The sequence below is a fragment of the Streptomyces sp. AMJ-169 genome (assembly GCF_055597585.1).
Window position 1 is genome coordinate 453,547 of sequence record NZ_JBVLTJ010000002.1, and the last position, 230,686, is coordinate 684,232.

Sequence of the window (230,686 nt, forward strand, 5' to 3'; positions counted from 1 at the left end):
GAGCACGCTGAGCCCCGGGGCCTCGCGCAGGAGGATGTCGCAGAGCATCGCGCAGGCGTCGACGAGGTGTTCGCAGGTGTCGAGCACCAACAGCGTCCGCCGGTCGCGCAGTTGCTCGACGACCGCGTCGAGCGCGGTCATCCCCGGCTGCTCGGGCAGCTCCAGCACCCCGGCGAGGGTCGCGGGCACCAACTCCGGGTCGTGCAGCGCCGACAGCTCCACCAGCCGTACCCCATCGGCGAACCGCGCCGCCGCCGCGCCGGCCGCCCGCAGCGCCGTACGGCTCTTGCCGACGCCGCCGGGGCCGACGAGGGTGATCAGCCGGGCGCGGGTCAACGCGTCCTTGATCAGCGCGAGTTCGTCCGTCCTGCCGACGAAGCTCGTGATCTCCACGGGAAGTTGACCGCCTCGCCGCTGCCCGAACCCGAATCCCATACAGTCCCCCGCGTCCGCCTGGCACCCGCTGCCTGCCGCCCGCCGCCAACCGTCCGCCGTGCGGCGCCTGTTCGTCGAGCTTGACTCATCACAGCGTAAGCAGTGGGGTGCCGAGCGTGAATGGCGCGAGATGGCGTAGGTATCACTCGGGTTGGGGATGGGGGGCGAAGGTTTGTGCGAGGGGTGAGGGGGGTGGGGGTGTGGGGGGGGAGGCGGCGTGGGGGGTGATGGGGGGTGATGGGGGGTGTGGGGGGCGGGGTGGCGCGGGGGTGAGGGGGTGTGCGGGGATGGGGCGCGGGCTAGGGCTGGGGCGGGGATGACGGGGGTGTGCGGGGGAGGGGGCAGCGCGGGCTGGGGGCTGAGGGCTGGGGCGGCGGCTCGCGGCTCGCAGCTGCGGCTCACGACTGCGGCTCACGGCTTCCGGCTTCCGGCTTCCGGCTTCCGGCTCGCGGCTTCCGGCTTCCGGCTCGCGGCTCGCGGCTCGCGGCTCGCGGCTCGCGGCTCGCGGCTGATCAGGCCATCCAGAAGAAGACCGCCGTCATGCGCTTGTCCTCCAGCGTGGTGCCGCAGTAACCCGTCGCGCTGTGCACGATGTTGGCGTTGTACAGGAGCAGTCGGTTGAACTTGTGGGGGACGCTGACGTCCTCCTCGAAGGCGTCCGGGGCGACGAAGCGGGTGCCTAGGGCTTCGACGAGGTTGTTGTGCGGGGCCTGTACGACGTTCCCGCCGAGCCGGCCGCCGGGGAGGGACTGCCGGTAGAAACTGGTGCCGCAATCCTTGGGGACCGGGCCGGGGTTGAGGTAGAGGACGGCGGCGTAGCGGCAGAGGGCGCGGGAGTCGGTGTGGGGCCGGGGGGTGCTCTCCCCCTCGCCGACGACCTGCACGCAGTTGTGATTGAGGGTGCCGCCGCCGGGGGCCTCCTGAACCCACAACTCCTTGACCCCGATGGCCTGTTTGACGACTCGCTCGACGCGGGCAAGCTCTCCGGCTTCAAGCCCCGGCATGGCGCGCAGCCCCGGCCAGGTCTCAGAGGTGTACGGATACCCCCGAACCCAATCCTCTTTCCTCAGACACCGCTCCCGCACGGCATCCGCATCGGGCAGCACATCATCGATGACCCAGTAGTCCCGCCCCTTCGTGGGCTTCCGATAGGGCAGCACCGGCAAGGCGGGGGCGGCGGACCGCCTGAACTGGGGGTGGACAACACGCGGATGTGGGGGCATGCGCCGAATGTAAGACCCGGGTAAGCCCCAGCTCGCCCGCGCTTTTCTATGCGTTGCCCCAGGAATGCGGCTCGACCGGGTCAAGGGTTGGTCGACCCGGTCAAGGGGGTGTCAATTGGGGGTGGGGACGGGGGTGTTGGGGGGTGGGGGGTCGGCGAACAGGTTGTCTGCGTCGGACGCTTCCACCGCCCTTCTCCTCCACAGCTCCAGGAGGTCGAGGTCCTGGCAGGTGGTGACGCGGTCACGGATGGAGTCCGTGATGCCGAAGCCTCGGTGGTCGAGGATCACGAGCACAACCTCAGCCGCCGCTTTCCGGAGCCCTTCCGCGTATCCCTGCTCGTACCCTTCCTCGAATCCCTGCTCGAATCCCTGCTCGAATCCCTGCTCGAAGTACTCCGCGTACGCCGACGAGTACTTCAGCCGGTACCCCTTCTCCTCCCACACCCTCTGGGCGGCGGGGTTCTTGAAGACGTACCCCCACCCTTTGAAGACGAACTCCCCGTCCGCCTCCATCAGCTCCCGGGCTCCCCGAACACGTCCTCGACGGCCGACACGCTCATCGCCCGCCCCAGCCACTTGCTCAACAGTCCGAGGTCCTGGCACGCCATCACGCGTTCGCGGACGATCTCGGACACGTCGAAGCCACGCAGTTCGAGAAGCTCCAGGACCGCCTGGGCCTTGCCCTTGAAGACGCCCAGCTCTTCGCCCTCCTCCAAGCCCTCTTCCCGGCCCTCTTCCCGGCCCTCCTCCCGGCCCTCCTCCCGGCCTTGCTCTCGGCCCTCCTCCCGCACCTGCTGCGCCACGGGATTCTTGAAGAAGTAGTTGACCTGCGTCATCATTTCCCTCCATTTCTTCCGCGCCTCGGCGTCCACCAGGCACGATTCGACGAACTCCACGTAGATCACTGCGATCTCGGGATCGACGGTTTTCATGGCGGCCACCAGGGGTTCCAGTATGGCGTCCGCGTCAGCACCCCGGCCATGTGCCATGACGGAGAAGACAGCCATCGGCATGTCCTCCAGCATGGTGTTGACGTCCGTGATCCTGGGGACGTTATGAGGCCCCAGCACCATCGGCCGTACCGTCAGGGAGTGCCACGTCGGCAGCCCCAGGCGGATCGGCTCCTCCGCCCACCGGGCGGTCCGCTTCTCCTGGGTGACGACGATCAGCAGCGGCTCCCAGCCGTACTTGGCGTACAGATACGCCAGGTAGTACCCCCAGCTGCGCTTCTTCCCCTCGTCCGGCTTCCCTTGCGCCTCGACGACGAGCAGGTAACTGCTGCCGTCCTCCGTCTTCGCCCTCAGCAACGTGTCGACCCGCCGCTCCAACGGCTGGATCTCGGTCACGTCCGCGTTGAGAACGGCGAATTCCTTGGGCTTCGGGAACGCCACCCGCAGCACCTTCTCGCAGGCCCGCGTCAGCAGCTCAGGATCCTTCTGGAAAACCTGATGCATGCTCTCGTGTGTAGGTCCGACCATCATCTCCCCCTCCTGTCACACCCCCAACGAGCACCCCCCACCGGAGGACACGGGCATATGCGTACGGACTACAGGCCTGGTCAACCCCCCTCCCCCGCCCCCCAAAAGCCCCGCCCGCCAACTTTTTGCCCGCACAGGTGAGTCAATGGACCCGCCGCATGCGTACTCCTGTGCGTCCGACCCCGCCAACTCCTTACGGCGGACTACCCGACCGGGCAGGAGGCACGGTGCGCTTTTCTCGCAATGCGATGGGAACACTGTTCGTGGGCGGAGCCCTGAGCATGACCCTCGCCGCTCTCGCGTACCCGTCGATGCTGGGAGTCAGCACGGCCTCGACGGCGGGCGCGAGAGTGATCGCCAACACGCAGTGGGGCCCGCTGACGGAGGACGACCGGGACTTCGTGGTGAAGGTGCGCGCGGCGGGGCTGTGGGAGTACCCGGTGGGTCAGATGGGGGTGCAGAAAGGCAGCAGCCAGGGCGTCATCGTCGCCAGTCAGCACCTCATCGACGGCCACGCCGCCCTCGACACCACCTGCCGCAAGATCGCCCCGATGCTGAACGTCACGCTGCCCAACCTCGCCAGCCCCCAACAGGTCGGCTTCGTCAACCAGTTGGCCTCGGACAGCAAGGGCGAGCAGTTCGACCGGGACTTCGCCAACATCCTGCGCCAGACGCACGGCTCGATCTTCAACACCGTCGCGAAGATCCGCTCGACCACCAAGAACACCCTGGTGCGCGCGCTCGCCGACCAGGCCAACGACACGGTCCTGGACCACATCACGGTGATGGAGCAGACCGGCCTCGTCGACATCGACCAGACGATCTTCCAGCAGACCACCCCGCCCAAGCTGCCGGCGTCGGACATGACCCCGCCGGCCGGCGTACCCGGCCAGCAGGTGCTCGTCCTGACCCCGCCGCCGACCGCGACCTCCACGCCGGTCGACATCGACAAGATCGCGGGAGCCAAGGCGGGGGTGACGTCCAACCCGCAGGCGAACGGCGGCAACGGCGGCTGACCCCAGCTGAAGTACCGTCAACTCCCTTTCTAATAAGCCGAGTTGACAGCGTTCCCATCTGAAGATCACGATGTCCCCGCACCCCGGCGCACCTCACCCCCCGCGCCGGGCGTGCTTCTCCCGGTCCCCAGGACCGGCCCCCGTGATCCGGTCAACGACCCCCGGCGCCACCCGACTTGACGCTCCGTCAAGATCTGTCGTCGCGCGCCGAGATGGGATACGCATGTCCATTGCGAGAAGTGTCACCGCGCGCCGGCTGCTGGGAACGGGCGCCGCTTCGCTCGCCCTGTGCGCCGCGTCCGTCGCCGCCGCCTCCGGCGCCTGGGCCACGGACGGCGGTCGCGGCTGGCACGACGGCGGCCAGTACAAGCCCGGCACCGGCGCGGGCGACAAGGGCGCCCAACCCGAGGCGGACCGCTGCCAGTTCTCGCTCGACGGCACGTCTTTCTTCGACTCGGTCAAGGTCGACGACCAGAGCCTGAAGCCCTCGGCGGACGGCAAGGTCCACCTCACCGTCCGCGGCGCCGGCGGCACCTGCACGGTCTCGCTCGCCTCCTACCTGGCCCACGGCCCGACCTTCGCGACCTCCGGCGAACAGGTCTTCGTCGACTTCGACACCGTCACGGTCAAGAAGGGGCAGTCCGACACCCTCGACATCGCCGTCCCCGACGCCGGCTGCTTCGCCCAACTCGACCTCTACCGGGGCGCGGTGAAGTTCGACGGCAAGCTGACGGCGGACGACGGCCTCGTCCACGGCGAGCTGCCCAAGGGCCCCGACGGCACGGTCATCAAGGACAAGCTGATCGCGGCGTGGAACGGGGGGACGAGGGACTGCGCGACGACCGAGGAGCAGCCCCCGGCGTCACCGCCGGCCTCGCCCTCACCGTCGGCGCCTTCTGAAGAGCCCAGCAAGGAAGAGTCCCCCTCCCCGACCCCCAGCAGCGACGGCGAGGAGACGGCCACCCCGTCCAACTCCCCCAGCCCGTCGGCAAGTTCACCCGCCGCCTCCGAGGAGCCCACCCCCTCGGCCCCGCCCGCCGCCCCCACCCCCGACGGAGGCGGCGGCGACCTCGCGGAGACCGGCGCGAGCAGCAGCACCGTCCCGCTGATCGGCGGCGCGGCGGCGCTCCTCGCGGGCGGCGCCGCCATCGTCGTAGCCACCCGCAAGCGGCGCGGCCAGGCGTAAATCCGTGGCGGGCGGGCGGGTCCGTTCCCTAGCCTGACCGTATGCAGCGCGCGCGGTCATCCCTGACGACGACGCCGGACCGAGTCCCGGCGGCGCGCTGACAGCTGAGCTGATCGAAGGAAGCCCCGGGGCCGAGTGCTCCGGGGCTTCGCCGTGTCCCCCGGCCACTCGCCCCGCAGCACGCATGATGCGAAACGCATGCATACGACGGTGAGGAAACCGATCCCATGGACGCTGTGCACGACAACGCCGACCACCGCCGCCTAGGCCGCGCGCTCGACCTCTTCGACACCGACCCGCTGATGGGCGCGGGACTGCCGTACTGGCTCCCCGACGGGGCGGTGATCCGGCATGAACTGGAGGAGTACGTAAGGGAGTTGGAGCGGGCCGCCGGGTACCGGCACGTGTACTCTCCGGTGCTCGGAAAACGCGAGCTGTACGAACTCTCCGGGCACTGGGAGCACTACCGCGAGGACATGTTCCCGCCCATGCGACTCGGCTCCGAACAGCTCCTGTTGCGCCCCAGCCTCTGCCCCCACCACGCCCTCATCTACCGCTCCCGCCCGCACAGCTACCGTGAACTCCCGTTGCGGATCGCAGAGTTGGGCGGGATGTACCGCTCGGAGCTGTCCGGGGTGCTCGGCGGGCTGACCCGGGTGCGGGCGATCCAGCTCAATGACGCGCATGTGTTCTGCACCCCGGAGCAGGTGGCCGAGGAGGCGAGGTCCGCTCTGCTGCTGATCCGGCGCGCGTACGACGATCTGGGCATCTCGGCGTCCCGGTACCGGCTCTCGCTGCCCGGGGAGGGGGGCAAGTACGTCGCCGACGCCGGGCTGTGGCGCCGGTCAACTGCCCTGCTGCGTGAGGCACTTGAGGGGGTCGAGTACGAGGAGGCGGAGGGGGAGGCGGCGTTCTACGGGCCGAAGGTCGACGTCCAGATCACCGACCTCGCCGGGCGGGAGGCGACCTTGTCGACCGTACAGATCGACTTCCATCAGCCGGCTCAGTTCGGGCTGCACTACATCGGGGCGGACGGGACCAAGCATCGTCCGGTGATGGTGCACCGAAGTGTGATCGGGAGCGTGGAGCGGGTGGTGGCGCATCTCGTCGAGCGGCATCGGGGGGCATTCCCCGTCTGGCTGGCGCCGGTTCAGCTGGCTGTGTTCCCGGTGGGGGAGGAACAGCGGTCTGCCGCCGAGGAGTTGACCCGCAAGGCGGAGGCCTCCGGTCTCAGGGTGAGTTGCGCGGGGCCGGAGGAGGGGAGTCTGGGGGCGCGGGTCCGGGCGGCGCGGCTGGTGCCGTATCAGGCGGTGGTCGGGGAGCGGGAGGCCGGGCGGGGGGTGGTGGCCCTGCGGCTGCGGGACGGGCGGCGGGTGGCGGAGGTCGGGGTGGATGAGCTGGTGGGGAGGGTGGCGGAGCGGGTGCGGGGGCGGGGGGACGGGCTGTGGGGGTGAGCCGTCGCGGGTGCCGGCGGTGATCGCGGGGTGTCCGTGCCGATCTTCTCCCCCTAGGGTCGACACGGTCCCGCGTCACCCGCCGCACGGAAGGTGCCCCGAAATGCCCCCGCCGCCCACCCCCGTGATCATGGACGTCGACACCGGCGTCGACGACGCCCTCGCCCTCCTCTTCGCCGTCCGGCACCCCCTCATCGACCTGCGCGCCGTCAGCTGCGTCGCCGGGAACACCGATGTGGACGGGGTGGTGCGCAACACGCTGACCGTGCTGGAGCTGGCGGGGGCGCCGCAGGTGCCGGTGGCGCGGGGGGCGGAGCGGCCGTTGCTCGAGCCGGCGCGGTCGGCTCAGCATGTGCACGGGGCCGACGGGATGGGGGACTTGGGGCTGCCCCAACCCTCCCGTGGCCCGGCCGAGTTGGACGGTGTGTCCCTTCTGCGACGCGAGATCCTCGCCTCGCCAGGCCCCGTGACCCTCATCCCCACCGCCCCCTTCACCAACATCGCCCTCCTGCTGCGCACTTACCCGGAAGTCACCGCGAACATCGAGCGGATCGTCTTCATGGGCGGTGCGGTCGAGGTCGGAAACGCCACGCCCGTCTCGGAGTTCAACGTGTGGCACGACCCGGAGGCGGCGGCGGTCATGCTGACGGCCGGGGTGCCGATCACGATGTACGGGCTGGACGTGTACCAGCGGGTGCTCGTCCCCGGGGAGGACATCGCCGGGCTGCGGGCCGGCGGCGACCCCGTGCTCCGCCTCGCCGGTGACCTCCTCGCCCACCGCTACCCCGACGCGAACGGCGACCCCGGCCCCGCCGGCTGCGTCGGCGACGCGGGCGCGGTCCTCGCGGTCGCCGACCCGGAGGGGCTGACCACCCGGCGGTTCCCCGTCGAGATCTCCCTCGCGCCGGGCGCGACCCGGGGCCAGACCGTCGTCGACCGCCGCCCCCGCCCCGGCGAGGCCGAGATCCATGGCCAAGGCCGCGAAGGGACCCTGGTGGACGTCGCCATGGAGGTCGACGCCGAGCGGTGGGTGAAGGTGTTCCTGGAGACCCTGACAGGGACGCCGGACATCCCCTAGGTCACCCGCACGGCCCGCCCGGGTCGCCGCCCCCGCCCCGGGCTGTTGCCGTGGGAGCACGGTTGGTTCCGGGTCGGGAGGCGGGTGCGGTGCGGCGGAGGCTGCGGGTTCTGTGTGCGGGGACGGCTGTGGTGTGTGCCGGAATCTTCAGCGGGTGTGCCACGCTCGGGCTCGAACATCCCGCCGTGGCGCCCACACCTACGCCTACGATCGCCAAGTCGCCTTCCCCTAAGGCCACTTCGGGCGCCTCCACCTTGCTCAGCACGGCTCAGGCCCAGTCCGCGCTGATCAGCGTCACCGACCTCGGCGCGCCCTGGACGGCCACGCGGGGGGCGGCTACCTGGCGGGACGGGGTGCTGAAGGCGACCAGTACGGTGGCGGAGTGCGGGCGGTTCCTCGACGCGCTGTACTCCGACGAACTCCTCGGCGCCCCCGCCCGCGCGGCGATCGGCCTCGACGACGCCGACACCAACGCGCAGCTCCGGTTCCAGGTGACCGCGCAGCGCCCGCCCGCCGAGGTCGACAAGGCGCTGGCCTGGCTGCGGACGATGCCCCAGGTGTGCGCCCGCTTCACCGCCGCCTCGCCGCAGAAGAAGGTCCTCGACGTGCAGGTCACCGAGGCCGCGCTGCCGGAGGTGGGGGACGCGCGGCAGGGGCTGCACGTGACGGTGGCCGGCCAGAACGAGAACGGCGCCGACCCGACCGTACTCACCCTCGACGTCGCCGCCGTCCGCGTCGGCCAGGACGCCTACACCCTCACCAACGGCGGCCTCGGCGACGTACCGAACGAGGCGACCCAGGCGGCGGTGCAGCTCGGCGCGCTGCGGCTGGCGGAGGTACGGAAGGCGGGGAGGGCGCAGGTGTGAGGGGGCGGGCGCTGCTGGGGCTCCGGGGTTCTGGAGCTGTACGGCCCTAGGGGAGAACCCCTCCGGCAGAACCCCTAAGGGCGATCCCTTGCGGGCGATCCTTTGCGGACGGTCCCCTAAGGGCATCCCCCTCCGGGAAACCCCTTCCGGGAAACCCCCTCCGGCACATCCCTTACGGCACACTCCCTACGGCACATCCCCTACGGCTTCTCGTAAGGGTCCTTCGGCTGGCTGACCTGTGTCACCCCGTTCGCGTCCAGCACCGGCGGCCACGCCGCGTCCGAGCCCAGTGTTCCCTTGGGGTGCCATATCCCGGTGACCGTCACCCATGTGTCCGTGACCGGCGCGTCCGCGCCCCTCACCTCGATCTTGCTGGTCGTCGCGTCCGCCGCACAGCACGTCACCATGAGGCGGGTGACGTACCACGTGCCGTCGCTGCCGTGCGTGACGAAGCCCGTCAGCCGGACCGTGCGCCCCTTAAGGGACCGTCCGCTGTCGTAGATCGCCCGCGAGCTGAACTGCGCCAGCGTCAGCTGGACCGGGTCGCCGGCCGGCAGCGCCGGGAACGTCCCGATGCCCTGGGCCGCCCGAGCCGTCGCCTCCCTGCCCGCGCTGTACGAGCCGAGCGCCGGGGGCGGGAAGAGGAGGAGGGCGGCGGCGGGGAGGGCGAGCAGCCAGACGGTACGGCCACCGTGGGCGTGCGCGTGAGCGGCGTGGTCGTCGTGAGCGCCGTGCGCGTGACCGGCGTCGTCATCATGAGCGGCGTGCGCGTGACCGGCGTCGTCGCGAGCGCCGTGCGCATGACTGGTCCCGTCGTCGCGAGCTTCGCTCCCGTGACCTTCGCGCCCTTGGCCCTCGTATCCGGCGTCCCCCTCCTCCTGCCCGCGCCCGCCCCTCGCCCGCAGCGCCCCCGTCACCAGCCCCAACCCCACCAGCAGCGCCCCCGACAGGACCAGCCACGCCCTCAACCCCGCCTGGACATAGCGGAGATACAGGTTCCCGAAGAGGGTGATGCGCAGGATCGCCGCGCCCAGCAGGATCAGCAGCACCGCCGGCCCGTACCGTCGCCTCACAGGAGCCACCACCCGACACCGGCGCTCGCCGCGACCGCCACCAGCCACGTCGCGGACGCGAATCGCAATGCGAACGTTCTGCCGAACGTGCCCGCCTGGAGGGCGATGAGTTTCAGGTCGACCATCGGGCCCACCACCATGAACGTCAGCCGGGCGGTCGCCGGGAAGGCGGAGAGGGAGGCGGCGACGAACGCGTCGGCCTCGCTGCACACGCACAGCACGACCGCGAGCACCCCGAGCAGCAGCACCGACAGCCAGGCGGAGCCGGTGAAGAGGCCGAGGACCGAGCGGGGGACGACGATGCTGAAGGTCGCCGCCGCCCCCGCGCCGAGCACGAGGAAGCCGCCGGCGTGCAGGAAGTCGTGCTGGAGCCCGTCGAGGAACCCGCGCGCCCCCCTCGTACCCCTAGGGGATGTCCCGGGCAGCCGTATCCACTCCTCCTTGCCGAAGCGCGCCCACAGCCAGCCCATGACGACGGCGGCCCCTAGGGAGGCCGCGAGCCGGGCGAGGACCATGACCGGCTGCCCGGGGAAGGCGATGGAGGTCGCGACCAGGACCACCGGGTTGATGGAGGGCGCGGAGAGGAGGAAGGCGAGGGCCGCCGCCGTGGGCACCCCGCGCCGCATCAGACTCCCCGCCACCGGCACCGACGCACATTCGCAACCGGGAAGGATCGCCCCGGCCACCCCGGCGACGGGCACGGCGAGCGCGGGCCGGTCCGGCAGCATCCGGCGCAGCGCGCGGTCGGGCACGAAAGCGGCGATCGCGGCCGACACGACCGTACCGAGCAGCAGGAACGGCACACCCTGGACGACGACGGCCGTGAACACCGTCCACCAGGCGGCCACCGCCGGGGTGTAGAGGTCGAGGGCGAGCATCGGGCCGAGGACGGATACGACGGTTGCGATCGCGATCAGCGCGGAGCCGCCGAGTACGGCGTACACCCCCGCCCGCAGCGCGAACCGCACCCCGTCGGCCACTGTCCGTTGGTTCTCCATGATCTGGGGGACGCTAGCGGGGGTGGCTGTGCGGGGGCTCGGGTTGGGGGAAGGGGGAGCTGTGGGGTGGGGGGACGCGTAGGATGCGCGGGCTTCGGCGGCGGGGGGGGTGTCGTCCGGCGGGGTTGGGGTGCCGCCCATCCGCCGGGGCCGGAATGTCGTCGTCCGCCTCGGCCGGGGTGCGGTCGTCCGCCGTGGCCGGGGTTTCGCTGCTGCCCGCGTTTCCGCAGCTCGCAGGGGGTCTCCGGAGTTGTCCAGAGTGACGTCAGGTGGTGCCGGACAACTCCCCGCGCTGGCAGAGTCGGGGTGTCACCCCCCACGAGCGGCGGTCGCCGGCACACTCCCCCATGGTGTCGGCGGCCGTCCTCTCATGTCACAGGGGCGGCTGGGCCGGGGCCGGGCCGAGAGTGGTCGTGCCGGGGGCCGTGCGGTGGCCGAGGCCCGTCCGGTACGCGTCCAAGGCCGCCTCGACCCGTCCGGTCCGCCGGAACAGATCGCCCAGCAGGCGGCTCAGATCGGCCAAGTCGCCCGCCGCGCCCGCCCGTTCGAGGAGGCTGAGGGCGCGGACGTAGTGCTCCTCGGCGGTCTCGGTCTCGCGGGTGTCCTCCGCGATGATGCCGAGCAGGCGGTGGGCGGCGGCGGAGTGGACCGCGCCGCGCTCGGAGGAGAGGCCGCCGAGGACGTCGTGCAGGAGGCCGGCGGCTTCCTTCGACTTGCCCCTGCGGTGCAGGACGTCGGCGAGTTCCACGGCGGCCTGGCTGCGGAAGAGGTCGGCGCGCTGGGCGGAGAGCATGTCGAGGGCCTCGCGCAACTCCTCCTCCGCGCGCTCCAGTTGGCCGTTCTGGGCGTACACGTAACCGCGCATCCAGTGGCAGTTGGCGAGTTCGGTGCGCAGGTGCAGGCCGCGGTACAGCTCGCTCGCCTTGGCCAGGGAGGCGTCGGCCTCGGCCAGGCGGCCCTCGGCGAGGAGCGTGCGGGCGACCGAGCGGTGCATACGGGCGACGAGGGCGGGGTCGCCGGCGCGCGGGGCCAGCGCGAGGGCGAACTCGGCGGCCTGGGCGGCGCGGGCCTGGGCGCCCATGTCCATGTACGGGCCGATGACCGAGGCGTAGAGCAGCAGCAGCGCGTCGGGGTCGTGCAGTCCGCCGCGGTTCAGCTCGTCGAGGGTCGACTCCAACAGGTAGACGGCGTACCGGAGTTCACCGGCGAGGTAGTGGGCGACGGCCCTGCCGCGTACGGCGGGGACCCGTACCGGCAGCGGGGCGTCGCCGAGTCGGGCCTCCGCCTGTTCGAAGTGGTCGCGGGCGGACTGGAGTTCGCCGGCGGAGATCGCGCACTCGCCGAGGCCGAGCAGGGCGGCCGACTGTTCCTCGGTGAAGCCGTGTTCCTCGGCTTCTGCGAGGAGGGTGCGGTACAGCGTTTCGGCTTCCGTCATCTCGCCTGCGGCCAGGGCGTGTTGGGCTTCGGTGAGGCGGAGGCGGAGGTCGGTGAGGAGTCTGGGGGAGCGGCCGGTGGTCAGCTCCTCCACGTCGACGCCGAGCCGGTCGGCGATGTGCCGCAGCGCCTCGTCGGAGGCGCGGACCCGGCCGGACTCCAGGGTGGAGACGTAGGCGGGGGTATAGGCGGGTTCCGCCAACTGCCGTTGCGTCAGCCCTCGTTCGACCCGCAGCCGCTGCACCCGCCGCCCGACGACCTCCGGCACATCCCGCTCATTCATCTCCGGCCTCCTTTCAACTTCTTTGGGTTTGGGGTTGGTTGGGGTTGGGGCTCGGTGGGGGCCCGGTGGGGTTGGGGCCTGGTGGGGGGCTCGGTGGGGGGCTCGGTGGGGTTGAGGCCTGGTGGGGGGCTCGGTGGGGGGCTCGGTGGGGTTGAGGCCTGGTGGGGGGCTCGGTGGGGGGCTCGGTGGGGTTGAGGCCTGGTGGGGGGCTCGGTGGGGGGCTCGGTGGGGGGCTCGGTGGGGTTGAGGCCCCGGTGGGGTTGGTCCGGTGTGGTTGGGTCGTTCGGCTTGGGTTGGGCTGGCTTGGCGTTGGGTCTGGGCTGGGCTGGGCTGACTGGGCTTGGGGTGGCTGGGGCTGGATTGGCTGGGTCTGGATTGGCTGGGCCGGGCCGGGCTGGCTTGGGCTGGGGCTGGCTGGGTCCGGCTCGGCCTCGGCTGACTGGGGTCCGGCCTGGGCTGGGCTGGCTTGGGTTTGGGCTGGCTGGGTCTGGTTCGGCCCGGGCTGACTGGGTTGGCTCGGCCTGGGCTGGGTCCAACTCGGCTTGGGCTGACTGGGTTCGGTTTGGCGGGCTGACTCGGCCCGGGCTGAGCTGACTGGGTCTGGATTGGCTGAGCCGACTGGGTCCAGCCCGGGCCGACTGGGCTTGGGCTGGGTCCGGCTCGGTCTTGGCTGGCTCGGCCTGGACCGGCCGAGTCCGGCTTGGCCTTGACTGGCTGGGCTTGGGCTGGCTGGGTTCGGTTTGGCCTCGGCCGGCTTGGTCTGGGCTGGCTTGGTCTGGGCTGGCTTGGTCTGGGCTGGCTGGGTTCGGCTTGGCTCTGGCTGGCTCGGCCCGGGCCGCTTGCGGTTTGGTTCTGGCGTCTTCGCGAGCCGGCGGCGGTCGGCCTCGGTGTTTCTGCGGGGCGCCTGCGGCTCGGTCGCGGTGTCTCCACGGGGTGCTTGCGGTTCGGTCGCGGTGTTGCTCCGGGGGCGTTGTGAGTACGGCCCCGGCATCTCTCCGGGCCGCCGGCCGGTCGGCCCCGAGTCCCTTTCGGGGCGCTCGCCGGTCGACCCCGAACCTCCTTCGAGCCGCTCGCCAGTCCACCCCGAACCTCCTTCGAGCCGCTCGCCGGTCGGCCCCGGACCCCCTTCGAACCGTCGGCCATTCAGCTCCGTTCCCCCCGTCGGCCATTCAGCTCCGCACCCCTTCCGTCCCGCTCGCCCTTCCGCCCCCAACTCCCCCTGAACCACCAGCCGTTCAGCCCCCCGCACCGCTCCGGTCCCCTTGCCGTCCCGCCCCCGCGCCTCTAGGTTAAACGGCAACTTAAACCGGCTTAACCGGCCATGCACACCCACCACACAGTGCCGCACTCCCCTGCTCCGCACAGCGCCGCCCGCCCCCGCCGCACCCGCCTTCCCCTGCGAGGTCGCCGTGCTCCGACGCAACCCCCTCACCCGCGCCCTGGCCGCCGCCCTCATCGCCGTCACAGCCCTCCTCCTCGCCGCCAACGCGGTCCCGGCCAGAGCGGTGCCGGAGGGGCGGGCGGGGGTGGAGTCGGTACGACCGGTGCGGCCGGGGGCGGAGGGGGCGACGGGACGGGGGGTGCCGGGACAGGGGGCGGCAGCGCAGGAGCCGACGACGCAGAGTCCGGCGGCGGCAGAAAAGCCGACCACGCAGGCACCGTAAGCACCGCAGGGGCCGACGGCACAGAGGGCGGCGAGACAGAGGCAGGCCACGCAAGGACCGCACCACCGCACCACCGCACCACCGCACCACCGCACCACCGCACCACCGCAAGGATCATGCCAGCCCGCCGGTCGGCAACCGGTCCGGCAAGGCCAACCCACAGACAAGTCCCCCGCCGACAAACCCCCGCCCGACAAGACCACCCAACCCGCAACCCCCCACGCCCCGCCTGCCGCCCCCCCACCACCACCACCAAGCCGCCCCCCTCCGCCATCACCCGCCACCGAACACCCCACCCTCCACCCCCCTCCCCAACTCCTCGCCGCCACCCCCACCCTTTCCCGCGTGGCCGGAATCACGCCTCTTGTCGGGCAAAATCCACTTTTCCTCCACTTACCGTGGAACCCATGTCCCCACTGACCCGGATCAGCAGCTCCTACGCCCCGCGCTTCGCGGAGTTCGCGTTCGAGCCCGGTTTCGCGGCCGCGGTGGACCAGCATGTGGCCGAGCTGCGCGACCGCCTGGACGCCAACCACTCCGGCCTGATCCCCCGCCCCCCGCACCGCGAGGACCTCGCCGACTACGCCCTCGGCTTCCTGGACGCCCTCACGGAACTCGACTGGCGCGAGCCGGTGGGCCACGACTACGCGGTGTGCCGGCTGACGGCGATCAGCTGGCTGATCCAGCGACACGACCTGCTGCCCACGCCCACACCCCCGCCGACCGAATAAAGCCCCCGGCTCCGGCGAACGAACAAAACCCCCGGCCGAAGGTGAACGAACAAAGCCCCCCCCCGCCGAACCCTGAACCGGCGCAGCTCCCCGCCGAACCGGAACCGGCACCCCCTCCAGCCGAACCCGCGCAGCCCCACCGAACCGGAACCGGCACAGCTCCCCCAGCCGAACCCGCGCAGCCCCCGCACCTCCCCCACCCCCACCCTTCCCCCACACCTGTGAACACCCCCCTCCCCAAACAAAACATGAAGTGAAAAAGGCGAGTTGGTTCATACCCCTTTACCCCCTTGCTCTTACCGATTCCGGACTGTCAAGGTCATCCGCGGCACTCGCGCCACCCCCAAAACGCGTGGAGAACCCCCCATGACCCTGACGTCCAAGCGACTCCGGTCCGGCAGAGCCGCCCTCGTGGCCGCCGCCGCGACCGCCCTCACCGCCGCCCTCACCGGCAGCGCCACCGCCGCCCCGAACCTGAGCAACCTGCCGGAGAGCGGGACCTCGTTCCAGAAGGCGTTCCAGCCCTACTTCGACTACGACGGCGACGGCTGCTTCCCGGCCGCCGCGATCGACATGTGGGGCAACCTCAACGGCGGCCTCAACCCGAGCGGTTCGATAGGCGGCGGCTGCCGCACGGACCACCTCGGCAACGCCAACACCTACGCCCGCGCCAAGTGCAACAACGGCTGGTGCGGGATCATCTACACCCTGTACTTCGAGAAGGACCAGGCCGACCCGACCGGCGCCACCGGCCTCGGGCACCGGCACGACTGGGAGTGCGCCGTCGTCTGGGTGAAGCAGGGCGCGGCGCAGCCCTCGTACCTCTCCGCCTCCCGGCACGGCGGGTTCAGCACGCACCCGGTCAACGAGGTGCCGATGGACGGCGCGCACGTGAAGGTCGTCTACCACAAGGACGGCGCCAGCACGCACGCCTTCCGGTTCGCCAAGTGGGGCGAGACGGCGGAGGCCTGGGGCGACGGCGGCTGGGACCGCCCGGCGCTGGTCAGCTGGGACCACTACCCCAAGAGCAACGACCCCGCCAAGAACCTCCAGACCATCATGAACAACTCCAGCTGGGGCAACGCCAACTTCCCCATCCAGGACAGCAAGTTCAACGACACCCTGAACAAGGCGAAGCCGTCCGGCATCCCCTTCGACCCGTACGGGGCCGGCTGAGCCAGACCATGAGAAAGGGGCCGGCCCTCCCTACCCGTAGGGGCCGGCCCCCGTCATGAAGGCCGGCCCCTTAAGAGCAGGTCGCCCCCTAAGGGCAGGCCGACCCCTAAGGGCCGGCCCCCCAAAAAACCCCTACATCTCCTGGTCGTGCCGCTCCTGCACCGGCTGATTCCCCAACGCGTCCTGCCGCCCCGCCTGATACGCCGACACGCTCCCCTTCGCCCGCGTCGTCTCCCGCTCCGCCGTGGTCAGCAGCCGCTCCATCCGCTCCCGCATCGGCCCGATCATCCCGCCGCCGACCCCGACGACCAGGATGCCGACGGCCGCCGCGAGCCCGGCGTACAGCACCGGCTGCGTGACGGTGGTCGCGATCCCCGCCTGCCCGAGCGCCGCGATCACACCCAGCGCGAGGATGCAGGCCCAGACGACGGTCGCGAGCGTCCGCCCGTACGACACCGAGGACAGCGCGCTGCCGACCAGTCCGCGCACCGCGTTGGCGATGGCCATCGCGACGACGATCAGGACGACGGCGACGATGCCGCGCGGCAGCCACGAGACGATCCCGTTGATCATCGTGCTGACCGGGTTGGCGCCGAAGACGCCGAGCGCGAGCTGAAGCGTGATGAGCATCAGCGCGTAGTACACGATCTTGCAGACGATCCCCGTCATGTCGTACTTGGACTCGCGCAGGAACCGGTCCGCGCCCGCGCGGTCGGCGAGCCGTTCCGAGCCGACCTTGCGCAGCACCCGGTCGAGCACCCGGGCGATCATCTTCGACACGAACCAGCCGATGACGAGAATGACCAGGAATCCGACGAGTTTCGGCACGAACTGCGCCACCTTGGACCAGGCGTCGTTGAGTCCCTGCGTGAAGTTGATGGCGAGCGTGGTGGTGGCCATGGGCGGCACATCCTTAGGTCGAATCCCCGAACTGCGGACCAGCGGTGCTACGACCCCCTCGCTTCGTGGATAGCAGGGCGGGGAGCACGCGGCGCGTGGGGCGGGTCCGGACGGGTGATACGACGCTTCGGATGTTTACGAGGCTCAGGGCGCAGCGCGGGGCGCAGATGCCTACGACGCTCAGGGCGCACCCTTAAGGGACCAGCGACGCCCCTTAAGGGACCCGGCAACGCCCCCTAAGGGACCGCCAGCCGCCCTCTGAGGGAGCAGCAGCGCCCCTTAAGGGACCGCCAGCCGCCCCTTAAGGGACCCGGCAACGCCCCTTAAGCAACCGGCAGCCGCCCCTTAGGGGTCCGGAAACAGCCGCTCAGGGATCCGGCGGCGCCCCCTAGGGGACCTCAGCGAGCCGTCGGTGACGCCCCCTAGGAAACCTCAGCGAGCCGTCGGTGACAGTTCCTCCAGCTGCTCCAGGTGCCGCCGGATGTGCTCCAGCGCCCCCTCCCGCCGCCCCGGCACCCGCGCCCGCAGCTCCGTCAGCGCCGGTGCGAGCTTCCGCGCGCCCCCGGGGTCGTCGATGCGCCCCCACTGATGGTGCGCCCGGTCCGCCGCCGCCTCGACCGCCGGGGCGTCCACCGCCTGCCCCGCCGCCAGCCGCGCGGACGCCACCGCCAGCCACGTACGGCAGCTGCGCGCCGGATCCCCCGCGAACATCGCGAGGTCGGCCCGCACCTCGGCCCAGTGCAGCGCCTCGTCGGACCCCGGCCCATGCCCGTCCACCGCCGCCGCCTCCCACAACGCGGCCAGCTCATCGGCGTCCCCATGCCGCCCGGCCTGCACGGCACTGGTGATCACCGCATGCGGATCACTCACGACCCCAGGGGCGGCCAACTCAAAGTCACCGCCGGCCGCAGAGGGGCCGACCAGCTCGAAACCGCCGCCAGCCGCAGGAGACCCGGCCGGCTCAAAGTCACCGCCCACCTCAGAGGGCTCGCCCAGCCCGAAACCGCCCGCCCCAGAGGCCCCGGCCAGCCCGACGTCACCGCCCACCTCAGGAGGCTCGCCCAGCCCGAAACCGCCCGCCTCAGAGGCCCCGGCCAGCCCGACGTCACCGCCCACCTCAGGGGACCCCGCCAGCCCGAAGTCACCGCCGCCCGCAAGGAACCCGGCCAGCTCGAAACCGCCGCCCGCAGGAGGCTCGGCCGACTCGAAGTCACCGCCGCCCGCAAGAAGCTCGGCGCGGTCGAGGCCGCCGCCAGCCGCACGGGAACCCTCAGCCCCAGCCCCAGGCACCCCCTCAGCAACCCCGCCCCCAGCCCCAGCCGCCCCCTCCGAACCCCCAGCACCCCCAACCGCCGTCACCGCCCCCACCCCCCGCTGCCCAGGCACCGGCGCAACCGCACCGCCCCCCTCGTACCCGGAACCCCCGCCGGGACCCCCGTACCCGAAAGCCCCACCGGCCCCCCCATACACAGCCCCCGCCCCCACCCCCGTCCCCCCACCGAACACCAAATCCGCCACATCCCCCTCCGCGACCACCCTCCCCAACGCCGCCGCATGCAGCTGCCCGCCCCCGGGATGCACCCCGCTCCGCAGAATCGTCGCGACCGCCTTCATGTACGACGGCGCCCCCGCCCGGCGCCCCAGCGGCGGCGCCACCCTCCCGTACACCCGCACATTCGGCCCGCACTCCAGCACCTGCCCCTGAAGCCACCGCCAGGTCTCCGCGTCGGCGTGGAGGTCGACGAAGAGCTTCGTGGTGCCGGGCGCCCGCAGCCGCAGCTCCTCGCGGAACCACTGCCAGGGGAAACCGGTGTAGCGGACCGTCGCGGGGGTGGTGCGGGCGAGGGCGAGGTGCGGGAGGTGCTGGCGGCGGTCGAGCTGGAGCTGGCCGGTGACGAAGAGCGTCAGCGGACCGGGGGCCGCGGCGGCGGCCCGCAGCCGGGTCAGGACGGCCTGCGGCTCCAGCGGATCGGCCAGTTCGACGACGTTCGCGGTGTCGGTGCCGGACAGCACGGCGGGCGGCACGGCGGCCAGCACCGGCAGCACGGACGCCGCGTCCACCAGGCAGCCCTTCCCGACGGGCGACGCCGCCAGCAGCAGCACGGTTCCGGGCATGGGTCCCTCCCCCTGTGGATCACGTACGTCAGCACCGTAGCCGCTACGACTGCAAAGGGAACCCCCCTCACTGCAAACCCAGGCCGCCGCCTCCCCCGTCCCGTACGACGGATCCCGCCCCCGCCCGGTTCACCTCCGGACGCACCGCGAAGACCGTCGTGTCGTCGGCGAGCCGCCCCCCGGAGTGCCGCAGCGCCCCCTCCCGCACGAACGCCACCAGCCGCCCGGGCTCGGCTATCCCGGGATCGCGTACGAGCGCCCCGGCGACGTCGTCGGCCAGCGGATAGAACGCGCCCCGGGAGTCGCGCGCCTCGGTCACCCCGTCGGTCACGAGCAGCACGGTCTCCCCGGGCCCGAGCACCACCCGCCCGACGACCGGCGGATCCCCCAACTCCCCCATCCCCAGCGGGAGTCCGCCCTCGACGGCGAGCACCCGCACCCCTGCGGGCCCCACCCCCAGCGGCGGCTCGTGCCCGAACAGCACCATCTCCACCACCCCCCGCGCACAGAACCCGATGAGGACGGCGGTCGCGAACCGGTCCTCGTCCTCGCGGCCCAGCGCGGCGGCGTGCGCCCGGTGCCGCGTCATCCGTATCTCCAGGCGCGCGGCGACGGCCGAAAGGTCCGGTTCGTGGTGCGCGGCCTCGCGGAACGTCCCGAGCAGCGCGGCGGCGGCCTCGACCGCGCCGAGCCCCTTGCCCTGGACGTCCCCGAGGAGGACGCGGGTGCCGTGCGGGCCGGGCTGGATGTCGTAGAAATCACCGCCGACGCGGGCCTCGGCGTCGGCCGCGAGGTACACCGCCGCGTGCGTCAGGCCGCCCCAGCCGGGCGGGAGGGGGCGCAGGACGGTGCTGCGGGTGGTGTCGGCTATCACCGCCATCCGCAGCATCCGCCGCTGCGCGCGCAGCCGCAGCGCGCAGACCAGGACGGACAGGGCGCCGCCGACGGCGATGAGGACGAGGTCGACGAGGCCGGACTTGTACTGCGCGGGTTCGCGCGCCTCGGTGACGACGAACGCGACCGGCGCCAGCACGGCGAACAGGGCGGTCGTACGGATCCCGCACAGCACGGCGGCGGTCGCGGGGACCAGGACGCACCAGGACTCGACGTGGAAGCGGACGTCGGTGAGGACGTCGAGGAGGGTGATCCACAGCAGCAGCGCGGACGGCACGAGCCAGGCCGCCCCGTGGTGGCTCAAGGCGCCGCGCCGCATGGGCAACAGCCAAACACGGCCCCCCGCCGCACGCATCCGGAAGCCCGACTTGCCAGCGCCCCGGCCGGGGTGTGCGCTGGAAGACGGCAGGTGTGCCCCAGGAGAGGAGTGCTCCCATGGCTCATGCGGCACCCACGACGAGAGTCCCCGACATCCGTCAGCTGACGGCCCTGGCCGCCCCGGTGGCCCTCGGACTCGTCTACGGCTACTGGGTGGCGGCCAACCGCCGCTCCGGCGGCCCGATCACCGGCTGGAACCTACTGCTCGGCTTCGTCAGCGCCGCCGTCTTCGCCGGCCTGTACCTCGCCGTGCGCGCCCTCGCGCCGCACATGAAACGCGAACTCCACGCCCTGCTGTGGACGGTGTTCGCGGGCTGCGCGTTCGGCTTCGTCTACAGCCAGAGCGGAGCGTCCGTCCTGCGCGCGGCCGGCATGTCCCTCGCGGTGGCGGCGGGCGTGTTCGCCGTCCTGTTCTACCGCTACTACACGCACGAGGACGCGGAGGGCCATCGGATCCATTAGCCCTACGACGGACCGGGCCCCGGCGGTGAAGTCACCGCCGGGGCCCGGTCGTCGCGGGTGGGGAGGCTCACCACCCCCAGGAGCCGGAGTTGTTGGTGTCGGAGACCCAGCTCCAGGAGCCGACAGTGCTCCAAGCGCCGGAGCCGAAGGTCCAGTTGCTGTTGTCGCCCCGGTCCCGGCCGTTGTTCCAGTCCCGGTTGCCGTCGTTCCAGTTGTTGTTCCAGTTGCCGTTGTTCCAGTTGCTGTCGTTCCAGCCGGAGTTGTCGCGCCAGGAGTTGTTCCAGTCACCCCTGTCGCCCCGGTCACCTCTGTCGCCGCCGTCCCGCCACTGCGGACAGGGGTCGGAGCACGTCGGCACCCACGCGCCGCCGGTGTCGACGACCGAGGCACTGGCCCACCCCTGCGCTCCGACGAGCCAGTACCAGGTGGACGTGCCGTTGACGCTCTGGCCCCGGACCATGCACTTCACACGGTCCTGACTGCCCGGCGAGAGCGCCGTCACGACGCCGGAGTGGGTGGTGGGCGCCGACCGCACGTTGACCTCGGTGCGGGAGACGACGGTGCCCCAGACCGGGCCGCCACCGCCGCCGCGCCCTTCTGTGCGGGTGGGCGGCGCCGTCGTGTGGGCGGACGGTGCCGCCGCGGCCATGGTGCCCAGCGCGGCCACGGCCAGCGTGCCACCGGTGAGCAGGGCCGTGGCCAGGGTCCGCAGGACCGGAGTGGTGCGCATCTTTGGCCTCCTTCTCCCCTGAGACACCCCCCAGCTTCTCCCCACGACCAGGAAACACCCGTTCGGACGAACCCTCCACCGCAGGGGGGAACGCGCAGTTCGGGCGGGGTGCACCCACATGGCGCACACCCACTGGCCCGGTGCGCCCGCACCCCCTTCCCTGGAAGCGTGCCCCCCAGGGCTCCCCCAGGGCTCCCCCAGGGCTCCCCTAGGGCTCCCCAGGGTTCCGGGGCCTCGCGAAAGGGCTTGCGCATGCTGGACGTAGCGGGCTTCTGGCTCCCCCTCTCCGCCGTCGCGTTCGCCGCGACCGGCATCGCCGTCGCCGCCTTCCGCCGCCGCGCGCTGACGGCGACCGCGCTGGGCACGGCCCTGGGCGGCGCCCTCCTGGGCCTGGCCCTGGCGGTGGCCCGCCACTTCACCCTCTCCGACCTCCCCGACCCGGCCCACCGGGTGGCGGCGGCAGCGGTGTACGACGCCCTGACGTCGACCCTGCGCACGGCGGCATGGCTGCTGCTGGCCCTGGGCCTGACGGTCGCGGCGACGGTACGCCTGACCCGCCTCTTCTACGCCCGCCCCTCCTGGCGTTCCGCGTGGAGGACGACGTCCACGAGCAGCGACCGGTGATCCGTCCCCGCCGGCGCCAGGAACCGCGCCCCTGACACGGAGAAGTCCGCCGAGAGCAGGACATGGTCGATCTGCGCGCCGAACGCGGGGGCGGTACTGGACGGCCAGCTCGGCACCCGTGACTTCCCGGCGAGCCGGGCCGCGTCACCGAGCCGTCCGGCGTCCAGGATCCGCCGGAACGCGGCGTGATCCTGGGAGGCGTTGAAGTCCCCGGCGAGGATCACGGGCCCCGACTGCGCCCCGGCCCACCGCGCGATCCGCCCCAACTCCCTTTTCCACACCCCGGTATGCCCGACGAGCGGCGGCATAGGATGCGCGAGCTGAAGCCGCACGGCTCGCCCGCCGACCTCAACTACGGCCCCAGGCATACCCATTTCACCGGAAAGGGTGGCGGCGGGAGTGAGCGGCAGCCGACTGAGGATGACCGACCCGACGGAGGTCCCCCCGGGAACGCCCTGCCGATAGGGATAAGAGGAGCCCAACTCCCGCGCCAGAGTGGCCTGACACCCGTACTCGCACTCCTCCACGAACACGAGATCGGGCGCCTCCCGCCGCACGACATCGACGAGCGCATCGGTGGCCCACCCGAACTCGACGTTGGACGTGAGCACTTGCAGCCGCGCGACAGCAACTCCCTTGCCCTGCGAGCTACTTCCATACGGCTGGACGAACCAGCCGAGCAGCGCGAGCACGACGGCCGCCCAGACCGCCCCGCCCCACCAGCGGACGAGGACGCAGAGAAGGGCGGCGCAGCCGGCGGGAACGAGCAACCAGGGCAGAAACGCGAGGAGTTGAGGGATGGGCGTGAAGGCGTCGACGCCGGCGGCACGGCAGCCGACGACGACGCTGACCCCGGCGAGGAGGAGGGAGGCGGCCCAGAGCAGCCCGAGCCGGAACCGCCGCTTGCCCATTCCGCCCCCCGTAGCGCGTCAGAAGGGCGCGGCGCTGACGCTCGTACCGCACGGTCAGGTACGAAGTCCGGGCCGCGCCCCTTTAATTGAGCCGATCCTAGAGACCCACCGACTGTCTGGTCAGGCGCCGATGTCCCTGCCGTCCCGGCGCCAGACGGAGACGACGGCCGGGCGGGGGAGTTTGCCGGGGCCGTCGGGCCAGGTGGAGGCGGGGGTTTCGGCGGAGGCGCCGTCCACCTCGCCGGGGTGCTGGACGGCGACGACGACGCGGCGGTCCTGGATGATCGGCCCGCAGGTCTCGGCGCCGGTCGGCACGGTGAGGAACTGCTTCAGCTCCCCGCGCCGCTCCCCCTTGGCGGCGACACCGAACAGGCCGTCGTGGGAGCCGAGTTGGTTGCCGTCGGTGGCGATCCAGAGGTTGCCGTGCGGGTCGAAGGCGACGTTGTCGGGGCAGGAGATGGGGCTGACGGCGGACTTGGGGTACCCGGCGAAGTAGGTGGCCGGGTCGTCCGGGTCACCGGCGACGAGGAAGAGGGTCCAGCCGAACTTCAGGCTCTCGGGCCGGTTGCGGTGCTCGGTCAGCTCCAGGATGTGCCCGTGCTTGTTGGCGTGGCGCGGATTGGCCTCGTCCGCCTTGGGGTTGGCGCCGACACCCCGGTTGGAGTTGTTGGTGAGGGCGACGTACACCTTGCCCGTGACCGGCGAGGGCTCGATGTCCTCCGGCCGGTCCATCTTCGTCGCGCCCGCCTTGTCACCGGCGAGCCGGGTGAAGACGAAGACCTCGTCGGCCGTCATCCCCTCGACGTGCGAGACGGCGCCCTTCGCGGTGGCGGTGGCCAGCGGGATCCACTCGCCGGACCCGTCGAACTCCCCGTCGGCGGGCAGCTTTCCGGTGCCGTCGATCTCGATGGCGGGGGAGTCGCCGGTCAACTTGGCGACGTACAGGGTGCCTTCGTCGAGCAGCGAGAGGTTGTGCTCGCGGACGGCACGGGAGGAGCCGTGCTTCATCCGCTTGCTGCCGACGAACTTGTAGAAGTAGTCGAAGCGTTCGTCGTCACCGGAGTAGACGACCGGCCGCCCGTCGTCGGTGAGCCGGACGGTCGCGGCCTCGTGCTTGAAGCGGCCAAGTGCCGTGTGCTTACGGGGAGTCGAGGAGGGGTCGTACGGGTCGAACTCGACGACGTACCCGAACCGGTGGACCTCGTTGGGCTCCTGGGCGACGTCGAAGCGCTTGTCGAACCGTTCCCACTTGCGCTCGGTGGCGCCGGTGCCGACGCCGTAGCGCTTGTCGGTGGGGCGGGAGGAGTTGGCGAAGTACTGGTTGAAGTTCTCCTCGCCGTGCAGGGTCGTGCCCCAAGGGGTGGTGCCGCCCGAGCAGTTGTTGAGGGTGCCGTACGCCTTGGTGCCGGTCGGGTCGGCGGAGGTCTTGAGGAGATCGCTCCCGGCGGCGGGCCCGGTGAGCCGGAACTCGCTGGTGACGGTGATGCGCCGGTTGAGGTGATGGCGGGGGACTACAGTGAGCTTGCCGCTCCTGCGGTCCTCCTGGACGACGACGGCGGAGAGCCCGTGGGCGGCCCAGGCGACCTCGACCTGCTGACGGGTGGGGTGGGCGGAGTCGTACCCCCGGAACATAAGAATCTCGTCGGTGTACTCGTGATTGGCGACGAGGAGCTGCCGGTCGCACTCGCCGGGGAGGGGGAGGAGGGCGAGGAAGTCGTTGTTGTAGCCGAACTGGCCGGACTGGGCGGCGGCGGTCTGGTGCTCGGGGTCGAAGGCGGGGGCGCCGCGGAGGATGGGGTCGCCCCAGCGGACGACGACGTTCTGGTCGTAGCCGGTGGGGGTGGTGACGGTGTCGGCGGTGTTGGGGGCGACGGGGCTGAAGCGGAGCCCGCGGGTTCCGCTTGTCGCGGGGCCGGAGGTGGCCTGGGCGGCGGGGGCGTTCTGGAGACTGACGGCCCCGGTGGCGGTGGTGACGGTGACGACGGCGGCGGCCTGGAGCAGTGAACGGCGGCGCAGGGCACCGGTGATGATGTCTCCGGCGTACTCGTTGCCGCTGGTGTTCGGCACCTCGTGGAAACAGGCGTCGCCGCAGCGGAAACGGCACGTCATCGCGGAACGGCCGACGGCGGTTCCGATGAGCGGCAGCAACTTGCGCACTTTACTCTCCCCTTGCGTGACCTTGGTGTGATCGTGACGGTAGGGGGGTGGGGGCGCAAGGGCGGGGCGAGTGCGTTAAGGGGAAATGAACGGACGGTGGACGCAAGGGGGTTGGGGGTGGAGGGGAGGGGAGCGGGGGCTGATGATGGAGGGGTTATCCGACCGGCCCCGGACAGGTGGGGCGGGATTTTTGGCTGGTTCAGGGTGTCCGCGCCGGGGTGGATGTCGTTGACACACCCGCACTTCTCCCGCTCACCCCTGCCCAAGATCCCCACTTGGGGCCGCTAACCTTACGTGTCCGTCCTGGCCAGGGATTGACGGGCATCAACTCACGCGAAGGGTTGCGCACATGGGCATTCTCACTCTCCTGCGGAACGCGTTCGGCAGATCACGCAAGCAGCGGGTCGCCGAAGCAGAGGGTGCGGACCAGGTACCGGCTGGGGGTGCGGAGACTCTGCCGGAGGGGGTGGCTTCGGAGACGGGGGCTGCGACTTCGGCAGCTTCGACTTCGGCTGCGGCTTCGGGGTCTTCGGCTGCGGGTGCAGGGTCTTCGGCTGCGGGAGCTGCGGCTTCGACCGCAGGGGCTTCGGCTTCGGCTGCGGGGTCTGCGGCTGCGGCTTCGGCTTCGGCTTCCGGTGCGGGAACCACGGCTTCGGGGGCGGGAGTTCTCGCCGAGGGGGCGGGGATTCCGGCCCAGCAGGCGGCTGAGCCGGCGCGGGGTGTGGAGGCGGCGCTTCCGGAGCCTCGGCGGGGTGGGTCGTCGGGGTCTGAGCATGAGTTGGTGGCGGCGGCTTTCGACAATGTGACGGTGCCTCGGCCGGCGCGGTCGGGGGAGGGGGGTTCGGCTGAGGCTGAGGTCGGGGGTTCGGGCGAGCGGTCGGAACTGGCCAATGGGGGGTTGGTCGGGGAGGGCAGCTCGGGGAGTGGGCTGTCTGGGGCTGGGGGTGGCTCGGAGAGTGGGCTGACTGAGGCTGCGGGGGCTGGGGCTGAGGTCGCGGCTGAGGTCGGCGCGGAGAGCGAGCTGGAGAAAGCTGAGCCTGCGGCTGACTTGGGGAGTGGGCTGACGGAAGCTGCGGGGGAGCCGGAGAAGGCCGAGCCCTCGACTGAGGCCGGTTCGGAGAGCGAGCTGACGGAGACCGAGCCCGAGAGCGCGCCGGTGGAGAAGGCTGAGGGCGCCTCGGAAAGCAAGCCGGCGGAGACTGCGGGGGAGCCCGAGAAGGCCAAGTCCGCAGCTGAGGCCGACGCGGAGAACGAGCCGGAGAAGGCTGAGCCCGCGACTGAGGCCGGCTCGGAGAGCGAGCTGACGGAAACCGAGTCCGAGGACGCCCCGAAGGAGAAGGCTGAGGGCTCCTCGGAGAGCAAGCCGGCGGCGGGTGCGGCGAAGGCCGAGCCCGCAGCTGAGGCCGACGCGGAGAGCGAGCTGGAGAAGGCTGAGCCCGCGACTGAGGCTGGCTCCGAGAGCGAGCTGACGGAAGCTGCGGAGACCGCGTCCGAGAGTGCGCCGGAAGCTGCGGTCGCCGGGACGGACGTCGAGTCGAAGTCCGAGTCCGCCCCCGAGGGCGCCTCCTCCACCGCCCCCGCAGAGGCGACGCCCGCGCCCGAGGCCACTGCGACGGAGGGTGAGCCCGAGGTCGAGGCGACGGATACTTCCGTGACCGGAACCGAGGGTGAGGCCGTCGAGCCTGCCGTCGAGACGGACGCCGAGCGGGAGTCTGAGGGCGCGGTCTCTCCGGCTGACGCCGAGGTGCTGGCGGAGGCGTCTTCGGACAAGGCTGAGGCGGACGAGGCTGTCGTAGCCGAGGCTGTGGCCGAGACCGAGGTGGACGAGTCCGCTGGGCGGAAGTCCGAGGAGGCCGTCCCCGCAGCCGACGCCGAAGCGGCAACGGAAGCCCCGGCGACGGAGACGAAGACCGAACCCGAGGAACTCGTAACCGAGCCCACCCCCGAGACTGCCCCGGCGACCCCGGACGAGCCCGAGTCCGAGGAGCTTGCAGCCGAGGCCACCCCGGCAGCTCCGAACGAGCCCGCGTCCGACGCACAGGACAAGGCAACGGAGACCGCCCAGGAGCCGGAGCCGGAATCGCGGCCCGCCGCCAAGACGGACACCGAACCGAAGCCCGAAGACACGGCCACTCCGCCCGCCGCCGAACCCGCAGCGGAGCCCCAGGCCCCCGAGCCCACCCCGGACGAACCCCAGGCAGAAGCACCGGCCCCCGAGCAGACGCCGACGGCGGAGCCGCAGACCGAGGACGCGCAGGAGCCCGACGCCCCGGCGGCCGAAGCGGAAACAGCACCCTCCGCCGAAACGCCCCCCGCCGCGGCCCCGACCCCCGAGCCGACCCCCGAAGCTCCGGCCCCGGAGACCACCGCCCCCACGGCCGAGGCCGAACAGGAAGCCGCCAGCCCGACGACGGCCCAGCCGGAGAACGCCCCCGCAGAGGAAGCCACCTCCAGCCCGACCCCGGAAGCGGACCCCACCCCTGAGCCCCCGGCCCCGGAAACCCCCGCAGCCGCCACCCCCGAGCCCGCCGCAACACCCGAGCCGGAAGCCGCCGCAACCGAGACCGCCCCCGCAGAGGCCCCCTCCCCCGAGGCAACGACCGACGAGCCCCAGGCGACCACCCCCACAACCACCCAACCCCCGGCCACCGCCCCCGAGCCGGAAGCCGCCGCACCCGAGACCGCCCCCGCAGAAACCCCCGCCCCCGAAGCCGCCCCCGAGGCACCCCCCACACCCCCCACCCACCTAACCACCGCCCACACCCAAGCCGCCCTAACCCTCGCCCACCTAGGCCTCACCACAGCCCGCGCCACGGTCTACCTCGTCCTCGACCGCTCCGCCTCCATGCGCCCCTACTACAAGGACGGCTCAGCGCAAGCCCTCGGTGATCAGGTGCTGGCGCTCGCCGCACACCTCTCCCCCACCACCCCCCAGGTCCACACCATCTACTTCTCCACCGAAGTCGACGGCACCACGGACCTCACCCTCACCGCCCCGGACGCCGCCACGAAGGTCGACGACGTGCACGCGGGCCTCGGCAGGATGGGCCGTACCTCCTATCACGCGGCCGTAGAGGCGATCACCGCCCACCTCGACGCCTCCGGCGACCCCCAGGCCCCCGCCCTCGTCATCTTCCAGACCGACGGCGCCCCGGACGCGAAAACCCCGGCGACCCAGTCGCTCACGGCGGCGGCGGACTCGTACCCCCGCCTCTTCTTCTCCTTCGTGGCCTTCGGAGACCACGACAACAAGGCCTTCGACTACCTCCGCAAGCTGAAGACCCCCAACACCGCCTTCTTCCACGCCGGCCCGGCCCCGAAGGAACTCACCGACGACGAGCTGTACGAGGGCGTCCTCGCCAACTGGCGACCGTAAAGCCGTAAAACCGTAAAGCCGTAAGCCCCGTAAGACCCCGCACCCCCTCTGCCGCCCGCGCCCGAAAAATCGGCGCGCGGGCGGCATACACACGTCGGATACGATTTCAAGCACACCCACCGGCCCGACCCAGGAGCAGCCTCCAATGGCTCGACACCTCATCACCAGCGCCCTTCCGTACATCAACGGAATCAAGCACCTGGGCAACATGGTGGGGTCGATGCTCCCGGCGGACGTCTACTCCCGCTACCTGCGCCAGCGCGGCCACGACGTGCTGTACATCTGCGCGACCGACGAACACGGCACCCCCGCGGAGCTGGCCGCGAAGGAGCAGGGCCTCCCGGTGGCCGACTTCTGCGCCCAGGCGCACGACGCCCAGAAGGCCGTGTACGACGGCTTCGCGCTCGCCTTCGACTACTTCGGCCGCAGCTCCAGCCCCCAGAACGCCGAGATCACCCAGCATTTCGCCCGGCGGCTGAACGAGAACGGGTTCATCGAAGAACGCGCCATCCGGCAGGTCTACTCCCCGGCCGACGGCCGCTTCCTCCCGGACCGCTACGTCGAGGGCACCTGCCCCCACTGCGGCTACGACAAGGCCCGCGGCGACCAGTGCGAGAACTGCACCCGCGTCCTGGACCCGACCGACCTGATCGACCCGCGCAGCGCGATCTCCGGCTCCACCGACCTGGAGGTCCGCGAGACCAAGCACCTCTTCCTCCTCCAGTCCAAGCTCCAGCACGAGGTGGAGCGGTGGGTCGCGGCCCACGAGGAGGAGTGGCCGCACCTGTCGTCGTCCATCGCCCGCAAGTGGCTCACCGAAGGGCTCCACGACCGCGCGATCACCCGCGACCTCGACTGGGGCGTCCCGGTCCCGGCCGACACCTGGCCGGAGCTCGCGGCCGAGGGCAAGGTCTTCTACGTCTGGTTCGACGCCCCGATCGAGTACATCGCGGCGACGAAGGAGTGGGCCGACCAGGACCCGGAGAGCCGGGACTGGAAGTCGTGGTGGTACGAGTCCCAGGACACCGTCCGCTACACGGAGTTCATGGCGAAGGACAACGTCCCGTTCCACACGGTGATGTTCCCGGCGACCGAGCTGGGCGTGCGCGAGCCGTGGAAGATGGTCGACTACGTCAAGGCGTTCAACTGGCTGACGTACTACGGCGGGAAGTTCTCCACCTCGCAGAAGCGCGGCGTCTTCACCGACCAGGCGCTGGACATCCTCCCGGCGGACTACTGGCGCTACTTCCTGATCGCCAACGCCCCGGAGTCGGACGACTCGTCGTTCACGTGGGAGCACTTCACGGCGACCGTCAACAAGGACCTCGCCGACACCCTCGGCAACTTCGTCAACCGCGTGCTGTCGTTCTCGAAGAAGCGCTTCGGCGACGAGGTCCCGGCGGGCGGGGAAGCCGGTGAGGCGGAGACCCGGCTCGGCGAGGAGATCGCGCGGCTGCTCGCGGAGTACGAGGAGCACATGGAGGCCCTCCAGTTCCGCAAGGCGGCGGCGGCCCTGCGCGCCCTGTGGTCGGCCGGCAACGCCTACCTGGACGAGAAGGCGCCCTGGACGCAGATCAAGACCGACCAGGAGGGCGCGGCCCTGACCCTGCGGACGGCGATCAACCTGATCCACCTGTACTCGGTCGTCTCCGAGCCCTTCATCCCGGCGACGGCGAAGGCCATGCGCGGCGCGTTCACCCTGGCCGGCGACACCGCCGCCTGGGTCACCGCCGACGAGGCCCGCGCCCTGGCCGCCGTCCCCGCCGGCACCCCCTTCACGGTCCCCCCGGTCCTCTTCGCGAAGATCACCCCGGAGGCCCTGGAGTCGTACAAGGAGCGCTTCGGCGGCGAGCCCGTCTGAAGACCCGCGAAGGGCCCGGGAGCGGCGTACCGCTCCCGGGCCCTTCGCTCTGCACGGCCGCCGGTGTTTCCCTCCCGGCCGGCGGCCGCACGCTCATGGGGTCACTTCAGGACGCCCGCCCCCGTCGTCGTCGCCAGCTCGGCCGGCAGGCTCTTCACCGCGGCGGCGGGCTCAAGTCCCGCCGTCAGCGCGGGAGTCCAGTTGACGGTCGGCTTCACGGTCTTCTTCGTCGCCGCCGCGTTGTACAGCGAGACGAGGTCGGTGGAGGTGCCGTTGACGAGGTTGCCGGTGTTCTTGATCGAGGCGGTGCCGTCGCTGGAGATCAGCTTGTCGAGCTTGGTGCCCGCCGGGGCCTTCCAGTAGTTGTTCTCGGCGATGACCTGGGCCTTCGCGCGGGCGTTGATGCTGTACTGCACGGTGTAGCCGTTGAGGGCCGTGATGTCGTACAGGTTGTTGTAGATGTGCACCTGGCCGAGGCGGGCCAGCGGGGCGCGCTGGACGATGCCCTTCCACACGTTGTGGTGGAGGGAGACGCGCAGCTTGCCGGTGCTGTCGGTGTCGCTGGCGCCGATCAGCATCGTCTTGTCGTGGCTGTTGAAGACGTTGCGGGAGACGGTGACCAGGTCGGAGCCCTTGGTGATGTCCAGGGAGCCGTCGTGGATCTGGTACTCGCGGCCGTAGTACTTCGGGTTGGCCTTGTCGAAGCGCGGGGCGTCGGTGAACGTGTTGTGGTCCGCCCAGACGTGCGTGGCCCCGCGCAGCGTGATCGCGTCGTACTCGCTGTTCCAGTTGCCCGTCGAGCCGTCCGTCGGGTCCCACTGCGGGAAGCAGTCCTCGGTCGCCGAGAGGGTGAGGTTGCGGACGATGACGTTGTCGACGTTCTGGATCTCCAGGCTGCCGCCCGTGATACCCGGGCTGGAGCCGGGCACCCCGACGATCGTCGTGTTGGCGGGCACCTTGAACACGATGTTCTTCGCCTGCTTGACCTGCGCCGCCTTGCGCGCCTTCTCCTGCGTCCCCGCCGGCAGCTTCTTGCGTCCGTAGGTCGCCGGGTCGTACGCCTTCAGGTACGACGTCAGCGAGTAGCCGGTGCCGGCGGCGTAGTCCGCGCAGGTCAGCTTCTTGCCGGCGTCGGTGGTGTTGGCGTCGATCGTGCCCTTGACCTTGATGATCCGGGGCGTCTTGTCGGTCGCCGAGCCCAGCGCCTTCATCAGCTGGGCGCGGGTGGAGACGGTGAACGTGTGCGCGGAGTCCGCCTTCGTCCCGCCCGTCGTCCCCGTCCCCGAGGCCGCCCAGCCGTCCTTCGCGGCGAGCGTCTGGTGGTACAGGTCCACGGCACCGGCGTTCGCGTTGAGCACGAACACCCCCGCTCCGACCCCGGCGACCACGGCGGCGGCGGACGCGCCGAGCAGGCGGCGCTTGCGAAGTGACCGGCGGTGAGAGGAAGTTGCCACGAAGGGAGTCCTTACGGGTCTGCGTTGCTTGACGTTCCCTCAGTGGTCGCCGGGGGAAGGAAGGTTGCCGGTTCCGGCGGAATTTTTTCGCGCCGCCCGCACCAGCGCCGCCGGCCCGGGGCGAGCTTTCGCGATTACTACGATCAGCTGATCGTCGGTCACCTTTGGGAGTGGCATCCCGTCCCCGGCGCCGCCCTGCCCGCAGCCTCGTCCCGTGAGGAGACTTCGCCCCCGCCTGCTGACCGTCGCCGCCGCGCTGCTGGCCGCCTGCGCGACCGCCGCCGCCCCGCCGCCATCCCCTACGGGAACCCCCGAGCCGTCCGCTGCGGGAACCCCCAAGTCCGCCCGCGCCGAAGGCTATTGGCTCACCCTCGCCGCCCGCGTCTGCCCCGACTACCCGGACATCATGTCCAACCTCCTCCGCGACAACAACCAGCAGTCCCTGCGCGACCTCGGCAAGGACTCGGTGTACACGGCGGGCCAGCCGGTCGACCCGGTGACCGAGCAGGTCAACGACCCGAACTGCCGCCCCCTGACCGGCTGGCGGTTCACCCTCGGCCGGGGCATCTCCGGTGAGGTCGACCACCTCTCGACCGTCGTCCCCAGCGCCTCCGGCGTCCAGCCGGTCACCGAGGACTCCGCCCCGCTCCTCGACAGCGCGGGCGACCCCCTAGGGGGAACCCTGGCCGGAGCCGTCAACGTCCGGCTGGGGGACACCGACCAGGCCCTCGCCCTCGCCCGCCGGCTCCAGATCCAGGGCGGCACCCCCACCGACCCGCTCAACACGGCCGACTTCGGGGACCGGTACGCCTTCGGCGCCCTGCGCTGCGCCGTCGACAACCAGAAGAACGACAACGTGGACCGGGCCGCCTTCCCCACCGGGTCCCGTCACGTCTCCTGCTTCTACTACGCCGTCACCCCGGCCCCCGGCGCCGGCGACATCGTCGTCCGCAAACAGCTCAAGGACAGCACCGCCACCCGGGACTTCGGCTTCACCGGGAACCTCTCCTACACCGAGGGGCACGACTTCACGCTGGCCGTCGCCGACGGGACCGCCGCGCAGCAGACCTTCCACCGGTCGGCGACGAAGGGGACGAAATACCCGGCGTGGAACGTCAAGGAGAGCGTCCCCGACGGCTGGACGCTGGACGCTCTGGCCTGCGCGTCGGCGAAGGGCACCAGCGGGACCCGTACGGGCGCGGACGGCACCGCGAGCGTCGATCTGGCCGCCGGGGACACGGTGACCTGCACCTACACCGACACCCCGAAGACCACCGCGACCCCGACCCCGACCGACACCCCGAGTCCGACCCCGACACCCACCCCCACACCGACCCCGAGCATCCCCGGGGCCACGAGCCCGCCCCCTCAGCTCCCCGCCACCGGCGGCTCCGGCTCGCACCCGCTGCTCGCCGTCCTCGCCGCCGCCCTGATCCTCACCGGCACCGGCCTGCTCATCCTGCGCCGCCGGCTGCTGCGACGCTGACGCCCTCCTGGCCGGCGTCGAGACCGAGGGTCCGCCGGGCCGAGCGCATGTGCCGCAGCCCGTCCCGGGCGACCCGGGCCACCTCCTCGTACTCGGCCGCCGACCGCGCCCCGCCGAGCAGCCGCCGGGCGTCGCGGTGGCACTCGGTGGCGTACGACAGCTCGCGCCCGGTCCGCTCGTCGGCGGCGGCCCACAGCCGGGCGTCGGGGACGACGAGGCTGTCGCCGAGCCGGACGACCCAGTGGTTGGCCTCGGCCTCGGCGGCGAGGCCGGTGACCGGGGGCCCGGGGCGGGCGGTGCGGCGCAGGAGCGGCACGGAGGCCACCGCCGCGGTGATCAGCAGCAGGGACAGCACGATCGTGTATCCGGTGTCACCCATGGCGGTGGCCTCCTCGTCCTCGGTCCGGAACCCTCCCGGTACCCCTCACCACCCCTATGACACGACAGGCCGCTGTGCGTCCTCGTCGGGATTCCTGTGGGCCCGCGATGAGGTTCCGGTGGAGGCCGGCCGGAGGGTCAGGTGCCCTCGTTGGTCGCGTCCGGGTCGACGCCCAGGGTCAGCGACGCGGTGACGCCCTTCGCGATGTCGTTCTTGTCGTACTTCAGCTTGAGCAGGCCGCCGGTCGTGCCGCTCTGGTCGTAGATGGTGTCCTCGGTGAGGGTGGTCCGGGTCGTGGTGCTCGTGGAGTACGGCGCGACCGACTCCGTCAGCGTGACCGTCGTCTCGTCGAAGAAGAGCTGGCCGGTGTGGGCGGTGTTGCCGCCCTCGTAACCGGCGTCCGTCCACTCGCCGTTGACGTGCACCTTCGTGTGGATGTGCACGCAGCGGCCCTGGTACCAGCCGGGGAAAATGGACTTGAAGGTGACGTTGCCCTGCTTGTCCGTGCGCCAGGTGCCGCGCAGGTAGCGGGTGTCGCTGGTGGGCTCCTCGTGCCCGCCGCCACCGCCGCCCCCGCCCGGACCGCCGCTGGGGTCGCCGCTGGGGTCACCGCTCGGCGGCTCGCCGGTGGGTGCGTCGCTGGGCGGGGTGCCGCCACCGCCGCCGCCCTGCGAGAAGGACTCGTAGCCGGAGTACAGCCCGAGCGCGTCGCAGTGCCAGACGTCCACGGCCGCGTTCGCGAGCGGCTTGCAGGTCTCGGAGTCGATCACCTTCAGCTGGAGGGTCAGCGGAATGCCCTCGTTGTCCTCGGTGATGTCCTGGCGCAGCTTGTCGGCGTCTATGTAGTACGGCCCCTCGGTGGTCTCCGAGGTGAGCGTGTAACAGACCGTCCCGGCGGAAGCCGACTTCTTGGCGGCCGCTCCAGTGGCCCCCTTGCCCACCTCACTGGCATTGGCACTCATCGCGAGAGCGGTCGCCCCACCGACGGCGGCCACCGCCGCCCCACCGGCCACGACGACCTTACGGCGCGTCAAGTTCCTTTTGTGTTTGGGGGTTTGGGTGTTCTCGTGGTTCTCGTTTCCCGTCATGTGAGGGAAGTTAGGTAAGAAGTCTGTCCCGAAGGTAAGACAGCGCTGTGCGTTTCTTAGAAAACTGAAACGGGCCGGAAACCTGTGTGGTCCCCGGCCCGTCAGCTGCCCTGCGGCTACTTCGGCTGCGGCTTCCTGATGGTCAGGTGCAGCTCGCGCAGCCGCGTCTCCTCCAGCTCGGTCGGGGCGCCCATCATCAGGTCCTGGGCGTTGCCGTTGAGCGGGAAGGCGATGGTCTCGCGGATGTTGGGCTCGTCGGCCAGCAGCATCACGATGCGGTCGACGCCGGGGGCGATCCCGCCGTGCGGAGGGGCGCCGAAGCGGAACGCGCGGAGCATGCCGGCGAACTCGCGCTCGACGGTCTCCTCGTCGTAGCCCGCGATGCCGAACGCCTTCAGCATGATCTCGGGCTCGTGGTTGCGGATCGCGCCGGAGGACAGCTCGACGCCGTTGCAGACGATGTCGTACTGCCAGGCCAGGATGTCCAGCGGGTCCTGGTTCTCCAGCGCGTCCATGCCGCCCTGGGGCATCGAGAACGGGTTGTGCGAGAAGTCGATACGTCCGGTCTCCTCGTCCTTCTCGTACATCGGGAAGTCGACGATCCAGCAGAACCGGAAGACGTTCTCCTCGAAGTGGCCGGCGCGCTTGGCGGCCTCGACGCGGACCGCGCCCATGATCTTGGAGACCTCGTCGAACTCACCGGCGCCGAAGAACACCGCGTGCCCGGCGGCGAGGGAGAGCCGCTTGGTCAGCTCGGCGACGTTCTCCTCGGTGAGGAACTTCGCGATCGGACCGGACAGCGAACCGTCCTCGGCGACCCGCACCCAGGCCAGGCCCTTGGCGCCCTGCGCGACGGCGTAGTCACCGAGCTGGTCGAAGAACTTGCGGGGCTGCGCGGAGACGTCCGGCACGGGCAGCGCGCGCACGTGCTTGCCGGCGAACGCCTTGAACTCGGAAGCCTCGAAGATGTCGGTGATGTCGACCAGTTCGAGCTGGGCGCGCAGATCCGGCTTGTCGGAGCCGTACTTCAGCATCGACTCGCGGAACGGGATGCGCGGGAACGGCGAGGTGACCTCACGGCCGCCGCCGAACTCGGTGAACAGCTCGGTCATGAGCTTCTCGATCGGCTGGAAGACGTCCTCCTGCTCGACGAAGCTCATCTCGACGTCGAGCTGGTAGAACTCGCCCGGCGAACGGTCGGCGCGCGCGTCCTCGTCGCGGAAACAGGGCGCGATCTGGAAGTACCGGTCGAACCCGGAGATCATCAGCAGCTGCTTGAACTGCTGCGGCGCCTGCGGCAGCGCGTAGAAGCGGCCCGGGTGCAGCCGGGAGGGGACGACGAAGTCGCGGGCGCCCTCGGGGGAGGTCGCCGTCAGGATCGGCGTGGCCATCTCGTTGAAGCCGAGGGCGACCATCTTGTGCCGGATCGCGGAGATCACGGCGGTGCGCAGCATGATGTTGCGGTGCATGCGCTCGCGGCGCAGATCGAGGAAGCGGTACTCCAGGCGCCGCTCCTCGTTGACGCCGTCCTCGGCGTTGATGGTGAACGGCAGCGGCTGGGCGGCGCCGAGCAGTTCGACCTCGGCGACCTCGACCTCGATCTCACCGGTCGGCAGATCCGGGTTCACGTTCTCGGTTCCACGTGAAACAACGCGGCCGTCGACGCGGACGGTCGACTCCTTGGAGACCTTGTCGAGAGCGTCGTAGGCGGCCGTACCGGGACGGGCGACGAGCTGCGTGATGCCGTAGTGGTCGCGCAGATCGATGAAGAGGATGCCGCCCAGGTCGCGCCGATTGTGCAGCCAGCCGCTCAGCCGGACGTCGGTGCCGACGTCAGAGGCGCGGAGCTGGCCGCAGGTGTGGGACCTGTACCGATGCATCTTCGTTCATCGTCCTTCGATTTTTGGGTGCCGGGGTGCTCTCCCCAGGTCCACCAAGGGTACCGGCCACCTCCGGACCGGCCTTCCGGATATCCGGGCCGGGGGATTCGTCGGACGACCCCACTGGCATCTCGACCGGAAATCTTCTTAAAGTGGGGCAATGCGCACTGGTGAGCCCCTGCCCGGGGTGGGGCAGGTCCTCGCCGCCCTGTCGACGGGCGTCTGGCACTGGTCCACGGCGTCCGGCCTGGTCACGGTCGACGCCGAGGCCGCCCGGCTGCTCGGCCTGCCGCCGCGGGAGACGGTCCTCACCGAGGCCCGGACCCGGGCCCGGCTGCACCCGGTCGACTGGAACGAGATCACCGGCGTCATCGGCCTGGCCGTCGCCGAGGACACCCTCGCCGAGGTCCGCATCCGCGTCATGGACGACCAGGGCCGCGTCGTCCGCGTCGTCCGCAGCCGCTCGAAACCGTCGTACGACCGCGAGAAGAAGGCGTACGAGCTGATCGGCACCCTTCAGGAGGTCACCGAGCCCGCGCCGGGGACGCCGGCCGGGCGGCGGGCGGTGACCGGGGACTGGCGGCGCTCGCGGGAGGCGTTCCTGCTGGACGCGGGGCGGGCGCTGGCGGAGGCGCGGTCGACGGCCGAGGTGCTGCGGGTCGCGGCGGGCCTGTCGATGCCCGGTTTCACCCCCGACGGGCTGGCCGTCTTCGGCGTCGAGGGCGACCGGCTGACGGTGATCGGCCACCACGGGCAGCAGCCCGGCGACGAGGCCCCCTTCACCCAGCTCTCGGTACGCACCGACTACCCGGCGGCGGAGGTCGTCCGCACCGGCCGCGCGGTCTATCTGTCCTCACCCGGCCAGTACCGCGACCGCTACCCCCTGACCTGGCCGCTCGCCGAGCACTTCCACCGCCACTCCTGGGCGTTCCTGCCGCTGACGGTCGCCGGGCGGACGATGGGCGCGTGGATGGCCGCGTTCACCTACCCGGTCGCCTTCACCCCCGACGAACGCTCGGTCCTCACCACCGTCGCCCGCATGCTGGCCCAGGCCCTGACCCGGGCGGGCGCGGCGGAAACCCAGCGCGAGCTGACCGACGGCCTCCAGCGCAGCATGCTGCCGTCCCTGGGCCCCGAGATACCCGGCATGACCCTGGCCGCCCGCTACGTCCCGACCGGCGGCGGCCTCCAGGTCGGCGGCGACTGGTACGACATGATCCCGCTCCCCAGTGGGCGGTTCGCGCTGGTCATCGGGGACGTCCAGGGCCACGACGTCCGCGCGGCCGGCCTGATGGGCCAGCTGCGGATCGCCCTGCGCGCGTACGCCTCCGAGGGCCACCGCCCCGACGCGGTCCTCTCCCGTGCCTCCCGCTTCTTCCACGACCTCAACGCCCCGTCCGACCCGCGCTTCGCGACCTGCCTGTACGTCGAGGTCGACCCGGACACCGGCGTCCTGGAGACCGCCCGCGCCGGCCATCTGGACCCGGCGATCCGCATGACGGACGGCACGGTCTTCCGCCGCTCGACCGCCGGCGGCCTCCCGCTCGGCATCGACCCGGACGCCGACTACCCCACGACCCTGCTGGCCCTGGAGCCCGGCGAGGCGCTGATGCTGTGCACCGACGGCCTGCTGGAGACCGGCGGCCACGACCTCGACACGGGCTGGAAGCGGATCCGGCAGATCCTGGAGACGGCCGAGGGCACCCTGGACGACGTCGCCGACCGCCTGGTCCAGGCCGTCCACGGCCCCTCCTCCCACCACACCACCGGCCCGCTCTCGGACCGCCGCGAGGACGACATCGCCGTCCTCCTCCTCTCCCGCGACCCGCACCCGGCCCCGGTCGCGGAGACCCGCCGCGCGGTCCTGACGATCGCCCAGGCCGAACCGGAACGCGTCGCCGAGGCCCGCCACCAGCTCCGCGACCTCCTCCACGACTGGCCGTCCCCCGAGCAGGTGGACTCCGCGATGCTGCTCCTGTCCGAACTCCTGACGAACGTCCTGGTCCACACCGACGCCGACGCCCTCCTCCTCACGGAAATCACGGGCCCTGCGGGGGCGCGCCGGCTGCGGGTGGAGGTGACGGACACGAGCGACGACCTCCCCCACAAACGCCGCCCCGGCGAACTGGCGTCCTCCGGGCGGGGGTTGGTGCTGATGGAGTTGCTGGCGGACGAGTGGGGGGTGGCGCCGAGGGGGGAGGGGAAGAGCATTTGGTTCGAGCTGTACGAGGGGGGGCTGAGCCGCAGGGCATGAAAAAAGGGGTACGGGTGCGCCCGTACCCCTCTCTCACCGCCGGGTCACGCCCCCTGCGGGCCCCCCTCGGTCATCCCGTGGACCGCCGGGACACTCCCCAGCCGGCCCTTCTGGAAGTCCTCGAAGGCCTGCTGGAGTTCGTCCTGGGTGTTCATGACGAAGGGGCCGTAGTGGGCCATGGGCTCGCGGATCGGGCGGCCGCCCAGGAGGACGATCTCCAGGTCCGGGGTGTGCGAGTCCTGGCGTTCGTCCGCGCGGACGGTCAGCGAGCCGCCCGCCCCGAAGACGGCCGTCTGGCCGAGGTGGACCGGACGGCGCTCGGCGCCGACGGCGCCCTTGCCGGCCAGGACGTACGCCAGACCGTTGAAGTCCTCGCGCCACGGCAGGGTGATCTCGGCACCCGGCGCCAGCGTCGCGTGGATCATCGTGATCGGGGTGTGGGTCGCGCCGGGGCCCTCATGGCCGTCCAGCTCACCCGCGATCACCCGGAGCAGGGCGCCGCCGTCGGGGGACGTCAGCAGCTGCACGTTCCCCGCGCGGATGTCCTGGTACTTCGGGGCCATCATCTTGTCCTTGGCCGGCAGGTTCACCCACAGCTGGAGGCCGTGGAAGAGCCCGCCCGACATGACCAGCGACTCCGGCGGCGCCTCGATGTGCAGCAGGCCGGAGCCCGCCGTCATCCACTGGGTGTCACCGTTGGTGATGGTCCCGCCGCCGCCGTGGCTGTCCTGGTGGTCGAAGATGCCGTCGATGATGTAGGTGACGGTCTCGAAGCCACGGTGCGGGTGCCAGGGTGTACCCTTCGGCTCCCCCGGCGCGTACTCCACCTCTCCCATCTGGTCCATCATGATGAACGGGTCCAGATACCGGTAGTTGATCCCCGCGAACGCCCGGCGCACCGGGAAGCCCTCACCCTCGTAACCGCTCGGCGCGGTCGTGACGGCGAGCACGGGTCGCGCCACGGCATCGGCGGGCGCGGCGACGCGGGGCAGCGTCAGCGGGTTCTCGACGGTCACTGCGGGCATGTCGGTTCCTCCTCGGTCGACGTGCGTCCTATTTTAGTTGAGCGTTGAACTTTCTGCCACCCCGCACAACGAAGGACGCCCGGCGGGCATTCCCGCCGGGCGTCCTCTCACACGAAGGGGGTACGGGCCGGCCGTACCGGAGGGGCCTCAGCCCCCGTACATCCTGCGCATCGCGAACTCCACCATCTGCTCGACCGCCTTCGCGTCGAACACCATCCGGTGCTCGCCCTCCATGTCGAGGACGAAGCCGTAGCCGGTCGGCAGCAGGTCGATGACCTCGGCGCCGGTGATGACGAAGTACTTGGACTCCTTGCCGGCGTACCGGCGCAGCTCCTTCAGGGAGCTGAACATCGGGATCACCGGCTGCTGGGTGTTGTGCAGCGCGAGGAAGCCGGGGGTGTCGCCGCGCGGGCAGTACACCTTCGACGTCGCGAAGATCTGCTGGAAGTCCTCGGCGGCCATCTGCCCGGTGGTGAACGCCCGCACCGCGTCCGCGAGCGACGGAGGGGACGGCTCCGGATAGAGGGGCGGCTGCTGGCCGTAGCCGCCGACACCGCCGGCCATCTGCTGCTGCGGCGGCGGTGCGTACTGCTGCTGGGCGCCCACGTTCTGGTCGTAGCCGTACATGGGGTTAAGCCTATCGAGCCACGGACCCATCCCAAGAGGCAACCGGCCTCCCTTACGGGCCCGCGGCCCCTTCCCGGCGCCCCGCGCATTTATCTATCGACCGCTGGGCAAACCCCGGGTAGATTTCCCTAACGCCCGCTACAGATATCACCCCGCCCCGCGAAGGAGCCCCCATGCCCACCCCCGCCCTCCTCCTCGCCCACGGCGCCGGCGGTTCGCTCGACGCCAACTACGGGCCCGTCCGGGAGGCCCTGGCCGCCGGCCACACCCTCGCCGGGATCGACTACCCCGGCACCGGCGCACGCCCCCGCAGCACCGAACCCCTCCAACTCGACTCCCTGGCCGACGAGTTGGTGGCCGAGGCGGACGCGCGCGGGCTCGAGCGGTTCGCCGTCAGCGGCTTCTCCCTCGGCGGACCCGTCGCCGTACGCCTGGCCGTACGCCACCCCGGGCGCGTCACCGGTCTCGTCCTGACCGCGCCCTTCGCGTACGCCGACGCCGAGATGCGGCTGAACTCGCAGGTGTGGAAGGCGCTCTGCGCGGGCGGTGACCCCGAGACGCTGGGGCGGTTCGCGCTGGCGCACGCGCTGAGCCCGGCCGCGCTGGCCGCGATGGACCCGGCGGAGCTCCAGGCGGCGGCGAAGGAGGCGGGGGCGACGGCTCCGGAGGGCACGGCCGATCACGTGGACCTGGTGCTGCGGACCGACGTACGGGCGGACCTCGCGCGGATCACCGTACCGACGCTGGTGGTCTCCCCGGTCGACGACCACCTCGTACCGCCGAGGCTGCACCGGGAGGTGGCCGCCGGGATCGCGGGGGCGGAGCTGGTGGAGGTGCCGGGCGGGCATCTGCCGTTCGCGGAGTGCCCGCAGGAGTGGGCCGGGCTGATCACCGGGTTCACGGCGACCCTCTGAAACGGCCGCCCCTACAGCCGTCCATACAGACGCCGTCCAGCACCGGGCCGCCGTCCATACAGAGGCCGTCCGGCCGCCCTTAGTAGGCCTGCTCACATTGGCCCGGTTGGGGTTGCGGCTTATTACCGACGGGTAGCATCATCGTAGCTACTTGTTGGTACGTGAACAGCCGCGAGGATCCAGTGCCTCGCCGATCCGCTACGGAGCAGTCGCCATGGGGCACTACAAGTCGAATCTTCGCGACATCGAGTTCAACCTCTTCGAAGTCCTCGGCCGCGACAAGCTGTACGGCACCGGACCGTTCGAGGAGATGGACGCGGAGACCGCGAAATCCATCCTGGAGGAGCTGGCCCGGCTCTCCGAGAACGAGATCGCCGAGTCCTTCGCCGACGGCGACCGCACCCCGCCGGTCTTCGACCCCGCCACGAACACCGCCCCGGTCCCGGCGTCCTTCAAGAAGAGCTACGACGCGTACATGGACTCGGAGTACTGGCGCCTGGGCCTGCCGGAGGAGATCGGCGGCACGACGGCGCCGCCGTCCCTGCTGTGGGCCAACGCCGAGCTGGTCCTGGGCGCCAACCCGGCGGTGTTCATGTACTCCTCCGGCCCCGCGTTCGCGCGCATCCTCTTCGAGGAGGGCACCGAGGAGCAGAAGAAGGCCGCCTCGGTCGCCGTCGAGAAGCGCTGGGGCTCCACGATGGTGCTGACCGAGCCGGACGCCGGTTCCGACGTCGGCGCCGGCCGCAGCAAGGCCGTGCGGCAGGAGGACGGCACCTGGCACATCGAGGGCGTGAAGCGGTTCATCACCTCGGGTGAGCACGACATGGAGGAGAACATCCTCCACTACGTCCTGGCCCGCCCCGAGGGCGCGGGACCCGGCACCAAGGGCCTGTCCCTGTTCCTCGTCCCGAAGTTCCTCTTCGACTTCGAGACCGGCGAGCTGGGCGAGCGCAACGGCGTGTACGCCACGAACGTCGAGCACAAGATGGGCCTGAAGGCGTCCAACACCTGCGAGATGACCTTCGGCGACCGCCACCCCGCCAAGGGCTGGCTGATCGGCGACCGGCACGACGGCATCCGCCAGATGTTCCGCATCATCGAGTTCGCCCGCATGATGGTCGGCACGAAGGCGATCTCCACCCTCTCCACCGGCTACCTCAACGCCCTGGAGTACGCCAAGGAGCGCGTCCAGGGCTCGGACCTGGCGAACTTCGCCGACAAGGCCGCCCCGAAGGTGACGATCACCCACCACCCCGACGTCCGCCGCTCCCTCATCACCCAGAAGGCGTACGCCGAGGGCATGCGCGCCCTCGTCCTGTACACCGCCTCGATCCAGGACACGATCGCCTTCAAGGAGGCGACCGGCGAGGACGCCAAGGCCGAGCACGCGCTGAACGACCTCCTCCTGCCGATCGTCAAGGGCTACGGCTCGGAGAAGGGCTACGAGCAGCTCGCCCAGTCGCTCCAGACCTTCGGCGGCTCCGGGTTCCTCCAGGAGTACCCGGTCGAGCAGTACATCCGGGACGCGAAGATCGACACCCTGTACGAGGGCACGACCGCGATCCAGGGCCAGGACTTCTTCTTCCGGAAGATCGTCCGCAACCAGGGCGCCGCCCTCAACGGCCTCGCCGAGGACATCAAGAAGTTCCTCGCGCTCGGCACCGGCGGCGAGGAGCTGGCGGGCGCCCGTGAGCACCTCGCGAAGGCGGCCGTCGAGCTGGAGGCGATCGTCGGCCTCATGCTGACCGACCTCCAGGCATCTCTTGAGGACGCCAGGAACGTCTACAAGGTCGGCCTGAACTCGACGCGGCTGCTGCTGGCCGCCGGTGACGTCGTCGTCGGCTACCTGCTCCTCAAGGGCGCCGCCGTCGCCGTCGAGAAGCTGGAGACCGCGTCCGCGAAAGACAAGAACTTCTACACCGGCAAGGTGGCGGCGGCGAAGTTCTTCGCGGCCAATGTGCTGCCCGGGGTGACCTTCGCGCGCAAGGTCTCCGAGGGCGTCGACCTGGACCTCATGGACCTGGACGAGGCCGCGTTCTAGACCGGCCGGTACCGGGCCCGCCGCTCCATGAGGAGAGGCGGGCCCCCGTAGTTAAAGTGACCTCATGAGCCAACCCGCCCGCTTCGACCGCGGCCACACCGACGACCTCAAGTCATTCCTCACGGCCAGCCCGACGCCGTACCACGCCGTGGCCGCCGCAGCGGAACGGCTGGAGAAGGCCGGTTTCCGTCAGCTGGCCGAGACGGACGCGTGGGACGCGGCGAGCGGCGGCAAGTACGTCCTGCGCGGCGGCGCGATCGTCGCCTGGTACGTCCCCGAGGGCGCCCGCCCGCACACCCCGTTCCGCATCGTCGGCGCCCACACCGACTCCCCGAACCTGCGCGTCAAGCCGCTCCCCGACGCCGGGGCGCACGGCTGGCGCCAGGTCGCCGTCGAGATCTACGGCGGACCGCTGCTGAACTCCTGGCTCGACCGCGACCTCGGCCTCGCCGGCCGCCTCTCCCTGCGCGACGGCGGCACCCGCCTGGTGAACGTCTCCCGCCCCCTGCTGCGCGTCCCCCAGCTCGCCATCCACCTCGACCGGTCGGTCACCGCGGAGGGCCTGAAGCTCGACAAGCAGCGGCACTTGCAGCCGGTGTGGGGCCTCGGGACCGCCCACGAGGGCGACCTGATCGCGTTCCTGGAGGAGGAGGCGGGCCTCTCTGCGGGCGAGGTCACCGGCTGGGACCTGATGACGTACCCGGTCGAGGCGCCCGCCTACCTCGGCCGCGACGAGGAGCTGCTGGCCGGCCCCCGCATGGACAACCTCCTCTCCGTCCACTCCGCGACGGCGGCGCTGGCGGCGGTGACGTCCGCGCGCGGCGACGAACTCCCCTACATCCCGGTCTTCGTGGCCTTCGACCACGAGGAGAACGGCTCCCAGTCCGACACCGGCGCCGACGGACCGCTGCTCGGCGGGGTCCTGGAGCGCTCGGTGTTCGCGCGCGGCGGCTCGTACGAGGACCGCGCCCGCGCCTTCGCCGGCACCGTCTGCCTCTCCTCCGACACCGGGCACGCCGTCCACCCCAACTACGCGGAGCGGCACGACCCGACGCACCACCCGCGCGTCAACGGCGGCCCGATCCTCAAGGTCAACGTCAACAACCGGTACGCCACCGACGGTTCGGGCCGCGCGGTCTTCGCCGCCGCCTGCGAGAAGGCGGGCGTGCCGTTCCAGTCGTTCGTCTCCAACAACGCGATGCCGTGCGGGACGACGATCGGCCCCATCACCGCCGCCCGGCACGGCATCCGGACCGTCGACATCGGTGTCGCGATCCTCTCCATGCACAGCGTGCGGGAGCTGTGCGGGGCCGACGACCCGCATCTGCTGGCGAACGCGCTGGTGGCGTTCCTGGAGGGGTGAACTCCTTCTCAGACGGCTGGCCTCCTCGGAGGAGGCTTCACTTCCCCCGGGTCGCGCGGGCGGTGTCCCGCAGCCACAGGGCGCTCGCCTTGGGTGTGCGCCGCTGGGTCTCGTAGTCGACGTGGACCAGCCCGAACCGCTTCTCGTACCCGTAGGCCCACTCGAAGTTGTCCATCAGGGACCAGCAGAAGTAGCCGCGTACGTCGGCCCCGGCCGCGCGGGCGGCGGCGATCGCGGCGAGGTGGTCGGCGAGGTAGGCGGTGCGGTCGGCGTCCTGGATGTGGCCGTCGGCGTCGACCGGGGAGCCGCTGTCGTCGAAGGCGGCGCCGTTCTCGGTGATGTAGAGGGGGAGCGCCGGGTACTCGTGGCTGAGCCGGGTGAGGAGGGCGGTCATGCCCTCGGGGTAGATCTCCCAGGGCATGGCGGTGGCGGGGCGGCCGGTCTGCGGGACGCTCTGGTAGCCGTGCGGGGTGTCGGCGGGCCGGACGACCTCGCGGAAGTAGTAGTTCACGCCGAGGAAGTCCAGCGGCTGCGCGATCGTCGTCAAGTCACCTTCCCTGACCGGGAGTTGGGCGTCCTGGCGGGCGAGGTCGGTGAGCAGGTCGGCGGGGTAGCGGCCCAGGAGCACCGGGTCGAGGTAGATGCGGGTGCCGAGCGCGTCGGCGCGGCGGGCGGCCTCGACGTCCTCGGGGGCGTCGGAGGCGGGGTGCGCGACGACGGGGTTGAGGGTGAGGCCGACCTGGGTGGCGGCGTCGGTGACGGCCCGGATCTCCTGGACGGCGAGGCCGTGGCCGAGGAGGAGGTGGTGGGCGGCCTTGGTGAAGTCCGGGAAGCTGGTGCGGCCAGGGGCGTGGTCGCCGAAGTAGTAGCCCAGCATGGCCGAGCAGAACGGCTCGTTGAGGGTGATCCAGTGCTTGACGCGGTCGCCGAGGGCCTCGGCGGCGAGGCCCGCGTACTCGGCGAAGCGGTACGCCGTGTCCCGCTCGGGCCAGCCGCCGGCGTCCTCGAGGGCCTGGGGGAGGTCCCAGTGGTAGAGGGTCGCCCAGGGGGTGATGCCCTTGGCGAGGAGTTCGTCGACGAGGCGGTCGTAGAAGGCGATGCCCCGGGCGTTGACGCCGCCCTTGCCGCCGGGCTGGATGCGCGGCCAGGCGAGGGAGAACCGGTAGGCGTCCAGGCCGAGCCGCCCGATCAGATCCACGTCCTCGGGCATCCGGTGGTAGTGGTCGCAGGCGACGTCACCGGTGTCCCCGCCGGCGACCTTCCCCGGGGTGTGACTGAAGGTGTCCCAGACGGAGGGCGTCCGCCCGTCCTCGGCCACGGCCCCCTCGATCTGGTACGACGCCGTGGCGGCCCCCCAGACGAAGTCGGCGGGCAGCCCCCGCACCGCCGCACTTCCGGCGGGCTCCGTGCTCGTAGCGGTCATCCGTTCCGCCTCCCTCACATCGGCACACCCTCCATGGGAGCGCTCCCAAGCAGGGTTGCCCACGCGGGGTGGGGGTGTCAATCGGGGTGGGGGTGAGGGAGCCGCTCGCGTGAGCCGGGGTGGGGGGGAAAGGCTCTCCCCACCCCTCGCGTGAGCGCTAGCCGTCCATCCCCGCCAGCACCAGCGGCAGCCGGTCGGTGCCGTTCTGGGTCAGGTGGACCGGGACGCCCCAGTCCTGCTGGTGGACGTGGCAGGCGGGGTATTCGTTGGCCGGGTCGTCGTCGCAGGAGGCGGCCATGGCCGAGACGTGGAGGACGCCTTGGCCGACCTCCGGGTTCAGGGTCAGGGTCCGGGAGAGGTCCGTGCCCGCGCCCTCGCCCGCGAGGAGGAGTTCCGGCGGGGTCGAGGAGATCAGGAGGCGGGTCGACGGGCCGTACCGGGTGTCCAGCTTCTGGCCGCTGGGGGCCTGGAAGATGATGTCCAACTGGAGCTCGCCCGGGGCGACTTCGGTGGCCGCCCGCTGGGTGCGGTGGGCGACGGCCGCCACGCGGACCGCCTCTTCCGGGAGCCGCAGCCGGGTCAGCCGGTGGCGCGCGGACTCGACGACCACCAGGTCCTCGCCGACCAGGACCGCGTCGCTCGGCTCCCGCAAGTCCGTCGCCAGGGTGGTGACTTCGCCGGTCGCCGGGTCGTAGCGGCGCAGCGCGTGGTTGTACGTGTCGCTGACGGCCACCGAACCGTCGGGCAGCGCGGTCACCCCCAACGGGTGCTGGAACAGGGCCTGTTCGGCGGCGCCGTCCCGGTGCCCGAAGTCGAAGAGACCGGTTCCGACCGCCGTATGAACGGTTCCGTCCGTATCGACCCACCTAAGGGCTGACGTTTCGGAATCGGCCAGCCAGAGCCGGTCAGAAGTCGCCGCGAGCCCGGACGGCTGGGCGAACCACGCCTCCGCGCCCGGCCCGTCGACGAGCCCTTCGTTGGTCGTACCGGCCGTCACCCCGACCGTCCCCGTCCGCGGGTCGTACGCCCACAGCTGGTGCACGCCGGCCATGGCGATCCACACCTTGCCGCCGAAGAGGGCGACGTCCCAGGGCGAGGAGAGGTCGATCTCCCGCGCGGGCCCGTCGGTCGGGGACCCCTGCCACCACTGCCGGCCCGTGCCCGCGAGGGTCGTGACCTCACCGGTGGCCAGATCGAGCCGGCGCAGCGCGTGGTTGACGGTGTCGGCGACGACCACGCCGCCGTCGTCCAGGAGCGCGAGCCCCTGCGGCTCGCTGAACGACGCCTGGCCGGCCGCCCCGTCCCCGAACCCCCGCACCCCGCTGCCGATCCGCCGTACGACGCTCTCGCCGTCCCGCTCCAGCTCGACCAGCTGATGCCGGGTCGTGTCGCTGACCAGGAAGTTCCCGGAGGGCAGCAGGAGGGCCTTGCCGGGGAAGCGCAGGGCCGTCGGCTGCGGCTCGGGGGCGACGTACGGGCCGCTCCCCCGCCGCAGCGTCCCCTTCGCCGCGTGCTCCTCCTCCAGCTCGGCCACCAGGCGCTCGATCGCGTGCGCGTGCCCCTCGCCGGCGTGCTGCGCGACGACGTACCCCTCGGGGTCGATCACGACGAGCGTCGGCCACGCGCGCACCGCGTACTGCTTCCACGTCGCCAGCTCGGGGTCGTCCAGCACCGGGTGCTCCACCCCGTACCGCTCGACCGCGTCGACGACCGCCTGATGCTCCGCCTCGTGCACGAACTTCGGCGAGTGCACCCCGATCACGACCACCGTGTCCTGATGCTTCTCCTCCAGCTCCCGCAGTTCGTCCAGGACGTGCAGGCAGTTGATGCAGCAGAACGTCCAGAAATCCAGGATGACGATGCGTCCGCGCAGGTCGGCGAGGGTGTACTGGCGGTCGCCCGTGTTCAGCCAGCCGCCCTTGCCGACCAGCTCGGGGGCCCGGACGCGGACGCGGCGGGGAGTGGAGTCGTTCATGCGTACAAGGGTGCCATCCGGCACTGACAGTCCACCCTGCGAGGGGTGTGGCCGGTTACGGTCACCCCAGGGCGTGCCCCACCGTCGCGTCCACATGCCCCGGCACCTCCTCGTGCCGGTCCCCCACGCTCAGCGTGCCGCTCGGTTCGAGGACCAGGATGTCGGTCGGGACGGGGGCGTAGGGCTTGTGCTCGGTGCCGCGCGGGACGGTGAAGACGCTGCCCTTGGGGAGGACGACCGTGCGTTCCCCCGCGGGCTCCCTCAGGGCGATGTGCAGCTCCCCCTCCAGGACGAGGAAGAACTCGTCGGTGTGGTCGTGCGCGTGCCAGAGGTGTTCGCCCTCGACATGGGCGACGCGGACGTCGTAGTCGTTGACGGTCGTGACGATCCTGGGGCTCCAGCGCCGGTCGAAGGAGGCGAGGGCGGCGGTGAGGGAGATCGGCTGGTCTGTCATGGGGATCATGCTGGCTCTGGCCGGCGTGTCCCGGCGAGTGCTAGGAATCGCACATGCCGCAAGAATCCTCGCAGCCCCATCGGGTCGTCCTCCTGGTGGACGCCGGCTCCAACCCCTTCGAGATGAGCTGCGCGATCGAGATCTTCGGCCTCCCCCGCCCCGAACTCGGCCGCAGGCTCTACGACTTCACTCTCTGCGCGGCCCACCCGCACACCTCGATGCGCGACGGCTTCTTCACGCTCACCGGAGTCGCCGGGCTGGAGGCGGCCGAGACGGCGGACACCCTGATCGTCCCGAACCGGCCCGACGCCGAGACCCCGCGCGCGCGGGACGTCCTCGAAGCGATCCGGCGCGCGCACGCGCGCGGGGCGCGGCTGATCGGCTTCTGCTCGGGCGCGTTCACCCTCGCCGAAGCGGGCCTCCTGGACGACCGCAGGGCGGCCTGCCACTGGATGTGGGCACCGGCGTTCCGCAGGCGCTTCCCGCGCGTGCGGCTCGAACCGGACGTCCTGTTCGTCGACGACGGCGACATCCTGACCTCCTCCGGCAGCGCCGCCGCGCTCGACCTGGGGCTGCACGTCGTACGCCGCGACCACGGCGCCGAGATCGCGAACGCCGTCTCGCGCCGCCTGATCTTCGCGGCCCACCGGGACGGCGGCCAGCGCCAGTTCGTGGAGCGCCCCGTCCCGGACGTCCCCGACGCCTCCCTGGGCCCCCTCCTGGAATGGGCCCAGGAGCGCCTGGGAGAGCCGCTGACGGTCCCGGAGCTGGCCGCCCGCGCCGGAGTCTCCCCGGCGACCCTGCACCGGCGGTTCCGCGCGGAGCTGGGTACGACGCCGCTGGCGTGGCTGACCGGGGAGCGGGTGGCGCTGGCGTGCCGGCTGATCGAGCGCGGGGAGGCGCGGCTGGACGTCGTCGCCGCGCGGTGCGGTCTGGGGACGGCGGCGAACCTCCGCGCGCGCGTGCGGGAGGCGACCGGACTCAGCCCGTCGGCCTACCGGCGGCGTTTCGGGCCCGCGCGCGGGGAAGCCGTACCGGCATGAGATTCCTGGTGCGCGACCGCATCCTCGGCTTCGGCGAGGACTACTGGATCGAGGACGACCGGGGGCGGAAGGTGTTCCTGGTCGACGGGAAGGCCATGCGCCTGCGGGACACCTTCGAGCTGAAGGACCTCCAGGGGCACGTCCTGATCGACATCCACCAGAAGATGTTCGCGCTGCGCGACACCATGGTGATCGAGCGGGACGGCGAACCCCTGGCGACGATCCGCCGCAAACGCCTCTCCCTGCTGCGCAATCACTACCGCGTCCACCTGGTCGACGGCACCGAACTCGACGTCAGCGGCAAGATCATGGACCGGGAGTTCGCGGTCGAGTACGACGGCGAGCTGCTCGCCGTGATCTCGCGCAGGTGGCTGCACGTGCGCGAGACGTACGGCGTCGACGTGATCCGGGAGGACGCCGATCCGGCGCTGCTGATCGCGGTCACCGTCTGTGTCATCCACCTCGCGGAGAAGGAGCGGGAGGACGACTGAAATCCGACCGGGGTCCGGCTGAAAACCCGGCGGTCCCGATCCGGGAGCCGGCGCCCGCGATCCGGAAGCCCGGCGGTCCTGTTCCCGAAGCCGGCGTCCCCGGTCAGCGCCGGGGCGCCGCCACCCCCAGCACCCGGTCCTTCAGCGCCGGGAACACCTCCCGCACCTCCGCCACCTTCCCGGGCTCGAACTCCACGGTGAGGACCTCCTCGCCGTGCCCGGCCTCGCCCAGCACGACCCCCCACGGATCGACCACGATCGAGTGACCCGCCTGGGGAACTCCGGCGTGCGTCCCGGCCGTTCCACACGCAAGCACGAACGACTGGTTCTCGACCGCCCGCGCCTGAGCCAGCAGCGTCCAGTGCGAGCGGCGGCGCTCCGGCCAGCCCGCCGAGATGACGAGGGTCTCGGCGCCGGAGTCGACGAGACCGCGGAAGAGTTCGGGGAAACGGAGGTCGTAGCAGGTGGCGATACCGAGGACGGTGTGCGGCAGCGCGAGGGTGACCAGCTCGGCCCCAGCCCCCATCAGGACGGCCTCGCCCTTGTCGAAGCCGAAGCGGTGGATCTTGCGGTAGGAGGCGGCGAGTTCACCGGAGGGCGAGAAGAGGAGGGAGGTGTTGTAGAGGGCTCCGTCAGCGCCCCGCTCGGGGATCGACCCGGCGTGCAGCCAGACGCCCGCGTCGCTCGCGGCCTTGGCCATGACCTCGTGGGTGGGCCCGTCCAGCGGCTCGGCCTCGGTGCCGAACAGCTCGTAGGCGAAGGCTCCGGTGGTCCACAGCTCGGGGAGGACGACGAGATCGCAGCCGTGCTGCTCGCGTACGAGAGCGGCGGCGCGCTCCCTGCGGGCGGCGACCGATTCGTCCTCGTCCACGGAGATCTGGATCAGAGAAGCGCGCACAGTACCACCGTCCTGGCATTCGGGTAGTTCACATCGGCCTACGATCGTCACACGAAAGCACTGCCGGGGGCTCGCTCAGCAGCGTAACTTAGCGTGCTACGACACCACCTCCCGCTGGCAACGACGCCACCTAGCCGCTACCCGTGATCGACCGCCGAGGGGTCCCGTTCCTGTGAGTCTGCATCCCACCCTCCAGCCCTACGCCGACGCCTGGACCCACTCCATCGAAGCGATATCCGAGCTGCTGAGCCCGCTGGTGGAGGCCGACTGGAACCGCCGGACGCCCTGCCCGGGCTGGTCGGTGCGCGATGTCGTCTCCCATGTCATTGGCCTCGACTGCGAGATGTACGGCGACCCCCGCCCGATCCACTCACTGCCGCGCGACCTGTTCCACGTGACGACGGACCACCAGCGGTACATGGAGGTCCAGGTCGACGTCCGCCGCCACCACACCTCCCCCGAGATGACGGCCGAGCTGGAGTACACGGTCATCCGCCGCAACCGGCAGCTGCGCAATGAGAACCGCGCGCCGGGTCACAAGGTGCGCGGCCCGCTCGGCGCGGAGCTGACGCTGGAGGAGTCGATGCGCGGCCACGCGTTCAACGTGTGGGTGCACGAGCAGGATCTGCGCACGGCGCTCGGCGAGCCCGGCAACCTCGACTCGCCGGGCGCGCACATCGCGCGGGACGTCCTGCTCGACGCGCTCCCCGCGGTGGTGGCCGACCGCTCCGACGCCCCGCGCAGTTCGGCGATCGTCTTCGACGTGAACGGCCCGGTCGAGTTCCTGCGCACGATCCGCGTCGACATCCAGGGCCGCGGCACTCTGGAGACGGCCCCCGCGCTGGGCCCGGCCGCCGCGTTCACCCTGGACTGGGAGACGTACGTACGGCTGGCGTGCGGCCGGGTGACGCCGGAGGGGGCCGCCGACCGCGTCAAGGCGGAGGGCGACCCGACGCTGACGGCGGCGATCCTGCGGAACTTCGCGGTGACGAACTGACGCGCCGCTCCCGGTGTCACGCCGGGACGTGCACCGTCTCTATCCGCGACGCCACCAGCCGCTCCCGCTCCCGGCGCGCGGCCCGGGTTCGCAGCCGCAGGATCTGACTGATCCCGATCGCCTGGAGCACGAACACGACCGAGAACGCGGTCGCGTAGTCGTCGCCGGTGGCGTCGAGCAGCACGCCGATCGCGAACAGGGTCACCATCGAGGCGGTGAACCCCCCGATGTTGGTGATCCCGGAGGCGGTGCCCTGCCGCTCCGGCGGATTCGCGGGCCGCGCGAAGTCGAACCCGATCATCGAGGCGGGCCCGCAGGAGCCGAGCACGACGCACAGCAGCACCAGCGCCCACATCGGCGTACGCGCCCCCGGCCACCCGATCGCGAGCCCCCAGGCGATCCCCGTGGCCAGCACGGTCCCCAGCGCCAGCGGCAGCCGCGCCTCGTGATGCCGGGCGACGATCTGACCGTAGACAAGTCCGAAGACCATGTTGGAGAGCACGACCACCGTCAGCAGCTCCCCGGCCTCGCCGCGCGAGAGCCCCTGGTCCTGGACGAGGAACGGCATCCCCCACAGCAGCAGGAACACCATCGCCGGGAACTGGGTCGTGAAGTGCACCCACATGCCCAGCCGCGTCCCCGGTTCCCGCCAGGACGCGGCGATCTGCCGCCGTACGTAGGCGGCGCCGAGGTGCGGGAACGGCTCGGGCTCGTGCCCGTCCGGGTGGTCCTTCAGGAACAGCACCAGCAGGACGAGGACGACGCCGCCGAGACCGGCGCTGCCGGCGAACGCCCAGGTCCAGCCGACGCCGTTGAGCAGCCGGGCGATCACCAGCGTCGAGACCAGGTTGCCCACGACCCCCGCGAGCCCGGCGAGCTGCGCGACCAGCGGTCCGCGCCGGGCGGGGAACCAGCGCGTCCCGAGCCGCAGCACGCTGATGAACGTCATGGCGTCCCCGCAGCCGAGCAGCGCGCGCGAGGCGAGGGCGGTGCCGTAGGAGGGCGAGAAGGCGAAGCCGAGCTGTCCGGCCGTGAAGAGGATCACGCCGATCGTCAGGACCCGCTTGGTGCCGAGGCGGTCGACGAGGAGGCCGACGGGTATCTGCATGCCGGCGTAGACGAGGAGCTGGAGGATCGAGAACGTCGACAGCGCGGAGGCGCCCACGTGGAAGCGGTCGGCCGCGTCGAGCCCGGCGACGCCGAGCGACGTACGGAAGATGACAGCGACGAAGTAGACGGAGACGCCGATGGACCACACGGCGACAGCGCGGCGCCCGCCGGGCGGGTCACCCGGGAGAGTGGAGTTGCGCGACGACAGGCTCACCGCTCCTCACCCCGGGCGAGGTGCGCGAACCAGTCGACGTGCCGGCGGACGAGGGTGACGGCGGAGTCGGCGTCGCCGTCCCGCAGCGCCCCGAGGATCTCCTCGTGCTCGACGAGGGTCTTGGCGACCCGGTCGGGGTGGGCGTGCATGATCGCGACGCCCATCCTCAACTGCCGGTCGCGCAGCTGGTCGTAGAGGCGGGAGAGGATCTCGTTGCCGCCGCTGCGGACGATCTCGGCGTGGAAGCAGCGGTCGGTGACGGCGGCGGCGGCCAGGTCACCGCGCGCGGCCTCCTCCTTCTGCCGCTCCAGCAGCTCCTCGAGCCGGGCGACGAGCCCGGCGGGCGCGGGGACGGCCTTGCGCGCCGCGTGCTCCTCGACCAGCATCCGGGTCTCGACGACGTCGGCGATCTCCTGCGCGGAGACGGGCAGGACCAGCGCGCCCTTCTTCGGGTAGAGCCGGATGAGCCCCTCGCCCTCGAGCCGCAGCAGCGCTTCCCTGACCGGGGTGCGCGACACGCCCACGACGTCGGCGAGTTCGCCTTCGGTGAGGAGGGTGCCGCCTTCGTAGTGCCGGTCGAGGACACCTTGTTTGACGTGGGAGTAGACGCGGTCGGTGGCGGGGGGCTGCTTCAAGGAGGGCTGCTTCAAGGACGGGGGCGCTGACGGCATGAGGCACAGGATAGATACATCATGAACGCATGTGCGGGCCGTTCCACGATGCGGACCCCCCGCGCCCCGGCGGCGACTTGACGACCACCCTCCCCAAGAGTTCCTAAATTCCTGGGATCCGGCGTACAACTTTCTGTGCTACTTACGTGTCTTGCGGGTGCGGCCCCTTTGTTTGCCCCCAGTTGGAACAGGCCGCACCCAGGGCATTCAGACGGATAAGAAGCAATCGGGGTATTTCAGTTGATAACTGCACTCAAGGGCCGCCGCGTCCGCAGAGCCGCCGCCGTCACCGCGACGGCCGTCGCGATGCTCGCGACCGGCGCCCTCGCAGCGGCACCCGCGCAGGCCGCCACCGCGCCCACGATCGCCGCCAAGGCCGGCTACGTGATGAACAACGCGACAGGCACGTCGTACGGCAAGGCCGCCAGCACCAAGCTGTCCACCGGCTCCACCACGAAGATCATGACGGCTCTGGTCGCCGTGACCCAGTCGAACTTCAACCTCAACGACACGGTCGTGATCCAGAAGGCCTACAGCGACTACATAGTCGCCAAGAACGCCTCGTCCGCCCGCCTCATCGTGGGCGACAAGGTCACCGTCCGCCAGCTGCTGTACGGCACGATGCTGCCGTCCGGCTGCGACGCGGCGTACGCCCTCGCCGACAAGTACGGCACCGGCACCACCCGTGACGCCCGCGTCAAGAGCTTCATCTCCAAGATGAACGCCAAGGCGAAGTCGCTCGGCATGACGAACACCAAGTTCGACTCGTTCGACGGCATCGGCAACGGCGCCAACTACTCGACGGCGCGCGACCTCTCCGTCCTCGCGAAGAACGCGCTGAAGAACGCCAACTTCGCGGCGGTCGTGAAGACCAAGTCGTACACGGCGAAGACGATCACGAAGACCGGCACGACCCGCACGATGGCCGCGTGGGTCAACACCAACACGCTGCTGTCGAGCTACACCGGCACGATCGGCGTGAAGACCGGCTCCGGTCCCGAGGCGAAGTACTGCCTCGTCTTCGCGGCGACCCGCAACGGCAAGACGATCGTGGGCACGGTCCTGGCGTCGACCGACGCGAACGTCCGGGCCCAGGACGCGACGAAGTTGCTGAACTATGGGTTCGCGAATTTGAAGTAAGGGTTGTGCACGAGGGGCTCGCCGCCGGCCGGAGGTGAGCCCCTTCTTCGTACCGCTCAGCCCGCCTTCGCGTCCTGCCGGCAGTACACCCGGTAGCCGGCCGCCGTGATCAGCGCCGTGTACAGACAGAAGAGCAGCGTCGCGGGACCTGGCCCGAGCCCGGAGCCGACGAGCACCCGCGCGAAGGACCGGTCGTCGGCGGGGAAGGCCGAGACGTCGGTGAGCATGGCCCGGCCCACGGCGAACGGCAGCCATTCGCCGATCCCGTCGAACCCCGGCAGATACCCGAGCGCCCCGCCCGCCAGCCGCTCCAGGACCAGCGGCCACATGCACAGCACCAGAACGGGCACGACCCGGCTGCGCAGCAGCGCGACCAGCGCCTGGCAGAGCAGCGCCCAGCAGCCCGTCCACAGCACGAAGCGCAGACCCGGTACGACCGCCCCGGCCCAGTCGGGCACCGGCGCACCCGCGACGGCCAGGGCCACCGCCGCGGCTGGCGCCCCGAGCAGCAGACTCCCGACGGCGGCCCCCGCGGCGACGGCGGACCCGACCAGGCACTTGGCGGCGTAGGCGGTACCCCGCCCGTTGACGGCGAGCCAGGTCGTACGGGCCCCGCCGCGCACCAGGTCGGTGGAGACCGGACCGGTGCCGAGGACCAGCAGGAAGAAGGCCAGCAACGGGATCTGGGTGGCGAGCGGGGACCAGGTGAGGGCGTCCACGAGCGCACCGGCGCTCAACGCCCGCTCCGTGTCGGCGTCGACGAGCACCCCGGCGCCGCCCAGCAGGCTCAGTCCCCCGACGATCCCGAGCAGCACCCAGGTCGACCGCAGCCCGGCGAGATGCCGCCACTCGTAACGACAGGCCCGGAGGAGGGAGTCGAGGGGGGAGAGGGGGGTGGGGGCGCCGTCTGTGTGCGCGGGGCCGCCGGTGTGCGAGGGGCCGCCGGTGTGCGAGGCGTCGTCCATGTGCGGGGTGTCGTCCATGTGCGCGGTGCTCACGAGATCCTGAACTCCTCTTCCGCCATGCCCAGATAGAACTCCTCCAGCGAGGGCCCGGCCTCGTGCAGCCAGTACAGCGGCAGGCCCGCCTCGGCGGCGGCCGTACCGATCCGTACCCGGTCCAGGCCGGTGACGCTCGCGCCGGCGCCGCCGGCCGGGGTGAGCCGGCCGCCCAGGGGAGCGAGCAGCCGCGCGAGCCGGTCCAGGTCGGGGCACTCCACGCTCACCACCCGCTGATCCGCCGCGCGGGCCAGCAGCTCCGCCATCGGCGCGGCGACGGCGACCCGGCCGCGCGAGAGCACCACCACCCGGTCGGCCAACTGCTCCATCTCACCCAGGAGATGACTGGAGACCAGCACGGCCCGCCCCCGGTCGGCCTGGGCGCGCAGGAACTGCCGCAGCCAGCGGATGGAGTGCGGATCGAGCCCGTTGGCCGGTTCGTCGAGGACGAGAACGGGCGGATCGCCGAGCAAGGCCTGGGCGATGGCCACGCGCTGCGCCATGCCGAGCGAGAGTTCCGCGAGCCGCAGCCCGGCCGCCTGCGCGAGGCCGACCTCCGCGAGGCAGTCGTCGACGCGCCGGTCGGTCGCGGCCACTCCCGCGGCCACCATCCGCAGATGCGTCCGCACCCGGTGCCCGCCGTGCCCGGCGACCCCGCCGAGGACGGCTCCGACGACCGCTCCGGGCGCGCCCCAGTCGTACAGCGGCCGGCCGAGGTAGTGGGTGCGGCCCTCGCCGCGCAGCAGGCCCAGCATCAGCTGGATCGTCGTCGACTTGCCGGCCCCGTTGGCGCCGACGAAACCCGTCACCTCGCCCGCGCGGAGGGTCAGCGAGACGCCGTCCAGGACCCGCTTGGCGCCGAAGGACCTGCCGAGGTGAAGTGCCTCGGCCAGAACGTCACCGGGTTCCGTATTCATGGCGCGGTGGTTCATGTAGGGTCTCCCTGCGTTATCGCAAGGGGGAGGAAGCCCGCAATAGGCGGCCCGAACAGGCGTGGAAACCGAAGGGTCGTCACCGCAGGCCTCTTCCCCCGATCACTTCGCCGGATTTCCCGGCTCATTTCCTGAAGAGCGCGATCACTTGGGCCACGAACACCGCGTGGGCGAGAAGGCATACACCCCAGGCCGAGGCATTGCGCATCCCGTGCCGGAAAACCGCCGTCCAGCCGGCCGCCAGCAATACCGCGGACAGCGCGACGAACACACAGGAAATGCTGAACCAAAGGGTGGAGAGCTCCGTGAACAATGCGATGGCCGCCGCCGGGACGAGCACCAGCAGGGGCAGCGCCCAACTCCCTTCACTCGCGGAGCGGTCGGGTGCGGTGTCGGGCGTGGTGCCGGTCATCCGGCGCTCCGTTTCTGTCTGAGTACCTGTCGTGCGGGCCGGTCTGCGGGGGCCGGGTCCGTCCGGACGGACCCGGCCCCCGCACCGGGATCAGTGCAGGGCGTTGTAGATGTCGAGCAGCGTCAGACCGGGCGTGATGGCCTGTAGCGGCAGCCGCACCAGCAGGGGCAGGCCGTCGTACCACTTCTTGAAGTCGCTGTACTTGCCCGCGATGGCCTTCGCGAAGCCGCCGACCTTGCTGAACGCGGCACGGATCGCGGACCACCTGCTGGCGGCCGTGACCTCGCCATCGGCGATCTGCACGAGCTCGGCCCGCTCGGCGGCGGTCAGCTGAGCGGCGAAGGGGCTGTCCAGTACGGCGCGCGCGGTCTGCCGGGCGTCCGCCTGCTCGACGGAGGCGGGCGCCGGGGCGGAGACGGACACCGGCGATACGGTCGCGGGCGCCGGGGCCGCCTGGGCCAGCCCCGCGCCCGCGCCGACGGCAATAGCGGCGACAGCGGAAACGGCTGCCGTCCGAAGGGTGTTGCGATTCATTTTTCTTCCCTTGCGTCGTCGCAAGAGGGAGGAAGCCCTGACGGGCGACCTGAACAGGCGTGGAACCGAAAGGCCCCCCGGACTTCTTTCCCCCGATTACGTGATCGCCGCCAGACTCCTCTTGGTCAGAGAGGGGCAGGGCGTCGAGCACGAGTGAACGTTACCCACAAAACGATCACTTGACCATCGGTGAATTGGCCAACTCGCCCGCACCGGTACGTATATGACAGCGCGGACCCCGATATCTCCGGGGTCCGCGCTGCTTTGCCGTCCCATTACTTGGCTGAAAACGACAGATCCCGAAGGTGAGTTGACACAGCACCCCGGTGAAGGGACAGCCGCATATCCCGACCGCGGCCGTCCCTTCCTTCGCTCAGCTCACCTCACGCCCAGCTGATCAGCCTCTTCTTCGGGTCCTCCAACACCGCCGCCACATCGGCCAGCACCTTGGACCCCAGCTCCCCGTCCACCAACCGGTGGTCGAAGGACAGCGCGAGGGTCGTCACCTGGCGGGGCTTCACCTTGCCCTTGTGGACCCACGGCTGGAGTTTGATCGCGCCGACCGCGAGGATCGCGGACTCGCCGGGGTTGAGGATCGGCGTGCCCGTGTCGATGCCGAAGACGCCGACGTTGGTGATCGTCACCGTCCCGCCCTGCATCGCGGCCGGAGTCGTCTTCCCCTCGCGGGCCGTCGTCACCAACTCACCCAGGGACTGCGCCAGTTCGGGCAGGCTCCGCGCGTGGGCGTCCTTGATGTTCGGGACGATCAGGCCGCGCGGGGTGGCGGCGGCGATGCCGAGGTTGACGTAGTGCTTGAGGACGATCTCCTGGTTCGCCTCGTCCCAGGACGCGTTGACCGACGGGTTGCGGCGGATCGCGACCAGCAGCGCCTTGGCGATCAGCAGCAAGGGGTTGATCCGGAGCCCCGCCAGCTCCTTGTCCTGCTTCAGCTCCTCCACCAGCTTCAGCGTCCGCGTCACGTCCACCGTCACGAACTCCGTGACATGCGGCGCCGTGAACGCCGAACCGACCATCGCCTGCGCGGTGGCCTTACGGACGCCCTTGACGGGGACACGGGTCTCGCGGGCCGAGTCGTACGACTGGACCGGCGCCGGGGGAGCGGGGACGGCGACCGTCTCCGCCGGCGGCTGCGGCGGCGCCGACGGGGTCGCCGCCGCGTGCACGTCCTCCCGCGTGATGATCCCGTCCGGCCCCGACGGCGTCACCGTCGCCAGGTCCACCCCGAGGTCCTTCGCGAGCTTGCGCACGGGGGGCTTCGCCAGCGGACGGGAGCCGGAGACGTACGCCACCGTCGCAGCGGCCGGCACCTCCGGAGCGACGACCACCGGAGCCACGACCACCGGAGCCGCCGCCCCATGCCCGTTCAACTCCCCTTGCACAGCCGCCCGTACGACCGCCTGCACCGCCGGAGCCGCCGCCTTCGGCTTCTCCGCGACCCCCTTGCGAGGCCGCCGCTTCGTCGAGGACTCGGCCACCCCGTAACCGACCAGCACGGGCTGGCGCCCCGAACCGACGGCCGGCTTCTCCTCGGCGACAGCGGAGGCGGCCGGGGCGGCCGGGGCAGCCGGGGCAGCCGGGGCAACTGGAGCCGCCGGGACAGCCGGGGCAGCAGAAGCCGACGGAGCCGAAGAAGCCTCCCCAGCCGGAGCCGAAGCGCCCGCCGGAGCCGAAGCGCCCCCCACCTCCACCGAGATGATCGACACCCCCACATCCACCGTGGTCCCCTCAGGGAACCGCAGCTCCCGCACCACCCCGTCGTACGGAATGGGCAGTTCGACCGCCGCCTTGGCGGTCTCCACCTCGCACACCACCTGCCCGTCCGAGACCACGTCCCCCGGCTGGACATACCACTTCAGGATCTCCGCCTCGGTGAGCCCCTCGCCCACATCGGGCATCTTGAACTCGCGGACCCCGGCATCCGTCATCGTCGTCACGGCCATCTCCTCAGTACGCCAGGGCACGGTCGACGGCGTCGAGCACCCGGTCCAGACCCGGCAGGTACTCCTCCTCCAGGCGGGCCGGCGGGTACGGGGCGTGGTAGCCGCCGACCCGCAGCACGGGCGCCTCCAGGTGGTAGAAGCAGCGCTCGGTGATCCGCGCGGCGATCTCCGCGCCGGAGCCGAAGAAGACGGGCGCCTCATGGACGACGACGAGCCGGCGCGTCTTCTCGACCGACGCCTGGATCGCGTCGAAGTCCAGCGGCGAGACCGAGCGCAGGTCGAGGACCTCCAGCGACCGGCCCTCCTCGGCGGCGACGTCGGCGACCTCACGGCAGAGCTTGACCATCGGGCCGTACGCGGCCAGCGTCAGGTCGGTGCCCTCGCGGACCACCCGCGCCTTGTGCAGCGGGCCGGGGATCGCCTCCGTGTCCACCTCGTCGCGGTCCCAGTAACGCCGCTTGGGCTCGAAGAAGATCACCGGGTCGTCGCTCTGCACGGCCTGCTGCATCATCCAGTAGGCGTCGGAGGCGTTCGACGGAGAGACGATCTTCAGCCCGGCCACGTGCGCGAAGAGCGACTCCGGGGACTCGCTGTGATGCTCGACGGCACCGATGCCGCCGCCGTAGGGGATGCGGATGACGACCGGCATCTTGACCTTGCCCAGCGAGCGCGCGTGCATCTTGGCGAGCTGGGTGACGATCTGGTCGTACGCCGGGAAGACGAAGCCGTCGAACTGGATCTCCACCACCGGGCGGTAGCCGCGCAGGGCGAGGCCGATGGCCGTACCGACGATGCCGGACTCAGCCAGGGGGGTGTCGATCACGCGGCTCTCGCCGAAGTCCTTCTGGAGGCCGTCCGTCACCCGGAAGACCCCGCCGAGCTTGCCCACGTCCTCGCCCATGACCAGGACCTTGGGGTCCTCCTCCAGGGCGCGCCGCAGCGACTCGTTGATCGCCTTGGCCAGAGGCATCTTCTGCTGTGCCATGTCAGACCCCCTCCACGTCCTGCGCGTCCTGGAACGACGCCTGGTAGGCGGCGAACTGGGCCCGCTCCTCGTCGACGAGCGCGTGCCCGTCCGCGTACACGTTCTCGAAGATCGCGAACCGGTCCGGGTCGGGCATCGACCGGACCACTTCGCGCACTCGCCTTCCCAACGCCTCGGACTCGGCTTCGAGTTCCTCGAAAAATCGCTCGTCCGTGTGATTCGAGGACTCGAGGTAACGGCGTAGCCTGAGGATCGGGTCCTTCGCCTCCCAGGCCTGCCGCTCCTCGTCGCCCCGGTAGCGGCTCGGGTCGTCCGAGGTGGTGTGGGCGCCCATCCGGTAGGTGAACGCCTCGACCAGCGTCGGCCCCTCGCCGCCGCGCGCCCGCTCCAGCGCCCAGCGGGTCACCGCGAGACAGGCGAGGACGTCGTTGCCGTCGACGCGGACGCCGGGGAAGCCGTACCCCTGCGCCCGCTGGTAGAGCGGTACGCGGGTCTGCTTCTCGGTCGGCTCCGAGATGGCCCACTGGTTGTTCTGGCAGAAGAACACCACGGGCGCGTTGTAGACCGCGGAGAAGGTGAACGATTCGGCGACGTCGCCCTGGCTGGACGCGCCGTCGCCGAAATAGGCGATGACGGCCGAGTCCGCGCCGTCCTTCGCGACGCCCATCGCGTACCCGGTCGCGTGCAGCGTCTGGGCGCCGATGACGATCGTGTAGAGGTGGAAGTTGTTGCTGCCCGGGTCCCAGCCGCCGTTGTTGACGCCGCGGAACATGCCCAGCAGGTTCGTCGGGTCGACGCCCCGGCACCAGGCGACGCCGTGCTCCCGGTAGGTCGGGAAGACGTAGTCGTCCTCGCGGGTGGCCCGGCCCGAGCCGATCTGCGCGGCCTCCTGGCCCAGCAGCGAGGCCCACAGGCCCAGTTCGCCCTGGCGCTGGAGCGCGGTCGCCTCGGCGTCGAACCGCCGGGTCAGGACCATGTCGCGGTACAGACCGCGCAGTTCGTCGGGGGTGATCCCGGCGACGTACGCGTCGTACTGCGCGTTCTTGACCCGCTCGCCCTCCGGCGTCAGCAGCTGGATCAGGTCGGGGTCGGCGCTCTTCTTCTTCGCGGCGCCGCGCGCGGCGGCGGTCTTGCGGGTGGTGGCAGCCTTGCGCGGTGCGCGGGCGGCAGTGCTCTCCACGGTCACGTGTGCTCCTCCGTCGGTCCGGCCCCCGGGATTGCCGGGTTCCAGTGCGGCCTACCTGTTTCCGACACCCGTGCACGGGGTGGGTGCCACTCGGCCGGGAACAGGCGTGACAGGTGCCCGGCGAGCGCCCTGCGACGATTACGTTACCCAGTGCTCCACATATCTGTGAAACCCCCTCTGACCTGCAATTTTGCTTGGATATCCAAGTAAATCGAGCCAGGTCGGGAAGGGTCCTGGTCACAGCCTCGCAGGAGGCCGGGGCAACGGCACGTTATCCCGGCCTCCCGGCCCTTAGGAAGGGCCGCGTGTGACACTGCTCTCGTGCGCGAAACGGCGAAAACCAGGGTGTTTCTGCTCGACGACCATGAAGTCGTCCGGCGCGGGGTGAAGGAGCTGCTGGCCTTCGAGGACGATCTCGAAGTCGTCGGCGAGGCCGGCACCGCGGCCGAGGCCCTGGCGCGAATTCCGGCCATCCGCCCCGACGTCGCCGTCCTCGACGTACGGCTGCCCGACGGCAGCGGCGTCGAGGTCTGCCGCGAGGTGCGTTCCCTCGACCCCGCGATCCGCTGTCTCATGCTCACCTCGTTCTCCGACGACGAGGCGCTCTTCGACGCGATCATGGCCGGGGCCTCGGGTTATGTCCTCAAAGCGATCCGCGGGGACGAGCTGCTGTCCGCCGTCCGCGAGGTCGCCGCGGGCAAGTCCCTGCTCGACCCGGTGGCCACCGCCCGCGTCCTGGAACGGCTGCGCGAAGGCGCCCCCAAAGAGGACGAACGGCTGGCCCGGCTGACCGATCAAGAACGGCGCATTCTCGACTTGATCGGCGAGGGACTCACCAATCGTCAGATCGGCGAGAACCTCCATCTCGCGGAGAAAACCATCAAAAACTACGTTTCGAGCCTGCTGGCGAAACTGGGGATGCAGCGGCGTTCCCAGGCGGCGGCGTACGTGGCCCGGCTACAGGCCGGGGGCGGGAATCAGGGGGGAGATCAGGGGTAGGGCGGGGAAAAACCAGGGGCGGGATCAGGGGCGGAATCAGGGGGCCACCAGGGAGGTCACCGGGGAGGCCGCTGAGGAGGCCACCACCCGGTGACGCTTCCCATTCGGGACTTACGACCCTTTCTGCCGGGGCAGGAGCCCCTACCGGCGGCGCCGAAGGCACCGACACAGTGGACGCATGCCGACCGACGCCCCGCTCGCCGCCGACACCCGGCACGCCCTCGACCTGTTCGCCCGCACCGACCACGGCCACCTCGCCGCGACCCGGCGCGCCCTGCCCGTACTGGCCGGCGCCCGCCACCTCGTCGTCGGCGACCGGCTGCTCCTGCGGCTGCACGGCGGCGACGGCACCTGCGCCGGCCAGATCGTCGCGTACGGCACCGGCGACGCCGATCACTGGTCCGCCCAGGTCGTCGGGGTCTGCGCCCTGGCCGACCCGGCGGAGGCGCGGCGTACCGCGCTCGCGGCGGACGCTCCGGACGACGCGCTGTATCTGTGGGTGGCGCCCCAGTTCGCGACCGTCCATCCGGGGGCTTCGGGGGCTTCGGGGGGTACGGGAGCGGAGTGAGGCGCGCGTGGAGCGAAGAAGGAGCGCGTAGACGAAAAGGGGCGCTTGCATACCTCGCACGCGCCCCTTTCACACACCCAGGCCGCCCCGCTCAGCCCCCCGTCAGCCCCAGGCTGGAGCCGCTGGAGGTGTCGGAACCGCTCGTCGTCGAGCCCTCGGAGGTGTTGCCGGCCGTGGTGCCGGTACCGCTGGTCGTACCGGAGTTCGTCGAACCCGTGGACGTCGACCCCTCCGAACCGGAGCTGGTCGACCCCTCGGAACCGGAGCTCGTCGAGCCGGCGGAGGAGTTCTCGGAGGGCGACGTCGGCTCGGTGCTCGTCTGGTCCGTGGGCGTCGGCGTCGGCGTCGACTTGTAGGACGGGGACGGCGTGTAGTAGTTCTCGCCGCCCGTGCTGGAGCTGTTGCTGTCGGACGAGCCGTCGCTGGAGCTGTCCGACTGCTCCTCGCTCGGCGAGGGGGACGCCGAGTCGTCGGAGGCCGTCGGGGAGGCGGACGGCGACTGGGTCGTGTCGTTGTTGCCCTTGCTCGAGTTCGCGTTGTTCATCGCGAGGGCGACCCCGGCGGCGATCGCGATCACCGCGAGGACGGCGAGGATCCAGAGCTTGCCCCGGCCGCTGCCCTGATTGCCGTGGCCCTCGAAACCGCCGTCGTCCCGGCCGCCGTAGCCCTGGGGCAGGATCGGCTGGGGGATCTGGGACGTCGTACCGCCCGGACCCATCCCGCCAGGACCGCCCATGCCCTGCTGCGGCATGACCGTCGTGCTCGCGAAGCCCTGCTGGTGATGACCGGCCATGGGGGCGTCGACCGGGCCCGTGTTCCACGTGCCGGTGTGGCCGCCCTGGTCGTACAGCATCTGGAGCGCGTACTGGACCAGACCCCGCATCTCCTCGGCCGTCTGGAAGCGGTCGTCCGGCTCCTTGGCCAGAGAACGCATGACGAGCCCGTCGAGTTCCGGCGGGCAGACGCCCTGCGAGGACTGCGACGGCGGGACGGGGATGTCCTGGACGTGCTGGTAGACCACCGACAGCGGCGTCTCACCGGTGAACGGCGGGCGCAGCGCGAGGAGTTCGTAGAGGAGGCAGCCCGTCGCGTAGAGGTCGGAGCGGTGGTCGACGGCCTTGCCGAGCGCCTGTTCGGGGGAGAGGTACTGCGGCGTGCCCATGACCATGCCGGTCTGCGTCATCGTCGTCGACGCGCCGTGCAGCGCGCGGGCGATGCCGAAGTCCATCACCTTCACCGCGCCGTTGTGCGTGATGATGACGTTCGCCGGTTTGATGTCGCGGTGCACGATGCCGTGCTGATGCGAGTACGCCAGCGCCTCCAGCACCCCGGAGACGATGATCAGCGCCTGCTCGGGCCCCGGCGCCTCGGCGTTGAGCAGCAGATCACGGATGGTCCGCCCCTCGACGATCTCCATGACGATGTACGGCACCGCCTGGCCGCTCGCCATCACGTCCTCGCCGGAGTCGTACACGGCGACGATCGAATGGTGGTTGAGGCCCGCGACCGACTGCGCCTCCCGCGTGAAGCGGGCCTTCGAAGTCGGGTCCTCCGCGAGGTCCGCGCGCAGCAGCTTGACGGCGACGGTCCGCCCGAGGCGTACGTCCTCGGCGGCGAACACCTCCGCCATGCCGCCGCGCCCGAGCCGGCGCGTGAGCCGGTACCGGCCGTCGCCGACCAGCCCGCCGTTGCCCCATAGTTCCGGCGCGTCCGACATACCGCCGTCAGTCGCCTCGGGGTCGGACGGGCCCTGAGAGCGCTGCTGCTGTGCCATCAGTCCTCGCCGTCGTTTCTGCCCGCGGTGCGCGCGGTGTTGTCACGGTCTCCGTCGGCCACGCTACAGCCTCCGCACAGACCCACGGTCCGGACGGACGCCCGTGACCGGTCATCGTCCTCATACCTAACAGACGCCGACGTGCACATTCTGTGCACCAGCCGTACAGCCCGTGTGACGCGGGTGCGGCGCTTCTTTCGCGTACGGTCACGGATCGGGCATCAAGCTTGACGTGTGGGGGGCCTGAGGCAGACTTGGCCGAGATTGACACATTGGATCACCGGTGTCGTACGCATACGTACACCCGGACAGCGGCTACGGGGGACGCGCAGACATGAGCCAGGACGGGGGCCGGTACGCGGGGCGAGCGCTGGCCGGCGGACGCTATCAGCTGCGGGACCTGCTCGGCGAGGGCGGTATGGCCTCGGTCCACCTCGCCTATGACTCCGTGCTCGACCGACAGGTCGCGATCAAGACACTCCACACCGAGCTCGGCCGCGAGCAGGCCTTCCGCGAGCGCTTCCGCCGCGAGGCCCAGGCCGTGGCCAAGCTCACGCACACCAACATCGTCTCCGTCTTCGACACGGGCGAGGACGTGGGCGCGGGCGACGGTGCGCCGATGCCGTACATCGTCATGGAGTACGTCGAGGGCAAGCCGCTCGGCTCGGTGCTCGACCGGGAGATCCAGCAGTTCGGCGCGATGCCGGCCGACCAGGCGCTGAAGATCACCGCGGATGTGCTGGCGGCGCTGGACATCAGCCACGAGATGGGGCTCGTCCACCGCGACATCAAGCCCGGCAACGTGATGATGACCAAGCGCGGTGTCGTGAAGGTCATGGACTTCGGCATCGCGCGCGCCATGCAGTCCGGCGTCACGTCCATGACGCAGACCGGCATGGTCGTCGGCACCCCCCAGTACCTCTCCCCCGAACAGGCCCTCGGCCGCGCGGTCGACGCCCGCTCCGACCTCTACTCGGTCGGCATCATGCTCTTCCAGCTCGTCACCGGCCGCCTCCCCTTCGACGCGGACTCGCCGCTGGCCATCGCCTACGCGCACGTCCAGGAGGAGCCGGTCACCGCCTCCTCCGTCAACCGCGCGCTGCCGCCTGCCGTGGACGCGCTGATCGCCCGCGCGCTGAAGAAGAACCCCAACGAACGCTTTCCGACGGCCGTCGCGATGCGGGACGAGTGCCTGCGGGTGGCCGCCTCCTTCCAGGCGGCGCCGCCGAACATCGTGGCGGGGGCTTCGGCGCCGAGCGGGCAGGGGGTGGGGTCGGCGGTGTTTCCTCCGGTGGGGACGGAGGGGGCGGGGTCGGCCGGTCAGTTCGGGGGCTCTCCTCAGGTTGGGGGCGTGCAGACGCCGTATCCGCCGAATCCGTACGGTGCCCCGGCGCCGGCGGTGCCTGCCGCGTCGTACGGGTATCCGCAGCAGGGTGCGTACCAGGGGCCGCCCTCGGCTCCGTACGGCGGGCCGCAGGGGTACGGGAACGGGCCGTCGACTCCGCCGCCCGCTTCTCTCTCCTCTCCCGGCTCGGGTTCTGGCTCCGGTTCCGGTTCCGGGAAGGGCAGTCGGCCGGTGGTCATCGGGGCGGTGGTGGTCGCGGTCGTCGCGGTGGGGGCCTTGGTGGCGGCGCTCGTGATGAACGGCGGGGGGAGCGACGGCAGCGCCGGGGGCGGTGGGGCCACGACCTCGGCGTCCGCAGCGGCGTCGCAGGCCGAGGGGTACCGGGGTCCGGACACGTCCAAGACGATCGACGCGACCCAGTGTTCGGAGCCGGAGGAGTCGTACAACGACCCCGAGAAGGTGCGGGTGCCGAACTTCCAGTTCAAGAACATCGACTCGGTGAAGGCCTGTTTCCAGGCGGCCGGGTGGCAGATGAAGGTCGTCCGCGTGGATGAGAACACGTACGGGGACGGGACCGTCATGGAGCAGTTCCCGACGGCGGGGACGGATGTGGATCCGAAGGCGGTGCCGGAGATCCAGCTGAAGGTGTCGACGGGGAATCCGTCGTAAAGGGTGTCTTGAGGGGGCTGTCTCTTAAAGGGAAGGGCCCGGCGTTTCGGCGCCGGGCCCTTCTGCTGTGCTGGGGGTGTCTGGAGGTACGGCGTCTAGAGGTACGGCCCGCCGATCCGTCCGCCGCCGTGGGCGTCGTCGCCCTCATGGCCGCCGCTGCCGGGCGGGAGGGCCCGGCGCATCTGCTCCAGCTGGGCGCGGGCGGCCATCTGCTGGGCGAAGAGGGTGGTCTGGATGCCGTGGAAGAGGCCTTCCAGCCAGCCGACCAACTGGGCCTGCGCGATGCGCAGTTCCGCGTCGCTGGGGATGGACTCCTCGTTGAACGGCAGCGACAGCCGCTCCAGCTCCTCGACCAGCTCCGGCGCGAGCCCGTCCTCCAGCTCCTTCACCGAGCTGGCGTGGATCTCCTTGAGGCGGGCGCGGCTGGCCTCGTCGAGGGGGGCCGCGCGGACCTCCTCCAGCAGCTGCTTGATCATGCTGCCGATCCGCATGACCTTCGCAGGCTGCTCGACCTGCTCGGTCACCGGGATCTCACGCCCGTCGTCGTCCGCGTCCACTCCGCCGAGCGCCATGCCGTCCTGGCCCACGACCAGGATCTTCTGGACGTTCTCCGGCGACCCTTCGTTCCTCGGCATCTCCATACCGCCATTCTGTCCCACCCCCCTGAGCCCCGACTCCCCAGCCCCCGTTTCCGGCCTCCCGAAGTGCAGCGCCGGTGGCACGGTGTGAGTCTTGAACCACTGAGCGCCACCTTGTTTCTCGGAGAGGGGGTCACTTGTGGCCAGGAGCGGTTGGCGGGGAGGGGGGAGAGGGGTGGGTTCGGCGCTGGTGAGTACGGCTCTGGCGGGTGCGGTGCTGGCCGGTTCGGGGACGGGGCAGGCGTTCGGTACGGGGCAGGAGTTCGGTACGACTCTCCCGGCCTCGGCGAGACCGACTCCGACGGATTCGGCGCTGGCGGGCAACAGGGCAGGCGAGGGCAGAGAACACCCCGGCCGCGAGGAGGAACCGCCCGCGGAGGAGGAACAGCCTGCCGAGGAAGGGGTGGACGACGGAACCTCGGTACCGGAGACCCCGGTCGCGGCCACCCCCACACCACCCCCGGAGACAGAGGCAGCGGCAGCCCAAACCCGCCGCCACCACAGAAGCGGCCCGGTTCTCCAGATACTGCCGCTGGGGATGGGGTTGGTACTGCTGGGGATGGGGTTGGCGTTGGCTCGGTTGGGGGTGCGGCTGCGGAGGGGGTGAGGGGGTCTGGCGGCTGCGGGTGGAGTGTGGCTGGCTGCGGCAGAGCCGCGAATGGATACGGCCCCGCGCCCGTGATAGGCGGCGCAGCCGCCTGTTCAGGCGGCGCGGGGCTGTATCCATATGCGGCTCCGCCGCGTGGGCGCGACCAGCCACGACCCGCCCGCAGCCGCCAGACCACACCCCCGGCACCCCCAACTGCGCCCTACCTACTCCCCCACCACCAGCAACACCTTCCCCACATGCCCGCTCTCCTCCACCACCCGATGCGCGACCGCAGCCTCCCGCATGGGAATCTCGCGGTCGACCACCGGCCGGACATGCCCCTCCTCCACCAGCGGCCACACATGCTCACGCACCGCCGCGACAATGGCGGCCTTCTCCTCCAAGGGCCGCGCGCGCAGGGAGGTCGCGGTCACCGCACCCCGCTTGGCCAGCAGAGCCGCGATGTTCAGCTCCCCCTTGACACCCCCCTGAAGCCCGATGATCGCGAGCCGCCCGTTCACGGCGAGCGCCTGGACGTTGCGGTCCAGATACTTGGCCCCCATGTTGTCGAGGATGACGTCCGCCCCGGCACCCCCGGTCGCCCCCTTCACCTCGGCCACGAAATCCTGCTCGCGATAGTTGATCAGCACATCGGCGCCCAGCTCCGCGCACCGTTCGAGCTTCCCGGCGGTCCCGGCGGTCACCGCGACCTTCGCCCCGACCGCTTTGCCGAGCTGGATCGCCATGGTCCCGATCCCACTGGACCCCCCGTGCACGAGCAGCGTCTCCCCGGGCCGCAGGTGGGACACCATGAAGACGTTTGACCAGACGGTGCAGGCGACCTCGGGAAGCGCGGCGGCGGCGACGAGGTCGACGCCCTTGGGCACGGGCAGCAACTGCCCGGCGGGAACGGCGACCTTCTCGGCGTACCCACCGCCCGCGAGCAGCGCGCACACCTCGTCCCCGACGGCCCACCCGGACACCCCGGGCCCGACCTCGACGATCCGCCCGGAACATTCGAGCCCCGGGTAGGGGGAGGCGCCGGGCGGTGGGTCGTAGAACCCCTGCCGCTGCATCAGATCGGCGCGGTTGACGGCCGTGGCCACCACCTCGACCAGCACTTCGCCCTCACCGACGACCGCGTCCGGCACCTCAGTCCAGACCAGCGTCTCGGGCCCACCGGGTTCAGAAATCGAAATCGCACGCATGCCCCGACGCTACCCGCCGGGCCGGGGAAGAACGCCGAGCCCCCACCGAAGAGCGCGACCACCCGGCCCGACCCCACGAGCCCTCACACCTCCGTCCGCCGCTCACCCCCCGCCGCCCGCACGATCGTCACCAGCCGGTCCGTCAGCTCCAGCACCCCCACCGCCGGATCGTCGTACGCCAGCACCCGGTGCCCCCGCACCACGCTCACCACAAGATCATCCGTCTCCCGGGGGCTGCGCCCGGTCTCCGCCTTGGTCACCGGCCGCTCGACGATGTCCAGCCCGCTCCCCTGCTGCAACAGCCCCTCCATGACCAGACCGGCGGCGGGACTCAGCACGGAGAGCCCCAGCAGCCGCCCCGCCGCCCCCGCGCTGGTGATGACCTCGTCGGCGCCGGACTGCCGCAGCAGCGGCGCGTTCTCCTCCTCACGGACGGCGGCCACGATCATCGCCCCCTTGTTGAGCTGCCGGGCGGTGAGCGCGACGAGGACGGCGGTGTCGTCCCGCTGGGTGGCGATGATGATCCGCCCGGCCCGGTGCACCTCGGCCCGGCGCAGGACGTCACTGCGGGTGGCGTCCCCGACGACGCCCTCGTACCCCTCGGCGGTGGCCGCGTCGATCACCTTGGCGCTGGGGTCGACCACCACGACCTGCTCCTTGCGCAGCCCCGAGGCGCAGGCGGTCCGAATCGCGGAACGCCCCTTCGTGCCGAAGCCGACGACGACAGTGTGATCACGCAAGGGTGCCTCCGGAGTGTTCCGTGAATCATGGACGCGGACGGCGTGTGGCGCATATGCCGACCGGACGCCCGCCGGGAACCATGGTGCCCACCGAACCGATCACCACCCCAAGGGGGCACACCATGAAGGACCATCCACGGCCACCGGGCAAGCCGAGCAGACTCTCCCTCTTCCGGTCGCTGTGGTACCGCTCGCGCGCCGACGTCCGCGACGACGCCGAGGCCAGCCGCTCGGTGACGATGCCGATGCGCAACAGCGTCCCGCCGCTGGTGCAGGTCCTGCGCCGGCTGCTGATGGCGCTGCTGGTGCTGGCGGTCACGACCGTCATCGTCTACGTCGACCACGACGGCTACACGGACAACTCCGACGGCTCGGTCGACTTCCTGGACGCCGCCTACTACGCGACGGTGACCCTCTCCACCACGGGCTACGGCGACATCACCCCCGTGAGCGACGCGGCCCGGCTGGTGAACATCCTGGTCGTCACCCCCTTGCGGGTGATCTTCCTGATCATCCTGGTCGGCACCACCCTGGAGGTCCTCACCGAGCGCACCCGCCAGCAGGTCCGCGTCCACCGCTGGCGCACCCGGCTGCGCGACCACGTCGTGGTCGTCGGCTACGGCACGAAGGGCCGGCACGCGGTGGAGACCCTGGTCGGGCAGGGCATCGCGAAGGACCGGATCGTGATCGTGGACGCCCAGAAGAAGGCGGTTCTGACGGCCGCCGACGACGGCCTGGTCTCGGTCGCCGGTGACGCCACCCGCTCCGACACCCTCCTCAAGGCCGAGGTCCAGGGCGCGGCGCAGGTCATCGTCTGCCCCCAGCGCGACGACACCGCCGCCCTGGTCACCCTCACGGCCCGCCAGCTGAACCGGCGGGCGACGATCGTCGTGGCCGCCCGCGAGGACGAGAACGTACCCCTGCTCAAGCAGAGCGGCGCCAACACGGTCATCACCAGCTCCAGTTCGGCCGGCCGTCTCCTCGGCGTCGCCATGGTCAGCCCGGTCGTGGCGAACACGCTGGAGGATCTGATGACGCTGGGCAGCGGCCTGGACATCGTCGAACGCCCGGTCCACCCCGAGGAGATCGGCAGGACACCCCGCTCCTGCGCCGACCTGATCGTCGCCGTGGTCCGCCGCAGGAACCTCCTCGACTACGCCGACCCCCGGCTCAGCACGCTGGAGGCGGGGGACCGGGTGGTGACGGTGAGCCGGGCGAAGGTGGTGGAGCCGGCGTAACAGGCGCACGGGGCAGCACGTTTCACGTGAAACACGCCAACTGGCCTGATCGGAGGCTCTGTTTCACGTGAAACGTGCCAACTAGCCTCGCCGGAAGCCCTGTTTCACGTGAAACATGCGTCCGTGTTTCACGTGAAACCTCCCGATAGCTGCTGTTTCACGTGAAACAGAGCGGCTCACGTCAACACCCACGGCAGATCGAGCAGTTCGACCTCGCCCCCGGCCCCGACACCCCCCGGCGGCACCACGGCCAACGCGTCCGCCACCGCGATCCCCCGCAGCATCGCCGGCCCGTTGTAGTGCAACGGCACCGCCCGCTCCGCCCGCAACCGCACAGGCACCAGCCGGGTGTCGTACGGATGCCCGTGCACGGTGTCCTTCAGCGGCAGCCGGTACGGCTCGGGCGCCGGATGCGCGGTCAGCGTGCGCAGCAGCGGCTCGGCGAGGGTCAGCAGTCCGGACACGGCCGCGAGGGGGTTGCCGGGGAGTCCGACGAGGTACTGGTCCTCCCTCGTACGGGCCAGCAGCATGGGGTGCCCGGGGCGGACCTTGACCCCGTCCACCAGCAGTTCGGCGCCGATCCGGCTCAGGGTGGGGTGGACGTGGTCGACCGGCCCGGAGGCGGTCCCGCCGGTCGTGACGATCAGGTCGGCGCCGGACGCGGTGACGGCCTCGTACAGCGCCTCGGCGTCGTCCCCGAGCCGCCGCACCGCGACGACCTCCGCGCCCAGCGCCCGCAGCCACGGCGGCAGCATCGGCCCGAGCGCGTCCCGGATCAGCCCGTCGTGCGGCCGTCCCTCGGTGAGCAACTCGTCGCCCAGCACCAGCACTTCGACGCGCGGCCGGGCGCCGGCGCTCAGGCTGTCGTACCCGGCCGCCGCGGCGAGCCCGAGCACGGCCGGTGTGACGACGATCCCCGCGGGCAGCAGCAGATCCCCGTTACGGCACTCCTGTCCCCGGGGCCGGATGTCCTGCCCGTGCTGGAGGTCCCGGGTGGAGTGCAGCCGCCCCTTGTCGTCCCCGCGCCCGTGCTCGCTGCGCAGGACGGCCGTGGTGTCCAGCGGGATCCGGGCCCCCGTCGCGATGCGTACGGCCTCCCCGTCGGCGAGCCGCTCCGGCGCCGCGTGCCCCGCGAGCACCCCTTCGTCCCGTACGGCCCAGGGTCCGGGCCCCGCGACCGCCCAGCCGTCCATCGCGGAGGTGTCGAAGGAGGGGAGGTCGGTGAGGGCGGTCAGGGGGGCGGCGAGGGTCAGGCCGAGGGCGGCGTCCAGGGGGACGGAGAGGGGGGTGCGGCGGGCGGCGGTGGAGCGGGCGGCTCGGGCGGCGAGGGCTCGGGCTCGGGGCCAGGGGGTGGGGGGGCTGCCTGGGGAGTCGGCGGGGGAGTTGCCGGGGGTGTCCGAGGGGGAGTCGGTGGCGGGTTCGCCGGGCGGGGGGTCGTCGTGGCTGCCGCCGCTCCCCTTGCCGTCCCTGCCGCCGGCGCTACCGGCGTTGCCGCTGCTGCCGCCGGCCTCGCCGTTTCCGCTTCGGTCGGCGGGGGGCCGGTTGCTGTCGCGCACGAGGGCCAGTACCTCCTCGACGTCGAGATCCTCCGCGTCCGTGCCGCCGGCTTCGCGGATGCCGGGGGCGGTCATCTGGCACCCGGCCCGGAGCCGCCGGACAGGGAGCCGCCGGGCGAGGCGTCACCGGAGACGGAGAGGCTGGGCGGGGCGTCGCCGGACGCGGAGTCGGACTCGGCCTCCCCGGCCGCCTTACGCTTCCCAGCCGCCCCGACTCCCTCGGCCTTCCCAGCCTTCCCGGTCCCCTCGGCCCCCTCGGTTTTCCCGACTCCCTCGGCCTTCTCGGCCCCCTTCGCCTTCTCGGCCCCCTCCGCTTCCGCCGCCCAGCGCAGGGCGAGGGCGGCGGCCTTGCGGGAGGCCTCGGCGACGGCTTCGGGGCCGCCTTGGGCGCGGCCGGCCGCGTAGCCGACGAGGAACGTCGTCAGCGGGGCCGCCGGCCGGGCCACGCCGTGCGCGGCGTCACGGGCGAGGTCGAGCAGGAGGGGGGTGTCGACGTCGAGGTCGATGCCCAGCTCGTCCTTGACTGCGGAGATCCATTCATCCAGCACGTGGTCATGCTCCCTGATCCGGGCCCGGGCGGCGGCGATGTCGTCCCAGGTGTCGCAGTCGAAGGACGCGACGGTTCCCGGGACACGGGTGAGACGGAGCCGCGCGACGAGCTTCCGCAGCGGCAGCCCGGAGAGCCCGCCGTGCGCGTCGGCGAGCGTGGCGAGTTCACGGCGCAGGGCGGAGGCGCGGTAGGCGGCGACGAGGGGTTGGTCCCGGCCGTCGGGGTCGACGAGAAGGGCGCCTTCGGGCCCAAGATCAGCAGCCGGCGCCCCCTCCGCACCCCGGCCGGCGCCGGCCCCAGCCGTCGGCTCGCCCTGGCCGGCCCCCAGCTCCCCCAACAGCCCCCGCACCGTCCCCGCGTCCAGGAACGGCAGGTCGGCCGAGAGCACGACGACCCGTTCGGCGCCGGTCAGGCGGAGCCCGGCGGCCAGGGCCGCCACCGGACCCGCGCCCGGCGGATCCTCCCGGGTCCAGCGGACCGGACGGAGAGTGGGGCGTTCGGCGGCGACCACGATCGTCTCGGCCGCGTCGGCGCACGCCGCGAGCACCCGGTCCAGCAGGGCCCGCCCGCCGACCCGCACCCCTGGCTTGTCGGCGCCGCCGAGCCGCCGGGCGCCGCCGCCCGCGAGGACGACGGCGGCGTAGGGGCGCGCCTCGGGCGTCACCCCCCGGATATCGGAAGTCACCCCCCGAGTATGCGCGCCGGGCCGATCACCGGGAACCCGGTGTCACAGCGTGCGCAGCAGCACCGCCGGCTGCTCCACGCAGTCGGCGACGTACCGCAGGAAACCGCCCGCGGTGCCGCCGTCGCAGACGCGGTGGTCGAAGGTGAGGGACAGCTGGACGACCTGGCGCACCGCCAGTTCCCCTTCGTGCACCCACGGTTTGGCGGCGATGCGGCCGACGCCGAGCATGGCGGCCTCGGGGTGGTTGAGGATCGGCGTGGAGCCGTCGACGCCGAAGACGCCGTAGTTGTTGAGCGTGAACGTGCCGCCGGTCAGTTCGGCCGGGGTCAGGGTGCCCGTACGGGCGGACTCGGTGAGCCGGGCCAGCTCCGCCGACAGGCTCTCCGCGCTACGCCCCTGCGCGTCCTTGACGACCGGTACGACCAGCCCCCGCTCGGTCTGCGCCGCGAACCCGAGGTGCACGGCGTCCAGCAGCACGACCTCCCGCGCCTGCGCGTCCACCCGGGAGTTCAGCTCCGGATAGCGCGCCAGGGCGGCCGTGCAGATCCGCCCGAGCAGCGCCAGCAACGAGATCTTCGGCCCGCCGGCCCCGTTCATCACCGCCCGCGCCCGCAGCAGCTCGGTCGCGTCGGCGTCGACCCAGCAGGTCGCGTCCGGAATCTCCCGCCGACTGCGCGAGAGCTTGTCGGCGACGGCCCCCCGGACCCCCTTCAGCGGAACACGGGTGCCGACGACGGCAGCGGCGCCGCCCGGGCCCTCGGGCACGGCCTTCTCCACCGCGACGCGCACCTGGCTCTCCGCCACCCGCAGGGCATCCTCCACGTCCGCCCGCAGGATCAGCCCGTCGGGCCCGGACCCGGCCAACTCCCGCAGATCCAGCCCGTTCTGGCGGGCGAGCCGGCGGACGAGGGGGGAGATGACGGCGACGGGCCCGTCGGTGTCGGGGCGCTCCACGACCGAGGCGGCGGCCGGGACCGAAGCTCCGTTGAGAGCCGCCTCTCCCCGCGCACCCCCGGCGCCGCGTGACAAGGGGCCCGTCACAGAGACCCCCGGATACACCCTCCGGCGCCGCCGGGCCGTCGGTTCCGCCGTGCCGTAGCCGACCAGGACGTTCCCCGACCCGGAGCCTTCCGAGGCAGCGCCCCGGCTCTCCTCCGCCGATGCCGGGCCCTGCTCCTCCACCGGACCGACGGCGACCGTCAACAGCGGTGCCCCCACCGGGAGTTCCGTGCCCTCCTCGCCGTAGCGGGCCGTGACGACGCCGCCGTAGGGACAGGGCACCTCGACCATCGCCTTGGCGGTCTCGACCTCGACGACGGGCTGGTCGACGGTGACGACGTCGCCGACCTGGACCATCCAGTGGACGATGAGCGCCTCGGTGAGCCCCTCGCCGAGGTCGGGCAGCCTGAACTCCAGGACCTGTGCCATCAGCTCCCTTCCTCCCACTGCAATCGGGCCACGGCGTCGAGGACACGGTCGACGCCGGGCAGATGGTGACGCTCCAGCTTCGGCGGCGGGTACGGGATGTCGAAGCCGCCGACGCGCAGCACCGGCGCCTCCAGATGATGGAAGCAGCGCTCGCTCACCCGGGCCGCGATCTCGCCGCCCGGGCCGCCGAAGGAGCCCGCCTCGTGGACGACGACCGCGCGGCCGGTGCGCCGGACCGACGCGCAGACCGTGTCGTCGTCGAACGGCACCAGGGAGCGCAGGTCGACCACCTCCAGGTCCCAGCCCTCGCCCCGCGCCGCCTCGGCCGCCTCCAGGCAGACGGGGAGCGAAGGCCCGTACGTGATGAGCGTGGCACTGCGCCCGCTTCGCCGCACCACCGCCCGTCCTATCGGTTCAACGTCCGGCGGATCCTGCGGGTTCCAGGAATCCTTCGCCCAATAAAGCCGCTTGGGCTCCAGGAAGACGACCGGGTCGTCGGAGGCGATGGAGGCGCGCAGGAGGCCGTACGCGTCGGCGACGGTGGCCGGGGTGACGACGTGCAGGCCGGGTGTGGCGGTGTAGTAGGCCTCGGAGGAGTCGCTGTGGTGCTCGACGCCGCCGATGCCGCCGCCGTAGGGCACGCGGACGGTGATGGGCAGGGGCATCCGGCCGCGCGTGCGGTTGCGCATCCGGGCGACATGGCTGATGAGCTGCTCGAACGCCGGGTAGGCGAACGCGTCGAACTGCATCTCCACGACCGGCCGCAGCCCGTACATGGCCATCCCGACGGCCGCCCCGAGGATGCCGGCCTCGGCGAGCGGGGTGTCGGTGCAGCGGTCGTCGCCGAACTCCTCGGCGAGGCCGTCGGTGACGCGGAAGACGCCGCCCAGGGTGCCGACGTCCTCGCCCATGACGTGCACGGCCGGGTCGGCGGCCATCGCGTCGTGCAGCGCGCGCGTGAGGGCCTGCGCGAGGGTGGCGGGTTTGGCCGCGACGGTCGTCATCCCCGCTCCTCCTCGGCGTCGAGCTCGGCCCGCAATTGTGCCTGCTGTTCCAGCAGTTGGGGGGTGGGGTGGGCGTAGACGTGCGCGAACAGGTCCTCCGGGTCGAGCGCCGGTTCCTGGTTCATCCGCGCGCGCAGGGAGGCCGCCATCTGTTCGGCGTCCTCCTGGACGGCCGCCAGCCTGGCTTCGTCGAGCAGCCCGCGCGCGGTCAGTTCGCGCTCCACGAGCCGGATCGGGTCGTGGTCCCGCCAGGCCTCGACCTCCGCGTCGCCCCGGTAGCGGGTCGCGTCGTCGGCGTTGGTGTGCGCCTCGACCCGGTAGGTGATCGCCTCGACCAGCGTCGGCCCGCCTCCCGCGCGCGCGTGGCGCACGGCCTCGGTGAGCACCTCGTGCACGGCGAGCACGTCGTTGCCGTCGACCAGGCGGCCCGGCATCCCGTACCCCACGGCCTTGTGGGCCAGCGAGGGGGCGGCGGTCTGCTTGTCGAGGGGTACGGAGATGGCGAAGCCGTTGTTCTGGACCAGGAAGACGACCGGGGCCTGCCAGACGGCGGCGAAGTTCAGCGCCTCGTGGAAGTCGCCCTCGCTGGTGCCGCCGTCGCCGACCATGGCGAGCGCGACCACGTCGTCGCCCTTGAGGCGGGCCGCGTGGGCGAGGCCGACGGCGTGCGGCAGCTGGGTGGCCAGCGGGGTGCACAGCGGCGCCACGCGGTGCGCGAGGGGGTCGTAGCCGGTGTGCCAGTCGCCGCGCAGCAGGGTCAGGGCCTCGACGGGGTCCACGCCGCGCGCGACGACCGCGAGGGTGTCGCGGTAGCTGGGGAAGAGCCAGTCGCGTTCCTCCAGGGCGAGCGCGGCGCCGATCTCGCAGGCCTCCTGGCCGGTGCTGGAGGGGTAGACGGCGAGCCGGCCCTGGCGGGTGAGGGCGGTGGCCTGGGTGTTGTAGCGGCGGCCCCGCACCAGCTGGGCGTGGAGCCTCAGCAGCAGTTCGGGGTCGGCCTTGGCGGCGTCCCCGGTGCCGAGCACGCGGCGGGGTTCGGCGTCCGGCAGCAAAGGCGCGGGGTCCGTGCGGGGCTGCCAGGCGGGCGGCGGTGTGGGCCGGTACGCGTCTCGCTGCTCCATGACCGTCATGGCGGCACCTCCTCGTGGGAGCGGCTGGAGAGACGCCTTGGTGTGATGCGCCTCACCTACCGATTGTTCGGTCGTCGGCACATTTTGGCTACGGGTGCCCTCAGGCTGTGGACAAACGGTTATCCACAACCTGTGATGGACGCAGTACGTCCATGGTAGGGAGGCGGGGGGACATGGCACCTGAACAAATGGTCGAAAGCCCCGACCCCAGGTCCGACCTCCCGCCGCCCCGCCCCCTCGACGCCATCGACCACGACATCCTGCGCATGCTCCAGTCCGACGGCCGCGCCTCGATCCGCTCGGTGGCGGAACAGGTCCACGTCTCGCGCGCGAACGCGTACGCGCGCATCAACCGCCTCATGGAGGACGGTGTCATAAGGGGTTTCGGCGCGCGGGTCGACCATGAGCGGGCGGGCCAGGGCACCAGCGCCTACATCACCCTGAAGATCGTCCAGAACTCCTGGCGCACGGTCCGCGAACAGCTGCGCAGGCTTCCCGGCGCCTCCCACATCGCCCTGGTGGGCGGCGACTTCGACGTCCTCCTGCTGGTCCACACCCCGGACAACAGGGCCCTCAGGGAGGTCGTCCTGACCCGCCTACAGTCGATACCGGAGGTGCTGAGCACAAGGACGCTGCTGGTCTTCGAGGAGGAGGACCTGGAGCCCCAGGCGTGAACCGCGCGGAGGCAGCCCCTAGGCGCCCCGCAGCCCCCCGAACACCACCCGCCCCACCGCCTCGGCGACCTCCTGCTCCCCCATGCCCCGGCTCTCCGGCCGGTACCACTCCACCACGGAGTTGATCATCCCGAAGACGAGCCGGGTGGCCAGGCGTACGTCGATGTCCGCGCGGACGTCGCCGTCCTGGGCGGCGGCTTTGAGCAGCTCCGCCACCCGGTGGTCGAAGTCCCGCCGCCGCTCCAGGGCCCACCGCTCGGTGTCCGTGTTCCCGCGCACCCGCAACAGCAGTGTCACGTAGGGGAGTTCGGCGATGAGCACCTCGACCATCCGCTGGACGACGTACTCCAGACGGGCAAGGTGACGCCCCGCGCGCGCACGGTCCTCGTCGAGGATCCCGAACAGCCCGTCGAGCGCGCGGCTCACCGCCCGCCGCAGCAGCTCCTCCTTGCCGCTCACATGGTGGTAGATCGACGACTTGGAGATCCCGGCGGCCTTGGAGAGATGCTCCATGGACGTGCCGTCGTACCCGCGCTCGTTGAAGACCTGGACGGCGACGGTCAGAAGGCTGTCCGGGGTGTAGGTGTCCCGCTTGGCGGTGGTCATGAGGACCCGCCCTCCCGCTTGTCGGAGGCATAGGCGTGCCGGTAGAGCGCGAGGGAGGGCGCGTACCGCCCGCTGGGATCGCGCAGATGCAGGTCGTCGAGGAGGGCGTACGCCCAGTTGCGGCCGAGCCGCCGGCTCCATTCGAAGGGCCCGAGGGGGTAGTTGACGCCGAGCCGCATGGCGGTGTCGACGTCCTCCTCGGTGGCGACCCCCTTGGCGACGGCGTCATGGGCGAGGTCGACGATGCGGGCGACGGTCCGCGCGACGATCATCCCGGGTACGTCGCCCAGGACGCTGACGTCCTTGCCGAGCGCCTGGAAGAGCCCGATGGCCTCGGAGAGGGTCTGCGGGGAGGTGTCCTGGGAGGCGGAGAGGGCGATGCGGGTCGCTTTGCGGTAGTCGAGGGCGAGGTCGAAGTAGACGACGTCCCGGAACTCGACGGAGGTCTGCCCGTCGGCGAGGGCGAGCTGGCCGCCGCCCGGCAGGACGAGCCGGGAGCCGTGGTCCTCGTCCTCCTCGCGGACGTGTACGCCCGCCTCGCGGATCAGCGCGAGGAGTTCGGAGGCGGGGCCCAGGTCGCCCTCCGCGACGACGTAGGCGGGCGCCTGGGCGGGTTCCGCGGTGTGCGGCTCGGCGGCGTCGGCCTCGTCCCGGTAGTCGTACCAGCCCTGCCCGCTCTTGCGCCCGAGCCGGCCCGACTCGACGAGGCGGCGCTGGGAGAGCGAGGGGGTGAAGCGGACGTCCTGGAAGAACGAGCGCCATACGGAGTGCGTGACGGACTCGTTGACGTCCTGGCCGATGAGGTCGGTCAGTTCGAAGGCGCCCATCTTGAAGCCCCCGCACTCGCGCAGGACGGCGTCGATGGTGGCGGGGTCGGCGCCCTGGGCCTCGTACACGGCGAACGCCTCGGCGTAGAAGGGCCGTGCGATGCGGTTGACGATGAACCCGGGGGTGTCGGCGCAGGCGACGGGGGTCTTGCCCCACGCGCGGGCGGTCTCGTACGCGCGCGTGGCGGACGAGACGTCGGTGGCGAACCCGGAGACGACCTCGACGAGGGGCAGCAGCGGGGCGGGGTTGAAGAAGTGCAGGCCGACGAGGCGGCCGGGGTGGGTGAGGGCGCCGCCGATGGCGGTCACCGACAGGGAGGAGGTGTTGGTGGCGAGCAGGCAGCCGTCGCCGACGATGTCCTCCAGCTCCCGCAGCAGCTCCTGTTTGGCCTCCAGGACCTCCAGGACGGCCTCGACGACCAGCGCGCAGCCCGCGAGCCCGGCAAGGGCGTCCACGGGCTCCAGACGGGCTTTGGCGGCGTCGCGGCCGGCCGCGGTCATGCGGTCCTTGGCGACGAGCCGGTCCAGGCGCGCGCCGATCGCGGCGGCGGCCTCGCGGGCCCGGCCCGGCGCGGCGTCGTACAGCCGCACGGTGTGCCCGGCGGCCAGCGCGACCTGGGCGATGCCCTGGCCCATGGTGCCGGTGCCGACGACGGCCACGGGGCTGCTGAGGTCGAGTGCTGTCATGTGCGCGATCCTCCCGCACGGGGTTCTCCACAGATGCGGCAGGCCCCCTTGTCCCGACCGATCGTTCGGTTACTCTAACCGTGACCGGCTGTTCCCGCCCATGTTCCCGCCGAAATCGCCGCCCAGGTCATGGCCGCGCGGAAGAGCCACCACAGGCGTTCTCACCCCGAGGAGTGGTCCCGCATGGCCGCCGAACTCACCGCGCCCGACCTCATCGCCCGCCACCGGCCGACCCTCGACCAGGCCGTCGAGGCGATCCGCACGCGCGCGTACTGGTCCCCGCACCCCGAGCACCCCAAGGCGTACGGCGAGAACGGCAGCCTGGACATCGCCGCCGGCAAGGCCGCGTTCGAGGCCCTCCTGAACCGGCCCTTCGAACTCGGCCAGCCCGGCGACCAGGGCTGGACGGGCGCCGAGGTCTCCCCTTACGGCGTCGAACTGGGTGTCACCTACCCGCGCGTGGACGCCGACGTGCTGCTCCCGGCGATGAAGGCCGGGCAGAAGGCGTGGCGGGACGCGGGGGCGGAGATCCGCGCGCTGGTCGGTCTGGAGATCCTGAAGCGCATCTCGGACCGCAGCCACGAGCTCGCGCACGCGGTCATGCACACCTCAGGACAGGCCTTCATGATGGCGTTCCAGGCGGGCGGCCCGCACGCCCAGGACCGCGGCCTGGAGGCGGTCGCCTACGCGTACGCCGAGCAGGTCCGCACGCCGGGGACGGCGGAGTGGACCAAGCCCCAGGGCAAGCGCGACCCCTTGAAGCTCGCCAAGACCTACGCGCCCGTGCCGCGCGGCATCGGCCTGGTCATCGGCTGCAACACCTTCCCGACCTGGAACGGCTACCCGGGCCTGTTCGCGTCCCTGGCCACCGGCAACGCGGTCCTGGTGAAGCCCCACCCGCGCGCGGTGCTCCCGCTCGCCCTGACCGTGCGCATCGCGCGCGAGGTCCTCACCGAGGCCGGCTACGACCCCAACCTGGTCGCCCTGGCCGCCGAGTCGCCAGGCGAGGGCATCGCCAAGTCCCTGGCCACCCGCCCCGAGATCAAGATCATCGACTACACCGGCTCGACCGCGTTCGGCGACTGGCTGGAGACCAACGCCCACCAGGCGCAGGTCTACACCGAGAAGGCCGGCGTCAACACGGTCGTCATCGAGTCGACGAACGCCTACAAGGGCATGCTCGCCAACCTGGCGTTCTCCCTGTCGCTCTACAGCGGCCAGATGTGCACCACCCCGCAGAACCTCCTGATCCCCCGCGACGGCATCACCACCGACGAGGGCCCCAAGTCCTACGACGACGTCGTCGCGGACCTCGCCCGCGCGGTGGACGGCCTGCTGGGCGACGACGCCCGCGCGAACGGCGTCCTGGGCGCCCTGGTCAACCCGGACGTGAAAGCCCGCCTGGAGGCCGCCGCGGGCCTCGGAGAGGTCGCCCTGGCCTCCCGCGCGGTCACGAATCCCGAGTTCCCCGACGCGGTCGTCCGCACGCCCCTCATCGTCAAGCTGGACGGCGCCAAGCCCGACGCCGAGGCCGCCTACCTCAGCGAGTGCTTCGGCCCGGTCTCCTTCGCCGTCGCCGTCGACTCGGCGGCCGACGCGGTGGCCCTCCTCAAGCGCACGATCCGCGACCAGGGCGCCATGACCGTCGGCGCCTACACGGCCGACCCGGACGTCGAGGCGGCCGTCGAGGAGGCCTGCCTGGAGGAGGCCGCCCAGCTGTCCCTGAACCTCGTCGGCGGGGTGTACGTCAACCAGACGGCCGCCTTCTCCGACTTCCACGGCTCCGGCGGCAACCCGGCGGCCAACGCGGCCCTCACGGACGGCGCGTTCGTCTCCAACCGGTTCCGGGTGATCGAGGTGCGCAGGGAGGGCTAGGGAGGCCCTGCGGCCCTCAGACCTTGCCGGGGGACGCGGCCGGGAAACCGGCCGCGCTCCAGTGGTACAGCGTCATCGCCACGCTGGTGGCGAGGTTGTAGCTGGACACCTGGGACCGCATCGGCAGCGCGACCAGATGATCGGCCCGCGCGCGGAGTGCGCCCGAGAGGCCGCTGCGCTCCGACCCGAAGGCGAGGACGGCGTCGTCCGGGATCGTGATCCCCCGGATGTCGTCGCCCTCGGGGTCGAGCGCGAACACCGGCCCCGTGGGCAGCTCGGCGGCCTCCAGCCGCTCCACGGCGGTCGCGAAGTGCAGCCCCGCCCCGCCGCGCACCACCGTCGGATGCCAGGGGTCGAGCGTCCCGGTGGTGACCACCCCGGTCACCCCGAACCCGGCGGCCAGCCGGATCACCGCGCCCGCGTTGCCCAGGTTGCGCGGATCGTCCAGGACCACGACAGGCGCCGTACGCGCGCGCGTGGCGAGCGCCTTCAAGTTGGCCTCCCGGGACGGCCGTACGGCCAGCGCGGCGACGCCCGTGGGGTGGGGGCGCGGGACGAGGGTGGCGTACGACTGCGCCGTCACCTCCGTCAGCAGCTCCTCCAGGGCCGGGCGGACGTCCTGGGCGAGGTCGTCGGCGAGCGCCAGGGCCGCCACCCGGTCGACGGCCACCGCGCGGTGCACCCGCGCGCCGAAGCGCAAGGCGTGCTTGAGGGCGTGGAAGCCGTCGAGGAGGACGGCGTCGTCCGCGCGGCGGTGCCAGTCGGCCAGGTCGTTCATACGGCCGAGCCTACGGGGGCGGGCTCCGGCTCTTCCTCGGGCTTCTCCTTGGGCGCGCCCCGCCGCAGCAGCCGCCCACGCGCGCGTACCGCCCGCCCGCCCAGCCACAGCAGGAACGGCGTCGGCAGGAACACCGCGTCCGTGGTGATCATCGCGAGGGAGAAGAACGGCAGCCCCAGGACGACGGCGATGACGGCGTGCTCCAGCATCATCACCCCCAGGAGGACGTTCTTGACCCGCCGGTTGAACAGGGTGAACGGGAAGGCGACCTGCACGATGACCGTCCCGTAGGTCGCGATCATCACCATCGTGCCGCTCGCCGCCAGCAGATCCGCCAGCGCCGGCCAGGGCGAGAACGAACTCAGCTGGAGCGGGTAGTACACGGCCGTGCCGTCCTGCCAGCGCGAGCCCTGGATCTTGTACCAGCCGGCCGTGGCGTAGATCAGACAGGCCTCGGCCATGACGACGACCAGCGCACCGTTGTGGATCACGTTGCCGACGACGTCCAGCAGCACCCTGGGCTCGCTCGCGGCCCCCCGCCGCCCGGCGGCCCACCACAGCCCCTGCGCGCCCCACAGCGCCCACAGCAGCGCCGGGACGAACCACCCGCCGCCGTCGAAGAACCACCCGGCCCCGGTGGCGAGCACCAGCGTCAGCCCGGAGGCGCACCACAGCACGGGCCCCACCCGGTCGACGACGTGCTCCCCGCGCGCGCGGGCGGCGGCCGTACGGCGCTCCCTGCGCGCGTCCAGCGACCACACGCGCCCGCAGCGCACGAAGACCAGGTAGATCGACATCAGGTGGAGCACGTTGTCGCCGCCGTCGCCCATGAACACGCTGCGGTTCTGGAGCGACAGCACGCCCACCATGAACAGCGCCGACATCGCGCGCGTGCGCCAGCCGAGCAGCAGCAGGAGGCTCGCCAGGAGGGCGAGGAAGTACACGGCCTCGAACCACAGGCGCGAGTCCGACCACATCAGCACCGTGAACGCGCCGTTGACGTCGATCAGCCTGCGCGCCAGCTGCCAGCTCCAGGGCCCGTCGGGGCCGTACAGCTCGGTGCGGTGCGGGAGTTCGCGCAGCAGGAAGAGCAGCCAGGTGGCGCTGAAGCCGATGCGGATGACGGCGCTCTGGTGGGGGCCCAGGGCGGCTTCGGTGACGCGGGTGACCGCGCGGGAGAAGGCGAGGGAGAGCTTGCCGGCAGGCTCGGAGGGGCTGGAGAACCGGTTCACCGTACGGCTCCGTTCGTCTCGTCGGCCGGGACCTGCCACCAGGGCAGCACCCGCAGAACCGGTTCACCGGTGACCTTCTCGCCGCTCCACGCGGGCGGCGGCACATTGGTGGTGCGTGAGCGGACCTGCACCCGTTCGACGTCCCCGCCCGCGCCCGCGCGTTCGAGCCGCATCACGACGATCCGCCGCAGGTACGTCTCCGCGAGCGCGCCGCGCAGACCGACCGCGCGGTTGTCGTTGTCGTGCGAGGCGGTGTAGAAATCCCAGGCCCGCCGCAGTTCGTTCTGCTGCGTGTGGCTGGGCAGCAGGTTGCTGTCGATGGCCCGCCCGTCGGCCGCCGACAGGTCGTACCACCCGGTGGTCCGCGTGACCCCGTCCGCCGAGCGCACCTCGGCCCGCACCTGCACCCCGATGTCCTGCTGCAACGGGTTCGGCGCGAACAGCTTCCAGTTCTGCTCGAACTCCGGGTATATCCACTCCTCCACCGCTTTGCCGTGCGCCTTGCTGACGGTGTTGGCCGGGGCGACGTGCAGGAACACCATCCCGAGGTGGACGGCGACGACGACCGCGACGACGGCGACCGCGGCGGCGACGGCTATCTGGGAGCGGACGGGGAGGGCGGCGAGGCCGGTGGAGGGTGGGGGGGCCTCGGGGGGTGGGGCCTGTATGTGCGCGGCCTCGACGCCCGGCGACCCGGCCGCGGGCGGCGCGAGCGCCCCCGCCGGCGACCCGGCGTCCGGCGTCCCCCTGTCCCCCTCCGCCTCTCGCGTCCCCCCGAGCGGAGTGTCGGCGTCCCCGTCGCGCGTGTTCATTCCGCCCCGATCCTCGGTGTCTTTGGTCCGTCCGGCTGGTGTGGCCGCGGCGCGGCCGTGCGGAAAGCGGACGGTCGTCGTGCGGTGGTCCCACGGCACGGTACTCAGCCGCACCCGGCCGCGCAGCCCTCGGCCCCTTCTCGCGGCGCCCGCTCTTCTGCCGAAGGGCCCGAAGTTGTCCACAGGCGCCGAGTTATCCACAGCGGTTGACACCTTACCGACGGCCGTCCGACCATGAATGCACGGACCGAACGATCGGTCGGCTACCGGAAGCGGTACGGACAGCGGCTCGCAGCGGAGCCCGGAGGCAAAGGGGGAAAGCATGGCCACAGCAGCGGCCGAGCAACGGCCGGTGACGACGCGGCTCGCGCAGAGCGCGGCGGCGGAAGACGGCAGGCTGCGCGCCTTCGACGCGGCCGTCGCCGCCGAGGAGCGGATCGAGCCGCGGGACTGGATGCCGGACGCCTACCGGGCCACGCTGGTGCGCCAGATCGCGCAGCACGCGCACTCGGAGATCATCGGCATGCAGCCGGAGGCGAACTGGATCACGCGGGCGCCGTCCCTGCGCCGCAAGGCGATCCTGATGGCGAAGGTGCAGGACGAGGCGGGTCACGGGCTGTATCTGTACAGCGCCGCCGAGACGCTGGGCACCGGCCGCGAGGAGCTGCTGGACAAGCTGCACTCGGGCCGCCAGAAATACTCCTCGATCTTCAACTACCCCACCCTGACCTGGGCGGACGTGGGCGCGATCGGCTGGCTGGTGGACGGCGCGGCGATCACGAACCAGGTCCCGCTGTGCCGCTGCTCCTACGGCCCCTACGCCCGCGCGATGGTCCGTATCTGCAAGGAGGAGTCCTTCCACCAGCGCCAGGGCTACGAGCTGCTGCTGGCCCTGAGCAACGGGACACCGGAGCAGCACGCGATGGCGCAGGACGCGGTGGACCGCTGGTGGTGGCCGTCGCTGATGATGTTCGGCCCGCCCGACGACGAGTCGGCGCACTCCGCGCAGTCGATGGAGTGGAAGATCAAGCGGCATTCGAACGACGAGCTGCGCCAGCGCTTCGTCGACATCTGCGTCCCGCAGGCCGAGTCCCTGGGCCTCACCCTCCCCGACCCGCGGCTGAGGTGGAACGAGGAGCGGGGGCAGCACGACTTCGGTCCGATCGACTGGACGGAGTTCAAGGAGGTCCTCAAGGGCAACGGCCCCTGCAACGAGCAGCGGATCACCCAGCGCAGGCGGGCGCACGACGAGGGCGCCTGGGTACGGGAAGCGGCGGCGGCCCACGCGGCGAAGCACGCCAAAGAGACGGGAGCGCGGGCATGAACAGCGACTGGCCCCTCTGGGAGGTCTTCGTCCGCTCCCGCCGAGGGCTCTCCCACACCCACGCCGGCAGCCTGCACGCCCCGGACGCCGAGCTGGCCCTGCGCAACGCGCGCGACCTCTACACCCGCCGCGGCGAGGGCGTCTCCCTCTGGGTCGTCCCCTCGGCGGCGATCACCGCCTCCTCCCCCGACGAGAAGGACCCCTTCTTCGACCCCGCCGCCGACAAGCCCTACCGCCACCCGACGTTCTACGACATCCCGGAGGGGGTGAAACACCTGTGACGGCCCCGCGTACGACGACGGCGGCGCTCGCCCTGGGCGACGACGCGCTGATCCTCTCCCACCGCCTCGGCGAATGGATGGGCCACGCCCCCGTCCTGGAGGAGGAGGTCGCCCTCGCCAACATCGCCCTCGACCTCCTCGGCCAGGCCCGCGTCCTGCTCTCGACGGCCGGCGACGAGGACGAGCTGGCCTACCTCCGCGAGGAACGCGCCTTCCGCAACGTCCAGCTGGTGGAGCAGCCCAACGGCGACTTCGCGCACACGATCGCCCGCCAGCTGTACTTCTCCACCTACCAGCACCTCCTCTACGCCGAACTCGCCCAGGGCACCGGCGAGTTCGCCCCCCTCGCCGCGAAGGCCGTCAAGGAGACCGCCTACCACCGCGACCACGCCGAGCAGTGGACCCTGCGCCTGGGCGACGGCACGCCGGAGAGCCGTACGCGGATGCGGTCGGCGTGCGAGGCCCTGTGGCGGTTCACCGGAGAGCTGTTCCAGCCGGTGGAGGGCGTGGACGTCGACTGGGAGTCGCTGCACGAAGCCTGGCGGGAGTCCGTCGGGTCGGTCCTGGAGCGGGCGACGCTCACCCTCCCCGAGGGCCCCGACACCGGCGCCTGGTCCGCCGGCGCCGGCCGCCAGGGGCTGCACACCGAGCCGTTCGGCCGCATGCTCGCCGAGATGCAGCACCTGCACCGCAGCCACCCGGGGGCGACATGGTGACCCCCCTGGAAGCGGAGCTCCTGGAGATCGCCGGCGCGGTCCCCGACCCGGAGCTGCCCGTCCTGACCCTGCACGAACTGGGCGTGGTCCGCGCGGTGCACGTCCAGGAGGCGGGCGGGGTGGAGGTCGAGCTGACCCCGACCTACACGGGCTGCCCGGCGATCGAGACGATGTCGACGGACATCGAACAGGCGCTGCACGCGCACGGGGTGCGGGAAGTGACCGTCCGCCGGGTCCTCGCCCCCGCCTGGTCGACGGACGACATCACGGCCGAAGGCCGCCGCAAACTACGGGAGTTCGGCATCGCCCCGCCCCGGGTCCGGACGGCGGGCGGCCCGGTACGGGTCCAGCTGGGCCCGACACGGCAGTCACCCCACCCCCACCCCCAGCCTCACCCCCAGCTCTCGGCTGAGCCGCAGGCCCCGATCCCCTGCCCCCACTGCGGCTCCGAGGACACCGAACTGCTCAGCCGCTTCTCCTCCACGGCCTGCAAGGCGCTGCGGCGGTGCCGGGCGTGCCGGGAGCCCTTCGACCACTTCAAGGAGCTGTGATGGCCCGTTTCCACGCGCTCCGGGTGGTCGGGGCGGAGCGGCTGACCGACGACTCGGTGGCGCTGTCCTTCGCGGTGCCGCCGGAGCTGCGGGAGCGGTACCGGCACGCGGCGGGCCAGCATCTGGCGCTGCGGCGGCGGGTGGACGGCACGGAGATCCGGCGCACCTACTCCATCTGCTCCCCGGCGCCGGACCCCGCCGGGGAGGGGCCGGACGTCCTGCGGGTCGGGGTGCGGCTGGTGGACGGCGGAGCCTTCTCCACGTACGCGCTGAAGGAGATCTCCGTCGGCGACGAGGTGGAGGTGATGACGCCGGCCGGGCGGTTCACGCTGGAGCCGGCGCCCGGGCTGTACGCGGCGGTCGTCGGGGGCAGCGGGATCACCCCGGTGCTGTCGATCGCGGCGACGCTGCTCGCGCGGGAGCCGGCGGCGCGGTTCTGCCTGATCCGCAGCGACCGTACGGCGGCCTCGACGATGTTCCTGGAGGAGGTCGCCGACCTCAAGGACCGGTATCCGCAGCGGTTCCAGCTGGTCATGGCGTTGTCGCGGGAGGAGCAGCAGGCAGGGCTGCCGTCCGGGCGGCTGGACCGCGAGCGGCTGACCGGACTGCTCCCCGCGCTGCTGCCGGTGGACGCGGTGGCGGGCTGGTTCCTGTGCGGTCCGTACGGGCTGGTCACCGGCGCCGAACAGGCCCTGCGCGAGCTGGGGGTGCCCCGCGCGCGGGTCCACCAGGAGATCTTCCACGTCGACGCGGCCCCCGCCCCGGCGCCCGCCGCGTCCCCCGCGCACAGCACCCTCACCGCTCGCCTGGACGGCCGCAGCGGCACCTGGCCCGTCCAGGACGGCGAATCCCTCCTCGACACGGTCCTGCGCAACCGCTCCGACGCCCCCTACGCCTGCAAGGGCGGCGTCTGCGGCACCTGCCGGACCTTCCTCGTCGCCGGGAAGATCCGCATGGACCGCAACTTCGCGCTGGAACCGGAGGAGACGGAGGCGGGGTACGTGTTGGCCTGCCAGTCGCATCCGGTGACGGAGGGGGTGGAGGTGGACTTCGACAGATAGCGGACCGACAGCCCGACGGCGCCTCCCGGCGTTCCCTTCTCCTGGAACCTGTTCTATTTTGACGGACCGTCAGATACGGAGACCGTCGGAAGGACAAGGCCGTGGACTTCACCTTCAGCGAGGAGCAGCGGGCAGCGGCCGAGGCGGCGCAGGGGGTGTTCGCGGGGGTCGCGCCGGACGGGGTGCCCTCCCCGGCCCGGACCCAAGGCCGCCCGGTGGCCGAGGAGTTCGACCGGGAGCTGTGGGCGAAACTCGCCGCCGCCGACCTGCTCAGCCTCCTCCTGACCGAGGAACACGGCGGCGCCGGACTCGACCCGATCGCCCTCTGCCTGGTGCTGCGCGAATCGGCGCAGGTCCTGGCCCGGGTCCCGCTCCTGGAGAGCTGCGCGGCAGCGGCGGCCGTCCAGGCGTACGGCTCCCCCGAGGCGAAGGACGCCCTGCTCGCGCGCTCCGGCCGGGGCGAGACGGTGCTGACCGTCGCCGCGCACGGCCGCACCGGCCATGACGCGCCCGAACGCGCGGTCACCGCCCGGCGGGAGGGCAAGCAATGGGTGCTGGACGGGACGCAGACGGCGGTGCCGTGGGCGTACGACGCGGACCACATCGTCGTACCCGCGCACACCTCCGGCGGCCGGAGCGTGCTCGCGATCGTGCCGCGCGGCTGTGCGGGGACGCGGCTCGCGGAGCAGGTGTCGACCGCCGGGGAGCGATGGGGGGAGCTGCGGCTGGAGTCGGCGCGGGTCGCGGGGGCGTACGTCGTGGAGGCGGCGGGGGCCTGGGAGTGGCTGCGGGAGCTGCTGGCGACGGGGACCTGTGCGCTGGCGCTCGGGCTGGGGGAGCGGGTGCTGCGGATGACCGCCGACTACACGTCGCGGCGGGAGCAGTTCGGGCATCCGCTGGCGACGTTCCAGGCGGTCGCCGTCCAGACCGCCGACCGCTACATCGACCTGCGCGCCATGGAGGCCACCCTCTGGCAGGCGGCCTGGCGCATCACCGCAGCCGCCCCCGAAGCGCTCCCGGCCACCGGGGCTCTCCCGCCCACCGAAGCTCTCACGGCCACCGGGGCTCTCGCGGCCACCGGAGACTCCCCACCCGCCGGAGATCTCCCGTCCCCCCAGGCTCTCCCCGCCCCCGGGACCCTCCCGCCCGCCGGGGACGTCGCGGTCGCCAAGATCTGGGCCGCCGAGGGCGTACGCCGTGTCGTCCAGACCGCCCAGCATCTGCACGGCGGCTTCGGCGCCGACGTCGACTACTCCCTGCACCGCTACCACGCCTGGGCCAAACAACTGGAGCTGTCCCTGGGCCCGGCGGGGGCGCACGAGGAGGCATTGGGGGAGCTGCTGGCGGCGCACGCGCCGGAGTGAGGGGGCGGCTACGACGCGGAGGGCGCCGTAGCCGGGCCCGGGTGCCAGGCGATTACGCCACGACCCCCTACGCCACGAACCCCGGCTCGCCCGCGTCCGTCACCACCGCACGGCCGCCGGCGGCCCACGCCTGCATTCCGCCGTCGACGTTCGCCGCGTCGAGGCCCTGCTGGACGAGGTACATGGTGACCTGCGCGGAACGTCCGCCGGACCGGCAGATCACGTTGACGCGGCCGTCCTGCGGGGCGGCCTCGGTCAACTCGCCGTAACGGGCGACGAATTCGCTCATGGGGATGTGCAGCGCCCCTTCGGCATGACCCGCCTGCCACTCGTCGTCCTCACGGACGTCCAGCAGAAAGTCATCCGCCCCGAGATCCGCGATCCCGACGGTGGGCACACCAGCTCCGAAACTCATGCCCCGACGCTACCTGAAGGGGGGAGGGGGTTGGGCGGGGGATGCGGGACGGGGGATGCGGGATGCGGAGGGAGGGGAGAACGGGACGCCGGGGGACGGGTTTGTGCGGACGGGAGTCGGGAGGCGGAGGCGCGGGACGCGGCTGGCCCTCGGCACCCCGCACCCCTGGCACCCCGCACCCCCGGCACCCGGCACCCGGCACCCGGCACCCGGCACCCGGCAAGCACAGCCAAGGCCGACCCCCGGCACAGCCGAGACCGGCCACACCGACTCCGCGCAACCCCTCACTACCCCGGCATCCCCCCGACTCGCTACCCCGGCATCCCCCCGACCAACTCCGCCAACTCCGCCTCCCTGGCCGACACATCCGCCAGCAACTGCTCCGCGATCTCCTCCAGCAACCGGTCCGGATCGTCCGGCGCCAGCCGCAGCATGGAGCCGATCGCCCCCTCCTCCAGCTCCTTGGCGACCTGCGCGAGCATCTCCTTGCGCTGGGCCAGCCATTCGAGGCGGGCGTACAGCTCCTCGCCGGCGCTCGGCTGCCGCTCCGGCGGGACCGGCCCCGCCGCCCACTCCTCGGCCAGCTGCCGCAGCAACCCCTCGTCGCCGCGCGCGTAGGCGGCGTTGACGCGGGTGATGAACTCCTCCCGGCGCAGCCGCTCGGCGTCCTCCTGGGCGAGGTCGGGGTGGGCCTTGCGGGCCAGCTCGCGGTAGAGCTTGCGGGCCTCGTCGCTGGGCCGCACCCGCTCCGGGGGCCGCACCGACTGCTCGGTCAGCATCGCCACCGCCTCCGGGAACAGCCCCTCCCCGTCCATCCAGCCGTGGAACAGCTCCTCGACCCCCGGCATCGGCAGCACCCGCGCCCGCGCCTCGGCGGCCTTGCGGACGTCCGCCGGATCACCGGTACGCGCCGCCCGCGCCTCCGCGATCTGCGCGTCGAGCTCGTCGAGCCGGGCGTACATCGGCCCCAGCTTCTGGTGGTGCAGCCGCGAGAAGTTGTCGACCTCCACCCGGAAGGTCTCCACCGCGATCTCGAACTCGATCAGCGCCTGCTCGGCGGCCCGCACGGCCTGCTCAAGCCGCTCTTCGGGCCGCGCCTGCTCAGCTTCGGGGGTCGTCACTCGTCCAGCCTAAGGGCTCCGCCGGGGGCACCAGGTCAGACCGCCTCCGGGTACGACGCTCCCGGCGAAGCACCGGTACAGCTCCCTCCCGGCGAAGTGCCGGTACGGCTCTGCCCCGCGGAGCGCTTACGCGACAGAGCCGCACATCAACACAGCCCCGCCCCCGCCAGCCGACCGACCGCCCTACCTCCAGCCACCCACCCCCTCCAGCCGACCGCCCTACCTCCAGCCACCCACCCCCTCCGACCAGCCGCCCCACCTCCAGCCGCCCCCTCAAACCCCCATCTCCGCCGCCACCCTCCCCACCCGCACAGCCCCCACCAACCCCGCATGATCCGCCTCGGTCCGGTCCGCGTAGGCCACCGCGAACGCGGCCACCGCCTCGTCCAGTTCCTCGCTCTTGCCGCAGTACCCCGCCACCACCCGGGGATCGGCGCTGTGCGAATGGGCCCGGGCCAGCAGCGCCCCCGTCATCCGGGCGTAGTCGTCGAGCTGGTCGGCGGCCAGCGCGGCCGGGTCGACGCTCCCCTTGCGATTGCGGAACTGCCGTACCTGGAAAGGCCGTCCCTCGACGGTGGTCCACCCCAGGAGGATGTCGCTGACGACCTGCATCCGCTTCTGCCCGAGCACGACCCGCCGCCCCTCGTGCTCGGCCGGCCCCGCCTCGAAACCGGCCGTCAGCAGATGCGGGACGAGCACGGAAGGCCGGGCCTCCTTCACCTGGAGGACGAGCGGCTCGCCCCGGTGGTCGAGGAGCAGGACCACGTACGAGCGCGTCCCCACACTCCCCGTCCCCACGATCCGGAACGCGACGTCATGGACAGTGTGCCGGGCGAGCAGCGGGAGACGGTCCTCGGAGACGGTCGTCAGATAGTGCTCGAGGGACGCCGTCACGGCCGCCGCCTCCGCGTCCCCCACCCGCCGCAGCACGGGCAGCGCGTCCACGAACCGCCGCCCGCCGTCCTCCGTCGGCTCGGTCGACCGCGCCGCGAACCGCCCGCTGGTGTTGGCGCGGGCCTTCTCGGAGACCCGCTCCAGGGTGCCGAGCAGGTCATGGGCGTCGGTGTGGGAGACCAACTCCTCGTCGGCGATGGCGTTCCAGGCGTCCAGGACAGGCAGCTTGGCCAGCAGCCGCATCGTGCGCCGGTAGGAGCCCGCCGCGTAGTGGGCCGCCGTACGGCACACGTCCTCATCCGCGCCGGCCTCCCGCCCGGCCAGCACCAGCGACGCCGCCAGCCGCTTCAGGTCCCACTCCCAGGGGCCGACGACGGTCTCGTCGAAGTCGTTCAGATCGATGACCAGGCCGCCGCGCGCGTCGCCGTACAGGCCGAAGTTGGCGGCGTGGGCGTCGCCGCAGAGCTGGGCGGTGATCCTCGTGGACGGCGTGCGCGCGAGGTCGTACGCCATGAGGCCCGCCGAGCCGCGCAGGAACGCGAACGGCGAGGCCGCCATGCGGCCCACCCTTATGGGCGTCAGTTCCTCGATGCGGCCCTGGTTGGACTCCTCGACGGCCGCCACCGCGTCCGGGCGGCCGGCGTCGGCCTCGAACTCCCGGTGAGCCGACCGCGGCACCAGCCGCCGCAGCGCCTTCCCCTCCTCCTTGCCCGCCCCACGCCCCTCTTCGGCGAACCCGGCAACCCGCGGCAACCGCCGCCCCGCACGCCCACCTTCGGCCACGACAACCGCCTCCCCCACACACGCTCGAACATCAACTCGCCCCGACGCTACAGCCCCCACCCAAAACCCGTCACTCCCTGTGGATAACCCCCTACTTGTGGAAATCCTCCCCACCCACCCGAAGCGACACCCCACCGGCCACCACCCCAGGAAGCCCCCCGCCACCGCAGTGAGAACTTCCTCACAGCGGCACCCGAAGAACAACACCACCCCGGCGTACCGTGAGCGCGTGCCGACGCAGCAGTGGAGCAACAGGTTGAGCGACGAAGGGCTCGCGCGGCTCCAGGCCTCCCTCGTGCAAGGCATGCTCATGTTCACGGCCGCCCCCCTCGGCGGCGGCCCGACCGTACGCGGCGTCCTGCCGGCGTCCGGCGTACGCGGCACCGGACGCGTCATCGTCTGGGACGGCCAGGACATCGAGACCTCGGCCTCCTACGACCTGCCCTTGGTGGACCACCACGGAGACAACATCCCGGTGTCCACCCTGGCCGCGGCCCTGCGCCAGGCAGTACGCCGGAGCCCCGCCCCCACCGCCGAAGAAGTACGGCAACACCTGGAGACCGGCCCCGAGTTCGACCTCACCGACGCCCTCCACTCCGCAGTAGCCGGAATCACCCCCGCAGGCCCCCGCGACGAAGCAGGCGCCGTGAGCCCAGGCGTCACCGGGCTCGCCGCCGCCCTGCCCTCCCTCATCTCCGCCGACCAGCTCCGGTACAACCCCTCGGACGCCGTCGACCCGTACTGCTCCGAGGTGTTCGACCTGACCCACTGGTGAGAGACACCTCACACCAAAGGAAAATCACACAACCGCCGCCCCACCAACAAACATCAACACACAACGAAAAGACCCCCCAGCTCAAAGAGCTGAGGGGCCTCACTGTGCGCGAGGGGGGAGTTGAACCCCCACGCCCTTGCGGGCACTGGAACCTGAATCCAGCGCGTCTGCCTATTCCGCCACCCGCGCATTTGGGTGTGTCTTCCGGTTCCGCACCCTTTCGGGCTGGCCCCTTCCGACATGCAGAACATTAGCACGCCCCGGACGGAGGAATCACCTCGCTTCCCAGCCCCCCACGACCCCCCGTCCCCGCAGGTCCGCACCCCCCGAGCACCCCCCGAGCACCCCCACCGCCCGCCCCCCTGTCCCACCCCGATGCCCATCACGTATCAACCTCGTACCGGTGTCCCCCCCTTCTCCCGGCAAGCAGGGGCAAGCAGGGCGAGCTCCACAGTCGGGTGCGGGACACTGGTCCTTGAGCGCCTCTACGATCCAGGGCAGCGGCTCTCCACGGGGAACCGGCTGATTCACCGCCACGTGGATACGATCAGTAACACCAGCTACGACGGAGGAGGTGCCCCATGGGAGTCCTGAAGAAGTTCGAGCAGCGCCTGGAAGGGCTGGTCAACGGCACCTTCGCCAAGGTGTTCAAGTCCGAGGTCCAGCCCGTGGAGATCGCCGGCGCGCTCCAGCGCGAGTGCGACAACAACGCCCAGATCTGGAACCGGGACCGCACGGTCGTACCGAACGACTTCATCGTCGAGCTGAGCACGCCCGACTACGAGCGGCTCAGCCCCTATTCCGGACAGCTCGGCGACGAACTGGCCGGAATGGTGCGCGACTACGCGAAGCAGCAGCGCTACACGTTCATGGGCCCGATCAAGGTCAGCCTGGAGAAGGCGGACGACCTCGACACCGGCCTGTACCGGGTCCGCAGCCGCACCCTCGCCGGGTCCAGCAGCAGCGAGGCCCCCGTACCCGGCGGCAACAGCCCGTACGGCGGCCAGCCGCAAGGCCAGCAGCACCCCGCCGCGCCCCCCATGCCCCCCGGCCCTCCCCCCGGCGGACGCCCGGGCGGATACGGCTACCCGCCTCCTGGACAAGGAACCGCCGGACAAGCACAAGGCGGCGGCCTAGCCGGCGCCCCCGCCCCCGGCTCCCGCACCCGCCACTGGGTCGAGATCAACGGCAACCGCCACCAGATCACCCGCCCCACCCTGGTCCTCGGCCGCTCCACCGAGGCCGACGTCCGCATCGACGACCCGGGAGTCTCCCGCCGGCACGCCGAGATCCGCACCGGATCGCCGTCGACCGTGCAGGACCTCGGCTCCACCAACGGCATCGTGGTGGACGGACAGCACACCACCCGCGCTACGCTCCGCGACGGCTCGCGGATCGTCGTGGGCAGCACCACCGTTATCTATAGGCAAGCCGAAGGGTGAAGCGGGGGCAATGTCAGAGCTGACCCTCACGGTCATGCGGCTGGGTTTCCTGGCCGTCCTGTGGCTGTTCGTGATCGTGGCCGTGCAGGTCATCCGCAGCGACCTGTTCGGTACGCGCGTCACCCAGCGCGGCTCGCAGCGCGGCGGGCGGCGCGGTGACGGCCGCGGCCAGCAGCAGGCCCAGCGCCAGCAGACCGCAGCGCCACCGCAGCAGCGCCAGCAGCAGCCCGCCTCCGGGGGGCGCAGGGGCCGTAACGCCCCGTCCAAGCTGGTCGTCTCCGAGGGCACCCTCACGGGCACCACGGTCGCGCTCCAGGGGCAGACCATCACGCTGGGCCGGGCGCACGACTCGACGATCGTGCTGGACGACGACTACGCCTCCAGCCGCCATGCCAGGATCTACCCGGACCGCGACGGCAACTGGATCGTCGAGGACCTGAACTCCACCAATGGCACGTACCTCGACCGAACGCGGCTGACGACCCCCACGCCGATCCCGCTGGGCGCGCCGATCCGCATCGGCAAGACCGTCATCGAGCTGCGGAAGTAGTGCTGCATCATGAGTGAGCGCGAGCGGAGCGGGCACACAGCGGGAGGGTGGGCGGCGTGGCGCGACACGACCGGCTGTACCCGGAGCCGACGGGCGGGGTGCGCATGAGCCTGTCACTGCGCTTCGCCGCCGGATCGCACAAGGGCATGATCCGCGAGGGCAACGAGGACTCCGGTTACGCGGGCCCCCGCCTGCTCGCCATCGCCGACGGCATGGGCGGCGCCGCCGCCGGCGAGGTGGCCTCCTCGGAGGCGATCTCCACGATCGTCGCGCTCGACGAGGACATCCCCGGCTCCGACGTCCTCACCTCCCTCGGCACGGCCGTCCAGCGCGCCAACGACCAGCTGCGCTCGCTGGTCGACGAGGACCCGCAGCTGGAGGGCATGGGGACGACCCTCACCGCCCTGCTGTGGACCGGCCAGCGCCTGGGCCTCGTCCACGTCGGCGACTCGCGCGCCTATCTGCTGCGCGACGGGGTGCTGACCCAGATCACGCAGGACCACACGTGGGTGCAGCGGCTGGTCGACGAGGGGCGGATCACCGAGGAGGAGGCGACGACCCACCCGCAGCGCTCCCTGCTGATGCGGGCGCTCGGCTCCGGCGACCATGTCGAACCCGACCTCTCCATCCGTGAAGTCCGGGCGGGCGACCGGTATTTGATCTGCTCCGACGGCCTCTCCGGCGTCGTCTCCCACCAGACCCTGGAAGAGACCCTGGCGTGCTACCAGGGCCCCCAGGAGACCGTCCAGGAGCTCATCCAGCTCGCCCTGCGCGGCGGCGGACCCGACAACATCACCGTGATCGTCGCGGACGTCCTCGACCTCGACACCGGCGACACTCTCTCGGGGCGGCTGTACGACACCCCGGTCGTCGTCGGCGCCGTCGCCGAGAACCAGCATCAGCAGCCGCACGACAACGGGATCATGCAGACCCCGGCCGGACGCGCGGCCAGCCTCGGGCGCCACCGGGCCCCCGGCGGCGGCGAGTTCGGGCCGCCCGGCTCCGGCGACGTGACCGGGTTCATCCCCGCGGGCAGCTTCGGGGAGTACTCCGACGACGACTTCGTGAAGCCGGGCGCGGGCCGCAAGTGGCTCAAGCGCTCCCTCTACACCGCCCTCGCCCTCGCCGTCATCGGCGGCGGGCTCTACGGCGGCTGGCGCTGGACGCAGACCCAGTACTACGTCGGCGCCAAGGGCGAACACCTCGCCCTGTACCGGGGGATCAGCCAGGACCTGGCCTGGCTGTCGCTGTCGCAGGTGGAGAAGGACCACCCCGAGATCGAACTCAAGTACCTGCCGCAGTACCAGCAGAAGCAGGTCGAGGCCACGATCTCGGCCGGCAGCCTCGGCAACGCCGAGAAGAAGATCGACGAACTCGCCGTCCAGGCCTCCGCCTGCAAGAAGCAGACGGAGGACGCCGGTTCGGGAACCGGATCGTCCTCGTCCACGTCCAAGGCATCGCCCAGCCCGTCGACCTCGACCTCACCGGCCACACCCGCTCCGAGCACGTCGGCGAAGGCCACCCCGTCCGCCGAACCCAGCCCCGGCCCCACCCTCTCGGAGGAAGAGAAAGAGGTCGTCTCGCTGTGCGGCAAGCAATAGGCAAGCCGTGAGAGGCCCCGTCACACGATGAGCAGCACTACCAACACGCCGACGCACCACACGTCCACGATCGGTGCCATCGGCGCGCCGAGCAGACGCAACACCGAGCTGGGACTGCTGGTCTTCGCGGTCCTCATCCCGGTGTTCGCCTACGCCAACGTGGGCCTCGCCATCAACGAGCAGGTGCCGTCCGGGCTGCTCGCCTACGGCCTGGGCCTCGGCCTGCTGGCCGGCGTCGCCCACCTCGTCGTACGGAAGTTCGCGCCCTACGCGGACCCGCTGCTGCTGCCGCTGGCGACGCTGCTGAACGGTCTGGGGCTGGTCGCCATCTGGCGGCTCGACCAGTCGAAGCTGCTCCAGCAGATCAACCAGGCCGGGACCGCGGCGCCCCGGCAGCTGCTGTACACGGCGCTGGGCATCGCGTTCTTCATCGTGGTGCTGATCTTCCTCAAGGACCACCGGGTCCTCCAGCGCTACACGTACATCTCGATGGCCGGCGCGATCGTCCTGCTGCTGCTGCCGCTGGTGCCCGGCCTCGGGCAGAACATCTACGGCGCGAAGATCTGGATCTCGGTCGCCGGATTCTCCATCCAGCCCGGTGAGTTCGCGAAGATCGTGCTGGCGATCTTCTTCGCCGGCTACCTGATGGTGAAGCGCGACGCCCTGGCCCTCGCCAGCCGCCGCTTCCTCGGGCTCTACCTGCCGCGCGGACGCGACCTCGGGCCGATCCTGGTCGTCTGGTTCCTGTCGATCCTGATCCTGGTCTTCGAGACCGACCTCGGCACCTCGCTGCTGTTCTTCGGCATGTTCGTGATCATGCTGTACGTCGCCACCGAGCGGACCAGCTGGATCGTCTTCGGTCTGCTGATGTCCTCGGCCGGCGCGGTCGGCGTCGCCAGCTTCGAACCGCACGTCCAGCAGCGCGTCCAGGCGTGGATGGACCCGTTCAACGAGTACAAGCTCTCCCAGGCGGGCCAGGCGGGCCACTCCGAGCAGGCCATGCAGGCGCTGTGGGCGTTCGGCTCCGGCGGCACGCTGGGCACCGGCTGGGGCCAGGGCCACTCCGAGCTGATCCGGTTCGCCGCCAACTCCGACTTCATCCTCGCCACCTTCGGCGAGGAACTGGGCCTGGCCGGCCTCATGGCGCTGCTGCTGCTGTACGGGCTGATCGTCGAGCGCGGCATCCGTACCGCCCTCGCCGCCCGCGACCCCTTCGGCAAGCTCCTCGCCATCGGCCTGTCCGGCGCGTTCGCCCTCCAGGTGTTCGTCGTCGCCGGCGGTGTCATGGGCCTGATCCCGCTGACCGGTATGACCATGCCGTTCCTCGCGTACGGCGGTTCGTCGGTGATCGCCAACTGGGCGCTCATCGGCATCCTCATCCGGATCAGCGACACGGCCCGCCGCCCGGCCCCGGCCCCCGCCTCGAACCCCGACGCCGAGATGACCCAGGTGGTCCGTCCCTCATGAACAAACCCCTGCGCCGCGTCGCGGTCTTCTGCGGCCTGCTCATCCTCGCCCTGCTGGGGCGCGACAACTGGCTCCAGTACGCCAAGGCGAACGAGCTGGCGAGCGACACCAACAACCGCCGCGTCAACATCACCCGCTACTCGATCCCGCGCGGCGACATCATCGTCGACGGCAAGGCGATCACCGGCTCGGTGGAGACCACCGGCGACTACAAGTACAAGCGGACCTGGAAGGACGGCGCGATGTGGGCGCCGATCACCGGGTACTCGTCGCAGGCGTTCGGCTCCACCCAGCTGGAGAAGCTGGAGGACGGCATCCTCTCCGGCACCGACGACCGCCTCTTCTTCCGCAACACCCTGGACATGCTCACCGGCAAGCAGCGCGAGGGCGGCAGCGTCGTCACCACCCTCAACGCCGCCGCGCAGAAGGCCGCGTACGAGGGCCTGGGCGACAAGAAGGGCGCGGTCGCCGCGATCGACCCGGCCACCGGCAAGATCCTGGCGCTGGTCTCGACGCCGTCGTACGACCCCTCGACGTTCGCGGGGAAGTCCGACAAGGACTCCGTGGCGTGGAACGCGCTCCAGAAGACGAAGAACGCCGACGACCCGATGCTGAACCGGGCGCTGCGCGAGACGTACCCGCCGGGGTCGACGTTCAAGGTCGTCACGGCCGCCGCGGCGCTGGAGAACGGCGTGGTCTCGGGGATCGACGACGCGACCACCACCCCGGACCCGCTGCCGCTGCCGCTGTCCACGAGCAAGCTCACCAACGAGCACGGCACCTGCGAGAACGTCAGCCTGCGCGAGGCGCTGCGGATCTCCTGCAACACCGTCTTCGGCAAGATGTCCGACGACGTCGGCAACAAGAAGATGATCGCGCAGGCGGAGAAGTTCGGCTTCAACGAGGCGAAGCTGGACACCCCCGTGCGCGCCGCCGAGTCGGTCTTCCCCGAGGACAACCGGCCGCAGAACATCCTCGACGGCATCGGCCAGGGCTCGACGCGCACCACGCCGCTCCAGATGGCCATGGTCGCCTCCGCGATCGCCGACGACGGCAAGCTGATGAAGCCGTACATGGTCGACTCGCTCAAGGCGCCGAACCTCGACACCCTCTCCACCACCGAGCCGCAGGTCCTGGACCAGGCGGTCTCCTCCGCGACCGCGCAGAAGCTCCAGCAGATGATGGAGACGGTGGTCAAGACGGGTACCGGGACCAACGCCCAGATCGACGGCGTCACCGTCGGCGGCAAGACCGGTACCGCCCAGCACGGCCTCAACAACAGCGAGAAGCCGTACGCCTGGTTCATCTCCTACGCCAAGCTGTCCGACGGCTCCTCGCCGGTCGCGGTCGCGGTGGTCGTCGAGGACGGCTCCGCCAACCGTGACGACATCTCCGGCGGCGGTCTCGCGGCGCCGATCGCGCGGGACGTGATGAAGGCAGTCATCGGCAGCAAGAAGTGACCCCGCTCACGTCGGCACCGGATCGGCGCACGTTGCGATACCGGTCCGGTATCGAGTAACAGGCTTGGCCAGGTCACACAGAGCGAGCCGGGTAGCGTATGCCCGGACGGCAGCCTCGGGCCCGCGGGCCCAGACCGACGGAGAGGGCTGGTAGTAGACATGGAAGAGCCGCGTCGCCTCGGCGGCCGGTACGAGCTGGGCCAGGTGCTCGGCCGTGGTGGCATGGCGGAGGTCTACCTCGCGCATGACACCCGCCTGGGACGCACCGTGGCGGTGAAGACGCTGCGCGCGGACCTCGCGCGCGACCCTTCCTTCCAGGCCCGGTTCCGCCGGGAGGCCCAGTCGGCCGCCTCTCTCAACCACCCCGCGATCGTGGCGGTCTACGACACGGGCGAGGACTACATCGACGGGGTCTCGATCCCGTACATCGTCATGGAGTACGTCGACGGCTCCACGCTGCGCGAACTCCTGCACTCCGGGCGCAAGCTGCTGCCGGAGCGCTCGATGGAGATGACGATCGGCATCCTCCAGGGCCTGGAGTACGCGCACCGCAGCGGGATCGTGCACCGCGACATCAAGCCGGCGAACGTCATGCTGACGCGCACCGGCCAGGTCAAGGTCATGGACTTCGGCATCGCCCGCGCGATGGGCGACTCCGGGATGACGATGACGCAGACCTCCGCGGTCATCGGCACCGCCCAGTACCTCTCGCCGGAGCAGGCCAAGGGTGAGCAGGTGGACGCGAGATCCGACCTGTACTCGACGGGCTGTCTCCTCTACGAGCTGCTGACGGTCCGGCCGCCCTTCGTGGGCGACTCCCCGGTGGCCGTCGCCTACCAGCACGTCCGCGAGGAGCCGCAGCCCCCGTCGGTCTTCGACCCGGAGATCACTCCGGAGATGGACGCGATCGTCCTCAAGGCCCTCGTCAAGGACCCCGCCTACCGCTACCAGTCGGCCGACCAGATGCGCGCCGACATCGAGGCCTGCCTCGACGGCCAGCCGGTCCAGGCCACGGCCGCGTTCGGCGCGGTCGGGTACGGCGGCTACGGCGACGACCAGGCGACGACCGCGATGCGGGGCGCCGACGCGGGCGCGACGACGATGATGCCGCCGATGGGCGCGGGCGGTCCCGGGGACGACGGCTTCGGCTACGACGACCGGCAGGGCCGGCGCCGGCAGCAGCAGAAGAAGTCGAACACCTCGACGATCGTGCTCGTGGTCGCGGCGATCCTGGTGCTGATCGGGGCGATCTTCATCGGGAAGCAGTTCTTCGGGAGCGACGGGGTCAGCAACAACTCCTTCCCCGCGCCGAACTTCGTCGACCAGACGGAGACGCAGGCGCAGCAGATGGCGACCAACTCCGATCTCAAGCTGACGATCACCAAGAAGCCCTGCGAGAACACCGAGACCGGGAAGGTCTGTTCGCAGGACCCGAAGGCGGGGACGACGGTCGACAAGCAGTCGACGGTCACTCTGGTCGTCTCGACCGGGGCGCCGAAGGTCGCGGTGCCGAGTGTCCTGGGCAAGGACGTGGACGCGGCGACGTCGCTCCTTGAGGGCGACGAGTACCAGTTCACGGTGAAGACGAAGACCCAGGTCTCCTCCGAGACCGAGGGCACCGTCCTCGACCAGGACCCGAAGCTGGGCAGCGAGGTCGAGAAGGGCACGACGATCACCCTCACGGTCGCGAAGGCCGAGGAGAAGGCGACGGTCCCTGACGTCTCGGGCCTCAACTGCGCGGACGCCAAGTCGCGGATGCAGCAGAACGGGCTGAGCGGCAACTGCACCGAGGTGGACGTCCAGGACCAGAACCAGGTCGACAAGGTCGTCTCGACCAGCCCGTCCATCGGCTCCCAGGCCGACAAGGGCTCGACGGTCCAGATCCAGATCGGCCGGAGCGTCCAGACCCAGGTCCCGAACAACCTCCAGGGCCTGTCCCTGAAGGACGCCAAGCAGGCCATCCAGAACGCGGGCCTGAACGTCGGCAACATCACCGGCTCCCAGGACGACAACGCCCAGGTCATCGGCTCCGACCCGAGCCCGGGCAGCACGGTGAACAAGGGCACCACGGTCAACCTGATCGCCATCGCCACGAACAACGGCAACAACGGCGGCAACAACAACGGGGGCGGCACCTTCTTCGGCGGAGCGACGGGGACGTCGCTCCGCACGGAGGACTAGCCGAGTTCCTTGGGCGGGGTCCGGGCCGCGTCGACCTTCTCGGTCCGGACCAGTTCGCCCCAGACCACGTACCGGTAGCGGCTCGTGTAGACCGGGGTGCAGGTGGTCAGGGTGATGTAGTGGCCCGCCTTCTCCGTGCCCGCTTCCTTCGGGATCTGGGAGAGGACCTTGACGTTGTACTTCGAGGTCTCGGGGAGGATCGAGAAGACCTTGTAGACGAACCAGGTGTCCCGGGTCTCGAAGACGATCGGGTCGCCGTTCTTCAGCTTGTCGATGTCGTGGAACTTGGCGCCGTGGCCGTCGCGGTGCGCGGCGAGGGTGAAGTTGCCCTCCTTGCCGCTCGTGGGGAGCGTGGCCGCCACGGGGTCGGTGTAGTAGCCGGCGACACCTTCGTTGAGGACGTCGGAGTCGGTGCCCTTCTCCACCAGCACCTCGCCGTTCTTCATGGCGGGGACGTGGAGGAAGCCGATGCCCTCCTTGGTGTCGAGCGCGCCCGGCGTCTCGGGCTTCGCCCAGTCCTCCCGGACCTTGTCCGCCTCCCGCCCGGCGTTGCGGTCGGCGATGACGTTGGTCCACCACAGGGAGTAGGCGACGAACAGGCCGAGGATCAGCCCGGCGGTGATGAGCAGTTCCCCCAGGACGCTGACGGCCGTCGCCAGCCGCCCGCCCCGGCGCCGGGGCGCGGGGGTGCCGGTGTGCGGTACGTCGGTCGTCGCTGTCACGTGTCTTCGCCCCTACTCGACGAGCGCATCCGGCTTCCCCTTGCTGCGCGGCCGTTCCTCGACCATCTTGCCCCAGACGATCAACCTGTACTTACTGGTGAACTCCGGGGTGCACGTCGTCAGGGTGATGTAACGGCCGGGCCGCGTGAACCCGGAACCGGGCGGAATCGCGTCCAAAACGCTGGTATTACTGGGCGAGGTGACCGGCAGCATGGAGGCCATCTTGTAGACGTAGTACTCGTCCTGCGTCTCTACGACGATCGCGTCACCGGGCTGCAAACGGTTGATGTAGCGGAACGGCTCGCCATGGGTGTTGCGGTGCCCGGCGAGCCCGAAGTTCCCGGTCTTCGCGTCCGGCATGGCCGTCGTCAGCGCGCCCTCGCCGTAGTGCCCGACCATCCCCTTGTCGAGCACCTGCTTGTTGCTGACGCCCTCGGCGATGGGGACGACGACGTCGAGCTTGGGGATGTGCAGCAGCGCGAACCCCTGTCCCGCGGAGAACGTGCCGACCTCGCGCTTGCCGCTGGACCAGTCGTCCTGGAGCTTGCTGGCCTCGCTGCCGGCCTGCGCGTGCGCGCGGACGTTCGTCCACCACAGCTGGTAGCTGACGAACAGCAGCATCAGCACACCGGTCGTGATGAACACTTCCCCGACCGCCCGGCTCGCGACCACCGCGGCCCCGGGCTTGCGCGCCTTCGCCTGCCGCCGCGCCTCGACCCGCGACAGCGGCGCCGAGGATGCCTGCGGCAAGGCGGCTGGCTCACCACCACGCCTACGACGGCCCCCGTGCCCCTTGGCGGCCTTTCTGCGGGCCGCGCGCCCCCCGAGCGGCAGCAGAGCGCCGGAGCCGTCTGCGGTCCCCGCAGAGGCGGATATGGGCTCACCGCCGAAAGGGAGCCCGGATATCCGCAGCGCCACGGTCTCCTCGTCGGCCGGACCGTCGTAACCGCCGTAGCCGTACGCGGCCCCGCCCCCGTACGACTCCTCGCGCTCGGGGCGCAGCGCGGTCACGCCGTGGCCCTGCCCACCACCGGGGCGAGCCCCGCCGACCTCGCCACCGCGTCGTGGTCGCCGCACTCGGTGAGCCAGTTGGCCAGCATCCGGTGCCCGTGCTCGGTGAGGACCGACTCGGGGTGGAACTGGACGCCCTCGACGGGGAGTTCCCGGTGGCGCAGGCCCATGATGATGCCGTCCTCGGTGCGGGCGGTGACCTCGAGCTCGGCGGGGACGGTCGCGGGTTCGGCCGCGAGGGAGTGGTAGCGGGTCGCCGTGAAGGGGCTGGGCAGGCCCGCGAAGACGCCCTTGCCGGTGTGCTCCACGAGGGAGGTCTTGCCGTGCAGCAGCTCGGGCGCGCGGTCGACGACGCCGCCGTAGGCGACCTGCATGGACTGCATACCGAGGCAGACACCGAAGACGGGGACGCCGGTCGCGGCGCAGTGCCGGACCATCTCGATGCAGACGCCGGCCTCCTCGGGGGTGCCGGGGCCGGGCGAGAGCAGAACGCCGTCGAAACTGTCCTGGGCATGCGAGGTGGAGACCTCGTCGTTGCGCAGGACCTCGCACTCGGCGCCCAGCTGGTACAGGTACTGGACCAGGTTGAAGACGAAGCTGTCGTAGTTGTCGACGACGAGAATGCGCGCGCTCACTGGTTGTCCACCGTCACATCGTTGAAGGGAAGCAGCGGTTCGGCCCACGGGAAGACGTACTGGAAGAGGACGTAGACGACAGCCAGGACCAGCACGATCGAGATCAGTGCCTTGATCCACGCATTGCCTGGCAGATGCCGCCAGATCCAGCCGTACATGCCGTCCCTTCCGTCGTACCACGGCACCAGACTCACGCCGTACCGCACCAGACTAACGGCGCAGGGCGGCGGGCTTGCCTTCGTCCACAGGCTGTGTGGAGTCGAGGTGCCCCCAGACGATGAGCCGGTGGCTGTGGCCCCATTCCGGATCGCACGTGGTCAGCGTGAGATACCGGCCCGGGCCGGTGTACCCCGAGGTACGTGGGACAGGGTCGATCACCTCAACGTCGGTGGGAACGGTTTTGTAGGGGCCTTTGTCGATCCGATACGTGAACCAGGTCGTGCCGTCGCTGAGCACGACCGCGTCGCCGGGGCGCAGTTCGGGGAAGTCCTTGAAGGGGTCGCCGTAAGTGCGGCGGTGGCCCGCGACGGCGAAGTTGCCGATCTGGCCGAGGGCGGCGGTGTCCGCGTAGTGGCCGAGGCCCTTTTGCAGGGTGGCGGTGTCGGTGCCCTGGAGGACGGGCTTGTTCCACGTGAAACCAAGGCGGGGGATGTACATCACGGCGAAGGGCTGCCCCTGCGCATATGTCTTCGGTATCGCTGGGGACGCCTGGGGCCGGGGTTGCTGCCAGCGGGTTTCGAGCCGCTGGACCTGGACCGCCATGTCGTGGTCGGCCCGGACGCCGGTCCAGAAGAGCACGTAGACGACGAAGAGGACGATCAGGGTGCCGGCGGTGAGGCACAGTTCGCTGACGGTCCTGACGATCCCCCGCAATGACACGAAGGCCCCCTGGCGGCGTGAGCTACTCCACGGGCTTGGCGTAGTGCAGGTCCACTGTGCCCGAGTAGCCGGGCAGAGTCACCGTGCCGTCGTCGGTGACCTTCCAGCCGAGGCCGTAGACGTCGACGTAGACCATGTAGTTCTGGATCGCCTTGGCGGCGCCGAGGGCCTCTTTGAGTTTCTGGGGGTCGCCGACGGCCTGGATCTTGTAGGGCGGGGAGTAGACGCGGCCCTGGAGGATCAGGGTGTTGCCGACGCAGCGGACGGCGCTGGTGGAGATGAGGCGCTGGTCCATGACCTTGATGCCCTGGGCGCCGCCCTGCCAGAGGGCGTTGACGACTGCCTGGAGGTCCTGCTGGTGGATGACCAGGTAGTCGGGCTGGGGCTCGGGGTAGCCGGGGAGCTTGGCGGTGGCGTTCGGCGGGGCGTCGTCGAGGGTGACGGTGAGGGCCTTGCCCTTGAGGGGTTCGGTGCCGGCCACGGCCTCCAGGGCGGCGAGTTTTCCGTCCTCGGCGGCGCCCGGGGTCTTGTCCGCCTCGGTCAGGGTCTCGATCTGCCGGCGCACGCCCGCGTTGGCCTCGTCCTGCTCGCCGTTCTTGCGGCTGCGCTCCTGGATCAGGTCGCTGAGCTTCAGCAGGGAGGCGTCCGTGCGGATGTTCGTACCCTTGGCGGTGTCGAAGCTCGTGAAGAAGATCAGCCCCGCGAGAGCGAAGACGGCGGCCGTCAGCATCCGCATCGGCCGGACCCGGGCCGTGCGGCCTGGGCGGGAACCCGTTGATCCTGTCCCGGGGGAGTCGGCAGAATTGCTCAACGTACCGTTATCTCCTTCGGCGCCGTAGAAGCACTACGCTAACGGACGCCCGTGGGAGCGCTCTGTGTCCCCCTTGCCAGCAGGAGAGACCCTCGTGCCGAAGTCACGTATCCGTAAGAAGGCCGATTACACGCCGCCCCCGGCGAAGCAGGCGACCAGCATCAAGCTGGGCAGCAGCTCCTGGGTGGTGCCGGTGATGCTGGCGATGTTCCTGATCGGGCTGGCCTGGATCGTGGTCTTCTATGTCACCGACGGTTCACTGCCCCTGGACGCGCTGGGGAACTGGAACATCGTGGTCGGCTTCGGTTTCATCGCCGCCGGGTTCGGTGTCTCCACACAGTGGAAGTAGCCCGCTGAGCAGGCTCTGACCACAGCTGTTCGGTGAGTTATCCACAGGCCAGGGCTTGTTGTCCACACGGTGGGGAAAAAGAACGACGATCTGTGGATAACCTCTCGGGTGTTGACGCCGGTACGACGAATCAACCGGTCTTCGAAAACCCGTACGCCCCCTGTCCGACCTGCGAAAACGCCGGTCGGTGACAGGGGGCGCAGCTGTTCTCGCACAATGTGCACAGGACCTGCCACACACTGTGGACAAGTGGTCGCTCAGGTGAGCTGAGCGGTCCTCAACAGCGTGACGACGACCACGGCGGCCAGCACCAGCGCACAGACCCCGTACTGGATCAGCGCCCGCCGCTCCCGGGGCGCGTAGACCATCGCGACGCCGATCCCGACGCCCGCGACGAGCCCGCCGATATGGGCCTGCCAGGCGATGCCGCTGAACCCGAACGTGATGATGAGGTTGATCACCAGCATCGCGATGATCGGCCGCATGTCGTAGCGCTGGCGGCGGACCAGGACCGCGATCGCGCCGAAGAGGCCGAAGATCGCGCCGGACGCGCCGAGGGAGGCCGCGTTGGGCTCGGCGAGCAGATACGTCAGCGCGGAACCGGCCAGACCGGAGACGAAATACAGCGTGAGGTACCGGGCCCGGCCGAGCGCCGCCTCCAACGGGCCGCCGATCCACCACAGGCTCAGCATGTTCGACAGGATGTGGATGTAGCTGCCGTGCAGGAACATCGAGGTCACCAGGCGGTACCACTGGCCCTCGGCGACGCCCTGGATCTGGGTCTCGCTGAGGTAGGGCACCCAGGCGCGGCCGATGAGGTCGAACCGGTCGGTGAACGCGTTGCCCTTGGCCTGCTGGACCAGGAACACGGCGACGCAGACGCCCAGGATGATCTTCGTGACCAGCCGGGGGTCGGACGCGATGGTGCCGCCCGCGATCGTGCGCGGCCGGTTCGCCGTCGGCGCGTGTCCCGTCCCCGAGCCGGTCCGTACGCACTCCGGGCACTGGAAGCCGACCGAGGCGCTGACCATGCACTCCGGGCAGATCGGACGCTCGCAGCGGGTGCAGCGCACGCCGGTCTCACGGTCCGGGTGGCGGTAACAGCCGGACAGCCCGGGGGCCTCCGGCCGCCCGCCTTGCGCCTGGTCCACAGGGTCCCCCTCGCGGGTCATGGGTGGGTCGTATGCAACACATTGCCCCGCTCTTCCCTACGGACGAGCGGGGCGAAAGGTTCCCGGGGATCCTCCCAGGAAGGGGTGCCGTTTGAGAAGGTCAGCGCTTCTCGACGACGACGGACTCGATGACGACGTCCTTCACCGGGCGGTCGTTGCGGCCGGTCGGGGCCTTGGCGATCGCGTCCACGACCTCGGCGCCCTGGGTGACCTTGCCGAAGATGGTGTGGCGGTTGTTCAGGTGCGGGGTCGGGCCCACGGTGATGAAGAACTGCGAGCCGTTGGTGCCCGGACCGGCGTTGGCCATGGCCAGCAGGTAGGGCTCGCTGAACTTCAGCTCGGGGTGGAACTCGTCCGCGAACCGGTAGCCGGGGCCGCCGGTGCCATTGCCCAGCGGGTCACCGCCCTGGATCATGAAGCCGGAGATAACCCGGTGGAAGACGGTCCCGGCGTACAGGCTGTCCGTACGCGGCTGGCCGGTCTTCGGGTCGGTCCACTGACGCTCACCCGTAGCGAGCCCGACGAAGTTCTCGACCGTCTTCGGGGCGTGGTTCGGGAACAGTTCGATCTCGATGTCGCCGTGGTTGGTCTTGAGGGTGGCGTAGAGCTTCTCGGCCACGGGTGTGCCTTTCGTCGACTTCTTTAACCCCCCGATCCTCGCACGGCCGCCCGGCCCCCGTCTTCCGGCACCCGTATGCCCGCCTCCGCGCGCCCCGGGCGCCGGAAACAGGCATGATCCGCAAAGGGGTGGACAGCAGATAAAAGGGCTGAACCCCCAACGCCACCGAGAAGGAGGTTGTTGTGACCCGCATCGACAGCGTGCGCGCCGCGACCGGTACGGCGAAGGACAGCGTGCTGCACGCCGCGGAAGCGGTGGCGCCCTACGCCGACACGGCCAAGGAACTGGCCGCACAGTACGCACAGGAAGCCCGTGTCCGGCTCGCGCCGAAGATGTCCCTCGCCGCCGAGCAGGCCCGGGCCCAGTACGGCACCCATGTGGCGCCGCGGATCGAGCAGGCCCGCACCCATGTGCCGCCGAAGCTCGACCAGGCCGCCCAGGAGACCGCGGCCCGGACCATGCTGGCCGCCCGGCAGGCCGCCGAGTACTCCCGGCCCCGGATCGAGCAGGCGGTGGCCGCGGCCGGGCCCGCCCGGGAGGAGGCCGCGCTGCGGGGCGCCGCCGCGCTGGCCGCGCTGCGCGGCGGGGTCACTCCGCAGCAGATCGAGAAGCTGGCCCGCGCGAACCGGCGGCGCTGCCGGGCCGCCGGGTTCGCCAAGACCGCGCTCGTCCTCGGCCTCGTCGCCGGCGGTGCCTACGCGGCCTGGAAGTGGTGGGACCGGCAGGCCAACCCCGACTGGCTGGTCGAGCCGCCGGAGGCCACCGAGGTGGGGCTCAAGTCCGTCGACGGGCTCGATCCTGAGGTGGCGGCGAAGGAGGCGGAAGAGGCGGCGCACCGGGAGGGGCGCGGCTGACTCGGATCGCCTGTACAGGGCCCGGTGTTTCACGTGAAACACCGGGCCCTTTGGCGTGCGTTGGGTGATCCTTCGCGCACCGGACCTCCCCAACTTGCCGCGCGGCAAGGAGAGCTACGGTAAAGTTATTTACCGAATACTTACGCGAGATCGCATACCTACGCGCGTTGGACGAGAGGGGCGTGACATGTACCAGGGCATTCGTACCGTACGTGTCGACAACGCCGCCCGCGACGGCGTACCTGATACCGACCGCAGCCTCTAGCGCTGCCGCAGCCGCCGGTCCCCTCCCCGCGACCGGCGCCCGTCTGCCGTATCACCACTGACTCGCCAACTCCCCTTCCGCACCGCCCACTTCACACGTCGCCCGTACGACGTGCCCACGACCGCGCCGATCCGACGGAGGTCACCCACCCGTGCACGACACCACCGCCATGCTCATAGAACTCGGGGCGATGATCCTCGCCCTGGGTCTGCTGGGACGCCTCGCCGGACGCGTGGGCTTCTCCCCGATACCCCTGTACCTCCTCGCCGGGCTCGCCTTCGGCCAGGGCGGCATCTTCCCCATGGAGGCCAGCGAGGAGTTCGTCGCGACCGGCGCCGAGATCGGCGTCGTCCTGCTGCTTCTGCTGCTCGGCCTGGAGTACAGCGCGTCCGAGCTGGTCACCACCCTTCGCACCCAATACCCCTCCGGCGCAGTCGACTTCGTCCTCAACGCGACCCCCGGCGCGGTGATGGCGCTGCTGCTCGGCTGGGGGCCGGTGGCCGCCGTCGCGCTCGCCGGGGTCACCTGGATCTCGTCGTCCGGGGTGATCGCCAAGGTCCTCGGGGAACTGCGCCGGCTCGGCAACCGGGAGACGCCGGTCGTCCTCGGCATCCTGGTCATGGAAGACCTCGCGATGGCCGTCTACCTGCCCATCCTCACCGCCGTCCTCGCCGGGGTGAGCCTCGCGGGCGGGGCGGTGACGCTGCTGATCTCGCTGGGCACCGTGGGCGCGGTCCTGTACGTCGCGCTGCGGCACGGCCGGCTGGTCAGCAGGGCCGTCGCCTCCGACAGCGCCGAACTGCTGCTGCTCGTCGTCCTCGGCCTGACCCTGCTGGTCGCCGGGATCGCCCAGCACCTCCAAGTCTCCGCCGCCGTCGGCGCGTTCCTCGTCGGCATCGCCCTGTCCGGCGAGGTCGCGGAGGGCGCCGGAGCCCTGCTGACCCCGCTGCGGGACCTCTTCGCGGCCGTCTTCTTCGTCTTCTTCGGACTGCACACCGACCCCACGGCCATCCCCCCGGTCCTGCTCCCCGCCCTGGCCCTCGCGTTCGTCACCAGCTGCACGAAGATCGCCACCGGCTACTGGGCCGCACGCCGGGCGGGCATCTCCGTCGCGGGCCGCTGGCGGGCCGGTGGAGTTCTCGTCGCGCGCGGCGAGTTCTCCATCGTCATCGCCGGCCTCGCGGTCGGGGTGGAACCCCGCATCGGCCCGCTCGCCACCGCCTACGTCCTCATCCTCGTCCTGCTCGGCCCGCTCACCGCCCGCTGGACCGAACCCCTGGTCCGCCGGCTGCCCAAGCCGGCCCGCGTCGGCGCCGCCCAACGGGAGGCCGCCCATGCGAGCGGCTGAACGCACGGTACGCCGATCCGTCCCCCGCCCGGCCCGCCGTACCGGCGCCCAGAACCCGGGTGCCCCCGGCAGGCGTCGTAGCGCACAGGTGACCAGTGAGGAGGCGTACGGCGTGGAGGGGGTACTGGGTGTCGGTGAGGCCCTGTTCGTGGAGGGGTTCGCGGAGATGCTGGTGGACGCCGCGGGGACCGGGCGGCGGCTCACCCGCGACGAGATCGAGTCACGGCGCGCGCTCGGGGCACGCGCCGCGGAGGCCGGCGTCGGCTGGCGGCAGCTGGTGCGGGCCTATCTCGCCGCCGGCCGCGCACACCGGCCGCCCCGCGCCGACCTCGACAGCGTGCTGAGCGTCCTGGAACAGGCCGTCGACGCCTTCGCCGACGGCTACGACCGCGCCCAGCGGCTCGTCGTGCGCAAAGAGGAGGCCGCGCGGCGGGAGTTCATCGACGATCTGCTGCACGGCCTCGGCGATCCCGGCCAACTCGCCGCCCGCTCCGAACGGTTCGGACTGCGCCTCTCCCGCGCCCACGCCGTCGCCGTCGCGGAGGGCCCCGAGGTCTACGACGAGACCGACCCCGTCCCCAGACAGGTCGCCGGCGAGCTGTTCGCGCGGTTCGAGGGCCGGCGCATCCTGTTCACCACCAAGGACGGACGGATGGTGTGCGTGGCCCCCGGCGACCAGGAGGACGTCCTCGTCCACTTCGCCAAACTCGTGCACGCCACGACCGAGGGGGCGGGCCAGGTCGCGATCGGCCGCACCCGCACCGGCCCCGTCGGCATCGGCCACTCCTACGAGGAGGCGCTGAACGCCCTCGACGTCGCCCAGCGGATGGGCTTCGACGATCCCCTGCTGCGCGCCGCCGACCTCCTGGTCTTCCCCGTACTGGCCCGCGACCGCCAAGCCCTCGTCGACCTCGTCCACCACACCCTGCACCCCCTGGAGCAGGCGCGCGGCGGGGCCCAGCCCCTGCTGGACACCCTGACCGCCTACTTCGACACCGGCTGCGTCGCGGCAGCCGCGGCCCGGCAGCTCTCGCTGAGCGTGCGCGCCCTGACCTACCGGCTGGAACGCATCCACACCCTGACCGGCATCGACCCCGCCGACCCCGCGCAGCGGTACACCCTCCAGACGGCCGCCATCGGGGCACGGCTCCTCAACTGGCCTTCCAGACCGCTGTGATGAGCCGGACAGATCTCAACTGACCGCAGTGGATGGGAGAATCGGGTGCCCTGTGGGGCGCGAAAGGATGTGTCGGCATGATCGAGTGGACCCACTTCGGCACCGGTGCCCGGCCCGTGCCCGAGCCGGTGGCGACGCCGCTGGTGTGGGCCGGGGCGTCCGCGGGCGCGCTGCTGCTGGTCGCGGTGCTCAACACCACCGTCGGCATGGACCGTCCGGTCCTCGCCCTGACCGTCCTCTCCGCCCTCGCCGCCCTCCTCGGCCTCTGCGCCCGCTTCACGGCGGCTCCCGGTACGGCCGTCCTGTGCTGGCTCTTCCTCAACGGCTTCGCGATCCCGCCGACGGGGATTCTGACGTGGACGGTCTCCCGGGATGTGTTGTGGCTGTGCTGTCTGTTGGGGGCAGCGTTGTTGGGGACGGCGTTGGCGCGGATGCTGGATGCGAGGGCGGCGTATCGGAGGGTTTCGCCGGGGGTGGAGTAGGGGGGTGAGGGGCGCGTTGGGGGGCGGCGTTGGGGGGTGTGTTTCACGTGAAACGTCGCCGGAAGGGTGTTTCACGTGAAACACGGCTGAGCGGGGCCGGGGGGTTCAGGGGGGCTTCGGGTTCCTGGAGTTGCTCGGGCTAGGGCACCCTCGGGATCGTCTCGTGCGGTCTGTTCGTCGGCTCGTAGCGGTCTCCTGTGCGCTCCTCCGGCGTCAGCGTCGTATGCACGGCCCGGGCGATCCGCTGGATCGTCGTCACGCCGTACTCCATGCTGTCGTTGCCGTGGGTCAGGACGGTGATCGTGTATGTCCGGCCGCCGCCGATGAAGACCCCGCTGCTGTGCACCCGCCAGCCGTGCGACTCCCTCGGGAGCCAGCCGTTCTTGACGTGCGCGGTGACGGTGGCGGGGGCTCCGGCGGTCGTACCCCACTTCTGGTCCTTCACGACCTTGCTCATCAGGTCGAGGACGTAGGTGCGTGAGGTGGCCGTCAGGACCTTGTTGGGGGTGGTGAGGAGGGCCGTGAGGCGTTGCTGGTCGCGGACCGTGAGCTGGGTCAGGCCCCAGTAGCCGTAGGGGTTGGGGTCGGTCTGGGTCATGTCGGCGGCGGTGAGGAAGCGGCGGATCTTCGTGAGGCCGAGCTGGCTCCAGAGGGTGTCCGTCGCGCTGTTGCTGGACTTCGTGATCATCGATGTGGCCAGGGATCTCTCCTCGGCCGTCAGGGAGCGGTCGTGGTTCTGGGCGTCCCAGAGGAGGGCGGCCAGGACGCTCACCTTGACGACGCTCGCCGCGTCGAAGGGGGTGGTGGTGCGCAGGGAGCAGCGGGAGTTGGTGGTGCGGTCGTGGACACCGACGGCGATCGTGCCTTCGCGGCCGGAGAGGGCGGTGCCGATGCTTTTGCGGAGTCGGTCGGCTAGGGGTGGGGTGTCGGAGGTGCAGGAGAGTTGGGGGGCGGTGTGGGTTTTGTCGGTGTGGGTCTTGTCGGTGTGGGGCGGGGGTGTCTGCGGTGTTTCGGTGTGGGGCGTTGTGGCGCGAGCTGTCTCGGGGTGGGGCGTTGCAGCGTGGGGCGTTGCGGCGTGGGGCGTTGCGGCGTGGGGCGTTGCGGCGTGGGCCGGGGGTGCCGTGGTCAGGATCGCTGCGGCGCACAGGGCGGGGAGGGCGTGCCAGGCGGGCGGGGGCTTCATGCGTGGGCCGGGTTCGGGGGTGGGGTGATGACGGCGGGCGGGGGGTCGTACGGCTGGGGGACGTCGTACGGCTGGGGGTGCGGGGCGGTTCTCTCCGTGCCCGGTTTCACGCCGTAGACGTAGACCGCGTCCTCCAGCTCCAGGTTCGTCCAGAGTCTGCGGGCGTCGGCGTAGCGGAGGTTGACGCAGCCGTGGGAGCCGCCCGCGAAGAGGTCGCCGTAGGTGCCGTGCAGGGCCTGGCCTCCGTCGAAGAACTGGGCGTACGGCATGGGGGCGTTGTCGTACAGGTCGGAGTAGTGGTCCTCGTCGCGCCAGTACACGCGGTGCCAGCCGGTACGGGTCTCGGCGCCGTCGCGGCCCGAGCGGACCGGGACCGGCGGGTAGGTGATATCGCGGCCCCGCTGCACCCACATCAGCTGACGGGTGAGGTCGACACAGGCGACCCGGTAGGAACGGACCGGGCACTTCCCCGCGGCGTTCGGGTTCTTCGCGGCCTCGACGACCAGCATCATCCGGTACGTCGCGAGGCCTGCGTAGCCGTTCGCGGGGCGGAGGGACTGGCGGGTCTGGAAGGCGCGGATCGCCTGGCAGTCGGCGGGGGATTGGCGTCCGTCGACCGGGAGCTTGAGGTGGGTTTCCAGCTGGCGTTGGTAGGGGCCGGTGCCGGCGGTGCAGGGGGCGGGGGCTTGTGCGGGGGTGGGGGTGACGGCAGCTTGCGCGGGGGCGGGGGCTTCGGGGGCTCGCGCGGGGGCGACGGCTCGCGTGGCAATGGGGATCTCGGGGGGTCGCGCGAGGGTGGGGGATTCGGCGGCTCGCGCGAGGGGTTCGACATCGGCTCGCGCGGGAAGTGCGGCATCGGCTCGCGCAGAGATGGGGGCCTTGGGGGCTCGCGCGGGAAGTGCGGCGGCAGCTTGTGCGGGGGTGGGCGATTCGGCGGCTCGTGTGAGAGCGGAGGCCATGGCAGCTCGCGTGGGAGCGGGGGCTGCGGCGGCTTGCACAGGGGGGTCGACCTCTGTTTGCGCGGGGGATGCGGCCTCGGCCCGCGCGAGAGGTTCGACCTCGGCATGTGCGGGAGGCGCGGCCTCGACCTGCGCGGGGGTAGGCGATTCGGCGGCTCGTGTGAGAGCGGAGGCCATGGCAGCTCGCGTGGGAGCAAGGGCTGCGGCGGCTTGCGCAGGGGGGTCGACCTCTGCTTGCGCAGGGGATGCGGCCTCGGCTCGTGCGAGGGGTTCGACCTCGGCATGTGCGGGAGGTGCGGCATCGGCTCGCGCAGGGATGGGGGCCTCGGGGGCTCTCACGGAGGTGGGGGCTACGGCGGCGCGCGCGAGTGGTGCGGCCTCAGCTTGCGCGAGTGGTGCGGCCTCGGCTCGTGCAGAGGTGGGGAAGAGGGCGGCGCAGAGGAGGAGAGCGGGGAGGGGCAGTGTGGCGGATATGCGGGAGGTCGGGGGGTGGGGCACTGCTGCCTCCTGGGGGTGGGGGTGGGGGTGGGGAAGCAGCCTGCCCTTGTCGCTGACCAGAGCTGACGGGAGCTGTGCAACTTTGTCGCTGACGCGGGCTGTGCAGCTGCGTAGCTCTGGAGCTCTTGGGGGCCGGCCGGTGAACGCAGAAGTTCCACTCCCGTGGGGCGCTCATTCGGCCGGGGTGCGGTTTCCGCCCGATCGGCTCAGGTGCCGAGAGCTGGCCTGGACCGCTGGGGCCGGGCCGGACCGCCGGAGTCGCGCCAGACCGCCGGGGCCGCGCCGGACCGCCGGGGCCGGGCCGGACCGCCGGGGCCGGGCCGGACCACTGGAGTCGCGCCGGACCAAGGGTGGGCGCGCCGCTCGCCGGCAAGCCTTGCTCCACGCCCCGGCAAACTTCGCCCCCACGCAGATCGGCCCCCGCCTTCCTCTGCCCCCGCCCTCCTCGACCCCGCCCTCCTCAGCCCGCCCCCTCCTCAGCCGCCCCCAATTCCCCTCGCCCCCTCACCCTCCTAACCACCCCATTCCCCCTCGCCTCCACCTTCCTAGCCGCCCCGTTCCCCTCGCCCCCTCCCCCTCCCAGCCAGCCCCGTTCCCCCCGCCCCTCACACCCCTCCCCCGCACTCCATCCCCCACCCCCGCACCGGCTCATACGAATCATTGATCCGCGCCGGCTCCGAAGGTTTCCTCTTCGAGTCCGCCGGCGTCAGCTCCCTGTCCTCCCGCAGACGCCCGAACACCTCTGCCGCCCGTCTCTCGTCCCAGCGCAGGGTCGAACCCACGCCGGGGATGTTCTCGTTGAAGCCGCCGATCGGGACGGTCGCGAACTCCATTGCTGAAGGGGGCAGCTTTGTGAGGGTTCTTGCCAGGGACAGCAGGTTGGTGTCCTTGAAGCCCTGGTCGACCTTGACCGCGCCTAGGACGGTGCGGGTCAGGGGGAGGAGGTCTACGGGGTGGGAGCGGAGCCGTTTCAGGACGCCGACCAAGAAGCGCTGCTGGCGTTGGACACGGCCGATGTCGGCGGCGCCGTCGTACTTGCGGGAGCGGACGTACTGGAGCGAACCGCCGCCGTTCAAGTGGTGCACGCCGGGGGACAAGTCCAGCTTCGTGCCCGGGTCCTTGATCGGGTGCGCCGGGCAGACGTCCACCCCGCCCGCCTGGTCCACCGCGTCGATGAAGCGGCGGAAGTCCAGCTGGAGGTAGCGGTCGATCCGCAGCCCCGTCATCTCCTCGACCACCCGCACCGACAGCTTCGGCCCGCCCTCCTTGAACGCCGCGTTGATCTTCGCGTCGTGCTCGGGCACCTGCTCGCCGGTCCCGTCGTCGCGGTGGGCCGGGATCCGCGCGAGGGTGTCCCGGGGCAGACTCAGCACGCTGACCCGGTCCTGCGCGGCCGAGACATGGACCAGCATCAGCGTGTCCGTGCAGTGACAGGCCTCACCGCCGGCGTGATAGCGGCGCAGCTCGTCCCGGGTGAGGCCGATGCGGTCGTCGATCCCCATCAGAAGGATGTTCGTACCGGCACCGGCACCAAAGCCGACGCCAGCACGGGCACGGGCACCAACGCCAGCCCCAGCCCCAGCACCAGCACCAGCACCAGCACCAGCACCAACGCCAACACCGGCACCAACACCGGCACCAACGCCAGCCCCAACACCGGCACCAGCACCAGCACCAGCACCAGCACGGCCGCGCGGCAGACCCGAGCCCGAGCCGGAAACCAAGCCGCCGCCCGAACCCACCCCCAAGCCCGCCCCCAACCCCCCCTCCTCAGAAATCACCCCCACCCGCTCCACCGGCAGCACACTCGCACTCCCCAGCCCCGGCACCCCCACCCCGGCCAACAGCACCACCCCAACCGCCACCACCCCCTTCCCCCCGCCCCGCACTCCCCTCATCGCCGCCCCCACCCCCGCCGCCGCATCCCGAACATCGCGAGGCAGATCAAGAACCCGGACACCGTCAACCCCACCGCAACCAACGCCCACAACGAGTTCGGATCCCGGCTCCCACCCGTCGCCGGCAACTCACCCGACGGCGAGGGAGACGGCGACGGCGGCGTCAGCGGAACCGCCGTCGCATTGCAGTCCGCCGCAGTCGCCCCGGCAGGGCAGTTGCTGGCCCCAGGCCCCCCGACGACCGGTACGTCGACGGTCGTCCCGGGCGGCGGCGACGTCTTGTACGTCACCGTGAACGTGATCTTCGCCGGATGCGCGCAGTCCGCAGGCGCCGTGCCGGTCCAGCCGACCTTGCCGCCGCTGTAGGAGACGGTCCCCGTCGAGGCGCTCGCGTCCTGGTTGTACGTCGCGTACTTGAGGACCTGCGCGAGATCCGCCGACGCCGTCGCCCCGCTGTACGGCGAGCTGGTCGCGCTGCACACGGTGATCGTGTACGTCACCTTGTCGCCAGGCTTGGGATGCGGATTGTCGGTCGTGATCTTGACGTTGAGCTTGCCCTCGCTGACGTCGACCCTGAAGTCCTCGACCTGGCCCTCGCCGCCGTACCCGGTCGGCCGGGGGTCGGCCGGGAGGGCGCGCTGGAGCGGGATCGAGCGGAGCTTGCCGCCGACGCGGACGCTCACCGAGCGGCCGAGGGACTCACCGGCCGGCAGGTCCGGGTCGTGGCCCGCGGCGACCTGGTCGCCGTAGAGCCGCAGCCGCAGATACGTCGTGCCGGCCTTGGCGAAGTGGGCGTCGGGCCAGCTCAGGACCGTCGACTGGGTGCCATCCGGGATCTGGCGCAGGATGCGCTCGCTCTGGTCGAAGCGGCCGTTGAAGTCGTAGTCGAGCCAGGCCGCGAGCACGGCCGGTTTCCCGGTGGTGTTGGTGAGGTCGACGGTCGTCTCGTAGCCGGTGCCGCCGGAGTAGGCGACGGGGAGGCTGCGCGGGCCGCGGCCGCTCTCGTCGAGGCGCGGGCCGCCGGGGTGGCCGTCGGTGTCGGCGAAGGAGCCCTTGCCGAGGAAGAGGCCCGGGACGATCACGTGGTACGGGCCGTCCGAGGCGAGCAGCGTGCTGTAGCTGTCGGGGGCCTCGCCGAACTCGTACTCCGGCGCGGTGAGGGTCGCGCCGCAGCCGTCCGGGTAGCTGCCGTCGGCGGTGTTGCCGAAGCAGGTGGTGTTGGCGCTGGCGGCCGTGATCTCGTTGACGATCTTCCGGCTACCGGTCGTCGGGATCGCGTTCGCGCGGTAGGTGTACGTCACCGTCACCGTCGCGCCCGCCGCGATGTCACCCTTCCAGGTGAAACTGAAGGGGTCGCCGTCGGTGATCGTCCCCGAGGTCGCGGCCGGCGCGGTCACCGGCTGCCGGTTGAGCAGGCCCGCGCCCGAGAACAGCTGGTCGGTGAAGGTGGCGCCCGGGTAGTCCGCGCGGCTGTCGTTGGTGACGACGACCTTGTACGGCAGGTCGTCACCCGGCAGCGGGTCCTTGGCGTCGGTCGTCTTGACGATCTTCAGACGGGGAACCAGCGAGCCGGTCCCGTCCGTTCCCGTCGTACAGGCCCGGTCCGCCGAGCCCTCAGGGCAGTTGGTGCCGGGGACCGAGGAGACGACGGTGTTCTTGAGGCTGCCGTCGCCCTGGTCAGTGCTGGAGACGGTCACCGAGTAGGTGAGGGTCACCACCGAACCTGCCGGGACATCACCCGACCAAGTGAGCTTGGGGGTGGCCCAGCTGACGGTCCCCGAGCCGGCCGCCGCGTCCTCGTCGTACGCCGCGTCGTCCAGGACCTCCGTCAGATCGTCGGTGAGGGAGGCCTTCGGGTAGTCCGAGGTCGTCGGGTTCTCGATGGTCACCTTGTACGCGACCTTCTGGCCCGGCAGCGCCGCCGGGGTCGTCTGGGTCTTGGTGATCTTCAGGGTGGGGATCTGGCCGGACGTCGTCGAGCAGCCCGCGTTCGCGGCGGCCGTGCAGTTGTTGCCGGGCGAGGTGGAGGTGATCGCGTTGGCCAGGGTGCCGTTGCCCAGCTGGGCCGGGTCGGACTTCACCGTCACCGTGTAGGTGACCGTCGCCGAACCGCCGGCCGGGACATCACCGGTCCAGGCCAGCTTCGGGGAGACGTACGTCGTCGTCCCCGTCGAGGCGGTGGCGTCGTCGCCGTAGACCGCGTCGTCCAGGACGTCCGTCAGGTCGTCCGACCAGGAAGCGCCCTTGTACTCGACCGTCCCGGTGTTCTGGACGGTCACCGTGTACGTGACCTTCTGGCCGGGCAGCGGGGCCGAGGTGGACGACGTCTTCGTGATCGAGAACTGGGGGATGCCCAGGGCCGAGGCGCAGTCCGAATTCGTCGTCCCCGCCGGGCAGTTGGTGTCCGGGGTCGAGGTGACCTTGTTGGTGAGGGACTGGGTCGTGGTGGTGGGGTCGTTCAGGGTGACCGTGTAGGTCGTGGTCACCGTCCCGCCGACCGGGATGTCGCCGGTCCAGCTGAGCTTCGGGCTCGTGTAGCTGACGCTGCCGCCGGAAGCCCGGGCGTCGTCGTTGTAGACGGCGTCGGCCAGGACACCGGTCAGATCGTCGGACCACGTAGCCGCCGTGTAGGCCGCCGTCCCCGTGTTCTGCGCGGTGATCGTGTACGTCACCGTCGAACCCGGCGCCGCCGTCCCCGAGCTGACCGTCTTCCTCAGCCGCAGTTCGGGGATGCCGTTGCCCGGCTTGTCGCCGGTCGAGCACTCCGGACCGCGCTTGCCCGCCTGGCAGTTGGAGCCCGCCGGGCCGGTCACCGCGTTGGTGAGCTTCTTGTCGCCGGTGTCCGGGTTGTCGACGGTCACGCTGTAGGTGACGGTCACCGAGGCGCCGGCCGCGAGATCGCCGGTCCACTTCACGACCGGTTTCGCGTACGACACCGAACCCGCCGTCGCCGCCGCGTCGTCCCCGTAGGCGGCGTCATCCAGGACACCGGTCAGGTCGTCGGACCACGAAGCCCCTGGGTAGAGGGCCTTGCCGGTGTTCTCCACGGTCACCGTGTAGGTCACCTTCTGGCCCGGCACCGGAGTCGTCGAGGACGCCGTCTTCGTGATCGCCAGCGCCGGGACGCCGGCCGTCTTCGCCGGGCAGACGTGGCCGGGCGTGCCGTCGGCGCAGGTCATGTCGGACGTCCCGGTCACCGCGTTGGCCAGCTCCTTGTTCCCGGTGGCCGGGTCCTTGAGGGTCGCCGAGTAGGTGACGGTCGCCGTGTCTCCGGCGGGTACATCACCCGTCCAAGTGAGCTTGGGGGAGGTGTAGTTGACGGCGCCGAGGGTGGCGGAGGCGTCGTCGTCGTACACGGCGTCGTCGATGACGTCGGTCAGATCATCGGACCATGAAGCACCGCTGTACACCGCCGTGCCCGTGTTCTTCGCCGTCACCGTGTACGTCACCTTCTGGCCCGGCAGCGGGTTGCTCGGGGAGTACGTCTTGCTCAGGACCAGCTGCGGCGAACCCGTGCTGGTCTTGCAGGCCGGCGCCTCCTTGCCCGAGGCGCAGTTGGAGCCGTCGGGGCCGGTCACCTGGTTGGTGAGGATCTTGTTGCCGGTGTCCGGGTTGTTGACGGTCGCGCTGTAGGTGACGGTCGCCGAGGCGCCCGCCGCCAGGTCACCGGTCCAGCTGATCTGCGCGGTCGCGGAGTACGTCACCGTCCCGGAGGTCGCCGAGGCGTCCTGGTCGTACGTCGCGTCGTCGACGACGTCCGTCAGATCGTCGGTGAACCCGGCCGCGCTGTAGAGGGCGGCGCCGGTGTTCTTGACGGTGATCGTGTACGTCACCTTCGTCCCCGGCACCGGGTTCTTCGGGCTGACCGTCTTGCTCAGCGCGAGCTGCGGGACGCCGTCGCCGTCGCCCCCGCCGGTCGAACAGGCCGAACTCTGCTTGCCGGACTGGCAGTTGGAGCCCGCCGGGCCGACCACACTGTTGGCGATCTTCCCGTCCCCGGTGTCCGGGGTGTCGATGGTGACGCTGTAGGTGACGGTCGCGGAACCGCCGGCCGGGATGTCCCCGGTCCACTTCACGACCGGCTTGGCGTACGACACGCTGCCGCTGGAGGCGGAGGCGTCGTTGCCGTAGGCGGCGTCATCCAGGACACCGGTCAGATCATCGGACCAAGTCGCCCCGCTGTAGACCGCCGTACCAGTGTTCCGCGCGGTGACCGTGTACGTCACCTTCGTCCCCGGCGTCGGCCGGTTCGCGGACGCCGTCTTCGTGATCTCCAGCGTCGGGACGCCCGCCGGGACCGGCGCGCAGGCCGAGTCGGTGGAACCGGCGGCGCAGTTGGAGCCCGCCGGGCCGACGACCGCGTTGCTGAGCTTCTGGTCGCCGGTGTCGGGGTCGTTCACGGTGACGCTGTACGTCACCTTCGCCGAGGCCTTGGCCGCGAGATCACCCGTCCAAGTGAGCTTCGGTTCGGCGTAGTTGACGCTTCCGGCGGTCGCGGCGGCGTCATTGTTGTAGGCCGCGTCGTCCAGGACGCCGGTCAGATCATCGGTGAACGTCGCCCCCGGGTACGTCCCCGTCCCGGTGTTCTCCACCGTCACCGTGTACGTCATCGGCGAGCCGGGCTTGGCCACCTTCGGGCTGTACGTCTTGACGATCTTCAGGAAGCCGATGCCGCTGGAGGTGGCGCAGTCGGCGTCGGTCGAGCCGGACTCGCAGTTGGAGCCCTGGGGTCCGGTGACCTTGTTGGACAGCTTGCCGTCGCCGCTGACCGGGGAGTTGACGGTCACCGAGTAGGTGGTGACCGCCGACGCGCCCGCCGCCAGATCGCCGGTCCACTTCACGACCGGTTTCGCGTACGACACCGAACCCGCCGTCGCCGCCGCGTCGTCCCCGTAGGCGGCGTCATCCAGGACACCGGTCAGATCATCGGACCAGGTAGCGCCCTTGTACGTCGCGCTCCCCGTGTTCTCGACCGTCACCGTGTACGTCGTCCTCCCGCCCGCGACCGGGCTCGCCGGGGACGCCTTCTTGGTGATGTGCAGCTCGGGCAGGCCGTCGATGGCGGCCGAGCAGCGGTTGTCCGTCGAGCCCTTCTTGCAGTTCGAACCGGGCGGTCCGACCACGCTGTTGACGAGCTTGCTGTCGCCGGTCTTGGGGTTGTTCATCCTCATCGCGTACGTGACGGTCACGGAACCGCCGGCCGGGACGTCACCCGTCCACTTCACGTCCGGCCTGGCGTACGTCACCGTCCCGGCGGACGCCGTCGTCACGTTCGACCAGGTCGCGCTGTCCAGCATGTCGGTCAGGTCGTCGGTGAACGCCGCGTTCGGGTAGTCGGCCTTGCTGCTGTTGACCAGGGTGACCGTGTAGGTGACGGTGTCGCCGGGGAGCGGGCTGCCCGGGGAGACCGTCTTGGTCATGGTCAGCGAGGGGATGTCGTACGGGCCGGCCGTGCAGGCCGCGTCCGTCGAGCCCGCGCGGCAGTTGGCGCCGTCCGAGGTGGTGACCAGGGCGTTCTTGAGGGTCTGGTCGCCGGTGTCGGGGTCCTTGAGGGTGATCGTGTAGGTGGTGGTCGCGGTCGCGCCGACGGCCAGGTCGCCGGTCCACTTCAGCGTGGGCGAGGTGTACGACACGCTGCCGCTGGAGGTGGTGGCGTCGTTGCCGTAGTCGGCGTCGTCGATGACGTCGGTCAGGTCATCGGACCACATAGCCCCCGTATAGGCGGCCGTCCCCGTGTTCTCGACGGTCACCGTGTACGTGACCTTGTCGCCCGGCTTCGGGGCCGTCGAGGAGGCCGTCTTCTTCATCGTCAACTGCCGCACCGGCACCGGAGTTTGATCACCGCAGGCGGTGTCGGTCGACCCGGTCGCGCAGTTCGTGTCGGTCGTCGAGACGACCTTGTTGACCAGCTTCTTGTTCCCGGTCAGCGGGTTGGCGAGCGTCACCGAGTACGTGGTCGTCGCCTTGGCGCCGGAAGCCAGATCACCGGTCCAGGTCAGCTTGGGGGAGGTGTAGGAGACAGAGCCGTCCGTCGCCGAGGCGTCGGCGTCGTACGTCCCGTCGTCGATGAGGTCGGTCAGATCGTCGGACCAGGTCGCGCCCGGGTAGGCCGCCGCGCCCGTGTTCTGCGCGACCACCGTGTACGTCACCTTCTGCCCCGCCGCCGGGTTCGCCGGGCTGAACGTCTTGGTGAGCTTCAGCTGGGGCACGCCCGCGCCGGGCTCGCCGCCCGTGGAGCAGGCCGGGTCGGTCGAACCGGCCGCGCAGTTGGAGCCCGCCGGGCCGGTCACCGCGTTGACCAGCTTGCCGTTGCCGGTGTCCGGGGTGTCGACGGTGACCGAGTAGGTGACGGTCGCGGTCGCTCCGGCGGCCAGGTCGCCGGTCCAGCCGACCTTGGGCTTCGTGTAGTTGACGGTCCCGCTGGTCGCCGAGGCGTCGTCGCCGTACGCGGCGTCGTCCAGGACGTCCGTCAGGTCGTCCGACCAGGAGGCCCCGGTGTACAGCGCCGTGCCGGAGTTGGTCGCGGTGACCGTGTACGTCACCTTCTCGCCCGGCTTCGGGTTCGCCGTGGACGCCTTCTTCGCGAGGGTCAGCTGGGGGATGCCGTCGCCGGTCTTGTCACCGGTCGAGCACTCGGGCGCCTTGCTGCCGGAGCGGCAGTTGGAACCGGCGGGGCCGGTCACCGCGTTGGCGAGCTTGCCGTTGCCCGCGAGGGGCTTCTTGACGGTCACCGAGTAGGTCACCGTCGCGGTCGCGCCCGCCGCGAGGTCACCGGTCCAGGTCAGCTTGGGCGACGCGTACGAGACGCTGCCGGAGGAAGCCGCCGCGTCGTTCCCGTAGGAGGCGTCGTCGATGACGTCCGTCAGGTCGTCGGACCAGGAAGCGCCCTTGTACGCGGCCGTCCCGGTGTTCTCGACGACCACCTTGTACGTCACCTTCGAGCCCGGCGTCGGCCGGCTCTCCGAGGCCGTCTTGGTGATCGACAGGGTGGGCACCCCGGCCGGGGTCGGCGCGCAGGCCGGGTCGGTGGAGCCGGCGGCGCAGTTGGAGCCGGCGGGGCCGACGACCGCGTTGCCGAGCTTCTTGTCCCCGGTGTCGGGGTCGTCGACGGTCACCGTGTAGGTGACGGTCGCGGTCGCGCCCGCCGCCAGGTCACCGGTCCAGGTGAGCTTGGGCTTGGTGTAGTCGACCGTCCCGGTGGTCGCCGACGCGTCCGCGTTGTACACGGCGTCGTCCAGGACCCCGGTCAGGTCGTCGGTGAAGGAGGCCCCCGGGTACGTCCCCGTCCCGGTGTTCTCCACGGTCACCTTGTACGTCAGCGTCGAACCCGGGGTCGCCGTGTCCGGCTCGTACGTCTTGGTGAACTTCAGCGTGCCGACCCCGCTGGAGGTCGAACAGCCGGTGGCCGTCGCGCAGTTGGAGCCGGCGGGGCCGGTCACCGCGTTGGTGAGCTTCTTGTCCCCGGTGTCGGGGGCGTTGACGGTCGCGGAGTAGGTGGTGACCGCCGACGCGCCCGCCGCCAGATCGCCGGTCCACGTCACCTTGGGCTCGGCGTAGGAGACGGTCCCTGCGGTCGCGGAGGCGTCCTTGCCGTACGTCGCGTCGTCCAGGACGCCGGTCAGGTCGTCGGACCAGGTCGCGCCCGCGTAGGCGGCCGTCCCGGTGTTCCGCGCGGTGACCGTGTACGTCACCTTCGTCCCCGGCACCGGGTTCGCCGGGCTCACGCTCTTGCTGAGCGTCAGCTGGGGGATGCCGTCCCCGGTCTTGTCACCGGTCGAGCACTCCGAACCCTGCTGGCCGGAGCGGCAGTTGGAACCGGCGGGGCCGGTCACGGCGTTGGCGAGCTTGCCGTTCCCTGCGAGCGGCTTCTTGACGGTCACCGAGTAGGTGACCGTCGCGGTCGCGCCCGCCGCGAGGTCGCCGGTCCACTTCAGCGTGGGTGACGTGTACGAGACGCTGCCGCTGGAGGCGGTGGCGTCGTTGCCGTAGTCGGCGTCGTCGATGACGTCGGTCAGATCATCGGACCACGCAGCCCCTGTATAAGCGGCCGTCCCCGTGTTCTCGACGGTCACCGTGTACGTCACCGTCGCCCCCGGCACCGGCCGGTTCTCGGACGCCGACTTCACGATCTCCAGCGTCGGCACCCCGGCCGGCGCCGGCGAGCACGCGCTGTCGGCCGAACCGGCGGCGCAGTTGGAACCGGCGGGCCCGACCACGGTGTTGGCCAGCTTCTTGTCCCCGGTGTCCGGGTCCTTCACGGTCACGCTGTAGGTGACCGTCGCGGTGGAACCGGCGGCCAGGTCACCGCTCCAGGACACCTTCGGCGAGGCGTACGCCACCGCGCCCGCCGTGGCCGACTCGTCGTCGTTGTAGTCCGCGTCGTCCAGGACCCCGGTCAGGTCGTCGGTGAAGGAGGCCCCCGGGTACGTCCCCGTCCCGGTGTTCTCGACGGCCACCGTGTACGTGATCGTCGCCCCCGGCGTCGCGACCTTCGGGCTGTAGCTCTTGGTGAACTTCAGGAAGCCGATCCCGCTGGTGTGCGAGCAGTCGGCGTCGGTCGAGCCGGACTCGCAGTTGGAGCCCTGGGGTCCGGTGACCTTGTTCGCGAGCCGCCCGTCGCCGCTGACCGGGGAGTTGACGGTCACCGAGTAGGTGACCGTCGCCGAGGCGCCGGCCGCCAGATCACCGGTCCACTTCACGACCGGTTTCGCGTACGACACCGAACCAGCGGTCGCCGAAGCGTCGTTCCCATAAGAGGCGTCATCGAGCACGCCCGACAGGTCGTCCGACCAAGTGGCGCCCTTGTAGGCGGCGTTGCCCACGTTCTCGACGAGGACCGTGTATGTCACCTTCCCGCCCGCTACCGGGCTCGCCGGGGCGGCGCTCTTGGTGATGTGCAGCTCGGGGACGCCGCCGACGTCGGCCGAGCAGCGGTTGTCGGCCGAGCCGGACTTGCAGTTGGAGCCGGCCGGTCCGACGACCGTGTTGACCATCTTGCCGTCGCCGGTCTTCGGGTTGTTGATCTTCAGCGCGTAGGTGACGGTCACGGTCGCGCCCGCCGCGACGTCACCCGTCCACCTCACGCTCGGCGCGGTGTACGTCACCGTCCCGGCGGACGCGGTCGTCACGTTCGACCAGGTCGCGTCGTCCAGGATGCCGGTCAGGTCGTCGGTGAAGGAGGCCCCTGTATAAGCGGCCTTGCTGTCGTTCACCAGCCGGACCGTGTAGGTGAGGGTGTCGCCGGGCAGCGGGGCGGCGGGGGAGACCGTCTTGTACATGGTCAGCGAGGGGATCGCGTACGGGCCCGCCGTGCAGGCCGCGTCCGTGGAACCGGACTCGCAGTTGGCGCCCGGGGAGGTGCTGACCAGCGTGTTCTTGAGAACCGCGTCCCCGTCGTCCGGGTCGCTCAAGGTCACCGTGTAGGTCACCGTCGCGGTCGCGCCCGCATCGAGGTCGCCGGTCCACTTCAGCGTGGGTGACGTGTACGAGACGCTGCCAGAAGAAGCCGCCGCGTCGTTCCCATAGGTGGCGTCGTCCAGGACGTTGGTCAGATCGTCGGACCAGACAGCCCCTGCGTAGGCGGCCGTCCCCGTGTTCTCGACGGTCACTGTGTAGGTGACCTTGTCCCCGGGCTTCGGGGCCGTCGAGGAGGCGGTCTTCTTCATCGTCAACTGCCGCACTGGCACCGGAGTTTGATCACCGCAGGCGGTGTCGGTAGACCCGGATGCGCAGTTCGTGTCGGTCGTCGAGACGACCTTGTTGACCAGCTTCTTGTTCCCGGTCAGCGGGTTGGCGAGCGTCACCGAGTACGTGGTCGTCGCCTTGGCGCCGGAAGCCAGGTCACCGGTCCAGGTCAGCTTGGGGGACGCGTACGACACGGACCCGCTGGACGCCGACGCGTCCGCGTTGTACGTCCCGTCGTCGATGAGGTCGCTCAGATCGTCCGACCACGTGGCCCCGGTGTAGGTCGCCGCGCCCGTGTTCTCGGCGACGACCGTGTAGTCCACCGTCTGCCCCGCCGCCGGGTTCGCCGGGCTGGACGTCTTGGTGAGCTTCAGCTGGGGCACGCCGTCCCCGGCGTTGCCGCCGGTCGAGCAGGCCGCGTCCTTCGTACCGGAGCCGCAGTTGGAGCCAGCGGGCCCGGTCACCGCGTTGAGCAGCTTGCCGTCGCCCGTGTCGGGGCTGTTCACGGTCACGCTGTAGGTGGCCGTCGCCGTGGCCCCCGCGGCCAGGTCTCCGGTCCAGCTCAACTTCGGCTTCGTGTACGTCACGTCACCCACAGTGACAGAAGCGTCGGAGTTGTACGTCGCGTCATCCACAACCCCGGTCAGATCATCGGACCAGGTTGCCCCCAGGTACGCCGCGGTTCCCGTGTTCGTCGCGGTGACGGTGTACGTCACCTTCTCCCCGGGCTTGGGATGCGCGCTGGACGCCGACTTGGCGATCTTCAGCGCCGCGACGCCGTTCGTCGTCGTACAGGCCGCGCAGTCCGCGTCGGTGCTGGAGGTGATCCGGTTGACCAGCTTGTTGTTCCCGTTGTCGGGGTTGTCGACGGTCGCGCTGTAGGTGATCGTCGCCGTCGCGCCGGCGGCCAGCGAGCCGCTCCAGGTCAGCTTGGGGCTGACGTACGAGACCGAACCGGCCGTCGCCGAGGCGTCGTCGCCGTACGTCGCGTCGTCGAGGACGTCCGTCAGGTCGTCGGTGAAGCCGGCGCCCGTGTAGGTGGCCGTCCCGGGGTTCTTCACGGTCACCGTGTACGTGACCTTCTGCCCCGGGTGGACCGTCCCGCCGGCGTCGCTCGCCTTGCTGATGGTGAGGCGCGGGACGCCGCCGCCGTTGTCGTCGGAGCAGGCCGAATCGGTCGACCCGGAGGCGCAGTTGGTCCCGGGCGCGCTGATCTTGTTCCTCAACACCTGGTTCCCGGCCGGGGGTTGGCCGACCTTCACCTGGTAGGTGACGGTCACCGTCGCGCCCGCCGCGACCGCGCCCTTCCAGGTGAGCGTCTTCGCGGCGGCGTCGTACGTCCCCGTCCCGCCCGCCGGGGCGGACGTGACCGATCCGGCGACGAACGTCGCGTCGTCCACGACGTCGCTCAAGTCATCGGTGAAGACAAAGGAGTTGGCGTCCCCGCTGCCGGTGTTCCGCATCGTGACCGTGTACGTCACCGTCTGCCCGGCCTTCGCGGGGCGCGGCGCGGAGGTCTTGCTCAGCTGGACGCTCGGCCCGTTCGTGACGACCGAAGCGGTGCAGGACGAGGCGCAGTTGGTGTCCGTGGTCCCGCTCGCCGGGGTCACCGTCGCGGTGTTGGTCTGGTTCCCTGCGGTCGAGGAGGACACCGTCCCGCTGACCGTGTAGGTGATCGTCCCGCCCGGCGCGACCGTCGGCCGGTCGGAGATGTTCCCGCTCCCGGACGCCGCCCCGCACGAACTCCCGCTGCTGGCCGCACAGTTCCAGCCGAAGTTCGAGAACCCGCTGGGCAGCGTATCCACGACGGTGGGCGAAGTCGCGTTGGAGGGACCGGAGTTCTTCACCGTGACGGTGTAACTGAACGTCTCCCCGGGCTGGTACGACGTCGCGGAACCGGTCTTCGTGATGGCCAGGCCCGTCTTCGCCGCCGTCACCGAGGGCGAGGACGACGTGGAGGTGTTGTTACTGGTGTCGGGGTCGGGCGTGGTCGTCGTGGAGGTCGCCGTGTTGGCGATGTCGGAGCCGTTGCCGGTGTAGGCGGGGTCGACCTTGACGGTGATCGTGAACGTCTGGCTGGAGCCGTTGGCCAGCGACGCGATCTGCGGGCACGTCACGTTCTGCCCCGCCGCCGTGCAGCCCGACGCCGACGACACGAAGCTCAGCCGGGCCGGGAGCGTATCGGTCACGACGACCGAACTCGCCGCCGAGGGACCGTTGTTGGTGACCTTCAGCTGGTACTGGAACGTCTCGCCGGGCGCGATCGGCGTCCCCGTGTTGGTCTTCGTCGTCGCGATGTCGGCAGCGATCGGAGTGACCGTCGTCGAGGCGCAGTTGGCGGGGTTCGCGGTGGTGCAGGGGCTCGGGTCGGTGCCGTCCGAGGTCGCCTGGGTGACCGCGTTGGTCTGGGCCGTCGTACTGCTCATCCGCGCGGTGATCTTCAGCGTCGCGGACTTGCCCGCGGCGACCGAACCCGCCTTCCAGACACCGGTCGTCGGGGTGTAGGCGCCGGAGGAGTCGTCGCTGACGTAGGTCAGGCCGCTCGGGAGCTGGTCGGTGAGCTGGACGTTCGTCGCGTCCGAGGGGCCGTTGTTGGTGACGGTGACCGTGAAGACCGTGTTCTCGCCGTAGTTGACGTTCGCCGGGCTCGAAGTCTTCGTCAGGGAGAGGTCGTTGACCGCGCCGGAGGTCTTCACCACCGCGTCCGCCGTGTTGTTGGCGGCGACGTTGTCGTTCGGCCCGGACACCACGATCCCGCCGGCCTTCGTCAGCGTGCTGTTCGGGGGCGCGCTCGGCGAGACCAGCACGCTGATCGGCAGGTTGACCGAGGAACCGTTGCCGAGCGAGGCCGCCGGGACCGTACAAGTCACCACGGTGCCATCGGAGTTGGCGGTGCAGCCGGAGGGCTGGGTGCCGGACGCGGTGACGTTCGCCGGAAGCGTGATGGTGACGGTCGCGTTGCCCTGCGCGTCGGCGGGCCCGTTGTTCTTGACGACCACCGGGATCGTCGTCTTCTGCCCGGGCGCCACCGTCCCGCCCTGACCGCTCGGCGTGACGTCGAAGTCGTCCTGCGCGACGATCGGCGGCGGCGCCGAAGTCGCCGTGTTGTTCGCGGTGTTGGGGTCGGTCGTGGACGAGGAGACGGTCGCGGTGTTGCCGATGTCGGAGCCGGTGCCCTTGTAGGAGGAGGCCAGCTTCACGGTGATGGTCCACGTCTGCGTGGCCCCCACCGCGAGCGAGGCGACCGTCCCGCAGGTCACGCTCTGCCCCGACGCCGTACACCCCGAACCCGACTGGAACGTCACGCCGTTGGGGAGCGTGTCGGTCATCGACACGCTGGAGGCGACCGACGGCCCGTTGTTGGTGGCCGACAGCGTGTACGTGTACGTCTGTCCCGGCGAAACCGTCGCCGTGGACGCCGACTTGGCCGCCGACAGGTCCGCCCGCGGGCTCGCCGGGGTCGTCGCCGTCGCCGAACAGCTCGTGCCGCACGCCGTGTCGCTGACGCCCGAGGGCGGGGTGACGGTCGCGGTGTTGCTCAGCGCCGCCGTCGCCGTGCTCGCCGTGTTGCCGGTGACCGTGTACGTCGCGCTGCCGTTCGCCGCCAAAGTGGCCGTCGTGTTAAGGGAGTTGCCGCTTCCGGAAGCCGCTGCGCAGGAGCTGCCGGTGGTCGCCGAACAGGTCCAGGTCACGCCGGTCAGGGCCGCCGGAACCGTGTCCGTCACGGCCGCGTTGGCCGCCGGGGCCGGGCCCGCGTTGGAGACGGTGATCGTGTACGTGACCTTGGCGCCGGGGACGTACGGGTTCGGGGACGCCGTCTTCGTCACGCTCAGCTTGGTCTGCGTGACCCACTGGATGACGACCGCGCCGTTGCCGCCGCGCTGGGAGTCCGCGCCGCCGACGCCGACGCCCGACGGGTACTGCGCCGACCCCGTGCCCGCCGCCGCGCCGCCGGTGTTGTTGGCGGTCGGGCTGGAGCCGTTCGCCGTCGAGGCGTTGCTGACCCCCGAGCCGCCGATGTACCCGGAACCGCCGCCGCCCGGACCGTTGTACGCGGTCCGGGGCCCCATCAGCTGGCAGGAGCCGCCGCCACCGCCGTAGTAGCCGCCGCCGCCACCGCCGCCGCCCTCGCCCTCCCGGCCGCTGACCGCGCCGAAGCCGTTGCCGCCGTACCACTGCCGGCCCGCCGTGTTCGCGGTCGTCGCGCACTGCGAGCCGCCGGTGCCGTTCGTGGCCGCCGTGCCGCCCGCCGACTGCGTGCCGCCCTGCCCGGAGAGGGAGGGCTGTCCGTCGCCGCCGCCGTTCGTGCCGCCGCCCGCGCCGGGGCGCGGGTTGTTGGTGTCGGCGCCCGGCGAGGCGCCACCGCCGCCGCCCGCGATCAGCAGCGGGGTGCCGAAACTGGCGCCGTTCCACAGCGCGGACATGCCGCCGCCGCTCGCGCCGACCGCGCCCGAGGTCTGCGTCCAGCCGCCGGCGCCGCCGCCGCCGTACGTCACCGCGGTCGAGTTGACCGCGCCGCCCTGGCCGGCCATCACCGTCAGGGACTGGTTGGGGGTGACCGCGACCGTGCCGGTCGTGTAGCCGCCGGCGGCGCCGCCGACCTGGCCGGTGTAGTAGGTCGCGTTGTCACCGCCGCCGCCGGCGCCCCAGAGCTGGAGGTTCAGGCTGCTGACGCCGGCGGGGACGGTGAAGGTCTGGTCGGCGGCGGTGTAGCTGAAGAGGGTGCAGTTGGTGAAGCCGGAGGAGGGGGTGCAGGAGGTGGCTCGGCGGGGGGAGTTGGGGGTGGTGTTGGGGGCGTGGGGTGGGGTTGCGGGGAGCTTTTTGCCGGGGGCTTTGGGGGAGGCGTTCGCGGAAGGGTCTGCCGATGCCTCGCCGGAAGGTTTCTCGGAGGCTTTCCCGGAGGGTTCGGCGGAAGGTTTCCCGGAAGATTCATCGGAGGCTTTCCCGGAGGGTTTCTCAGAAGGTTCCCCGCCGGCTTCCTCCCCGGCCTTCCCCTCCTCCGACCCGAACGGGCCCGCCAGCACCAGCCCCTCCGGCGCCCCCTCCGTGACGGTCAGCTCGATCGTCCGGACCGGCTTCGTGAAGACGAGGTCCGCGCCTCGGGCCCGCCGGTCGAAACGGTTGTCGCGGCGGGCCGCCGCCTCCCCGCCCCCGGCGGCGAACACCGCGTCGGCCCCGTCCCCCAGCACCGAGACCCACGCCGGCCGGGCCTCGGGGAGGGTGAAGGTCACGGTGTAGGGGTGGCCGTCGGCGGCGGCGGGGAGGCGGATGCCCTGGGCGGCGGCGCGGCCGGAGATCTCGCGGGGGAGGCCGGTGGTGCGCCAACGGGGGCGGGGGGTACGGGACTTGGCGTCGGGGGACGATTCTGTCGTGGGCGCCGGGTCCGCCGTAGGCGTCGATTCTGGCGTAGGCGTCGGTTGCGGCGTGCCCGTCGGGTCCGTCGTACGCGGCTCCGCGCGGCGTTGGCCCTCGTGGGTGCCGGAGGTGAAGGTCACGCGGTGGCCGGCGGGGTCGGTCAGGGTGTCGTCGAGGGTGCCCGACGAGCCGGCCGGCCAGTCGGCGAGGAGGGTGGGGCCGCCGAGTCCGAGGGAGTCACGCAGACCGGTCGGCTCGCCGAGGGCGGGGGCCGTGCCGAGGGCGAGGAACAGCACGACGAGTGCGGCGAGCGTGCGTCCGGGCCAGCTGGTGTACTTCTCGAACATCGGACCCCTGCCGTAAGACCTGTGACATGCGTAAAGCTGACGACTAGTCAGCAGTCGGGGTATTTACAGAATCTGAACGTATTGATCATGAGAGTCCGATTAATCCCTCATCTGGGTGTCAGGATCACCGTGTCGCGGGAGCGGGGGGACGGGTCCGCACTTGACTCCGAGCGTTCACGCTTGCCTGTTCTGCCTGTGCCTGCCCGTGTCTGCCCGTGTCTGCCTGGGAGCCGTCCATGTCACGCCGTCTCGCCGCCCCCCTTCTGCTCGCGGCCCTCGCCCTGACCGGCTGTTCGGCCGGACCGTCCGCCTCCACCGAGGACGCGAAGGCCTCGCCCGGCGTGCGGGCGCTGCCGGAGGTGACGTCGAAGTCGTTCGAGGGGGCGCTCGGGGGCCGCTGGAAGCTGACGTACCGGGACATGCCCGGCGCCGACGGCCGGCGGATGGGCAACGGCTCGCCCGAGGAGGGGCTGCGGGTCGGGGTCGTCGAGACCCGGGGTCCGGCCGGGATGGAGTCGGTGGCCTGCCAGGCGTTCGGCAAGCGGGCGGAGGCGGCCCGCCGCTTCCTGCTCGCCTGCGCGGACGCGGCTTCCGCGGCCCCGGAGTCGGTACGGGACTGGCTGACCGCGCACGTCGACCGGGCCAGCACGGGCTCGGGGCACGCGATCAGTCATGGGCCGGTGGATTATCACCTCGGGATCAATAAGGACCAGGGGGTGCGGGTGCTGTACATCAGTCCTGGGGGGCCGTTGGGGAGGTGAAGTGGTTTGTTGTACGGGGGAGTTGGGGGGCGGGCGGGTCGGCTTGGGCGGGCCGGGTCGGGGTACGGGGGCCTGGGTCGGGGTACGGGCGGGCTCGGCTCGGAGGCCCCGGATTGAGATGGGCGCGGCTCAGCTCGGGTGGCCCGGGATCTCGGGTGGCCCGGGTTGGGGTACGGGCGGGCTCGGCTCGGAGGCCCCGGATTGAGATGGGCGCGGCTCAGCTCGGGTGGCCCGGGATCTCGGGTGGCCCGGGTTGGGGTACGGGCAGGTCAGCTCGGGTGGCCCGGGTGGACCGTGGCCGGCGTCCTGGCCGACCATGTCGCCAGCTGGGGTGCCGTGATCAGCGTGGAGTCGCCGTCGGTCTCGGTGTTGACGCAGACCCCGCCGTACTGGCCGGACAGGATCTGGGCGGCGGGGAAGTCGCCGAGGGGCTTGCCGTCGACGAGGACCTTGTCGTAGGTGATGGTCGTCGACAGGGCGGAGGGGAGGTGGAGTTCGGTGATGGCCTCGACCTGGGTGGGGGTGGCGGGGCCGGTGGCCTGGACTGTGCGGGTCCAGTTCTGGGTGACGTTCGTCAGGGTCATCGTGTAGTTGCTCTTGGCGGTGGCCGATCTGGGGGCAGTAGTCGGCTGGGGGGCGGTGATCGACGATGTCATGACGTCGCCGGCGTTCACCGGGTCGGTGTAGTTGACCGGGTCGGACGGGAACTGCTCCCACCACGCCCAGTACGACGCGACCCCGTTCTCGCAGGCCGCGCTGGTGCCGGTCTGGTTCAGCGGATCCCGCCAGCTGTCGCCGCTGCCGAAGCCGATCCACTGGTCGATCAGCCCGTCCCGGGTCGCCGCACACTTCGCCGTCGGGACCGTCCACTGCGCGCTGATGCTGGAGTGGGCGCCGTCGAGCTGCATCCCCGTCCAGTTGCTCACCGGGGCGGTGCAGTCGGTGCCGGCCGCGGCGGCGGGCCGTACGAGCAGCAGCGCGGCGCAGGCGAACGAGCCGGTCAGCGCCATTCGTTGTCTTGTACGCATGTCCGGAAGGTCAGCATGTGTGTGGGCGGGGGCAGTTGCTGTCACGGCCGCCGCCGAACGAGGTTCACCCTCACGGCCCACCGGGCCCGGCTGCCCTTTTCCGGGGGCTGGAGGGGGCTGGGCCCGGTGGTGGGCGTTACTTCTTGGGGGCGGTGAGGTCTTTGGTGGGGGTTGCGGGGGCAGAGGGTACGGCGGGGGTGGTGGGGGTGGTGGGGGGTTTGTGCCAGGCGGCGGGTTTGGTCTGGTGGTGGTGGGTGGGGGTGTCGGGGGCGGGCTTGGCCGGGGCGGGGTTGGTTTGGGGGGCGGGGTTGGACTGGGGGGCGGGGTTGACGGGGGCCGGCTTGGACTGGGTGTTCGGCTTGGCCGGGGCGGGCTTGGACTGAGGGGCCGGCTTGGCTGCGGCCGGCTTGGACTGAGAGGTCGGCTTGGCTGCGGCCGGCTTGGACTGAGAGGTCGGCTTGGACTGAGAGGTCGGCTTGGACTGAGAGGTCGGCTTGGCTGCGGCCGGCTTGGGCTGGGTGGCCGGCTTAGCTGCGGCCGGCTTCGACTCGGTGGCCGGCTTGGCCGTGCCGGGCTTGGTCTGGGGGTGCTTGGACGGTTTCGTGTCCGGCTTGAGGGGGCCTGCCGTCGGCTGCTTCTGGGCGGTCGCTTCCGGGAGGGTGTCCAGGTCGGTCGCGCAGACCGTGGGGTTCTTCGCTCCGTCGACGTACGCGCAGACCGTGCTGGCGATCGCCCTGGCCGACTTGGTGGGCGTGCGCAGTTCGGCGGTCGAGGTCAGCTCGGTCTTCGAGTTGGCCTTGGCCTCGGTCGTCCAGATGACCGTCCCGCTCTTGTCGCCCTTGCCTGCCTGGCCGCCGTTCGAGGCCCGCGTCAACTTCGCGCCGTCCGGGAGGCGCTGTTCGATGCGGAGGGATTTGAGGGGGTGGCTGCCTTGGTTGTGGACGGTGATCCGGTATGCGAGTTTGTCGCCGGCTTTGGCTTTCTGGACGTTGTCCGTGATGGCGATGGACATGGGTGGGGCGGCGTTGGGAGGGGCGGCGGGGGTGGTGGGGGTCGGTTTGGCGGGGGGTGCCTGGACGGTGGGGGTGGTGGAGGTCGGCTTGGCTGTGCCGGGCTTGGGATGGGGGGCTGGTTTGGCGGGGGCCGGTGTTGCGGGGGCGGGGGTTGTGGAGGCCGGTTTCATGGTGGTGGGCGTAGCGGGGGTTGCCTGGGTGGCGGGCTTGGCGGACGCCGGCTTCATGTTGGTGGGCCTGGCGGAGGTTGCCTGAGCGGCCGGCTTGGCGGACGCCGGCTTGGCGGACGCCGGCTTGGCGGACGCCGGCTTGGCGGACGCCGGCTTGGCGGACGCCGGCTTCATGTTGGTGGGCTTCGCGGAGGTTGCCTGAGCGGCTGGCTTCGCGGACGTCGGCTTCGTGGACGTCGGCTTCGCGGGCTTGGCCGGGGTGACCTGGGCGCTGCTCTGGGTGTTGCCCTGCGCGGTCTGGGCTGACTGGCCGGACTGGGCGGAGTTGTTGCCGCCGTCGTCCGACCAGGCTGTGGCCGGTGCGAGTGCGGTGAGGCAGAGGGCGGCGGAGACGGTGAGGGCGGCGTGGGCGGCGAGGGTGGGGGTGAGGCGGGGACTTCTGGGCGTCACTGTGCTGATCCTCCAACTCGATTCGAACGCGTCGCACAATTGCGCGGCGCGGCCATAGCAACACGGCCGCCCATCCGCCATCGGGAGCCCGTGCCGCCCGGCCCACGAGGGTTCACCCGACCGACGGCTTGCGCGTTCAGCGTCGGTGGGGGGGGTGGTTCGCCGGGTGCGGCTGGGGGGGGCTGGTCGCGCAGTTCCCCGCGCCCCTGAGGTACGTGCGCCTCGCCGGGGTTCTTTTGCGGGGGCAGGCTTTCGGGGGTGGGCTGATGTGATCTGGCCCGTGCGGCTGCGTCGTAGCTGATCGCGCAGTTCCCCGCACCCCCAGTCCCGTCCAGCATCTCCCCACCCTCCCCGCACCCCGCGCCTTTCCCCCCCCGGCCCCCCCTCCAGCCCATCCGACACCCACGCCCAAACCCAAGCTCGCCCCTCCACCCCCGACCAACACCCCCCGCACCCTCCCCCCAGCCAACCCCCTCCAGCTCCGCCCCTCCCCCTCCCCTTTCACCCCCGGCCGACAAATTCCAGCCCGTCCGGCGTTTGAGGACAAGGCCCGTTCAGGGCCGACAGCGGGGTCGAAGGGGCGGCAGCCCCTTCAGGGGGACCCAAGGCGAGGGCGAAGAACCTCGACATGCCAACCCCACCCCTCTGGTCCATCCTCAAAACACCCCAACCCCTTGGCGAAGAACATGCACAAACTCCCCCTCCTCCTGGCGGCAGCCCTCCTCACCACGGCCCCCACCAGGGCCACGGACTCCCCCCAACTCTGGGTCGACCCGAACACCCCAGCCGCCCGGCAATCCGCGGAATACCGCCGCGAAGGCCGCCCGGCCGACGCGGACCGTATCGACCGCATCGCCACCCGCCCCCAGGCAACCTGGCTGACCGGCGCAAACCCCGCGGACGCGATCCGCACCCTCACCACCACCGCCGCCGAAGCGAACCGCACCCCCCTCCTGGTCGCCTACCGCATCCCCGACCGAGACTGCGGATCCTTCTCCGCGGGCGGCGCCCAGGACGCGCAGGACTACCACGCCTACGTCGACTCCTTCGCGGACGGCCTCGGCGACCGGCCCGCATGGGTGATCCTGGAACCCGACGCCGTCCCGCAGACCCTCACCGGCTGCAAGCAGGAGGCGAGAACGACGGACAAACTGGCCCTCCTCTCCTACGCGGTCGACCGCCTCAAGAAACAGCCGCACACCCGGGTCTACGTCGACGCCGGCCACCCGGGCTGGATCACCGACATCCCCTGGCTGGCCCGAGCCCTCCGCCAGGCCGGCGTCGACCGCGCGGACGGCTTCTCCCTGAACGTCTCCAACTTCGAGACGACGGAGACGACCGTCTCCTACGGCCGCCGCCTCACCGAATCCCTCGGCGGCAACACCCACTTCGTCATCGACACCAGCCGCAACGGCAACGGCCCCTACTCCGGCCCCGAAGCATGGTGCAACCCCCCGGGCCGCGCCCTCGGCACCCCGCCCACGACCGACACCGGCACCCCTGACGTCGACGCCTACCTCTGGATCAAACGCCCCGGAGAGTCCGACGGCACCTGCCGGGGCGGCCCGGAGGCGGGGAAGTGGTGGCCGGAGTACGCGCTGGGCCTGACAGCGGGTACGGAGACGACGGGTACGGAGACGGGCTAGGAAGCCTTACGCAAGGTGTACGCCCGAACCGCCCCATACGGATACACCGGCACCCCTCCCTGAGCCACCCCCCACTGAGGCCCCCCTCGCTGAGCCACCCCCCGTTGAGGCGCCCCCAGCTGAGCCACCCCCACCTGAGAAACCCCCCACCGACCCCCACCCCTCTCCCGATCCACCCCCACCCCGCACCCCCGTTCCCACCCCACACACCCATCCGACCCCACCCACCCCTCCGCCTGAGCCCGGAAAATAGCCGCAGCCTCCTCCTTGGTAGGCCCAGTCCAGGGCCGCGACCAGGGACTTTCAGGTACGACGGGCTCCACCTCAGGAGGCAGCGAGTCGAAGTAGGCGCAGCTGTGGCGACCGGGACGGGACCGCGGAATTACAGCGCACAGCACCCAGACAAGGGCGCGGACGATAGCATCACGCATACGTAAGTCAGCTCCTTCGAAGCGACCTGCGAGCCCCGTTGGACCGGGCCTAATCGGTCTAACGGGGCGTCTTCATTGGCTCGTTGGCCCGAACGTAGAGCCAACTGATCGCAACGACACAGCCAATCAGGCGCAATTCACCCTCAGGAGTGACGAACAGTCACGAACACCCTTACCCGCTAGGGGTGTTGAAGTTCGCACATAGGGGACTAAAACCCCCACCGCTCCGGATGCTCCGCAAGATCCCGAGCCAACGCCTCGTCGGTCGGATCGAACACCTCCCACGAGTGCCCGCCCTCATGCAGGAAGAACAGCCCACACCCATCCCCACTGGGCGCCTCCTCAGGACACCAGATCAGCGTGTCGTACCGATACCTGGAGTCCGAACCCCCCTCGACGACCCCGACCCCCGAACCACCCGCACCCCCCTCCCCATCCCAGAAGAACCACCGCGCCCCAGCCCCACCATCACAATCCGCGTCCCACAACAGATCCGCATGCTCCCCCGCATGCCCCTCCTCCAACTCACAAGCCGCGTACCCCTCGGCGATCTCGGAGGTCTCCTCGGCCGGCACCTCCTCCGCCTTCAGCAACTCAAGCGTCTCTTCGAGCGGCAACAACCGCACGGCGGTGCACTGCAACATGGCGACCTCGACTGATCAACTGGACTGCGGACGAGATCCGCGGCGCCCCAGAGGGACACCCCACTCGCGCTTCATCCCACTCTCCCGGTTCCGCACCAACTCCGCGCGAGATTCCCGGACTTCATCATGCGTACAACCTTCACCATGCATACGACGCGACACGCGCCGGCTCACGACACCTCGCCCCTGCCCCGGGCGTTGGCGCGGCTGAGCGCGTTGACACGAGCGACCCTGGCCGCCAACTTCTGCTCAGGAGTGGCGAGTTCGGCGTTCTCGGGATCGACTTCCCACTCCCGTCCGCCTTTCACGGGCCGCAAGGACCACCGGCCGGCCCACTCACCCCGGAATTCGCCGATCTGATTTTTCGTGATGTCCACGAGAAGCGTGCCTAGTTCTGGTGTGCTTCGCTCAGGCACGACAGCTCCTCTCCGTAGCGGCTTCACTACCAAGCGGTTTCAGAGTGCCGCAGGAACGGGAACTACTCAACGTAACAATCAGGAACGGAAAGTCGGTGAACCCCGCTTGAACATCAAGGAGTTGGACCCCGACAGCTCCCCGCAGGCCAACTTCGGCGCACGTTTACGCAGCGCGAGGGAGGAGCGCGGCTGGACGCAGGAACAGTTGTCCGAGCGGATGGCATATGCCGCCTCGCATATTTCGGCTGTGGAAACTGGTCGAAAGATTCCGACTTTGCGGTTCGCGCGAAGCGCGGACAAAGCGCTGGGGGCGGGCGAGGAGTTCGAACGGGCGTGCCTCAAACTGAGGAGCGGGGGTCTGCTGGAGGGGTTCCCGCAGTTCCTCGTGCACGAGGCGAAGGCCGCGGAGATCAGGCTGTTCGAGGTCGGGTTGATACCAGGCCTGCTACAGACGCGGGAATACGCAACCGTGATCGCGCAGAGCGAGCTGCAACGGGGGTCGATCTCAAACGAACAAGCAGCGGAACGGGTCGAGTTGCTCGCCGAGCGGCAGGCGACGCTGACTCGAACACCTCCGCCGCACGTCTTCGCGGTGCTGGACGAAAGCTGCCTCCGCCGCTCCTTGGGCAGCCCCGCAATCATGGGTACGCAGTTGGACCGCCTGCTGGAGTTCGCCGAGTCGCCGGACGCGACATTGCAGGTGGCGCCGTTCGAGATGGGAGAGCGGCGTTCATTCGATCTGCCGGTCTACATCCTGACGTTGCAGGACCGTTCTCTGGTTTCATACGCGGAGTCAGCGCATCGAGGTTCTCTCGAACGGGACAACACATTCGTACTGCCGTTGCTGCGGGCCTACCATCAACTTCAGGCCGAGGCGCTGTCCCCAACGGAGTCGGTGGCCATGATCAGAAAGTTGCGAAAGGGCACCACGTGAGTACCGAATCCCCGAGCTGGTTCAAGTCGTCGTACAGCAGCAATGGCGGCGCATGTGTAGAGGTGGCCACAAACCTGGCCATGACGGAGGGCATGATCCCGATCCGTGATTCAAAGTGGACGGATGCCTCATTCCTCACTATTTCCGCCGCTCCATTCGAATCCTTCGTAAGCGAAGTGAAGTTTGGCGTTTTTGGCAAAATCTGACCGGCTGACGCCCCAAAGTGCCTCGCACGCTGGGGCTTCAGTCACCCTTTCGAGCGAACCTTCCTCCCGCGAACGGCCGGAACAACTCCCGCAACACCCCCTCCTCCACCCCCCACCCGAACTCCCCCGGCGACGGCAGCGCCCCGTCCACCCGCCGCCGCGAAAAGTACTGGGGGTTGTTGAGGAACGGCCGGTACACCCCGAGCGCCATCCCCAACCGCCGGTCCGCCGCGCTCAGTTGCCCGGGATCATCGGTGAACTCCGGCTCGGCGGCACCGCAGTTGGCGGCGAGCGCCCGCAGCAGCGCACCCGTCGTGGGCGGAGTCGGGTTGGTCAGGTGGAAGATGCCCCGCGCGGCGGCCCCCCGCCGGCTCAACGCGTAGGCCTGCCGCGCCACATGGTCGACCGGCACCAGATTGAACGGCTCGTCCGGCATCGCCTGGACCCGCGCCGCGCGCCGCCCCGCGGGCACTTCCCGGTAGTAGGCGGCGAGCAGCCGCTGAATCGTGTACGCCCCGCTCGGCGCCCCCGGATACCGCAAAGTCCGGCTGTGCCCGACGACCACCCCGGGCCGCAGCACCCGCACCGGGAAGCCGGAAACCCCCAGCACCATCCGCTCGGCGGCGACTTTGCTCGCCTCGTACGGGGTCCGCACAGTCGACGCGTCCACCGCCCGCTCCAGCACCGGCCCCCGCCGGCTCCCCGCGACATACGCGGTACTCAGATAGTTGAACCCCCGTGTCACGAACCCTCGTTCACTGCCACCCCGTGCCAAGAGCCCCCACCCCAGTTCGCCACCCCGCGCCAACTCCAGCACCCGCCGAGTCCCCCGCACATTCGCCGCGAACGTCTCTCTCCACCGCGCCCGCCGGAAGTCCAGCCGCGCGGCGGAGTGCCAGAACTCGACCTCCGTGCATGGGAGTCGCAGCTCAAGCCCCGGACGCGCGAGGTCGGCGGAGACGGCCCGAGTCCGTCGTAGCGCCGATTCGAGGACGTCGGCCGGGGTGTCGTACGCGGCGGCCGAGCGGGTCAGGATCTCCGTCAGGCGGGCCTCGGGGTGTTCGCCGCGGACGAGGCAGATCATCTCGTCGTGGGTGCGTTCGGCGAGTACGAGGACCAGGGCGGCGCCGATCAGGCCGGTCGCGCCGGTGAGGACATGGGTGGTGGGCATGGGGACTCCTCGTTCGTGTACGTCGGTCAAGTCGCCTGCGGTCGCCGTCAGTTCAGGCTCCGGAACACCAACACCGCGTTGTGGCCGCCGAATCCGAACGAGTTGCTGACCGCCAGCGACACCCGCTGCCTCCGCTCGGCCCCCACCACCAGATCCACGTCCACCGGCTCCGCGCACCCCACCCCCGCCGTCGGCGGCACCCGGCCCCGCGCGACCGTCAGCGCGGTGACCGCCGCCTCGACCGCCCCGGCGGCCCCCAGCAGATGCCCCAGCGCGCCCTTCACGGACGTCACCGACGGCCCCCGGGGAAAGCACCGCTCGATCAGCGCGGCCTCGGCGGAATCGTTCAACTGGGTAGACGTGCCATGCGCGTTGACGTGCTCCACCTCCGAGCAGTCCGCCCCCGCCGCCTTCAGCGCCCCCCGCACCGCCCGCTCGGCGCCCCGCCCGCCGGGGTCGGGGGCGACGGCGTGATGGGCGTCGCCGGTCGCCGCGTACCCGGCGAGCAGCGCGTACCCGGGCCGGCCCCGCGCCGAGGCGGCCGAGGCCCGCTCCAGGACCAGCATCCCGGCGCCCTCGCCCATCACGAACCCGTCCCGCTCGACGTCGAAGGGGCGCGAGACACCGGTACGCGACAGCGCGCCCATCCGGTCGAACCCCTCGGCCCACAGCGGGTGCAGCGCCGCGTCCGCACCGCCCGCGACGGCGACGTCGCACGCCCCCGACCGCAGCAGCTCCCACGCGAGCCCGATCGCCGTCGCCCCGGACGCACACGCGGTCGAGGTCCCGAACACCGGCCCACGAGCCCCCAGTTGGAGCGCGACCTGACCGGCGGCCATGTTGGGCAGGAACATCGGCACCAGCAGCGGGGAGAGCGCGGCGCCGGACAAGTGCCGCTCATGCTGCGCGAGTTGGGAGACAGTCCCCCCAAAGGCCGTCCCTACGACGACGGCGACGCGCTCCCCGTCCCAACTCCGCTCCCCCCACCCGGCGTCGGCAACAGCCTCCCCGGCTGCGGCCAACGCGAACTGCACGCACCGGTCGTACTGCCACACCCGCCCCCCAGGCACCGCCCGCTCGGCCTGGAACCCACCGACAGGACACCCGAACTCAGCCCGCAGGCCCCGGAGTTGAGGGAGGCGCGAGGCGGTAGGACGCCCAGCAAGAACCCCGTCCCAACTGGCCTCGCGCCCCACCCCGGCCGGCGTCACCAACCCCACCCCGGTCACCACAACACCACTCACCCCGCCAACACCCCCTCCACCAACTCCACGGTCTGCGCGACCGTCAGCTCCGGCGCGGCCTCCCCATCGTCCAGAACGATCGAATAGTGCTCGGACAGCGCCAGGAACAGCTCCACGGCGGCCAGCGAGTCGAGATCCAGCTCCTCCAGGGTCACCTCGGGGCGCACGTCCCCGGGGTCGACCTCGAACTTCTCGGTGAGGAGGTGGGAGAGGTAGGCGTAGACGGACGCGGGTGCGGTCATGACGAGCACTCCTTGAGTCGGACGATCACAGATCAGGCCAGGTCAACGCGGCCGAACCCCACGTGAGCCCGCCACCGAAGGCGGTCAGCAGGGTGCGGGTGCCCTTGGGGACGACGCCCCGCGCTGCGGTGTCCGCCAGCGCCAGCGGGATCGAGGCGGCGGCCGTGTTGCCGACGTCGGCGAGATTGCCGTACCGGCAGCCGGGCGCGATGCCCAGGCGGTCCGCGACGGCGTCCAGGATGCGCTGGTTGGCCTGGTGGCCGACGAACGCGCCCACCGAGTCCGGCGGCCAGCCCGCCGCCGCCAGGACCCGCTCCCCGGACGCGCACATCCGCCGGACCGCCTGCCCGTACACCTCGCGGCCCTTCATCCGGAACCAGCGGCAGCCGTCGGCGGGCCGCAGCGAGCCGCCCGCCTCGATCATCACGTGGTCCGCGCGCGCCCCGTCGCTGCCCAGCTCGATCCCCGCCAGCGCGCCCGGTTCGTCGGGAGAACCCCTGGTCAGGAGGGCCGCGCCGGCTCCGTCGCCGAAGATGACGGCCGTGTCCCGGTCGGCCGGGTCGATGATCGTCGAGTACGTCTCGGCGCCGATCACCAGCACCGACCTCGCCGCGCCCGACCTGATCCACGCGTCCGCCGCCGCCAGCGCGTACACGAAGCCGGAGCAGACCGCGGCGAGGTCGAAGGCGGGGACGTCCGTCAGGCCGAGCCTCGCGGCGACCGCCGGCGCGGTCGCCGGGCAGCGGTGGTCGGGGGTGGTCGTCGCGAGGATCAGCAGGCCCGGGGGCGGCTGTCCGCGCAGTGCCTCGCGGGCCGCGCGGGTCGCCAACTCGCCGGTGCCGGTGCCCGGTTGGGCCCTGCGGCGGCGGTGGATGCCGGTGCGGGTGCGGATCCATTCGTCGGAGGTGTCGAGGCCCGACCGTACGAGGTCGTCGTTCGTCACGACCTCCTCGGGGAGGCAGGCGCCGACGGCGCGCAGCACGGAGGCGGAGGGGAGGGGGGAGGGGGAGACGGACATGGGAGTCCCTGTCGACGAAGCCCGGAGCGAGCAGCTCGGTGGGGCGGTGGGGGCGATATATCCGCCCTGCCCGTCAAGGCAACCACCTCGCCCACCTGTCCTGCATCACCCACAAGGGGCGTACCAGGGGCACGGGTTGAACGAGCGCCCCTTGTGCCGCCGCTACGGGGCCGCCCACACCTCCTGTGCGCCGGTCAGCGTCCGGTGGGGGTTGCGGGGGGGGCGGGCTTCGTAGCCGGCGGCGGGCGGTCCCGGCGTCTTTGCCTGCGGCGGCGGTCCCGGCGCAGACCTGCTCCCGCCGGGACCGCCGCCCCTCTCAGCTCAACTCCCCTTCCCCATCAGCCCCTTGTCAGCCCCTCCGGCGCCGCGCCAGCAGCCACAGCCCCAGGCCCGCCGCCAGCGAGCCCACCGCCGCCAAGCCCCACAGCGGGTCCAGGCCCCGGCTGCCGCCCGTGTCCGGCAGCGGGTTCGGCTCCGGCTCCGGGGTGGGGGTCGGCGACGGCTTCGGCTGGGGGACCACCACCGCGTTGCACTCCGGACTCGTCGCCCCCGGCGGGCAGTTGGTGCCGGTCGGGCCGCCGGTGATCGGTACGTCGACCTGCGTGCCCGGCGGCGGGGTCGTCCGGTACGTCACCGTGAACGTCACCCGCGCGGGGTGCGCGCAGTCGCCCGGCGCGGTGCCCGTCCAGCTCACCTTGCCGCCCGCGTAGGACACCGAACCCGTGCTCGCCCGCGCGTCGTTGCCGTAGGTCGCGTACTTCAGCGCCTGGCTCAGATCGGCGCTCGCGGTCGCGCCGACGTACGCCGTCCCGGTCGGGCTGCACACCGTGATCGTGTACGTCACCTTGTCGCCGGGCTTGGGGCGGGGGTTGTCGGTGGTGATGCGGACCTGGACCTCGCCGGGCTCGACGGTGATCCTGAAGTCCTCGACCTGGCCGGCGCCGCCGTATCCGGTGGGGCGGGGGTCGGAGGGGAGACCGGCGGCCCGCGCGGACGCCTGCGCCGCCGGGATGCCGTGAGCCGGAGTGCCCTGAGCAGCCGGCGCCCGCTCGAACAGCGCCGCCCGCTGAACCGACGCCCCCTCGGAGTCCGCCGCCCCCCGAGCAGCCGGCACCCGCTCGAACTCCACCGACCGCGCCTTCCCGCCCACCTTCACCAGCGCCCGCGCCGACTCCCCCACCGGCAGATCCGGCCGCACCCCCTCCGGAACCTGCGCCCCGTACAGCCGCAGCCGCATGTACGTCGTCCCGCTCTTCGCGAACACCGCGTCCGGCCAGCTCAGGGTCGTCGACTTGGCGCCGTTCGGGATGGTCCGCAGGATGCGCTCGCTCTGGTCGAAGGTGCCGTCGAAGCCGTGGTCGAGCCAGGCCGCCAACAGCACCGGAGATCCAGTGGTGTTGGTGAGGTCGACCGGGACCGTGTACCCCTGCTGCCCCTGGTGGGCGACCGGGATCGACGTCGGCCCGCGCCCCGTCTGCTGCGCCAGCCGCGCCCCGTCGGGACGGCCGTCGGTGTCGGGGAAGGTCCCGTCGCCGAGGAAGAGGCCCGGGACGATCACGTGGTACGGCCCGTCGACCGCGGCCGTCGTGCGGTAGCCGTCGGGCGCCTCGCCCCACTCGTACCGCGGCGCGGTGACGGTCGCCCCGCAGCCCGCCGGGTACGCGCTGTCGGCGGCGGAGTTGCCGTAGCAGGTGGTGTTGGGGCTGGTGTCGGTGATCTGGTCGACGATCTCGCGGCTGCCGGTCGTCGGGATCGCGTTCGCCATGTACGTGTACGTCACCGTCGACGACTCGCCCGCCGCCAGATCACCCGTCCAGGTGAAATCGAACCCGGTCCCGGCGGTGACCGTCCCGGAGGTCGCCGCCGGCTCGGTCACCGGCTGCTTGTTGATCAGCCCCGCGCCCTGTGTCAGCCGGTCGGTGTAGGTCGCGCCCGGGTAGTCCGCGCGGCTGTCGTTGGTCGCGACGACCTTGTACGTCAGCAGGTCACCCGGCAGCGGGCTGCTGTTGTCGACGGTCTTCACGATCCGCAGATGCGGGACCAGGGCGCTCGGGGTGCCCCCGGTCGAGCAGCCCGGATCGGCCGACCCGGCGGGGCAGTTGGAGCCGGGGACCCCGGAGACCACCACGTTGGTGAGGACCCCGTCGCCCGTGTCGACCGCGTCGACGGTCACCGAGTACGTCACCGTCACCGTCGCGCCCGCCGGGACGTCCCCCGTCCAGGTGAGCTTGGGAGTCGCGTAACTGACGCTCCCGGAGGTCGCGTTGGCGTCGTCGTTGTACGCCGCGTCGTCCAGGACGCCGGTCAGATCATCGGTGTAGGACGCGCCCGGGTAGTCCGACGCCGACGGGTTGGTCACCGTCACCGTGTAGCTCACCGGGCGGCCGGGGAGCGCCTGCGTCGTGGACTGGCTCTTGGTGACCGTCAAGGTCGGGACCGGGTTCGACGTCGTCGAACAGGCGCCCGCCGCCTGGCAGTTGTTGCCCGGCGAGGAGGACGTCACCGCGTTCCTCAGCACCCCGTCGCCCAGCCGCGCCGGGTCCGGTTTCACGGTCACGCTGTAGGTGACCGTCACCGTCGCGCCCGCCGGGACATCGCCCGTCCAGGTGAGATGCGGTGCCGCGTAGCTGACGCCGCCGGCCGTCGCCGTCACGTCCCCGCCGTACGTCGCGTCGTCGATGACGCCGGTCAGATCATCGGTGAAGGTCGCCCCGTTGAACGTCGCCGTCCCGTCGTTCAGCGCGGTGACCGTGTACGTCACCTTCTGGCCGGGCAGCGGATGCGTCGTCGAGGCGGTCTTCGTGAACCGGATGTCGGGGATGCCGCCGGTCGCGGTCTCGCCGCACGCCGGGTCCTTGGAGCCGGCCGCGCAGTTGGTGTCGGCCGTCGACACCACCGCGTTGGTCAGCTTCTTGTCGCCGGTGTCCGGGGAGTTGACGGTCACCGAGTAGGTGACGGTCGCGGCCTGGCCGGCCGGGACGTCACCGGTCCAGGACAGCGTGGGCGCGCTGTACGACACCGTCCCAGCCGAGGCCTCGGCGTCGCCGTTGTAGGTGGCGTCGTCCAGGACGTCCGTCAGATCATCGGTCCACCGGGCGCCGGAGTACGTCGCCGTCCCCTTGTTGACGGCCGTGATCGTGTACGTCACCGTCTGCCCCGGCAGCGGATTCGGGTTCGACGACGTCTTCCTGAGCCGCAGATCCGGGATGCCGTTCCCCGGCCGCCCGCCCGTCGAGCAGCCCGGATCCGCCTTCCCCGCCTCGCAGTTGGACCCCTTCGGCCCGGTCACCGCGTTGACGAGCTGGTGGTCCCCGGTGTCCGGGTCGGCGACGGTCACCGAGTACGTCACCGTCACCGTCGCCCCCGCCGCGACATCCCCCGTCCAGGTGAGCTTGGGGGTCGCGTAACTGACGCTCCCGGAGGTCGCGTTGGCGTCATTGCCGTACGCCGCGTCGTCCAGGACGCCGGTCAGATCGTCGGACCAGGACGCGCCCGGGTAGCCGGCCTGCCCGTTGTTGGTCAGCGTCACCGTGTACGTGACCTTCTGCCCCGGCACCGGGGTCGTCGAGGACGCCGTCTTGCTGATGTCCAGCTTCGGGATGCCGGGTGCCGTCGGCGAGCAGCCCGACTGCGAGGCGCCCGGCGAGCAGTTGGTGCCGGTGCCGGACGAGGTGACGGTGTTCATGAGCCTGCCGTCCCCGGTGCCGGGGTCGTCGACCGTCACCGAGTAGGTGATGGTCACCGTGTCCCCGGGCCCGACGTTCCCGGACCAGGACAGCTTCGGCGCCGCGTACGCCACCGAACCGCCGCTCGCCGCCGCGTCGTTGTCGTACGCCGCGTCGTCCAGGACCCCGCTCAGGTCGTCGTCCCAGGACGCGCCCGTGTAGACGGCCGTGCCGGTGTTCTTCACGGTCACCGTGTAGGTCACCGTGTCCCCCGGCACCGGCGCGGCCGGCGTGAACGTCTTGTCGATCCGAAGCTGCGCGACCCCCGAACTCGACGAGCAGTCCGCACTCTTCTTCCCGGCCGCACAGTTCGAACCCTGCGGCCCGGTCACCGAGTTGACCAGCTTCTGGTTCCCGGTGTCCGGGTTGTCCACGGTCACCGAGTAGGTCAGCGTGACCGTCCGCCCGCTCGGCACATCACCGGTCCACGACACCTTCGGCGCCGCGTACGCCACCGAACCGGCCGTCGCCGAGGCGTCGTTCGCGTACACCGCGTCGTCCAGGACGTCGGTCAGGTCGTCGGAGACCACCGCGCCCCAGTAGTCCGCCGTCCCCGTGTTCTCGATCGCCACGCTGTAGCGCACCACCTGCCCGGCGGTCGGCGTCCTCGGCTCCTGCGTCTTGGTGATGTGCAGCTCGGGCACGCCCGGGATGTCCGCCGAGCAGCGGCTGTCCGTCGACCCCTTCTCGCAGTTGGAGCCCTGCGGACCGGTGACCGAGTTCTTCAGCAGCTTGTCCCCGGTGTCCGGGTCCTCGACCTGGAGCGCGTAAGTGAAGCTCTCCGTCGCCCCCTTGGCCACCGCTCCGGTCCAACTGACCGTCGGCGCGCTGTAGTTCACCGTCCCGGTGGTCGCCGTGGTCCGCCCCGACCAGGTCGCGTCGTCGAGCACCCCGGACAGGTCGTCGGTCACGACCGCCCCGGCGTAGTCCGCCGTACCGGTGTTCTTCACGGTCACCGTGTACGTCAGCGCCGACCCCGGCAGCGGCGCCGCCGGCGACACCGTCTTCGTGATCGCCAGCGTCGGCACCCCGGTCACCGGCGGCGCACACCCCGGATCGGCCGACCCCGCCCCGCAGTTGGACCCCGGCGAGCCCGAGACGACCGCGTTCACGAGCTGCTGGTCGCCGGTGTCGGGGTTGTTCACGGTCACCGAGTAGGTGACGGTCGCCGAGGCCCCGGCCGCGAGGTCCCCCGTCCAGGAGACCTTGGGCGCCGCATAGGACACCGACCCGGCGGTGGCGGCGGCGTCCCCGTTGTAAGCGGCGTCATCGAGGACACCGGTCAGATCGTCCGACCAGGACACCCCCGGGTACGCGGACGTCCCCGAGTTCGTCACGGTCACCGTGTACGACACCTTCGACCCCGGCAGCGCGTTGCTGCTGGACGCCGTCTTCTTGTACGTCAGCTGCGGCACCCCCTGCGGCGTCCCCGAGTTCCCGCAGGCCGCATCCGTCGACCCTGCCCCGCAGTTGGTGTCCGGCGTGGACCGCACGACGTTCGACAGCATTTTGTTCCCCGGCATCGGATTCCCGAGCAGCACGCTGTACGTCACCGTCGCCGAAGCACCCGCCGCCAGCGTCCCGTTCCAGGACAGCGTCGGCGCCGCGTACGCCACATCCCCGGAACTGGCGGACGCGTCGTCGTCGTACGTCCCGTCGTCGATCAGGTCGGACAGATCATCCGACCACCGGGCCCCCTCGTAGACGGCCGTCCCCGTGTTCGTCGCCGTGACCGTGTACGTCACCTTCTGCCCGGCCACCGGGTTCGCCGGCGTCTGCTTCTTGGTCAGTCTCAGTTGCGGCACCCCCTGTCCAGGCTTGTCCCCCGTCGAGCAGCCGGCGTCGGTCGACCCGGCCGGGCAGTTGGACCCGGCGGGCCCGACCACCTTGTTGACCAGCTTCTTGTTCCCGGTGTCCGGGTTGTTCACGGTCACCGAGTAGGTGACCGTCACCGTCGCGCCCGCCGCCACGTCCCCGGTCCACGTCAGCTTCGGCGCGGAGTACGCCACCGAACCGGAGGTGGCCGAAGCGTCCCCGTCGTAGACGGCGTCGTCGATGACATCGCTCAGGTCATCGGACACCACCGCCCCCGGGTACCCGGCCGTCCCCGTGTTCTTCACGGTGACCGTGTACGTCGCCTTCTGCCCCTGGAGCGGCGCCGCCGGCGACATCGTCTTGCTGATGCTCAGCTGCGGCACCCCGGCGATGACCGCCGAGCAGTTGGCGTCCGTCGACCCCGCCTCGCAGTTCGACCCCGGCGGCCCGGTGACCGAGTTGACCAGCTTCCGGTCCCCGGTGTCCGGCGCGTTCACCTGGACCTGGTAGGTCACGGTCACCGTCCGCCCCTGCGGCACGGTCCCGCTCCAGCTGACCTTCGGCGCGCTGTACGCCACCGTCCCCGCCGTGGCCGACGTCCGCCCCAGCCAGGCCGCGTCGTCCAGCACCCCGGTCAGGTCGTCCGAGAACGAGGCCCCGGCGTAGTCGGCCCGCCCGCCGTTGGTCAGCGTCACCGTGTACGTCAGCGTCTGCCCCGGCACCGGGTTCGAGTCCGACACCGACTTGCGCATCGTCAGCGCCGGTACCCCGGCCGGGGTCGCCGTGCACTCCGGATCGGTCGACCCCTGCGGGCAGTTCGTGCCCGGCGAGGTCGCGACGACCGTGTTGGTGAGCAGCTTGTCGCCGGTGTCCGGGTCGTTCACGGTGACGCTGTACGTCAGCGTCACCGACGCGTTCCCGGGCACACCGCCGGACCAGCTGAGCTTGGGCGCGCTGTAGCCGACGCTGCCGGAGGAGGCCGAGGCGTCCCCGTTGTAGACGGCGTCGTCCAGGACGCCGGTCAGGTCGTCGTCGTACGAGGCGCTGGTGTAGGGCGTCGCGCTGCTGTTGGTGACCGTGACCTTGTAGGAGACCTTCGAGCCGGGAGTGGCCTGGCCGGTCGAGGTCTGGATCTTGGTGATCCGGAGGGTCGGCACGGGGTGGGAAGCGGTGGAGCAGCCGGCCGCCGTCGCAGCCGAGCAGTTGGCTCCCGGTGACGTCGAGGTCACCGCGTTCCTCAGCACCTTGTCGCCCATCTGGGACGGCACGGTCTTCACGGTCGCGCTGTAGGTGACGGTCGCCTTGCCCTGCGCGGGGACGTCACCGGTCCAGCTCAGTTCCGGGGCGGAGTACGAGGCGGTCCCGAGGGTCGCGCTCGCGTCGTTGTCGTAGGTCGCGTCGTCGATCACTCCTGTCAGGTCGTCGGTGAACGTGGCCCCGCTGTACGGGGAGTCGCTCGGGTTCGAGACGGTCACCGTGTACGTGACCTTCTCGCCGGGCTGCGGGTCGGCGGTCGAAGCGGTCTTCTGGATCTTCAGCTGCGGGACGGCTGTGCTGGTGGAGCAGTCCGGGTCCTTCCCTCCCGGTCGGCAGTTCGAGCCATTTGTAGAGGTAACGGCGTTGCCGAGCACTTGGTTCCCGGTGTCCGGATTTTTCACGGTGCCCGAGTAGATGACGGTCGCCGTCGCCCCCGCCGCCAGGTCATCCGCCCAGGTCACCTTGGGTGCGCTGTACGTGACCGTCCCCACCGAGGCCGCCGCGTCCCCGCCGTACACCGCGTCATCGACGACATCCGTCAGATCATCGGTGAAGTTCGCCCCGCCGTAGACCCCGGTCCCGGTGTTCCGGACCGTGACCGTGTACGTCACCTTGTCCCCGGGCTTCGGCGCCGAGTCCGACACCGTCTTCTTGATCTGAAGCTGCCCGACCCCCTGCGGCGTCCCCGAGTTCCCACATGCCGAATCGGCGGACCCCGCACCGCAGTTGGTGTCCGGCGTCGACACGACCACGTTCGTCAGCCGCTTGTTCCCCGCCATCGGATTCCCGAGCGTCACACTGTACGTCGTCGTCACCGCACCGCCCGCCGGCACGTCCCCGCTCCAGCTCAGCGCGGGCGCCGCGTACGACACCGTCCCCGAAGAGGCCGAAGCGTCACCGTTGTACGTCCCGTCGTCGATCAGATCCGCCAGGCTGTCCGACCACCGCGCCCCCGTATAGACGACCGTCCCCGTGTTCCTCGCGACGACCGTGTACGTCACCGTCTGCCCCGCCACCGGATGCGCCGGACTGGACGTCTTCGTCAGCTGGAGCGCCGGGAAGCCCATGGTCACCGAGCAGGCCGAATCCGCCGTGCCCGAGCCGCAGTTGGAGCCGGCGGGGCCGGTCACCGCGTTGGCGAGCCGCTTGTTGCCGCCCGGCGGGTTGTTCACGGTCGCCGAGTAGGTGATCGTCCGCGATCCGCCGGCCGCGATGTCGCCGCTCCAGCTGACCGTGGGCGCGGTGTACGACACCGTCCCGCCGGACGCGTTCTGGTCGTTGTCGTAGGTCGCGTCGTCGATGACGTCGGAGAGGTCGTCGGAGAAGGAGGCGCCGGTGTAGGTGCCGGTGCCGACATTCCTGACCGTCACCGTGTACGTGACCTGATCCCCCGGCTTCGGCGCGGACGTCGACGCCGTCTTGCTGAACCGGAGGATCCCGACCGGCACGGTCACCGAGCACTTCTGATCGGCCGACCCCGCCGCGCAGTTGGTGTCCCCGGTCGACACGACGGTGTTGACCAGCGCCGCGTTCCCCGTGTCCGGCGAGTTCACGGTCGCCGAATAGGTCACGGTGACCGACGAGTTGGCGGGCACGTCGCCGTTCCAGGACAGCGTGGGCGCGCTGTACGACACCGTCCCGGCCGAGGCCGCCGCGTCGCCGCCGTACGTCGCGTCGTCCAGGACGCCCGTCAGGTCGTCGGAGAACGTCGCCCCGGGGTACCCGAAGTTGGTCGCGTTGGTGACCGTCACCGTATACGTGACCTTCGTGCCCGGCGTCACCGGTCCGCTCGGCGAGGCCGACTTGCGCATCGTGATCCGCGCGGAGCCGCCCCCGTTGGAGTCCGAGCAGGCGCTGTCGGCCGTGCCGGTCTCGCAGTTGGTGCCCGGCGCGGTCAGGGCGTTGTTGAGCACGCCGTTGCCGGCCGGCGGGACGTTCACCCTGACCTGGTAGGTGACGGTCACCGTCGCCCCGGCGGCGACCGGACCGGTCCAGGTCAGCTTCTTGGCCGAGGCGTCGTACGACCCCGAACCCGTCGTGGACGTGATCGACCCGGTCACGAACGTCGCGTCGTCCACGACGTCCGAGAGGTCGTCGGTGAACGTGAACGCGTTCGCGTCGCCCTTGCCGTTGTTGGTCGCCGTGACCGTGTACGTCACCGTCGCGCCCGGCTTGGCGCCCTGCGGGGCGGACGTCTTGGCCAGCGTGATGTCCGGCCCGTTCACCGTCACCGCCGATGAACACGTGCTCTTGCAGTTCGCGTCGTCCGTGCCCGAAGGCGTCGTCACCGTCGCGGTGTTGCCGATCTGCCCATGCGCCCCCTGGCTGACCTCGCCCGACAAAACGTAAGTGACCGTCCCATTCACCCCAACGGTCGGCCGGTCACTGAGGTTCCCGCTCCCCGAACCCGCCCCGCAGGAACTCCCCGAGGACGCCGTGCACGTCCACGTGAACGACCGGTTCTGCAACGGCAGCGTGTCCGCGACCAGCGGCCCGGCCGCGACCGAGGGCCCGGCGTTCGACACGGTCACCGTGTACGCGTACGCCTGCCCCGGCTGGTACGACGTCGCCGAGCCCGCCTTCGTCACCGACAGCGCGGTGGACGGCGACCCGACCGGCGGCGGCGAGGCCAGCGGCGAGGTGTTGTTCCCCGGCGTCGGATCGGTCGTCGCCGCCTTCGACACCGCCACGTTCCCGATGTCCGACCCGTTCCCCGTGTACGCCGCCGACAGCCGCACGGTGATGGTGTTACTGACCGACGCCCCGTTCTTCAGCGTCGCGACCGTCGGACAGGTCACGTTCTGCCCGGAGGCCGTGCACCCGGTCGACGACGACACGAAGCTCAGCTGCGAGGGCAACGCGTCGGTGACGGCCACCTGTTGGGCGTCGGACGGCCCGTTGTCGGTCGTCGTGATGACGTAGTCGAAGGTCTGCCCCGGCACGATCTGCGCGCTCGACGCCGCCTTCTTGGCCGTCGACACGTCCGCCGAGGCCGCCCCCACGTTCGGGTACACCGGCGTCGAGGTGTTGTTGTCCGGATTCGGATCGTCCGAACCCCCGCTGACGATAACGGAGTTGCCGAGATCGGACCCGTTCCCGGTGTACGAGGACGCGATGAGCACGGTGAGCTGAGCGGTCACACTCTTCCCCGCCGCCGCGCTCAGCCCCGTACAGGTGACCGTCTGACCGCTCGCGGAACAGGCCGAGTTGGACGACGAGACGTACGAAGTCCCGGCCGCCAGCGTGTCGGTGAGGGTGATGTTGCCGACGGCGTCCGAGGGCCCGTTGTTCGTCGCGCCGATCGTATAGACGACCGGCTGCCCGGGCGCGACCTGCTGCGTCGTCCCGAGGACCTTCGTCCCCTGGAGGTCGGTGCGCGGGGCGCCGACGTTCGGGGAGGACGGCGTGGACGTGTTGTTGCCCGGCGTCGGGTCCTGCGTGTTCGACGCGGACGACGCCACGTTCTGGATGTCCGAGCCGTTCCCCCTGTAGGAGGAGGCGAGTTGGACGACGATCCGGTACGCCTTCGAGGCCCCGGCCGCGATGGTCGCCGCCGGCCCGCAGCTCACCTTCTGCCCGACCGCCGTACAGCCGTCCGGCGAGGAAACAAAGGTGAGTTGGGACGGCAAGGTGTCCGTGACGGTCGCCTGCTGGGCGTCCGAGGGGCCGTTGTTGGTGGTGGTGACCGTGTACGTGAACTGCTGCCCGGGGAGGACCTGTCCGGCCGGCGAGGTCACCGACTTGGTTGTGGTCAGGTCGGCTTGGGGCTGCGAGACGTTCGGCGGGACCGAGGTGGAGGTGTTGTTGCCCGGGTTCGGATCGGTCCCCGGGCCGCTGCCGGTGGCCGAGTTGGGGATGTCGGAGCCGGTGCCCGTGTAACTGGCGGAGATCTTCACCGTCAGCGTGATCGCGACCGAACTCCCCGCAGGAACCGACAGGTTGGCGCACGTGATCTTCTGACCGCTCGCGGTACAGGCGGAGTTGGACGTCGACACGTACGTCATCCCGGCCGGCAGCGTGTCCGTGACCGTCACCCCGGTCGCGTCGGACGGCCCGTTGTTGCCGACGACCAGCGTGTACTGCACGTTCGAGCCCGGCGGCACCGCCGTCGTCGTGTTCAGCGCCTTGGTGACGTACAAGTCGCTCGACGGGCTGCCCATGTTGGGCGACGACGGGGTCGAGGTGTTGTTCGCCGTGTTCGGGTCGGGCGTGGTCGAGGAGGTCGCGGTCGCCGTGTTCTGGATGTCCGAGCCGGTGCCGGTGTACGACGACGCCGTCTTCACGACGATCCGCCAGGACGCCGAACTCCCGGCGGCGATCGACGCGTTGGGCCCGCAGGTCACGGTCCGCCCGGCCGCCGTACAGCCATCTGGCGAGGAGATGAAGGCCAGTTGGGAGGGCAGCGTGTCCGTCGCGGAGACGTTCGCCGCCGCGCTCGGGCCCGCGTTGCTTGCGGTGACCGTGTACGTGAACGGCTGCCCCGGCGCGATCTGTCCCGTCGGCGAGGTCACCGTCTTCGTGGTCGAGATGTCGGCCGCGATCGGCGAAACGGTCACGGCAGGGCCGCAGTTGGCGTTGGAGGACGTACACGGCGTCGGGTCGGCCGCGCTGGACGTCGCCGACTGGACCTGGTTGGTCTGGGCGCTCGTACTGTTCATCTTCGCGGTGACCGTCAGCGTCGCGCTCTGCCCCGGCGAGAGCGTGCCCGCGCTCCAGACCCCGGTGGAAGCGTTGTACGCGCCGCCCGAGCTGTCGCCGACGTACGTCACCCCGCTCGGCAGCCTGTCCGTCAGCGTCACGCTGTTCGCCCAACTCGGGCCGTTGTTGGTGACGTTGATGGTGTAGGTGAAGTTCTGCCCGTAGTTGACCTGCGTGGTGTTCGCGGCCTTGGTGATCCGGAGGTCGGCGTTGGCGGCGCCGGTGTTGACGACCGCGTTCGCCTGATTGTTGCCGGCGACGTAATCACCATAAGCACTGCTGACGACGATCCCGTTGGCGGCCGTCAGCGCGGTGTTCAACGGGGCGCTGGAGTAGACGGTCACGGAGATCGGCAGGCCGACGCTCGCGCCGGAGGCGAGGGAGGCCGCCGGGACCGTACAAGTCACCGACCCGCCACCGGAGTTGACCGTACAGCCCGACGGCTGGGACGAGTTGGCGATGACGTACTGCGGCATGGTGACCGTGACGGTCGCGTTGACCGGCGCGTTGTTGGGCCCGTTGTTGCGGACGACCACCGGGATGGTCGTCGCGTTGCCCGGAACGGTCGTCGCGCTGCCGCCACTTGGGGTGACGTCGAGGTCGTCGCCGTAGATGACGGTCTGGACGCCGGACGTCAGATAGGCGGTGGTGTCGACGAAGTTGCCGTCAACGTTGGAGTAGGCGCTGGCGAGTTGATAACGCGCCGTGTTCATGATGGTGCCCGGACTGACCGCCGTGCCCCGCACGGTGACGGTGTCGGTCCCCCCGATCGGAAGACCGGCCAGCACATTGACGCTGTTGCCCGATCCCGAGGACGAGGTCTGCCCGCTCTGCCCGCAGTAACCGCCACTGCTCGCCGAGCAACTCCAGGTGACAGAGCCGATGTTGGACGGGACGGTGTCGACGATGTTGCCGTACGTGCCGTTGATGGAGTCGGTCTTGTCGGTCGCGGTCAGCGTGTACGACACCGGCTGCCCGACCCACACCGAAGAGGTGCCGTTCTTGGTCATCGACGCGTTGGTCGGCAGGGTGACCTTGACGTTCCTGATGTTGTTGGCCTCGAAGGCACCGCCGGTCGAGGCTGCGAACCCGATCTTCATCGCGGCCGGCAGCGCGGCCTGGCCGGAGACGTTGCCGACGTTGTAGTTGCTGATGATGGTCGTCAACTGGGAGGCGGAGGGCCCCTGTTGGACCGTGACGACGCTGCCCTTGATGATGACGCGCAGGTGCGCGAACGTCGTGTCGTTGGGCTGGTTGAAGCCGTTGTTCACGCCGACGCCGGTCAGGTACTGGTACCCGCTGTTGCCCTGTCCCGAGCCGCGCAGCACCACGTTCTGCGGGTAGTTGCCCGGGCCGGTGTTGTTGCCCGCGAGGCCGGTGCTGTAGTTGCCGTAGTTGTCGATCCCGATGCCGAGCCAGCCGCCGTTCATGCCGGGGACCGTGCAGGGGCCGTTCTGGCCCTGGGCGATACAGGCGTAGCCGAGGCCCGCGCCGGAGCCGCCCATCTGCGTCGGGGAGGCGTTGGCATCCATGTAGAACATCGAAATGCCGTCGCCGTTACCGGAGTTGATGTTGTAGTCGAAGTCCGTGACGACGCCGGCGCCGGAGGTGAAGTAGTCGTTCAGGACGTACGCGCCCTTGAGGCCGGGGCCGTTCGTCGTGAGCTGGAGGTAGGGGTTGCCGACGGAGGCGTGCAGGTAGGCCTGGCTGCCCTGCACCGCGTTGATCGCGACCCAGCAGTTGGTGAGCTGGTTCGTCTGGGAGACGGTGAAGCTTTCGCTGACCGGGAATTGGAGGTTGCGGGGGGAGCTGGAGCAGTTGCCGACGTTCTGGGTGGTGTCGCGGCGGCGGGGGGTGGGGGTTTTGCCGGGGGCGGCTTTGGGGGAGGGCTTGGCGGAGGGGGAGGGGGAGGGGCCGATGGGGGAGGGCGAGGGCGAGGGCCCGCCGGGGGAGGCGCTGCCGCCCGCAGGCGCGCTCACAGAAGCCGACGCCTTCGGGGAGGGAGCGGCGCCGCCGACCGCCGTGGGAGCCGCCGAGGCTTCCGGCGACCCGGAACTCCCGTCCCTGTCAGGGGACTTGGCAGCCTCCGGCGCCTTGGAACCCCCGTCGGCCTCAGGTGCCTTGGAACCCCCGCCCGCCTCAGGCGACTCCGACGCCCCCGGATCCCTGCCCCCCTCCGACCCCCCGGCCCCCTTCCTCTCCCTCTCCCTCTCCCTCTCCCTCCCGAACGGCCCCGCCACCGTCACCCCGGACCGCACCCCCGCCCCCACCCCGAACACCACCTTCTTCACCCCCCGCGAAAACACCACATCCGCACTCCGCCCAGGCGCCCAAACCCGCTTCCCACCCCCGTCCCCGCCATCCCCCCCGGTCAGCGCCACCCCCTCCCCCACCCGAGTGAGCCGAGGCGAAACCCCCTCCACGAACGGCTCGGCGTCCGCCCGGACCGCCTCCCCGTCGGCCGAAACCCCCCGCACACTCACCGCCCCGCCCCGCAGACCCCCCACCGAGAACCACACCGGCCCGGCCTCGGGAAGCGTGAGCGTGACGTCGTACGGGGCATCCGGCGCCGCCGGCAGCCGCAGCCCCTCGGCGCCGGACGCCCCCGCGACGGCCGTCGGCAGCTCCACGGTCCGCCAGGCGCCCTTCGCCGTCGCGCCGGAGAACGTGACCGTGTGACCGGAGGTCAGGGAGCGCAGGGAGCCGGTCAGGGAGCCGGACGCGCCCTCGGGCCAGTCGGCCAGCTGGGCGGCGGCGGTCGTACCGATGCCGAGACGGTCACGCAAGGAGACGCCGGGCTGCCCCTCGCCGAGCGCGGGGGCGGGGCTGATGCCGAGGAACAGCACCAGCAGGACCACGAGCAGGCGCTCGGGCCGACGGCTCGACTTCACACGCATCTGAAACCCCGTCAAGGAAGGGCGGACAGATCTGGATTACTCCGGACCTTCCCTGACGGATCATCAGATGATCGCTAATGGAGGTTATCTCATCCGGTCGGCTGCACCTCTTTTTGCCCTTCACGCAATCAATACTTGCGCAACCCTTAAACTGTCCGCGTGAACACGACGACGGAGTGGGAGTCCGCCGTGCTCGACGGCGGTCCGGCGGACGGAGTGCGGATGCGGGTCATCGGCCGCCCGAGGGTGGTGCAGGTGACGTATCCCTGCGAGGTGGACGGCTCGACGGTCCAGGCGGACGGGGTGTACGTGTACCGCCTGGACTATCGGGCGACGGGCGAGCCGTTGCGGTACGGCTATGACATCGCGAGCCCTTAGCGCTCCCGGCGCGGGGCTTACGCGGCCGGCTTGGAGTCCGTGGCCGTCGGACGGGCGGTGGCCGTCTCGCCGGGCGCGGACTGGATGACGCGCGGCGCGGCGGCCCCCGCCGCCCCGGAGGAGGCGCCTTCGGAGGAGACCGGAGCCTCGGCGGCGCCGTCCTCCTTCATCGCCTTCGCCTCGCTCTTCAGGATCCGCATCGACTTGCCGAGCCCCCGCGCCGCCTCGGGCAGCTTCTTCGAGCCGAACAGCACGATGATCACGATCGCCACGATCAGCAGATGCCAGGGCTCAAGTCCGTTGCGGAGCATCCGACTTCACCTCGTCTCCAGGGTCTGCCCGAGCGCTGTTCCCCAGCGTTCTCCAGCATCAAAATTCCTTGCTACATTGCGCAACCATACAACCTTGGGAGGGATGGGCGCAGGATGACGACCACCACCGAGACCGCGCCCTCCCGTCGCCGCAGGCGCGCGGAACCGCCCCCGCGGAAGGGCGGGAGCCGTAAGAAACAGCAGCGTGGCCCCCTCCGTACCGTCCTGCTGATCGGCCTCGCCGTCGCCGTGCTCGGCACGGCGGGACTGGGCTGGATCTACCTCAAGCTGAACGGCAACATCGACACCTTCGACGGCGGCGGACTCTCCAAGGACCGCCCTGCGGACACCTCGAAGGGCGAGAACGTCCTGGTCATAGGGTCGGACGCGCGCACGGACGGCAACGCGGCGCTCGGCGGCGGCAACAAGGACGACGTCGGCCGCTCCGACACCGCCTTCCTGCTGCACGTCTACGCCGACCACCAGCACGCGATCGCTGTCTCCATCCCCCGCGACACCCTGGTCACCATCCCCGCCTGCAAACTCCCGGACGGCACGTGGACGCAGGAGCAGAACAACACCATGTTCAACTCGGCGTTCTCGGTGGGCCAGACGGCGAAGGGCAATCCGGCCTGCACGCAGAACACCGTCGAGAAGCTGACCGGGCTGCGGGTCGACCACACGGTCGTCGTCGACTTCAAGGGCTTCGCGGCGCTCACGGACGTCGTCGGGGGCGTCGACGTCTGCCTCCCCAACGACATCTATCAGAAGGACCTCAACCCCAACCGGGCCACGCGAGGCGACCTGCTCTTCAAGAAGGGCGAGCAGACCGTCGCCGGCGAGAAGGCCCTGGACTACGTCCGCATCCGGCACGGCATCGGCGACGGCTCCGACATAGGCCGTATCAAGCGGCAGCAGGCCTTCGTCTCCAGCCTGCTGAAGAAGATCAAGAGCGACGGGCTGACCCCGACGAAACTCCTCCCGCTCGCCGAGGCGGCCACCAAGTCGATGACCGTCGACCCCGGCCTCGGCTCGGCCGAGAAGCTGATCTCCTTCGCGATGTCCATGAAGGACATCGACCTGCACAACACCAAGTTCATCACCGTCCCCTGGCGGTACGAGGGCGCCCGCGTCGCCGTCGTCGAACCCGACGCCTCGGCCCTGTGGGCGGCCCTCAAGGACGACCGCACCCTGGACGGCCAGGACGCGAGCGGCACCAGCAAGAAGACGGCCACCCCCGCCGCCACCCCGGCCGCCGTCTCCGGCGCGGGCATCCCGGTCGGGGTCTACAACGGGACGACGACGGAAGGGCTCGCGGGACAGGCCGCCGCCGACCTGACCTCGCACGGCTTCACGGTCACCGGCACCGCCAACGCGGGCAGCCGCGACCACGCCACGACGATCGTCCAGTACGGCACCGGCCTGCGCGCCAAGGCGGAGACGGTGGCCAAGCTGTTCCCCGGCGCCGAGCTGGCGGAGATCTCGGGGACGTCCGTGAACGTCGTGCTGGGAGCGTCGTACACGTCCTCCTCGGCCGCCGCCAGCCCCGCGCCGACCTCCGTGCCCACCTCCGTCGCCTCCGAGGCCCGCTCGGCTGACGACGACCTGTGCTCGAACCTGTCCTACGGGGGCTGAAGTGCGGAGTTGATGTCCCAAGTCCGTGACAGACATGAGGAAGCCCTGGCCAGGCGGGCCAGGGCTTCCTTAGTTTGGAGAGGCGCCTTGGGAATTGCGCAACAGAGCAACCGTCAACACCCGACCTGACCGTAGGAGGTCATACCGTGGGCATCATCGGCTGGATCATCCTCGGCCTGTTCGCTGGAGCGATCGCCAAGATCCTGCTCCCCGGCCGCGACCCGGGCGGCCTCATCGGCACCACCCTCATCGGCATCGCGGGCTCCTTCATCGGCGGCTGGCTGTCGTCCCGCTTCCTCGACCGCCCGGTGCAGAACCAGTTCTTCGACCTCTACACCTGGGGCGCGGCGATCGCGGGGTCACTGGTCCTGCTGATCGGCTACCGGATCCTGTTCGGCAACTCACGGGACTGACAGAGCCGGCAGACCTGTCAGAGGTGCGTGGAGATCGCCGGCAGCAGATCCTGGAACGTCCGCCCCGTCGCCGGCTCCCCGATCGCCTGCACCTGCCAGCCCCCACCGGTCCGGTACAGCTTCGCCATCACCTGCGCGGTGTAGTTCCCGCCCCCGCTGAGCGTGTACCGGGCCAGCTCCTGCCCGTTGGACTCGTCGACGACCCGGCAGAACGCGTCCTCGACCTCCGAGAAGGTCTGCCCGGTGAACGAGTTGACGGTGAACACGATCTGATCGACGTGCACCGGCACCCGGGCGAGGTCCACGATCACGACCTCGTCGTCACTCCCGCCGCCGCTGCCCCCGACGAGGTTGTCCCCGAGGTGCCGGACCGACCCGTCGTCGCTGGTCAGATGCTGGAAGAAGACGACGTCCGCGAGCTGGCCCCCGGCGAACAGCAGCGCCGACGCGTCGAGGTCGATCTCCTTGGGCCCCGCCAACTTCGCGAGAAATCCCTTCCGTTGAGCGGCCCGCCAGCCCAGCCCCATCCGTACGGCCGTCAGCGCGCTCCCGTCGTTCTTGCTGAGGCTGACCTGCTGACCCTTGCTGAGGTTGACCGACATGAGGCGCTCGCTTTCGTCGCTGATGGCTCTCTGAAATCTACAACACTGTAGAAAGTTGGGGATGTTTCACGTGAAACGAGGGGTGCGCAGGGAGGCATGTTTCACGTGAAACAGGAGGCCCGCCGAGGCTCGTTTCACATGAAACAGGGCCCGGTGTTTCACGTGAAACACCGGGCCCTGTCCGATCAGCCGGCGACTACCTCCGGCGCCTCCTCTGCCGCGCCGCGAGGAGCAGTCCGCCACCCGCCGCCAGCAGCGACACCGTCAGCCCGATCAGCATCGGGTTGAACTCATCTCCGGTGTCCGGCAGTTCGGGGCTCGGCGGCGGCTCGGTCGTGACCGTCACCTTCGAGGTCGTGGGAACCGGCGGCGGCCCGTCCCCCGGCACCTTCGCCGTCCCCGTCGCCGCATTGCTGAGGCTCCCGGACTTCGCGTCGGCCTCGGTCACCTGATAGGTGGCCGTGCAGCTGACCCGCTGACCGGGCAGCAACTTGGCCGCGCCCTCAGGGCAGTCGATCGCGGAGACCTTGCCCGTACCCGAGAACTCGGTCTCGACCGGCTTCGCGTCGAGGAGTGTGACGTTGCCGGTGTTGATGAGCAGGAACGAGTAGGTGATCGTCTCGCCCGTCTTCACCGCCCGGTCCGGGCTCGCCGTCTTCTCGACCTTCAGCGCCGGCTTGCGCTGCGAGGGGAGGGTGGTCTTGCCGGGCGGCGAGGTGATCGGGGTGCTGGTGCCGGTCCCGGTCGGCGGAACCCCGGTCACGGTCGCGGAGTTGGAGAGCGTCCCCGCGTCGACGTCCGCCTGGACGACCGTGTACGTCGCCGTACAGGTCACCGAGGCACCGGGCGCGATCGACTTGACCGCGTCCGGGCACGAGACGTCGGAGAGCGTGCCCGCCCCGGTGAAGTCGCCCTCGTGGACGGCCACATCGGTCATCGTGACGTTGCCGGTGTTGGTGACGACGAACGAGTAGGTGACCGTCTCGCCGAGCACCAGCTCGTTCTTGTCGGCCGACTTCACGACCGTCAGCGCCGGCTTGGGGTCGGTCGGGACCTTGGTCGTGCCCGGCGGGGAGGTGATCGGGTCACCGCCCAGCGGGGGCTGCCCGGTGACGGTCGCGGAGTTGGAGAGCTGCCCGGCGTCGACGTCTGCCTGGGTGACCGTGTACGTCGCCGTACACGTCACCGACGCTTCCGGCGCGAGCGTGGTGCTGGGGCAGCTGGGCGGCGAGAGGGTGCCGGTGCCGTTGAAGTCGCCCTCGTGGACGGTGATGTCGGTGAGGGTGACGTTGCCGGTGTTGGTGGCCTTGAACGAGAAGGTGATCGTCTGCCCGGCGACGAGGTCGTTCCGGTCGGCCGTCTTCTCGACCTTCAGGCCCGGGGTCTGGGTGCCGGTGATGGTGTTCGTCGGGGTCGGCGGGGACGTGATCGGGGTGTCCGTGCCCGGCGGAACCCCGGTCCCGGTCGCGGTGTTGGTGAGCTTGCCCGCGTCGACGTCGGCCTGCGTGACGGTGTACGTCGCCGTGCACGTCACCGACGCTCCCGGCGCGAGGGAGGCGGCCTCGTCCGTGCAGACGATCGCCGACATCTTGCCGGTCCCGCTGAAGTCGCCCTCCTGGACACTGACGTTCTTCAGCGTCACGTTCCCGGTGTTGGTCGCCACGAAGGTGTAGGTCATGGTGTCCCCGGCGACGAGGTCCGTCTTGTCGGCGGTCTTCGTCACCTTCAGACCCGGGGTCTGGGTACCGGTGACGGTGTTCGTCGGGGTCGGCGGGGACGTGATCGGGGTGTCCGTACCCGGCGGAACCCCGGTCCCGGTCGCCGTGTTGGTCAGCTTCCCGGCGTCGACGTCGGCCTGGGTGACGACGTAAGTCGCCGTGCACGTCACCGAGGCACCCGGCGCGAGCGGCCCGCTGGGGCAGCTGATCGCGGACATCGTGCCGGTGCCGGAGAAGGTGCCCTCCTGGACGCTCACGTTCTTCAGCGTCACATTGCCGGTGTTGGTCGCCTTGAAGGAGTACGTCACCGTCTGCCCGGCGACGAGGTCCGTCCTGTCGGCCGACTTCTCCACCGTGAGCCCCGGCTTCTGGGTCCCCGTCAGCTGCGTCGTACCCGGCGGGAAGTCCTGCGGGGTGGTGGTGTTCGGCGGAGTGCCGGTCGGGGTCGCGGAGTTGGTGAGCTTGCCCGCGTCGACGTCGGCCTGCGTGACGGTGTAGGTCGCCGTGCACGTCACCGAGGCGCCGGGCGCGAGCGACTTCGCCGCGTCGGGGCAGCTGATCGCGGACATCCTGCCGGTCCCGCTGAAGTCGCCCTCCTTCGCGCCGACGTCCGTCATCGTGACGTTCCCGGTGTTGGTGATCTTGAAGGAGTAGGTCACCGTGTCGGCCAGCACCAGGTCGGTCTTGTCCACGGACTTCTCGACCTTCAGGCCCGGCGTCTGCGTACCGGTGACCGTGCTGGTCGGGGTCGGCGGGGAGGTGACCGGGGTGTCGGTGTTCGGGGGCACGCCGGTCGCGGTCGCGGTGTTCGTCAGCTTGCCCGCGTCGACGTCCGCCTGCGTGACGACGTACGTCGCCGTGCACGTCACCGAGGCGGCGGGCGCCAGGGTCGTGCTGGGGCAGGTGATCGCGGAGAGAGTCCCGCTGCCGCTGAAGTCGCCTTCCTGGACCGCCACGTTCTTCAGCGTGACGTTGCCCGTGTTGGTGACCTTGAAGGAGTACGTCACCGTCTGCCCGACGACCAGGTCGGTCCGGTCCGCCGACTTCTCCACCTTCACCGACGGCTTCTGGTCCACCGTCACCGTGGTCGTACCCGGCGGCGAGGTGATCGGGGTCGTCGAGTTCGGCGGAGTCGCCGTGGTGGTCGCGGAGTTGGTGACCTTGCCGGCGTCGACGTCGGCCTGCGTGATCGTGTACGTCGAGGTGCAGGTCACCGAGGTGCCGGGGGTCAGGGAGCCGCCCGGGCAGGTGATCGCGGACATCTTCCCCGAGCCGCTGAAGTCGCCCTCCTGGACGCTCACGTCCTTCATCGTGACGTTGCCGGTGTTCGTCACCACGAACGAGTAGGTGACGACGTCCCCGACGGCGACCTTGGTCTTGTCGGCGGCCTTCGTGACCGACAGGGCCGGCTTCTGGGTGCCGGTGACCGTGTTGGTCGGGGTCGGCGGGGCGCTGATCGGGGTGGTCGTGCCCGGCGGGACGCCGGTCGCGGTCGCGGTGTTGGTGAGCTTGCCCGCGTCGACGTCGGCCTGGGTGACGACGTACGTCGCCGTGCACGTCAGCGCCGCGCCCGGGGCCAGCATCGTACTGGGGCAGCTGATCGCGGACATCTTGCCGGAGCCGCTGAAGGAGCCCTCCTGGACCGCCACGTTCTTCAGCGTCACGTTGCCCGTGTTGGTGACCTTGAAGGAGTACGTCACCGTCTGCCCGGCCACCAGGTCCGTGCGGTCCGCCGTCTTCTCGACCTTCATGGCCGGGGTGCGGGTGCCGGGGATCGTGGTCGTCGAGGGGGTCGACGGGGTGATCGGGGTCGTCGAGTTCGGCGGGGTGCCGGTCGTGGTCGCGGAGTTGGAGAGGGTGCCCGCGTCCACGTCGTCCTGGGTCACCTTGTAGGTGGCCGTGCAGGTCAGCGAGGCGCCGGGGGCCAGGGAGGTGCTGGGGCAGGCCGGGGTGGGTGCCGTGCCCGTACCCGTGAAGTCGGTGTCCTTCGCGGAGATGTTGCTCATGGTGACGTTGCCGGTGTTCGTCACCTTGAACGTGTAGGTGACGGTGTCGCCGAGGACGAGGGTGGTCTTGTCGGCGGACTTGACGACGGTCAGCGCGGGCCGCTGCGTGCCGGTGACCGTGGTCGTGTTGGGCGTCGAGGTGACCGGGGTGCCGTTGTTCGGCGGGGTGCCGGTCGCCGTCGCGGAGTTGGAGAGCTTCCCGGCGTCGACGTCCGCCTGCGTGACCGTGTAGGTCGCCGTGCAGGTCAGCGAAGTGCCGGGCGCGAGCGCGACGTTGGGGCAGCTCGGGGTGGGGGCGGTGCCGGTGCCGGAGAACGCCGTCTCGTTGATCTTCACGGGGGAGAGGGTGACGTTGCCGGTATTGCTGACCTTGTAGGAGAAGGTGACCGTCTGCCCTGCGGTCAGGTCGGTCCTGTCTGCCGACTTGGCGACCGTCAGCGCGGGTCGCTGCGTGCCGGTGACGGTGTTCGTCGGGCTCGGCGGCGAGCTGATCGGGGTGGTCGTACCCGGCGGGACGCCGGTCGCCGTACCGGAGTTGGTGAGTTTCCCGGCGTCCACGTCGGCCTGCGTGACCGTGTACGTCGCCGCGCACGTCACCGAGGCGCCCGGGGCCAGTGCGCCGCTCGGGCAGGACACGGCGGGGGCGGTGCCGGTGCCGCTGAAGCCGGTCTCCTTGACCGTGACGCCCGTGAGGGTGACGTTGCCGGTGTTGGTGGCCTTGTAGGTGTAGGTGACCGTCTGGCCGGCCACCAGGTCCGTGCGGTCGGCGGTCTTCGTGACCGTCAGCGCGGGTTTCTGGGCGGGCGTCACCGTGGTCGTCGCGCTCGGCGGCGAGGTGACCGGGGTGGTCGAGTTCGGGGGGACGCCGCTCGCCGTCGCGGTGTTGGCGAGTTTCCCGGCGTCCATGTCGGCCTGCGTGACCTTGTAGGTCGCCGTGCAGGTCAGGGAGGTGCCCGGGGCGAGGGAGGTGCTCGGGCAGGACACGGACGGGGTGCCGCCGCTGCCGGAGAAGTTCGTCTCCTGGACGGCGATGTTCCTCATCGTGACGTTGCCGGTGTTGGTCACCCTGAAGGTGTACGTCACCGTGTCACCGACGGCCGGGCTCGTCTTGTCGGCCGTCTTCGTCACCGTCAGCGCGGGTTTCGCGGTGAACGGGACGACGGCTGTGGAGGGCGAGGAGGTCACCGCGCTGCCGTTCGGCGGGGTGCCGGTCGCCGTCGCCGTGTTGGAGATCCTCCCGTTGTCGACGTCGGCCTGGGTGACCGTGTAGGTCGCCGTGCAGGTCAGCGAGGTGCCGGGGGAGAGCGCGTAGCCCGGGCAGGAGACGGACGGGGTGCCGCCGCTGCCGGTGAACGCCGTCTCGTTGATCTGGACCGGGTAGAGGGTGACGTTGCCGGTGTTGTTGACGGCGAAGGAGTAGTGCAGGGTCTGGCCCGCGTTCAGGTCACCGGTCTCGGCGACCGTCTTGTTGACGGTCAGCGCCGGGGACTGGGTCGCCGTCACGGTCGCGGTCGAGGAGTTCGACGTCGGGGCGGACATGCCGCTCGGCGGGGTCGCCGTCGCCGTCGCCGTATTGGTGATCTGCCCGGCGTCGATGTCGGCCTGGGTCGCGGTGTAGGTGACCGTGCAGGTCACCGAGGCGCCGGGGTCGATGCTGCCGGGGCAGGAGGCGGAGGGCTTGCTGCCGGTGCCGGAGAAGGAGGACTCGTTGATGGTGGGGTCGGTGACCGTCACCTCTCCGGTGTTCGTCACCTGGTAGGAGTAGGTGACGGTGTCGCCCGCCTTGGAGATCCGGCTCGGGGAGGCGGACTTGGTGAGGGAGAGGGAGGTCCTGGCCGGGGTGATGCCGAGGATCATTCCCCAGTAGTCCAGCGTGGTGCCGCTGCCCTCGTAGCCGAAGTTCAGGGTCAGGCTGGTGATCGACGCCGTCGCCGTGTTGACGTCGTAGGCGCCGCAGCCGAAGGCGCTACAGCTGGTGGTGTCGACGGCGGAAGTGCCGTTGTACTGGTTCGCGTTGACGATGCCGACCGTACGGCCGCTGTTCCAGATCCCCATGCGCGGGCTCTGCGAACCGGGGGAGTCCAGGCTGAAGGTGCCGGACGAGAGCGTCATCGGGTGGTCGTGGTACCCGAAGACGGGGGAACCGGTGGTCCCCGCCGCGCCGAAGTCACCGACATAGACGATCGGGGTCTTCACCGGCCGCGAGAAGGTGTAGGTGATCGAACCGCAGCCGTTCACCGCGGTGTTGGTGCAGTTCTGCGCCCCGTACCGCAGGGCCGCGCTGGACGTGTTCGGCAGATAGGAGGGCCGGCCGCCGCTGTAGATCACGTCTCCCGGCTGGCTCATCGACGCCGCCCCCGAGAGGGTGGCGGTCACCACGACCCCGCTCGGTGTCGTACCCGTCGCGGTGCTGCCGTTGACGGACCAGCTGGCGGGGTACTCCGACCCCGCCGGCACGGCCGCCGCCGGTGTCATGTCCCACATCGGGGACACCAGGGAGAGCAGTACGGCGAGGACGGCCAGGACGGACAAGGGGACGGCAGGTCTGCTTCGGTCGACTCCGATCACGAGCGATATTTATGAATACCGGGACGTAATAAAGCAGACAGACACAATGAAGTACTGCGGAAGTTCCCCCGTAGGGACCAGCCCTGACGCCTCGTCAGCACCTCTGACCTGCATGAACCGTAGAGATTAAAGTACTTATCGGCCCTGGTCGCGAGGGCGGTGCGGCATCTCAATTCAGACCGCGAGCGACCGGGGCGCGGCGACCCGGCTGACCGAGCTGCACCGGCGTATCACCGGCGAACTGAACGGGGTGCCCGCGTCCGAGGAGGATTCCCTCGTTCTCGAAACCCTCGACCGGATCCCGGAACGGCACCGGGACGTCCTGCTCCTGCGCTACTGGGACGGGCTGAGCACGGCCGAGACCGCCAAGGTGCTCGGATGCGGTGGTCCGGCGGTGTGGGTCCGGCCGCACCGCGCCCGTGAGGCATTCCGGGACGTCTACACCTCACCCGTGTCCCTCTCACCCGAGGAGTCGGCATGATCGGCAAAATCCATGTGAAGTCCCTTGTCCGGCAAGCCGATCCGGTACCGGACACGACAGCGGGCGGCCTGTCGGCACGGGCCCGGGAGGAACTCGCCGGGCTGGTCGGACCCGCGGCGGCGCGGCAGCCGGCACCGGCACGGCGGCCGGCCCGGCGCGCGATCCTCGTGGCCGCCGTCGCCTGCACGGCCGCCGCGGTGGTCGCGACGGCCGCCGAGCTGGAGAACGCCTCCGTGCTCATCGTCCGCGCGCGCCTGGGCGCCGGGCGCGAGGAGACGGCCGGCGGTCTCACCGAGACCGTCGCCACCGCCCAGGTCCTGGCCACAGCCAAGGGCACGCCCCCCGCGGGCGACCGCACGGTCGCCGCCAGCGCCAACGGCGTCGCCCTGAGCACGGACGTACTCAGGGCGCTGCGGCTGACGCGCTGAAGACGAACGGAGGGCGTTCTCACGTCCCCGGCCCCGGAACGCCCCGCCCCCGCCCAGGGATTGATTACCCCCTGGATCCGACTTACTGATCAACCCCCGCGGCCCGGAGATTCGGTTGTGCCTGAACCCGACCGGACTGAAAGGAGCGGGGCCATGTCCCGTTCACTCCGTAAGAGACTCGCCGGCGCCCTGGCCACCGCCGCCATCGCGGGAGGGTCGCTGACCCTGGCCACCGGTACGGCCAGCGCCGCGACCCCGACCTGCAACGCCCCCGTCTTCAACGCCTGCGTGAAGATCGTCAACCAGAGCGTGGACGCGTACAGCTGGCGGATCAACGTCACGCAGCCCAACGGCCACACGTGGAACCGGTGTCTGACCGGCAGCCAGCCCCGCCAGACGAGCTACTGGACGAGCGTCTGGTACTCCAACAGCGACAAGGTCTCGCTGACGGCCTACCGCGGCCGCAACTGCGAGGGGTCGACCAGGAACGACCAGTGGTGGGGCGACTGGAGCGACACCCAGGACCAGTACCACATGCTCGTCGCCTACCGGCGATGACCGCAGCGCACCGCTCGCGCGCCTGACGGCTCCCCCTCGTTGACCCAACTCCCCACAAGGAATCAACGCCATGCGCCCTCTCCCCACGGCAGCCCCCGCGGCTGAGACCACCGTGAACAAGAAGAAGAACTTCCGCCGCTGGCTGACGCCGGTGCTGAGCCTGGGCCTCGCCCCGCTGGTCCTGCTGGCCTCGCCGGGCTCGGCCTCCGCGGACACCTGGTGCTGGAAGCCCGACGGCTACGACATGCGCAAGGGCGACACCACCTGGGCGAAGTCGCAGACCCAGGCCGCCAACACCTACCAGGACTGGGTGTGGCGCGGCCCGACGTTCCGCTGCCCCACGAACGTCCCGAGCTGCTCCTACGCCTGGGGCCAGCAGAAGACGACGGGCTGGCAGTGGTCGGTCGGCTTGAGCATCAGCAACCCCATCCCGTACCTGAACCAGGTGCTCGGCAGCATCACCCCGTCGTACGGGCGCAGCGGGTCGACGACCACCTCGTTCACCTTCACCACGAACCTGAGCCCGGGTCAGTACGGCCAGCCCATCCAGGTGGTGGAGCGCCGCTGGACGCAGGGCACCTTCGTCGGCGCCTTCCGCACCGACCACTCCAGCTGCGGCCGGGGCGACGAGCGGTACTGGTGGGACGGCAACTACCAGTTCGGCAGGTGGCAGACCAACCTCAAGGTCAACGACTACGGCACGTACAACGTCTGGAGCTGACGCCCAGGTGACCGGCTGACGCCGCGTACCGGCCTGGCCCCCGCGGCCCCCCATGCCACGGGGGCCAGGCCCCTGCCCAGCCTCACTCAAGGGAACCCGTTCATGAACCCCCGCCGTCACCCGCGCCCCGCCCGCCCCGCGACCGCCGCCGTCCTCGGCGCCCTGTGCGCCCTGCTGACCGCGTGCACCTCAGGCGGCGCCCACCCCTCCGCCGCCAGCGCCTCCCCCACCCCCACGCAGGCCCAGCCCGCCCCCGCCGTCAGCTCCTCCCCCAAAACCCTGCCCCCCTCCGCCCTGTGCACCGCCCTCGACCGCTCCACCGCCGCGCGGCTCCTGACCGCCCCGAAGCAGGCCCCCCGCGTCGCCCCCGCCAAGGGCACGGCCCCCGACTCGTGCGGCTACATCTCCGGCGACGGCACCGCCATGCTGACCCTCACCCCCTCCGCCCGCGGCTACGACGCCGAGGTAGCCGCCGCCCGCAGCCTGGCCGGCGACCCGGCGTCGGCGGGCCTGCGCGAGGTGAAGGTCACCGAGGTCGCCGGGCTCGGCCGGGGCGCCTTCCGCGAGACCGCCCAGGTGGTGAACCCGCCGCAGGCCCTCACCTACGTGGTGTGGCACACGGCGTCCAGGACCTGGGTCCTCACCCTCGCCGACACAAGCGGCAAAACAGAGGGCGACGACCAACTGGCGCCCCTGGCCCGCCGGATCACCCCCCGCCTCCCTGACTGAGCCCCCCGCCGCCCCCACAGACCCGCCGATACCCCGCCCCCGGCACATACGTCCGCCACAGCTCCCGCGACAGATCCGCGGCCACCCGGTCACAGACCTGCTGCACCGCCTGCCCCGGATCGACGGTGTACCGCTGAAGCGGAACATGCCGGCTCCCCGCGTACAACGCCGTCCCGTCGGGAGAGAACGCCAGCGACTCGATCCCGTCCCCGGGCGTGATCAGCGGCGTACCGAGCGGCTGCCGGGTCGCCACGTCCCACAGCTGCACGCTCCCCGCGTCCCCGCCCACCGCCAGCGTCCGCCCGTCCGGGCTCACCGCCACCGCGCTCACCGCCTCCGGGGTGTCCCCGAGCGGCGAGGGGAAGACGTTGCGCAGCACGCCCGCGCGCCGGCCGACGCCCCCGTCCCACAGGGCGACCCGGCCCGTCTGGTCGCCGACCGCGAGCAGCGAGCCGTCGGCGGAGAAGTCCGCCGCGCCGATCTGCTCGCCCTGGACGAGGTCGCGGCCCGAGACCGCGCCGGAGGGCAGCGCGGCGAGCCGCCCGTCGCCGACGAGGAGCCGGCCGTCGGGGCGCACGGCGAGGTGGGTGCTGTTCAGCCCGGACAGCACCGAGGTCCTGCGCCCGGCCGCCGTGTCCCACACCTCGTCGTACAGATCGCCGCCGGACAGGAGCGTGCGGGCGGTGTGCAGGGTGCGTCCGGCGGGGCCCAGGGCGGTGTTCAGCACCGGGTCGCCGAGCAGGTCGAGGTGTGCGCGGGTGCGGCGGCGGGCGGTGTCCCAGACGGTGAAGGGCTGGCCGACCGCCTCCTGTCCCGGCGCGGAGACGCCGTACCCGAACGCCGTGCCGTCGGGGCTGAACGTCAGCAGGGGGAAGGTGTCTTGAGGGCGGACGGGGAGGAACGGGTTGCGGGAGACCGGTACGTCGGCCGGGGGCGGCGTGCTCAGCAGGCGGCCGTCGGCGGTGGCGCGCAGCTGGAAGAGGTAGCGGTCGCCGGTGCGTTCGGCGGTGGCGTACGTGCGGCCGTCGGGGCTGAGGTCCACGCCGTCCAGCGGGGCCGGGCGCCAGGCGGGGGTGACCGCCGGGCCGAGGTCGAGGCAGTGGACGGTGCCGCCCTCCAGGTAGCGCAGGGTGCGGCCGTCGGGGTCCCAGGCGAGGCCGTCGTAGAGGCGCTGGTTGTTCAGGGAGTGGCGGAAGACGGGCGCGTCCGGGGCGGACAGCCGCCATACGCGGATCTCACCGGCGCCGGCCGTCGCGAGGAAGGCGCCGTCCGGGCTGAAGGAGGCGTAGTGGGTCTGGGTGTCGTCGAGGTCCGCGATCTGGTGGCCCGTCGCGGTGTCCCAGACGCGGACGCCGTCGGCGGTGGCGGCGGCCAGCCGGCCGGCGGCGAGGCCGAAGACGGTCGACTCCTCGGCGCACAGGCGGTCCTTGCGCCAGTCGCCGGGCAGGGCGCGGCCGGCGGCGGTGTCCCACAGCTGCGGGGCGCCCGCGTCCGGGCAGACGGCCGCCCGCCGCCCGTCCGCGCTCAGCGCCGTGAGCGGCGTACCGGGCGCCGGGGCCTGGAACAGGACGCGGCCGTCGGCGACCGAGCGCAGCCGCATCCGGGTGCCGTCGGTGGCCAGGAAGGCGCGGGCGTCGGCGGTGAAGCGGACCTCGGTGTCCGGGGGCAGCGGCGCGGCCGGGCCGGTCCAGCGGCCGGTGGCCGTGTCCCACAGCCGTGTTCCGTGGTCGTCGCTGATCACGAGGACCCGGGCGTCGGGGGCCGCCTCGACGACCGTGCCGTCCGGCAGCCGGCCCGAGCCGGTGCGGCGGGCGGTGGTCACCTGCCAGGTGCGCCAGGTGCCGTCGGAGGTGCTGAGCAGCGTGTGGCCCGAGTCGGCGAAGGAGCGCCGGATGGGGTAGCCGGACGCGGGGTCGGTGAAGGTGCTCGTCTCCGGCTGGGTGAGGGAGCCCAGCAGGGCGCGGCGGGTCTCGGGCAGCTCGGCGATGCGCCAGGCGGCGACGCCCAGCAGCAGCGCGGTGCGGGGGTCGGTGGTGCGCAGCGCGTCGGCGACGTCGGCGACCCTGCGGGCCGCTTCGTGGGTGTCGCGCCGCTCGTTGTCCTCGTCCAGGTGCCGGACGCTGACGGCCGTCATCAGCGCCACGGCCAGCACGGCGGTCAGCGACACGGTCAGGAGGCGGTGCCTGCGTACGGTCCTGGCGGCGGCCCGGCGTTCGGTCGCGCGGGCGGTGAACGCGGCGGTCAGGAAGGCCCGTTCCGTCGCCGACAGTTCCGTGTTCCTGTCGTGGTCCGGGAAGAGCTCCTGCGCGCGGTCCAGCCGGATGCCCCGGTAGAGGTCGCCGGGGTCGCGGTCGTGCTCGCGCCAGGTGCGGGCGGCGGCGCCGAGCGTGCGGTGGTGGCGCAGCTGTTCGCGGCTCTCCTCGATCCAGCCGTGCAGCCGGGGCCAGTGGGTGATCAGGGCCTCGTGGGCGAGCTGGACGCCGTCCTCGCCGGCCGTCAGCAGCCGGGCCCGGGTCAGCCGTTCGAGGACCGCCCGCGCGTCCGCGTCCGCCCATTCCTCCAGGTCGGGGCGGGAGAGGGGGCGCCGGGTGTCGGGGGTGCCCAGGCCGGGCTCGATCATCCGCAGCAGCAGCCGCCGGGCGGCGTCCGCCTGGGCCGGGGAGAGTCCGCCGTACACCTCCTCGGCGGTCGTCGCGATCGCGCCGCGCACCCCGCCGGCCGCCTCGTACCCGGCGAGGGTGAGCATCCGGCCCTTGCGGCGGCGCCAGGTCTCCAGCAGGACGTGCGAGAGCAGGGGCAGCAGGCCGGGTTCGCCCCGGACCTCCTCCAGCAGCCGGGCGGTCAGCGTCCGCTCCACCCGCACCCCGGCCGCCCGCGCCGGCCCGGTCACCGCCTCCCGCAGCTCCTCCGCCGTCATCGGCCCGAGCAGCAGCCCGGCCCCGCACAGCGCCTGCGCGAAACCGGGGTGCTCGGCGCAGCGGGCGTAGAAGTCGGCGCGTACGGCGACCAGGACGCGCAGCCGGCTGTCCGGGGCGCGGGCGGCGAGCAGCAGATCGACGAAGCGGGAACGTTCCTGCGGATCGTGGCAGAGGGTGAAGACCTCCTCGAACTGGTCCACCACCACCCACCCCTCCGGCCCGTCCGCGCCCGGGCTCAGCAGATGCCCGTACGTCGTGGCCGGGGTCGCCCCCGGGGCCAGGATGCGCAGCGCCGCCGGGATCCCGCGCGCCGCGATCTCCTCCCGCAGCCGGGGCAGCAGCCCGGCCCGCAGCAAGGACGACTTCCCGCTCCCCGAGGCGCCGAACAGCACCGCGAACCGGTGCTCGCACACCAGGTGCCCCAGCTCGGCGACCATGCGGTCGCGGCCGAAGAACAGGTGCCGGTCGCCGGGTTCGAACCGGGCGAGGCCGCGGTAGGGCGCGTCCTCGGCGTCCTGCGCCGGCGCCCGGTCCGCCTCGGCGGCCTTCCACCGCACCTCCCACTCGCCCGGGTCCCCGCCGCAGGCCCGCACATACCCCTGGACGACAGCCAGCGAGGGCAGCCGCTCCCCGGCGGCGGCGAGCGACAACGCGGTCGCCGAACACCCCGCCACCCGCGCCATCACCCGGTACGAGGGACTCCCCGCCGCCCGGCGCAACGCCCGCAACTCACACGCGAGCCGCTGCACGGGCCCGGCCTGCGGATCCACCGGTCTTTCGGGACGCCCCATGACACTCGCCTTCGCACGACCGCGCTCATGACATTCCTGGCATTTGAACGATGACCATACTGAGGGGGTGGTGTCGGGGGGTTGCTTGGGGGTGACGGGGAGGTGACCGGGGGTGGGGGCCGAAATGCCCTCTGAGCGGGCGTTTTTGCGGTTCAGGGGGTGTTTACACCGATCTGCGACTTCACCAACGAGTCAGGGCAAAACGCCCGCTTCCATCCCGCTCAAACCCCCCTCGATCCAGCTCGACCCTGAAGGCGCGCCCATCAGCGGGCACACCTCACCGCATGTTCACATTCGCTAATGCCACATCGCGCCTTGACCTGGCAGCTGAAATTACGGGTTCAGCGAGCACCTTGCCAATGGACGCCACAGACGACGAGGGCGATCTGAACTTTGCTGAGCAAACTGCCGACCCTGACGCCAGCAGACAGGGGGAGGCTCCTCCGGCGATCAACGCCAATCGATAAGGTTGCCCCCGGCATCAGGAGATCGATGCGCCTCGCACCCTTGACCAACAAAGGCGCTGAAACGTGATGCCCGATGCCGCACCGCCGACACAAGAACCCATTGCCACCATTTCGGAAACTTTCAACCTTTTGACCCCTATGCCCATTTCTTTAGAAGTAACGAAAAACAGCCCAGCGGCCAGATAAAGCCCCAGCCCACAGACTGTGGTCCCCGCGCACGCGGGGGTGGTCCCCACAAGATCGGGACGCCGTCGTTGTAGCCCCAGTGGTCCCCGCGCACGCGGGGGTGTTCCCTCCGGCCGGTCCCCATTTCCTCTCGCTCGACAGTGGTCCCCTCGCACGCGGGGTTGAAGAGATTCCGGTTCCTCGCTCTTCCCAGCATCAAATCCAACTGGAGAGATTCTCTCGGAAACTTCCGGGAACCGGACACACCATCACTCTGGCGCATATAGCGTACCCAGGCACGCCGGGGTGCAACGCAAAGCAGGGTCGGCTTGTGCATGCCCTGCCAGAGGGTCAGCACAGGTCCGGCCCGCCTCAATTGATCGCGATCGAGACATGGAAAGCCTACCGATGCGCTCGAACGAAGCAGCCGCCGAACCGTCCGGCCAGGCAGCGTTATCCGTCGTGGCCGGTCTTGGTGCAGCCGTAATCCCGGCCTGCCCGACACCCCTGTCCGGACATGCACCGTGGGTCTGGCTGGCCATCGTCGTCCTCGTGATCCTGTCGTTCCGGTCGAAGACGTCGAAGCCACGCCTCGCCTGAATCCAGTCACCCTTGGGGCGACCGTTCAGCCACAGTCAAGCCAGCCGCCCCTTTTCCCCGGAGGTCCCCTCCCGCCCGAGAGGGACCTCCACTCCGGCGTGCAAGAAATGGGAGCCATGCCTGAAGCAGCCAAGGATGCAGACTCTTCGGACATCCCGTTCCCCTGGGAAGAATTATCCGCCTCCACCAGGTCGGCTTGGGCGAAGTCCGAGATCAAGTCGGGCGGCTGGCTTCCGCTTTGGCGGCACATGGCCGACAGCGGAGCAGTCGCCGGCCGTCTGTGGGCGGAATGGCTACCCCGTTCGATCAAGGAATTGGTGACGGAGGAGCTGCCTGGCGGAGAAGACGACGCCCAGAGGCTCGTCCGATTCCTGGCCAGTGTCCATGACGTGGGGAAATCCACCCCCACCTTCGCCTGCCAATTCGATGCGTCGGCCAATTCGATGCGTGACGCCGGACTCGAAATGCCGATGGCCAAGGATTACGGCCAGGACCGCCGGATCGCGCCCCACGGCCTGGCCGGGCAGTTGCTGCTCCAGGAATGGCTGGCCGAGCGCTACGGCCTGCGCGGACGGGTGTCGGGCCAGTTCGCGGTGGTGGTCGGCGGCCACCACGGCACGTTCCCCGATCACGAACAGATCCACGACCTTCAACTCCGCCCGCACCTGATCCGACACCCCGGACCGAGCGAAGAGGTCTGGCGACGAGCCCAGTTCGAGCTGATGGACGCGTGCGCGGCTGCGGCGGGCGTGACCGACAGGTTGCCGAAGTGGGGGGAAGTACGGCTGTCGCAGCCCACGCAGGTGATGCTGACGGCGGTGGTGATCCTCGCGGACTGGATCGCGAGTTCACCCGAGTTGTTCCCCTACGACCCCGAGACGTGGGAGCCGGTGGGGCCGACCGGCGAGCGGCGTCGACTCGCCGCCGCCTGGGCGGGGTTGGACCTCCTCCCACCGTGGGCACCGGAGGAACCTACCCAACCGGCCGACGAGTTGTTCGGACAGCGGTTCGCCCGGCTGAAGGGCAAGACCGTCCGGCCGGTCCAGACCGAGGCCGTCCGGATGGCCAGGGAGATGCCCGCGCCGGGGATGCTGGTGATCGAGGCGCCCATGGGTGAGGGCAAGACGGAGGCCGCGCTCGCGGCGGCGGAGATCCTGGCGGCACGGTCCGGTGCGGGCGGCGTACTGGTGGCGTTGCCGACGCGTGCGACGGGGGACGCGATGTTCCCCCGGCTCTTGGAGTGGCTGGAGAGGCTCCCGGACATCAACAGAACGCGGCACTCCGTCGCGCTCGCCCACGCCAAGGCAGCCCTGAACGACGTATGGGCGGGCCTCCTGCGCCAAGGCCGGCGGACGATCGTCGCCGTCGGCCTGGACGACCAGGAGATGGAGAAACTCGATCCCCGGTCCCGGCACGCCAAACCGGCCGGATTCCACGCCCACCAGTGGCTGCGGGGCCGCAAGAAGCAACTGCTGGCCTCGTTCGCGGTGGGAACCATCGACCAGGTCCTGTTCGCAGGGCTGAAGAGCCGTCACCTGGTGCTGCGGCACCTGGCGGTGGCGGGCAAGGTCGTGGTGATCGACGAAGCACACGCGTACGACGCCTACATGGGCCGCTACCTGGACCGGGTTCTGGAGTGGCTGGCGGCCTACCGGGTGCCGGTCGTGGTGCTGTCGGCGACACTCCCGTCGGACCGCAGGCGCGCGCTGGTGGCCGCGTACACGGGCTCCTCCGAGAGCAGCGACGTAGAAACGGCCCCCGACGCTTACCCGTTGATCACGGCCGCGTCCCCTGGCCACCCGGTGCTGACCGCGCGCCCTCCGGCGGCCTCCGGGAGGAAGACCGCCGTCGTCGTGGAGCGCACGGACGACGACCCGGCCGAACTGGCCGACCGACTGGAACGTGAACTCACCGACGGCGGCTGTGTGTTGGTCGTACGGAACACGGTGGACCGCGTGCTGGAGACCGCCGGCGTACTGCGCGCCCGGCTGGGGGACGAGGCGGTCACCGTGGCCCACTCCCGTTTTCTCGCGGCGGACCGCGCGGCCAACGACGCCGATCTGCTGCGCCGCTTCGGCCCGGACGGCGGCCGACGGCCGTACCGGCATGTCGTGGTGGCCAGTCAGGTGGCGGAGCAGTCCCTTGACGTGGACTTCGATCTGCTGGTCACCGATCTGGCCCCGGTGGACCTGGTGTTGCAGCGGATGGGCCGCCTGCACCGGCATGTCCGCAGCCGACCGGCCCGTCTGGCTCAGGCGCGCTGCCTGATCACCGGCGTGGACTGGGAAGCCGTTCCCCCGCAGCCGGATGCTGGGACGGTCGCCGTCTACCAGAGCGAGTACATCCTGTTCCGCTCGCTGGACGTGCTCGACCCGTTCCTCGACGGCCGGACACTCGAACTCCCCACAGATATCAGCCTGTTGGTGCAGGCCGCCTACGGTGATCCCTCGCCGGAGGAGCAGCAGCGGCTGGCGGAGGCGTACCGCACTCACCGGCAACTGCTGGAGAAGAAGCGGGAGAAGGCCGGCTCCTTCCTGCTGGACTCGGCACGACGGCCGGGCCGCCCTGTGTACGGGTGGCTGGCGGCCTCGGCCGGTGACGCGGACGACAGCCCCACGGGTCGTGCCCAAGTCCGGGACAGCGAAGAGACGTTGGAGGTCCTGGTCGTCCAGCGGCAGGCCGACGGCCGGCTGACGACCGTACCGTGGCTGTCCGACGACAGGGACGGAAAGCGAGGCGGTCTGGAGCTGCCCGTCGACTTCATGCCAAGTCCGCGCGCGTGCAAGGCGGTCGCGGCCAGCGCTCTCACACTTCCGGGCCGCTTCAGCAAGCCGTACATGGTCGACCGAACCATCGCGGAACTTGAGCGTTTCCTGGTCCCCGCCTGGCAGGTAAAGGAATGCCCTTGGCTGGCGGGGGAGTTGATCCTCGTTCTCGGCCCGGATTGTCAGACCTCTCTGGCAGGCTTCGTTCTCACCTACAGCCGCGCGGACGGACTGCGGGTGACGTCCGCCGACGCGATCGCCGTGGACGGACAAGCGGGGACAGGGGAGGAAGAAGGTGGGGGCGACGAGCAGCTGCCAGACGAGCGACGGCTTAGCCAGGAACCCGAGAGGGTCACGGTGAACGAGGATCCGCCGGGGCCGCCCTCCTTCAACCTGGCTGTCGAGCCGTGGCTGCCGGTGCAGCGCACGGACGGCACGACCGCGCAGCTCTCGCTCCTCGAACTCTTCCAACAGGCGGATTCCATACGCAGGTTGGTGGGTGACGTCCCGACGCAGGAGATCGCCCTCCTGAGGCTCCTGCTCGCCGTGCTGTACGACGCGTCGGACGGCCCGGCGGAGATCGAGGACTGGGAGGACCTGTGGCTGTCGGCGGACCCGTTCGCGGCCGTCACGGACTATCTCGCCCGACACCAGGACCTCTTCGACCTGTTCGCCCCCGAGCGCCCCTTCTACCAGGTCGCCGGTCTGCGCACGGCGAAGCACGAGGTCGCGCCGCTCAGCCGGATCGTCGCGGACGTCCCGGTGGGCGAGCAGTTCTTCACCATGCGCCGTCCGAACGTCGAGACGCTGTCGTACGCGGAGGCCGCCCGCTGGCTGGTGCACGCGCACGCCTTCGACACTTCGGGCATCAAGTCCGCGATGGCCGGCGACGACAGGGGGAAGGCCGGCAAGGTCTATCCACTCGGGGTGGGCTCGCTGGGACATCTCGGCGGGGTGTTCGCCGAGGGGGCCACCTTCCGGGAGACGCTCCTGCTCAACCTGATCGCCCTGGAGGAGCCGGAGGCAGGTTTCGACGACCGGACGGTGAAGGACCTGCCGGTCTGGCGCCGTCCGGAGCCGCTGAGCCCCGGTGAACGCGAGCAAGCCGCTCCCACCGGCCTGCGGGACCTCTACACCTGGCAGTCCCGCCGCATCCGTCTACACGCACAGGCAGGTGCCGTGACCGGGGTGGTCCTCGGCTACGGCGACCCCCTCTCGCTCGCCGCCCCGTGGAAGAGCGAGCCGATGTCGAGCTGGCGGCGCAGCGAGGCCCAGGAGAAGAAGCAGGGCCGCAAGCCGTTCTACACGCCGTTGCGGCACGACCCGAGCAGGGCGGCCTGGCGGGGGCTGGAGGCGTTGCTTCCGGCGCGCCGTCAGGCTGCCGACGACGGCCGGCGCGGTGAACCCGACCGCATCCTGCGCGCGGGGGTGGCCCGCTGGTTCACCAGGGTGATCACCGCGAGCGAGATCCCGGCGGGCACGCTGGTGCGGCTGCGGCTGGTGGGTGCGGTGTACGGCACCCAGCAGTCGGTGGTGGACGAGATCGTGGACGACTCCGTTGTGCTGCCCGTCGTCACCCTGCACGAGACGAACCGGTTCTACGGCGCCGCGGCGGTCGACGCCGTGAGTGACGCGGAGCTGGCCGTGGTCGCCCTGGGGCAGCTCGCGGGGAACCTGGCACGTGCCGCCGGCACCGATGCGGCGACCCCTCAGGCGAGCGCCCGCGACCTGGGCTTCGGCGCGCTGGACGGACCGTACCGGGCCTGGCTGAAGGACCTGCTCAGCTTCCCCAACCTGGAGACCGCACGCCGGGAATGGAAGACCACCGTCCACCGCCACATGCTGCGCCTCGGCCGGCAGCTCCTCGACTCCGCCGGACCCGCCGCCGACGAGGGCCGCCTCACCGACGTACCCGGCCTCGGCATCCGCCTGATGGACACCGCCCGCGCCGACCAGTTCTTCCGCCTGCGCCTCCACAAGGTCCTGGGCCCCCTTTCCGCCGAAGCCAAACGTCCGGAGAGCGATTCATGAGTACGACGACCGAGGCGGCCAAGGCCAAGACCAAGGACGAGCCCCGATCCCTCACCGAGGCAGCCGCTCGCAGCACCGTGGAGCGGTTGCAGGGCGGCTACCGCAGGGACAACGCCGCAGCCGTGGCAGCCGTCGCCCGGCTACGACGGGAAGCAGGCCGCGAACCTCACGCCTCGCCCACCAGCTGGGGACTCGACGACCTGGAAACACTCACCGAACTCCGCGCGAAACAGCGGGAGGAGAGCGACGACACCGCGCACTGGTTCGTCTCCCGCAAGCGCCGTGAGCGCGAGGCGCAGGAGGAGCGCGAGGACCGGGCGGTGCACCTGGCCGTGACCATGTGGGCGCTTCACCAGCAGTCGGTGCGCGAGGAGGCGATGCACATCCGCGGCTGGTCCCTGGGCCGCGCCGTACGCATGCTCGCCCAGAAGAAGGGCACGGAGGACGACGGCCAAGGTGCCGTCGAGAACGCCAACTCCACCTTGCGCCAACGCTTCGTACGCCTGGGCACCTCCTCCGACATCGACGTTCTGAGCCGCCGCCTGCGCGAGATGGTGCTGCTGCTGCGCGAAGCCCGCATCCCTCTCGACTACGGACGGCTGGCCGACGAACTCGACCGCTGGCAGGACGACAGATGGCAGGCCGACGTCCGCCGCGCCTGGGGCCGCGAATTCCACCGCGTGTACAGGACAGCCGCCTCCCAGGACGACGCGGGCGAATGACCCACAGCCGACCGAGCAGAACGGAATCACGGTGACCCGCACCATCCTCGACGTCCACATCCTCCAGGTGGTCCCGCCCAGCAACCTCAACCGCGACGACACGGGCACGCCGAAGTCGGCGTACTACGGCGGGGTGCGGCGAGCCCGGGTGTCCAGCCAGGCGTGGAAACGCGCGACCCGCAAGACGTTCGACGAACTGCTGCCGCCCGAGGAACTCGGCGTCCGCACCAAGAAGCTCGCCGGGGCGCTGGCGGAGCGGATCACCGCCAAGAGCGGGTTCACCGAACCCGTCGCCATCTCCCTGGCCGTCGAGACGCTGAAGACGGCGACCGGCTCCAAGATCGAGCCTCCGAAGCGGAAGGCGAAGGACGGCGAAGAGGCGAACACAACACCTGTCTCGTCGTACCTGATGTTCCTGAGCAGCCGCCAGTTGGACGCTCTCGCCGACCTGGCGATCGAGCACAGCGGCCCGGAGGGGGACGTCAAGCGCCTCGCGGAGTACCTGAAGAAGAACAAGGCCGAGGCGAAGAACGCCGTGGACGCCCGGCACTCGGTGGACATCGCGCTCTTCGGCCGGATGGTCGCCGACTCCGCCGACCTGAACGTGGAGGCCGCGACGCAGGTGGCCCACGCCATCAGCGTGCACAAGTCGGACATCGAGTCCGACTACTACACGGCGGTGGACGACCTCAGCTCCGACGACGAATCCGGCGCGGGGATGATCGGCACCGTCGACTTCAACTCCGCGACCCTCTACCGCTACGCGGCCGTGGACGTCGACGAACTGCACCGCAACCTGGGTCTCGGGCTTCAGGAGAACGAAGTTCCGAGCACCCCTGCGGAGAAGGCGGTCACCGCGTTCCTGGAGGCGTTCATCACCTCCCTGCCGACCGGGAAGATCAACACTTTCGGCAACCACACCCTGCCCTCCGCCGTGCTCGTGAAGCTGCGCGACCGGCGGCCGGTGAGCTTCGTCAGCGCCTTCGAGGAGCCCGTGCCGCAGGGAGCGAAGGGCGGGTATCTCCGGGAGAGCTGTCATCAACTCGCCGAGTACGTACCGAACTTCGAGAAGCAGTACGGCATCGAGACGGCCCAGGACCAGACCTGGGTCTTCCGCGTCGGCAACGAGACCGAGGCGCTCGCCCCGCTCGGCCGGGCCGTCTCCTTGAAGACCCTGCTGGAGGAAGTGCGCGCGGCGGTGGCGCGGCGGGTGGGTTCCGGAGCGGGGGCATGACGGCTGCGAGCCCGGACCGGTCGACGATGCTGCTGCGGCTCGCCGGCCCACTACAGTCCTGGGGCTCATCGGCCCGCTTCACCCGCCGCGGCACCGAGAACGCCCCCACCAAGAGCGGGATACTCGGCCTGCTCGCCTCGGCCGAAGGCCGCCCTCGGGGTGCGGACCTCTCCGACCTGGCCGCGCTGCGGTTCGGCGTACGGATCGACCAACCCGGCTCCCGGCTGCGGGACTTCCACACCGCGCACCATGCCGACACAGGCAAGTCCATGCCGCTGTCCGAACGGTTCTACCTCGCGGACGCCGTGTTCGTGGCGGGAGTCGAGGGCGACCCGGCGCTGCTGCACCGCCTCTACGACGCCGTACGCGCACCCCGTTTCCTGCCCTTCCTCGGGCGGCGCTCCTGTCCCCCTTCTCTCCCTCTCGACCTGGGCCCGCCACTCCCTGACACGGACCTGGAGGAGGCTCTGCGTGCCGCGCCCTGGCAGGCGTCCCCCTGGTACAGGAAACGCACCAACCACGATCCGGGACCTCTGGACCTGCTGCTCGACTGCCCGCCCGCCGACGTCCCGCACCTGTCCCTGCGGGACACACCGGTGAGCTTCGACCCCCGGCACCGGCAGTACGCGCTGCGTGGCGTCGTCACCGCCCACACCGACCTGCGCACCGCCCACGACCCGACCACCGGCCTGCGCCCCCTGCCCGTCCCGAGGACCCCCTGATGTACCTGACCCGCTTCCGCATCAACACCGCACGGTCCGGCGCGCGCCGGCTGCTCGGCTCGCCGAACTTCATGCACGGCGCGGTGAACATGGCCTTCCCCGACCCGCCATCGAGGGACGGGACCGGCCCGCGCGTCCTGTGGCGGGTGGACCCGGCCGCCGCGGGCCGCGCCGACCTGTTCATCGTCAGCCCCGACCGCCCCGACCTGACCCACCTGGTCGAGGAAGCGGGCTGGCCCGGCCTGCCGGACCCCGGCTGGACGACCTTCGCCTACGACGAGTTCCTCGACCGCCTCGCCCCCGGCAGCACCTGGGCCTTCCGCCTCACGGCCAACCCGGTGCACAACATCCGCCGGGACGTGGACGCGAGGGACACTCCCACGAAGCGGGCCGCACACGTCACGCCCCGCCATCAGATCGGCTGGCTGCTCCAGCGGCAGAAGAACGCGGGCTTCGAGGTGACGGAGACCCCCGCCGACCGCAGGCTGACCGAACACGGCCACCAGCACGAGGTGATCGTGCACGACCGGATGCCCTTGCAGTTCCGCAAGACCGGCTCCGCCGCCGGCCGCCCGGAGGTCCGCATCACCCGGGTCACCTTCGACGGCCGCCTGCGCGTCACCGACGCCGACACCTTCCGCCGCACCCTCACCAACGGACTGGGCAAGGCCAAGGCGTACGGCTGCGGCCTGATGACCCTCGCGCCCGCGTCATGAGCACGGTCGGACGACGGCCCACCTCAACTCCCCGGGAACTCACCAGGGTCGGCGACCGCGTCTCCTTCCTCTACCTGGAACGCTGCACCGTCCACCGCGACGACAACGCGATCACCGCCACCGACGCGGACGGCGTCACCCACATCCCCTCCGCGACCATCGGCACCCTCCTCCTGGGTCCCGGCACCCGCATCACCCACCAGGCCATGTCCGTCCTCGGCGAATGCGGCGCGGGCGTCGCCTGGGTCGGCGAACGAGGAGTCCGCCACTACGCCGGCGGACGCGCCCTCACCCTCTCCAGCCACCTCGTCGAAGCACAGGCCACCGCCTGGGCCAACCGCCGCACCCGCCTGGACGTCGCCCGCGCCATGTACCGCCTGCGCTTCCCCGACGAAGACCCCTCGACCAAGACCCGCCAGCAGCTCCTCAGCATGGAAGGCCACCGGGTCAGGGACTGCTACCGGCGCGAGGCCGCCCGCACCGGCGTCCCCTGGCACCGCCGCGAGTACCACCACGGCGACTTCACCGCCGGCGACCCTCCCAACCAGGCCGTCACAGCCGCCGCCCAGTGCATGTACGGCATCGCCCACGCCGTCGTCGCAGCGCTCGGCTGCTCTCCCGGACTCGGCTTCGTGCACTCCGGGCACGAACGCTCCTTCGTCCTGGACATCGCCGACCTCTACAAGACCGACATCGGCATCCCGGCCGCCTTCGACGCAGCCGCCCAGGGCGACCAGGACATCGCCACCCGCACCCGGCGCGCCCTCAGAGACCGCATCAACACCACCGGCCTCCTCGACCGCTGTGTGAAGGACATCAAAAACCTCCTCCTTCCCCACCACACCACCCCACCACCGGACGACACGACGGACCGGGTGACCCTCCAGTCCGACGGCGGCAGGTTCCTGCCCGTCCAGTCCGACGGCGGCAGGTTCCTGCCCGCCGGCCACAACCACGCCTCGCCTGCGGAGCACACCACCCCGCAGGACCTCACCTGGGAGGACCCCATCTGGTGACCGTCATCGTCCTCGCCAACTGCCCCGCCGGCCTCCGCGGCTTCCTCACCCGCTGGCTCCTGGAAATCTCCCCCGGCGTCTTCCTCGGCGCCCCCTCCGCCCGCGTCCGCGACATCCTCTGGGAAGAAGTCCGCCAGTACCGCGGCAAGGGCCGAGCCCTCCTCGCCCACCAGACGAACAACGAACAAGGCTTCACCTTCGCCACCCACGAACACACCTGGCACCCCACCGACCACGAGGGCCTCACCCTCCTCCACCGCCCCACCACCCCACCACCCCACACTCCCCAACCACCAGCCCACCCCGCCAAGGCTGGAGCAAAGCAGCCAAAAGACGAACCTTCGGAAACCAGTAGACCCAACCCGACTCACCCTCAACCCACCACCCCGAGAGGCGATATGCCCGTTTCTCAGGAAGCAAGCAAAATCCACTTCCCTCACGGATAAACCCCCAGATCACATGCCGTGGTCCCCGCGCCTGCGGGGGTGTTCCCCGCGTAAGGGTCCTGGCCTGCGCAGACAGTTCGTGGTCCCCGCGCCTGCGGGGGTGTTCCCGGGTCGCTGGTGACGGACTGCAATGTCAAGATGTGGTCCCCGCGCCTGCGGGGGTGTTCCCCACCACCAGGTGGGAGCTGGGCATTACCAGGGGTGGTCCCCGCGCCTGCGGGAGTGTTCCCGATCTCCGCGACCACCGTGTCCGGCACGATCAGTGGTCCCCGCGCCTGCGGGGGTGTTCCCGCCAGGGCGAAGGCGGTCCTGTGGAAAGCCAGGTGGTCCCCGCGCCTGCGGGAGTGTTCCCGCCGGCAAGATGGGTGCTGTGGAGTCCATGGCCTATGCGACAGCAGCCATGACCTCGTCGTCCAGAGCATCCAGAAGATGCCCGTACCGGTCCACGGTCGTCGTGATGGACTCATGCCCCAGCCGGGCCTGGATCGCAGGCAGCGGCACCTTCGCCGCGATCAGCCAAGCAGCGTGCGAGTGACGCAGATCGTGCACCCGGGGCCGCTTGATCAGCCCGAACCTCTCCGCCGCCAGCTCGATCGCCGGGAGCCACCGCAGCCGGCGAAACGTTCCCGCATCCCACCGCCCACCCTCGGGCCCGGTGAACAGCAGATCATCAGGCGCCTTCCCCTTCGCCCGCCGCCGCAGCATCCGATCGAGCTTCCAGGTGATCACGACCGTACGACGGCTGCGCTTCGTCTTCGGAGCCCCCAGATACGGCTTCCCGTCCTCGTCCCGCTTCCACGCCCGCTGGATCCGCAGAACCGGCCGCCCGTTACGACGCTGGATGTCACGGGGCTGGAGCGCGGTCCCCTCACCCCACCGGACACCCGTCTCCGCGAGGGTGTCGGTGAGATCCTGCGCGTCCTCGGCCATGCACTCGTAGACCCACCGGTACTCCTCCCGCTCGAGGAAGACCATCTCCTCCTCGACCTGCTCACCGTCCAGACGCGGCAACCGGGTGTACGAGCAAGGATTCGTCGCCCGCAACTTCGGCTCCGCGTCAACAGCGGCCTGGAGGATCGCGTGGAGCAGCCCGTGCTGATTGGACACCGTCTTCGGCTTGTACTTCGTACGCGCCCTGCGGTCCGGCGGATCCAACGGAGCGGCCTTCCCCTCCGCCAGGTCGTTGACCCACTGCTGGATCATCTCCCGGCTGATCCCACCCTCGCCATCGCGCACCGAGTAGCCCTTGAACCACGGCGACATGTTCTGCTCCACCAGCCGCCGGTACTTCGCCCGGGTATCCCCCTGGATCCCCGTCAACAGCCCGATCTGCTTCATGGCGAACACCTCGAACATCTCGCCCTCCGACCGCAGATCGGCGACGAACCCCCGCCCCCGTATCCACCCCGGCGGCCACTGCTGCCCGAACCCGTTCACCAGATCCCTGAACCGCTCGGCAGCATCAGGATCGGTGAAGACCTCCGACTCCCTGCGGCCGTTCCGAACCCCTCCCGCGCGCCAGCGGACGGTGTGCGAGACCTCTCCCTCGGCGAGCTGCCGAACCTCGATGTGTGCCATGCGCGGGACCGTAGGCAGGGGCCCGGGAAGAGATCACATGCGCTCGGACACCCCCACCGCACGTCCGGGACAGTGCAAAGGCTCCCCGCACCCCGATCTGAGCCCGTGTGCCCACATCGTGCCCACATGAAAAAGAAGAAGACCCCCTCCGCCCCACGTTTCCGCAGGTCAAAGGGGGTCCAAAAAAGTGGAGCCTAGGGGAGTCGAACCCCTGACATCCGCCATGCAAAGACGGCGCTCTACCAACTGAGCTAAGGCCCCGAACAAGCCCACCCCCGGACCACCCCGGGCGAAGACCAGACACCAGAGTACCGGTTCCCCCAACCGATCTCGTCAACAGATTGCCCTCCCCGCGCCCGACCACTCTCCGTAAGATGCTCGTCGTGGTTCGCTACAGCGAACCGTGGATTTTTTGGGGAAGCGATGGGGAGACGCAATGGACGCCGCACAACAGGAAGCGACCGCCAGAGCGCGGGAACTTCAGCGGAACTGGTACGGGGAGCCACTGGGGGCGCTCTTCCGTAAACTCATCGACGATCTTGGCCTCAACCAGGCTCGTCTCGCAGGGGTGTTGGGACTTTCCGCGCCGATGCTGTCCCAGCTGATGAGCGGTCAACGCGCGAAGATCGGAAACCCCGCGGTGGTCCAACGGGTGCAACTGCTCCAGGAGTTGGCGAATCAGGTCGCCGACGGGAGCGTCAGCGCCGCCGAGGCCACCCAGCGGATGGACGAGATCAAGCGCTCCCAGGGGGGCTCGGTGCTGAGCAACACCACGCAGACGACGAGCAGTTCAGGTGCTCCGACCGTCAAGCGCGTGGTCCGCGAGATCCAGTCGCTGCTGCGCTCGGTCGCTGCCGCCGGCGACATCATCGACGCCGCCGACACCCTCGCCCCGACCCACCCCGAACTGGCAGAGTTCCTCCGGGTCTACGGCGCGGGCCGCACCTCGGACGCGGTCACGCACTATCAGTCCCACCAGAGCTGAAACCGTACGGCCCGGCCGCCGAGGGGGTCGGCGCCGGGCCGCACGGCACCCCTCAACACCCCTTCAGGGAAGCCCCGTTAAAAGCCCCCGCCAAGGGAGCCCCCTGCGAGGGAGCCAACCCCCGTCCAGAGCACCCCCTTTCAAGAAAAGGGAGCAACGCACCACATGGGTGAGGTCTTCGCCGGACGCTACGAGCTGGTCGACCCGATCGGCAGAGGAGGAGTGGGCGCGGTCTGGCGCGCCTGGGACCACCGCCGCAAGCGGTACGTCGCCGCCAAGGTCCTCCAACAGCGCGACGCCCACTCCCTCTTGCGCTTCGTCCGCGAACAGGCGCTGCGCATCGACCACCCCCACGTCCTGGCCCCCGCCAGCTGGGCGGCCGACGACGACAAGGTCCTCTTCACGATGGACCTGGTCCGCGGCGGCTCCCTCGTCAGCCTCATCGGCGACTACGGCCCCCTCCCCCCACCGTTCGTCTGCACCCTCCTCGACCAGCTCCTCTCGGGCCTGGCCGCCGTCCACGCCGAGGGCGTCGTCCACAGGGACATCAAACCGGCGAACATCCTCCTCGAAGCGACCGGCACCCGCCGCCCCCGCCTGCGGCTGTCCGACTTCGGTATCTCGATGCGGCTGGGCGAACCCCGGTTGACGGACACCAACCTGGTCGTCGGCACCCCCGGCTACATCGCCCCCGAGCAACTCCTGGGCGCCGACCCGGACTTCCCGGCCGACCTGTTCGCCGTGGGCCTCGTCGCGCTGTACCTCCTGGAGGGCAAGAAGCCCGACGCGAAACGGATCGTCCAGCACTTCGCCGAGCACGGCACCCCGAGCGCGCCCCAGGGCGTCCCCGAGCCCCTCTGGCAGATCATCGCGACGCTCCTGCAACCGGACCCCCCGACCCGCTTCCGCACCGCGACCGGCGCCCGCAAAGCCCTCCTCACGGCCGCCGAACTCCTGCCCCCCACCGAGGACGACGACCAGATCGAGATCTTCGACCAACTCTCCCCCCTCCCCAGGGGTTTCACCCCGGACGGCCCGACGACGGTCCCCACCCAGCCCCTGAAACCCCACGCGTACGACACCCCCCACACCCCCGTCAGCTCAGCCACCCTCCGCATCCCCCCCAAACCCCTCACCTCCCCACCCACAGCCACCTGGCCGGGCGCCACCCCCCACACGGCGTCGGTCTCGGCGGGGTGGGGACCGGTACGAGCACCGGAAAACCCGGGAAGCCCGGGAAGCCAGGGGAGCCAGGGAAGCCAGGGGAACTCGGCGTTCTCGGGCCCCCCGGAAATCTCAGAGCGCCCGAGAACCCCGGCAATCCCCCCGCTCCCGACCCACACCCCCACCCACACCCCGACCCCCACACCCCCCACCGCCCCCTACACCCAACAAACCCCCGCCCCTGCCCCTGCGCCGCCCCCCACCCTGGGCCGAGCCGCCGCCCGCCGAGCCGCCACCCGCCGCCGCCCCGGCCCCCCGGCAAAAATCGCGATCCCCCTCCTCCTCCTCGCCCTCACCAGCTACGCGATCGGCTTCTGGGCCCTCACCCGCATCTGACGCCGCCCGACCACCCCCCACACCCCCAGCACGGCCACCACAAGCGTCCCCACCCCGAATCCCCCCACAGCCACGGCGACCATCACCGGATCCCCCCCACCGGCGGCCCGCGCACCACCCCCCACCCCAGAAGGCGAAGCCCCGCCGACAGCACCCCCGAACATCCCGGCAGGCACAGAGTCCCCCACATAAGCCGGCCCCACCCCGACCACCCCCTTCACCCCCACCCGCAAGGTCACCCCATAAGGCCCCGCCCCGAACTTCTCCCCGACCGCGGCGGCCAGATGGACGACGACGTAATAGTCCCCGGCGAACCGCATCCCGCCCACGGAGTCGTCCCGAGCGAACCGATTCGCGTACGACACCGGCGGCACCGCCCGCAGCACCCCCGCCTTCTGCTCCCCGCCGTACCCGATCCGCTCCTCCACGACCTTCGCCCGCACGGGGTTGTAGAGCACGACGTCGAGCGCGGAGGCGACGAACCCGGACCCGGACCCGCCGCTGCCGAGCTCGGCGCTGACGGAGACCTGCTGCCCCCACTCCAGCGGAACGGCGTAGAACAGGGTCTGACCTGGAAGGACGTCATCGCGCCAGACCCCTTGCTCCAGATCGGTGGCCGACGCGAACCCGGCCCCGCCGGGCCGCCGCCGCGCCTCCCCGGCGACGGCGGCCGGCGTGGCGGAATCCCACCGCTCCGGCGCGGCGGAGGGCCCGCCGGAGGCGACGGCGGGCTCGGAGACGGTCACCAGCTCCAGCTCCCAGGAGTCGTCCGACGCGGACTTCGCCGAACTCCGGTTGCGCTCGACGACGACGTAATAGGCCCCCGCCGCCCGGCACACCGACCGCCCGCCCCCGCCGTCCCGCTCCCCCCACGCCACGATCGGATGCGGACTGGTCACGGACCCGAAGTTCACGGAGTCGGTGGAGCAGTTGAGCCCGTTGGCGTCCTGCACGACCACCTTGATCCCGTCACTGACGGCCGGCTCGGCGTCCGCGCCCGGCACGGCGGTCACGGACACATAGGCGGTGGACACGGCATCGAGATCAAGCCGGTAATAGACCTTCTCCCGCCCCTCCAGCACACTCCGGTACGCCCGCCCGACCTCCAGCCGTACCGCATCCGCCGTGGCGAGCGCCCCGCCGACGGTACGAGCCCCGGGCACGAAGGCGTACGACGGGACATCCGCCGCCCGCGCGACGCCCCCCACCGCCAGCGCGACCCCGACCACACCCGCCCCCACGGCCGTACGCCACCCCATGCCGCCTCCGATCCGCGCGCCTACCCGCCGCCGACCATCTTCGCCAGTCGGACGCCACCGGCACCGCCGTTTTCCCGCCTACGGCCGAACAGGGGGCCGCGTTCCCCGCGCGGGCACGCAAAGACCCCGGCCGCTCGGGGCGGCCGGGGTCGGCAGGTACTCGGGATACGGCGCTCAGGAACCCGTGGGCACGGAGTCAGTCGCCTCCGTCCACAGATCCTGCTCGGCGCGATCCGCCTGGATCTGGCGGTACACGAGGAGCCCGCCGATGGCGGCCAGTGCGACCAGGAGAAGCTTCTTCACCGCGCGACCTCGTCTTTCCTTGACGTAGGGGACCTCTGCCGCCCGACTATACACACCGACCGATATCGATCGGTGACCTGCGTCCGCCCCTCAACTCCCGCCCCCGGACGCCGAGTAGACGCATATGAGCCCCCTCGGACCGCAGGGTGATCACACCCCCACGGACGGTCACTTTTCACCCCACCCGAACCACCTTGTCCGACTTTCGGGCCTGATAGGTCCATCCGGGTGGTGTTCATCAGAACATCGCCACGCCACGACGCCGGGTGCTTTGCATCACGTCGCTCATACACATGATGAGGAAAGTACGCAAATCGCCCCATCCGAAAGCAGAGGGACCATGAACCGCTTCCGTCACCTGTGGACCACGATCATCACCGCTCTCCTCGCCCTGTGCACGGCCCTCGGCCTGATCACGACCACGGCGGCAGCGGCGACCCCCACGCAGACGACGGCAGCGACGACAGCCCCTCAACCACTCACGGCCCCCCTCCCCGCCTGGTCCCGAGCCCTCCCCCCGACCATGAAGCAACGCATCACGGCGGAGGCCCACGGCTCCTCCCCCTCGGTCCGCCACCTCGCCGACCCGGACGACCTCTGCGCCCCACCGGGCTGCACCTTCCAGGACCCGGACCTCCTCACCCCACAGGGCTGGACCTTCTCCCCGGCATAGCCGCACAGCCGCAGCGCGGCTTAAGCGACACGGAACAACGGCGACTTGCGTACGCCCAGCACACAAAGGCCCGGCGGCTCCCCAGAGCCCCGGGCCTTCGCCGTGCCCGCCCCCTTTCCCGGCCGTTTCCTAGCCACCCCTTGGGCGCTCCCTGGCCAGGAAACTACTTTCCAATACAGAAAGTAGATGCCAGTCTGGCGGGCATGACGGACTCCACCACCCCGGCAGCCGCCGAAGCCGCCCTCGCCGCAGCCCGCGCCGCCCGGTCCGCCGCGCGCGAGGCCCGCCGCATCCCCGCCTGGCACCCGCCGGCCGCAGGCCTCCTCTTCGCCACGGGCTTCACGTGCTACGCCGTCGTCGCCGGCCACCCCCAAGGCCGGGCCTGGCTGGCCGTGTTCGCGGTGCTCTGCATGCTCGCCTGCCTCGCGCTGAACGTCGCCACGACCAGGGCGGGCGGCGTCCTGCTGTGGCCGGCCGGCACGACACGCGAACGCCGGCTGCGGCAGGTGCCGTTCCTCGTACTGACGGCCGTGGCCGTCCTGATCGGCCTGCTCCTGGGCTTCCCCGCCGGCCTCGCCGTCTTCGGCGTCGTGGGCGGCGCCCTGACCTGGTACCAGACGCAGCAGCGCAGGAAGCCGACGGCATGACCCCAGATCCCCGGACTCCCGGCCCCCAGTTGGACGCCGCCATCCAGCACCCCACCCGCCTCGCGCTCGCCGCCTTCCTCTCCGGCTGCCTGGAAGCCGACTTCAGGACCGTGCGGGACGGCCTGGGCATGTCGGACTCGGCGCTCAGCAAGACGGTCTCGGCGCTGGAGGAGTCGGGCCACGTCAAGGCACGCAAGGGCTTCGTCGGCAAACGCCCCCGCACCTGGCTGTCGCTCACCCAGGAAGGCCACGCCCGGCTGGCGGCCCACCTGGAGGCCCTCCAGCAGATCGCCGACCGGGCACGGACCCAGGCGAGCGGATCAGCGCCCTGACAGAGCCAGCCAGTGAGCGACCCGACGGACGGTCGTCTCGTCGAGCCGGTCCACCAACTCGCGTACGGCGGTGACGTCGGCGTCGCCGAGCTCGTGCACGCCCGCCTTGGCGAGCCCGGCGAGGAGGGCCTGCTGACGGCGGTCCTGCATACGTTCCTTGTGGCTGGCGGAGCCGGCACCGGGCTCGGGCGGGGCGGCCTCAGGAGTGGGCGTCTGCGCAGGGGCGGCCGTCTCGTACCGGTGCCAGGCGCCGTCCCTCGGCCCCCACAGGGCGATGTCGAGGCGGTCGGCGCGGGCGCGGGTCATCTCGCCGAGGGCGTAGAGGACGGGCGCGCGGTACGGGGACTCGGCGGCGACGCGCCAGGAGTCCGCGGCCGGCGGGCGGAAGAGCGCGACCCAGCGCGGCTCCCCGGGAGGACTGATCGACTCCACGTGCGCTCACCTCCGAAGAAGGCAACGGCAACAGCCACGCGGACGATAACTGAGGCCCCTTCAGATGACCAGCCCCCGCCTGTCCGGCACCGGTCCCTCCCCACGTGGGGACCGGTGCCGGACCAAGCGGCGAAGCCGATTCACTGCGCATGAACCGTCGGGTCGAGATCGTGCCAGCGTTGTCCGGTTCGCAGGAGTCCCCAAGGGGTAAGCGGACGTTATCGTCGCAGGTCAGCCCTATAAAGTGGGTTTTCCGGTCCGGATTTCGAGCGCGGGGGAAGTAAGGGGTGGAACCTTGAGTTCCGGCTCAGGGGCACGTACGGCACTCGCCGAGCGGCTCGCTCTGCTGTACCGGGAGGCGGGAAACCCGCCCCTGAAGAGCGTGTCCGAGGCGGTCGTACGGCTCCAGCGCGTCGACGAGCGCGGACGCCCGCTGCGGGTCTCCGCGCAGCGGATCAGCGACTGGCGGCGGGCACGGAACGTGCCGGCGCAGTTCAGCGCGCTGGCGGCGGTCCTGCACGTCCTCATACCCGCGGCCCGGCGGACACGCGCGGTACCGGTCTCGCCGGGGCTCTACGACTTCGCGCAGTGGCAGAAGCTGTGGGAGCGGGCGCTGACGGACCCGGTCGGCGCCGAGCCCCCCGCACCCGCCGGCACCGCCGAGCCGGCTCCGCTGCCGGGGAGCGTCTGCCCGTACCGAGGGCTCGCTTCCTATCGGCAGCAGGACGCGGGCTGGTTCTTCGGCCGGGAGCGCAGCACGGACGCCCTGCTGACCCAACTCCGCGCCGCCGAGGGCACGGGCGGGCTGGTGATGCTGGTCGGGGCGTCCGGGGCGGGCAAGTCGTCACTGCTGCACGCGGGACTGGTGCCCGAGGTGGAGGCGGGGGCGCTGGGGGAGGGGAGGGGGGTACTTCATGTCGTACCGGGGGCTGATCCGCTGGCAGCGCTGGGGGAGCATATTGCGGGGCTGCGGGAGGGCGATGTTTCACGTGAAACGGGGGAAGGGGCTCAAGTAGGCGATGTTTCACGTGAAACAGGTGAAGCTCCGCAAGGTGACGGTGTTTCACGTGAAACGGGAGATGCGCGGCGAGCGGGCGATGTTTCACGTGAAACGGACCCCGACCCCGAAGAAACCTGGCCCGACCTCGAAACCGTCGTAGAGGAGTGGGCCGCGGCCCAGCCCGCCCCCCTCCCCATCGTGGTCGTCGACCAGTTCGAGGAGACCTTCACCCTCTGCGCCGACGACCCCCTGCGCCGCACCTTCGTCCGCCTGCTGCACACCCTCTCCGCCCACACCCCCGTGGTCCTGGGCATCCGCGCCGACTTCTACGAACGCTGCCTGGCCCACCCGGAGCTGGCGGACGCGCTCCAGAACCGGCACATGGTCCTGGGCCCGCTCACGGCGGCGGAGCTGCGGGAGGTGGTGACGGGACCGGCGAAGGCGGTGGGCCTGGAGCTGGAGACGGGGCTCGCGGAGCTGATCGTGCGTGAGGTAGGCGTCGAGGGCCCCGGCGTCCTGCCACTCCTCTCGCACGCCCTGCTGGCGACCTGGCAGCGCCGCAAGGGCGGCCGGCTGACGCTCGCCGGGTACCGGGCGGCGGGCGGCATCCAGGGCGCCGTCGCGGCGACCGCCGAGCGCGCCTGGTCCGACCTGGACCCGGCGGCCCGCTCGGCGACCCGGCTGCTCCTGCTGCGGCTGGTCCGGCTCGGCGAGGACACCCGCGCCACCCGCCGCCGCGGCACCCGCCGCCAGCTCGCGCACGAGGCCACCGACCCGGGCAAGACCGAGGAGTCCCTGGAGGCACTGGTCCGCGCCCGGCTGGTGACCCTGGACGCGGAGACCGTGGAGATCACCCACGAGGCCCTGCTGAGCGCCTGGCCGCGGCTGCGGGACTGGATCGACGAGGACCGCTCCGGCAACCTCCTGCGCCAGCGCCTGGAGGACGACAGCCGCTCCTGGGAGGAGCTGCACCGCGACTCGGCGCTGCTGTACCGGGGTTCACGCCTCGAACAGGCCCACACCTGGGCGAAGTCCGCGGGGGACACCTTCCTCACCCGGGGCGCCGCCGACTTCCTGGCCGCCTCGGTCCGGCTGCGCCGCCGCACCCTGTGGCTCGGCCGGGCCGCCGTCTCCGCACTGGTCGTGCTGACCGTGCTCGCGGCGGGCGCGGCCGTGCTGGCCTGGCAGCAGCGCAACGACGCCGTCTTCGAGTCGGTCGTCGCCGAGGCGGACCGCTTCCAGTACACCGACCCCTCACTCTCCGCCCAGCTCGACCTGGTCGCCCACCAGCTGCGCCCGGACGACGAGGGCGCGCGCGGCCGGCTCATCTCCATCGTCAACGCCCCGCTGGCCACCCCGCTGTCGGGCCACACCGGCGCGGTCTACCTGACGACGTTCAGCCCCGACGGCAAGCTCCTGGCGACGGCGAGCTACGACCGCACGGTCCGCCTGTGGAACGTCACCGACCGCAGCGCCCCGAAGCCGCTCACCACGCTCACCGGCCACACCAGCTGGGTCAGCAGCGCCGTCTTCAGCCCCGACGGCAAGACCCTCGCCAGCGCGGCGGACGACGGCACGATCCGCCTCTGGAACGTCACCGACCCCGCCCACCCCCAGCCGATCGGCGCCCCGCTGACCGGCCACACCGGCACGATCTACCTGATCACGTTCAGCCCCGACGGCAAGACGCTCGCGTCGGTCGGCGAGGACAAGACCGTACGCCTGTGGAACGTCGCCGACCCGGCGAGGGCGTCCGCGCTGGCGACCCTGACCGGCCACACCGCGGCGGTCCGCTCGGTCTCCTTCAGCCCGAACGGCGAACTGCTCGCGGCCGGGGGCGACGACAACACGGTGATGTTCTGGGACACGGCCGACGTCCGCCACCCGACCCGGCTCCCGACCGTGCTGCGCGGCCACACCGGGACGATCCACTCCGTCGCCTTCAGCCCCGACGGCAAGACCCTGGCGACCGGCAGCTCCGACGACACGATCCGCCTCTGGGACCTCACCGACCCCGTGCACGCCGCCCTGATCGGCACCCCGCTGACCGGCCACACCGGCCCGGTCTGGTCGGTGGCGTTCAGTCCCGACGGCACGAAGCTGGCGGCGGCCAGCGCGGACTCCACGGCCACGCTGTGGAACGTCAGCGACCCGGCCTACCCCTCCCAGATCGGCGAGCCCCTCGCCGGCGGCAGCGGCGAGATGTACGCGCTCGGCTTCAGCCCCGACGGCCGCACGCTCGCCACCGGCAGCGGCGACAACAAGGTCCGTCTCTGGTCCATCCCGGCCTCCGACGTCGTCGGCCGCACCGCCGCCTTCCGCCCCGACGGACAGGTCCTCGCCACCGCCGCGCGCGACGGCCGGATGCGGATGTGGAACGTGGCGAAGACGTCCGCGCCGACCGCCCTCAGCGGCCCTTTCATGCCGGCCGACGGCGGCGCCCGGGACATCGTCTTCTCCCCCGACGGCCGCTCCCTGGCCGTCCTCACCGCCGACCGCTCCGTCTACCTCTGGAACGTCACCGACCCCTCCCACCCCGTCTCCTACGGCCCCCCGCTGATCCTCGGCACCCGCTTCTCGGGCCCCAACTCCATCGCGTACGGCGGCCCTTCGGGACACACCCTGGCCACCGCCGTGGCCGACCGGAACATCCAGCTGTGGAACGTGGCGGACCCCGCCCACCCGACCCGCGTCGGCGCCCCCCTCACCGGCCACAAGGGCTACCTGAACGCCCTGGCGTTCACCCCCGACGGCGAGACCCTCGCCAGCGGCAGCGCGGACGGCACGGTCCGCCTCTGGGCCCTGACCCCGACGGGCGCCCGCCTGACGAACGTCCTGACCGGCCACAAGGGCCCCGTGAACGTCCTGGCCATCGCCCCCGACGGCAAGACCCTGTCCAGCGGCAGCGACGACGACACCGTCCGCATCTGGACGGTCCCCGAAGGCAGGCTGGCCGCGACCCTCACCGGCCACACCGAGGCGGTCGTCTCCCTGACCTACAGCCAGGACGGCACCACCCTGTCCAGCGGCGGCAACGACAACACGATCCGCCTCTGGAACGTCAGCACCCCGTCCCAGGCCTCCCCCATCGGCCAGTCCATGAGCCCCAGCGCCAAGACCGGCAACTTCCTCGCCTTCAGCCCCGCCGACCACCTGCTCGGCGTCTCCAGCGGCTCAGGAACCGTCCGCCTCTGGGACCTCGACGCGGCCGACGCGATCACCCACATCTGCGCGACCACCAAGAACGTCCTGACGAGGGCCCGTTGGCACGACTACCTCCCGCGCCTCGACTACGACCCCCCATGCCCGAAATAAAGAGTGATCCCAGTCACACCGCCCCATTCCACCTGAAGAGTCACCCCCCACTTCCCCAACACCCTTGTTAGCCTTGGCCATAGCTCGGTCGCTGGTGCATCCCCCGTCGCCAGCGACCGAGCCTCCCCCTGCCCCGGACCCCACAGCCCGGGGCTTTTCCATACCCACACCGCCCCCACCCCTCGGCAACGCGAAAGACCCCCAACCGAACCGGTTGAGGGTCTTCAAAAAGTGGGGCTAACAGGATTTGAACCTGTGGCCTCATCCTTATCAGGGATGCGCTCTAACCAACTGAGCTATAGCCCCGCCGCGCTTGCGGTGTGTCTCCCGCGCGCTGACTCCTGAAGATTAGCGCACGACCGGGGCAGTCCCAAAATCGGTTGAGACAGGCCCGCCCCGGAGGGTTTGGGCGCAGCTCACTCGCCCTCGTCCAGGACCGTCACTCGTCCTCGGCCAGCGTCAGTTCGACCCCGCCCACGAACCCCGCCGCCAGGTTGTAGATGAACGCCCCCAGCGTCGCCAGCGCCGTCGCCAGGACCACGTCGATGACCGCGATGATCATCGAGAACATCAGCACGTGGGGGAGCGACAGGAAGGACTGGAGGTCGAAGCCGTTGGACTCGTTGGAGCCGGTCGCCTCGGAGATGGTGCTGCCGACCGAGGAGAAGACCCCCATCGCGTCCATGACCATCCACAGCACCGCCGCCGCGACGACCGTGCAGATCCCCAGCGCGATGGAGAGCAGGAAGCTGACCTTCATCACCGACCACGGGTCCGCCTTGGAGACCCGCAGCCGGGCCTTGCGGACACGCGGCGCGGTGCGGGCACCGGTGCGGGGGTGGCGGACGGCCTCGGCGGGGCCGTCGTACGCCTGCGGCGGGTGGTAGGGAGCCGACTGCTGCTCCTGCGGCTTGCGCTCGCCCGGGAGCGGAGACGCGCCCCCCTTAGACGAACCCCCCGCAGACGAACCGCCCGCAGACGAACCCCCCGAGCCCTTGACCGAAGGCTCGTCCTTGATCGCCTTCAGCTGAGTCGTCTGCATGTCCCGGGGCTCGCCCGCCACCGGCGAACCCCCCGCAGACGAACCCGGTGCCGCGGCGGAGCCACGGCCGCCGCCGTCCTTCTCCGAACCGGCCGTACCAGCCGACGTACCGGCCGTACCGGCAGACGTACCGGCGCCCGTGGCTCCGCTCACGATGACTCTCTCCTCGTGCTACTCGGCCGAGGGCGAGTCACCCTCGTCCGTGCCGGCCGCTGCGGAGTCCTCGACGGCGTCAAGGTCTCCCTCGACCTCCTCCGCCTCACGCCCCGCCTCGGCGTTACGGGCGATGCCGACCACGGCATCGCGCTTGCCCAGGTTGATCAGTTGGACGCCCATGGTGTCACGGCCCGTCTCCCTGATCTCGTTGACTCGCGTACGAATCACACCGCCGCCGAGCGTGATGGCGAGGATCTCGTCGGTCTCCTCGACCACCAGCGCACCGACGAGCGAACCGCGGTCCTCGACGATCTTGGCGGCCTTGATACCGAGGCCCCCACGCCCTTGGACGCGGTATTCGGCGACATTGGTTCGCTTGGCGTACCCGCCGTCGGTGGCGGTGAAGACGAAAGTACCGGGTCGCACGACATTCATCGAGAGCAGCTCATCGCCCTCGCGGAAACTCATGCCCTTGACACCCGAGGTCGCGCGGCCCATGGGACGCAGGGTGTCGTCGGTGGCCGTGAAGCGGATGGACTGGGCCTTCTTGCTGATCAGAAGCAGGTCGTCGGCGGAGGAGACCAGCTCCGCGCCGATCAGCTCGTCGTCCGAACCGTCCTCGCGCTCACGGAGGTTGATCGCGATCACACCGCCGGAGCGGGGCGAATCGTAATCCTTCAGTGGCGTCTTCTTCACCAGACCCGCCTTGGTCGCGAGGACCAGGTACGGCGTCGCGTCGTAGTCGCGGATCGCGAGGATCTCGGCGATCGACTCGTCCGGCTGGAAGGCGAGGAGGTTGGCGACGTGCTGGCCACGCGCGTCCCGGCCCGCGTCGGGCAGCTCGTAGGCCTTCGCGCGGTAGACGCGGCCCTTGTTGGTGAAGAACAGCAGCCAGTGGTGGGTGGTGGAGACGAAGAAGTGGTCGACGATGTCGTCTTCCTTGAGCTTCGTGCCCCGCACGCCCTTGCCGCCGCGCTTCTGCGCCCGGTAGTCGTCCGTCTTGGTGCGCTTGACGTAGCCGCTGCGCGAGACGGTGACGACGATGTCCTCCTCGGCGATCAGGTCCTCGATGGACATGTCACCGTCGTAGGGCACCAGCATCGTCTTGCGGTCCTCGCCGAACTTCTCGACGATCGCGGCGAGTTCCTCGCTGACGATGCCCCGCTGGCGCACCGGCGAGGCGAGGATCGCGTTGTACTCGGTGATCTTCGCCTGGAGCTCGTCGTGCTCCTGGATGATCTTCTGCCGCTCCAGGGCCGCGAGCCGGCGCAGCTGCATCTCCAGGATGGCGTTGGCCTGGATCTCGTCGATCTCCAGCAGCGCCATGAGGCCCGTACGCGCGATGTCGACGGTCTCGCTGCCCCGGATCAGCGCGATGACCTCGTCGATCGCGTCCAGCGCCTTCAGCAGCCCGCGCAGGATGTGCGCCCGCTCCTCGGCCTTGCGCAGCCGGAAGCGGGTGCGGCGGACGATGACCTCGATCTGGTGCGTCACCCAGTGCCGGATGAACGCGTCCAGGGACAGCGTCCGCGGCACGCCGTCCACCAGCGCCAGCATGTTGGCGCCGAAGTTCGTCTGGAGGTCGGTGTGCTTGTAGAGGTTGTTGAGGACGACCTTGGCGACCGCGTCCCGCTTCAGGACGATGACGAGCCGCTGGCCGGTGCGCGACGACGTCTCGTCCCGGACGTCCGCGATGCCGCCGATCTTGCCGTCCTTGACGAGGTCGGCGATCTTCTGCGCGAGGTTGTCGGGGTTGACCTGGTAGGGGAGTTCGGTGACCACCAGGCACTGGCGGTTCTGGATCTCCTCGACCTCGACGACCGCGCGCATGGTGATCGAGCCGCGGCCCGTGCGGTAGGCCTCCTCGATGCCCTTGCGGCCGACGACGAGCGCGCCGGTGGGGAAGTCGGGGCCCTTGATCCGCTCGACGAGGGCGTCGAGCAGCTCCTCGTGCGTGGCCTCCGGGTTCTCCAGGTACCACTGGGCGCCGGCGGCGACCTCGCGCAGGTTGTGCGAGGGGATGTTCGTCGCCATGCCGACCGCGATCCCGGCCGAGCCGTTGATCAGCAGGTTCGGGAAGCGGGCGGGCAGGACGGTCGGCTCCTGGGAGCGGCCGTCGTAGTTGTCCGTGAAGTCGACGGTCTCCTCGTCGATGTCGCGGACCATCTCCATCGACAGCGGCGCCATCTTGCACTCGGTGTAGCGCATGGCGGCGGCCGGGTCGTTGCCCGGGGAGCCGAAGTTGCCGTTGGAGTCGACGAGCGGCATCCGCATCGCCCACGGCTGGGCGAGGCGCACCAGCGCGTCGTAGATCGAGGAGTCGCCGTGCGGGTGGTAGTTGCCCATGACGTCGCCGACGACGCGGGCGCACTTGTAGAAGCCGCGCTCGGGGCGGTAGCCGCCGTCGTACATCGCGTACAGGACCCGGCGGTGGACGGGCTTGAGGCCGTCGCGGACGTCGGGGAGCGCGCGGGAGACGATGACGGACATCGCGTAGTCGAGGTACGAGCGCTGCATCTCGGTCTCGAGCCCGACGGGCTCGATCCGCAAGGTGCCTTCCTCGGGGACGGAAGGGGTGTTCTCGTCGGTCATTGCTGGTCAAGATCCTTTCTGCTGCGGTCAGCTGAGACCGACTCAGATGTCGAGGAAGCGGACGTCCTTGGCGTTGCGCTGGATGAACGCGCGGCGGGCCTCGACGTCCTCGCCCATGAGGACGGAGAACAGGTCGTCGGCCTGGGCGGCGTCGTCGAGGGTGACCTGGCCGAGGACGCGCAGGTCCTGGTCCATGGTCGTGACGCGCAGTTCCTCGGCGTTCATCTCGCCGAGGCCCTTGAAGCGCTGGATCGAGTCCTCGCGCACCCGCTTGCCGCGCTGGCGGCCCATCTCCAGGAGGGCGTCGCGCTCGCGGTCGGAGTAGGCGTACTCGACGTCCTCACGGCCCCACTTGATCTTGTACAGCGGGGGGCGGGAGAGGAAGACGTGGCCGGCCTCGACCAGGGGGCGCATGAAGCGGAACAGGAAGGTCAGCAGCAGGGTGTTGATGTGCTGGCCGTCGACGTCGGCGTCCGCCATCAGGATGATCTTGTGATAGCGGAGCTTCGAGATGTCGAAGTCCTCGTGCACACCGGTGCCGAACGCGGAGATCAGCGCCTGGATCTCCTGGTTCTGGAGGATCTTGTCGATCCTCGCCTTCTCGACGTTCAGGATCTTGCCGCGGATCGGGAGGATCGCCTGCACCTGCGGGTTGCGGCCCGACTTCGCGGAGCCGCCGGCGGAGTCGCCCTCGACGATGAAGATCTCGCACTTGGTCGGGTCGTTGGACTGGCAGTCCGACAGCTTGCCCGGCAGCGACGCCGACTCCAGCAGGCCCTTGCGGCGGGTCAGGTCGCGCGCCTTGCGGGCCGCGACCCGCGCGGTGGCCGCCTGGATGCCCTTGCGGACGATGTCCGCGGCCTCGTTGGGGTTGCGGTCCAGCCAGTCGTTGAGGTGCTCGTAGACGGCCTTCTGGACGAACGTCTTCGCCTCGGTGTTGCCCAGCTTGGTCTTCGTCTGGCCCTCGAACTGCGGCTCGCTCAGCTTGACCGAGATGATCGCCGTCAGACCCTCGCGGATGTCGTCGCCCGTGAGGTTGTCGTCCTTCTCGCGCAGCAGCTTCTTGTCGCGCGCGTACTTGTTGATCAGGTTCGTGAGCGCCGCGCGGAAGCCCTCTTCGTGGGTGCCGCCCTCATGCGTGTGGATGATGTTGGCGAACGAGTAGACGCCCTCGCTGTAGCCGCTGTTCCACTGCATGGCGACCTCGAGGGACAGGCTCTTGTCCTTGTCCTCGGCCTCCAGGTCGATGATCGTCGGGTGGACGACGTCGCCCTTGCGGGAGTTGAGGTACTTCACGAAGTCGACGATGCCGCCCTCGTAGTGGTACGTGACCGTCTTGACCTCGGCCCTGTCGTCCCCGCCCGCCTCGTCCGCGCCCGTGACGGCCTTCGCCGACTCGCGCTCGTCGGTGAGCTTCAGGGTGAGGCCCTTGTTGAGGAAGGCCATCTCCTGGAAGCGCCGCGACAGCGTCTCGAAGGAGTACTCGGTGGTCTCGAAGATGTCCGGGTCGGCCCAGAACGTGACCGAGGTGCCGGTCTCGGAGGTCGCCTCGTGCTGCGCGAGGGGGGCCGTGGGGGCGCCGAGCTTGTAGTCCTGCGTCCAGCGGTGGCCGTCGGTCCTGATCTCGACGGCGACCTTGCTCGACAGGGCGTTCACGACGGAGACACCCACGCCGTGCAGACCGCCGGAGACCGCGTAGCCGCCGCCGCCGAACTTGCCGCCCGCGTGCAGGACGGTGAGGACGACCTCGACGGCCGGCTTGCCCTCGGAGGGCACGATGCCCACCGGGATACCGCGGCCGTTGTCGATGACGCGGACCCCGCCGTCGGGAAGGATCGTCACGTCGATGGTGTCCGCGTGTCCCGCCAGCGCCTCGTCGACCGAGTTGTCCACGACCTCGTAGACGAGGTGGTGCAGACCGCGCTCACCGGTCGAACCGATGTACATGCCGGGCCGCTTGCGGACCGCGTCAAGACCTTCGAGGACGGTGATCGCGCCGGCGTCGTACTTCGCGGTGACCTCGCCGTTCTCGCCGACTTCGGTGGACGGGTTGTTCTCGTTGGGGTTGCCGGAATCGGCCACGAAGCGCCCTTTCTGGCACAGCACGAGCCAGGACCACCGGCGGGTTGCCGGAGCGGCTGCGGCATGTTGCGTTGGTAAGCCTTGATCAGCGTTGCTCAGCTTTTCCCGGACGGTCCCCACGTTGGGGCGGGATTGGCTTCCAGTCTACCGGTAGCACCGACAGTGATGGGGGTTTGCCGGTACCTGAGTCCCCATGTGCCGCCCTCAACCGGCCTCTCACGACTCCCGATATTCGGAAGGGGGCTCCAAGAGCCGTACGGCGCCACTCAGCGCTTCCAGGTGTCAACCCTTGGCTACTGACCAGTCAGGTGGGAATTCGCCCTGGTTCGCAGGGCTTTGACGGGTAGATCGGGAGTCATTTGTATGTACGGTCCCGGAGGCCGCGTCCGTTCGACTCCGGGCGGGGTGGAGGCGGCGTGAGGTACGTCACCCGTAGGTGTCGCCGGGCCCCGTGCTGCCCGGCGCCCGCAGCGGGCCGTACCGCCGGACCGGACCGCCCGGACCGAGCACCTTGATCCGCGTCACGGCGCCATGGCCGAGGTCCTGGTTGAGCCGGGCCACCAGGGTCGGCGCCAGCAGCCGCAGGTTCGTCGCCCAGGCCGTCGAGTCGCAGCGCACGACCAGCTCGCGCTCGTCCTCGTCGTAGCGCTCGGGCACGCAGTGCTTGCCGACGTCCTCGCCGACGATCTGCGGCCAGCGGCCCATCACCCCGCCGACCGCCGCCGGGGCCTCCCAGCCGCGCTCGGTCAGCAGCCGGTTGATCGCGGCGCCGAGCGCCATGGGGTCACGGCCGTCCGCGCGCGCGCCGGAGCGCAGCCCGCCGCCCCGGCGGGCCTGCTTCTTCTGCTGGACCGCGTCCCCCCGCGCGCGGGCCTGCTCACGGGCCGCCTTGAGCGCCACCCGCGCGAGATCGACACCGGAGGGCTCGGGAACTTTCCCGGACGGCCGTTCGTCAGGACCGGTACCAGCAGGATTCACACCAGAAAGGGTCATACCCGCTCCACCGTCCCCCCGGAGACCGAGAACCGCGCCCCAACAAGGACATCCGGTACGTCGTCGTCCACCGCCGCCGTCACCAGCACCTGCTCCCCGGGCGCCACCAGCTCCGCCAGCCGTTCGCGCCGGCGGGCGTCGAGCTCCGCGAAGACGTCGTCGAGGACGAGCACCGGCTCGTTGCCCTCGGCGCGCAACAGGTCATATGAGGCGAGACGGAGAGCGAGGGCGTAGGACCAGGACTCGCCGTGCGAGGCGTAGCCCTTGGCGGGCAGCTGCCCGAGCCTGAGGAGAAGGTCGTCGCGGTGCGGGCCCGCCAGGGTGACGCCGCGTTCGATCTCCTGCTTGCGGACGTCCGCGAGAGCGGCCAGGAGCTGCTCGTACAGCTCCTCGCGGGTGTGCGCGGCGCCGGGGGCCGACGGCTTGTACTCCAGGGTGACCGGGCCGCCGCCGGGCGCGAGCTGCTCGTACGCCTTGTCGGCGAGCGGCTGGAGGGCGGCGAGCAGGTCGAGGCGCTGGGCGAGGAGTTCGGCGCCCGCGCGGGCGAGGTGCTGGTCCCAGACGTCCAGGGTGGACAGGTCCATGGACCGCCCGCCGTGGCGGCGGGCGAGCGCGGCCGTCTTCAGAAGGGTGTTGCGCTGCTTCAGGACCCGCTCGTAGTCGGAGCGCACGCCCGCCATCCGGGGCGTGCGGGCCGTGACCAGCTCGTCGAGGAACCGGCGGCGCTCCCCGGGGTCGCCCTTGACCAGGGCGAGGTCCTCCGGCGCGAACAGCACCGTGCGCAGGATGCCGAGAATGTCCCGGGGCCTGCTGTGGGCCGCGCGGTTGATCCGCGCGCGGTTGGCCCGGCCGGGGTTCAGCTCCAGCTCGACCAGCTGCTGCCGCTCGCCCTGGCGGACCTGCGCGCGGACGATCGCCCGGTCGGCGCCCATCCGCACCAGCGGGGCGTCGGAGGCGACGCGGTGGCTGCCGAGGCTGGCGAGATAGCCGACGGCCTCGACGAGGTTCGTCTTGCCCTGCCCGTTGGGGCCCACGAACGCGGTGACACCCGGGTCGAGCGGGACCTCGGCCCGGGTGTAGGAACGGAAGTCGGCCAGCGACAGATGCGTGACGTGCATGGTCGTCGGCCGACCTCCCCCGGGGGTTGTGGATCGCGGGCGGCCCTCGTGGACCGAGGGCCGGTGGACTGCGGGGGCCGCGGGGCGGCCCTGTGGACTACTTCGACTCGACGGCGTGGCCGCCGAACTGGTTGCGCAGGGCCGAGATCATCTTCATCTGCGGCGAGTCGTCCTGGCGGGAGGCGAACCGGGCGAAGAGGGAGGCGGTGATCGCGGGGAGCGGTACGGCGTGGTCGATGGCCGCTTCCACGGTCCAGCGGCCTTCGCCGGAGTCCTCCGCGTAGCCGCGCAGCTTGTCCAGGTGCTCGTCGTCGTCGAGGGCGTTGACGGCGAGGTCCAGCAGCCAGGACCGGATGACCGTACCCTCCTGCCAGGAGCGGAAGACCTCGCGCACGTCGGTGACGGAGTCGACCTTCTCCAGCAGCTCCCAGCCCTCGGCGTAGGCCTGCATCATGGCGTACTCGATGCCGTTGTGGACCATCTTGGAGAAGTGTCCGGCGCCGACCTTGCCGGCGTGGACGAAGCCGAACTCGCCCTCGGGCTTGAGGGCGTCGAAGACGGGCTGGACCTTCGCGATGTGTGCGGCGTCGCCGCCGACCATGAGGGCGTAGCCGTTCTGGAGGCCCCAGACACCGCCGGAGACCCCGGCGTCGACGAAACCGATGCCCTTGGCGGCCAGCTCTTCGGCGTGCTTCTCGTCGTCCGTCCAGCGGGAGTTGCCGCCGTCCACGACCGTGTCACCCGCCTCCAGGAGGCCGCCCAGCTCGTCGATGACGGACTGCGTCGGGCCGCCGGCCGGGACCATCACCCACACCACGCGCGGGGCCTGGAGGGTGTCCACAAGCTCCTTGAGGCTGTGGACATCGGCGAGGTCCGGGTTGCGGTCGTATCCGACGACGGTGTGGCCGGCGCGGCGGATCCGCTCGCGCATGTTGCCGCCCATCTTGCCGAGTCCGACGAGACCGAGCTCCATCAGTGGTTCCTTAGGTTGCGGTGCTGGCGGGAGAGGCACGTCCGTACCCCGGTCCGAGCCTAAACCTGGACGGCCGCGCACAGCTGTGGGCATACCCGCTCAAACGCGTACGGCCGGGAGCGGGGGGCTCCCGGCCGAGGGCGCTGCTGGATCAGCCGCTCAGACGCACCGGCACACTGCGCCTTGTGGGGGATAACCCCTACACCCCCAGCAGATCGCCCGCTGAACGTCATCCGCTGAGGCGGACCGGCATGATCAGGTACTTGTAGGCGTCGTCGGCCTCGGCGTCCAGGGCCGGACGGCCGCTGAGCAGGGCCGGCTTCGTGGACGTCGTGAAGGCCAGCTGGGCCACCGGGGAGTCGATGGCGCTGAGGCCGTCCAGCAGGAACGTCGGGTTGAAGGCGATCGAGATGTCGTCGCCCTCCAGGTTGGCGTCGACCCTCTCCACAGCCTGTGCGTCGTCGCTGGAGCCGGCCTCCAGGATCAGCACACCCTGCTCGAAGCTGAGCCGCACCGGGGTGTTGCGCTCGGCGACCAGGGCGACGCGCTTGACGGCCTCCACGAAGGGGGCGGTCTCGATCACGGCGACGGAGTTGAACTCGGTCGGGAACAGCGTCCGGTACTTCGGGAGGTCGCCCTCCAGGAGCCGCGTGGTCGTACGGCGGCCGGCGCCCTCGAAGCCGATCAGGCCCTCGCCGGAGCCCGAGCCGGAGAGCGCCAGGATGACGCTGTCGCCGCTCGTGAGCGCCTTGGCGGTGTCCAGGAGCGTCTTGGCGGGGACCAGGGCGACGGCGGACGCCTCGGGGTTCTCCGGCTTCCACAGGAACTCGCGGACGGCGAAGCGGTAGCGGTCGGTGGACGCCAGCGTCACCGTGTCGCCCTCGATCTCGATGCGGACGCCCGTCAGGACCGGCAGCGTGTCGTCACGGCCGGCCGCGATGGCGACCTGGGCCGCGGCGGCGGCGAAGACCTCACCGGGGACGGTGCCCGTCGCGTTCGGCATCTGCGGCAGCGAGGGGTACTCCTCGACCGGCAGCGTGTGCAGCGTGAACCTGGACGATCCACAGACCACCGTCGCCCGTACACCGTCTGTGGAGATCTCCACCGGACGGTTCGGCAGCGCGCGGCAGATGTCGGCGAGCAGGCGGCCGGAGACCAGCACCGTGCCCTCCTCGTCGACCTCGGCCTCGACGCCCACCCGGGCCGAGACCTCGTAGTCGAAGCTCGACAGGCTCAGCTGGCCTTCCTCGGCCTTCAGCAGCAGCCCGGCGAGGACAGGCGCCGGCGGGCGGGCCGGGAGGCTGCGCGCCGCCCAGGCCACGGCCTCCGCGAGTACGTCGCGTTCCACCCGGATCTTCACTCTTGCCGCCTCCTGCTGCTGCCGGCGCTCTCGGCCTGCTTCGCCTTCGTCGTCTTCTGGGTGTCACGGCCCTCGGCGAGGGGAAGGACACCGGGGACCAGTCTGACGCACCCCACTGACAGCTGGTGCCCCTCGGGGTCAAGTCGTGACCAGGGGCAGCCGGAGACCTCGGAGCGAGTTGTGCACAGCCCCCGCTTCGAAACGATTCCCGTGCTCTCTCTAGTTGGTCTTAGTAGTAGGGGCTGTGGATACCGTGGATAACCCCGTTTTCCCAGCTCAGGGGCGGTTTTTTATCCACTGGTCCTGTGGAGGGCGCCGGTGGACAACCGGCGTCTTCTGTGGAGAACAGAAAGTTCTGCACACTCCGTCCCCAGGCAAGCCCTACTTGTCCCCAGAAGCGTCCCCAGTTTTACCCCCGTTTCCCACAGCCCAACCCGGCAAGTTCGTGTGACGCCTTTCACTCGACCCGGTGAGGGCGCGCGTCGCGTTGCCGAACAGTGGACAGCTCTGTGGAGAAGCGGACGATCACTGGGGACAAGCGCCCACAACCTGTGGGCGAGGCGTGGATAACTTTTCGCACAGCCTGTGGACGGAGAAGTTTTCCACAGCCTGTGGAGATCGGTTGTCCACGAATCCACAGCCACATGACCAGCCCTGATGTTCCATCAACAGGGTTGCCTGTGGACACAGTCTGGACAACTTCCCAGTCCCCAGGGTGTGGACGGGAAAAAGTCACCGAATCTGTGGAAGAAGGCCGTGTCCTCGCGGTCAATCGAACAGCGGGCGTCGGTTCGGCAACGGCTCATGGGGCGGCGGACCCGGGAGCGGACACGAAAAGGCGCCCCGGGAGCGTGTCCCCAGGGCGCCCTGGACGTCGTACGGAGGGGCTTTCGCCGGGTCAGCCGGCCTTGATGCGGTTGGTCAGTTCGGTGACCTGGTTGTAGATCGAGCGGCGTTCCGCCATGAGGTTGCGGATCTTGCGGTCGGCGTGCATGACCGTGGTGTGGTCACGGCCGCCGAACAGGGCGCCGATCTTGGGCAGGGAGAGGTCGGTCAGCTCGCGGCACAGGTACATGGCGATCTGCCGGGCCGTCACCAGGGCCCGGCCGCGTGAGGTGCCGCAGAGGTCCTCGACGGTCAGGCCGAAGTAGTCCGCGGTGGCGCTCATGATGGCCGTGGAGGTGATCTCCGGGGCGGAGTCCTCGCCGCCGGGGATGAGGTCCTTGAGGACGATCTCCGTCAGGCCCAGGTCGACCGGCTGGCGGTTGAGGGAGGCGAACGCCGTCACCCGGATCAGGGCGCCCTCCAGCTCGCGGATGTTGCGCGAGATGCGGGAGGCGATGAACTCCAGGACCTCCGGCGGGGCGTTGAGCTGCTCCTGGACCGCCTTCTTGCGCAGGATCGCGATCCTGGTCTCCAGCTCCGGCGGCTGCACGTCGGTGATCAGTCCCCACTCGAACCGGTTGCGCAGCCGGTCCTCCAGCGTGACCAGCTGCTTCGGCGGCCGGTCGGAGGAGAGCACGATCTGCTTGTTGGCGTTGTGCAGGGTGTTGAAGGTGTGGAAGAACTCCTCCTGCGTCGACTCTTTGTCCGCGAGGAACTGGATGTCGTCGACGAGCAGGATGTCCATCTCGCGGTACCGCTTGCGGAAGCTGTCGCCCTTGCCGTCGCGGATGGAGTTGATGAACTCGTTGGTGAACTCCTCCGAGCTGACGTACCGCACCCGCGTGCCCGGGTAGAGGCTGCGCGCGTAGTGCCCGATCGCGTGCAGCAGGTGCGTCTTGCCGAGCCCGGACTCGCCGTAGATGAACAGCGGGTTGTACGCCTTCGCCGGGGCCTCGGCGACCGCGACCGCGGCGGCGTGCGCGAAGCGGTTGGAGGCGCCGATGACGAACGTGTCGAAGAGGTACTTCGGGTTCAGCCGCGCGGTCGGCTCACCGGGGCCGCCGCCGGGCGCCGCGGACCCCCCCGAGGGGCCGCCCGGCGGGCGGTGCGCGGGCTCGGGCAGCTCACGGCGGACGGGGTCGCGCTGGTCGTAGTCGGGGCGCTGCGGGCCGTCGTAGGAAGGGCGTTCCTGGGGCTTGGGACGGTAGTCGTCGCGCGGCGCGCCGTAGGTGTCCGGACGCGGGCCCTGGGAGCCGTAGGAGTCCTGGCCGTAGGGGGTGTCCTGGGCGTACGGGTCCTGCTGCTGGGGCGGGGACGCGTACGGGTCGCGCTCGGGGAAGCCGAGGCGCTGCTGCTGCCAGCCGTAGTCGTCCTGCGGGCCGCTGCGCGGCCAGGCGCCGGGCTCGGGGCGCTGGTACTCCGCCGGGTAGGCCGGGCGCGCGCTCGGCAGCTCGGGGCCCGGCTGCTGCTTGGGGGGTTCGGCGCGGTGGCGCCCGTAGCCGTCGTAGCGGTCGTACTGCGGGCCGTCGTAGCTCTTGGGGGTCTCGTACGTGTCGTACGACGGCGGCTCGGGCTCCTCGTAGCGGGGGGCCGGGGCGGGCGGGGGCTCGCCGGCGGACTCGTCGACGGTGATCGCGATGCGGATCGGGCGCCCGCACTCGCGGCTGAGGGACTCGCTGACGATGGGGGCGAGCCGGCCCTCCAGGACGTTCTTGGCGAATTCGTTCGGCACCGCGAGCAGCGCGGTGTCGGCGACCAGGGCGAGCGGCTGGGTGCGGCGCAGCCAGCGCTCGTCCTTGACCTCGACCCCGGCTCCGCGTCCCTCACCCAGGAGCTGCTCCAGTACTCGCGGCCACACTGCGGCAAGATCGGCAGGTACGTCAGCCACAGGGCACGCTCTCTCGCTGGTCCCACGATCGTGTGATCTGCGGGACGGATCGGGATCTAAATCGGATGGGCCGGGGGACATGGGAACGAATCGGAGTCCGGCCACGGTAGTCAGCGCGTGGGGTGCGGTTCAAGTTGTTGTCCCCAGCCTGTGGACAGTGTCCCCCCTCGACCCCTGGTTTGACCGGACGGCGCAGCCCCGCGTACCGTAACCAGGTCGAGTTGTCGATGGCTGCTGCCGCCTGCCTCCGATGGGCACAGATCGCGTCAGGTGATCGGGAAGCGGTGCACTCGGGCGTAACGAGGAGCTACTCGTGGGCGCACGGTGACAGCCAGGACGGCACCCGCCGCCCCCGATTTGATTTCTGGAGCCCCCGAGTGAGCAAGCGCACCTTCCAGCCGAACAACCGCCGTCGTGCCAAGACCCACGGCTTCCGCCTGCGGATGCGGACCCGCGCCGGCCGCGCGATCCTGGCGAACCGCCGCAGCAAGGGCCGCGCGAGCCTGTCCGCCTGATCCCGGTCAGGTCATGCCGTCGTGCTGCCCACCGAGAACCGGCTGAGGCGGCGCGAGGACTTCGCGACCGCGGTACGGCGAGGCCGCCGGGCCGGCCGCCCGACCCTCGTCGTCCATCTTCGTAGCGGTACCACGGACCCGCACGCGCCTGGGGAGAGCGCTCCCCCGGCACGTGCGGGTTTCGTCGTGAGCAAGGCCGTCGGCAACGCCGTCGTCCGCAACACGGTGAAACGCAGACTCCGCCACCTGATGCGCGAGCGGATCGGGCTGCTGCCCCCCGGTAGCCTGGTAGTCGTACGAGCGCTGCCCGGTTCGGGTGACGCCGCTCATGGACAACTGGCCCAAGACCTCGACGCCGCCCTTTCGCGGCTGCTGGGAGGGGGCGCGCGATGAAGTACCCGCTGCTGGCCCTGATCAAGCTGTACCAGTGGACGATCAGTCCGCTGCTCGGGCCGGTGTGCAAGTACTACCCGTCGTGCTCCCACTACGGCTACACGGCCATCGACCGGCACGGCGCGATCAAGGGAACGGCGCTCACCGCCTGGCGCATCCTGCGCTGCAACCCGTGGTCCCTGGGCGGTGTGGACCACGTGCCCCCGCGCAAACGGCCGCGGTGGCACGAGATGCTGCGCGACGCCTGGCGTACGCGCAGGGGCGGGACCTCCGCCGCCGACCCGGCCACCGAAGGCGAACGTCCTTCGGGCCCGGCCGCAGAGCCCCCGTCCCATGCCCAAGGAGCATGATTAGTGGACACGATTGCCAGCCTGTTCAGCTTCATCACGACACCTGTGTCCTGGGTCATCGTCCAGTTCCACAAGGTGTACGGGGCCATTTTCGGCCCTGACACCGGGTGGGCCTGGGGCCTGTCGATCGTGTCTTTGGTGATCCTCATCCGGATCTGCCTGATCCCGCTCTTCGTGAAGCAGATCAAGGCGACGCGCGCGATGCAGACGCTCCAGCCGGAGATGAAGAAGATCCAGGAGCGCTACAAGAACGACAAGCAGCGCCAGTCCGAGGAAATGATGAAGCTGTACAAGGACACGGGTACCAACCCGCTGTCCTCGTGCCTTCCGATCCTCGCCCAGTCGCCGTTCTTCTTCGCCCTCTACCACGTCCTCAGCGGTATCGCCTCGGGCAAGACCATCGGTGTCATCAACCAGGGTCTGCTGGAGAGCGCGCAGAAGGCGCACATCTTCGGTGCCCCGCTCGCGGTGAAGTTCACCGACAGCGCCTCCAAGGTCGAGGCCCTCGGCGCCCACCTCACGGACGTCCGGGTCGTCACCGCGATCATGATCGTCCTGATGTCGGCGTCCCAGTTCTTCACCCAGCGCCAGCTGATGACGAAGAACGTCGACACCACGGTGAAGACCCCGTTCATGCAGCAGCAGAAGATGCTGATGTACGTCTTCCCCGTCATGTTCGCCGTCTTCGGCATCAACTTCCCCGTCGGTGTCCTCGTCTACTGGCTGACCACCAACGTGTGGACCATGGGCCAGCAGATGTACGTCATCCGCAACAACCCGACCCCGGGTTCCAAGGCGCAGGCCGCCCACCTGGAGCGGCTGGCCAAGCACGCCACGCACCACGGCAAGGTCCGCTCGCGCGGCGAGAAGGCCATCGTCAAGGCGATCGTCGCCAAGGGCCGCGACCGCAACGACGCCGAGCGCAAGTTCATCAACAGCCTGAGCAAGGCCGGCCTCGCCGCGCAGACCGACGGCAGCGTCGGCAAGAGCGACGTCCAGGTCCTGGAGGCCGAGGACGGTACGCCCGGCGGCGCGCCCAAGCGGCAGCAGCCCAAGCGGCAGACCAAGTCGCAGCGGCAGTCCTCCGGCGCGTCCGGTACGTCCTCGGCGGACTCGTCCGAGGCATCCGAGCCCGCTGAGCCGTCCGGTGCGACCGCCGCTCCGACGTCGCTGAGCAAGTCCGGCGAGGCCAAGGCCGGCCCCAAGCCCGGCGCCGGCCGCAGCAAGGCCCAGTCCGGGCAGCGCAAGGGCGGCCCGCAGCGCCCCAAGTCCCCGTCCAAGAAGTAAGAAGGAGCCCATCCCGTGACGGAAGGCACCACCTCCTCCGCCGAGGGTGCAGACGCCCTGACCCGCCTGGAGCAGGAGGGCGAGATCGCGGCGGACTACCTCGAAGGTCTGCTGGACATCGCCGATCTCGACGGCGACATCGACATGGACGTCGAGGCCGACCGGGCGTCGGTGTCGATCATCAGCGACGTGAGCGCCCGCGACTTGCAGAAGCTGGTCGGCCGGGACGGCGAGGTGCTGGAGGCGCTCCAGGAGCTGACGCGGCTGGCCGTGCACCGGGAGACCGGTGACCGCAGCCGGCTGATGCTGGACATCGCGGGCTACCGCGCCCAGAAGCGCACCGAGCTGTCCGAGCTGGGCGCCAAGGCCGCGGCGGACGCGAAGAACTCCGGTGAGCCGGTCAAGCTGAAGCCGATGACGCCCTTCGAGCGCAAGGTCGTCCATGACGCGGTCAAGACGGCCGGTCTGCGCAGCGAGTCCGAGGGCGAGGAGCCGCAGCGCTTCGTCGTCGTGCTTCCCCTCTGAATCCGGTACGCCGATGAATTCGGTACGCCGATAGAGTCAGCGTGTTTCCCGGCCCCGTCTGTCCTGCTGGTGCAGACGGGGCCGGTCTTTTGTCAGCCTGGTGGTTTCGGTGGCCGGCGCGAGGCGCGCCGGTGCGGTACGGAAGGACGGTCCCCGTGACGGAGGCAGCGGAACTCCCCCCTGCGCCCGAGGAAGCCCGCGAGGTGTTCGGCGATCGCTTCGCCGATGCGGTCCGGTACGCCGAGCTGCTGGCCGAGGCGGGTGTGCAGCGCGGTCTCATCGGGCCCCGGGAGGTACCCCGGCTGTGGGAACGGCATCTGCTGAACTGTGCGGTGCTCTCCGAGGCCGTGCCCGAGGATGTGACCGTGTGCGACGTCGGCTCCGGCGCCGGGCTGCCCGGCATTCCGCTGGCGCTGGTCCGGGACGACCTCAAGATCACCCTGTTGGAGCCGCTGCTGCGGCGCACCAACTTCCTCAGCGAGGTCGTCGAGCTGCTCGGCCTCGACCATGTGACCGTCGTGCGCGGCCGTGCGGAGGAGGTCATGGGCCAGCTCCAGCCCGTCCATGTCGTCACCGCCCGTGCCGTCGCCCCCCTCGACCGCCTCGCCACCTGGGGCATCCCGCTGCTGCGGCCCTACGGCGAGATGCTCGCGCTCAAGGGCGACACCGCGGAGGAGGAGCTGAAGAGCGCGGCGACCGCGCTGGCCAAGCTCGGGGCGGTCGAGACGTCGATCCTTCATGTCGGTGAGGGGATCGTCGATCCGCTGTCGACGGTGGTGCGGGTGGAGGTCGGTGAGAGTCCGGGCGGCGTGAGGTTCGCCGCGAAGCGGGCCAAGGCGGCGCGAGCGGGGCGGGTGCGGAGGCGGCGCTGACGCTTCTTGGGGCTTCTTGAGGAGGGGGCCGGTGTTTCCAAGGGGAGGCGCCGGCGCCTCGGAAGCGACTCATACCTGGATATGACGGAGTGTCGCGGCAAATCGGCGGGCGGCACTCGGCATCTTGTTTCACGTGAAACGTCGCTCACTGCTGCACGGCATCATTGGCCGGGGCCGCGCTGCGGCCGAACCCCGCGACCGTAAGCCTCTCGGTTCACTCGATGAGGGAACGGAGTTGTCCACAGAGGTGGATTTCTCCACAGAAGACCAGGCCTCACTGGTTCATGACCCCGGAGACATGGGAGGCTCTGTTCATCGCGAGCCTGAAGTCGAGGAGAGTGAATCCTTGCGGTCCGACGCCAACATCGCGGGACCGATGACCGATCCGGTCCCCGGTCCCCGTACCGAGCCGTTGGGGGATGATGTTTCACGTGAAACACCGCCCCCGATGGACGACACCCCGATCGGTCGTGCTGCCCAACTGGCGGTAGAGGCGCTGGGCCGTGCCGGTGAGGGCTTGCCCCGACCCGAGCAGACCCGCGTCATCATCGTCGCCAACCAGAAGGGCGGCGTGGGGAAAACGACGACCACCGTCAACCTGGCCGCGTCCCTTGCCTTGCACGGCGCACGCGTCCTGGTGGTCGACCTTGACCCGCAGGGAAACGCCTCGACCGCCCTCGGTATCGACCACCATGCCGAGGTGCCGTCCATCTACGACGTCCTGATCGACAGCAGGCCCCTTTCGGAAGTCGTCCAGCCTGTCCCCGATGTCGAGGGCCTCTTCTGCGCCCCCGCCACGATCGATCTCGCGGGCGCCGAGATCGAGTTGGTCTCCCTGGTGGCCCGGGAGAGCCGGCTCCAGCGCGCGCTCCAGTCCTACGAGCAGCCGCTGGACTACGTCCTGATCGACTGCCCGCCCTCGCTGGGCCTCCTGACGGTCAACGCCATGGTGGCCGGCGAAGAGGTCCTCATCCCGATCCAGTGCGAGTACTACGCCCTGGAGGGCCTGGGCCAACTCCTGCGCAACGTCGACCTGGTACGGGGGCACCTCAACCCCGGACTGCATGTGTCGACCATTCTGCTCACCATGTACGACGGCCGGACCCGCCTGGCGTCCCAGGTCGCCGAAGAGGTGCGCACCCACTTCGGTGACGAGGTGCTGCGGACGAGCATCCCCCGCTCGGTCCGTATCTCCGAGGCACCGAGCTATGGGCAGACGGTGCTGACCTACGATCCCGGATCGAGCGGCGCCCTCTCCTATTTTGAGGCGGCACGAGAGATCGCGTTGAAGGGCGTCGGTATCAGCTACGACCCGACGCAGGCCCATATCGGCGCACAGAGCAATCGGAACATGGTGGAGGGGATTCAATGAGTGAACGACGAAGGGGACTGGGACGTGGACTAGGCGCACTGATCCCCGCGGCCCCTACAGAGAAGACTCCGGCGCAGGCCGCCTTGGGCGGCGCGGGCTCCGCGTCTCCTGCGGCGGTCCCGCTGCTGGCGACCGACCGGGGAGTGGCCGCGGCGAAGGTCACCACCCTGCCGGCCCCGGTGTCCTCGGACGCCTTCGCTGTTTCACGTGAAACAACGGAACAGGCTCCCGAACATCCGGCGCCGCCGATCGGCGCGCACTTCGCGGAGATCCCGCTCGACGACATCAAGCCCAACCCGCGTCAGCCCCGAGAGGTCTTCGACGAGGACGCCCTGCATGAGCTGATCACCTCCATCAAGGAGGTCGGTCTTCTCCAGCCGGTCGTCGTACGGCAGTTGGGTCCGGCCCGCTATGAGCTGATCATGGGTGAGCGGCGCTGGCGGGCCTGCCGGGAGGCGGGGCTTGAGGCGATCCCCGCGATCGTCCGGGCCACGGACGACGAGAAGCTGCTCCTGGACGCGCTGCTGGAGAACCTGCACCGCGCGCAGCTGAACCCGCTGGAAGAGGCCGCGGCCTACGACCAGTTGCTGAAGGACTTCAACTGCACGCATGACCAGCTGGCGGACCGGATCGGCCGGTCGCGTCCGCAGGTCTCCAACACCCTGCGGCTGCTGAAGCTCTCTCCGGCCGTTCAGCGCCGGGTCGCCGCCGGAGTGCTCTCCGCCGGTCATGCCCGGGCGCTGCTCTCGGTGGAGGACTCGGAGGAGCAGGACCGGCTCGCCCATCGCATCGTCGCCGAGGGGCTGTCGGTGCGGGCGGTCGAGGAGATCGTGACCCTCATGGGGTCCCACCCGGGGACCGCCCAGAAGTCCAAGGGGCCGCGTGCCGGTGCCCGGGTCTCCCCGGCGCTGTCCGAGCTGGCGACCCGGCTCTCGGACCGCTTCGAGACGCGGGTGAAGGTCGACCTCGGGCAGAAGAAGGGGAAGATCACCGTCGAGTTCGCCTCGATGGACGATCTGGAGCGCATCCTCGGCTCCCTCGCCCCCGGTGAGGGCCCTGTTCTGCCCAAGGGGGCCGTGGAGGGCGAGAGCGAGGAATCGGGGGACTGATCCTCCGGCCGACGGGGAGCTGTCGGGTGCCTTGAGCGGGCCGTTCCGGTGTACGCCGGACACGGCCCGCTCTTTGCTTTCCTCCGGTGTCGGGGCAATCGCTTCATCGATACGATGCGAGCGGGTATGGCGCATCCACCTGGCAGCACCTCTGAGGGGGAGGGACAGGGGCCATGCGAACGATGAGCCGGACCGGACTGGTGAGCGCGGGCCTCGGGCTGGGCGCGGTCGGCGGGTTCGTCGGCAGTCTGCTCAGAGGACGGACGCGTCTGGCAGCCGCTCGCGACGCCGCGGGCGTAGGAAGCGAGGAACAGCCTTCATGGGGCGTCGGCTCGTACCGCTCACGCTGGACAATCTTCAAGACCTCCCCCAGCGCTGCCGCTCCTGTGTCTTCTGGGAGCTGGACCCCGTCAGCGGGGAAACCGCGGTAAAGGCCGGGACCGCCGAGGCGGAGAAGGAATCCTGGATCTCCGCCGTTCTGCTCGACTGGGGCTCCTGCGGCCGGGTCGTCTACGTCGATGAGACGCCTGTCGGCTTCGTGCTCTACGCGCCGCCCGCCTACGTCCCCCGCGCGACGGCGTTCCCCACCAGCCCGGTCTCCTCGGACTCGGTGCAGCTGATGACCGGGGCCGTCCTGCCCGGGTACCAGGGGCAGGGGCTGGGCCGGGTGATGGTCCAGACGGTCGCGAAGGATCTGCTGCGGCGGGGCTTCAGGGCGATCGAGGCCTTCGGCGACGCCCGCTGGAGCGAGCCGGCATGTCTGCTCCCCGCCGAACATCTCCTCGCCGTCGGCTTCAAGACCGTCCGCCCGCACCCCGTCCACCCCCGGCTGCGGCTGGAGCTGCGGACGACGCTGTCCTGGAAGGAGGACGTGGAGCTGGCGTTGGATCGGCTGCTGGGGGCGGTACAGAAGGAGCCGGCGCTTCGGCCTCTATGAGGGCCCCATGAGAAAGGGCCGCCCCTCTAGGAGGAGCGGCCCTTTCTCATGTTTCACGTGAAACAGTGCCTCACTCGGCAGCGCCTTACTCGGCGATGTAGTCCTCAAGGTCGCGGACGAGCGCGGCCTTCGGCTTGGCGCCGACGATGGTCTTGGCGACCTCGCCGCCCTGGTAGACGTTCAGCGTCGGGATCGACATGACGCCGTAGCGGGCGGCGGTGCCGGGGTTCTCGTCGATGTTGAGCTTGACGATCTCGATCTTCTCGCCGTGCTCGGCGGCGATCGCCTCCAGCGACGGGGCGATCTGGCGGCAGGGGCCACACCACTCGGCCCAGAAGTCCACCAGGACAGGCTTCTCGCTCTTGAGGACGACCTCGTCGAAGTCGGCGTCGGTCACATGCTTCAGGGCCACGGCGGGCGCTCCTTAAATCGGTAAGGGGAGGAGAGGGAGGATCAGACGGCGGTCTTCTCCGGGGCGGCCTGCTCCTCGTCCGCGAGGTGGGCGAGGAAGCGCTCGGCGTCGAGCGCCGAGGAGCAGCCGGTGCCGGCGGCGGTGATCGCCTGGCGGTAGGTGTGGTCGACGACGTCACCGGCTGCGAAGACACCGGTCACATTGGTCCGGGTGGAGGGCGCGGCGACCTTCAGGTAGCCCTCCTCGTCCAGGTCGAGCTGGCCCTTGAAGAGCTCCGTACGCGGGTCGTGGCCGATCGCGATGAAGAGGCCGGTCACCGGGAGGTCGGAGAGCTCGCCGGTCTTGAGGTTGCGCAGCTTGAGACCGGCCAGCTTCTGCTCGCCCTGGACCTCGGCGACCTCGCTGTCCCACACGAACTTGATCTTCGGGTCGGCGAAGGCGCGCTCCTGCATCGCCTTGGAGGCGCGCAGGGAGTCACGGCGGTGGACGATCGTCACGGACTTGGCGAACCGGGAGAGGAACGTGGCCTCCTCCATCGCGGTGTCACCGCCGCCGATGACGGCGATGTCCTGGTCCTTGAAGAAGAACCCGTCGCAGGTGGCACACCAGGAGACACCGCGGCCGGAGAGCGCGTCCTCGTTCGGCAGACCGAGCTTGCGGTGCTGGGAGCCGGTCGTCACGATGACGGCCTTCGCCCGGTGGACGGTGCCCGCGGTGTCGGTGACGGTCTTGATCTCACCGGTGAGGTCGACGGAGACGATGTCGTCGGGGATCAGCTCCGCGCCGAAGCGCTCGGCCTGGGCCCGCATGTTGTCCATCAGGTCGGGGCCCATGATGCCGTCGCGGAAGCCCGGGAAGTTCTCCACATCGGTGGTGTTCATCAGGGCGCCGCCCGCGGTGACGGCGCCTTCGAACACCAGCGGCTTCAGCGACGCGCGCGCGGTGTACAGGGCCGCCGTGTAGCCGGCGGGCCCGGAGCCGATGATGATCACGTTACGGACGTCGCTCACGGCTGGATTCCTCGTCTCTGGTCTGCGTCATTCGACCGGGGGAGCCTCTGGGAACTCTCACCCCACCCAACGGATATTAAGGGGCGTGCATTCCCGGTGTGTCCGGGCACACGAAGGGGGCCGGTGAGGGGGGCAGGGAGGCGGTCGCTCAGGGGCGGGCGTAGGTGCCCTTGAGAAGGACGGTCGCCCGGGTCGAAGGGTGCTGCACACAGGCTGTGTCGACGACATAGGCGTCCACGCGGCTGCTGTCGCCGGTGTCGACGAAGAGGACGAGGAGGACGTCCTTCCCGTCGTAGACCTCTTCCTTCGCGGCGAGCGCGGTGTCCGTGCGCGCGATGCCCTGCTGGACGCAGGTCGGCACGTTCGGCTCCTGGAGCACCCGGGGGGTCTCCGCGCCGCCCTGGATGCCGACGTCCGCGTGCGGGGTGCGGGACGTCTGGCTCTTCGGGATGAGCGCGGTGACGTCCGTGTGCAGGGTGCTCCTGGAGATGGTGTCGACGGCGGTGCTGGGCGGGTTGCCCGCCGTGTTGCCGCTGCCGCCGCCCAGAGAGGTGAGGAGAACCGAGCCGAGGCCTACGGCGGCGGCCGTGAAGACGCCTACGAGGGCTGCTGTGCGGCGGCGGGAGCGGGGGCGGTCCTTGCCCTTCTCCTTGCGGCCGGGGCCGGTGGTGGAGCTGCGGGCGTAGCCGGCGGGGCGGTCGTAGACCGGTGTTTCACGTGAAACACCGGTTGCTTGCGAAGCCGCGTCTGTTTCACGTGAAACACCGGCGGGCGTCGTGAACTCCAGAGCCTCCCTCGCCAGCGCCGCGTCGATGCGCGCGACGATGTCGTCCGGCATCGGCTCGGGCTCCGGGAGGTCGCCGAACTCGCCCAGGAGGTCGCGGATCTCCTCCAGGGAGGCGTGGACATCGGTGCAAGGGGCGCAGCTCTCCAGGTGCCGGCGCAGGTCCGCGCTGCGGGCAGGGGGGAGGAGGCCCTCGGTGAGGTCGGAGATCTCAGCGACGTCCGGGTGCCCGGCCGTGTCCGTCGTCGATGTCACGCTCGTCCACCTCCGCCCTTCGCAGCTGCTGAATCGCCTGTGCCGGCTCCGTCCGGCTCCTTCGTGCAAGGTTCCGCTGCGGGTGGGACGGATGTGCGTGGCACCCGGTTCCGTCTCCCGTCCGGTTCCTTCTCGTCGCCGGTGTTTTCCGGCCGCAGATGGGTGAGGAGGGGGAGGAGTCTGGCCCGGCCCCGGGCGCAGCGGCTCTTGACGGTGCCGGTGGGGACGTCGAGGACTTTCGCGGCCTCGGCGACGGGGTAGCCCTGCATGTCCACCAGGACGAGGGCGGCGCGCTGGTCGTGCGGGAGGGTGCCGAGCGCTTCGAGGAGCTGGCGGTTCACATCGCCGCGCTCGACGGGCGCCGAGGCCGATTCATGCGGTTCCAGTAGCTGTTCGAGGCGCTCGGTGTCGTCGACCGGGGAGGTCCGGCGGGAGGCGGCTTTGCGGGCCCGGTCGAGGCAGGCGTTGACGGTGATGCGGTGCAGCCAGGTCGTCACCGCGGACTGGCCCCGGAAGGTGTGCGCGGCCCGGTAGGCGGAGACCAGCGCGTCCTGCACGGCGTCCGCGGCCTCCTCCCGGTCCCCCAGCGTGCGCAGCGCGACGGCCCAGAGCCGGTCACGGTGGCGCCGCACCAGCTCACCGAAGGCGTCGGGATCGCCTTTCACATGACGGGCGAGGAGGTCCTGATCGCTCGTCCCGTCGTACCCGGCGCCTTCCGCCATCGGCCTCCTCCCCTTCCGGTGAGCCGTCAGCCCGTGAACTTCACATCCGTTATGGCCTGCTTGTACCCGGCGTTGCTGTAGGCGTCGCTCGGTGCCTTGGGCAGGGCTGTGAGCCAGACGAGAACATACTGTGTCTTCACCTGCTTGGTGACCTGAACGGTGGCGGTGGTGCCGTTCGTCGTGACGGTGCCGATCTTCTGCATCGACGACAGCGCGCTTGCGGACGGGCGCAGGGAATCGGCGGCGTACAGGTTCACCGTCGTGTGGTCGCCGCTGTAGTAGAGCCCTATGGTCGCCGCGGAGATCTCCTGGGCGGAACCGAGGTCGTAGACGATGCCGACGCCCGGCTTGTAGGGGGCGAGGACAGGGCCGCCGATGAAGCTGGAGGTCCGCCAGTACGTCGAGCTGTCGTTGTCGTAGGTCTTGTCGACGTCGCCCGGGTGCTGGGCGTCGCCCTTGACGACATACTCGGCCGCGTCGTGGATCGTCAGAGTCTTGGCGGGCTTCGGCGAGGCGCTCGGCTTGTCGCCGTCGTCCGAGCTCTGCGACGGGCTGCTGTCGGAGCCGCTCTTGTCCATCAGCACGTCCGCCAGCTGCCAGCTGCCGAGGCCGAGGGCGGCGATGAGGAGGGCGGAGACCGCCCACTTCAGGGCCTTGCCGGTACGGCTCTGGAGCGGGGGCGGCGGGGTGGGCACCGGCTGGGTGATGCCCGGGTGCGGGGCCGGGCGGCCGTAGGTGCCCTGCTGGTAGGTGGTGCGCTGGTACTCCGGCGGGGCGGTGAACACCGGCTCCGGCGGGCGGATGCGGGGCATCTCGCCGATCGCCTTGACCAGCTCCTCCGGCGTCGTGCAGGGCGCCTCGTGCCGCGAGGCGGTCGCGCCGTCGTTGACGAGCGCGCGCATCGCCAGCTCCGACAGGCCCCGGTGGACATGGGCGCGGACCTGGTCGGGGGCGATCAGCCCGACGCCCTTGGGCAGCCCGGACAGGCCGTGCGCGTCGTTCTCGTACGGCCAGCGCTGGGTGAGCGCCGCGTACAGCAGGGCGCCGATCGCCTCGGTGTCGGCGCGCTGCGGGGTGTCGGAGGTGATGCCGCGCAGCGCGGCGTTCACGGCCAGCCCCCGGACGCGCCACTGGCCCGTGGAGGTGCGCAGCACCGCGTTGGGGTTCAGCCGCAGATGCGACAGGCCCTCGCGGTGCGCGGCGGCCATGGCGGCGGCCAGCTGGCTGACCATCTGGTACGCGTCGTGCGGCTCCAGCGGGCCCGCGGCCAGAAGCGTCGTCAGTTCCGTGGCGTCCGGCAGCCATTCGTGGACGACGTAGACGAGGTCGTTCTCCTCGACGGCGTCCAGGACCTGGACGAACCGCGGGTCGCCGAGCAGCGCCGCCGAGCGGGCGGCGGCCAGCACGGAACGCGCCCGCGCGTGCTCCGCGGGCAGGATGTGGACGCCGACGGCGCGGCGCAGTTTCTCGTCGACCGCGCGCCAACTGCTGAATCCGTCCAGACGGGTGACGCACTCTTCGAGGCGGTAACGTCTGGCGAGTTTGTGGCCGCTGTGCAGCTCCGGGGGTGAGGTCTTCCCGGGCCGCTCCGCCCCGTCGCTCCCCTGTGCCTCGTCGCTGTCCGTGTCCCGCTCCCGGTTCTGGGCCACGCCGTCGGCCGTGGACTCGTCCGCCTCTGCGGTCAGCGGTGGTTCACCGCTGTTCGCTGCCACGTCGACGGCAGCCGTGCTCCGTTCCGCCACCGTCGTTCCTGCCTCCCCATCCCTTGCGCGCCGACCGGCCATCAGGCGCGCAGTCCGACGCCGAAACCAATTGTGCCCACAGTCCGGCGCTATGCACGACACACGGCGGCGGACGATGGTTGTGCGGTTGCCTCTAGCTCAGCGGCCCAGCCGTCCCCTGACCATGCCGACGAGGGAGTTCAGCTCCTCGATCCGCATCCTGCGGGCCGCGAGATAGAAGACCGCGAGCAGGATCACTCCGCCGGCCAGCAGCGCGGAGAACGAGCCCACGACGCCCTGTCCGAGGACCTGGGCGATGCCGTAGCAGGCCGCCCCGCTGACCAGCGCGGCCGGCACCGAGGCCAGGCACAGCCGGGTGTACGTGCGCAGCACCCGCCCGCCGTCGAGGTCGCCGCCGAGCCGCTTGCGCAGCCGCGCCCAGGCCACCCCGACGCCGATCGCGTAGGCAAGGCCGTAGGCGCCGGCCATGCCGATCACGGCCCAGCGGGCCGGGAGGACGAAGTAACAGACCGCCGAGGCGCCCGCGTTGACCGCGGCCACGATGACGGTGTTGTAGAAGGGGGTGCGGGTGTCCTCGTACGCGTAGAAGGCGCGCAGGACGACGTACTGCACCGAGTAGGGGATCAGGCCGAGGCCGAACGCCATCAGCATGAAGCCCATGTTGGTGGCCGAGCGGGTGCCCGAGGAGCCGAAGATCAGCGTGCACATCGGGATGCCGAGGGCGAGGAAGCCGAAGGCGATCGGGACGATGGCGACGGCGGTGGTGCGCAGGCCCTGGGAGATGTCGTCGCGGACCGCGCCGGCGTCGTCCTCGGCGGCCGAGCGCGCGAGGCGCGGCAGCAGCGCGGCCATCAGCGAGACGGTGATGATGGCCTGCGGCAGACCCCAGATCAGCTGGGCGTTGGCGTAGGCGGCGAAGCCGGTGCCGTCGACCGGCGAGCTGGTGCCGGCCGAGGTCGACAGCTGGGAGACGACGAGCGCGCCCGCCTGGTTGGCGAGGACGAACAGGAACGTCCACTTGGCGAGGGTGACGGCCTTGCCGAGGCCGTGGCCCCGCCAGTCGAAGCGGGGCCGCAGCCGGAAGCCGGTCTCGCGCAGGTAGGGGATCATCGCCAGGGCCTGGACGACGAGGCCGAGCAGGATGCCGACGCCGAGGAGGCGCTCGCCCTGCGGCGGGATGTTCGTGACCTTCATGCCGGAGTCGGCGGCGGAGCCGTAGACCCAGATGAACGCGCCCAGCGTGACGATGATGACGATGTTGTTCAGGACCGGCGTCCACATCATCGCGCCGAACTTGCCGCGCGCGTTGAGGATCTGGCCCATCACGACGTGGACGCCCATGAAGAAGATCGAGGGCAGGAAGTAGCGGACGAAGGTGACGGCGACGTTGTTGGCGGCCGGGTCGCTCGCGACGGAGTCGGACAGCAGGCGGATGAGGAGCGGCGCGCCGAAGACCGCGGCGACGGTGAGCACGCCGAGCGCGACCATGACGAGGGTCAGCAGCCGGTTGGCGTAGGCCTCGCCGCCGTCCTCGTCCTCCTTCATGGCCCGCACGAGCTGCGGGACGAAGACGGAGTTGAGGCCGCCGCCGACGGTCAGGATGTAGATCATCGTCGGCAGCTGGTAGGCGACCTGGAAGGTGTCGCCGAGCATGCCGACGCCGAGCGCGGAGACGATCATCGCGGAGCGGACGAAGCCGGTGAGGCGGGAGACCATCGTGCCGGCCGCCATGACCGCGCTGGACTTCAGCAGCCCGGCCGCCTTGCCGCCCTTCTTCGCCGGAGCGGGTGCGGCGGCGGGGGTAGGGGTGGGGGCCGGCTCGGGGGGCTCGATGGTCGCGGTGCCCAGGTTCATCGTGCGGTCGTCGAGCGGGGCCTGTGTCTGGAACTGCGGCGCGGCCATCTGCGGGACGTCCCCGGCCGGGCGGGGGCCGCCCTGCTGCTGGTCGCGGAAGAGGTGCGCGAAGGCGTCGGGCGCGGGGGACTCCTCGGCGGAGTGGGTGACGAGGTCGTCGACGCCCACGAACTGGGTGGTGCGCGGGTTGTCGCCGTAGGGCAGGTACTGCGTGGGGCCCTCCGGCTCCGGCGCCGGGGTCTTCGCCCAGACGTTCGGGTCGGGGGCGGGGACGGAGGGCTGCGGCTGCCCGTACAGCGGGGTCTGGCTGCCCGGCGGGGGCGGGGGGTGCGCGGCGCGGTCGTAGAGCGCCTCGGCGACCGGGTCCTGCGCGGTCAGGTCCTGCGCGCGGTAGGGGTCCTGGTCGAAGGCGTCCTGGAGATACATGTCCGCGGGCTGCTGCTGCGGCACCTGGCCGTGCTCGGGCGGCGGGCCGCCGGGGTTGCCCGGGCCGCCCACGGACTGGCCGCGGTCACCGTCGTACGGCGCGTTCATGGTTACCCCACCTCATCGTCCCGGGCCCACCGGCCACGACATCCTCAACGGTCCACTCTCTCACCCGTGCCGGACGGGTCCGTGCTTTCCGCTGCGGTGTCCGGTGTCTCGTCACTCGGCTGCTTCGGGTCGCCTGCCCCGGAGGGGGCGGCGGACTCCTCACTCTTCTGGCTGGGACGGTCCTGGGTGCCTTCCGGGTTCTCCCCCGGCTCGGGCTCCTCGGTGGCGTCCTCGGCGGTGTCCGCCGCGGCCCGGGCGGCGGCCCGCTTGCGCTGGGTGTACATCCGGAAGCCGGCGAGGACGAGCAGCAGGAAGCCGCCGCCGATGACCAGCATCACCGTGGCCGTGATCTCGGTGACCTTCACGTCGAAGGTGACCGCCTTGCCGTACGGCTGGCCGTCCTGCGTGTACAGCTGGGCGACGACGGTCGCCTTGCCGTTGGCGTTCGCGGACGTGGTGAACTTCACGCTGGAGCTGTGCCCGCCGGAGACCGTGATGGGCTGTTCGGCGTAGTCGTGCCCGGCGATCTCGAGCCGCGTGGGGTTCTTCGAGGTGAGCCGCAGCACCAGATGGTCCACGCCCTGCACCAGGCTGTTCTGCACGGTCACGGGGATCGTGGCGCTGCGCCCGGAGAGCTTGGTCTCCGACTTGTCGATCAGCCGGACCTGCCCGGTCAGCGTCCCGAGGTGGGTGCTCACGCCCTGCCGGTAGAGGCTCGCGGCGGTCGCGAGACCCCGCCAGGACGTCGACATCTCACGGTTTATGGCCCGCCCGAACGGCGTCACCACCCGCGACTCGTCGGTCAGGATCACCTTGAAGTTGTCCAGCTGGTCCTGCGTGGCCGCGATGTCCTGGAACGCCGCCTTCGACAGCTCCTGCCTGCGCAGGGCGGCGGGGTACGACGAGGAGGACGGCACACTCGTGTCGGCGCCGGGGTCGGGCTTGACCGCCGCGGTCGCCGCCAGCCCCTGCGGCTCCGACCAGGGGCTGTCCTGGAGCGCCGCGACCGCCTTGGCGAGCGACTGGACCTGGCTCGCGGTGGGCATGCGCTGCGGGGCGACGACGACGCTGCGCTGTTTGTCGGTCTGGAGGTTCAGCGCCAGGCTCTGGGCGAGGAACTCCTGCACGGCGAGCGTGGCGTCCGAGGCGTTCGTCAGATCGCCCTGGAACGCCGTCGACAGCCGGGCGTCCGCGACCACCGCCGTCGTCCCGCCGCCGATCGGCCGGGCCGCGTTCGGGGAGTACGACAGGTCGTCGGTGAGGCTGTCGCTGCGGGCGATCACCTTGTCGGCGCCCGCCGAGGTGGCGACCTTCACGATCGAGGGGTCGACGGCGCCGTCCACCGGCCAGGCGAAGTCCGTGCTCGGCGTCACGTGCAGCACCGTCTCGACGGTGGTCGCGGCGACGTCGGTGGCGGCCTTGAGCTGGCTCAGCGAGCCCGTGACGCTCGTGCCGTGATGGGCGAGGGAGGCGAGGTCGGGGTCGGCGAAGGGCAGCGCGACGACCTCTTTGCCGGCCACCGCCGCCTGGAAGTCCGCGAGGAACTCCTTGGCGTCGGCCTGATGCGTGCCGGCGGTCGTGGTGTCGCCGCCGTCGACCTGCACCCGGTACGAGCCGGTCATCGCGTCGACCGAGGCCAGCAGATCCGGGTCGATCACCCAGGTCACGTCGAGGTTCTTGCCCAGCGAGACGAGCTGGTCGAGCCGGCCGCCCGGGGCGATCTCGGCGGCCAGCTCGTCGTCGCGGAAGACCGGCGTCTGCTGCTGGTTGGAGCCGGTCTCCGCGGTGACGTGCACATCGGAGATCAGCGGCCACAGCACGGTCGTCTTCGTGCTCGTGTCCGCCCCGTCGGGCTGCCACGGCAGGAACGTCCGGCGCGCGCCGAGGACCTGGTCCCACTGCTGCGAGGCGGTCTCCCCGGAGAGGGTCACGCCCAGCGGGTAGACGCCTTCGCCGCCGAGGTCGAGCTTGTCGGCCGGCACCGAGATCGAGAACGGCTGGGCCACGCCCGGGGTGAGCTTGTCGAACTTCGCGGTGTAGGCGCCGCCCACGACGCTGCCGTCGGCGCCGGCGAGGGAGTTCGGGCGCCCGGCCGCGTCCTCGATCGCCGAGCGGGTCGACAGCTGTCCGCCCACCCGGAGATCGACATGGGCGCCGGTGACGGCCTGCTTGCCGTTGTTCGTGACCGTGCCGGACACCGTCACGGTGTCGCCGTCGGAGGGGATGCTCGGGGTGAGCGAGTCGACCGCGACCGCCACCGTGCCCGTACCGGACGCCTCCAGGGGTCTCTCGGGCACGGCGGCCTGCGCGGGCAGCTGGAACAGACCGGCCAGCAGGGGCGCCCCGGCGAGCAGTGCTCCGGTGCGCCGCAGCCACCGGCGGGCAGGAGAGGGGGTGAGCCCCGGGAAATCTGCCGCCTCGGCCACGCGTTTCGCCCGTCCCTTGTCGTCGTCAGTGGTCGTCGGAATGTGCGTCCACGCATGGTAACGATGCGCGCGGAGGGGAAGTGCCGCGGACTCCTCCACAAGATCAGCAAGGGGAGCCGAGGCGTCCCTAAATGTGCGCGTATAAAGAGGAGAAGCCCTTTGAGCCGCGCGCGCAGATCTTGTGGAGGCCCTGAGCCGTCCCACGGGCCGTAATCCGGGCGCCCGGGCCGGTCCGGGCCACGTACCCTCTTCTGTTGTGCCGAACGCCAACGAAGACAACCTCAGTGCCCTGAGCCAGGTGCAGCACCGCGCGGTCAGTGAACTGCTGCGGGTCGCACCGGTCGCCGACGACCTCGCCCGCCGATTCCAGGAGGCCGGGTTCTCTCTCGCCCTGGTCGGCGGCTCCGTCAGGGACGCGCTGCTCGGCCGGCTCGGCAACGACCTGGACTTCACCACCGACGCCCGCCCCGAGGACGTCCTCAAGATCATCCGCCCCTGGGCGGACGCGGTGTGGGAGGTCGGGATCGCCTTCGGCACGGTGGGGGCGCAGAAAGACGGCTTCCAGATCGAGGTGACGACCTACCGGTCCGAGGCGTACGACCGCACCTCGCGCAAACCCGAGGTGTCCTACGGCGACTCCATCGAGGAGGACCTCGTCCGGCGGGACTTCACGGTCAACGCGATGGCGGTGGCGCTGCCGGAGAAGGAGTTCGTCGATCCGCACGGCGGCCTCGCCGACCTCGCCGCGAAGGTGTTGCGCACCCCGGGTACGCCGGAGGAGTCCTTCTCGGACGATCCGTTGCGGATGATGCGGGCCGCGCGGTTCGCGGCGCAGCTCGACTTCGAGGTCGCCCCCGAGGTCGTCACCGCGATGACGGAGATGGCCGAGCGGATCGAGATCGTCTCCGCCGAGCGGGTCCGGGACGAGCTGAACAAGCTGATCCTGTCCGCGCACCCCCGCAAGGGTCTGACCCTGCTCGTCGACACCGGGCTCGCCGACCGCGTCCTGCCCGAGCTGCCCGCGCTGCGCCTGGAGAGCGACGAGCACCACCGGCACAAGGACGTCTACGAGCACACCCTGATCGTCCTGGAGCAGGCCATCGACCTGGAGGACGACGGTCCCGACCTCACCCTCCGGCTCGCGGCCCTGCTGCACGACATCGGCAAGCCGCGCACCCGCCGCTTCGAGAAGGACGGCCGGGTCTCCTTCCACCACCATGAGGTGG

172 protein-coding genes, 3 tRNA genes, 4 pseudogenes and 1 CRISPR repeat array (2 of these 180 running past the window's edge) are annotated in these 230,686 nt (G+C 70.8%); of the genes and pseudogenes, 82 read left to right on the top strand and 97 right to left on the bottom strand.

Features of this window, described 5'->3' with window-relative positions:
* The 4 genes from ACYUD3_RS06645 to ACYUD3_RS06660 all read right to left on the bottom strand — a co-directional run.
* On the bottom strand, positions 1–435 hold the 5' end (the start) of the coding sequence (locus ACYUD3_RS06645) for an ATP-binding protein (RefSeq protein WP_470965124.1). 1,884 nt of this gene lie to the left of the window's left edge; the window shows 435 of its 2,319 coding nt (coding positions 1–435); its start codon is at positions 433–435; its stop codon lies beyond the left edge, outside the window.
* Positions 436–947: 512 nt separating this feature from the next.
* Entirely contained in the window at positions 948–1,658 is a 711-nt protein-coding gene (locus tag ACYUD3_RS06650) for a DUF6445 family protein (RefSeq protein ID WP_470965127.1), read from the bottom strand.
* A 111-nt stretch (positions 1,659–1,769) separates the two neighbouring features.
* Complete coding sequence (locus ACYUD3_RS06655; RefSeq protein ID WP_470965130.1) at positions 1,770–2,171, bottom strand: hypothetical protein; 402 nt, start codon at positions 2,169–2,171, stop codon at positions 1,770–1,772.
* Entirely contained in the window at positions 2,171–3,112 is a 942-nt protein-coding gene (locus ACYUD3_RS06660) for a hypothetical protein (RefSeq protein WP_470965133.1), read from the bottom strand. The genes ACYUD3_RS06655 and ACYUD3_RS06660 overlap by 1 nt, the downstream gene beginning before the upstream one ends.
* 272 nt (positions 3,113–3,384) lie before the next feature.
* Between ACYUD3_RS06660 and ACYUD3_RS06665 the strand changes: the two genes are divergently transcribed.
* From ACYUD3_RS06665 to ACYUD3_RS06685, 5 genes are all read left to right on the top strand, one after another.
* Positions 3,385–4,152 (top strand): DUF4142 domain-containing protein, encoded by a 768-nt coding sequence (locus tag ACYUD3_RS06665; protein ID WP_470965136.1) that lies wholly within the window; start codon positions 3,385–3,387, stop codon positions 4,150–4,152.
* Between the two features lie 223 nt (positions 4,153–4,375).
* Positions 4,376–5,338 (top strand): LAETG motif-containing sortase-dependent surface protein, encoded by a 963-nt coding sequence (locus tag ACYUD3_RS06670; RefSeq protein ID WP_470965139.1) that lies wholly within the window; start codon positions 4,376–4,378, stop codon positions 5,336–5,338.
* Positions 5,339–5,565: 227 nt separating this feature from the next.
* Positions 5,566–6,792 (top strand): threonine--tRNA ligase, encoded by a 1,227-nt coding sequence (gene thrS / locus ACYUD3_RS06675; RefSeq protein ID WP_470965142.1) that lies wholly within the window; start codon positions 5,566–5,568, stop codon positions 6,790–6,792.
* Positions 6,793–6,895: 103 nt separating this feature from the next.
* Complete coding sequence (locus tag ACYUD3_RS06680; RefSeq protein ID WP_470965144.1) at positions 6,896–7,870, top strand: nucleoside hydrolase; 975 nt, start codon at positions 6,896–6,898, stop codon at positions 7,868–7,870.
* 89 nt (positions 7,871–7,959) lie between these two features.
* Positions 7,960–8,736, top strand: coding sequence for a hypothetical protein (locus ACYUD3_RS06685; protein ID WP_470965147.1), 777 nt, complete (start codon positions 7,960–7,962; stop codon positions 8,734–8,736).
* Positions 8,737–8,936: 200 nt separating this feature from the next.
* On the opposite strand, the gene ACYUD3_RS06690 is transcribed toward ACYUD3_RS06685, so the two are convergent.
* The 3 genes from ACYUD3_RS06690 to ACYUD3_RS06700 form a co-directional block, all read right to left on the bottom strand.
* A complete protein-coding gene (locus ACYUD3_RS06690; RefSeq protein WP_470965150.1) occupies positions 8,937–9,809 on the bottom strand; it encodes a TIGR03943 family putative permease subunit in 873 nt (290 codons plus the stop codon).
* Positions 9,806–10,807, bottom strand: a complete 1,002-nt coding sequence (locus tag ACYUD3_RS06695) for a permease (protein ID WP_470965154.1) — start codon at positions 10,805–10,807, stop codon at positions 9,806–9,808. Before ACYUD3_RS06695 ends, ACYUD3_RS06690 begins: the two co-directional genes overlap by 4 nt.
* A gap of 373 nt (positions 10,808–11,180) precedes the next feature.
* A complete protein-coding gene (locus ACYUD3_RS06700; RefSeq protein ID WP_470965157.1) occupies positions 11,181–12,524 on the bottom strand; it encodes a helix-turn-helix domain-containing protein in 1,344 nt (447 codons plus the stop codon).
* A 1,409-nt stretch (positions 12,525–13,933) separates the two neighbouring features.
* Here ACYUD3_RS06700 and ACYUD3_RS06705 point away from each other — a divergent pair.
* The 3 genes from ACYUD3_RS06705 to ACYUD3_RS06715 all read left to right on the top strand — a co-directional run bounded on the left by ACYUD3_RS06705 (position 13,934) and on the right by ACYUD3_RS06715 (position 16,095).
* The gene (locus ACYUD3_RS06705) at positions 13,934–14,188 is read left to right on the top strand and encodes a hypothetical protein (RefSeq protein WP_470965160.1); all 255 of its coding nucleotides are present in this window, start codon (positions 13,934–13,936) and stop codon (positions 14,186–14,188) included.
* Between the two features lie 407 nt (positions 14,189–14,595).
* Positions 14,596–14,919, top strand: coding sequence for a DUF6401 family natural product biosynthesis protein (locus ACYUD3_RS06710; protein ID WP_470965163.1), 324 nt, complete (start codon positions 14,596–14,598; stop codon positions 14,917–14,919).
* A 366-nt stretch (positions 14,920–15,285) separates the two neighbouring features.
* The gene (locus tag ACYUD3_RS06715; RefSeq protein ID WP_470965167.1) at positions 15,286–16,095 is read left to right on the top strand and encodes an NPP1 family protein; all 810 of its coding nucleotides are present in this window, start codon (positions 15,286–15,288) and stop codon (positions 16,093–16,095) included.
* A gap of 132 nt (positions 16,096–16,227) precedes the next feature.
* Here the strand turns inward: ACYUD3_RS06715 and ACYUD3_RS06720 are convergent, their stop codons facing one another.
* The 3 genes and pseudogenes from ACYUD3_RS06720 to ACYUD3_RS06730 form a co-directional block, all read right to left on the bottom strand.
* On the bottom strand, positions 16,228–16,995 hold the full coding sequence (locus ACYUD3_RS06720; RefSeq protein WP_470965170.1) for a mechanosensitive ion channel family protein: 768 nt from the start codon (positions 16,993–16,995) through the stop codon (positions 16,228–16,230).
* A 1,497-nt stretch (positions 16,996–18,492) separates the two neighbouring features.
* Positions 18,493–19,110: pseudogene (locus tag ACYUD3_RS06725) on the bottom strand (hypothetical protein); the annotation flags it as partial.
* A 67-nt stretch (positions 19,111–19,177) separates the two neighbouring features.
* Positions 19,178–20,323 (bottom strand): PP2C family protein-serine/threonine phosphatase, encoded by a 1,146-nt coding sequence (locus ACYUD3_RS06730; RefSeq protein ID WP_470965172.1) that lies wholly within the window; start codon positions 20,321–20,323, stop codon positions 19,178–19,180.
* Between the two features lie 116 nt (positions 20,324–20,439).
* Here ACYUD3_RS06730 and ACYUD3_RS06735 point away from each other — a divergent pair, with 116 nt between their 5' ends.
* Positions 20,440–20,844: a hypothetical protein gene (locus ACYUD3_RS06735; protein WP_470965175.1), complete on the top strand. Its 405-nt coding sequence runs from the start codon at positions 20,440–20,442 to the stop codon at positions 20,842–20,844.
* A 67-nt stretch (positions 20,845–20,911) separates the two neighbouring features.
* On the opposite strand, the gene ACYUD3_RS06740 is transcribed toward ACYUD3_RS06735, so the two are convergent.
* A complete protein-coding gene (locus ACYUD3_RS06740) occupies positions 20,912–21,574 on the bottom strand; it encodes an SH3 domain-containing protein (protein WP_470965178.1) in 663 nt (220 codons plus the stop codon).
* Between the two features lie 237 nt (positions 21,575–21,811).
* Between ACYUD3_RS06740 and ACYUD3_RS06745 the strand changes: the two are divergent.
* Positions 21,812–22,198, top strand: a pseudogene (locus ACYUD3_RS06745) (hypothetical protein); the annotation flags it as partial.
* Here ACYUD3_RS06745 and ACYUD3_RS06750 read toward each other — a convergent pair.
* Complete coding sequence (locus tag ACYUD3_RS06750) at positions 22,138–23,109, bottom strand: endonuclease/exonuclease/phosphatase family protein (RefSeq protein ID WP_470965180.1); 972 nt, start codon at positions 23,107–23,109, stop codon at positions 22,138–22,140. The pseudogene ACYUD3_RS06745 and the gene ACYUD3_RS06750 overlap by 61 nt on opposite strands.
* A gap of 120 nt (positions 23,110–23,229) precedes the next feature.
* Complete coding sequence (locus ACYUD3_RS06755) at positions 23,230–25,266, bottom strand: PhoX family protein (protein ID WP_470965183.1); 2,037 nt, start codon at positions 25,264–25,266, stop codon at positions 23,230–23,232.
* Positions 25,267–26,314: 1,048 nt separating this feature from the next.
* Between ACYUD3_RS06755 and ACYUD3_RS06760 the strand changes: the two genes are divergently transcribed.
* Positions 26,315–28,642: a VWA domain-containing protein gene (locus ACYUD3_RS06760; RefSeq protein WP_470965185.1), complete on the top strand. Its 2,328-nt coding sequence runs from the start codon at positions 26,315–26,317 to the stop codon at positions 28,640–28,642.
* A 145-nt stretch (positions 28,643–28,787) separates the two neighbouring features.
* Positions 28,788–30,503, top strand: a complete 1,716-nt coding sequence (metG, locus tag ACYUD3_RS06765; RefSeq protein WP_470965188.1) for a methionine--tRNA ligase — start codon at positions 28,788–28,790, stop codon at positions 30,501–30,503.
* A gap of 101 nt (positions 30,504–30,604) precedes the next feature.
* Here metG and ACYUD3_RS06770 read toward each other — a convergent pair whose 3' ends face one another.
* A complete protein-coding gene (locus tag ACYUD3_RS06770; protein WP_470965190.1) occupies positions 30,605–31,957 on the bottom strand; it encodes a pectate lyase family protein in 1,353 nt (450 codons plus the stop codon).
* A gap of 214 nt (positions 31,958–32,171) precedes the next feature.
* Here ACYUD3_RS06770 and ACYUD3_RS06775 point away from each other — a divergent pair, with 214 nt between their 5' ends.
* The gene (locus tag ACYUD3_RS06775; protein ID WP_470965192.1) at positions 32,172–33,443 is read left to right on the top strand and encodes a prealbumin-like fold domain-containing protein; all 1,272 of its coding nucleotides are present in this window, start codon (positions 32,172–32,174) and stop codon (positions 33,441–33,443) included.
* On the opposite strand, the gene ACYUD3_RS06780 is transcribed toward ACYUD3_RS06775, so the two are convergent.
* The 3 genes from ACYUD3_RS06780 to aspS form a co-directional block, all read right to left on the bottom strand.
* A complete protein-coding gene (locus ACYUD3_RS06780) occupies positions 33,412–33,822 on the bottom strand; it encodes a hypothetical protein (RefSeq protein WP_470965195.1) in 411 nt (136 codons plus the stop codon). The two genes, ACYUD3_RS06775 and ACYUD3_RS06780, sit on opposite strands and share 32 nt — an antisense overlap.
* A gap of 137 nt (positions 33,823–33,959) precedes the next feature.
* Positions 33,960–34,910 (bottom strand): intradiol ring-cleavage dioxygenase, encoded by a 951-nt coding sequence (locus ACYUD3_RS06785; protein ID WP_470965197.1) that lies wholly within the window; start codon positions 34,908–34,910, stop codon positions 33,960–33,962.
* Positions 34,911–35,026: 116 nt separating this feature from the next.
* Positions 35,027–36,790, bottom strand: a complete 1,764-nt coding sequence (aspS, locus tag ACYUD3_RS06790) for an aspartate--tRNA ligase (protein WP_470965200.1) — start codon at positions 36,788–36,790, stop codon at positions 35,027–35,029.
* 160 nt (positions 36,791–36,950) lie between these two features.
* Between aspS and ACYUD3_RS06795 the strand changes: the two genes are divergently transcribed.
* Complete coding sequence (locus tag ACYUD3_RS06795) at positions 36,951–39,044, top strand: ATP-binding SpoIIE family protein phosphatase (RefSeq protein ID WP_470965202.1); 2,094 nt, start codon at positions 36,951–36,953, stop codon at positions 39,042–39,044.
* 44 nt (positions 39,045–39,088) lie between these two features.
* Here the strand turns inward: ACYUD3_RS06795 and ACYUD3_RS06800 are convergent, their stop codons facing one another.
* Both ACYUD3_RS06800 and ACYUD3_RS06805 read right to left on the bottom strand, forming a co-directional pair.
* Positions 39,089–40,069: a pirin family protein gene (locus tag ACYUD3_RS06800; RefSeq protein ID WP_470965207.1), complete on the bottom strand. Its 981-nt coding sequence runs from the start codon at positions 40,067–40,069 to the stop codon at positions 39,089–39,091.
* Between the two features lie 147 nt (positions 40,070–40,216).
* Positions 40,217–40,696: an SseB family protein gene (locus ACYUD3_RS06805; protein WP_470965211.1), complete on the bottom strand. Its 480-nt coding sequence runs from the start codon at positions 40,694–40,696 to the stop codon at positions 40,217–40,219.
* A 173-nt stretch (positions 40,697–40,869) separates the two neighbouring features.
* On the opposite strand from ACYUD3_RS06805, the gene ACYUD3_RS06810 reads away from it, so the two are divergent.
* From ACYUD3_RS06810 to ACYUD3_RS06820, 3 genes are all read left to right on the top strand, one after another.
* Positions 40,870–41,610, top strand: a complete 741-nt coding sequence (locus ACYUD3_RS06810) for an alpha/beta fold hydrolase (protein ID WP_470965214.1) — start codon at positions 40,870–40,872, stop codon at positions 41,608–41,610.
* A gap of 214 nt (positions 41,611–41,824) precedes the next feature.
* Positions 41,825–43,651 (top strand): acyl-CoA dehydrogenase, encoded by a 1,827-nt coding sequence (locus ACYUD3_RS06815; protein ID WP_470965216.1) that lies wholly within the window; start codon positions 41,825–41,827, stop codon positions 43,649–43,651.
* A 64-nt stretch (positions 43,652–43,715) separates the two neighbouring features.
* Entirely contained in the window at positions 43,716–45,014 is a 1,299-nt protein-coding gene (locus tag ACYUD3_RS06820; RefSeq protein WP_470965219.1) for a M18 family aminopeptidase, read from the top strand.
* A gap of 37 nt (positions 45,015–45,051) precedes the next feature.
* Here ACYUD3_RS06820 and ACYUD3_RS06825 read toward each other — a convergent pair whose 3' ends face one another.
* From ACYUD3_RS06825 to ACYUD3_RS06835, 3 genes are all read right to left on the bottom strand, one after another.
* Positions 45,052–46,437, bottom strand: coding sequence for a GH1 family beta-glucosidase (locus ACYUD3_RS06825; protein WP_470965221.1), 1,386 nt, complete (start codon positions 46,435–46,437; stop codon positions 45,052–45,054).
* Between the two features lie 157 nt (positions 46,438–46,594).
* Positions 46,595–48,412, bottom strand: a complete 1,818-nt coding sequence (locus tag ACYUD3_RS06830; RefSeq protein ID WP_470965224.1) for an NHL domain-containing thioredoxin family protein — start codon at positions 48,410–48,412, stop codon at positions 46,595–46,597.
* 61 nt (positions 48,413–48,473) lie between these two features.
* A complete protein-coding gene (locus ACYUD3_RS06835) occupies positions 48,474–48,866 on the bottom strand; it encodes a cupin domain-containing protein (RefSeq protein WP_470965227.1) in 393 nt (130 codons plus the stop codon).
* A 53-nt stretch (positions 48,867–48,919) separates the two neighbouring features.
* On the opposite strand from ACYUD3_RS06835, the gene ACYUD3_RS06840 reads away from it, so the two are divergent.
* Together ACYUD3_RS06840 and ACYUD3_RS06845 are read left to right on the top strand one after the other, a co-directional pair.
* Positions 48,920–49,909: a helix-turn-helix domain-containing protein gene (locus tag ACYUD3_RS06840; protein ID WP_470965230.1), complete on the top strand. Its 990-nt coding sequence runs from the start codon at positions 48,920–48,922 to the stop codon at positions 49,907–49,909.
* Positions 49,906–50,400 carry an LURP-one-related/scramblase family protein gene (locus ACYUD3_RS06845; RefSeq protein WP_470965234.1) on the top strand — a complete coding sequence of 165 codons (495 nt, stop codon included), beginning with the start codon at positions 49,906–49,908 and terminating at the stop codon, positions 50,398–50,400. The genes ACYUD3_RS06840 and ACYUD3_RS06845 overlap by 4 nt, the downstream gene beginning before the upstream one ends.
* A 103-nt stretch (positions 50,401–50,503) precedes the next feature.
* On the opposite strand, the gene ACYUD3_RS06850 is transcribed toward ACYUD3_RS06845, so the two are convergent.
* Entirely contained in the window at positions 50,504–51,298 is a 795-nt protein-coding gene (locus tag ACYUD3_RS06850; protein WP_470965237.1) for a carbon-nitrogen family hydrolase, read from the bottom strand.
* A 172-nt stretch (positions 51,299–51,470) separates the two neighbouring features.
* Between ACYUD3_RS06850 and ACYUD3_RS06855 the strand changes: the two genes are divergently transcribed.
* Positions 51,471–52,295 carry a maleylpyruvate isomerase family mycothiol-dependent enzyme gene (locus ACYUD3_RS06855; protein ID WP_470965240.1) on the top strand — a complete coding sequence of 275 codons (825 nt, stop codon included), beginning with the start codon at positions 51,471–51,473 and terminating at the stop codon, positions 52,293–52,295.
* A 16-nt stretch (positions 52,296–52,311) separates the two neighbouring features.
* Here the strand turns inward: ACYUD3_RS06855 and ACYUD3_RS06860 are convergent, their stop codons facing one another.
* Both ACYUD3_RS06860 and ACYUD3_RS06865 read right to left on the bottom strand, forming a co-directional pair.
* Positions 52,312–53,619, bottom strand: a complete 1,308-nt coding sequence (locus tag ACYUD3_RS06860; RefSeq protein WP_470965242.1) for an MFS transporter — start codon at positions 53,617–53,619, stop codon at positions 52,312–52,314.
* Positions 53,616–54,290, bottom strand: a complete 675-nt coding sequence (locus ACYUD3_RS06865; protein ID WP_470965244.1) for a GntR family transcriptional regulator — start codon at positions 54,288–54,290, stop codon at positions 53,616–53,618. Before ACYUD3_RS06865 ends, ACYUD3_RS06860 begins: the two co-directional genes overlap by 4 nt.
* A gap of 240 nt (positions 54,291–54,530) precedes the next feature.
* On the opposite strand from ACYUD3_RS06865, the gene ACYUD3_RS06870 reads away from it, so the two are divergent.
* Positions 54,531–55,430: a D-alanyl-D-alanine carboxypeptidase family protein gene (locus ACYUD3_RS06870; RefSeq protein WP_470965247.1), complete on the top strand. Its 900-nt coding sequence runs from the start codon at positions 54,531–54,533 to the stop codon at positions 55,428–55,430.
* Positions 55,431–55,486: 56 nt separating this feature from the next.
* Here ACYUD3_RS06870 and ACYUD3_RS06875 read toward each other — a convergent pair whose 3' ends face one another.
* From ACYUD3_RS06875 to pdhA (ACYUD3_RS06905), 7 genes are all read right to left on the bottom strand, one after another.
* The gene (locus tag ACYUD3_RS06875) at positions 55,487–56,428 is read right to left on the bottom strand and encodes a hypothetical protein (protein WP_470965250.1); all 942 of its coding nucleotides are present in this window, start codon (positions 56,426–56,428) and stop codon (positions 55,487–55,489) included.
* The gene (locus ACYUD3_RS06880) at positions 56,425–57,345 is read right to left on the bottom strand and encodes an ABC transporter ATP-binding protein (RefSeq protein WP_470965252.1); all 921 of its coding nucleotides are present in this window, start codon (positions 57,343–57,345) and stop codon (positions 56,425–56,427) included. The genes ACYUD3_RS06875 and ACYUD3_RS06880 overlap by 4 nt, the downstream gene beginning before the upstream one ends.
* Positions 57,346–57,484: 139 nt before the next feature.
* Positions 57,485–57,772, bottom strand: coding sequence for a hypothetical protein (locus tag ACYUD3_RS06885; RefSeq protein ID WP_470965255.1), 288 nt, complete (start codon positions 57,770–57,772; stop codon positions 57,485–57,487).
* A gap of 90 nt (positions 57,773–57,862) precedes the next feature.
* Positions 57,863–58,306: a hypothetical protein gene (locus ACYUD3_RS06890; protein ID WP_470965258.1), complete on the bottom strand. Its 444-nt coding sequence runs from the start codon at positions 58,304–58,306 to the stop codon at positions 57,863–57,865.
* 383 nt (positions 58,307–58,689) lie between these two features.
* Positions 58,690–60,261, bottom strand: coding sequence for a dihydrolipoamide acetyltransferase family protein (locus ACYUD3_RS06895; RefSeq protein ID WP_470965260.1), 1,572 nt, complete (start codon positions 60,259–60,261; stop codon positions 58,690–58,692).
* A gap of 10 nt (positions 60,262–60,271) precedes the next feature.
* The gene (locus ACYUD3_RS06900) at positions 60,272–61,252 is read right to left on the bottom strand and encodes an alpha-ketoacid dehydrogenase subunit beta (RefSeq protein ID WP_470965263.1); all 981 of its coding nucleotides are present in this window, start codon (positions 61,250–61,252) and stop codon (positions 60,272–60,274) included.
* Between the two features lies 1 nt (position 61,253).
* Positions 61,254–62,438 carry a pyruvate dehydrogenase (acetyl-transferring) E1 component subunit alpha gene (gene pdhA / locus ACYUD3_RS06905; protein WP_470965265.1) on the bottom strand — a complete coding sequence of 395 codons (1,185 nt, stop codon included), beginning with the start codon at positions 62,436–62,438 and terminating at the stop codon, positions 61,254–61,256.
* A gap of 321 nt (positions 62,439–62,759) precedes the next feature.
* Here pdhA (ACYUD3_RS06905) and ACYUD3_RS06910 point away from each other — a divergent pair, with 321 nt between their 5' ends.
* Positions 62,760–63,437 carry a response regulator gene (locus ACYUD3_RS06910; protein ID WP_470965268.1) on the top strand — a complete coding sequence of 226 codons (678 nt, stop codon included), beginning with the start codon at positions 62,760–62,762 and terminating at the stop codon, positions 63,435–63,437.
* Positions 63,438–63,615: 178 nt separating this feature from the next.
* Positions 63,616–64,005 carry a pyridoxamine 5'-phosphate oxidase family protein gene (locus tag ACYUD3_RS06915; protein ID WP_470965271.1) on the top strand — a complete coding sequence of 130 codons (390 nt, stop codon included), beginning with the start codon at positions 63,616–63,618 and terminating at the stop codon, positions 64,003–64,005.
* 91 nt (positions 64,006–64,096) lie between these two features.
* On the opposite strand, the gene ACYUD3_RS06920 is transcribed toward ACYUD3_RS06915, so the two are convergent.
* Positions 64,097–65,779 (bottom strand): protein kinase domain-containing protein, encoded by a 1,683-nt coding sequence (locus tag ACYUD3_RS06920; protein ID WP_470965274.1) that lies wholly within the window; start codon positions 65,777–65,779, stop codon positions 64,097–64,099.
* Between the two features lie 334 nt (positions 65,780–66,113).
* On the opposite strand from ACYUD3_RS06920, the gene ACYUD3_RS06925 reads away from it, so the two are divergent.
* A complete protein-coding gene (locus ACYUD3_RS06925; RefSeq protein ID WP_470965277.1) occupies positions 66,114–67,793 on the top strand; it encodes a Stk1 family PASTA domain-containing Ser/Thr kinase in 1,680 nt (559 codons plus the stop codon).
* 95 nt (positions 67,794–67,888) lie between these two features.
* Here ACYUD3_RS06925 and ACYUD3_RS06930 read toward each other — a convergent pair whose 3' ends face one another.
* Positions 67,889–68,434 carry a bacterial proteasome activator family protein gene (locus ACYUD3_RS06930; protein WP_470965280.1) on the bottom strand — a complete coding sequence of 182 codons (546 nt, stop codon included), beginning with the start codon at positions 68,432–68,434 and terminating at the stop codon, positions 67,889–67,891.
* A 187-nt stretch (positions 68,435–68,621) separates the two neighbouring features.
* On the opposite strand from ACYUD3_RS06930, the gene ACYUD3_RS06935 reads away from it, so the two are divergent.
* Positions 68,622–69,038, top strand: coding sequence for a hypothetical protein (locus ACYUD3_RS06935; protein ID WP_470965283.1), 417 nt, complete (start codon positions 68,622–68,624; stop codon positions 69,036–69,038).
* A 206-nt stretch (positions 69,039–69,244) separates the two neighbouring features.
* Here the strand turns inward: ACYUD3_RS06935 and ACYUD3_RS06940 are convergent, their stop codons facing one another.
* A complete protein-coding gene (locus ACYUD3_RS06940; RefSeq protein WP_470965286.1) occupies positions 69,245–70,228 on the bottom strand; it encodes an NAD(P)H-quinone oxidoreductase in 984 nt (327 codons plus the stop codon).
* 83 nt (positions 70,229–70,311) lie between these two features.
* Positions 70,312–70,971, bottom strand: a pseudogene (locus ACYUD3_RS06945) (potassium channel family protein); the annotation flags it as partial.
* A gap of 119 nt (positions 70,972–71,090) precedes the next feature.
* On the opposite strand from ACYUD3_RS06945, the gene ACYUD3_RS06950 reads away from it, so the two are divergent.
* Positions 71,091–72,206, top strand: coding sequence for a potassium channel family protein (locus ACYUD3_RS06950; protein WP_470965289.1), 1,116 nt, complete (start codon positions 71,091–71,093; stop codon positions 72,204–72,206).
* A gap of 176 nt (positions 72,207–72,382) precedes the next feature.
* Here ACYUD3_RS06950 and ACYUD3_RS06955 read toward each other — a convergent pair whose 3' ends face one another.
* The 5 genes from ACYUD3_RS06955 to pdhA (ACYUD3_RS06975) are packed head-to-tail and all read right to left on the bottom strand — an operon-like array spanning position 72,383 to position 78,556.
* A complete protein-coding gene (locus ACYUD3_RS06955; protein ID WP_470965292.1) occupies positions 72,383–73,837 on the bottom strand; it encodes a molybdopterin molybdotransferase MoeA in 1,455 nt (484 codons plus the stop codon).
* Positions 73,834–74,997, bottom strand: coding sequence for a DUF6457 domain-containing protein (locus ACYUD3_RS06960; protein ID WP_470965294.1), 1,164 nt, complete (start codon positions 74,995–74,997; stop codon positions 73,834–73,836). Before ACYUD3_RS06960 ends, ACYUD3_RS06955 begins: the two co-directional genes overlap by 4 nt.
* 42 nt (positions 74,998–75,039) lie before the next feature.
* Positions 75,040–76,425 (bottom strand): dihydrolipoamide acetyltransferase family protein, encoded by a 1,386-nt coding sequence (locus tag ACYUD3_RS06965; protein ID WP_470965296.1) that lies wholly within the window; start codon positions 76,423–76,425, stop codon positions 75,040–75,042.
* Complete coding sequence (locus ACYUD3_RS06970; protein ID WP_470965299.1) at positions 76,425–77,429, bottom strand: alpha-ketoacid dehydrogenase subunit beta; 1,005 nt, start codon at positions 77,427–77,429, stop codon at positions 76,425–76,427. The genes ACYUD3_RS06965 and ACYUD3_RS06970 overlap by 1 nt, the downstream gene beginning before the upstream one ends.
* Positions 77,426–78,556, bottom strand: a complete 1,131-nt coding sequence (gene pdhA, locus ACYUD3_RS06975) for a pyruvate dehydrogenase (acetyl-transferring) E1 component subunit alpha (protein WP_470965303.1) — start codon at positions 78,554–78,556, stop codon at positions 77,426–77,428. The genes ACYUD3_RS06970 and pdhA (ACYUD3_RS06975) overlap by 4 nt, the downstream gene beginning before the upstream one ends.
* Before the next feature lie 188 nt (positions 78,557–78,744).
* Here pdhA (ACYUD3_RS06975) and ACYUD3_RS06980 point away from each other — a divergent pair, with 188 nt between their 5' ends.
* Positions 78,745–79,230 carry an Lrp/AsnC family transcriptional regulator gene (locus ACYUD3_RS06980; RefSeq protein WP_470966054.1) on the top strand — a complete coding sequence of 162 codons (486 nt, stop codon included), beginning with the start codon at positions 78,745–78,747 and terminating at the stop codon, positions 79,228–79,230.
* An 18-nt stretch (positions 79,231–79,248) separates the two neighbouring features.
* Here the strand turns inward: ACYUD3_RS06980 and ACYUD3_RS06985 are convergent, their stop codons facing one another.
* Both ACYUD3_RS06985 and ACYUD3_RS06990 read right to left on the bottom strand, forming a co-directional pair.
* The gene (locus tag ACYUD3_RS06985) at positions 79,249–79,836 is read right to left on the bottom strand and encodes a TetR/AcrR family transcriptional regulator (protein WP_470965307.1); all 588 of its coding nucleotides are present in this window, start codon (positions 79,834–79,836) and stop codon (positions 79,249–79,251) included.
* The gene (locus ACYUD3_RS06990) at positions 79,833–81,350 is read right to left on the bottom strand and encodes a 3-hydroxyacyl-CoA dehydrogenase (protein WP_470965310.1); all 1,518 of its coding nucleotides are present in this window, start codon (positions 81,348–81,350) and stop codon (positions 79,833–79,835) included. The genes ACYUD3_RS06985 and ACYUD3_RS06990 overlap by 4 nt, the downstream gene beginning before the upstream one ends.
* Before the next feature lie 183 nt (positions 81,351–81,533).
* Between ACYUD3_RS06990 and paaN the strand changes: the two genes are divergently transcribed.
* Positions 81,534–83,225, top strand: coding sequence for a phenylacetic acid degradation protein PaaN (gene paaN, locus ACYUD3_RS06995; protein WP_470965313.1), 1,692 nt, complete (start codon positions 81,534–81,536; stop codon positions 83,223–83,225).
* A gap of 16 nt (positions 83,226–83,241) precedes the next feature.
* On the opposite strand, the gene ACYUD3_RS07000 is transcribed toward paaN, so the two are convergent.
* From ACYUD3_RS07000 to ACYUD3_RS07010, 3 genes are read right to left on the bottom strand one after another with little or no spacing between them, the layout of a single operon-like run.
* Positions 83,242–84,003, bottom strand: a complete 762-nt coding sequence (locus tag ACYUD3_RS07000; RefSeq protein WP_470965316.1) for a TrmH family RNA methyltransferase — start codon at positions 84,001–84,003, stop codon at positions 83,242–83,244.
* Positions 84,000–85,235 (bottom strand): HTTM domain-containing protein, encoded by a 1,236-nt coding sequence (locus ACYUD3_RS07005; protein ID WP_470965321.1) that lies wholly within the window; start codon positions 85,233–85,235, stop codon positions 84,000–84,002. The genes ACYUD3_RS07000 and ACYUD3_RS07005 overlap by 4 nt, the downstream gene beginning before the upstream one ends.
* Positions 85,232–86,047 (bottom strand): DUF5819 family protein, encoded by an 816-nt coding sequence (locus ACYUD3_RS07010; RefSeq protein ID WP_470965325.1) that lies wholly within the window; start codon positions 86,045–86,047, stop codon positions 85,232–85,234. The genes ACYUD3_RS07005 and ACYUD3_RS07010 overlap by 4 nt, the downstream gene beginning before the upstream one ends.
* Positions 86,048–86,369: 322 nt before the next feature.
* On the opposite strand from ACYUD3_RS07010, the gene paaA reads away from it, so the two are divergent.
* From paaA to ACYUD3_RS07040, 6 genes are all read left to right on the top strand, one after another.
* The gene (paaA, locus tag ACYUD3_RS07015; protein WP_470965328.1) at positions 86,370–87,371 is read left to right on the top strand and encodes a 1,2-phenylacetyl-CoA epoxidase subunit PaaA; all 1,002 of its coding nucleotides are present in this window, start codon (positions 86,370–86,372) and stop codon (positions 87,369–87,371) included.
* Positions 87,368–87,652, top strand: coding sequence for a 1,2-phenylacetyl-CoA epoxidase subunit PaaB (gene paaB, locus ACYUD3_RS07020; protein ID WP_470965331.1), 285 nt, complete (start codon positions 87,368–87,370; stop codon positions 87,650–87,652). The genes paaA and paaB overlap by 4 nt, the downstream gene beginning before the upstream one ends.
* The gene (gene paaC / locus ACYUD3_RS07025) at positions 87,649–88,368 is read left to right on the top strand and encodes a 1,2-phenylacetyl-CoA epoxidase subunit PaaC (protein ID WP_470965334.1); all 720 of its coding nucleotides are present in this window, start codon (positions 87,649–87,651) and stop codon (positions 88,366–88,368) included. The genes paaB and paaC overlap by 4 nt, the downstream gene beginning before the upstream one ends.
* Positions 88,362–88,919: a 1,2-phenylacetyl-CoA epoxidase subunit PaaD gene (paaD, locus tag ACYUD3_RS07030; protein WP_470965338.1), complete on the top strand. Its 558-nt coding sequence runs from the start codon at positions 88,362–88,364 to the stop codon at positions 88,917–88,919. The genes paaC and paaD overlap by 7 nt, the downstream gene beginning before the upstream one ends.
* Positions 88,919–89,980 carry a 2Fe-2S iron-sulfur cluster-binding protein gene (locus ACYUD3_RS07035; protein ID WP_470965342.1) on the top strand — a complete coding sequence of 354 codons (1,062 nt, stop codon included), beginning with the start codon at positions 88,919–88,921 and terminating at the stop codon, positions 89,978–89,980. Before paaD ends, ACYUD3_RS07035 begins: the two co-directional genes overlap by 1 nt.
* A 101-nt stretch (positions 89,981–90,081) precedes the next feature.
* Complete coding sequence (locus ACYUD3_RS07040) at positions 90,082–91,344, top strand: acyl-CoA dehydrogenase family protein (protein WP_470965345.1); 1,263 nt, start codon at positions 90,082–90,084, stop codon at positions 91,342–91,344.
* Between the two features lie 67 nt (positions 91,345–91,411).
* On the opposite strand, the gene ACYUD3_RS07045 is transcribed toward ACYUD3_RS07040, so the two are convergent.
* From ACYUD3_RS07045 to ACYUD3_RS07055, 3 genes are all read right to left on the bottom strand, one after another.
* A complete protein-coding gene (locus tag ACYUD3_RS07045; RefSeq protein ID WP_470966057.1) occupies positions 91,412–91,741 on the bottom strand; it encodes a rhodanese-like domain-containing protein in 330 nt (109 codons plus the stop codon).
* A 329-nt stretch (positions 91,742–92,070) separates the two neighbouring features.
* Positions 92,071–92,880: a J domain-containing protein gene (locus ACYUD3_RS07050; RefSeq protein WP_470965348.1), complete on the bottom strand. Its 810-nt coding sequence runs from the start codon at positions 92,878–92,880 to the stop codon at positions 92,071–92,073.
* A 273-nt stretch (positions 92,881–93,153) separates the two neighbouring features.
* Positions 93,154–94,557 (bottom strand): DUF2252 domain-containing protein, encoded by a 1,404-nt coding sequence (locus tag ACYUD3_RS07055; RefSeq protein ID WP_470965351.1) that lies wholly within the window; start codon positions 94,555–94,557, stop codon positions 93,154–93,156.
* Between the two features lie 229 nt (positions 94,558–94,786).
* Here ACYUD3_RS07055 and ACYUD3_RS07060 point away from each other — a divergent pair, with 229 nt between their 5' ends.
* Positions 94,787–95,332: a hypothetical protein gene (locus tag ACYUD3_RS07060; protein ID WP_470965354.1), complete on the top strand. Its 546-nt coding sequence runs from the start codon at positions 94,787–94,789 to the stop codon at positions 95,330–95,332.
* 105 nt (positions 95,333–95,437) lie between these two features.
* Here the strand turns inward: ACYUD3_RS07060 and ACYUD3_RS07065 are convergent.
* Positions 95,438–95,521 (bottom strand) — tRNA-Leu (locus tag ACYUD3_RS07065).
* A gap of 392 nt (positions 95,522–95,913) precedes the next feature.
* Here ACYUD3_RS07065 and ACYUD3_RS07070 point away from each other — a divergent pair.
* The 6 genes from ACYUD3_RS07070 (at position 95,914) to pknB (ending at position 104,033) form a co-directional block, all read left to right on the top strand.
* Complete coding sequence (locus tag ACYUD3_RS07070; RefSeq protein WP_470965357.1) at positions 95,914–96,774, top strand: FhaA domain-containing protein; 861 nt, start codon at positions 95,914–95,916, stop codon at positions 96,772–96,774.
* 10 nt (positions 96,775–96,784) lie between these two features.
* Positions 96,785–97,324: an FHA domain-containing protein FhaB/FipA gene (locus ACYUD3_RS07075; RefSeq protein WP_470965359.1), complete on the top strand. Its 540-nt coding sequence runs from the start codon at positions 96,785–96,787 to the stop codon at positions 97,322–97,324.
* A gap of 104 nt (positions 97,325–97,428) precedes the next feature.
* Positions 97,429–98,925 (top strand): Stp1/IreP family PP2C-type Ser/Thr phosphatase, encoded by a 1,497-nt coding sequence (locus ACYUD3_RS07080; protein WP_470966060.1) that lies wholly within the window; start codon positions 97,429–97,431, stop codon positions 98,923–98,925.
* 27 nt (positions 98,926–98,952) lie between these two features.
* On the top strand, positions 98,953–100,392 hold the full coding sequence (locus tag ACYUD3_RS07085; protein ID WP_470965362.1) for an FtsW/RodA/SpoVE family cell cycle protein: 1,440 nt from the start codon (positions 98,953–98,955) through the stop codon (positions 100,390–100,392).
* Positions 100,389–101,852 carry a peptidoglycan D,D-transpeptidase FtsI family protein gene (locus ACYUD3_RS07090; protein WP_470965365.1) on the top strand — a complete coding sequence of 488 codons (1,464 nt, stop codon included), beginning with the start codon at positions 100,389–100,391 and terminating at the stop codon, positions 101,850–101,852. Before ACYUD3_RS07085 ends, ACYUD3_RS07090 begins: the two co-directional genes overlap by 4 nt.
* 159 nt (positions 101,853–102,011) lie before the next feature.
* Complete coding sequence (gene pknB, locus ACYUD3_RS07095; protein WP_470965368.1) at positions 102,012–104,033, top strand: Stk1 family PASTA domain-containing Ser/Thr kinase; 2,022 nt, start codon at positions 102,012–102,014, stop codon at positions 104,031–104,033.
* Here the strand turns inward: pknB and ACYUD3_RS07100 are convergent.
* The 6 genes from ACYUD3_RS07100 to ACYUD3_RS07125 are packed head-to-tail and all read right to left on the bottom strand — an operon-like array spanning position 104,030 to position 108,091.
* Positions 104,030–104,755 (bottom strand): class E sortase, encoded by a 726-nt coding sequence (locus ACYUD3_RS07100; protein ID WP_470965371.1) that lies wholly within the window; start codon positions 104,753–104,755, stop codon positions 104,030–104,032. The genes pknB and ACYUD3_RS07100 overlap by 4 nt on opposite strands.
* Before the next feature lie 12 nt (positions 104,756–104,767).
* On the bottom strand, positions 104,768–105,766 hold the full coding sequence (locus ACYUD3_RS07105) for a class E sortase (protein WP_470965375.1): 999 nt from the start codon (positions 105,764–105,766) through the stop codon (positions 104,768–104,770).
* Positions 105,763–106,401: an aminodeoxychorismate/anthranilate synthase component II gene (locus ACYUD3_RS07110; RefSeq protein WP_470965378.1), complete on the bottom strand. Its 639-nt coding sequence runs from the start codon at positions 106,399–106,401 to the stop codon at positions 105,763–105,765. The genes ACYUD3_RS07105 and ACYUD3_RS07110 overlap by 4 nt, the downstream gene beginning before the upstream one ends.
* The gene (locus ACYUD3_RS07115; RefSeq protein WP_193555068.1) at positions 106,398–106,595 is read right to left on the bottom strand and encodes a hypothetical protein; all 198 of its coding nucleotides are present in this window, start codon (positions 106,593–106,595) and stop codon (positions 106,398–106,400) included. The genes ACYUD3_RS07110 and ACYUD3_RS07115 overlap by 4 nt, the downstream gene beginning before the upstream one ends.
* Positions 106,596–106,611: 16 nt before the next feature.
* The gene (locus ACYUD3_RS07120) at positions 106,612–107,274 is read right to left on the bottom strand and encodes a class E sortase (protein WP_470966063.1); all 663 of its coding nucleotides are present in this window, start codon (positions 107,272–107,274) and stop codon (positions 106,612–106,614) included.
* Positions 107,275–107,302: 28 nt separating this feature from the next.
* On the bottom strand, positions 107,303–108,091 hold the full coding sequence (locus ACYUD3_RS07125; RefSeq protein ID WP_470965382.1) for a DUF881 domain-containing protein: 789 nt from the start codon (positions 108,089–108,091) through the stop codon (positions 107,303–107,305).
* 94 nt (positions 108,092–108,185) lie between these two features.
* Here ACYUD3_RS07125 and crgA point away from each other — a divergent pair, with 94 nt between their 5' ends.
* On the top strand, positions 108,186–108,440 hold the full coding sequence (gene crgA, locus ACYUD3_RS07130; protein ID WP_470965385.1) for a cell division protein CrgA: 255 nt from the start codon (positions 108,186–108,188) through the stop codon (positions 108,438–108,440).
* 257 nt (positions 108,441–108,697) lie between these two features.
* Here crgA and ACYUD3_RS07135 read toward each other — a convergent pair whose 3' ends face one another.
* Both ACYUD3_RS07135 and ACYUD3_RS07140 read right to left on the bottom strand, forming a co-directional pair.
* Complete coding sequence (locus ACYUD3_RS07135; protein ID WP_470965388.1) at positions 108,698–109,612, bottom strand: rhomboid family intramembrane serine protease; 915 nt, start codon at positions 109,610–109,612, stop codon at positions 108,698–108,700.
* 100 nt (positions 109,613–109,712) lie between these two features.
* A complete protein-coding gene (locus ACYUD3_RS07140; protein ID WP_470965391.1) occupies positions 109,713–110,231 on the bottom strand; it encodes a peptidylprolyl isomerase in 519 nt (172 codons plus the stop codon).
* Between the two features lie 182 nt (positions 110,232–110,413).
* On the opposite strand from ACYUD3_RS07140, the gene ACYUD3_RS07145 reads away from it, so the two are divergent.
* The 4 genes from ACYUD3_RS07145 to ACYUD3_RS07160 all read left to right on the top strand — a co-directional run bounded on the left by ACYUD3_RS07145 (position 110,414) and on the right by ACYUD3_RS07160 (position 114,357).
* Complete coding sequence (locus tag ACYUD3_RS07145) at positions 110,414–111,085, top strand: DUF5324 family protein (RefSeq protein ID WP_470965394.1); 672 nt, start codon at positions 110,414–110,416, stop codon at positions 111,083–111,085.
* Between the two features lie 416 nt (positions 111,086–111,501).
* Complete coding sequence (locus ACYUD3_RS07150) at positions 111,502–112,698, top strand: cation:proton antiporter (protein ID WP_470965397.1); 1,197 nt, start codon at positions 111,502–111,504, stop codon at positions 112,696–112,698.
* A 166-nt stretch (positions 112,699–112,864) separates the two neighbouring features.
* Positions 112,865–113,875 (top strand): PucR family transcriptional regulator, encoded by a 1,011-nt coding sequence (locus ACYUD3_RS07155; RefSeq protein ID WP_470966066.1) that lies wholly within the window; start codon positions 112,865–112,867, stop codon positions 113,873–113,875.
* 77 nt (positions 113,876–113,952) lie between these two features.
* Entirely contained in the window at positions 113,953–114,357 is a 405-nt protein-coding gene (locus ACYUD3_RS07160; RefSeq protein WP_470965400.1) for a hypothetical protein, read from the top strand.
* 139 nt (positions 114,358–114,496) lie between these two features.
* Here ACYUD3_RS07160 and ACYUD3_RS07165 read toward each other — a convergent pair whose 3' ends face one another.
* The 5 genes from ACYUD3_RS07165 to ACYUD3_RS07185 all read right to left on the bottom strand — a co-directional run bounded on the left by ACYUD3_RS07165 (position 114,497) and on the right by ACYUD3_RS07185 (position 134,281).
* On the bottom strand, positions 114,497–115,540 hold the full coding sequence (locus tag ACYUD3_RS07165; RefSeq protein ID WP_470965404.1) for a serine hydrolase: 1,044 nt from the start codon (positions 115,538–115,540) through the stop codon (positions 114,497–114,499).
* Positions 115,537–116,499, bottom strand: coding sequence for a L,D-transpeptidase family protein (locus ACYUD3_RS07170; RefSeq protein ID WP_470965407.1), 963 nt, complete (start codon positions 116,497–116,499; stop codon positions 115,537–115,539). The genes ACYUD3_RS07165 and ACYUD3_RS07170 overlap by 4 nt, the downstream gene beginning before the upstream one ends.
* 1,103 nt (positions 116,500–117,602) lie before the next feature.
* Positions 117,603–118,499, bottom strand: a complete 897-nt coding sequence (locus ACYUD3_RS07175) for an LCP family protein (RefSeq protein ID WP_470965410.1) — start codon at positions 118,497–118,499, stop codon at positions 117,603–117,605.
* Positions 118,499–118,684, bottom strand: coding sequence for a hypothetical protein (locus ACYUD3_RS07180; RefSeq protein WP_470965413.1), 186 nt, complete (start codon positions 118,682–118,684; stop codon positions 118,499–118,501). Before ACYUD3_RS07180 ends, ACYUD3_RS07175 begins: the two co-directional genes overlap by 1 nt.
* Positions 118,685–118,891: 207 nt before the next feature.
* A complete protein-coding gene (locus tag ACYUD3_RS07185) occupies positions 118,892–134,281 on the bottom strand; it encodes a DUF7927 domain-containing protein (protein WP_470965415.1) in 15,390 nt (5,129 codons plus the stop codon).
* 236 nt (positions 134,282–134,517) lie between these two features.
* Between ACYUD3_RS07185 and ACYUD3_RS07190 the strand changes: the two genes are divergently transcribed.
* Positions 134,518–135,042 carry a hypothetical protein gene (locus ACYUD3_RS07190; RefSeq protein WP_470965418.1) on the top strand — a complete coding sequence of 175 codons (525 nt, stop codon included), beginning with the start codon at positions 134,518–134,520 and terminating at the stop codon, positions 135,040–135,042.
* 269 nt (positions 135,043–135,311) lie between these two features.
* Here the strand turns inward: ACYUD3_RS07190 and ACYUD3_RS07195 are convergent, their stop codons facing one another.
* Together ACYUD3_RS07195 and ACYUD3_RS07200 are read right to left on the bottom strand one after the other, a co-directional pair.
* The gene (locus ACYUD3_RS07195; protein ID WP_470965421.1) at positions 135,312–136,052 is read right to left on the bottom strand and encodes a G1 family glutamic endopeptidase; all 741 of its coding nucleotides are present in this window, start codon (positions 136,050–136,052) and stop codon (positions 135,312–135,314) included.
* A gap of 154 nt (positions 136,053–136,206) precedes the next feature.
* Positions 136,207–137,703, bottom strand: a complete 1,497-nt coding sequence (locus ACYUD3_RS07200) for a hypothetical protein (RefSeq protein ID WP_470965424.1) — start codon at positions 137,701–137,703, stop codon at positions 136,207–136,209.
* A 674-nt stretch (positions 137,704–138,377) separates the two neighbouring features.
* Between ACYUD3_RS07200 and ACYUD3_RS07205 the strand changes: the two genes are divergently transcribed.
* Positions 138,378–139,349 (top strand): glycoside hydrolase family 6 protein, encoded by a 972-nt coding sequence (locus ACYUD3_RS07205; protein ID WP_470965427.1) that lies wholly within the window; start codon positions 138,378–138,380, stop codon positions 139,347–139,349.
* Positions 139,350–139,989: 640 nt separating this feature from the next.
* Here the strand turns inward: ACYUD3_RS07205 and ACYUD3_RS07210 are convergent.
* Positions 139,990–140,424 (bottom strand): hypothetical protein, encoded by a 435-nt coding sequence (locus ACYUD3_RS07210; RefSeq protein ID WP_470965430.1) that lies wholly within the window; start codon positions 140,422–140,424, stop codon positions 139,990–139,992.
* Positions 140,425–140,594: 170 nt separating this feature from the next.
* Entirely contained in the window at positions 140,595–140,840 is a 246-nt protein-coding gene (locus ACYUD3_RS07215; RefSeq protein WP_470965433.1) for a hypothetical protein, read from the bottom strand.
* A 106-nt stretch (positions 140,841–140,946) separates the two neighbouring features.
* Here ACYUD3_RS07215 and ACYUD3_RS07220 point away from each other — a divergent pair, with 106 nt between their 5' ends.
* Complete coding sequence (locus ACYUD3_RS07220) at positions 140,947–141,774, top strand: helix-turn-helix domain-containing protein (protein WP_470965436.1); 828 nt, start codon at positions 140,947–140,949, stop codon at positions 141,772–141,774.
* Entirely contained in the window at positions 141,771–141,980 is a 210-nt protein-coding gene (locus ACYUD3_RS07225) for a DUF397 domain-containing protein (protein ID WP_470965439.1), read from the top strand. The genes ACYUD3_RS07220 and ACYUD3_RS07225 overlap by 4 nt, the downstream gene beginning before the upstream one ends.
* Positions 141,981–142,017: 37 nt before the next feature.
* Here the strand turns inward: ACYUD3_RS07225 and ACYUD3_RS07230 are convergent, their stop codons facing one another.
* From ACYUD3_RS07230 to ACYUD3_RS07250, 5 genes are all read right to left on the bottom strand, one after another.
* Positions 142,018–143,151, bottom strand: a complete 1,134-nt coding sequence (locus ACYUD3_RS07230; RefSeq protein ID WP_470965441.1) for an SDR family oxidoreductase — start codon at positions 143,149–143,151, stop codon at positions 142,018–142,020.
* 47 nt (positions 143,152–143,198) lie between these two features.
* A complete protein-coding gene (locus ACYUD3_RS07235; protein ID WP_470965444.1) occupies positions 143,199–144,395 on the bottom strand; it encodes a beta-ketoacyl-[acyl-carrier-protein] synthase family protein in 1,197 nt (398 codons plus the stop codon).
* Positions 144,392–144,637 carry an acyl carrier protein gene (locus ACYUD3_RS07240; RefSeq protein WP_470965447.1) on the bottom strand — a complete coding sequence of 82 codons (246 nt, stop codon included), beginning with the start codon at positions 144,635–144,637 and terminating at the stop codon, positions 144,392–144,394. The genes ACYUD3_RS07235 and ACYUD3_RS07240 overlap by 4 nt, the downstream gene beginning before the upstream one ends.
* Positions 144,638–144,662: 25 nt before the next feature.
* On the bottom strand, positions 144,663–145,655 hold the full coding sequence (locus tag ACYUD3_RS07245) for a beta-ketoacyl-ACP synthase III (protein ID WP_470965450.1): 993 nt from the start codon (positions 145,653–145,655) through the stop codon (positions 144,663–144,665).
* Positions 145,656–146,004: 349 nt separating this feature from the next.
* Entirely contained in the window at positions 146,005–160,047 is a 14,043-nt protein-coding gene (locus tag ACYUD3_RS07250) for a DUF7927 domain-containing protein (protein WP_470965453.1), read from the bottom strand.
* A 159-nt stretch (positions 160,048–160,206) separates the two neighbouring features.
* Between ACYUD3_RS07250 and ACYUD3_RS07255 the strand changes: the two genes are divergently transcribed.
* Complete coding sequence (locus tag ACYUD3_RS07255) at positions 160,207–160,425, top strand: hypothetical protein (protein WP_470965456.1); 219 nt, start codon at positions 160,207–160,209, stop codon at positions 160,423–160,425.
* Positions 160,426–160,442: 17 nt separating this feature from the next.
* Here the strand turns inward: ACYUD3_RS07255 and tatA are convergent, their stop codons facing one another.
* Positions 160,443–160,736, bottom strand: coding sequence for a Sec-independent protein translocase subunit TatA (gene tatA / locus ACYUD3_RS07260; RefSeq protein ID WP_470965459.1), 294 nt, complete (start codon positions 160,734–160,736; stop codon positions 160,443–160,445).
* 114 nt (positions 160,737–160,850) lie between these two features.
* On the opposite strand from tatA, the gene ACYUD3_RS07265 reads away from it, so the two are divergent.
* On the top strand, positions 160,851–162,371 hold the full coding sequence (locus tag ACYUD3_RS07265; protein ID WP_470965462.1) for an LCP family protein: 1,521 nt from the start codon (positions 160,851–160,853) through the stop codon (positions 162,369–162,371).
* A 146-nt stretch (positions 162,372–162,517) separates the two neighbouring features.
* Entirely contained in the window at positions 162,518–162,784 is a 267-nt protein-coding gene (locus tag ACYUD3_RS07270; RefSeq protein ID WP_470965465.1) for a GlsB/YeaQ/YmgE family stress response membrane protein, read from the top strand.
* A 17-nt stretch (positions 162,785–162,801) separates the two neighbouring features.
* Here ACYUD3_RS07270 and ACYUD3_RS07275 read toward each other — a convergent pair whose 3' ends face one another.
* Both ACYUD3_RS07275 and ACYUD3_RS07280 read right to left on the bottom strand, forming a co-directional pair.
* Positions 162,802–163,386, bottom strand: coding sequence for a TerD family protein (locus ACYUD3_RS07275; protein WP_470965468.1), 585 nt, complete (start codon positions 163,384–163,386; stop codon positions 162,802–162,804).
* A 196-nt stretch (positions 163,387–163,582) separates the two neighbouring features.
* A complete protein-coding gene (locus ACYUD3_RS07280) occupies positions 163,583–169,678 on the bottom strand; it encodes a beta strand repeat-containing protein (protein WP_470965471.1) in 6,096 nt (2,031 codons plus the stop codon).
* 250 nt (positions 169,679–169,928) lie between these two features.
* Between ACYUD3_RS07280 and ACYUD3_RS07285 the strand changes: the two genes are divergently transcribed.
* The 5 genes from ACYUD3_RS07285 (at position 169,929) to ACYUD3_RS07305 (ending at position 172,595) form a co-directional block, all read left to right on the top strand.
* Positions 169,929–170,159, top strand: a complete 231-nt coding sequence (locus tag ACYUD3_RS07285) for an RNA polymerase sigma factor (protein ID WP_470965474.1) — start codon at positions 169,929–169,931, stop codon at positions 170,157–170,159.
* Positions 170,156–170,587, top strand: coding sequence for a hypothetical protein (locus ACYUD3_RS07290; protein WP_470965478.1), 432 nt, complete (start codon positions 170,156–170,158; stop codon positions 170,585–170,587). Before ACYUD3_RS07285 ends, ACYUD3_RS07290 begins: the two co-directional genes overlap by 4 nt.
* A 153-nt stretch (positions 170,588–170,740) precedes the next feature.
* Positions 170,741–171,145 carry a hypothetical protein gene (locus tag ACYUD3_RS07295; protein WP_470965480.1) on the top strand — a complete coding sequence of 135 codons (405 nt, stop codon included), beginning with the start codon at positions 170,741–170,743 and terminating at the stop codon, positions 171,143–171,145.
* A 70-nt stretch (positions 171,146–171,215) separates the two neighbouring features.
* Complete coding sequence (locus tag ACYUD3_RS07300) at positions 171,216–171,866, top strand: hypothetical protein (protein WP_470965483.1); 651 nt, start codon at positions 171,216–171,218, stop codon at positions 171,864–171,866.
* 102 nt (positions 171,867–171,968) lie between these two features.
* Positions 171,969–172,595 (top strand): hypothetical protein, encoded by a 627-nt coding sequence (locus tag ACYUD3_RS07305; RefSeq protein WP_470965486.1) that lies wholly within the window; start codon positions 171,969–171,971, stop codon positions 172,593–172,595.
* Here ACYUD3_RS07305 and ACYUD3_RS07310 read toward each other — a convergent pair.
* Positions 172,573–176,304 (bottom strand): WD40 repeat domain-containing protein, encoded by a 3,732-nt coding sequence (locus ACYUD3_RS07310; RefSeq protein WP_470965489.1) that lies wholly within the window; start codon positions 176,302–176,304, stop codon positions 172,573–172,575. The two genes, ACYUD3_RS07305 and ACYUD3_RS07310, sit on opposite strands and share 23 nt — an antisense overlap.
* 1,040 nt (positions 176,305–177,344) lie before the next feature.
* Here ACYUD3_RS07310 and ACYUD3_RS07315 point away from each other — a divergent pair.
* The 8 genes and pseudogenes from ACYUD3_RS07315 to cas2e all read left to right on the top strand — a co-directional run bounded on the left by ACYUD3_RS07315 (position 177,345) and on the right by cas2e (position 187,097).
* A complete protein-coding gene (locus ACYUD3_RS07315) occupies positions 177,345–177,536 on the top strand; it encodes a hypothetical protein (RefSeq protein WP_470965492.1) in 192 nt (63 codons plus the stop codon).
* A gap of 116 nt (positions 177,537–177,652) precedes the next feature.
* The gene (casA, locus tag ACYUD3_RS07320) at positions 177,653–182,332 is read left to right on the top strand and encodes a type I-E CRISPR-associated protein Cse1/CasA (protein ID WP_470965495.1); all 4,680 of its coding nucleotides are present in this window, start codon (positions 177,653–177,655) and stop codon (positions 182,330–182,332) included.
* Positions 182,329–183,054, top strand: a complete 726-nt coding sequence (gene casB / locus ACYUD3_RS07325; protein WP_470965498.1) for a type I-E CRISPR-associated protein Cse2/CasB — start codon at positions 182,329–182,331, stop codon at positions 183,052–183,054. The genes casA and casB overlap by 4 nt, the downstream gene beginning before the upstream one ends.
* 31 nt (positions 183,055–183,085) lie before the next feature.
* Entirely contained in the window at positions 183,086–184,288 is a 1,203-nt protein-coding gene (gene cas7e / locus ACYUD3_RS07330) for a type I-E CRISPR-associated protein Cas7/Cse4/CasC (RefSeq protein ID WP_470965501.1), read from the top strand.
* Positions 184,285–185,010, top strand: a complete 726-nt coding sequence (cas5e, locus tag ACYUD3_RS07335; protein ID WP_470965505.1) for a type I-E CRISPR-associated protein Cas5/CasD — start codon at positions 184,285–184,287, stop codon at positions 185,008–185,010. The genes cas7e and cas5e overlap by 4 nt, the downstream gene beginning before the upstream one ends.
* Positions 185,010–185,726 (top strand): type I-E CRISPR-associated protein Cas6/Cse3/CasE, encoded by a 717-nt coding sequence (gene cas6e, locus ACYUD3_RS07340; RefSeq protein ID WP_470965509.1) that lies wholly within the window; start codon positions 185,010–185,012, stop codon positions 185,724–185,726. Before cas5e ends, cas6e begins: the two co-directional genes overlap by 1 nt.
* Complete coding sequence (gene cas1e / locus ACYUD3_RS07345; protein ID WP_470965512.1) at positions 185,723–186,742, top strand: type I-E CRISPR-associated endonuclease Cas1e; 1,020 nt, start codon at positions 185,723–185,725, stop codon at positions 186,740–186,742. The genes cas6e and cas1e overlap by 4 nt, the downstream gene beginning before the upstream one ends.
* A pseudogene (gene cas2e, locus ACYUD3_RS07350) lies at positions 186,739–187,097 on the top strand (type I-E CRISPR-associated endoribonuclease Cas2e). The gene cas1e and the pseudogene cas2e overlap by 4 nt, the downstream one beginning before the upstream one ends.
* Positions 187,098–187,206: 109 nt before the next feature.
* Positions 187,207–187,540: a CRISPR direct-repeat array (repeat unit 29 nt; unit sequence GTGGTCCCCGCGCCTGCGGGGGTGTTCCC).
* Positions 187,541–187,572: 32 nt separating this feature from the next.
* On the opposite strand, the gene ACYUD3_RS07355 reads toward cas2e, so the two are convergent.
* Both ACYUD3_RS07355 and ACYUD3_RS07360 read right to left on the bottom strand, forming a co-directional pair.
* A complete protein-coding gene (locus ACYUD3_RS07355) occupies positions 187,573–188,766 on the bottom strand; it encodes a tyrosine-type recombinase/integrase (protein ID WP_470965515.1) in 1,194 nt (397 codons plus the stop codon).
* A 188-nt stretch (positions 188,767–188,954) separates the two neighbouring features.
* Positions 188,955–189,027 (bottom strand) — tRNA-Ala (locus tag ACYUD3_RS07360).
* 175 nt (positions 189,028–189,202) lie between these two features.
* Between ACYUD3_RS07360 and ACYUD3_RS07365 the strand changes: the two genes are divergently transcribed.
* Together ACYUD3_RS07365 and ACYUD3_RS07370 are read left to right on the top strand one after the other, a co-directional pair.
* Entirely contained in the window at positions 189,203–189,751 is a 549-nt protein-coding gene (locus ACYUD3_RS07365) for a helix-turn-helix domain-containing protein (protein ID WP_470965518.1), read from the top strand.
* A 165-nt stretch (positions 189,752–189,916) separates the two neighbouring features.
* On the top strand, positions 189,917–191,311 hold the full coding sequence (locus tag ACYUD3_RS07370) for a serine/threonine-protein kinase (RefSeq protein WP_470965521.1): 1,395 nt from the start codon (positions 189,917–189,919) through the stop codon (positions 191,309–191,311).
* On the opposite strand, the gene ACYUD3_RS07375 is transcribed toward ACYUD3_RS07370, so the two are convergent.
* Both ACYUD3_RS07375 and ACYUD3_RS07380 read right to left on the bottom strand, forming a co-directional pair.
* Positions 191,275–192,570 (bottom strand): hypothetical protein, encoded by a 1,296-nt coding sequence (locus ACYUD3_RS07375; RefSeq protein WP_470965524.1) that lies wholly within the window; start codon positions 192,568–192,570, stop codon positions 191,275–191,277. The two genes, ACYUD3_RS07370 and ACYUD3_RS07375, sit on opposite strands and share 37 nt — an antisense overlap.
* A 174-nt stretch (positions 192,571–192,744) precedes the next feature.
* Positions 192,745–192,873 carry a DLW-39 family protein gene (locus tag ACYUD3_RS07380; RefSeq protein WP_003999697.1) on the bottom strand — a complete coding sequence of 43 codons (129 nt, stop codon included), beginning with the start codon at positions 192,871–192,873 and terminating at the stop codon, positions 192,745–192,747.
* Positions 192,874–193,213: 340 nt separating this feature from the next.
* Here ACYUD3_RS07380 and ACYUD3_RS07385 point away from each other — a divergent pair, with 340 nt between their 5' ends.
* The 3 genes from ACYUD3_RS07385 to ACYUD3_RS07395 all read left to right on the top strand — a co-directional run bounded on the left by ACYUD3_RS07385 (position 193,214) and on the right by ACYUD3_RS07395 (position 194,525).
* On the top strand, positions 193,214–193,546 hold the full coding sequence (locus ACYUD3_RS07385; RefSeq protein ID WP_470965528.1) for a DUF6344 domain-containing protein: 333 nt from the start codon (positions 193,214–193,216) through the stop codon (positions 193,544–193,546).
* A 203-nt stretch (positions 193,547–193,749) separates the two neighbouring features.
* On the top strand, positions 193,750–194,193 hold the full coding sequence (locus ACYUD3_RS07390) for a hypothetical protein (protein WP_470965531.1): 444 nt from the start codon (positions 193,750–193,752) through the stop codon (positions 194,191–194,193).
* Positions 194,190–194,525 carry a winged helix-turn-helix domain-containing protein gene (locus tag ACYUD3_RS07395; protein WP_470965534.1) on the top strand — a complete coding sequence of 112 codons (336 nt, stop codon included), beginning with the start codon at positions 194,190–194,192 and terminating at the stop codon, positions 194,523–194,525. Before ACYUD3_RS07390 ends, ACYUD3_RS07395 begins: the two co-directional genes overlap by 4 nt.
* On the opposite strand, the gene ACYUD3_RS07400 is transcribed toward ACYUD3_RS07395, so the two are convergent.
* The gene (locus ACYUD3_RS07400; RefSeq protein ID WP_470965537.1) at positions 194,514–194,957 is read right to left on the bottom strand and encodes a hypothetical protein; all 444 of its coding nucleotides are present in this window, start codon (positions 194,955–194,957) and stop codon (positions 194,514–194,516) included. The genes ACYUD3_RS07395 and ACYUD3_RS07400 overlap by 12 nt on opposite strands.
* 295 nt (positions 194,958–195,252) lie before the next feature.
* Here ACYUD3_RS07400 and ACYUD3_RS07405 point away from each other — a divergent pair, with 295 nt between their 5' ends.
* Entirely contained in the window at positions 195,253–199,272 is a 4,020-nt protein-coding gene (locus ACYUD3_RS07405) for an nSTAND1 domain-containing NTPase (protein WP_470965539.1), read from the top strand.
* Between the two features lie 232 nt (positions 199,273–199,504).
* On the opposite strand, the gene ACYUD3_RS07410 is transcribed toward ACYUD3_RS07405, so the two are convergent.
* From ACYUD3_RS07410 to dnaA, 9 genes are all read right to left on the bottom strand, one after another.
* Positions 199,505–199,578, bottom strand: a tRNA-Ile gene (locus ACYUD3_RS07410).
* Positions 199,579–199,711: 133 nt separating this feature from the next.
* The gene (locus ACYUD3_RS07415) at positions 199,712–200,467 is read right to left on the bottom strand and encodes a DUF3566 domain-containing protein (RefSeq protein ID WP_470965542.1); all 756 of its coding nucleotides are present in this window, start codon (positions 200,465–200,467) and stop codon (positions 199,712–199,714) included.
* An 18-nt stretch (positions 200,468–200,485) separates the two neighbouring features.
* A complete protein-coding gene (gene gyrA, locus ACYUD3_RS07420) occupies positions 200,486–203,062 on the bottom strand; it encodes a DNA gyrase subunit A (protein WP_470965545.1) in 2,577 nt (858 codons plus the stop codon).
* A 42-nt stretch (positions 203,063–203,104) separates the two neighbouring features.
* Positions 203,105–205,168, bottom strand: a complete 2,064-nt coding sequence (gene gyrB, locus ACYUD3_RS07425; protein ID WP_470965548.1) for a DNA topoisomerase (ATP-hydrolyzing) subunit B — start codon at positions 205,166–205,168, stop codon at positions 203,105–203,107.
* 402 nt (positions 205,169–205,570) lie between these two features.
* The gene (locus ACYUD3_RS07430) at positions 205,571–206,137 is read right to left on the bottom strand and encodes a DciA family protein (RefSeq protein ID WP_470965551.1); all 567 of its coding nucleotides are present in this window, start codon (positions 206,135–206,137) and stop codon (positions 205,571–205,573) included.
* On the bottom strand, positions 206,134–207,255 hold the full coding sequence (gene recF, locus ACYUD3_RS07435) for a DNA replication/repair protein RecF (protein ID WP_470965555.1): 1,122 nt from the start codon (positions 207,253–207,255) through the stop codon (positions 206,134–206,136). The genes ACYUD3_RS07430 and recF overlap by 4 nt, the downstream gene beginning before the upstream one ends.
* A 97-nt stretch (positions 207,256–207,352) precedes the next feature.
* The gene (gnd, locus tag ACYUD3_RS07440) at positions 207,353–208,228 is read right to left on the bottom strand and encodes a phosphogluconate dehydrogenase (NAD(+)-dependent, decarboxylating) (RefSeq protein ID WP_470965557.1); all 876 of its coding nucleotides are present in this window, start codon (positions 208,226–208,228) and stop codon (positions 207,353–207,355) included.
* Between the two features lie 229 nt (positions 208,229–208,457).
* A complete protein-coding gene (dnaN, locus tag ACYUD3_RS07445; protein ID WP_470965559.1) occupies positions 208,458–209,588 on the bottom strand; it encodes a DNA polymerase III subunit beta in 1,131 nt (376 codons plus the stop codon).
* Between the two features lie 898 nt (positions 209,589–210,486).
* Positions 210,487–212,361, bottom strand: a complete 1,875-nt coding sequence (gene dnaA, locus ACYUD3_RS07450) for a chromosomal replication initiator protein DnaA (protein WP_470965562.1) — start codon at positions 212,359–212,361, stop codon at positions 210,487–210,489.
* Positions 212,362–212,738: 377 nt separating this feature from the next.
* Between dnaA and rpmH the strand changes: the two genes are divergently transcribed.
* The 9 genes from rpmH (at position 212,739) to ACYUD3_RS07495 (ending at position 219,721) form a co-directional block, all read left to right on the top strand.
* Positions 212,739–212,876 (top strand): 50S ribosomal protein L34, encoded by a 138-nt coding sequence (rpmH, locus tag ACYUD3_RS07455; protein WP_005482975.1) that lies wholly within the window; start codon positions 212,739–212,741, stop codon positions 212,874–212,876.
* A 21-nt stretch (positions 212,877–212,897) separates the two neighbouring features.
* On the top strand, positions 212,898–213,269 hold the full coding sequence (gene rnpA / locus ACYUD3_RS07460; RefSeq protein WP_470965565.1) for a ribonuclease P protein component: 372 nt from the start codon (positions 212,898–212,900) through the stop codon (positions 213,267–213,269).
* Complete coding sequence (yidD, locus tag ACYUD3_RS07465; protein ID WP_470965568.1) at positions 213,266–213,619, top strand: membrane protein insertion efficiency factor YidD; 354 nt, start codon at positions 213,266–213,268, stop codon at positions 213,617–213,619. Before rnpA ends, yidD begins: the two co-directional genes overlap by 4 nt.
* A 3-nt stretch (positions 213,620–213,622) precedes the next feature.
* Positions 213,623–214,906, top strand: a complete 1,284-nt coding sequence (yidC, locus tag ACYUD3_RS07470) for a membrane protein insertase YidC (RefSeq protein WP_470965571.1) — start codon at positions 213,623–213,625, stop codon at positions 214,904–214,906.
* 15 nt (positions 214,907–214,921) lie between these two features.
* Entirely contained in the window at positions 214,922–215,431 is a 510-nt protein-coding gene (locus ACYUD3_RS07475; RefSeq protein WP_470965574.1) for a Jag family protein, read from the top strand.
* A 155-nt stretch (positions 215,432–215,586) separates the two neighbouring features.
* Positions 215,587–216,303, top strand: a complete 717-nt coding sequence (gene rsmG / locus ACYUD3_RS07480) for a 16S rRNA (guanine(527)-N(7))-methyltransferase RsmG (protein ID WP_470965577.1) — start codon at positions 215,587–215,589, stop codon at positions 216,301–216,303.
* A 298-nt stretch (positions 216,304–216,601) separates the two neighbouring features.
* The gene (locus tag ACYUD3_RS07485) at positions 216,602–217,675 is read left to right on the top strand and encodes a ParA family protein (RefSeq protein WP_470965580.1); all 1,074 of its coding nucleotides are present in this window, start codon (positions 216,602–216,604) and stop codon (positions 217,673–217,675) included.
* Positions 217,672–218,784 (top strand): ParB/RepB/Spo0J family partition protein, encoded by a 1,113-nt coding sequence (locus ACYUD3_RS07490; protein WP_470965583.1) that lies wholly within the window; start codon positions 217,672–217,674, stop codon positions 218,782–218,784. The genes ACYUD3_RS07485 and ACYUD3_RS07490 overlap by 4 nt, the downstream gene beginning before the upstream one ends.
* Before the next feature lie 319 nt (positions 218,785–219,103).
* Positions 219,104–219,721 (top strand): GNAT family N-acetyltransferase, encoded by a 618-nt coding sequence (locus ACYUD3_RS07495; RefSeq protein ID WP_470965587.1) that lies wholly within the window; start codon positions 219,104–219,106, stop codon positions 219,719–219,721.
* A gap of 85 nt (positions 219,722–219,806) precedes the next feature.
* On the opposite strand, the gene trxA is transcribed toward ACYUD3_RS07495, so the two are convergent.
* The 7 genes from trxA to ACYUD3_RS07530 form a co-directional block, all read right to left on the bottom strand.
* A complete protein-coding gene (gene trxA, locus ACYUD3_RS07500; RefSeq protein WP_470965590.1) occupies positions 219,807–220,133 on the bottom strand; it encodes a thioredoxin in 327 nt (108 codons plus the stop codon).
* A gap of 41 nt (positions 220,134–220,174) precedes the next feature.
* Entirely contained in the window at positions 220,175–221,143 is a 969-nt protein-coding gene (gene trxB, locus ACYUD3_RS07505; protein ID WP_470965593.1) for a thioredoxin-disulfide reductase, read from the bottom strand.
* Between the two features lie 148 nt (positions 221,144–221,291).
* Entirely contained in the window at positions 221,292–222,182 is an 891-nt protein-coding gene (locus ACYUD3_RS07510) for an anti-sigma factor family protein (protein WP_470965596.1), read from the bottom strand.
* The gene (gene sigM, locus ACYUD3_RS07515; protein ID WP_470965599.1) at positions 222,179–222,904 is read right to left on the bottom strand and encodes an RNA polymerase sigma factor SigM; all 726 of its coding nucleotides are present in this window, start codon (positions 222,902–222,904) and stop codon (positions 222,179–222,181) included. Before sigM ends, ACYUD3_RS07510 begins: the two co-directional genes overlap by 4 nt.
* Positions 222,905–222,930: 26 nt before the next feature.
* The gene (locus tag ACYUD3_RS07520; RefSeq protein WP_470965602.1) at positions 222,931–224,646 is read right to left on the bottom strand and encodes a protein kinase family protein; all 1,716 of its coding nucleotides are present in this window, start codon (positions 224,644–224,646) and stop codon (positions 222,931–222,933) included.
* Positions 224,647–224,784: 138 nt separating this feature from the next.
* Positions 224,785–227,034 (bottom strand): murein biosynthesis integral membrane protein MurJ, encoded by a 2,250-nt coding sequence (gene murJ, locus ACYUD3_RS07525; RefSeq protein ID WP_470965605.1) that lies wholly within the window; start codon positions 227,032–227,034, stop codon positions 224,785–224,787.
* Positions 227,035–227,078: 44 nt separating this feature from the next.
* Positions 227,079–229,460 carry a DUF6049 family protein gene (locus tag ACYUD3_RS07530; protein WP_470965608.1) on the bottom strand — a complete coding sequence of 794 codons (2,382 nt, stop codon included), beginning with the start codon at positions 229,458–229,460 and terminating at the stop codon, positions 227,079–227,081.
* Between the two features lie 256 nt (positions 229,461–229,716).
* Between ACYUD3_RS07530 and ACYUD3_RS07535 the strand changes: the two genes are divergently transcribed.
* Positions 229,717–230,686, top strand: partial view of a CCA tRNA nucleotidyltransferase gene (locus tag ACYUD3_RS07535; RefSeq protein ID WP_470965611.1) — the 5' portion only. The gene runs 473 nt beyond the window's last position; 970 of the gene's 1,443 nt are visible here — the first part of the coding sequence; its start codon is at positions 229,717–229,719; the stop codon falls past the right edge of the window.

Bases quoted from the DNA above. Each gene is read 5' to 3' on its own strand.
- ACYUD3_RS06785 (WP_470965197.1), bottom strand. From the start codon at position 34,910: ATGACGGGAAACGAGAACCACGAGAACACCCAAACCCCCAAACACAAA.
- ACYUD3_RS06700 (WP_470965157.1), bottom strand. From the start codon at position 12,524: ATGAATGAGCGGGATGTGCCGGAGGTCGTCGGGCGGCGGGTGCAGCGG.
- ACYUD3_RS07250 (WP_470965453.1), bottom strand. From the start codon at position 160,047: ATGCGTGTGAAGTCGAGCCGTCGGCCCGAGCGCCTGCTCGTGGTCCTG.
- ACYUD3_RS07210 (WP_470965430.1), bottom strand. From the start codon at position 140,424: ATGTTGCAGTGCACCGCCGTGCGGTTGTTGCCGCTCGAAGAGACGCTT.
- ACYUD3_RS07035 (WP_470965342.1), top strand. From the start codon at position 88,919: ATGGCCCGTTTCCACGCGCTCCGGGTGGTCGGGGCGGAGCGGCTGACC.
- ACYUD3_RS06970 (WP_470965299.1), bottom strand. From the start codon at position 77,429: ATGACGACCGTCGCGGCCAAACCCGCCACCCTCGCGCAGGCCCTCACG.
- ACYUD3_RS07190 (WP_470965418.1), top strand. From the start codon at position 134,518: ATGTCACGCCGTCTCGCCGCCCCCCTTCTGCTCGCGGCCCTCGCCCTG.
- ACYUD3_RS06955 (WP_470965292.1), bottom strand. From the start codon at position 73,837: ATGACCGCCCCCGGCATCCGCGAAGCCGGCGGCACGGACGCGGAGGAT.
- ACYUD3_RS06820 (WP_470965219.1), top strand. From the start codon at position 43,716: ATGAGCCAACCCGCCCGCTTCGACCGCGGCCACACCGACGACCTCAAG.
- ACYUD3_RS07490 (WP_470965583.1), top strand. From the start codon at position 217,672: ATGAGTGAACGACGAAGGGGACTGGGACGTGGACTAGGCGCACTGATC.
- ACYUD3_RS07175 (WP_470965410.1), bottom strand. From the start codon at position 118,499: ATGGGGATCGACGACCGCATCGGCCTCACCCGGGACGAGCTGCGCCGC.
- ACYUD3_RS06670 (WP_470965139.1), top strand. From the start codon at position 4,376: ATGTCCATTGCGAGAAGTGTCACCGCGCGCCGGCTGCTGGGAACGGGC.
- ACYUD3_RS07275 (WP_470965468.1), bottom strand. From the start codon at position 163,386: ATGTCGGTCAACCTCAGCAAGGGTCAGCAGGTCAGCCTCAGCAAGAAC.
- ACYUD3_RS06885 (WP_470965255.1), bottom strand. From the start codon at position 57,772: ATGACCGGCACCACGCCCGACACCGCACCCGACCGCTCCGCGAGTGAA.
- ACYUD3_RS06890 (WP_470965258.1), bottom strand. From the start codon at position 58,306: ATGAATCGCAACACCCTTCGGACGGCAGCCGTTTCCGCTGTCGCCGCT.
- ACYUD3_RS07370 (WP_470965521.1), top strand. From the start codon at position 189,917: ATGGGTGAGGTCTTCGCCGGACGCTACGAGCTGGTCGACCCGATCGGC.
- ACYUD3_RS07290 (WP_470965478.1), top strand. From the start codon at position 170,156: ATGATCGGCAAAATCCATGTGAAGTCCCTTGTCCGGCAAGCCGATCCG.
- yidD (WP_470965568.1), top strand. From the start codon at position 213,266: ATGAAGTACCCGCTGCTGGCCCTGATCAAGCTGTACCAGTGGACGATC.
- ACYUD3_RS07085 (WP_470965362.1), top strand. From the start codon at position 98,953: ATGAGCAGCACTACCAACACGCCGACGCACCACACGTCCACGATCGGT.
- ACYUD3_RS06865 (WP_470965244.1), bottom strand. From the start codon at position 54,290: ATGCCGTCAGCGCCCCCGTCCTTGAAGCAGCCCTCCTTGAAGCAGCCC.
- pdhA (WP_470965303.1), bottom strand. From the start codon at position 78,556: ATGACGGTCATGGAGCAGCGAGACGCGTACCGGCCCACACCGCCGCCC.
- ACYUD3_RS06915 (WP_470965271.1), top strand. From the start codon at position 63,616: ATGCCGACCGACGCCCCGCTCGCCGCCGACACCCGGCACGCCCTCGAC.
- ACYUD3_RS07385 (WP_470965528.1), top strand. From the start codon at position 193,214: ATGAACCGCTTCCGTCACCTGTGGACCACGATCATCACCGCTCTCCTC.
- ACYUD3_RS06650 (WP_470965127.1), bottom strand. From the start codon at position 1,658: ATGCCCCCACATCCGCGTGTTGTCCACCCCCAGTTCAGGCGGTCCGCC.
- ACYUD3_RS06695 (WP_470965154.1), bottom strand. From the start codon at position 10,807: ATGGAGAACCAACGGACAGTGGCCGACGGGGTGCGGTTCGCGCTGCGG.
- gnd (WP_470965557.1), bottom strand. From the start codon at position 208,228: ATGGAGCTCGGTCTCGTCGGACTCGGCAAGATGGGCGGCAACATGCGC.
- metG (WP_470965188.1), top strand. From the start codon at position 28,788: ATGGCTCGACACCTCATCACCAGCGCCCTTCCGTACATCAACGGAATC.
- ACYUD3_RS07375 (WP_470965524.1), bottom strand. From the start codon at position 192,570: ATGGGGTGGCGTACGGCCGTGGGGGCGGGTGTGGTCGGGGTCGCGCTG.
- ACYUD3_RS07195 (WP_470965421.1), bottom strand. From the start codon at position 136,052: ATGGCGCTGACCGGCTCGTTCGCCTGCGCCGCGCTGCTGCTCGTACGG.
- ACYUD3_RS06795 (WP_470965202.1), top strand. From the start codon at position 36,951: ATGCGCACTGGTGAGCCCCTGCCCGGGGTGGGGCAGGTCCTCGCCGCC.
- ACYUD3_RS07170 (WP_470965407.1), bottom strand. From the start codon at position 116,499: ATGGCCTCCGCTCTCACACGAGCCGCCGAATCGCCCACCCCCGCACAA.
- thrS (WP_470965142.1), top strand. From the start codon at position 5,566: ATGGACGCTGTGCACGACAACGCCGACCACCGCCGCCTAGGCCGCGCG.
- ACYUD3_RS06880 (WP_470965252.1), bottom strand. From the start codon at position 57,345: ATGAATACGGAACCCGGTGACGTTCTGGCCGAGGCACTTCACCTCGGC.
- ACYUD3_RS06925 (WP_470965277.1), top strand. From the start codon at position 66,114: ATGAGCCAGGACGGGGGCCGGTACGCGGGGCGAGCGCTGGCCGGCGGA.
- paaD (WP_470965338.1), top strand. From the start codon at position 88,362: ATGGTGACCCCCCTGGAAGCGGAGCTCCTGGAGATCGCCGGCGCGGTC.
- cas1e (WP_470965512.1), top strand. From the start codon at position 185,723: ATGAGCACGGTCGGACGACGGCCCACCTCAACTCCCCGGGAACTCACC.
- paaB (WP_470965331.1), top strand. From the start codon at position 87,368: ATGAACAGCGACTGGCCCCTCTGGGAGGTCTTCGTCCGCTCCCGCCGA.
- ACYUD3_RS07185 (WP_470965415.1), bottom strand. From the start codon at position 134,281: ATGTTCGAGAAGTACACCAGCTGGCCCGGACGCACGCTCGCCGCACTC.
- ACYUD3_RS06825 (WP_470965221.1), bottom strand. From the start codon at position 46,437: ATGACCGCTACGAGCACGGAGCCCGCCGGAAGTGCGGCGGTGCGGGGG.
- ACYUD3_RS06920 (WP_470965274.1), bottom strand. From the start codon at position 65,779: ATGGCACAGCAGCAGCGCTCTCAGGGCCCGTCCGACCCCGAGGCGACT.
- ACYUD3_RS07155 (WP_470966066.1), top strand. From the start codon at position 112,865: ATGCTGGTGGACGCCGCGGGGACCGGGCGGCGGCTCACCCGCGACGAG.
- sigM (WP_470965599.1), bottom strand. From the start codon at position 222,904: ATGGCGGAAGGCGCCGGGTACGACGGGACGAGCGATCAGGACCTCCTC.
- ACYUD3_RS07300 (WP_470965483.1), top strand. From the start codon at position 171,216: ATGCGCCCTCTCCCCACGGCAGCCCCCGCGGCTGAGACCACCGTGAAC.
- ACYUD3_RS06680 (WP_470965144.1), top strand. From the start codon at position 6,896: ATGCCCCCGCCGCCCACCCCCGTGATCATGGACGTCGACACCGGCGTC.
- casA (WP_470965495.1), top strand. From the start codon at position 177,653: ATGCCTGAAGCAGCCAAGGATGCAGACTCTTCGGACATCCCGTTCCCC.
- ACYUD3_RS06835 (WP_470965227.1), bottom strand. From the start codon at position 48,866: ATGACAGACCAGCCGATCTCCCTCACCGCCGCCCTCGCCTCCTTCGAC.
- ACYUD3_RS06990 (WP_470965310.1), bottom strand. From the start codon at position 81,350: ATGACAGCACTCGACCTCAGCAGCCCCGTGGCCGTCGTCGGCACCGGC.
- ACYUD3_RS07165 (WP_470965404.1), bottom strand. From the start codon at position 115,540: ATGAAGCCCCCGCCCGCCTGGCACGCCCTCCCCGCCCTGTGCGCCGCA.
- ACYUD3_RS07365 (WP_470965518.1), top strand. From the start codon at position 189,203: ATGGACGCCGCACAACAGGAAGCGACCGCCAGAGCGCGGGAACTTCAG.
- tatA (WP_470965459.1), bottom strand. From the start codon at position 160,736: ATGCTCCGCAACGGACTTGAGCCCTGGCATCTGCTGATCGTGGCGATC.
- ACYUD3_RS07310 (WP_470965489.1), bottom strand. From the start codon at position 176,304: ATGGGGCGTCCCGAAAGACCGGTGGATCCGCAGGCCGGGCCCGTGCAG.
- ACYUD3_RS06710 (WP_470965163.1), top strand. From the start codon at position 14,596: ATGTCCCCACTGACCCGGATCAGCAGCTCCTACGCCCCGCGCTTCGCG.
- ACYUD3_RS07135 (WP_470965388.1), bottom strand. From the start codon at position 109,612: ATGACCCGCGAGGGGGACCCTGTGGACCAGGCGCAAGGCGGGCGGCCG.
- ACYUD3_RS07295 (WP_470965480.1), top strand. From the start codon at position 170,741: ATGTCCCGTTCACTCCGTAAGAGACTCGCCGGCGCCCTGGCCACCGCC.
- ACYUD3_RS07075 (WP_470965359.1), top strand. From the start codon at position 96,785: ATGTCAGAGCTGACCCTCACGGTCATGCGGCTGGGTTTCCTGGCCGTC.
- ACYUD3_RS07240 (WP_470965447.1), bottom strand. From the start codon at position 144,637: ATGACCGCACCCGCGTCCGTCTACGCCTACCTCTCCCACCTCCTCACC.
- pknB (WP_470965368.1), top strand. From the start codon at position 102,012: ATGGAAGAGCCGCGTCGCCTCGGCGGCCGGTACGAGCTGGGCCAGGTG.
- cas6e (WP_470965509.1), top strand. From the start codon at position 185,010: ATGTACCTGACCCGCTTCCGCATCAACACCGCACGGTCCGGCGCGCGC.
- ACYUD3_RS06720 (WP_470965170.1), bottom strand. From the start codon at position 16,995: ATGGCCACCACCACGCTCGCCATCAACTTCACGCAGGGACTCAACGAC.
- ACYUD3_RS07230 (WP_470965441.1), bottom strand. From the start codon at position 143,151: ATGCCCACCACCCATGTCCTCACCGGCGCGACCGGCCTGATCGGCGCC.
- ACYUD3_RS06805 (WP_470965211.1), bottom strand. From the start codon at position 40,696: ATGTACGGCTACGACCAGAACGTGGGCGCCCAGCAGCAGTACGCACCG.
- ACYUD3_RS06840 (WP_470965230.1), top strand. From the start codon at position 48,920: ATGCCGCAAGAATCCTCGCAGCCCCATCGGGTCGTCCTCCTGGTGGAC.
- ACYUD3_RS06735 (WP_470965175.1), top strand. From the start codon at position 20,440: ATGGCTCATGCGGCACCCACGACGAGAGTCCCCGACATCCGTCAGCTG.
- ACYUD3_RS06655 (WP_470965130.1), bottom strand. From the start codon at position 2,171: ATGGAGGCGGACGGGGAGTTCGTCTTCAAAGGGTGGGGGTACGTCTTC.
- ACYUD3_RS06930 (WP_470965280.1), bottom strand. From the start codon at position 68,434: ATGGAGATGCCGAGGAACGAAGGGTCGCCGGAGAACGTCCAGAAGATC.
- ACYUD3_RS07160 (WP_470965400.1), top strand. From the start codon at position 113,953: ATGATCGAGTGGACCCACTTCGGCACCGGTGCCCGGCCCGTGCCCGAG.
- paaN (WP_470965313.1), top strand. From the start codon at position 81,534: ATGGCCGCCGAACTCACCGCGCCCGACCTCATCGCCCGCCACCGGCCG.
- ACYUD3_RS06845 (WP_470965234.1), top strand. From the start codon at position 49,906: ATGAGATTCCTGGTGCGCGACCGCATCCTCGGCTTCGGCGAGGACTAC.
- cas5e (WP_470965505.1), top strand. From the start codon at position 184,285: ATGACGGCTGCGAGCCCGGACCGGTCGACGATGCTGCTGCGGCTCGCC.
- ACYUD3_RS07090 (WP_470965365.1), top strand. From the start codon at position 100,389: ATGAACAAACCCCTGCGCCGCGTCGCGGTCTTCTGCGGCCTGCTCATC.
- ACYUD3_RS06900 (WP_470965263.1), bottom strand. From the start codon at position 61,252: ATGGCACAGCAGAAGATGCCTCTGGCCAAGGCGATCAACGAGTCGCTG.
- ACYUD3_RS06715 (WP_470965167.1), top strand. From the start codon at position 15,286: ATGACCCTGACGTCCAAGCGACTCCGGTCCGGCAGAGCCGCCCTCGTG.
- ACYUD3_RS07080 (WP_470966060.1), top strand. From the start codon at position 97,429: ATGAGCCTGTCACTGCGCTTCGCCGCCGGATCGCACAAGGGCATGATC.
- ACYUD3_RS06780 (WP_470965195.1), bottom strand. From the start codon at position 33,822: ATGGGTGACACCGGATACACGATCGTGCTGTCCCTGCTGCTGATCACC.
- ACYUD3_RS07070 (WP_470965357.1), top strand. From the start codon at position 95,914: ATGGGAGTCCTGAAGAAGTTCGAGCAGCGCCTGGAAGGGCTGGTCAAC.
- ACYUD3_RS07495 (WP_470965587.1), top strand. From the start codon at position 219,104: ATGGGGCGTCGGCTCGTACCGCTCACGCTGGACAATCTTCAAGACCTC.
- aspS (WP_470965200.1), bottom strand. From the start codon at position 36,790: ATGCATCGGTACAGGTCCCACACCTGCGGCCAGCTCCGCGCCTCTGAC.
- ACYUD3_RS07010 (WP_470965325.1), bottom strand. From the start codon at position 86,047: ATGAACACGCGCGACGGGGACGCCGACACTCCGCTCGGGGGGACGCGA.
- ACYUD3_RS06740 (WP_470965178.1), bottom strand. From the start codon at position 21,574: ATGCGCACCACTCCGGTCCTGCGGACCCTGGCCACGGCCCTGCTCACC.
- ACYUD3_RS06980 (WP_470966054.1), top strand. From the start codon at position 78,745: ATGGTCGAAAGCCCCGACCCCAGGTCCGACCTCCCGCCGCCCCGCCCC.
- ACYUD3_RS06800 (WP_470965207.1), bottom strand. From the start codon at position 40,069: ATGCCCGCAGTGACCGTCGAGAACCCGCTGACGCTGCCCCGCGTCGCC.
- ACYUD3_RS07390 (WP_470965531.1), top strand. From the start codon at position 193,750: ATGACGGACTCCACCACCCCGGCAGCCGCCGAAGCCGCCCTCGCCGCA.
- ACYUD3_RS06950 (WP_470965289.1), top strand. From the start codon at position 71,091: ATGAAGGACCATCCACGGCCACCGGGCAAGCCGAGCAGACTCTCCCTC.
- gyrA (WP_470965545.1), bottom strand. From the start codon at position 203,062: ATGACCGACGAGAACACCCCTTCCGTCCCCGAGGAAGGCACCTTGCGG.
- paaA (WP_470965328.1), top strand. From the start codon at position 86,370: ATGGCCACAGCAGCGGCCGAGCAACGGCCGGTGACGACGCGGCTCGCG.
- ACYUD3_RS06750 (WP_470965180.1), bottom strand. From the start codon at position 23,109: ATGGGCAAGCGGCGGTTCCGGCTCGGGCTGCTCTGGGCCGCCTCCCTC.
- ACYUD3_RS06985 (WP_470965307.1), bottom strand. From the start codon at position 79,836: ATGACCACCGCCAAGCGGGACACCTACACCCCGGACAGCCTTCTGACC.
- ACYUD3_RS06730 (WP_470965172.1), bottom strand. From the start codon at position 20,323: ATGCGGCGCGGCGCCTTGAGCCACCACGGGGCGGCCTGGCTCGTGCCG.
- casB (WP_470965498.1), top strand. From the start codon at position 182,329: ATGAGTACGACGACCGAGGCGGCCAAGGCCAAGACCAAGGACGAGCCC.
- recF (WP_470965555.1), bottom strand. From the start codon at position 207,255: ATGCACGTCACGCATCTGTCGCTGGCCGACTTCCGTTCCTACACCCGG.
- ACYUD3_RS07000 (WP_470965316.1), bottom strand. From the start codon at position 84,003: ATGAACGACCTGGCCGACTGGCACCGCCGCGCGGACGACGCCGTCCTC.
- ACYUD3_RS07355 (WP_470965515.1), bottom strand. From the start codon at position 188,766: ATGGCACACATCGAGGTTCGGCAGCTCGCCGAGGGAGAGGTCTCGCAC.
- ACYUD3_RS07430 (WP_470965551.1), bottom strand. From the start codon at position 206,137: ATGACCCTTTCTGGTGTGAATCCTGCTGGTACCGGTCCTGACGAACGG.
- ACYUD3_RS07305 (WP_470965486.1), top strand. From the start codon at position 171,969: ATGAACCCCCGCCGTCACCCGCGCCCCGCCCGCCCCGCGACCGCCGCC.
- ACYUD3_RS07315 (WP_470965492.1), top strand. From the start codon at position 177,345: ATGCGCTCGAACGAAGCAGCCGCCGAACCGTCCGGCCAGGCAGCGTTA.
- ACYUD3_RS06940 (WP_470965286.1), bottom strand. From the start codon at position 70,228: ATGCGTGCGATTTCGATTTCTGAACCCGGTGGGCCCGAGACGCTGGTC.
- ACYUD3_RS07265 (WP_470965462.1), top strand. From the start codon at position 160,851: ATGACGACCACCACCGAGACCGCGCCCTCCCGTCGCCGCAGGCGCGCG.
- ACYUD3_RS06660 (WP_470965133.1), bottom strand. From the start codon at position 3,112: ATGCATCAGGTTTTCCAGAAGGATCCTGAGCTGCTGACGCGGGCCTGC.
- ACYUD3_RS07245 (WP_470965450.1), bottom strand. From the start codon at position 145,655: ATGTCCGTCTCCCCCTCCCCCCTCCCCTCCGCCTCCGTGCTGCGCGCC.
- ACYUD3_RS06965 (WP_470965296.1), bottom strand. From the start codon at position 76,425: ATGGCACAGGTCCTGGAGTTCAGGCTGCCCGACCTCGGCGAGGGGCTC.
- ACYUD3_RS06810 (WP_470965214.1), top strand. From the start codon at position 40,870: ATGCCCACCCCCGCCCTCCTCCTCGCCCACGGCGCCGGCGGTTCGCTC.
- ACYUD3_RS07485 (WP_470965580.1), top strand. From the start codon at position 216,602: ATGGGAGGCTCTGTTCATCGCGAGCCTGAAGTCGAGGAGAGTGAATCC.
- ACYUD3_RS06665 (WP_470965136.1), top strand. From the start codon at position 3,385: ATGGGAACACTGTTCGTGGGCGGAGCCCTGAGCATGACCCTCGCCGCT.
- ACYUD3_RS07395 (WP_470965534.1), top strand. From the start codon at position 194,190: ATGACCCCAGATCCCCGGACTCCCGGCCCCCAGTTGGACGCCGCCATC.
- ACYUD3_RS06830 (WP_470965224.1), bottom strand. From the start codon at position 48,412: ATGAACGACTCCACTCCCCGCCGCGTCCGCGTCCGGGCCCCCGAGCTG.
- murJ (WP_470965605.1), bottom strand. From the start codon at position 227,034: ATGAACGCGCCGTACGACGGTGACCGCGGCCAGTCCGTGGGCGGCCCG.
- ACYUD3_RS06815 (WP_470965216.1), top strand. From the start codon at position 41,825: ATGGGGCACTACAAGTCGAATCTTCGCGACATCGAGTTCAACCTCTTC.